The organism is Peristeroidobacter soli (genome assembly GCF_004138485.1).
GTDB lineage: Bacteria > Pseudomonadota > Gammaproteobacteria > Steroidobacterales > Steroidobacteraceae > Steroidobacter > Steroidobacter soli.
Window position 1 is genome coordinate 1,210,041 of record NZ_RYEV01000004.1, and the last position, 230,686, is coordinate 1,440,726.

The 230,686-nt window shown below is 62.6% G+C and carries 156 protein-coding genes, 3 tRNA genes and 2 pseudogenes (2 of these 161 only partly in view); 35 read left to right on the forward strand and 126 right to left on the reverse strand.

Going from position 1 to position 230,686, the window contains the following annotated elements; all coding sequences use genetic code 11:
* The 4 genes from EKO19_RS20435 to EKO19_RS20450 all read right to left on the reverse strand — a co-directional run.
* A protein-coding gene (locus EKO19_RS20435) for a TonB-dependent receptor (protein WP_129778286.1) crosses the window boundary here: on the reverse strand, positions 1–2,711 show its 5' portion. 211 nt of this gene lie to the left of the window's left edge; 2,711 of the gene's 2,922 nt are visible here — the first part of the coding sequence; it begins with the start codon at positions 2,709–2,711; its stop codon lies beyond the left edge, outside the window.
* A 93-nt stretch (positions 2,712–2,804) separates the two neighbouring features.
* Positions 2,805–3,767, reverse strand: coding sequence for a FecR family protein (locus tag EKO19_RS20440; protein WP_129778287.1), 963 nt, complete (start codon positions 3,765–3,767; stop codon positions 2,805–2,807).
* Positions 3,742–4,287: a sigma-70 family RNA polymerase sigma factor gene (locus tag EKO19_RS20445; RefSeq protein WP_217705480.1), complete on the reverse strand. Its 546-nt coding sequence runs from the start codon at positions 4,285–4,287 to the stop codon at positions 3,742–3,744. The genes EKO19_RS20440 and EKO19_RS20445 overlap by 26 nt, the downstream gene beginning before the upstream one ends.
* Before the next feature lie 106 nt (positions 4,288–4,393).
* Positions 4,394–5,338: a LysR substrate-binding domain-containing protein gene (locus EKO19_RS20450; RefSeq protein ID WP_129778289.1), complete on the reverse strand. Its 945-nt coding sequence runs from the start codon at positions 5,336–5,338 to the stop codon at positions 4,394–4,396.
* 123 nt (positions 5,339–5,461) lie between these two features.
* Here EKO19_RS20450 and EKO19_RS20455 point away from each other — a divergent pair, with 123 nt between their 5' ends.
* On the forward strand, positions 5,462–6,658 hold the full coding sequence (locus tag EKO19_RS20455; protein WP_129778290.1) for an acyl-CoA dehydrogenase: 1,197 nt from the start codon (positions 5,462–5,464) through the stop codon (positions 6,656–6,658).
* 9 nt (positions 6,659–6,667) lie between these two features.
* Positions 6,668–7,864 (forward strand): CaiB/BaiF CoA transferase family protein, encoded by a 1,197-nt coding sequence (locus tag EKO19_RS20460; protein WP_129778291.1) that lies wholly within the window; start codon positions 6,668–6,670, stop codon positions 7,862–7,864.
* Here the strand turns inward: EKO19_RS20460 and EKO19_RS20465 are convergent.
* The 29 genes from EKO19_RS20465 to EKO19_RS20605 form a co-directional block, all read right to left on the reverse strand.
* Positions 7,857–11,066, reverse strand: coding sequence for a S8 family serine peptidase (locus EKO19_RS20465; RefSeq protein ID WP_157995359.1), 3,210 nt, complete (start codon positions 11,064–11,066; stop codon positions 7,857–7,859). The genes EKO19_RS20460 and EKO19_RS20465 overlap by 8 nt on opposite strands.
* 96 nt (positions 11,067–11,162) lie before the next feature.
* Positions 11,163–14,285, reverse strand: coding sequence for a TonB-dependent receptor (locus EKO19_RS20470; RefSeq protein WP_129778293.1), 3,123 nt, complete (start codon positions 14,283–14,285; stop codon positions 11,163–11,165).
* Positions 14,286–14,382: 97 nt separating this feature from the next.
* Positions 14,383–15,417, reverse strand: coding sequence for a FecR family protein (locus tag EKO19_RS20475; RefSeq protein WP_217705481.1), 1,035 nt, complete (start codon positions 15,415–15,417; stop codon positions 14,383–14,385).
* Complete coding sequence (locus EKO19_RS20480) at positions 15,395–16,006, reverse strand: RNA polymerase sigma factor (protein ID WP_129778295.1); 612 nt, start codon at positions 16,004–16,006, stop codon at positions 15,395–15,397. The genes EKO19_RS20475 and EKO19_RS20480 overlap by 23 nt, the downstream gene beginning before the upstream one ends.
* Before the next feature lie 85 nt (positions 16,007–16,091).
* Positions 16,092–18,188, reverse strand: a complete 2,097-nt coding sequence (locus tag EKO19_RS20485) for an Atxe2 family lasso peptide isopeptidase (protein ID WP_129778296.1) — start codon at positions 18,186–18,188, stop codon at positions 16,092–16,094.
* A gap of 4 nt (positions 18,189–18,192) precedes the next feature.
* A complete protein-coding gene (locus EKO19_RS20490) occupies positions 18,193–21,192 on the reverse strand; it encodes a TonB-dependent receptor (protein ID WP_175597132.1) in 3,000 nt (999 codons plus the stop codon).
* A 114-nt stretch (positions 21,193–21,306) separates the two neighbouring features.
* Complete coding sequence (locus EKO19_RS20495; protein WP_129778298.1) at positions 21,307–22,344, reverse strand: FecR family protein; 1,038 nt, start codon at positions 22,342–22,344, stop codon at positions 21,307–21,309.
* A 7-nt stretch (positions 22,345–22,351) separates the two neighbouring features.
* Entirely contained in the window at positions 22,352–22,876 is a 525-nt protein-coding gene (locus EKO19_RS20500) for an RNA polymerase sigma factor (RefSeq protein ID WP_157995360.1), read from the reverse strand.
* A 145-nt stretch (positions 22,877–23,021) separates the two neighbouring features.
* Positions 23,022–25,502, reverse strand: a complete 2,481-nt coding sequence (locus EKO19_RS20505) for a S9 family peptidase (protein ID WP_157995361.1) — start codon at positions 25,500–25,502, stop codon at positions 23,022–23,024.
* Positions 25,503–25,544: 42 nt separating this feature from the next.
* Positions 25,545–28,781, reverse strand: a complete 3,237-nt coding sequence (locus tag EKO19_RS20510) for a TonB-dependent receptor plug domain-containing protein (protein ID WP_129778301.1) — start codon at positions 28,779–28,781, stop codon at positions 25,545–25,547.
* A 149-nt stretch (positions 28,782–28,930) separates the two neighbouring features.
* On the reverse strand, positions 28,931–29,896 hold the full coding sequence (locus tag EKO19_RS20515; RefSeq protein WP_175597133.1) for a FecR family protein: 966 nt from the start codon (positions 29,894–29,896) through the stop codon (positions 28,931–28,933).
* Positions 29,893–30,483: an RNA polymerase sigma factor gene (locus tag EKO19_RS20520; protein WP_246038920.1), complete on the reverse strand. Its 591-nt coding sequence runs from the start codon at positions 30,481–30,483 to the stop codon at positions 29,893–29,895. Before EKO19_RS20520 ends, EKO19_RS20515 begins: the two co-directional genes overlap by 4 nt.
* A gap of 81 nt (positions 30,484–30,564) precedes the next feature.
* Complete coding sequence (locus tag EKO19_RS20525) at positions 30,565–33,108, reverse strand: S9 family peptidase (protein ID WP_129778303.1); 2,544 nt, start codon at positions 33,106–33,108, stop codon at positions 30,565–30,567.
* Between the two features lie 39 nt (positions 33,109–33,147).
* Entirely contained in the window at positions 33,148–35,265 is a 2,118-nt protein-coding gene (locus EKO19_RS20530) for a prolyl oligopeptidase family serine peptidase (protein ID WP_129778304.1), read from the reverse strand.
* Between the two features lie 20 nt (positions 35,266–35,285).
* Entirely contained in the window at positions 35,286–37,868 is a 2,583-nt protein-coding gene (locus EKO19_RS20535) for a TonB-dependent receptor (protein WP_217705482.1), read from the reverse strand.
* A gap of 9 nt (positions 37,869–37,877) precedes the next feature.
* Positions 37,878–38,294, reverse strand: a complete 417-nt coding sequence (locus EKO19_RS20540) for an STN domain-containing protein (RefSeq protein WP_129778305.1) — start codon at positions 38,292–38,294, stop codon at positions 37,878–37,880.
* Positions 38,295–38,687: 393 nt separating this feature from the next.
* On the reverse strand, positions 38,688–39,743 hold the full coding sequence (locus tag EKO19_RS20545; RefSeq protein WP_129778306.1) for a FecR family protein: 1,056 nt from the start codon (positions 39,741–39,743) through the stop codon (positions 38,688–38,690).
* Positions 39,740–40,324 (reverse strand): RNA polymerase sigma factor, encoded by a 585-nt coding sequence (locus tag EKO19_RS20550; RefSeq protein WP_129778307.1) that lies wholly within the window; start codon positions 40,322–40,324, stop codon positions 39,740–39,742. Before EKO19_RS20550 ends, EKO19_RS20545 begins: the two co-directional genes overlap by 4 nt.
* A gap of 333 nt (positions 40,325–40,657) precedes the next feature.
* Positions 40,658–41,356 (reverse strand): hypothetical protein, encoded by a 699-nt coding sequence (locus EKO19_RS20555; RefSeq protein ID WP_129778308.1) that lies wholly within the window; start codon positions 41,354–41,356, stop codon positions 40,658–40,660.
* A 92-nt stretch (positions 41,357–41,448) separates the two neighbouring features.
* Positions 41,449–42,384: an alpha/beta hydrolase gene (locus EKO19_RS20560; protein ID WP_129778309.1), complete on the reverse strand. Its 936-nt coding sequence runs from the start codon at positions 42,382–42,384 to the stop codon at positions 41,449–41,451.
* Between the two features lie 63 nt (positions 42,385–42,447).
* Positions 42,448–44,688 carry a TonB-dependent receptor gene (locus EKO19_RS20565; RefSeq protein ID WP_175597134.1) on the reverse strand — a complete coding sequence of 747 codons (2,241 nt, stop codon included), beginning with the start codon at positions 44,686–44,688 and terminating at the stop codon, positions 42,448–42,450.
* Positions 44,689–44,797: 109 nt separating this feature from the next.
* A complete protein-coding gene (locus EKO19_RS20570) occupies positions 44,798–48,358 on the reverse strand; it encodes an ABC transporter permease/M1 family aminopeptidase (protein WP_129778311.1) in 3,561 nt (1,186 codons plus the stop codon).
* 3 nt (positions 48,359–48,361) lie between these two features.
* Entirely contained in the window at positions 48,362–49,225 is an 864-nt protein-coding gene (locus EKO19_RS20575) for an ABC transporter ATP-binding protein (RefSeq protein ID WP_129778312.1), read from the reverse strand.
* 31 nt (positions 49,226–49,256) lie between these two features.
* Positions 49,257–51,776: a TonB-dependent receptor gene (locus tag EKO19_RS20580; RefSeq protein ID WP_129778313.1), complete on the reverse strand. Its 2,520-nt coding sequence runs from the start codon at positions 51,774–51,776 to the stop codon at positions 49,257–49,259.
* Between the two features lie 108 nt (positions 51,777–51,884).
* On the reverse strand, positions 51,885–52,967 hold the full coding sequence (locus tag EKO19_RS20585; protein ID WP_129778314.1) for a FecR family protein: 1,083 nt from the start codon (positions 52,965–52,967) through the stop codon (positions 51,885–51,887).
* On the reverse strand, positions 52,964–53,530 hold the full coding sequence (locus tag EKO19_RS20590; protein ID WP_129778315.1) for an RNA polymerase sigma factor: 567 nt from the start codon (positions 53,528–53,530) through the stop codon (positions 52,964–52,966). Before EKO19_RS20590 ends, EKO19_RS20585 begins: the two co-directional genes overlap by 4 nt.
* Positions 53,531–53,537: 7 nt before the next feature.
* Positions 53,538–55,964 (reverse strand): S9 family peptidase, encoded by a 2,427-nt coding sequence (locus EKO19_RS20595; protein ID WP_129778316.1) that lies wholly within the window; start codon positions 55,962–55,964, stop codon positions 53,538–53,540.
* 79 nt (positions 55,965–56,043) lie between these two features.
* A complete protein-coding gene (locus EKO19_RS20600) occupies positions 56,044–58,314 on the reverse strand; it encodes a S9 family peptidase (protein WP_129778317.1) in 2,271 nt (756 codons plus the stop codon).
* 11 nt (positions 58,315–58,325) lie between these two features.
* Positions 58,326–59,993 carry an amidase gene (locus EKO19_RS20605; RefSeq protein ID WP_129778318.1) on the reverse strand — a complete coding sequence of 556 codons (1,668 nt, stop codon included), beginning with the start codon at positions 59,991–59,993 and terminating at the stop codon, positions 58,326–58,328.
* Between the two features lie 190 nt (positions 59,994–60,183).
* Here EKO19_RS20605 and EKO19_RS20610 point away from each other — a divergent pair, with 190 nt between their 5' ends.
* Both EKO19_RS20610 and EKO19_RS20615 read left to right on the forward strand, forming a co-directional pair.
* A complete protein-coding gene (locus tag EKO19_RS20610) occupies positions 60,184–60,729 on the forward strand; it encodes a hypothetical protein (RefSeq protein WP_129778319.1) in 546 nt (181 codons plus the stop codon).
* Between the two features lie 43 nt (positions 60,730–60,772).
* Positions 60,773–62,248 carry a peptide MFS transporter gene (locus EKO19_RS20615; protein ID WP_129778320.1) on the forward strand — a complete coding sequence of 492 codons (1,476 nt, stop codon included), beginning with the start codon at positions 60,773–60,775 and terminating at the stop codon, positions 62,246–62,248.
* On the opposite strand, the gene EKO19_RS20620 is transcribed toward EKO19_RS20615, so the two are convergent.
* Positions 62,241–63,482: a metal-dependent hydrolase family protein gene (locus EKO19_RS20620; protein ID WP_129778321.1), complete on the reverse strand. Its 1,242-nt coding sequence runs from the start codon at positions 63,480–63,482 to the stop codon at positions 62,241–62,243. The two genes, EKO19_RS20615 and EKO19_RS20620, sit on opposite strands and share 8 nt — an antisense overlap.
* Positions 63,483–63,487: 5 nt before the next feature.
* Complete coding sequence (locus EKO19_RS20625; protein WP_157995362.1) at positions 63,488–65,194, reverse strand: gamma-glutamyltransferase; 1,707 nt, start codon at positions 65,192–65,194, stop codon at positions 63,488–63,490.
* A 102-nt stretch (positions 65,195–65,296) separates the two neighbouring features.
* Between EKO19_RS20625 and EKO19_RS20630 the strand changes: the two genes are divergently transcribed.
* The gene (locus EKO19_RS20630; protein WP_129778323.1) at positions 65,297–66,577 is read left to right on the forward strand and encodes a spinster family MFS transporter; all 1,281 of its coding nucleotides are present in this window, start codon (positions 65,297–65,299) and stop codon (positions 66,575–66,577) included.
* A 2-nt stretch (positions 66,578–66,579) separates the two neighbouring features.
* Here EKO19_RS20630 and EKO19_RS20635 read toward each other — a convergent pair whose 3' ends face one another.
* Genes EKO19_RS20635 through EKO19_RS20645 form a run of 3 tightly spaced genes read right to left on the reverse strand, consistent with a single transcriptional unit; the run spans position 66,580 to position 72,629 of the window.
* The gene (locus EKO19_RS20635; protein WP_129778324.1) at positions 66,580–68,352 is read right to left on the reverse strand and encodes a hydantoinase B/oxoprolinase family protein; all 1,773 of its coding nucleotides are present in this window, start codon (positions 68,350–68,352) and stop codon (positions 66,580–66,582) included.
* A gap of 12 nt (positions 68,353–68,364) precedes the next feature.
* A complete protein-coding gene (locus EKO19_RS20640) occupies positions 68,365–70,428 on the reverse strand; it encodes a hydantoinase/oxoprolinase family protein (protein WP_129778325.1) in 2,064 nt (687 codons plus the stop codon).
* Between the two features lie 11 nt (positions 70,429–70,439).
* Positions 70,440–72,629: a TonB-dependent receptor gene (locus tag EKO19_RS20645; protein ID WP_129778326.1), complete on the reverse strand. Its 2,190-nt coding sequence runs from the start codon at positions 72,627–72,629 to the stop codon at positions 70,440–70,442.
* A 217-nt stretch (positions 72,630–72,846) separates the two neighbouring features.
* Between EKO19_RS20645 and EKO19_RS20650 the strand changes: the two genes are divergently transcribed.
* Positions 72,847–75,585: a LuxR C-terminal-related transcriptional regulator gene (locus EKO19_RS20650; RefSeq protein WP_129778327.1), complete on the forward strand. Its 2,739-nt coding sequence runs from the start codon at positions 72,847–72,849 to the stop codon at positions 75,583–75,585.
* Between the two features lie 2 nt (positions 75,586–75,587).
* Here the strand turns inward: EKO19_RS20650 and EKO19_RS20655 are convergent, their stop codons facing one another.
* Entirely contained in the window at positions 75,588–76,280 is a 693-nt protein-coding gene (locus tag EKO19_RS20655) for a TetR/AcrR family transcriptional regulator (protein WP_129778328.1), read from the reverse strand.
* 151 nt (positions 76,281–76,431) lie between these two features.
* Here EKO19_RS20655 and EKO19_RS20660 point away from each other — a divergent pair, with 151 nt between their 5' ends.
* Positions 76,432–77,325 carry a bifunctional 5,10-methylenetetrahydrofolate dehydrogenase/5,10-methenyltetrahydrofolate cyclohydrolase gene (locus EKO19_RS20660; protein ID WP_129778329.1) on the forward strand — a complete coding sequence of 298 codons (894 nt, stop codon included), beginning with the start codon at positions 76,432–76,434 and terminating at the stop codon, positions 77,323–77,325.
* Here EKO19_RS20660 and EKO19_RS20665 read toward each other — a convergent pair.
* From EKO19_RS20665 to EKO19_RS20725, 13 genes are all read right to left on the reverse strand, one after another.
* A complete protein-coding gene (locus EKO19_RS20665; protein ID WP_129778330.1) occupies positions 77,281–79,518 on the reverse strand; it encodes a TonB-dependent receptor in 2,238 nt (745 codons plus the stop codon). The genes EKO19_RS20660 and EKO19_RS20665 overlap by 45 nt on opposite strands.
* 74 nt (positions 79,519–79,592) lie before the next feature.
* Entirely contained in the window at positions 79,593–81,578 is a 1,986-nt protein-coding gene (locus EKO19_RS20670; RefSeq protein WP_175597135.1) for a S9 family peptidase, read from the reverse strand.
* A gap of 2 nt (positions 81,579–81,580) precedes the next feature.
* Positions 81,581–82,093, reverse strand: a complete 513-nt coding sequence (locus EKO19_RS20675) for an RNA polymerase sigma factor (RefSeq protein ID WP_157995363.1) — start codon at positions 82,091–82,093, stop codon at positions 81,581–81,583.
* 175 nt (positions 82,094–82,268) lie between these two features.
* A complete protein-coding gene (locus EKO19_RS20680) occupies positions 82,269–83,627 on the reverse strand; it encodes a sodium-dependent transporter (RefSeq protein ID WP_129778333.1) in 1,359 nt (452 codons plus the stop codon).
* 21 nt (positions 83,628–83,648) lie between these two features.
* Positions 83,649–84,500, reverse strand: a complete 852-nt coding sequence (gene purU, locus EKO19_RS20685) for a formyltetrahydrofolate deformylase (protein WP_129778334.1) — start codon at positions 84,498–84,500, stop codon at positions 83,649–83,651.
* 5 nt (positions 84,501–84,505) lie between these two features.
* Positions 84,506–84,997 (reverse strand): sarcosine oxidase subunit gamma, encoded by a 492-nt coding sequence (locus EKO19_RS20690; RefSeq protein WP_129778335.1) that lies wholly within the window; start codon positions 84,995–84,997, stop codon positions 84,506–84,508.
* Positions 84,990–87,953 (reverse strand): sarcosine oxidase subunit alpha family protein, encoded by a 2,964-nt coding sequence (locus tag EKO19_RS20695; protein WP_129778336.1) that lies wholly within the window; start codon positions 87,951–87,953, stop codon positions 84,990–84,992. The genes EKO19_RS20690 and EKO19_RS20695 overlap by 8 nt, the downstream gene beginning before the upstream one ends.
* Positions 87,950–88,285, reverse strand: a complete 336-nt coding sequence (locus EKO19_RS20700) for a sarcosine oxidase subunit delta (protein WP_129778337.1) — start codon at positions 88,283–88,285, stop codon at positions 87,950–87,952. Before EKO19_RS20700 ends, EKO19_RS20695 begins: the two co-directional genes overlap by 4 nt.
* Positions 88,285–89,529, reverse strand: a complete 1,245-nt coding sequence (locus tag EKO19_RS20705; RefSeq protein ID WP_129778554.1) for a sarcosine oxidase subunit beta family protein — start codon at positions 89,527–89,529, stop codon at positions 88,285–88,287. Before EKO19_RS20705 ends, EKO19_RS20700 begins: the two co-directional genes overlap by 1 nt.
* A gap of 144 nt (positions 89,530–89,673) precedes the next feature.
* Positions 89,674–91,467 carry a gamma-glutamyltransferase family protein gene (locus EKO19_RS20710; protein WP_217705484.1) on the reverse strand — a complete coding sequence of 598 codons (1,794 nt, stop codon included), beginning with the start codon at positions 91,465–91,467 and terminating at the stop codon, positions 89,674–89,676.
* An 80-nt stretch (positions 91,468–91,547) separates the two neighbouring features.
* Positions 91,548–93,803 (reverse strand): TonB-dependent receptor, encoded by a 2,256-nt coding sequence (locus EKO19_RS20715; RefSeq protein ID WP_129778338.1) that lies wholly within the window; start codon positions 93,801–93,803, stop codon positions 91,548–91,550.
* A gap of 86 nt (positions 93,804–93,889) precedes the next feature.
* A complete protein-coding gene (locus EKO19_RS20720; protein ID WP_129778339.1) occupies positions 93,890–95,557 on the reverse strand; it encodes a gamma-glutamyltransferase in 1,668 nt (555 codons plus the stop codon).
* A gap of 19 nt (positions 95,558–95,576) precedes the next feature.
* Complete coding sequence (locus tag EKO19_RS20725) at positions 95,577–97,346, reverse strand: gamma-glutamyltransferase (RefSeq protein ID WP_129778340.1); 1,770 nt, start codon at positions 97,344–97,346, stop codon at positions 95,577–95,579.
* 176 nt (positions 97,347–97,522) lie between these two features.
* Here EKO19_RS20725 and EKO19_RS20730 point away from each other — a divergent pair, with 176 nt between their 5' ends.
* Complete coding sequence (locus EKO19_RS20730; protein WP_129778341.1) at positions 97,523–98,494, forward strand: helix-turn-helix domain-containing protein; 972 nt, start codon at positions 97,523–97,525, stop codon at positions 98,492–98,494.
* Here EKO19_RS20730 and EKO19_RS20735 read toward each other — a convergent pair.
* The gene (locus EKO19_RS20735) at positions 98,466–100,244 is read right to left on the reverse strand and encodes a DUF885 domain-containing protein (RefSeq protein ID WP_129778342.1); all 1,779 of its coding nucleotides are present in this window, start codon (positions 100,242–100,244) and stop codon (positions 98,466–98,468) included. The genes EKO19_RS20730 and EKO19_RS20735 overlap by 29 nt on opposite strands.
* Positions 100,245–101,545: 1,301 nt before the next feature.
* On the opposite strand from EKO19_RS20735, the gene EKO19_RS20740 reads away from it, so the two are divergent.
* From EKO19_RS20740 to EKO19_RS20765, 6 genes are all read left to right on the forward strand, one after another.
* Positions 101,546–102,004: an ABC transporter permease gene (locus EKO19_RS20740; protein WP_129778343.1), complete on the forward strand. Its 459-nt coding sequence runs from the start codon at positions 101,546–101,548 to the stop codon at positions 102,002–102,004.
* 615 nt (positions 102,005–102,619) lie between these two features.
* Positions 102,620–103,228, forward strand: coding sequence for a hypothetical protein (locus EKO19_RS20745; protein ID WP_129778344.1), 609 nt, complete (start codon positions 102,620–102,622; stop codon positions 103,226–103,228).
* 272 nt (positions 103,229–103,500) lie between these two features.
* Complete coding sequence (locus EKO19_RS20750; protein ID WP_129778345.1) at positions 103,501–104,343, forward strand: alpha/beta fold hydrolase; 843 nt, start codon at positions 103,501–103,503, stop codon at positions 104,341–104,343.
* A gap of 314 nt (positions 104,344–104,657) precedes the next feature.
* On the forward strand, positions 104,658–105,125 hold the full coding sequence (locus EKO19_RS20755) for a hypothetical protein (RefSeq protein WP_129778346.1): 468 nt from the start codon (positions 104,658–104,660) through the stop codon (positions 105,123–105,125).
* A gap of 287 nt (positions 105,126–105,412) precedes the next feature.
* Positions 105,413–105,667 carry a type II toxin-antitoxin system Phd/YefM family antitoxin gene (locus EKO19_RS20760; protein WP_217705485.1) on the forward strand — a complete coding sequence of 85 codons (255 nt, stop codon included), beginning with the start codon at positions 105,413–105,415 and terminating at the stop codon, positions 105,665–105,667.
* The gene (locus tag EKO19_RS20765) at positions 105,664–106,083 is read left to right on the forward strand and encodes a type II toxin-antitoxin system VapC family toxin (RefSeq protein WP_129778348.1); all 420 of its coding nucleotides are present in this window, start codon (positions 105,664–105,666) and stop codon (positions 106,081–106,083) included. Before EKO19_RS20760 ends, EKO19_RS20765 begins: the two co-directional genes overlap by 4 nt.
* Positions 106,084–106,352: 269 nt before the next feature.
* Here EKO19_RS20765 and EKO19_RS39930 read toward each other — a convergent pair whose 3' ends face one another.
* The 3 genes from EKO19_RS39930 to EKO19_RS20780 all read right to left on the reverse strand — a co-directional run bounded on the left by EKO19_RS39930 (position 106,353) and on the right by EKO19_RS20780 (position 109,613).
* Positions 106,353–106,802: an integrase core domain-containing protein gene (locus EKO19_RS39930; RefSeq protein ID WP_129778349.1), complete on the reverse strand. Its 450-nt coding sequence runs from the start codon at positions 106,800–106,802 to the stop codon at positions 106,353–106,355.
* A 60-nt stretch (positions 106,803–106,862) separates the two neighbouring features.
* Positions 106,863–108,644 (reverse strand): amidohydrolase, encoded by a 1,782-nt coding sequence (locus tag EKO19_RS20775; RefSeq protein WP_129778556.1) that lies wholly within the window; start codon positions 108,642–108,644, stop codon positions 106,863–106,865.
* A gap of 324 nt (positions 108,645–108,968) precedes the next feature.
* Entirely contained in the window at positions 108,969–109,613 is a 645-nt protein-coding gene (locus EKO19_RS20780) for a site-specific integrase (RefSeq protein ID WP_129778350.1), read from the reverse strand.
* Between the two features lie 686 nt (positions 109,614–110,299).
* Here EKO19_RS20780 and EKO19_RS20785 point away from each other — a divergent pair.
* The 4 genes and pseudogenes from EKO19_RS20785 (at position 110,300) to EKO19_RS20800 (ending at position 116,183) form a co-directional block, all read left to right on the forward strand.
* On the forward strand, positions 110,300–112,366 hold the full coding sequence (locus tag EKO19_RS20785; RefSeq protein WP_129778351.1) for a sensor histidine kinase: 2,067 nt from the start codon (positions 110,300–110,302) through the stop codon (positions 112,364–112,366).
* 394 nt (positions 112,367–112,760) lie between these two features.
* Positions 112,761–115,007 (forward strand): catalase/peroxidase HPI, encoded by a 2,247-nt coding sequence (gene katG / locus EKO19_RS20790; protein ID WP_129778352.1) that lies wholly within the window; start codon positions 112,761–112,763, stop codon positions 115,005–115,007.
* A 391-nt stretch (positions 115,008–115,398) separates the two neighbouring features.
* Positions 115,399–115,620, forward strand: a pseudogene (locus EKO19_RS39935) (IMP dehydrogenase); the annotation flags it as partial.
* Between the two features lie 209 nt (positions 115,621–115,829).
* A complete protein-coding gene (locus EKO19_RS20800; protein ID WP_129778353.1) occupies positions 115,830–116,183 on the forward strand; it encodes a cyclophilin-like fold protein in 354 nt (117 codons plus the stop codon).
* Positions 116,184–116,352: 169 nt separating this feature from the next.
* On the opposite strand, the gene EKO19_RS20805 is transcribed toward EKO19_RS20800, so the two are convergent.
* Positions 116,353–117,798 carry a lysozyme inhibitor LprI family protein gene (locus tag EKO19_RS20805; protein WP_129778354.1) on the reverse strand — a complete coding sequence of 482 codons (1,446 nt, stop codon included), beginning with the start codon at positions 117,796–117,798 and terminating at the stop codon, positions 116,353–116,355.
* Positions 117,799–118,917: 1,119 nt separating this feature from the next.
* On the opposite strand from EKO19_RS20805, the gene EKO19_RS20810 reads away from it, so the two are divergent.
* Complete coding sequence (locus EKO19_RS20810; RefSeq protein WP_129778557.1) at positions 118,918–119,169, forward strand: helix-turn-helix transcriptional regulator; 252 nt, start codon at positions 118,918–118,920, stop codon at positions 119,167–119,169.
* Positions 119,166–119,720 carry a hypothetical protein gene (locus tag EKO19_RS20815; RefSeq protein ID WP_129778355.1) on the forward strand — a complete coding sequence of 185 codons (555 nt, stop codon included), beginning with the start codon at positions 119,166–119,168 and terminating at the stop codon, positions 119,718–119,720. Before EKO19_RS20810 ends, EKO19_RS20815 begins: the two co-directional genes overlap by 4 nt.
* A gap of 23 nt (positions 119,721–119,743) precedes the next feature.
* On the opposite strand, the gene EKO19_RS20820 is transcribed toward EKO19_RS20815, so the two are convergent.
* From EKO19_RS20820 to EKO19_RS20880, 13 genes are all read right to left on the reverse strand, one after another.
* Positions 119,744–120,895 (reverse strand): M23 family metallopeptidase, encoded by a 1,152-nt coding sequence (locus tag EKO19_RS20820; RefSeq protein WP_129778356.1) that lies wholly within the window; start codon positions 120,893–120,895, stop codon positions 119,744–119,746.
* A 261-nt stretch (positions 120,896–121,156) separates the two neighbouring features.
* Positions 121,157–121,387 (reverse strand): hypothetical protein, encoded by a 231-nt coding sequence (locus tag EKO19_RS20825; protein ID WP_129778357.1) that lies wholly within the window; start codon positions 121,385–121,387, stop codon positions 121,157–121,159.
* A complete protein-coding gene (locus EKO19_RS20830) occupies positions 121,384–121,827 on the reverse strand; it encodes a cupin domain-containing protein (RefSeq protein ID WP_129778358.1) in 444 nt (147 codons plus the stop codon). Before EKO19_RS20830 ends, EKO19_RS20825 begins: the two co-directional genes overlap by 4 nt.
* A gap of 2 nt (positions 121,828–121,829) precedes the next feature.
* Positions 121,830–123,896, reverse strand: a complete 2,067-nt coding sequence (locus EKO19_RS20835) for an outer membrane protein assembly factor BamB family protein (RefSeq protein WP_129778359.1) — start codon at positions 123,894–123,896, stop codon at positions 121,830–121,832.
* Between the two features lie 15 nt (positions 123,897–123,911).
* Positions 123,912–126,335, reverse strand: a complete 2,424-nt coding sequence (locus tag EKO19_RS20840; protein WP_129778360.1) for a TonB-dependent receptor — start codon at positions 126,333–126,335, stop codon at positions 123,912–123,914.
* A gap of 123 nt (positions 126,336–126,458) precedes the next feature.
* Positions 126,459–128,126, reverse strand: a complete 1,668-nt coding sequence (locus EKO19_RS20845) for an MFS transporter (RefSeq protein ID WP_129778361.1) — start codon at positions 128,124–128,126, stop codon at positions 126,459–126,461.
* A gap of 19 nt (positions 128,127–128,145) precedes the next feature.
* Complete coding sequence (locus EKO19_RS20850) at positions 128,146–129,621, reverse strand: NAD-dependent succinate-semialdehyde dehydrogenase (protein ID WP_129778362.1); 1,476 nt, start codon at positions 129,619–129,621, stop codon at positions 128,146–128,148.
* A 14-nt stretch (positions 129,622–129,635) separates the two neighbouring features.
* On the reverse strand, positions 129,636–131,663 hold the full coding sequence (locus EKO19_RS20855; protein WP_129778363.1) for an outer membrane protein assembly factor BamB family protein: 2,028 nt from the start codon (positions 131,661–131,663) through the stop codon (positions 129,636–129,638).
* 114 nt (positions 131,664–131,777) lie between these two features.
* Positions 131,778–132,776 carry a LysR substrate-binding domain-containing protein gene (locus EKO19_RS20860; protein ID WP_217705488.1) on the reverse strand — a complete coding sequence of 333 codons (999 nt, stop codon included), beginning with the start codon at positions 132,774–132,776 and terminating at the stop codon, positions 131,778–131,780.
* A gap of 15 nt (positions 132,777–132,791) precedes the next feature.
* On the reverse strand, positions 132,792–135,536 hold the full coding sequence (locus EKO19_RS20865) for a TonB-dependent receptor (RefSeq protein ID WP_129778364.1): 2,745 nt from the start codon (positions 135,534–135,536) through the stop codon (positions 132,792–132,794).
* 102 nt (positions 135,537–135,638) lie between these two features.
* On the reverse strand, positions 135,639–136,733 hold the full coding sequence (locus tag EKO19_RS20870; RefSeq protein ID WP_175597139.1) for a FecR family protein: 1,095 nt from the start codon (positions 136,731–136,733) through the stop codon (positions 135,639–135,641).
* 8 nt (positions 136,734–136,741) lie between these two features.
* Positions 136,742–137,263 (reverse strand): RNA polymerase sigma factor, encoded by a 522-nt coding sequence (locus EKO19_RS20875; protein ID WP_157995366.1) that lies wholly within the window; start codon positions 137,261–137,263, stop codon positions 136,742–136,744.
* Positions 137,264–137,371: 108 nt separating this feature from the next.
* Positions 137,372–138,010, reverse strand: a complete 639-nt coding sequence (locus EKO19_RS20880) for an amidohydrolase family protein (RefSeq protein ID WP_129778367.1) — start codon at positions 138,008–138,010, stop codon at positions 137,372–137,374.
* 173 nt (positions 138,011–138,183) lie between these two features.
* Here EKO19_RS20880 and EKO19_RS20885 point away from each other — a divergent pair, with 173 nt between their 5' ends.
* Positions 138,184–139,239, forward strand: a complete 1,056-nt coding sequence (locus EKO19_RS20885) for a tetratricopeptide repeat protein (RefSeq protein ID WP_129778368.1) — start codon at positions 138,184–138,186, stop codon at positions 139,237–139,239.
* Here EKO19_RS20885 and EKO19_RS20890 read toward each other — a convergent pair.
* From EKO19_RS20890 to EKO19_RS20915, 6 genes are all read right to left on the reverse strand, one after another.
* Positions 139,224–140,141 carry a PrsW family intramembrane metalloprotease gene (locus EKO19_RS20890; protein WP_217705489.1) on the reverse strand — a complete coding sequence of 306 codons (918 nt, stop codon included), beginning with the start codon at positions 140,139–140,141 and terminating at the stop codon, positions 139,224–139,226. The two genes, EKO19_RS20885 and EKO19_RS20890, sit on opposite strands and share 16 nt — an antisense overlap.
* Positions 140,142–140,439: 298 nt before the next feature.
* Positions 140,440–141,324, reverse strand: a complete 885-nt coding sequence (locus tag EKO19_RS20895; protein ID WP_129778369.1) for a LysR family transcriptional regulator — start codon at positions 141,322–141,324, stop codon at positions 140,440–140,442.
* A gap of 54 nt (positions 141,325–141,378) precedes the next feature.
* Complete coding sequence (locus tag EKO19_RS20900) at positions 141,379–141,951, reverse strand: TetR/AcrR family transcriptional regulator (RefSeq protein ID WP_175597140.1); 573 nt, start codon at positions 141,949–141,951, stop codon at positions 141,379–141,381.
* Positions 141,952–141,970: 19 nt separating this feature from the next.
* Positions 141,971–143,377, reverse strand: a complete 1,407-nt coding sequence (locus tag EKO19_RS20905; RefSeq protein WP_129778371.1) for an efflux transporter outer membrane subunit — start codon at positions 143,375–143,377, stop codon at positions 141,971–141,973.
* A gap of 2 nt (positions 143,378–143,379) precedes the next feature.
* On the reverse strand, positions 143,380–146,520 hold the full coding sequence (locus EKO19_RS20910) for an efflux RND transporter permease subunit (RefSeq protein ID WP_129778372.1): 3,141 nt from the start codon (positions 146,518–146,520) through the stop codon (positions 143,380–143,382).
* Between the two features lies 1 nt (position 146,521).
* Positions 146,522–147,703 carry an efflux RND transporter periplasmic adaptor subunit gene (locus EKO19_RS20915; protein ID WP_129778373.1) on the reverse strand — a complete coding sequence of 394 codons (1,182 nt, stop codon included), beginning with the start codon at positions 147,701–147,703 and terminating at the stop codon, positions 146,522–146,524.
* Positions 147,704–147,808: 105 nt separating this feature from the next.
* Here EKO19_RS20915 and EKO19_RS20920 point away from each other — a divergent pair, with 105 nt between their 5' ends.
* Positions 147,809–148,477 (forward strand): TetR family transcriptional regulator, encoded by a 669-nt coding sequence (locus EKO19_RS20920; RefSeq protein ID WP_157995367.1) that lies wholly within the window; start codon positions 147,809–147,811, stop codon positions 148,475–148,477.
* Between the two features lie 151 nt (positions 148,478–148,628).
* Here EKO19_RS20920 and EKO19_RS39940 read toward each other — a convergent pair.
* The 17 genes and pseudogenes from EKO19_RS39940 to EKO19_RS21005 all read right to left on the reverse strand — a co-directional run.
* Positions 148,629–148,832, reverse strand: a pseudogene (locus EKO19_RS39940) (MarR family transcriptional regulator); the annotation flags it as partial.
* Between the two features lie 11 nt (positions 148,833–148,843).
* Entirely contained in the window at positions 148,844–149,878 is a 1,035-nt protein-coding gene (locus EKO19_RS20930) for a CaiB/BaiF CoA transferase family protein (RefSeq protein ID WP_129778375.1), read from the reverse strand.
* Positions 149,875–150,495: an isochorismatase family protein gene (locus tag EKO19_RS20935; protein WP_157995369.1), complete on the reverse strand. Its 621-nt coding sequence runs from the start codon at positions 150,493–150,495 to the stop codon at positions 149,875–149,877. The genes EKO19_RS20930 and EKO19_RS20935 overlap by 4 nt, the downstream gene beginning before the upstream one ends.
* Before the next feature lie 67 nt (positions 150,496–150,562).
* Complete coding sequence (locus EKO19_RS20940) at positions 150,563–151,396, reverse strand: enoyl-CoA hydratase/isomerase family protein (RefSeq protein ID WP_129778377.1); 834 nt, start codon at positions 151,394–151,396, stop codon at positions 150,563–150,565.
* A 27-nt stretch (positions 151,397–151,423) separates the two neighbouring features.
* A complete protein-coding gene (locus tag EKO19_RS20945) occupies positions 151,424–152,578 on the reverse strand; it encodes an acyl-CoA dehydrogenase family protein (protein WP_129778378.1) in 1,155 nt (384 codons plus the stop codon).
* Between the two features lie 8 nt (positions 152,579–152,586).
* Positions 152,587–154,899 carry a CaiB/BaiF CoA-transferase family protein gene (locus EKO19_RS20950; RefSeq protein WP_129778379.1) on the reverse strand — a complete coding sequence of 771 codons (2,313 nt, stop codon included), beginning with the start codon at positions 154,897–154,899 and terminating at the stop codon, positions 152,587–152,589.
* Positions 154,896–155,819, reverse strand: a complete 924-nt coding sequence (locus EKO19_RS20955; protein WP_217705490.1) for an SDR family NAD(P)-dependent oxidoreductase — start codon at positions 155,817–155,819, stop codon at positions 154,896–154,898. The genes EKO19_RS20950 and EKO19_RS20955 overlap by 4 nt, the downstream gene beginning before the upstream one ends.
* Positions 155,820–155,833: 14 nt before the next feature.
* Positions 155,834–156,781, reverse strand: a complete 948-nt coding sequence (locus EKO19_RS20960) for a PDR/VanB family oxidoreductase (protein WP_217705491.1) — start codon at positions 156,779–156,781, stop codon at positions 155,834–155,836.
* A 2-nt stretch (positions 156,782–156,783) separates the two neighbouring features.
* The gene (locus tag EKO19_RS20965) at positions 156,784–157,464 is read right to left on the reverse strand and encodes a 4-carboxy-4-hydroxy-2-oxoadipate aldolase/oxaloacetate decarboxylase (protein WP_129778380.1); all 681 of its coding nucleotides are present in this window, start codon (positions 157,462–157,464) and stop codon (positions 156,784–156,786) included.
* Entirely contained in the window at positions 157,461–158,120 is a 660-nt protein-coding gene (locus tag EKO19_RS20970; protein WP_217705492.1) for an RraA family protein, read from the reverse strand. Before EKO19_RS20970 ends, EKO19_RS20965 begins: the two co-directional genes overlap by 4 nt.
* A gap of 31 nt (positions 158,121–158,151) precedes the next feature.
* Positions 158,152–158,832, reverse strand: a complete 681-nt coding sequence (locus EKO19_RS20975; protein ID WP_217705493.1) for an RraA family protein — start codon at positions 158,830–158,832, stop codon at positions 158,152–158,154.
* Complete coding sequence (locus EKO19_RS20980; protein ID WP_129778381.1) at positions 158,829–159,932, reverse strand: amidohydrolase family protein; 1,104 nt, start codon at positions 159,930–159,932, stop codon at positions 158,829–158,831. Before EKO19_RS20980 ends, EKO19_RS20975 begins: the two co-directional genes overlap by 4 nt.
* An 11-nt stretch (positions 159,933–159,943) precedes the next feature.
* Positions 159,944–160,939 carry a DODA-type extradiol aromatic ring-opening family dioxygenase gene (locus EKO19_RS20985; RefSeq protein ID WP_129778382.1) on the reverse strand — a complete coding sequence of 332 codons (996 nt, stop codon included), beginning with the start codon at positions 160,937–160,939 and terminating at the stop codon, positions 159,944–159,946.
* Positions 160,936–162,135: a Gfo/Idh/MocA family protein gene (locus EKO19_RS20990; protein ID WP_129778383.1), complete on the reverse strand. Its 1,200-nt coding sequence runs from the start codon at positions 162,133–162,135 to the stop codon at positions 160,936–160,938. Before EKO19_RS20990 ends, EKO19_RS20985 begins: the two co-directional genes overlap by 4 nt.
* Before the next feature lie 17 nt (positions 162,136–162,152).
* Positions 162,153–163,487 carry a Rieske 2Fe-2S domain-containing protein gene (locus EKO19_RS20995; RefSeq protein ID WP_129778384.1) on the reverse strand — a complete coding sequence of 445 codons (1,335 nt, stop codon included), beginning with the start codon at positions 163,485–163,487 and terminating at the stop codon, positions 162,153–162,155.
* A gap of 6 nt (positions 163,488–163,493) precedes the next feature.
* Positions 163,494–164,282, reverse strand: coding sequence for a citryl-CoA lyase (locus EKO19_RS21000; RefSeq protein WP_129778385.1), 789 nt, complete (start codon positions 164,280–164,282; stop codon positions 163,494–163,496).
* Positions 164,279–166,435 (reverse strand): acetate--CoA ligase family protein, encoded by a 2,157-nt coding sequence (locus EKO19_RS21005; protein WP_217705494.1) that lies wholly within the window; start codon positions 166,433–166,435, stop codon positions 164,279–164,281. The genes EKO19_RS21000 and EKO19_RS21005 overlap by 4 nt, the downstream gene beginning before the upstream one ends.
* A 278-nt stretch (positions 166,436–166,713) precedes the next feature.
* Here EKO19_RS21005 and EKO19_RS21010 point away from each other — a divergent pair, with 278 nt between their 5' ends.
* From EKO19_RS21010 to EKO19_RS21030, 5 genes are all read left to right on the forward strand, one after another.
* Complete coding sequence (locus EKO19_RS21010) at positions 166,714–168,174, forward strand: aldehyde dehydrogenase family protein (protein ID WP_129778387.1); 1,461 nt, start codon at positions 166,714–166,716, stop codon at positions 168,172–168,174.
* A 32-nt stretch (positions 168,175–168,206) separates the two neighbouring features.
* On the forward strand, positions 168,207–169,295 hold the full coding sequence (locus EKO19_RS21015; protein ID WP_129778388.1) for an NAD(P)-dependent alcohol dehydrogenase: 1,089 nt from the start codon (positions 168,207–168,209) through the stop codon (positions 169,293–169,295).
* A 30-nt stretch (positions 169,296–169,325) separates the two neighbouring features.
* Positions 169,326–170,582, forward strand: coding sequence for a cytochrome P450 (locus tag EKO19_RS21020; protein WP_129778389.1), 1,257 nt, complete (start codon positions 169,326–169,328; stop codon positions 170,580–170,582).
* A gap of 11 nt (positions 170,583–170,593) precedes the next feature.
* A complete protein-coding gene (locus EKO19_RS21025; RefSeq protein WP_157995370.1) occupies positions 170,594–171,391 on the forward strand; it encodes an SDR family NAD(P)-dependent oxidoreductase in 798 nt (265 codons plus the stop codon).
* Between the two features lie 76 nt (positions 171,392–171,467).
* Positions 171,468–172,226 carry a glucose 1-dehydrogenase gene (locus EKO19_RS21030; RefSeq protein ID WP_129778391.1) on the forward strand — a complete coding sequence of 253 codons (759 nt, stop codon included), beginning with the start codon at positions 171,468–171,470 and terminating at the stop codon, positions 172,224–172,226.
* Between the two features lie 19 nt (positions 172,227–172,245).
* On the opposite strand, the gene EKO19_RS21035 is transcribed toward EKO19_RS21030, so the two are convergent.
* On the reverse strand, positions 172,246–173,505 hold the full coding sequence (locus EKO19_RS21035; protein WP_129778392.1) for an MFS transporter: 1,260 nt from the start codon (positions 173,503–173,505) through the stop codon (positions 172,246–172,248).
* 6 nt (positions 173,506–173,511) lie between these two features.
* On the reverse strand, positions 173,512–175,710 hold the full coding sequence (locus EKO19_RS21040) for a TonB-dependent receptor (protein ID WP_129778393.1): 2,199 nt from the start codon (positions 175,708–175,710) through the stop codon (positions 173,512–173,514).
* Between the two features lie 281 nt (positions 175,711–175,991).
* Between EKO19_RS21040 and EKO19_RS21045 the strand changes: the two genes are divergently transcribed.
* Entirely contained in the window at positions 175,992–177,266 is a 1,275-nt protein-coding gene (locus EKO19_RS21045) for a Rieske 2Fe-2S domain-containing protein (protein WP_129778394.1), read from the forward strand.
* On the forward strand, positions 177,266–179,452 hold the full coding sequence (locus tag EKO19_RS21050; RefSeq protein ID WP_129778395.1) for a CoA transferase: 2,187 nt from the start codon (positions 177,266–177,268) through the stop codon (positions 179,450–179,452). Before EKO19_RS21045 ends, EKO19_RS21050 begins: the two co-directional genes overlap by 1 nt.
* Position 179,453: 1 nt before the next feature.
* Here EKO19_RS21050 and EKO19_RS21055 read toward each other — a convergent pair whose 3' ends face one another.
* From EKO19_RS21055 to EKO19_RS21080, 6 genes are all read right to left on the reverse strand, one after another.
* Positions 179,454–180,257, reverse strand: a complete 804-nt coding sequence (locus EKO19_RS21055) for an SDR family NAD(P)-dependent oxidoreductase (protein WP_129778396.1) — start codon at positions 180,255–180,257, stop codon at positions 179,454–179,456.
* Positions 180,257–181,030: an SDR family NAD(P)-dependent oxidoreductase gene (locus EKO19_RS21060; RefSeq protein ID WP_129778397.1), complete on the reverse strand. Its 774-nt coding sequence runs from the start codon at positions 181,028–181,030 to the stop codon at positions 180,257–180,259. Before EKO19_RS21060 ends, EKO19_RS21055 begins: the two co-directional genes overlap by 1 nt.
* A 60-nt stretch (positions 181,031–181,090) precedes the next feature.
* A complete protein-coding gene (locus EKO19_RS21065; protein WP_129778398.1) occupies positions 181,091–181,420 on the reverse strand; it encodes a 2Fe-2S iron-sulfur cluster-binding protein in 330 nt (109 codons plus the stop codon).
* A 14-nt stretch (positions 181,421–181,434) separates the two neighbouring features.
* Positions 181,435–182,646 (reverse strand): NAD(P)/FAD-dependent oxidoreductase, encoded by a 1,212-nt coding sequence (locus EKO19_RS21070; RefSeq protein WP_129778399.1) that lies wholly within the window; start codon positions 182,644–182,646, stop codon positions 181,435–181,437.
* An 88-nt stretch (positions 182,647–182,734) separates the two neighbouring features.
* Entirely contained in the window at positions 182,735–184,159 is a 1,425-nt protein-coding gene (locus tag EKO19_RS21075) for an MmgE/PrpD family protein (protein WP_129778400.1), read from the reverse strand.
* A 13-nt stretch (positions 184,160–184,172) separates the two neighbouring features.
* Positions 184,173–185,006: an IclR family transcriptional regulator gene (locus tag EKO19_RS21080; RefSeq protein WP_129778401.1), complete on the reverse strand. Its 834-nt coding sequence runs from the start codon at positions 185,004–185,006 to the stop codon at positions 184,173–184,175.
* Between the two features lie 277 nt (positions 185,007–185,283).
* Between EKO19_RS21080 and EKO19_RS21085 the strand changes: the two genes are divergently transcribed.
* A complete protein-coding gene (locus EKO19_RS21085) occupies positions 185,284–186,768 on the forward strand; it encodes a serine hydrolase domain-containing protein (RefSeq protein ID WP_217705495.1) in 1,485 nt (494 codons plus the stop codon).
* On the opposite strand, the gene EKO19_RS21090 is transcribed toward EKO19_RS21085, so the two are convergent.
* The 4 genes from EKO19_RS21090 to EKO19_RS21105 form a co-directional block, all read right to left on the reverse strand.
* Positions 186,752–187,462: an aspartate/glutamate racemase family protein gene (locus EKO19_RS21090; RefSeq protein WP_129778403.1), complete on the reverse strand. Its 711-nt coding sequence runs from the start codon at positions 187,460–187,462 to the stop codon at positions 186,752–186,754. The two genes, EKO19_RS21085 and EKO19_RS21090, sit on opposite strands and share 17 nt — an antisense overlap.
* A gap of 7 nt (positions 187,463–187,469) precedes the next feature.
* Complete coding sequence (locus EKO19_RS21095) at positions 187,470–190,118, reverse strand: TonB-dependent receptor plug domain-containing protein (protein WP_129778404.1); 2,649 nt, start codon at positions 190,116–190,118, stop codon at positions 187,470–187,472.
* A gap of 127 nt (positions 190,119–190,245) precedes the next feature.
* A complete protein-coding gene (locus EKO19_RS21100; RefSeq protein ID WP_175597141.1) occupies positions 190,246–192,351 on the reverse strand; it encodes a S9 family peptidase in 2,106 nt (701 codons plus the stop codon).
* Between the two features lie 61 nt (positions 192,352–192,412).
* Positions 192,413–193,120, reverse strand: coding sequence for a TetR/AcrR family transcriptional regulator (locus EKO19_RS21105; RefSeq protein ID WP_129778406.1), 708 nt, complete (start codon positions 193,118–193,120; stop codon positions 192,413–192,415).
* Positions 193,121–193,247: 127 nt separating this feature from the next.
* Between EKO19_RS21105 and EKO19_RS21110 the strand changes: the two genes are divergently transcribed.
* On the forward strand, positions 193,248–194,810 hold the full coding sequence (locus EKO19_RS21110) for a peptide MFS transporter (protein WP_129778407.1): 1,563 nt from the start codon (positions 193,248–193,250) through the stop codon (positions 194,808–194,810).
* Between the two features lie 45 nt (positions 194,811–194,855).
* Here the strand turns inward: EKO19_RS21110 and EKO19_RS21115 are convergent, their stop codons facing one another.
* The 7 genes from EKO19_RS21115 to EKO19_RS21145 all read right to left on the reverse strand — a co-directional run bounded on the left by EKO19_RS21115 (position 194,856) and on the right by EKO19_RS21145 (position 211,239).
* Positions 194,856–198,179: an amidohydrolase family protein gene (locus EKO19_RS21115; protein ID WP_129778408.1), complete on the reverse strand. Its 3,324-nt coding sequence runs from the start codon at positions 198,177–198,179 to the stop codon at positions 194,856–194,858.
* 56 nt (positions 198,180–198,235) lie between these two features.
* Positions 198,236–201,016 (reverse strand): M16 family metallopeptidase, encoded by a 2,781-nt coding sequence (locus EKO19_RS21120; RefSeq protein ID WP_129778409.1) that lies wholly within the window; start codon positions 201,014–201,016, stop codon positions 198,236–198,238.
* Complete coding sequence (locus EKO19_RS21125) at positions 200,971–202,149, reverse strand: M24 family metallopeptidase (RefSeq protein WP_129778410.1); 1,179 nt, start codon at positions 202,147–202,149, stop codon at positions 200,971–200,973. Before EKO19_RS21125 ends, EKO19_RS21120 begins: the two co-directional genes overlap by 46 nt.
* Before the next feature lie 16 nt (positions 202,150–202,165).
* Positions 202,166–204,292 carry a TonB-dependent siderophore receptor gene (locus tag EKO19_RS21130; protein ID WP_129778411.1) on the reverse strand — a complete coding sequence of 709 codons (2,127 nt, stop codon included), beginning with the start codon at positions 204,290–204,292 and terminating at the stop codon, positions 202,166–202,168.
* A gap of 61 nt (positions 204,293–204,353) precedes the next feature.
* Positions 204,354–206,585 (reverse strand): penicillin acylase family protein, encoded by a 2,232-nt coding sequence (locus tag EKO19_RS21135; RefSeq protein WP_129778412.1) that lies wholly within the window; start codon positions 206,583–206,585, stop codon positions 204,354–204,356.
* A gap of 95 nt (positions 206,586–206,680) precedes the next feature.
* The gene (locus tag EKO19_RS21140) at positions 206,681–208,789 is read right to left on the reverse strand and encodes a prolyl oligopeptidase family serine peptidase (RefSeq protein ID WP_129778413.1); all 2,109 of its coding nucleotides are present in this window, start codon (positions 208,787–208,789) and stop codon (positions 206,681–206,683) included.
* Positions 208,790–209,121: 332 nt separating this feature from the next.
* A complete protein-coding gene (locus EKO19_RS21145; RefSeq protein WP_129778414.1) occupies positions 209,122–211,239 on the reverse strand; it encodes a TonB-dependent siderophore receptor in 2,118 nt (705 codons plus the stop codon).
* A 233-nt stretch (positions 211,240–211,472) separates the two neighbouring features.
* Between EKO19_RS21145 and EKO19_RS21150 the strand changes: the two genes are divergently transcribed.
* Together EKO19_RS21150 and EKO19_RS21155 are read left to right on the forward strand one after the other, a co-directional pair.
* Positions 211,473–212,804, forward strand: coding sequence for an alpha/beta hydrolase (locus tag EKO19_RS21150; RefSeq protein WP_175597142.1), 1,332 nt, complete (start codon positions 211,473–211,475; stop codon positions 212,802–212,804).
* Positions 212,805–212,897: 93 nt separating this feature from the next.
* The gene (locus tag EKO19_RS21155) at positions 212,898–213,746 is read left to right on the forward strand and encodes an AraC family transcriptional regulator (RefSeq protein ID WP_129778416.1); all 849 of its coding nucleotides are present in this window, start codon (positions 212,898–212,900) and stop codon (positions 213,744–213,746) included.
* Positions 213,747–214,556: 810 nt separating this feature from the next.
* On the opposite strand, the gene EKO19_RS21160 is transcribed toward EKO19_RS21155, so the two are convergent.
* The 8 genes from EKO19_RS21160 to EKO19_RS21195 form a co-directional block, all read right to left on the reverse strand.
* A tRNA-Asp gene (locus EKO19_RS21160) sits at positions 214,557–214,633 on the reverse strand.
* Positions 214,634–214,693: 60 nt separating this feature from the next.
* Positions 214,694–214,768, reverse strand: a tRNA-Val gene (locus EKO19_RS21165).
* Positions 214,769–214,855: 87 nt separating this feature from the next.
* On the reverse strand, positions 214,856–215,128 hold the full coding sequence (locus EKO19_RS21170; RefSeq protein WP_129778417.1) for an HU family DNA-binding protein: 273 nt from the start codon (positions 215,126–215,128) through the stop codon (positions 214,856–214,858).
* Between the two features lie 191 nt (positions 215,129–215,319).
* Positions 215,320–217,767, reverse strand: a complete 2,448-nt coding sequence (lon, locus tag EKO19_RS21175) for an endopeptidase La (protein ID WP_246038922.1) — start codon at positions 217,765–217,767, stop codon at positions 215,320–215,322.
* 257 nt (positions 217,768–218,024) lie between these two features.
* The gene (gene clpX, locus EKO19_RS21180; protein WP_116811091.1) at positions 218,025–219,341 is read right to left on the reverse strand and encodes an ATP-dependent Clp protease ATP-binding subunit ClpX; all 1,317 of its coding nucleotides are present in this window, start codon (positions 219,339–219,341) and stop codon (positions 218,025–218,027) included.
* A gap of 248 nt (positions 219,342–219,589) precedes the next feature.
* Positions 219,590–220,219, reverse strand: a complete 630-nt coding sequence (gene clpP / locus EKO19_RS21185; protein ID WP_129778418.1) for an ATP-dependent Clp endopeptidase proteolytic subunit ClpP — start codon at positions 220,217–220,219, stop codon at positions 219,590–219,592.
* A gap of 133 nt (positions 220,220–220,352) precedes the next feature.
* The gene (tig, locus tag EKO19_RS21190) at positions 220,353–221,645 is read right to left on the reverse strand and encodes a trigger factor (protein WP_129778419.1); all 1,293 of its coding nucleotides are present in this window, start codon (positions 221,643–221,645) and stop codon (positions 220,353–220,355) included.
* A gap of 48 nt (positions 221,646–221,693) precedes the next feature.
* A tRNA-Leu gene (locus tag EKO19_RS21195) sits at positions 221,694–221,778 on the reverse strand.
* A gap of 292 nt (positions 221,779–222,070) precedes the next feature.
* Between EKO19_RS21195 and EKO19_RS21200 the strand changes: the two genes are divergently transcribed.
* Positions 222,071–223,651 carry a chitinase gene (locus EKO19_RS21200; protein WP_129778420.1) on the forward strand — a complete coding sequence of 527 codons (1,581 nt, stop codon included), beginning with the start codon at positions 222,071–222,073 and terminating at the stop codon, positions 223,649–223,651.
* Positions 223,652–224,343: 692 nt separating this feature from the next.
* Here EKO19_RS21200 and EKO19_RS21205 read toward each other — a convergent pair.
* A complete protein-coding gene (locus EKO19_RS21205) occupies positions 224,344–225,234 on the reverse strand; it encodes a dienelactone hydrolase family protein (protein WP_129778421.1) in 891 nt (296 codons plus the stop codon).
* A 50-nt stretch (positions 225,235–225,284) separates the two neighbouring features.
* Positions 225,285–225,749, reverse strand: coding sequence for a rhodanese-like domain-containing protein (locus tag EKO19_RS21210; RefSeq protein WP_129778422.1), 465 nt, complete (start codon positions 225,747–225,749; stop codon positions 225,285–225,287).
* 207 nt (positions 225,750–225,956) lie between these two features.
* Between EKO19_RS21210 and EKO19_RS21215 the strand changes: the two genes are divergently transcribed.
* On the forward strand, positions 225,957–227,051 hold the full coding sequence (locus EKO19_RS21215) for a sigma-54 interaction domain-containing protein (protein ID WP_129778423.1): 1,095 nt from the start codon (positions 225,957–225,959) through the stop codon (positions 227,049–227,051).
* Between the two features lie 163 nt (positions 227,052–227,214).
* Here the strand turns inward: EKO19_RS21215 and EKO19_RS21220 are convergent, their stop codons facing one another.
* From EKO19_RS21220 to EKO19_RS21235, 4 genes are all read right to left on the reverse strand, one after another.
* Entirely contained in the window at positions 227,215–228,237 is a 1,023-nt protein-coding gene (locus EKO19_RS21220) for a sulfate ABC transporter substrate-binding protein (protein WP_129778424.1), read from the reverse strand.
* 167 nt (positions 228,238–228,404) lie between these two features.
* A complete protein-coding gene (locus EKO19_RS21225) occupies positions 228,405–229,535 on the reverse strand; it encodes an amidohydrolase family protein (RefSeq protein WP_129778425.1) in 1,131 nt (376 codons plus the stop codon).
* Positions 229,536–229,586: 51 nt separating this feature from the next.
* Positions 229,587–229,817 (reverse strand): hypothetical protein, encoded by a 231-nt coding sequence (locus EKO19_RS21230; RefSeq protein WP_129778426.1) that lies wholly within the window; start codon positions 229,815–229,817, stop codon positions 229,587–229,589.
* Positions 229,818–229,909: 92 nt separating this feature from the next.
* Positions 229,910–230,686 carry the 3' portion of a siderophore-interacting protein gene (locus EKO19_RS21235; RefSeq protein ID WP_129778427.1) on the reverse strand. Its footprint extends 15 nt past the window's final position, so only the last 777 of its 792 coding nucleotides appear in the window; its start codon lies off the right edge, out of view; it ends in the stop codon at positions 229,910–229,912.

Here is a 230,686-nt window from a genome sequence, read left to right on the forward strand (position 1 = left end):
CGTGCCGGATTGAACACGCCATAGCCCGTGATCGAATACGAGTGCACGTAACGGAATGTCACCCCGGCATCCAGAGCGCCGCGCGTCAGGAACAAGGAAGACAGTCCCTGCCACTTCTTGGGATACGTGTACTCACCGAGGCGGTGCACGACACCCTGGCCGGGCGCGAATGTTTCATCGAACTTCAGCGTATGAGTGCCCAGCACCGAGAAGTTGAACTTGCCCAGCCAGGTGTCCCAGCCATAGTTCACATCGAAGTCCAGGCCCGACACCTTGGCCCCGGCGAGGTTCACATAGCCCAGGCTGATCGCGGAGATCGGTCCCGCCCAGCCTTGGGCGATATCCTGCGCACTGGGCGCTGCGCGCGTCACGTATCGACCGAAGGCATCGCCATACTGCAACGCCTGCTCAGGAAACAGATAAGCAAACTTGTCCTGGTAGTCGATGCGATAGTAGTCGACCGAGGCGGACAGGCCGTGCAGCATGCCAGCAGGCTCGAACAGCAGGCCGGCGCTGAAGTTCTCCGATGTTTCCGGACGCAACTCCAATGCGGCGTACTCATAGGTCGTGAAGCTCGACATCTGATTGCCGCGCAAAGGATCGATCGCGGAACGGACGAATGTCAGAGGTGCACTGCCGGCTTCATTCGCGGTCGGCGCCCGGAACGACGTACCGATCGATGCTCGCACCATGAACGACGGCACGATCTGCCAACGCAGCCCCACACGCGGATCGGTGGTTTCGCCGTAACGCCCGAGATCTTCGTAACGAGCCGCCAGCGACAGCTCGAGGCTCGAGACCAGTGGCACATCCTGACGCGGCGTGATGAGCGGCACATCGACTTCGGCGAACAGCGATTTGGTCGTTCGAGTCTGCGCCTGAAGCACGCCCCTGAACGCGTCCGACGCGTTGCTCACATAGGCCTGCTCGTACTCGTCGCGCCGATACTCGCTGCCGATCGCCGCTTGCACCGGATTGCCGAACAGACTGAAGAGCTCGCCACGCAACGTGGCGTCGACCATGCTCAGCTTGCCCAGCCCACGGCCCAGCTCGTAGCCCTGCAGGACCGCAATCTTCGTCGCATCGTTCACCGCGCCGACCGCTGCGTCGCCAAACCAATTGAAAGCCACTGCGGGATCGGTCGACGCCGCATTCGTCGTGCCCCGGCTGGGGTGATAGGGATTGAATCCATTCTGGGTGTTCGACTCACCATAGTTGAACGCCGTCTCCCATTCCCAGCCGCCGAACCAGCGGCCACGCAATCCGCCGATGACGCCGTAGTCATCGTAGTCGTTGCTTCGTTTGCCGTCGCCATACTCCGTGACGATGTTTTTCTCGACACGAACATCCACGCCGAACGGGTTGTAGGGATTGCTCGCTGGAATCACCAGTTGACCCAGACTCACCTGCCCGGCATTTGGAATCAGCGCGTAGCTGTTGGTGTGTGAGTACGCGGTCTGACCGAACAGGGTCACCTCGTCGGTGATGCGGTAGTCGAACGAGCCGATCACGTTGATCGTGTTTCGCTCCGGAACGGTCGTCATATATGCGTTCTGATTCAGCAGATCGCGAACTCCCGCGGTTGCGTTGAAATCCGCCGCGGTCAACGCCGTGCCGTCCTGCCCTGCAGGAATCGCTGCGAACGTCGCGGGCTGACCGTTCGCAAGAAACACGCCGGGCAAGGTTTGATTCGGCATGGCGTACACCGTGCCTCGCGTTCCCGGAAACACCCGCATGTCCAGGCCACCGCGCGAACGCTGATCCGCGCTGGCGGAGAAATCGCGATCGCTGCCCATCATGGAATTCTGACGATACATTTCGACCGTCAGCAGTCCGGAGCCACGCTCTCCGGAAACGCCGCTGGTCACGGAGCCGTTGACGATGCCGCTGTCGGTATCGAACGTGTTGTTGTACGAAAGATTGATTTCCGTGCCGTCGTAGTCCTTGCGCAGGATGATGTTCACGACGCCGGCGATGGCATCGGAGCCGTAGATCGCCGACGCGCCGTCCTTCAGCACTTCGATGCGCTCGATCGCCCCCATGGGAATGGCGTTGATGTTGTAAACGTTGCCGCCATTGATACGCGAATTGCCCGACAGCGCGAAACGCCGGCCGTTGACCAGCGTCAGCGTCGCACCGTTGCCCAGGCCGCGCAGGTTGACGTTGCTCTGCCCGGTGCCGACGTTGCCGGAGTTGGAATGATCGCTGATCGAATTCGATTGTATCGGCAGCGCGTTACGAAGCGCATCGGTCAACGTGGCGGCGCCGGTGCGTTCGATCTTTTCACGCGTGATCACGACGACCGGGCTGGCGCCCTCCACTTCCGCTCGCTTCAATCGAGAGCCGGTCACGATGACTTCGCTGACCTCGGCGGTGCGCGCGGCATCCGCATCGGACGGCTTCTTTCGCAGTGTGATGATCGAGCCGTCGTCCGCGGCGATCTCGAGACCGGTACCGATCAATAAACGTCGCAATGCTTCGCGGGCATCGATCTGACCCTGCACCGGACGCGTCTTGATCCCATCGAGATCATCCGCGGGCGCAACGATCTGCACGCCCGCCTGCCGCGCGAACTCGGGAATGGATTTAACCGCCTCGCTGGCGGGAATATCGAACGCTTTTTGCTGAGCCCATGCTGCCGATGCCGAGCACAGCACCCACAGCGCCGCGACGGTACCGCCCGCCGCTCGACGACGAACCTGATGTTTCATTTCTCCCTCGCTTTTTTGTTGCCGTGAGCAGCGCCGCTCCGGCGTTGTTCGAGGGATAGATCACTGAACCGCGATCTTCCGCCATGCCACCAATCAATCTCGCAGGACGACTCGATCGGCTTGCACGTCGGCGGACAGATTCATGCTCAACGCTACCGCGCGCGCGAAACCAGCAGGATCGTTGGCGGCGAACAATCCGGTCACTTTGCGATTGGCGATCGCGGGGCTGGCAAACGTGATGTGCAGATCGCTATAGCGCGCGAATTCATCCGCCGCCTGCTGCAGACTCACTCCATCCAACGAGATGACACCCTCGCGCCAGACCAGATCGCGAGCGACTTCGGCGCTGGGCAGCTCGGTGACTTGTTGAGGCGCTTGGGGAGGAACGATCACTTTGACGTTGGCCACCGCGCGCACGGGGGCTTGCGATGACGATGCCTGATCGCGGGTGATCTCGACGACCCCTTCCCTCACCAGCACTTTCACTGTGCCACCCGGCATTCGTCGCACCGAGAAGCTGGTCCCCAGGGCACGCACTTGAGTGTCCGCCGCCGTAACGATGAAGGGCCGGGTCGCATCTTTGGCGACGTTGAACAGCGCCTCGCCCTCCAGCAACTCGATGCGACGGTGAGCGTCGGTGAATGACGTGGATATTCTGGTCGCGGTGTTCAACACGACCGCCGAGCCGTCGGGCATGGGCACCAGCCGCACTTCGCCCCGGCTCGTGGACGTTTGATCGGCTTGCCACACCAGCATCGTGCCGATCGCGACGGCGACGAACATCGCCGCCATCGCACTCCATCGTTGCACACGGCTTCTCGTGCCCGACGGTGCCGGCGCGGACTCCATCGGCAAAGAAACTTCGCGCAATGGCATTTGCCCGGCGCGCACCAGCACCGCTTGAGCGCGCGCGAGCGCACCCAATCTGCGCTGATCTCCCGCAAGCCACGCCTGCAGATCCCGCTCTTCGTCCGGCTGCAACGGGCCGCGATCCATGCGCGCCGTCCAGCCGGCGGCGACCGCGTCGATCTCAGCGGCTGTCTCGCACTTTGCCATGTGCTGGTCCTTCCTTTTCTTCGACAGCCGCCTCGGGTCGCGCGGCGGGCGCCCCACCCGCGAACGCACTCATCAATATTCGTAATGCCTTGCCGATGTGTTTCTCGATGGTGTTTTCCGACACTCCCATCTGCTCAGCCACTTGTCGCTGCGACAGCCCGTCCAGCTTGCGCAACAGAAAGGCCTCCCGGCATTTCTGCGGAAGACCGGCAATCGCCTGCGTGATGCGGCCGAGCTCTTCGCGATCGGCCACCTGCCGCTCGGCGGACGCACTCTCCCCTAAGATACTCAAGCGGTCGATTTCCGCCATCGAGTCGATGGAAACGATTCGGGCCCGGCGTACGTGGCGAAGAATCAGCGACTGCGCCACTGAAAAGGCATAGGTGCGCGGGTTGTGGATATGTTCGACCGAGGGCAGGCTCGCCAGGACTGCGTAGGTCTCCTGGACGATGTCATCTATTTCCAGATTGATGACCCGCCGGCGCGACAACCACGCACGCAGCGCCGGCTCGTGCGGCAAGACCTCCCTTGCCAGCCATGTCGCCCGGTCGTTGGAAATACCCGCCATGCGCGCGAGTATATGAGCGCAACGCCGGTCGGCTGCAAGCCCTTTGTGAGATGTGGAATCAACGCCGCGTGCTTCTCGATTGCCGGCGTGCTCCTCGCGGGGTTGTCTCGAGCTCGGCGGCTCGTGCTTGCGCCAGAGCCACGAACAGCTGGGCCGCGGGAGATAGCGAGGCCGCGCGATAAGCAATCGACAGCTCGGCCATCACCTCGTAGCCGCGAATCGGTCGGCACACGATGTTGCTCGACTGGATGGAAGCGATCGATTGGGGCGCGAGCACGACACCATATCCGGCGGAAGCCATCGTTGCAGCGGTGATGAAATCTCGGACCCGGTAGGCCAGACGGGGCTCGAACTCGCCTCTCGCGCCAAGCGCCGCCAGGTGCTCGACGAATCCCGAAGCCTCGTCGAACTGAGGCGCGATGAAATCTTCCTTGGCCAGCGCACGTATGCTGACCTCGCGAGTCGCCAAGGGATGTTCCCGTCCTACCGCAAGTACCAGTGGCTCACGATGCACGGCGAATGCCGTCACGCCCTCCGGATAGTTCGCGCGCGGTCTGATGATGCCCACATCGAGCAAACCGGTGCGCACTCCCTCGATCTGGCGTGGCGTCTCCATCGACACCAGGTGCACATCGACGGCCGGGTGCGCCGACCGGAAGTTACGAAGCATTTCAGGCAACAGGCCGCTCAGCGCCGCCGACAGCACATAACCGACTTCGATGCGGCCGATCTCGCCGCGCGCGGTTCGCTTGGCGACGACCTCCGCGCGATCGAGCTGCTTCATCGCGACCTCCGCCTCGATCAGGAGCGCGGCGCCCGCATGAGTGAGCGAAATCGAGCTGCGTCGGCCGCGATTGAGCAGCCGGACCCCCAGCTTGCGCTCCAGCTCCAGCAATTGCCGGCTGAGCGCCGACTGCGCGATCTGCAACCGGTCGGCCGCACGGCCAAAGTGCAGCTCGCGGGCCACGGCGACGAAGCATCGAAGCGCACGGCTGTCGAGCATGAGCCTTTACCTATGATCGAATAATGTGTTCATAACCCCATATTAAATTATTGAACAGATCAAAGCATTCCGGCGTAATCGGCGTCCGCGGCCAGCCGGCCGTCATTCCAGCCCCGAGGCACTATGTCCGCGAGCCACCCCCCGGCAGCATTCGACTGGCAAGACCCGTTCCTGCTCGATGGCCAGCTGAGCGAAGAAGAACGGCTGATTCGCGACTCGGCACGGACCTTTGCCCAGGAAACGCTGCAGACGCGGGTGACCCGGGACTACCTCGAGGAAGTCACCGATCCCGGCATCTTCCGGCAGTACGGCGAGATGGGCCTGCTCGGCGTCACGCTGCCGACACAGTACGGCGGCGCCGGCGCGTCCTACGTGGCTTATGGCCTGGTCGCGCGCGAGATCGAGCGCGTCGACTCCGGCTATCGCTCCATGATGAGCGTCCAGTCCTCGCTGGTGATGCATCCCATCTATGCGTTCGGCAGCGAACAGCAGCGCATGAAATACCTGCCCCGCCTCGCGACCGGCGAATTCATCGGCTGCTTCGGCCTGACCGAACCCGGCGCCGGTTCCGACCCCGGCAGCATGCGAACCCGAGCGGACAAAACCGCGACCGGCTATCGCCTGACGGGCTCGAAAATGTGGATCACCAACAGCCCGATCGCCGACGTGTTCGTGGTGTGGGCGAAGTCCGCCGCCCACAACAATGCCATTCGAGGCTTCGTACTGGAAAAAGGCATGAAGGGCCTCAGCGCCCCGAAGATCGAAGGCAAGCTGTCGCTGCGGGCGTCCGTCACCGGCGAGATCGTGATGGACGGCGTCGAGGTCGGCGAGGAACATCTGCTGCCCGGCGTGTCCGGACTGCGCGGCCCGTTCGAATGCCTGAACCGCGCCCGTTATGGCATCGCCTGGGGTGCAATGGGTGCCGCCGAGGATTGCTGGCACCGGGCCCGCAACTACGGCATGGAACGCATCCAGTTCAACCGTCCGTTGGCCCAGACACAGCTGTTCCAGAAGAAGCTCGCCGATATGCAGACTGAAATCGCGCTGGGCCTGCAGGGCGCGCTGCGCGTCGGCCAGTTGTTCGATGCCGGGAAGATGGCGCCGGAGATGATCTCCATCATGAAACGAAACAATTGCGGCAAGGCTCTGGAGATCGCCCGCGCGGCGCGCGACATGCACGGCGGCAACGGTATCAGCAGCGAATATCACGTGATTCGCCATGCGCAGAACCTGGAAACGGTCAACACTTACGAAGGCACGCACGACGTCCACGCACTGATTCTCGGTCGTGCGCAAACGGGCTTGCAGGCGTTCTACTGAGACCCGCGCGTGACCGCTCCCCTCGCCGGACTGAAAGTCGTCGAACTGGCGCGCATCCTGGCCGGTCCGTGGATCGGTCAGACGCTCGCCGACCTGGGCGCCGAAGTCGTCAAGGTGGAATCTCCCGAGGGCGATGACACCCGGACCTGGGGACCGCCGTTCGTGCATCGGGACGATGGCACGCGCGACGCCGCCTATTTCCTTTCCTGTAACCGAGGGAAGAAATCCGTGGTCGCGGATTTCAGCAGCGCGGCGGATCGTGAGCTGGTGCTGCGGCTGATCGATCAGGCCGACGTCGTCATCGAGAACTTCAAGACCGGGGGGCTGGAGAAATTCGGTCTCGACTACGCCACGCTGGCGCGGCGGCGTCCCGGGCTGATCTATTGCTCGGTCACCGGCTTCGGCCAGAGCGGCCCCTACTCGCAGCGCGCCGGCTACGACGCGATGATTCAGGGATTGAGCGGCATCATGGATCTCACCGGCGATCCGCAGGGCGAGCCCCAGAAGATCGGCGTCGCCTTCATGGACATCATGACCGGACTCTATGGCGTGATTGGAATCCAGGCCGCGCTCGCTCAACGCGAACGTACCGGGCGCGGTCAGCACGTCGACATGGCGCTGCTCGACGTGGGCGTGAGCGTGCTCGCCAATCAAGCGCTCAACTATCTCGTTTCGGGTAACGCGCCCCGGCGCATGGGCAACGCACATCCCAACATCGTCCCTTATCAAACGTTCGCGGTTGCCGACGGCTACGTGATGATCGCCGTAGGAAACAACTCGCAGTACCGCAAGCTGTGCGAAGTGCTCGAACATCCGGAGCTCGGCACCGATGCTCGCTTCGCCACCAACGAGGACCGTGTCCGCGAGCGCGCGCTGCTCGTGACAACACTCAGCGAGCTGCTATCGAAATGGCAAAGCGCAGCGTTGCTGTCACGTCTGGAGCAAACCGGCGTACCGGCAGGCCCGGTCAACACGCTGCGCGATGTGTTTGCCGATCCGCAGGTGCTGCATCGTCAGATGTCAGTTCGGATTCCCGCGCCGGGCGTTACCGGAGGCACGGTTCCATCCGTGCCCTCACCCATCAAGTTCTCAGATGCGCAGCTGTCCTTGCACCGGCCGCCGCCGCGCCTCGGCGAACACACCGAAGAGATGCGTCGCGAGCTCGGGCTGCCGGCGAACGTCGGAGTGTCGCCGAAACTCAGCTGACCGGAATGACGGCACTGGCGAGCGCGACCGGTTTCGCCGGACGTTTCTTGTCCTCAGGCGCATCGGCGGGCGCGAGCGCGAGAATTCGCTGAGTTTCCGCATTCTCCAGCGCCTCATCGACCAGCTCCAGATAGAGCACGCGTTCGCTTCCGCCCTTCGCTGCCGGCTCAGGACGCGCAATGCTCGCGCGCCACGTCGCCCCATCCCCCTGCAGCTGACTACGGGCGGCTTTGCCGCCGACGATCTGCTCCAGCGTGAATCCGCCGCTGCCGTTAGCGGCCGGTGCTGCATTCACCGCTACCTTCCACCGTCCCGCCTTGGGCATGCGCACAGTGATGATTTGCTCGGCGGCTGCAAGGCCCGCGTATGAGTGCCAGAAGCACTGGCCCGTAATGCAATCGTAAAGGAACATCTCGATCTCGCTGCCGCCCGGCGCTGCCGTGGCGCGAAGCTTCAATACGCCGGCGTCGTCCGGCACATCCACGGTGAGAATGCTCGGCTCGCCATTCGATCGCAGGCTCTCGGTGCGTCGATCGCGGGTAGCCGCATAAACATCGACTGCAGGAGATTCCATGCCGCTCGCGTCGCGTGGCGCTCGAATCGACACATCCTCACCGCTGAGGACACCTTCGATGCTGCTCGTCAGCGCGGTGAACGCCAGCGAATATTGCGCCTCGTCGGTTGAGACCCGCGTCGAGTCCTTTTCACGCCAACCCGAATCGTTGGTGAGACCGAGATCCCAAGTGCCCGCGACCGGAGCCGGCACCACCCAGGTGTACTTGCCAGGCTGCAGCTGGACATACTGCAGAGGCCGGAGGTCCTCGGTGTTGGAGGACGGATCCATCGAGCGAATGCGCGCGCTCAGCACGCCCTTGCGAACCTCGATCTGGACTTTCAATGCCGCCACGCCGGCAGGCACCGAAATGTAATGATCGTCCGATTGCATCAACGGCACCCGCCCGTCGAGCTGGAGCTGCAAACCCGGTGTGACCGGACGCGGCGCGACCACTGTCAGCATCACTCGATGAACGATCACATCGTCGCGCGAGTCATGCAGGTTCAGAATGGCGCTGTGTGGACCGAAGGAACTCACCTTGATGCCGACGGGCAACGACTTCGTTTCGTTCAACGGCAGGCTCAGCGACTGGGCGGCGGTGAACGTGCCGTCGTTACCAGTCCAGCTCAACCGGTAGGTGCGTGCGCCCTTCGCTCCGGTGGCACGAGTGAACTGCATCACTCGATCTCCGGATTGCCCCGGCACCCAGCCGCCGAACTCGAAGAGCCCGGGCCCCTGCGCGCCGCCCTGGGCGTAGCGAGTCAGCGGCTGCGCGACCGGTGCGCTCACGCGAATGTTGGGAACATCGACGTCCCGCTGTAACTCTGTCCACGCGGCGTTGATGTCCAACAAGCCCGCGCCCTGCGTATAAGCGGGCGCGCCGGCGAGGTACTTTGCCCCTGCGCTCATCGCACGCCCCAACGATTCACGCGACACTTTCAGATTGTTTTGCCGGGCTGCGCTGATCAGCAGCGCGGCCATGCCTGTCGCGTAAGGACCGCTCGCCGAGGTGCAGCAGCTGATGGAGTAACACGGCGGCAACTGAGTGGTCGGCTTGTTCTTGGGCAGGAAGATTTTCTCGTCGCTCGCGCACTTGTCGGCGGAGATCCGATGCATCGGCGCGATGAAATCGGGCTTCAACGCACCGTCGCCGCCCGGGCCTTCCGACATCAGCGGATGTTTCAATTCACGCGGCAGCTCGGCACCACCGTACAGCGCGGCATAAGTCTGCGGACTGATCGAGCCGCCCACGGCAAACATGCCGTCCATCGCCGACACCAGGCCCATGCCCGGAAGATTGTTGCCCCCGCTATGAAACACCGGTTTGCCCCACGCCTTGGCGATGCGCTGGAACGCCATGCCGTAGAACTCCTGGGTCATGTTCGGCATCGGCTCGACGCCCCGCGAGTCCGAAAGAATATCCACGTCAGGTCGCGCGGCGATTTGCGCATAGCCTTCGATGAAATCGTAGGCCTGTACCCCGAACTCTTGATTGCGCACGAACAGCACGCGCGCATTGGGCGCAACTCCCGACGCAAGTCCATCGGCGGTCAGCGAACCCACTGCCACACTCGCAGTCATCGCCTGGTGTCCGCCGCGCGACATGTAGATATGCAGCGCGTCGGGCTGCTCGGCGGCGCCGACGATGAAGTCCATCGTATAGCTCATGGGCTGAGTGAACGTCAGCTGACGAACGTCGAATCGCTCGTCGACCTGGCGCATCGGCGGTTGATTCGCAAAGCTGGCATCGCCATCGCCGTCCACCCAGATCTCGCCACTCCCGGTGTTCCAGAGCACGCCGAATCGCTGCACCAGATTGCCGCCCACCGGCACGGAGAAGATGCCGAAGCGATAGCTGCCCGGCGCGGGAAGAATATAGGTACGACCCTCGATACGCTGCCAGGTGCCCGCGGCTTCGAGTTTCGTGGTCATTGCCACGCGCGTGTTGTCACCGGAGCGTGGATCGTTGGTGTTCAGAATGCCCGCGATTTTCGGCACCGGCCGACCTTGGAGGTCGAGCGCTGACCGCAACGTCGGGTGCTGGAACTCGGGCTGTGCGCTTTCGAGCACCGCCACCGTCACACCGCGTCCATCCCACTTCGGATGTTTGGCGCGCCAGGCCGTGACACCCGTATCATCCTCGGCGGTGAAACCAGCGGCACGCGATTGCGCGGGCGTAAGCGTTGGCAGTCCAGCCAGCGCCTGCCATTGCTGCTTCGCTGCTTTGGAAACATTCGATTCGTTTCGTGGCGGGTTGGGTTCATAGCCGCGATACATCGCGGCCGTGGCTTCGTTGCGACCCTCCTGCTCCCAGAGCATGTTGGCGCCGGTCGCGATCTGGTAGCGCTCGACATCGGCACGCGCGGCGATATCGAGCAGCTTCGCTATCTCGAGCTCGACGCGCAGATATCCGATCGCCGGGATCTCCTTGCGTAGCAAACCTCCCGCCTCGCTCACTGCGCGCCTGACGGTCTCGATACTGCCATCGCGAACCAGCAACATCACCTCGATGCGTTGCTGGCCGGTCACGACCGCGCGGTTCAACAGCTGGCGATTGGAATAGGACATCGGCGCGGCGGCCTGTGCGCAGGCCGTCGAACAGATGAGCCAGACAATGGCCAGGAGCCAGGGGCTTTTCGATGTCATCGGAATAGTCACGCTCATAGTTGTTGGGGGCCATAGAACCCGGTGTCTTACCGGCCCGGGAGCAACACGCTCACGGGCCACCGAGTAAGACACTTTTTAGAACGACATCCTCAGCGACAGCTGGAAGCAGCGGCCGCGGGCGTCGCCAAAGAGACTGCCCCAGGTGTTCACGGCGTCGAACGACGGATTTTCATTGAAGATGTTGGTGAGGCCGAGGTTGATCTCGGCACCCGCGAGCGCGCGCGACACCCAGCCATCGCCATTGGCGGGCACCCGATACGTGCCGTACAGGTCGTTGTAGATCTGGTCCTCGACCATCGCGTCCCCGCCCTGGTCGAGGATGTACAACGGATAGTTGTAAACAAAGTACGAATCGAAATAGCGCGCCACCCAGCCGACGGTCCAGGCGTCGCGCGTCCACGTAAGCCCGGCATTGGCTTTCAATTTCAGCGGGTTGATGTAGGCCACGCCGACGTTCTCCACCAGCGGCGCTGTCGGGGTAACGCGCGTCTGATAGTGCGTCTGCCAGGTAGCCTGCGTGAAGAATTCAAAGCTGCCGAAACTGCCGGTGTTCCACTGATAGTTGAGCGCGACGTCATACGCCTCGATCTTCGCGGTCGCGAGATTGACGGAAGTCGCATCCACCTGCGCGATCTGGCCGACACCAAACGGATCGCCCGGTACCGGCGTCGCGCGTGTCACCCGCCCCGGCAAGTAAGCCTCGTTGTCGATGACTTGCTGAGTGGTCAACGTGACGATGCCGTCGGTCTTGGTGATGCGCGTGTAGTCCACCGAGAGACGCAGGTTGTCGATGAAGCGCGGCTTCAGGATCAAGCCCGCCGACCAGCTCCTGGAGTCTTCGGGCTGCAGCGTCGGGCTGCCGCCAGCGATGGTGGAAACTTCGGCGGTATGCTCATTGGCGCGCCTCGGGTCGATGTAACCACTGTATGAGAACGGCGCTCCGGGCGTGAGTTGCGTCACCGCGGGCGGCATGAAACCAGTCCCGAAACTCGCGCGCAAGGTGATGTCCTGGATCGGCGAGTAACGCAATCCCAGCGTCGGATTGGTCGACTCGACCGCGGAGCTCACGCGCGATACCGGCGCATCCGGGCTCGATACCGTATTGGTGGAACCGTTCAGCTCATATCGATCCCAGCGACCGGACAGTTGCAGGTCCAGCGACTCGATGCCCGGAAGCGCATTCTTCGCCGAGATCACCGGCACCCACGCTTCGAGATACGCGCTGTCGATGGTCTGCGATCGGCTCGGGTAGATGTACCGCAGCCCGTTCTCGGAAAAACTTGCGGTGGCGAAATCCTCGTCGCGACGTTCGATGAGCCCGGTGATCGTCACGCTGCCCGCGGGCAGCTCGAGCACCGGACCGCCGACACGCAGCGACAGCGAGTTCTGGGTCGTCTCGAACGGCTTTATCGTGGATGTAACGAGGCTGGCGCCGGGAAGGACCGACGCAAAGTCCGCCGAGGTGAGGTTGTCGCGGAAGATATCGAACGTGCCATTGGTGAGCGCAGTGGCCAGCGCCGGACCAAAGCCCGCCGGGCGCGCGAACTGCAGCTTCGAACTGCTCCAGGCATAGTCGGCATTCGCCATCCACCGATGCGGCAGCCGGACGATGAGACCGCCCGCCATGCGTTGCGTGTCCAGCTGCGTATGCATCTCACCATCGGCCGCCCCATTGTTGAAGCGCACCTGCACGTCCTGGTTGAAGGGATTGATGGATGAGGACGCGGGCACGACGTACGTCGTCGTCGACTGATTGGAGTTCGTCACGCCGCGGTTCTCGGCGACGTTGGCCTCGACGAACGCTTCGATGCTGTCGGTAAACGAGCGCCGGACCGTGGCGCGAAGCGACTTGACGGTGGGACTGGAGGAGATCGACTCCCGGGCATTGCCGCTGCCGGCGAAGTTGCCCATCGCAAGGTTATAGGTGCCGGCGTTCGCCACCAGTCCGGCACCGCCGTCGGACGCCACGCCCGCGTAGTTCGCCGGAACGTTGGTGAAAGAAGAGCCGAGCGACGTGCCGTTGCGCAACGTGAGAACGGAGCCGTCGACGCTGCGAATGTTTGGTGTCGCACCCAGCGGTGGACGATAGTCGGCGTAGTAATGCGCGGGATTGTTCGCCAGGATCTCACGCACGCCGCGCTCCCGCAGATGCTGCCGATCGCGAACTTCCAAGCCATTCACCTCGGAGTAGCTGCCCGTCAGCACCACGCTGGTACGCCCGTCCTCGAGCGAAAAGCCGCCGGTCATGTCGATACGTCGGGTCGACGCATCGCCATCGAAGGCATCGCCATAGGCGATGGTCGTTTCCAGACCCTCGTAGTCACGACGCGTGATGATGTTGATCACACCGCCCGTCGCGCTGCCGCCGTAGATGCCCGATGCGGTGGTCGGCAACACTTCGATGCGCTCGATGGACGACAACGGAATTCCATTCAGATCCGGTTGATTCGGCGGCAGGCCGACGTAGCTGGTGGCGGTCGAGGCCATCCGACGGCCGTCGATCAGGATCAGCGTCTGGCCGTTGCCGAGCCCGCGCAGGTTGACCTCCGATGCATTGCCGGTCACCCCCAATCCCTGCGTGTGGGCCTGAGTGTTCTGGGGCAGACGTTGCTTGAGGAAGTCCGTGAGGTCCTTGGCGCCGGAACGCTCGATGGCTTCGCGGTCGAATACCACATAGGGCTGAGGATCGTCGGCCGAGCGGCGGATGTCCGCATTCAACAGCCGCGAGCCGGTGACCATCACCTCGGGGATGTGCAGATCGATCTCTTTGAGCTCCGTCGCGGACGCATCGCCGGCAGGCTCTTGAGCGTCCGCACGCGCCAGTCGTACGCGATTCGAGCGCTGGCGGTCGTTGGAGGTATCGAGCGAAATGGCTTCCGGGCGAGCCTCGGACACGGCCGGAGCAATGAGCATCGCGCCGCTCTTGTCGGTGTGCAGTTCCAGAGGCGTCCCTTGCAACAGCAGCTTGATTGCCTGCTGTGTCGTCAACTCGCCACGCGCACCGCTGGTGGCGATTCCCTGCACCTGCTCCGGGCGATACACCAGCTCCGCGCCGTACACCTCCGAAAGCTTCAGCAGTGCCTGCCGCAAATCGCCGGCGGGGATGTCGACCGCTTTGGTCGAATCCGCCACTGCGGGCAGCGCCATTGCACAGGCAACGGCCAGCAGCGTGGCACGAACCTTCTTGATACTCGGCATCGATGACTCCCTGGTGAGTTCGTTGTTGTTCGAGACTCACTAGGTGACGATCAACTTCGGCAAATCCCTCCCACGCGTTCCATCGCCTTCCCTCGGCTCAGCGCGCAGTCAGCACGATTCGATCCGCGTATTCGTGAGCGCGCACCGGAAAGCCGCTCTCGATCAACCTGACGAACGCATCGACGTTGGTCGCGCGGAAGTTGCCTTCGATCTTGAGTTTCGCAAGCTCGGGATCATCGATCACGATGCGGCGCTCGTTGTAGCGATTGAACTCGGCAATCGCCTCGCCGAGGTTGCGGTCGCGGAACACGAGCACACCCGCGCGCCAGCTCAACTGCACCTCCGCCTCGGGCACACTCTTCCGTTGCATCAGCACCCCCGCCTCGCCCGCTCGCGCAACGCTGCCTGCAACGAGCAAGACATCGGCCGGGTCAGACGGGGATGGGACGTCACCTCGCACTTGGGTCGACGAATTCTCGACTTTGACTTTGCCTTCCGTCACCACCACTTCGATCTCATCGCCGAAGCGACGCACCGAGAATCGTGTGCCGACGGCGACCACCCGCTTGTTGCCGACTCGGACCACGAACGGCCGGCGCGGGTCCTTCGACACATCGAAGAACGCCTCGCCCCGTTGCAGCTCGATACGACGCTCGGCATCGGACAACGCCACCTGAATGCGACTGTCGGTATTGAGCGTGACCTTGGAGCCGTCCGCGATCGCCACCGACGCGATCATGCCCACCGCGGTGCTGTAGCGACCCGCATCGATGACGAATCGCCAGTAGCCCGCGGCCACCAGAGCGATCACCAGCGACGCCGCGAAGGCAATACGACCGACGCGCAACCTGGGACGCGACGCGCCCGATACCGACGGCGGCGCGCTGAAGAACGGCGACAGGTTCCAGTGTCCAGGCGGTGGCGGACCATCGCTACGCACGCCTGCCCCAAGCGCTTTGAGCCGCGCCGCGTCTTCCCACGCCAGCTCCAGACGCAGAAACGCGACCCGATGCAGGGTCGATTCGTTCAACCACTGATCCAGGCGCGCCTGCTGCGCTTCGGACCAGTCGCCCGACTCCCGCCGCACCAGCCAGTCGCTGGCGATTGCTTCAATCTCCGATGCCGTGCTCACGGGCAGCCTCGTGCTCATCCTCGATCCCCTGTTCCTGTCCCGCGCGCGACGCGTCCTGCCGTTGCGACGACGGCATTCGCACCGTCGATCTCAAGTAGTGCGCCAGCAGTCGCGCGCCATCCCTCGTATGTTTTTCCACTGTTTTCTCCGCCAGCCCCAGCCGGCGGGCGACTTCCTTCTGCGGCAAGTCCCGCACCCGGCGCATCCACAGCACTTCGCGACACCGTTGCGACAGGCGGTCGAATGCCTGCGCCAGCCGCACCAGTTCCTGCTGAGCCACGGCGTGCTGCTCCGGAGAGACTTCATCCACCAGCACGTTCAGAAAATCGCCGTCGCTGCCGGCGTGGATCGACACGATGCGCTCGCGGCGGATCCGATCGGTCATCAAATGACGAGCGGTGGCGAACAAAAAAGCCTTGGGCGTCTGTGGCCGTACGCGCTGCGCGGCTTCATACACTCGTGCGTAGGTTTCCTGGCGAATGTCCGCGACTTCCTGCCGGCGGGGCCAGACGCGCAACAGAAAGCGCATGAGCATCTGCTCGTGGCTGAGGATCTCGCGCTTGAACCAGGCGTCCAACGACTCTGTCATGCGCGCAGCCTACCTTGTTTTCAGTGGCAATCGCTGGCGTGAAAATATTCATAGGGATCGGCCGGGCTGGTTCGTCTAAGTGTTTTCAGGGCCCCCTCATCTTCTCCCAGCGTGCGTACTGCTCAGGATCCACCGGATCCGAGGCTTTGCGGCCCTCCAGCCAGAACTCGAACCACTGCAAGTTGCGGCGATAGATATTGATCCGGTGCCGCGGCTGCCATTTGACATGGTGCTCGTCGGGGAACACGTGCATCTCCACGGGCTTGCCAGCATCCTGCAGGGCCGCGACCTCTTGAATGGAGATGTCCAGTTCCTCGTCGCTGACGTTCACCAGCAGCGGCGCACGAATGCGCTGCACGTTCCAGGCGTAGGACAACGCTCTATAGCTCTCCAGCTGTGGCGACGGGATGCCGCCCCAGTACTGGCGCAATTCCTTGCGGACCCGCAAAGTATCGGTGTAGTACCACCACGCCGGCGTTGCCACGCTGCTGACCGCCGCAGCCGCGATCCGATCCGAATTGACCAGCGCGAAGTGCACCTGCTGAGCGCCGTCGCTCAGGCCGGTCATGCCGACCCGGCTCGGGTCGATCAATCCCCGGCGATCCAGCATATCGAGCATTCGTTCGATCGACGTCCAGGTCGAGCGACGGTGAGCCAGATTGCGTTCGCTCGCCTCGGCGAGCTTCGCCAGCGGCACGCGCGAACGGTTTTCGATCTCGAACGGCTGCGAAGCGCACAGGACCATCAAGCCCGCCGCCGCGAACGCATGAGCCGGATATTCGTCTCCAGTATCTCCACGTAAAAAACCCGTTGCGTCGTACGGCAGCACCACCAGCGGGTAACGTCGGCCTGCGACGTAGTCATTGGGATAGATCAGCCGCCCGAAAGCAGGGTTACCAAAACCGTCCTGCCAATGCAGCGTCTCGATGCGGGTGAGCCGCAGACTGCGAAACTCCGGATTCGGATCGTAAAGCACGCGCATACGTCCGGACTGCAGATCGATGGCGACGAGCTGACGCGGCGTGGCCGGACCTTCGTGCAGACAAATGACCTGCCGCTCCTGCGGCTGACAGTCCATGATCTTGTCGTCGGTCTCGTAGATCGTGCGCACGGTGCCGGTCCGTGGCGCCCATGCGTAAAGCCCATAGACATTGCCGCCGACGAAATCGAGGCGAGAGAAATAGAGCTGCTTGCCGTCGGCGCGCCAGCGCACGATATCAAACGATGAATATCCGGAACACTGCTCGGCAGCGCAGGCCGTGACCTTGTCGCCTGTCTTCGCATGCAGCCGAACGACAGGTCGCGCCGCCGTAGCGGTCGCGGGGTCCATCACCTGAAGCCAGGCTGTGTCGCCGTTGCCGGCGGACGTCTTCATGCGTTCGAGAGGATCCGCGGGCTCGCCGGACGATGAGTCGCCTGACATTGCCTGCCGCTCCTCATCCGACGCCGCACGAGCACGCCCGGTGTCCAGCTCCAGCACGCGCACCTCAGGATCGCACTTCCGCTCCAGCAGCACCGCATTCATTCGTCCTTCGCCGCACCAACGTCGCGCGGGAACCCGGCCCGAATAGGGAATGAAACGGTCGTCGAACAGATAACCGCGCTGCGCCTCCTGCGCCAGCTCGCCCTCACTTTGCCCGCGAGGAAGCGCGACCGTATAAAGCACGCGCTTGCCGTCTTCGCTCAAATTGAAGTCGATCACATCGGCGTCGTCGCGCGTGACCTGCTCAGTCACACCGCCATCGACAGCGCTGCGCCAGACGTTCACCGTCCCCGCCACGAGCTTGAGATAGAAGATGGACTTCGCGTCCGTCGACCACCGTGCGCGCTCCGGCGGCCGATACCCCGCCGCCAGGTAGAACTTGGCGCGATTCCTCATCAGCTCGCCGCCGTCGGCCACGGCGCGCGTCTGCGCCTTCGCGCCAGTTGACGACACCAGCCACGTCAGCTGATAGGTGTTGCGCTCCACGTCCGGCACTTGCAATTGGAACGCCACCATCGAGCCGTCCGGCGACACGCTGAGCGCGCTATTACTCGCACTGACGGCGAGGCCACCGATATCACGCAGGCCGCTGAGGTCCTCCACGTTGAGCGACCGTGCCATCGCAGGCGCCGCGGCCAACAACGCGCTCGCGAGCATCGCAGCGCTCAGCGAGCGCTGCTTTCCAAAGTACGTACGCATGACGTCAGAACCGCTTGGTGAGATTGAGATAGCCGAAGCGCTGACGCATGTCGCTGGTGGTCGCGTCGAACCCTTGCTGGGTGCTGTTCGAGAACGATGGCGCACGGTCGAACAGATTGTTCACGCCGAGCCTGATGCTCGTGCCGCGACCCAGCCAGGAATCGCCGAACGCGTCGAAGTCGATACGCGCCTGCAGATCCACGAATGTCTGCTCCGGTACGTGCAGCCCGTTGGGCACGCCGAACGTGCCATCGGCGTAGCCGGACATGTAACGCGCCGTCGCCGTCAGTCCCACGCCGTTACGCAGCCAGTCGAGCGCCGCGACGGCACGCCATCGAGGAATGGCCCCCATCGAAGAACCACCGGCGGTTGCGACGCGCTGAACGGCGAGCTGTCCGGGAAAGTCGGCCACTTCATAGCTGCCGATCCAGGTCGTCGCCACGGTCGGCGAGAACCGGCCGAACGCGCTGTCGAAGGGCCGCGACATCTCCAGGTCGATGCCATGAACTTTCAAGCTGCCGAAATTGACGGAGGTGGAGTCGACACTGATCAACCGCCCCGGCACGCCGGCCGCGATATCCGCCGGCGTTTGCGGCTCACGCAGCACTCGATCGTGAAACAGCGCCTCGCTACGCACGATCAGCAAAGGATCGAGCAAGTTGATGCGCAGGTCCTGCGAGATGCGCCAGAAAGAGGCGGCAATCTTCAACCCGCCCTCACCCTCGGGCATGAACACCAATCCCGCGGTCATCGAATCGGATTCTTCCGGCTGCAGCGACGGATTGCCGCCGAAGCTGCGGACATAAACCGCCGTCTCATCGTTGCGCGCCGGATCCTGCATGACCGCATTGGGCGTGATGTACTGAGGCGCGTAAAGATCCCACAAGCTGGGCGCGCGATAGTTGGTGCCGTAGGTCGCTCGCAGCAGCAGCGACTCGATCGGATACCACTCCACTCCATATTTGGGATTGAACACGCCGCCGAAATCGTCGTAATTGTCGTAGCGCCCCGCCAGCGTCAGAGCGATCCGGCGAGCACCGGGCACCTGCATCGATTCGCCCACCAATGGCACGCGAGTTTCAGCATAGGTCGCCCAGGTCTTGCGGTCGCCGTTCACGACATAGTTCATGCCCGTGACGCGAATGCGCGCATCTTCCTTCCGACTTTCCGCGCCGATGACGAGTTGCACATCACCGGCCGGAAGCGTGAACAACGCTCCTCGCGCGAAAGCACCCAACTGAGTTGCCCGTGACGTGGTGAAGAATCGCGACGGCAGCGGATCCGCCACCAAAGAGCGCAACAACGCATCGCTGCCACCAGGACCGTCTTGAAACGGATTGAATGCGGTTGCGGGGTCGCTCGATGCCAACGCTGCTGTCAGTCGAGCGGTATCGATGGCATTACGCGAATTGTCCTGCCACGCCACATCTTCGAAGCCAACAGCGGAGATTTCCCAGTCCCAACCACCCAATTCACCTTTCAAGCCACCGACCGCACGCCACGACTCCGACTCCGCGTACTGCGCACGACCGAGGTCATTGGTAAAAGCGTAGTTGACGCTCACAGTCTGGCCGAACGGATTGAAGGCGTTGCTGGCGGGCACCAGCATGTTGGTGCGAGGCTCGGGGCCAAGCCGGTTGCGACTCTCCAGGCGATTGAACAGCAGCTCCGCGAAAGCCGTCACCTGGTCGGTCAGCGAGACATCGCCAAAGATCAAACCGCCCTTGCGCTCGCTCGACGCAATCAAGTCACGATAGCGCCCGAGCGTGTCGCGATTCTGCTGGCCCGCCGTGGCCGCGAAGTCCGCAGGCGTCAGCCCAACGCCGGTGCTACCGACAGGAACCACCGCACACGGAGCGGACAGACCAGGAAGATTCGCACCGTTCGTGGAACAGACATTCGCGGGGTTGGTAGCTGTGGTGCGCTGGTCGGTGCTGCCGAAGCGACGGTAATCCGCATTCGAGGTGATATCACGCTCACCGCCGAGCATCCCGCCGCGATCGTAGTAATCCATTACGACGCCGACGCGCGCGCGCTCCCAGGAATGGCCGATCGATCCCGAAGCACGGCGCTCGCGCCCGCCACCGTCGGCCGTTCCGTAGTACACATCGGCGGTAGGCGCCTCGATCTCGCTCTTCAGTACGATGTTGACGACACCGCCGACCGCGTCGGCGCCGTAGACGGCCGATGCCGAATCGGCAAGCACCTCGACGCGCTCCACCGCCGCGAGCGGAATCGTGTTCAAGTCGAAGAAGTTCTGTGACGTGCCCAGACCGGACACGACGGCGCGTCGACCGTTGATGAGCACGAGCGTCGTGCCACCCGCCAGACCTCTCAGGCGCACCTCGCGCGCGCCGCCCGGGCGATTCGCATCGCCGGCCCAGGACGCCTGCTGCGTCAAATACTTCAAAGCGTCTGCAACGTTGGTCACGCCGAGCTGATTCAACTTCTCGCGTGCAAACACCGTCAGCGGCGACACGCCTTCGGCAGACTCCTGCTTCAGACGTGAGCCCGTGACCAGCACCTCTTCCGCGCTGATCTTCTGCGGTGTTCGAGCGGAATCGCCGCGCGGCCCCGCGTCGCTTTCCACTGCCTGCCCGCTCTGTGCAGAAGAAACATCGGCCTGCGCGAGCCGAAAGCGCGACCAGAACGGCCCCTTGTCGTGACTGTTCGAAACATCGCCCGTGCGTCCGCCGGGCGCCGGCGGCACGATCGTGATAGTTCGCTCATCCAGATATCGGTAGCCCAGGCCTGAGCCGCCGAGCAGTTGCTGAAGCACTTCATCCACCGTGAGATCGCCGGCGACACCGGTGGTGCGCAGATCTTTCACCAACGTCGAGCGAAAGATGATCTGCAGATCGCGCTGCCTGGCGAAGCCCTGCAGGGCCGTCTCCAATTCCTGGGCGGCGATGTGAGTTTGTTTGCGAATGGCAGCCTGCGCAGCGGACGTTGCTGAGATGGCGACCGCCGACAGCGCAATGGCAACGGCAATGGATACACGCATGATTCCTCCCCAATGGCCTCTAAGGCTCGTTGTTACCGCCATCCCGTGTGTGAATGGTCGGTTCATGGGGTGATTAGAGTGAGGAACATGCGAAACAGGACACCGCGAATTTTTTCACTGCGGTGTCGGGAGAGACGACACGCGAATGCTGTCACCATCGGCACGCACGGTGAGATCCGGTTGCGTCCTCAAGAACTCGACCAGCGCGTCGTAATCGGTCGTGGCGAACACCGCGGTGATCGGAAAGTCATCGACACCCTCGTCGATGACCAGACGCTTGCGATTGTGACGATTGAACTCTTCCACCACGGCGGAGAGCGGCGTCGAATTGAACATCAATTGTCCACGCGTCCACGCGGTGGCGGCAGCAACGTTGGCAGCCTTCGGCAGCGGCACGGATAACGGTTCAATCGTCACCTGCTCACCTGCTGCCAGCAGAATTTCACCCTCGGGCAAAGCATCCAGCGGTGCGGATCCCGACGTCACCGCGACCCGTCCTTCGACGACGGTCACCACCGTTCCGCCTTGCTTGCGATAGACGTCGAAGCGCGTGCCGACCGCTCGCACCTGTGCCTGCCCACTGCGCACCAAAAAGACGCGCTGCGGATCCTTCACCACTTGAAACATGGCCTGCCCGGACAGCAGATCGAGCGCGCGTTCGTGTTCGGAAAACCGCACGCGGATGCGCGACTGAGCGTTCATCTCGACCTTCGAGCCGTCCGGCAAGGTCAGCGTACGCAACTCACCGATGCCAGTGACGTAGGCTGGAGCACGCAGCAACGGCAGCGCGATGAGAGCGGCGACCACAACCAGCACAGCACATGCGGCGGCCATGACACGCGGCCAGGCACGACGGCGGATCCCTGCCTGACCCGACTGGCGGCCAACGGCGGGAACCACGGGCTGATCCAACGCCACCACATTGATATCCGCTCGCGCCATTGCCGTCAGCGCGTCCGCATCGAGCTTGCGCTCTGCATCCACCAAAGGCAGATCCGACCACAACGCAATGATGCCGAGATAGGCACGCACGTGCTCCGGCGAGATGCGCAACCATGCGACGAAGCGGTCCTGTACCGCCGGATCGCCCGGTTGCTCACGCAACGCCGTGAACCACTCCGCCGCCTCATCGAATATCTGTCCGTGGATCATGGCGGTCCTACTCGCGATTCAGCTGCTCGAAGCGTTGCCGGCATACCGACAGCGCCCGGGACAGGTATTTCTTGACCATGCTGCGCGAAACGCCCAGGCGCCCGGCGATCTCGTCCAGAGAGAAGCCGTCACGACGATGCATCAACAGCACGGCGTGCGCCTTGGGCGGCATCTTCTCCAGCACGCGCTCGATCTTTTTCAGGCGCTGCTGAGCATCCGCCAGCATGGCTGGATCGTCTTCGGGCAGGGTGTGCAGGTCGGCGACCAGCTCGTCGATATCGACCGTGGCCGGCGCCCCATTCTGGCGCAGCGAGTGTTCGCGCAGCAGGTGACTCGCCACCGTGATGAGATAAGCCTCGGGGCTGCGAATCTCCTCGTGCCGTTCCACCCGCAACAGGCGCAAGTACACCTCCTGCACGAGGTCCGGCGTGTCCGCCCGGTTGCGCAGCCGCTGCGACAGGAATCGACGCAGCCGCCCGCCATGGCGCTCGGCGATGGTCGCGACAAAAGATTTCCGGTCTTGATTGCTCAACTGCGGCCCTGGACGGACACCCACCCTGTCTGTATCAGAGTGGGGCCGGGCCGAAAAGGGACACCTTTATTTTTCGATCGAGGCAGATAGGCCAAGCCAGGCTGGAAACCTGACCGGCGGCATCGGGCGCAGGGGCGCGCGGATCCTATTCCTTCCTGGCATGCTTCACATATTTATCGAACCAGTCGAAGCTCTCCGCGAGCACGTGCAAACGCGATTCCCTGGCCGCGTAGATGTGGTCTTCGTGGGGATACATCACGAGCCGCGCCGTCGCCCCCAGCCCCTTCAGCGCGTGATACATGCGCAACGTCTGGATCGGATAGGTGCCGGTGTTGCTGTCGGCCTCGCCATGGAACATCAGCACCGGCTCCTTGAGCTGGGTCGCATGAATGAAGGGCGACATGGCCAGATACACCTCGGGCGCTTCCCAGAAGGTGCGACGCTCGCGCTGAAATCCGAACGGCGTCAGCGTCCGATTGTAGGCGCCGTTCATGGCGATGCCCGAAGCGAAGATATCGCTGTGGACCAGCAGATTCATGGTCATGAAGGCGCCGTAGCTGAGACCGGCGACGCCCATGCGATCGCGATCGGACACGCCCATCTCCACCAGTTTGTCGACGGCGGCCTGCGCGTTGGCCACCAGCTGAGTCACATAGGTATCGTTCGCCTGCAGCCCGCCGACGATCGGCATGGCGGCATTCGCCAACACGGCATAACCCTGTGTTAGAAACAGCATGTAGTCCGTGGCAGTCGACATCGACAGCCCGGAGTATTGATAGGACGAGCCGCGCACCTGGCCGGCGCCTTTCACGTCGGCAAACTCGCGGGGATAGGCCCAGATCAAGGTCGGCAGGCGCTGACCTTTTTGATAGCCAGGCGGCAGATACAGGGTGCCGCTGAGAGGAACGCCATCGTTACGGACATAGTTGATCTGCTGCTTGACCGCTCTGGTCAGCGTCGACGGCACTTGCGTGAAGTCGGTGAGCGCCGTGCGTTTATCGCCGGCGAGCTCGTGCAGATAGTAGTTCGGATAGTCGGTGCTGGTTTCATAACGCGTGACGACGCGTGCGGCGCCATCGTCCAGCACGTCGACCACCGCTTCATAGTTCTGCCCTTGGGTCGCCAGCAGACGCTCGGTCTTGCGCGTCGAGAGGTTGTAGCGAGCGAGGAACGGATGGTCGCCATCGGCAGACCCGCCCTCTCCCGATAGATACATCCAGTCGCCATGCTGGCGCAGCACCGCCGCGCCTTGCGCATTCATCTTGAGCACGGGCACGCCGGGATCGCCGTACCAGTCATCGTCATTGTGCTCCCAAAGCAAAGCGGGGCGCGTCCCTTTGCCCGACTTCGCGAGCCACATCTTCGAGCCGCGTGTCGCCCACGCAAATTCCTTCACCAGCGTGGCTCTGCCGTCTGCCGTGAACACGAAGGGATGCCCGCCGGCGTAATCCCCATTGCTGTTGACGACACGGTTCGCGGTGCGCATGAGCTCTCTCGGCTCGGCCTTGAATGGCGCCTCCAGGATTTTCACGCTGTCGCGAAACTCCGCCTCTTTCTTGGGATCGCCGCCGTCCAACGGTGCCACGAACAGAAGCGATGATGAACCCGGCACCCAGGCGAAGCCGCGGGCGCCTGCCGGCGCCCAACCCATGGACTCGGGACCTGCGTTATTGACCGGCAGCGTAGCCACGTTCTTGATGATCTCACCGCTCTTGCCGAGGATCGTCACGTCCTTTGGGAAGCGGCTCGCCGGAACCAGATACGAATACGGCGGCACGATGCGGACCGACAGCAGATATTTGCCATCGCCCGAAGGCGTCAGTTGCTGATAGATGGCCGGCGTGCCGAATGCTTTCGTCGCACCGCTGCTCGCATCGATCAGCGTCGGCTGCGAAGTCATGTAGTAATCGTAGAGCTGCTCGTCATGTTTATCGGCGAGCAGGTTCGTGAACGTCCATACCGGCGCGGCCTCACCGTGAGTTTCCTGGATCGCCGGCCCGGCCGGAACTCCCAGGACCGGCGCCTCGCCGCGGTTCGCCGGCACCAGATGACAAAGCAGCTGCGCCGAGCTCATCCATGAGCAAGGCGCATCCGATTCTCGATCGATACTGCGCGCCGCGTTGATGACGGGCCCCGTCAGCGCACGCGCTGTGCCCGACGACACGTCGACGACCCACAACTCGATACCGCTGGCGGTGGTATGCAGGAACGCAAAGCGGCTGCTGTCCGGCGACCAGAACGGCGGACCGAGCTTCTCGGTGGGCACGGCAAGTTCTTTCTTGCCGCCGCGACCCAGGTCGATGAGCCGATAGCTCGTGCCCGTGCCCGTATATGAAGAGTGATCGTCGTAGCGCGGCGTGTCGTAAGGACCGTTCGTCTTCACATTGACGCGCACACCGCCGAGAGCAGCCATCGGCGCGGAGCGATCCGCAATCGTCGGCATGGCCTTCAACGACGTAACGACCATCCAGTGGCCGTCGGGACTGACGCTCGCTGCCGGCGGCGGCGCGATGTCGAGAATATCGACGGCCTCTTTCGGCGGCACACGATAGCCGTCATCCGCGACGGCGACGTTCCCCAGGCTCACGGCCAGCACGATCGACAGGAGTCCAGATCGAACCTGCATTGCGTTTCCCTCGAAGCTGCGATTTTTCATGAGGCGCGACCTTCAGAATGCCTTCTTCAAGCCGAGCACGAAGTAGCGCCCGATGTTGTCGTAGAGAGAAGCATCGCCCGCGCCCGCATTCAGCAACGGCAGCTGCGGCGGCTTCTGGTTCATCAGATTGTTCACGCTGAACGACACATCGGTCTTCTCGAACAACTCATAGCCGACGAACAGGTCGTGATAGAACTTGGCCGGCACGCCGTACACATTGAACTCTCGGGACCGCTGCGCGTCGAGCGAGGACGAACCGACATAGCGAATATTCCAGCTGGAGGTGAGCTTGTCGAGCCGGTAGCCCACCGAGAGCAGGCCGCGCCAGGTCGGGTCTTTGTATTCGCCGTCCTTGATGAGCAGCGAGGTGGGATCGTTGGCATCGACCAGCTCCTCGAGCTCGGCGAGATACACGAGCGACAGCCTGAGGTCCAGATTGCCGGCCAGCGCGCTCCACAGACTATCGGCGTCGAATCCATAGGCCACGCTCACATCGACACCCTTCGCGGACAGCCGGCCCACGTTGACCTGACGCAGATCGATTCGCGAGATGGCGTACGCATCGTTGACGCCGATCAGATTGCCGCGAGTCACGAGCGGGCAGAACACGTTGTCCAGCGAGGGCGAGTCGACGCACTTGTCCACGATCGAGTTGCCGTCCAAGGTCTGGATCGCATCGTCGATCTCGATCGTCCACCAGTCCGCGGACAGGCGCAGACGCGGCAGGAAGCTCGGCGTCAACACCACGCCGAAGGTCCAGGACTTGGAGGTCTCCTCCATCAGACTCTGGTTGCCGCCGAGCACGGTCAGCAGCGCCAGCGACGCGGCCGGATCGATCCAGCCCGCGGGAACGCCGAGCGCGCGACAGTTCGCCTCGCGATTGGGCGCGAGATTGATCGACGAAACATCGCAGGGATCCTGCGTGATGTTGAGCGTCCCCCGGCTCTCCGGGCCGAACAGCTCGATGATGTTGGGCGCTCGCACGCTCTCCGAACGCGTCACGCGGAAGCGCACATCCCGCACCGGCGCCCATTCCGCGCCGAGCTTCCAGGCAGTCGTCGAACCGATACTGCTGTAATCGGAGAAACGCAGCGCGCCCTCCACCTCGAATCGTTCCACGAAGGGCACGTCCTTGAGCACTGGCACCACGGTTTCGACGAATGCCTCCATGACGTCGGTGCTCGCGTTGACGGGCTGCGCGCCGTTATCCGTTCGATAGAGCTCGCCACGCGCGGCGAGCCCGTCGTCCGACGCGCTGAGCGTGTCCTTGCGATACTCACCGCCGAATGCGAACCCAAGCGGACCGGCCGGCAACTCGAACAGCTCGCCGGTGAGCTGAAAGCCCGCCAGCGTCTGCTCGTTCTCCACCTTCCGGTTCAACGCATAGCTCCAATAAGCCTTCTCCTGCGCGGTGGCCGCGCGACCGGAAAAGACATCGACCGGGACACAGCCGGCGGCGCGTGCCGTCGCGCTGGCGCAAACGGTCGCACCCGTGACCGGATCGGCGATCGCATTCAGCGCCTCGAAGAAGCGCGCCTCGATGCGGGTGTTGGAAATCTGGTAGTTCTGGGTCCGGCGACCGTACTGCGCGAACGTCTCCCAATCGAAGCGCTCCGCGAACTTGCCTTCGAAGCCGAGGCTGAGCGTGAAGGTGTAGCGGTTGTTCTCATATTGTTTGTTGCCCAGTCGATCCTCCTGCACCGAGCCGACCGTCAGCCGCGTCAAGCCGTTGGCATCCATCAGCGCCGCGACTTCATCGGGAATCGTTGGATTGGCGCGCGTCAGGCTCATGCCGGTGTCGAAGAAGCTCTGACCGTTGGTCGCCGTCTTCGCATAGGAGAAATCAAAGCCGGCGAGAAAATTCACCGCGGAGGTCAATTCGTAGCGCAGGTTCGAGATCGCCGACACGCCCGTGCGGGGGTTGCGCAGCGTGCGTTCGCGATTGTTATAACCATAGGGTCCACCCGCGCAGCTCGATGCATTGTTGTAACAGTTGCTGGGGTTGAAGGTCACGAGACCTTCGTCCCACACATAGCGCTGACCGGCGATCACGAAGGTCGGCTGATAGGCACTGCCGATGGTGTGCGGGTCGTAGATCATCATGCGGTCGGGGATGCCGTCGTTCGGGCCGGTGTTGGCCGGGTTGTTCACGAACGCGACCGCGTCCGGGCCGAATGCGAAGTCGCGATCGGTATAGCGCAGCACTTTCGATTCCTGCGCGGACAGACCGAAACTCGCATGGCCCCGGCCCTCGGCGAAAAAGCCGCCGCCGAGCAGATTGGCCGAATAGCTCTCGGCGCCGCCTTCTTGCGACAGGCCGCTGGTGATGCTGGTTTCGAAGCCTTCGAAATTCCGTTTCAGCTTGACGTTGACCACGCCGGACACGGCATCGGCACCGTACACCGCCGATGCGCCGCCGGTAATGATTTCGATGCTGTCGATGATGCCTGGAGGAATCGATGCCAGATCGACCTGCGAACCCTCTCGCGAACCCGAAACTCTGCGACGGCCGTCGATCAGCACCAGGGTCCGGTTCTCGCCCAGGCCGCGCAGGTTGATGAAGCTCGAGCCCAGATCGCGATTGAATGTATCGTTGGTCGCGCCCAGGCCGACACTGATCTGCGGATTCTGCATCATGATCTGGCCGGTATCGACCAGACCCGTCTGCTGGATCTGCTCGGTGGAGATCATGGTCGTGGGCGTCGGCGTGTCGAAGCCGCTGCGCGCGATGCGCGAGCCGGTGACGATGACCTCCTGGACGTGATCGGCCAGCTTCTCGGAGCCGGCAGATGAGCTCGAAGCCGGCGGTGCGACGGTTTCGGCCTGAGCGAGCCGTAGCGGTGGGCTGTCGTGGGAGATGTAGTTGGTCGGGACGAAGGCCGCGGCAGGCAGATGAGTTTCGGCGACCTTGCCGATTGCAATTGAATCATCGCTCGCCACCCGGTAGCTCAAGCCCGCGGGGTCGAGCAACTCGCTCAGCGCCGCTCGGATCGAGCGCTCGCCGGTGACGCCGCGCGTGGCCTCGCGACGGATGTCGCCATTCACGACGACCTGAATGCGTGTCTGCTGTGAGAACCGGAATAGCGCCGTGCCGAGATCCTGGGCGGCGATGTTGAAATCAACGGTGCGGTCCAGATCCATACCGAGCGCCGACAAGGGCGACGCGAGCAGGCCCGTGGCGAGGACCACCGCGGTGACCCGGTTCCATGCACGTCGGAGGCGCGATCCAACACATCGTTCAGCCGTCATCACACTCTCCCTAAAGTGTTGCCGCCCCCAGATTGTGTCGTCCCCGCCCCACCGTCGACGGCGGGTGATTGTTCTTGTCTGGGAGCTATGACGAATGGCGCGCGCGTTGTTGTACGCCGGCCGTGAATTTTTTGTGACGCTGCGAGCGTCTACTTGCGACTCAACAGCACGTCGCCGTTGGCGAGCGGTTCGATGTCGATGTCATAAGCTTGATTCACGCCCGCCAGCCAACCATCGAGCGAAGCGGCGAAAGCCGTGCCGGTGAATGGAATTCTGGCCACTTCGGGATCGGTGATGATGATCTTGCGCGTCGAATAGCGATTCAGATCCTCGACCACCGAGCCGAGCGGCTCGTAGATGTAGGCGAGCTCACCGTTGCGCCAGGCCAGCACGGTTGCAGGATCGACGCTGGCGAGCGATGCGGTTCGTTGCTTCGCGAAGTACGTGAGCTGATAGCCCGCCTCGGTTCGCCACACAGCCTCTTTGCGATCCTGGGTCATGCCGCGCACCTCGACAGTGCCTTCCTCGACCGTCACGGTGATCTTGTCGCGATACCTCCTGACATCGAAGGCCGTGCCCACGGCTGTGACACTGACTTCCCCCGCACGCACCACGAAGGAGCGCGCCTCGTCATGCTTGACCTTGAAGTAGGCTTCGCCGGAAGACAGATCGAGCTGCCGATTGGGACCGTTGAAATCCATGTTCACTCGGCTGCGCGCGCCCAGAATCATTTTCGAACCGTCCGGGAGCGTGGTAGCGCGATGGGGCAGCGAGGCCGTGGATTGTGTCGGCGCCGTTGCGCTCGTGACGTCATATCGCGACATCAATAGGGTCGCAGTGATGACGGCGATACCGGCGGCGATCGCCCACGCGGCGATGAGCCGCGGGCGCTGCATCCGGAATCCCGGCGCTTCCTTGAGCGCGTCCAGATTGCGCCATTGACGCTGGACCTGCTCGAACGCGGCAAAGTTTTCCGGGTCCTCGTCGCACCAACGCAGCCAGTCGAGATATTCGGCCTCGGTCCGGCCGGCTCCCTCCAGGCGCACCAGCCAGTCGCTGGCCTCGCTCAGTCGACGCGCCCGTCGCTGATCGACCGCTCGCTCCGTCGATGTCATGGGATGACCTTCCATGATTCCGCGGAGGAATGACCTTCACACCGCAGACAGATATAAACCAGTGCACGACGGATATATCGGCGCACCATGCGCTCCTTCAAACCGGTGAGCGCCGCCACTTCTTCGATCGAACGATCCGCCAGCTTGTGCAGTGTGAATATTTTACGGCAGGTGTCGGGCAGCTCGGCGACGGCCTGCTTCAGGAGGATGAGCTCCTGAGCGGCGATCGCCGCGCGCTCACCGTGCGGCTCGGCGAACAAATCGTCGGCCGGCTCCAGCCGGTCGATCTGGCCCCGGATGCGTCGCTGGCGGATCCGATCGATAGCCAGGTTCTCGGCGATCCGATACAGGTAAGAGCGCAGGTAGCTGATCGCGCCCGATTTGTCTTCGAGCTGCAGCAGCTTGACGTAGGCCTCCTGCGCGATCTCCATGGCCTCCTGCTCATCCTTGAGCCGGGTCATGAGCAGGCCCACCAGCTTGCGATTGTGCTCGCGAAACAGGTGGACGACGGCGTCCGCATGACGATGCCCGGCCGTTGCATCCTGGTCGGGTGGCTGCGCCTGTGCGGTGAGCTCGGTGGAATTCACAACGACTCTGCGACCTTCCCTCCACTGTATAGCTATGACGTATGAACCGGGAAAACCGGTACTCGCCGCAACGACCGGCCCTCAGCCCGCTTCCTCGAGCGGTGGCGCAACTTCTTCGAACCACGCCTGGATCCGCTCCAGCAGGTCGCGACTGTTGGCCGGGCTCTGGATGCCGTGCCCCTCGCCCCAATAACGAACGAAGCGCGCCCGCTTGCCCTGGCGATAGAGCGCGTTGAAGAACTCCTCGCCCTGCTGAATCGCCACGTAATCCATGTCCCCCTGCACGATCATGAGCGGGGTCTCGACCCGGTCGACCGCGAATATGGGGCTGTTGCGTAGATAACGATTCAGATCTTCCCAGGGCGGTGAGCCCATGGCGGTCTGGCCGCTCTCCATCAATTGCATCATCGACAGGAACTCCTGCGGCTCGCTGGCGTAGCGCCTGCGAGCGTCGAACTGACCATACAAGCTGATCAGATTCGACAATCCCGCCAGCGCCACGCCGCCGGCAAATCGGCGCGTCTGCGTGAGCAAGCCGTAAGTGGAAAAGCCGCCGAAGCTCCCGCCCATCACGAACAAGCGCTTGGGATCGGCCACGCCCGTGGCCACCGCCGCATCCACGGCAGGCAGCACGCCATTCGGCAGCTTGAGCATGGGATCGTCGGTCTTGCCCCACGGGTTCAATGGCATGCTCGGTAACAACACGGCATAGCCGCGCGCCGCCCAGATCTGCGGACTGTAGGCACTCAGCCACCGGCCAAATTCGAGGCTCGACGGCGGCACCTCGGAGTACACCGAGCCGGCGTACACCGAAGTGATCAACGGATAGCGCCGCCCCTTCTCATAGCCGACCGGCAACAACAGCCACCCCTTCAATGCATCGCCATCGAGGCTGGTGTACTCGAGCAGTCGCCGTTCGGGCTGGATGAGGTCACGCAGAAAGCCGTTGGCGTCGATCAACAACTGTGTCGGGGCGCCTTGGGGGGCGAGCCAGAGGCGCAAGCCGTCGCCATCGTTGGCGTAGAACGCGGCTTGTCCGCTACGGGGCGAATAGCTGAGCAACTCCGCCTTGGGCGCGGGTGTCGCCAACGCCGCGACCCGATTCGCCGCGAGATCGACACGATGCAATTGCAACTCAGCGGCGCGCCGTATCCCGAGCACCAGGTCATCGTACTCGTGCCCTTGCTCGGCATACTCCGTCAAACCATCGTTGGTGGTGGCCGGCCAGACGATCCGCTCGATCTTCTCGCCGAATGCCGGCAAGGCGCGGGAGACGCGGCCACTCGCAACCTGCAATCGCCATAGCTCTTCCTTGGCGAGCCCGACGAACGATGCGCGTCCCCGCTCCGCCCAGAATTGTTCCGGCACGACGGCCATGCCCTTGGTCAAGTTGCGACGCTTGCCGTCCAACGAGACTCGCCACCAATCGCGACGCGCATCGGGTGCCGTGGCTCGCTCATCTAGACGCTCGGCAGCTCGAATCAACAAAGCCCCATCCGCGGTCCATTCAATCTGCGGCGGAACCCACCAGGCGCCGATGGTCGTGGTATCCAGCGGACCAAGCTCGAGCATCTCGACGGTGCCACGCGCGGGCGTGCCAACATAAATCCGCTGCGACCCATCGCCCCCTTCGGCGAACCCAGTGAACACGACACGATCTCCCCGAGGCGACCAGCGCACGGCGTCGACGCGAGCGTCGCTTGCGACCTTCTCCGCTGTCAGCAACCGGCGGCCCGACAGATCGACCACATCGATCGTGTAACGTGTCTTGCCCGATTGAATCAATTTGATGCCGGCCTGCGGAACACTCACTCCGACCTGGCGACCGTAGGCGATGTACTCGCCGCGTGGCGAAGGTGTCAGCGCGGTACTCGAACGATCCGCCACGATCGACGCTTCACCTGTGCGAACGTCGAAGCGCACCAACCGTCCTTGCGGTCGTTTGCTCACATCCACGGGCACGCCGCTGTCGAGCACGCTCACCGTCGATTGCTCGCCGCGCCGGGTTTTGGGCCATTCCTCGGCGGCGATGCGCTGGCTCTGACGCTCGATCTCCAAACCGATGGGACGCCCGCCCTCGGGCAGCAGCGGACACAACACGTGCCCGGCATCCAGCCACAGATGCGGCGGACGATAAATCTTGCCGTCGATATCCACGCCGCGCTCACTCAATCGCCGTAGCGTGTTGGTGCGGCTGTCCCACACCCACAGCCACACGTTGTCGGCGATCACCGGCCCCCGCGTCGACAACATCGCAAGATAGCGACCGTCCGGCGACCAGACCGGCGACCACCAGCCCGAGCCATCCTCGGCGCCTCGCGTGACATTGACGGGCTCGGCCGCACCCGGCGTCTTCACCCACACATCGGCGCGATCGTTGTCCCACAGGAACTGGATGGTGTAGTCCCGCACCGTCTGGTCGCTGCGACGGCGGGTGAACGCCATCGACTTGCCATCGGGCGCGAATGCCACAGGCCCGCCGTAATAGGTCCCGAGCCCCTCGAGACGATAGGTATCTTCCAATGTGACGGGACGCTGAGCGGCCGGCGCTGCATCGGCTATTGAAACAATCGACGTGAGTGCCGCCATGACGACGGCACGGCGAACCATTTGCAGAACGAACATGGAAACTCCACTGAAGAGATCGAACTACTCTGGCCGGCTTTAGCGACCGGCACTCCATTTCTCGCGCATCGCTCGCCAGCGACCGTATTGCTCCGCCTTGGCCGGATCGGAATCTTCCTTGCCCAGCAACCAGAAATCGAACCAGTCGATGTTTTCCTGCATCGCCGTCAATCGGTTCCTGGGCTGATGGAACAAGTGCGACTCGTCGGGGTAATACACCAGCTCGGTCGGCACACCGGCGTCGCGAAGCGCGGCATTGAGCTCGAACTGAGTCGAATGTCCGCCGGCGACCTGCTGAAGCATCGGACCAGCGGCACGAGCCGCGCGAAACGTGGGCGACAGGCGCTCATAGCGCGGCACCGCCGCGCGATCATAAGGCGAGCCACCGTAGACAGCCCGATAGGATGAACTGTTCGAGAAATATCCGGACGGTTCGAGATAACCGCCATCGCCACTGGAGGCCACTCGAAACATCTTCGATTGAGTCATGGCGACGTTGACCATTTGCGATCCCGCGCTGTAGCCGGCAATGCCCACCCGGCCCGCATCCACTACTCCCTGCGCCGCGAGATCCTCCACCGCCGCTTCGAAGCTTCGCACCGTATTGATCCAGATCAGATCCTGGACCCGTTCGAGGGGCAGTGAGCCCGACCCGCCCCACTGCGCATACGCGGCGGTGAGCTCGGCCGAATCGGACATCGCCGGCTCATTCATCGCGATGACGATGTAGCCGCGTTCGGCCCAGGCCTGGACCGGATAGTCCCATTGAAACTCGACGCTCGCGAATCTCTGATCCGCGTCACCGCCGTGAGTGACGAGGATCGCCGGATATTTGCGAGTCGCCTCATGGTTCCTCGGATACACGACGTAGCCACTCGCCTTGTAGCCATCGCGATTCGTCCACATCCTCGGCACGATTCGCAACGGTGCGATGGCGGAGTGACTCGGAGAAAGGTCGACCACCGACGTCACGTTGCCCTTGCGGGGATTCAGGCGCACCAGCTCCGGCGGCGAGACCATCGACTCACGAATACAAACACCGGCCGTAAATGCACGATTGACTGAGCAATGGGTCAGGCTGCCCTCGACCCGCACCTCATCCACGCCGCCGGATCTCGTGACCCTCACCAGCCCATATCTCGGGTTTTCGTAGTACCGGATGCCGATCAGCGCAACGTCGCCCTCGGGTGACCTCCAGTTCTGCGACGCGCGCGGATCGCCGAGCCTGAACGCAACCCGCCCACGCTCGATCACCGAACCATCCCGCAACGTCTCGATGAGCTTGCGGTCGTTGCCGAAGCCCGTCGTCGTCAGCGAACCGCCGCGCGGTCCCGGGATGTCGTGCCTCGGCGCGTAGAAATCCGACTCACGCCCGACGACCTCGGCCTTCGATTGCTTACGCGACCATCGACGATGCTCGAACGATTCATGATCGCTGGCGCGCGCCCAATAAGTTAAGGAAGAAGCGTCGGCGCCCCACTCGACAGCATAAAAGCCTGCGGCAGTCGCATCGATACGGTCCAGCATCACATCGCGACCGTCGGCACCCCTGATGTGCAGCTCGATGGGGCTACTGCCATACGCTGTGAACAGCGGCAGGAAGCGAGGATTCACCGTCCGCGCATCCGCGGCCTTCGACGTCCTCTTCGCATACCAATAGCTTTTGCCATCCGGTGCCCAACCGTAATCGGAGATCCCGAAGGGGTGCAGCCCCTCCATCGCCGAGCCCACCTGATCGAGATCCCGATTGACCAGCACCGCCTCAAACCGGCCCGTGCCATCGATCCGATACAGCTGCACTCCCTCTCCTATATCGGCCAGCACGCTCAAGTCGGTCGAGCCTGGAATGATCCGCAGCTCGCTGAGCCATGAGGAGGACTTCAGCTCACGATCGACTCCCGTCGCAAGATCGACCCGACGGAGACTCGACAATTTCGCGTTCGTCGCGAGATCGCCGCGGCGGATGATGTATGTCGCTTGCTTGCCGTCCTCCGATATCAGGAGGTCGACGACCTCCGGTGCCGCCGCAATGTCCTGCAACGTCCAGGCGCGCGGCGGTGAAACCGGCGTCGCGGCAAGCGCGGCGATGGAGATCGACATCATCGCCACGCCGGAAATCAAACGGCCCCGTCGCGAGACCCGCGTTTGTGAATTCATTCTTGTGCTCCCGAAGTCTCTTACCAGTGCTTTGCCACGGAAACGCTCAGGAAGCGACCGATCACCGACGCGTTGGTTGCGTCGTAGCGAGGCACATAGACCGAGGTGTATGCAAACAGCGGTGGATCGCGGTTGAACAAGTTCTGCGCGGACAGCGACCACTCGAGACCCGACCACGCGCCCGCCTGTTCGCCGGTTCGATACTGGAGCGTGGCATCGACAGTGGTGAATGACGCCGTCTTCTTGGTGGCCCCGGTCGACCAGAAATTCTCCTCGACGCCACCGGTGTAGTTGGCAAAGGCCGATGCACTGAACCCGCCCAGGTTCCACACCGCGCCGAGGCGTGCGTTGAGCTTCGCAGGATTGTAGATGGAGCCGGACAGATCGTAGCTGCTCTGTGCCGAGGTCGTCTGTTGCGAGCTGTCGAGCCAGCTTGCCGAACCACGCACTGTCAGTCGGCCTGCACCGATGTGCAATCCGTACGACGCGGACAAATCGACGCCTCGTATCTGCTGTTTCGCCGCGTTGACGTAGGTATTGAAGAACATCGCAACGACGTTGGCAGGATCGTACGGCGCCCCCGTATTGTTGTTGAAAATGGAGTTGACGATGACCGCGGCCAACTGCTCCGGCGTTGGCGAAAGGACCACGAACTCCGAATAGATGGGATTGCTGAGGGCTTCGGAAGAATTGCCGATCGGCATGACCACGCGATCGGTGTAGTCGATGTCGAACCAGGTCAGCTCCGCCTTCAGATCGGGCAGCGCCTCGGGATGGAACGACAGCGAGGCGCTCCAGGTCCGTGCGTGTTCTGGGCCCAGCTCGGGATTGCCGCCGATGGTCGACAACAAAGCGGCATTGGCGGGATAACCTGCGCCACCGTAGTAGCGTGGCGGATCGAGATAGGCATATTGCAGACCGGAGGTCTGGTACAAGGTCGGCGCCTTGAACGACTTGCCCCAAGACCCTTTGAATGTGAAATCCGCATTGGGGCCGTAGACGAAACCGAGCTTGGGCGTGGTCACGCTGCCGAAGCTGTCGTAGTCCTCACCGCGCATCGCCGCCGTCAGCATCAGGCGCTGGCCTTGGTCGCCAGAGGCAGCGGGACCGATCAACGGCAGGTTGAGCTCGGCATAGACAAACCGGCTGCTTTCTTCACCGTCCGCGGACATCCTGCCCGATCGAGGTAGGTAGAGTTGCAGACTGGTCGTGCGGTAGCCGGCGCCGACGGCAAGCCGCGCATCGCCGCCCTTCAATGCGAACAACGGACCTTCGGCTCCCAGCTCGTAGGTGCGACTCTCGTTGACATACTCCGCTCGGATCACGGGTGTTGACACGCCGGTCGCGAGGGTCACCATGTCGGCGTAATTGAGCGTCTCATCCTCGCCCCAGGTCCCGCCGAGCGACAGCATCCAATCCCGAGGCAGCGTGAATTCGATCGTCGGCGAGACCAGCGAAGTCGTGGTCGTCGGCGTGTAGTGGTAGTACATGCTCGTGAAGCTGGCGTCGTACTCCTGATCGCGTTCCGTCCGCATCGCATCCAGCCGCACTTCGACGACATCGCCGAGCGACTGATGCACACTCAACAAGCCGCTGTCCTGCTCGATGCCCGGGTAGAGCGAATACGGATTCGGCAGGTTCGCCGCATAGTCCCGCTGGTTCGCATAGATGGGATCGATGGAGGAATTCTTGTAGGTCGCGATGACACCGCCGCTGGACCAGGTCGTGCCTGCGGTGACGGTGTACTCACGCGTCGTCATGCCGTCGTTGGTCGACGTGCCGTAACGTGCCCCGACCGTCACGCCCTCAAAGTCACGCTTGAGAATGACGTTGCCGACACCCGCCACCGCATCGGAGCCATAGACGGCGGAAGCGCCATCGGCAACGATCTCGATGCGTTCCAAGGCCTCCACTGGGATCGCGCTGATATCGACCGACTGTGCAACGCCGCCGTAAGCCATGCGCCGGCCGTTGAGCAGCGTCAACGTGGCATCCGGCCCCAAGCCACGCAAATTCAAGCCCGAGCCGCCGGTCAAGTTGCCATTGGCGATGTCACCCAGTGACGCCGACGTCGAGACCGCCCCCGGGTTCTGGCCGCCATTGAAGTTCTGCGGCAGGCTGCGAATCACTTCACCCAGATCGGAAAAGCCCTGTTCGCGAATGCTCGCCGCATCGATGCTGATGACCGGCGAGGGCGTTTCTCCACCGCGAATGTGCGACCCGGTGACCACGACGGTGTCGGTAACATCGCCACTTGCGCGCATGACTGAAACGGTGTGGTCATCGATGCTCTGCCAGGACAGCGCCGTTCCCTCCAGCAACAATGCCAGCGCCTGCTGCGTCGTGAAGCTGCCGTCGATCTTGCGCACCTGAACGCCCGCCACGGCATCCTGAGAAAACACCAGGGTGATATTGGCCTGCTCCGCGAACTGATTGAGCGCACTGGCCGCCGACTGCGCGGCGATGGTGAACGCCCTCTTTTCCGCCTCAGCCTGGGCGCTCGCGATATCGACGACGCCGCCCGTTGCCAGCGCAATCGAGAGCGCGCTCCAGAGCAATCTTTGCCGATAAAGATTCCGCGTCGAATGACGACTCATGCTCATGCCTCTCCCCTACTTGTTGTTCGAGCCAGTGACGCTGTCACCGCTTCTAAGACGGGGCTGCGGAAAATTTCCGCTATCGTCACGCGAGCCAGTTACCGATGTTTCGGAGGCTGGCCCGCACGCCTCGGGAACGCAGATGAGATACGCGCCCTCGCTGGTGCGCCGGTAATCCAGCGAGGTGCCCGCCAGCAGGCGACTGAGACCTTCCTCCACGCTGTAGCTGCCATATAACGCGCGACTGCGCATTCTTGCGACCGTGTCGTAAGAGAAGATCAGTGTCACATCCGCCTGCCGCGCAAACTCGTTCAATGCGGAGGGGGCCGGCCGGAGCGTGATGTCGAAGTGTTTGTGATCTGCATCGGCCCGCACACAGGCGCACAGCGCCCACGCGACCGCGAAAGGAATGATTCTGAACCCGTACCCCATGCAGTCCGCAGTGACCTGGCGACGCCATTGCGCCGGTCCAGCGGAGACGGGTCAGGCGCGCGTTTCCGCCATGCCCCTCGCGGATGTCGCCTGTTAGGGCCTGTTAACACTCATTGGATGGGCTGCGACGAGCTATTGCGGTTCAGGGCTAGGCGCGACGACCGCCGTGTACTCTCCGTACATAAGGGAGGAGCAACGACGTCCTGAACCGCAATAGCTCGTCCCATCTAAGGATATTTATTCATTAAACGGGTTGCGCCTCCCGATTCTCATGAAACATGGGCCTGCAGCTGCGTTACAAAGCTTGCCCTCGCTACGCGAGGGCTGCGCTTTGCGCCTTGCTGAAGGCGATTGGAGGCGCAACGCAGCCCATCCAATGAGTGTTAACAGGCCCTAGTGGCGCTCGCGTGCCTCGAGATAGATCACATTGTCCGCACCGCGCTGGACGGCGACCGGGAAGGCGCGCGTCAGCGCCGCAACGAAGCCATCGACGTCGCCCGTACGGAAACGACCGCCCATGCGCATCTCGCGAATGGCTGGATCGACCACGATCAGACGTTTGTCGCTGTAACGATTGACCTCTTCGATGGCACGCGACAACGGCTCGCCGTCGAACACGATTGCGCCCTCGCGCCAGGCCAACGCTTTACTCAGCAAGGCACTGGGCAGCGCCTCCACTGGCGATGGCGACTCCAACTGGAACCGCTGGCCCGCCAGCAGTTGCGTCGGCAGTTCGACATGAACTTGCGGCGAAATGACTTCTGCAGCTACCGATGGCGTCGGCTCCTGCCGCACTTCCACCTTGCCCTCAGTCACGATCACTTCGACCTGCTCGTTCTCGCGCAGGCGTACGTTGAAGGCTGTGCCGATCGCGCGCACGCGCGTCTCACCCGCGATCACGACAAACGGCCGATCCGCATTTTTCGCGACGTGAAACAAAGCCTCGCCCTTGCGCAGGCGAACCGCACGCTCCTCGGGTGTGTAGAGCGTCTCTACGATGGTGTTGGTATTGAGCTCGACCGTCGATCCATCCGCCAAGCGAGCGCTTCGGTGCTGACCTACGGCCGTGGACAACAACTGTGCCTCTGCGCTCTGCCGTTGCAACAGCACGCCAATGCTGACGAGGACCAACGAGGCCGCCACCGCCGCGCCAACCCAGCGTGCCACCCGATGCGGACGTCGCAGTCGTTCGGGTTCCGCCTGCAATCTGCGTTCTTCGGCGAGGAAGGTGGCAACCTTTTCCTCACGCTTCGCCTCGGCCAGCGTGTCGAGCGATTGCCAGACGCCGCCAAGCTCCTCGAATGCACGACGATGTCTCGGGTCGCGACGCAGCCATTGCTCCAGCGCCGCTCGCAGCTCAGGCCCGCCGCCATCATCCATCCGCCACACCCAGACCGCCGCCTCCTCCTCCACCTCGGCGAGTGTTCGCAGCTTCACCAGTTCGCTCATCCAAGCTCTCCTTCGCCCGTATGCTTGCGCCGGATCGATGCAACATCCGCGGCCGGTGCGGCGTTCGTGAAGCCACGCTCCCGCAAATGATCGCGACAACGCACCAGTCCCTTCGCCACGTGCTTCTCGATGGTGCTTTCGGAGATACCGAGCACGGCGCTGATATCCGCCTGAGATAATTTGTAGACCTTTCTGAGCACGAAGACCCGCCGGCAGATCGGCGGCAAACTGTCCACGGCAGCACAGAACGCTTCGAAGCGGCGCCGTGCGTCGAGTTGTTCCTCCAACTGCGGTCCATTCGCAGCGACACCGATGACATCCACATCCGCCACCGAGTCGGTGGCGCGACTGGTGCGCCGTCGTCCCGACTCCACCGCCAGATTGTGCGCGATGGTGAGCAGCATCGCCTTGGGCGACTCGACTGCGCTGTAATCGGTGATGCCGTAGATACGCAGATAGGTATCCTGGATCACATCTTCAATGTCCTCATCGGAGGTCAGATACCTGCGCAGATACTTCCGCAGCATCGGCCGATGGCAGAACACCTGATTGAGAAACCATTCCTGACGATCGGGCGGCATGAAGACGAGCAACTGAGACAGCCGGCAGGAACACCAATGAACCTCAAACGCCGCCCCAAGTAAAGCCTTTGGGGCGCTGTAACCTGCTGTTTCCGCGAATCACAGTGACGAGTGGCGGAAATCGATGCCTGGCCCGTCTTCAGACCTCCAGCCCGAAATTCGCCTCCGCCATGCCGGTCAGCGACTCGCTGCCCGGGTCGGCACTGCCGGGCCGGCATCGGTCATTTCCTATGCCGGCGGCCTCTCGAGCATCCTGATCCAGCTGGTGCGTCGGCCGCGGTAGGCAGCGGACGCACCATCGCGATCTGATCGGTGACGAGCGTGGCGGTCGACTCAGCGTTGGTCTCGCATCCCGAACCAGAGCTTGCGTTCGCTGTCGGTTCTCGGTCGATACCACTCGACCTCGATGTGCCAGTCGTCCCCGTTGGAGCCGCCTCCTCCCCCTTTTTGCGCGATATCACTCCACGGCTGGCGCACGATTTCCTTCGCCAGCCGGTCGGCGATGTCTCTTGCCTCAGCTCCCGTACCGGTCATCTGCAACTCACAGAACGTCGTGCGGCAGTCGATTTTCAGCGTCGTGTACCGATCCGCCGGCAGATGCGACTCGATGTGCTGCCGTATCAGCATCTCCGTCGAGTACGCCCAGCTGGCATCCTTGGGTTCAGCCTCCTTCTTCGCCCGTTCGCGCTGCTGCTGCAGTTGGTAGGCGCGGCTGGCGAGCGCGCGGGTGTCTTCCTCGCTCAGGTTTTCGATCGATATGCATCGCTGCTTCACGAACGCCGGCTCGCTGGACGAGGCCTGCGACTCAGCACGCACGCTGGTTGCCGTTTTTTCCAAGGCCTTGGCCGGCTCAACCCTCGAGACAGGCCGAACATTCGGACAGGATTCCCGTTGCTCCGGTTCAATGTTGACGGGCCCAATGGAGCCGGCCGGCAACTGTGCCGGCGCGGCGGTTTGCATGACTGGAGGAGCAGTGACACGGAGCACTGCGAAGCAGATGAGTGCGCCGACCACCGCACCGAACGCGAACATTTTCATCGTGCCGCTCCGTGGCTTGCCCTTGAAGGCTTAGGTAGCCAGATTCCCTGAATTTCAGATCGACTTCAACCCGCCCGGAGCCAATTTCACCTCCCCAGCAGATAAAACAGCGCATCGTTCAGTGCCGGCGCGAACACCGAGGTGTGGGTCTGGCCGTCATAGATTCTGGAACGCCACTCCAGCTTGTCGTTGGCGGCCCGGTTCAGCGCGCTGATGGTGCGATTGAAGTGCTGGCCCAGCTCTTCATATAAAGCGACGCCGCCATTCAGCTCTCGCGAGCCTGCCGACAGGAACATCCGGGTTGGATGAGCCAGCTTGCCCTTCAGCAGCGTTTCGAACTGCCCGACGTAGTCCGCGTCGGTGCTGAAAATGCCCGGGCTGCCGAGCCAGTAACGGTCGAACAGTCTGGATTGCTTCAGAAAGGCGTAAAAGGTGAAGGTCCCGCCGAAAGAACTGCCGAGAATACCGGCGGGCTTCTTGAGGGTGTTGTATCTGGAGCGGATGAAAGGATCCAGTTCCTGCTCCAGGAACGCCAGAAACTTGTCCGCCCCGCCGGGCGTGGTCGCGGGCGTGGTCGAGAGGCCGCCTTTCATCGAGGCGGGCACTGCATCCACCATCGTGTAGTCGCGCGTTCTAGCATTGGGTTGCCCGACCGGATAGTCGACGCCCACCAGCAGCACGGGCGGGAAGCCGGGATTGATCAGATCCGCATATTGAAGCATGCAGATCGCGGCGCTCATGTTGAGCGCGAAGGATCCGTCCAGAACATAGATCACGTCGAGCGGCGGATTGTCGCCCAGCGGCGCGATGTGAGGCAGCGTCTTGGGCGGCGACCAGACACCGATGGCCATCTTGTCGCCCACCGCCCGCGACTGATATTCGAAGGCGTCGGTATTCCGCACCGGCCAGGGCTGTCCGGTAGGTTTGAATCCGCTGGAATCCGCGGCGTGCACTACTCCTTCAACCCCCAAAGCGGCGGTCAAACCGACGCCCGACATCAGGAACTCTCGTCGTCCGAACATTTCCAAATGCTCCTTCAAGTGCAGGGGCCGCGCGACCGGCACACGCGGCCCGCAGACTCACCCCTAGAAACCGGCGGAGAACGCCAGCGTGATACTGCGTGGCTGAATCACCGTTGCCACGTTATTGGCCACCGACAGATAGGCATGTTCGTTCAACAGGTTCTGCGCCCGGAGCTGGATCGTGTAACGATCGAACTCCACGCCGCCTCGCAAGTCGACCGTAGTGATCGAAGCGAGCGTTCGCTGTGCGGCCGTAGTCGAGGCCGCGTAGTTGTTCGGCATGTCCGACTGATAGCGCAGCGTCGCGCCGAGCAGACCGGTCATGTCGTTCGTGAGCGAGATGCGCTGATCAGCCGTGAACGCCACCGTATATTCCGGCGTGAGCGGTAGATTGTCGCCGACCCTCGCGCCCGTGGCGGTCGAGACGCCCGGCAGCACGGAGACGATGCGCGCGTCGGTATAACCGGCATTTGCAGTGAGCGTCAGGCCCGAGATCGGCTGTGCTATCAATTCCAGTTCCACGCCATCGACCTCGGCGTCACCGCCGTTGGTTTGCAGCAGCACGCCGGAGGCATCGAGCGCGTTCAACTGAATCTTCTTCCAGTCGATGTGATAAACGGAGAAGTTGGTCGACAGCGCACCGTCCAGGAACGTGCCTTTGACACCTGCTTCGTAGTTCCACACCGTGTCCGGATCGATGAGCAGCGGCGCGCCGGGAGGCGGATTCGAATTGGTTTGCGGACCGCCGGGACGATAGCCGCTGGCCGCGCGCAGATACGTGCTGATGCTATCGCTCGGGCGCCAACGCACCGTGGCCAGATAAGTGGACTGGCTGTCCTCGAACGGGAACTCCAGCTTGGGCAGACTGACATAAGCATAGAGCGCGTTCGGCCCGCGGATCGAGGCGCGCTGTTCGTTGCGCGCGTAGCGAATGCCGCCCTGAATATCCAAACGGTCGGTGATGAAATAAGTCAGGTTGCCGTAGCCCGCCAGCTCTTCGTAATCCGACGTGGTCTGCGTGTGATACAGCAGGTCGAGCGGCGACGGCAGGTTCGCGCCAGTCGCCCTGTCTTGCAGAAGGATGTCGATGTCATAGACCGAATCCTCCTGCGTGTAGAACACGCCGCCCATGAACTCCACCGGCCCCATGCGGTTCGAAACGAAACGAACATCGGCCGTGAACTTGTCCATGCTCGGGCTGGGATTGGCCAAGGCGCCGGTGTTCGCCGGGATCGCGGTGCCGAGCACTACCGGGGCACGAGCTTGAGCGACTGGCACATAAGTGGACGTGGCGTCGCTGCGGGTATTCACGTCGTACTCGGCGTAGCTGGCGGACGCGATCAGCGAACCGGCGTCGAGACCGGCCCAGGTGAGCGTGGCGTTCGCCAGTCGATATTTCAGGCTCGAGCCGAAGTTCCGGTAATGGTCGTACTTATAATCTCCATACAGCGGCCGTTGCGTCCCTGGCACGAGACTCTCGTAGGAATAACCGTCGTTCTCGATGTTTTGAATCAGTCCGCTGACATCGATGGTGAGATCGTCGGTCGGTGTGGCACGCACGACGACACGACCGCCGTACAGATCGGAGCTGTTCGCGTCCTCGGTGCCGGTCGCGACGTTGTCGGCAAATCCGGGCAGGCTGCGCTTGTAGCCGGCCGCCTGAATCGCGAGCTTGTCGCGAACGATCGGGGCGTTGAGCGAACCCCGGATCATGTAACCCTCCTCGCCACCGCTCATCGTGGTGAACTCGGTGCGCACGTTGCCGTAGGCCTCGCTGGCATCCGGCTTCTTGGTGACGATCCGAATCAGGCCGCCCAGGCTGGATGCGCCGTACAGCGTGCCCTGCGGTCCCTTCAATACTTCGATGCGATCGATCTCGGCCAATTCCGGCTCGGGCGTGACCAGCGCGCCTTGAGACAAGAAGCCGCTCGCAGTAAACACCGTGTCATCGACGTAATAAGCCGTCGTGTTGGTCGTTTGCTGTCCGCCGGTGTTCATACCGCGCAGGATGATGGTGCCCAGGCCGGGCGCGCCCGTGTCACGCTGACTCAGGCCGGGAACGAGTGATGCATAATCGCGAAAGCTCTGGACGCCCATCGTTTCGAGGTTCGCGCCCGTGATCGCGGTGATCGCCGACGGCGTGTCTCGCAGGCGCTCTTCTCGCCTGCTGGCGGTCACGATGATTTCCTGGAGCAAGGACTCCGATTCTTCATGTCTGGGCGTGCCGTTGACGGATGTTTGCTCGGCCAGGGCGACGCTCGACATCGTCAGGCATGCGGCTGCAACTACGTGTGCTGTTTGCATAGTGTCTACCTTCCCCATTTGAGTTATGAGAGTGCGCACCGCGTAAGACGCAGTCTCCGGGCTCAGCCGCAGCGGCCTAGCCATTCGGTTAGGTACGACTCGCAGGGGGTCAGTGGAGCAATTTCACGTTGTCGTCCAGATTGCGTTCGATGAAGTTGTGATAGGGATCGACCACCACGGCACCCGGCCGTTCGTTCACGATGAACTCGACCTGGGTTCGTTCGGCATCGATCCAGCGGCGCTCCGAGGCCAGCCACCGGGCGCTGTAACGATCGCCGCGGTTGATTTCCTCATCGACCACGGCGATCTGCACGGGTTCGTGAAGCGGCACGGACTGCTCGCTGCCCTCCGCGGTCCGCTCCATCTTTTTTGTATGGATCGTGGCGATGACCTTGAAACGCCCGCCGGACAGGGTCTCGACGCGCGCCTCGCTCACGCTCAGATCGTGCAGCAGGATGCGCTCGAAATAATCGGTCAAGGTCTGCTGATACTGTTCCGGGGTGTGCGCGCGAATGATCGCCAACAGGTCGAGCGAAGTTGGATACGGCCCGCTGGCGAACGCCCACTTTGCAAAATACTCGCGCAACGCCTGGTTCAACGCCTGTTCGCCGATCAACTCCTTGACGCCGTAGATCACCGGCGCACCCTTCCAGTAATGCACGTAATCGGTATCCGAACGCGAGCGATAGATCGGCACCTCGGCGAACTTGGATTTATTCCGGTCCGCGTTGTACTTCTTGATACTTTCTCGCAAAAAGCGCGCGACCATGGCTTTGTCGTAGGACTTCTCCAAGGTCATCAGGCCGGCGTATTGCGCGAGCGTCTCCTGGAGCATGGTCGCGCCTTCGACTTTGGCGGAGGTCACCATCAGGCCCCACCAGTTGTGGCCGGCTTCGTGGCCGACCACGTGCGTGCCCCAATCCACCGCGGAGTTCTTGCTCAGGTCGCTGACGAAGCCGGCGAACTCGCCCAGGGTCAGCTGACCCGAGTTGGAATTGGCGCCGGCGTCGAACGCTTTCTGGATGAGCCGGAACTCCGGGTACGGGAACGGTCCGAACTCGGCGGTGAAATATTCCACGGCGATCTTGAAATGCTTCATGAACTCCGCGACATGAAAATCGTCCGGCGGGTTGTAATAGATGGCGAGGTCGATGCCGGCGGCACGATCGCGCAACACCCGGTACGCGCCCTGTTGCAAGGTCAGCGCCAGCGAGATGGGCGTTTTCGACCTGTAATGAAAGAACGCCCGATCGCCCTGCTGCCAGCTGCGCACCAGCTCGCCGCCCATGAAGGCCACCTGGCCTTTGTCGACGCTGTACGTGCCTTCGAAATCGATGTTGTCGCTCTGACCGAACAAGCCATTGAAGTCGCGCCCCCAAGGCTCATCCAGCGTGGCGATGTGCGCGCGATCCTCGGGCAGGCCGTGCTTCGCGCGTTTCCTCGGGTCGCCCAGCGCGCTGTAGGACGAATAGCCGAGCACGTCCGGCATCACTTCCGACAGCGACAGAGCGGTGCCGCTGGTCTCCAGCCGGCTGCTGAGTTGTCCGCCAGGAAAATTCGAGAAGTCCACGTCCAGATCGAAGCGCACGGTACGCGTCTCGCCCGGCTGCATCGGCGAGGTAAAGCGGTAACGTGCCACATGAATATCGGCAAAGTCTTGGTCGACGACACCGCCCTCGACGCTCAGCTGCTTGACCTTCGCCAGCGGCGTGAGCGCCACATACAAAGTGTCGAAGGGCCGGTCGTGTTTGTTTCGAAGCACGATCTCGCCGCGGGACGTTGCACGTCGCGTCTGCAGATCGGTCGATAGATCCAGTCGCACCGACTTCATGACCGGCAGCGGCTTGTTCTCCAGCGGCCGCATCACCTGCTCGTAACGTAGCTGAGTCGCATCGGTCACGGCGTCGCTCGGCGGGATGGGATTGTCGACATAGTCTTCGACATACAGCCAGCGGCCGATCCCGGCGAACGCCACCAAGCTGATCGCCAATGTGGCGGCCTGCGGCACACCGATGCGTCGCTTTGCCACGCGCAGGCGTTTGGCGATCCCCTCGTCCGTGCCCCGCCGCCACAACAGATGCGAGAGCATCACCAGCACGGCCGACAGCGCCGCCCAATACAAATCGTATTTCAATCCTTCCAGTCGATAGAACGTGCTGTTCGCGAGCCCCGAGATCGGGCTGGTCGGATGCGAGCCCGGCACCACCAGCGAGGGCATGTCGAACAAGGTCGAGCTGGCCAGGCTCACGGCGATATAGATCACCATGAACAGCATGCCCAGATATTTGTTCGGCGACAGCACCTGGCCGATCAGCGCCAGCGCACCGACCCACAGGAACGGCAGCACGCGATATCCCATCTCCCGTAAATACATGCTCGCATCGATGGGCGTGCCCTTGATCAGCTGCAGGATCACCATGGCGGCGATCGACACGGCCAGCAGCGCCGCCACCACGGTCCACAGCGCCAGCAGTTTGGATAACAGGAACACGGTATTACGCGCCGGCATCGCATCGACGATCTGGTCGAGCTTGACCTGTCGCTCACGCCACACCAGCTCGCCCGCGTAGTACGCGATCACGATCAGCAGCGGCAGGGTGAGACCGTCGCCCAGCGACTTGACGGCCACCCGTGTCAGCAACAACGGCGGCGCGCCGAACACCGGATCGACCAGCGAAGCGAGCGCCCAGGCATTGACGAAGCCGAGGATCATCAGCACCACGAACGGGATCGAACGGACCACCGCACGCACTTCGAGCCCGACGCGTCCGACCAGCTGCTGCCAGGCGGTGTTCCGGTCGTGCACCTGAGTTGCAATCGGTCGCTCGTCGACGTTTCGTTGCCCGGTCTCGGCGGGAACGTTTGCTTTGATCTGCGGGCTGCGCGGATAGGGATTGAACCGCACCAGTGTCCACGCCATCGCGGCGACGCCAACACCGAGCCAGATCAGGCGATTCCACAAGAACGTACCGGCGAGCGGCGCGAGCTGAGTGTTGAGCTCATAGGGCGTCCAATAGCGTGTGGTCAGATTCAGCGTGCTGATACCGAACAGATCCACCAGGAACACGAACGGCTCCATGCTCTCATCATTGATCGCGGCATTGCCCAGATTGAAGAGCACGAAGATCAGCACCGCGCCGGCGTAGGCGGCCAGCGTCTTGCGCGTCAAGGTCGACACCGCGAACAGCAGCGCCGACAGCACGAACAAGTTGGGCACCGCCAGCACGACGAACGCATACAGATAGTGCCAGGCGTGGAACGGCCCGACGGTGCCGCTGGACCACGGCCCATGAGCGCCGGCGATCAACCCGGGAATGACGAAGGCGTAGCACAGGCAGGCCGCGAGCAGACTGCCGATGAAACGACCCAGCAGATAGCCGCGCCACGACACCGGACAGGAGAACACCACTTGCCAGCTGTCGATCTCGAAATCGCGCGTCACCGACGAGGCCACCATCGAGGCGACCAGGAACATCGCGAAGAAGCTCAGGATGTTGACGAACAGAATGATGTTGTTGGGGGCGTTGACGTTGATGTTGCCGCCGCCGACGATGTCGCCGGCGTACGCCATCAACACCACACCCATCGCGGCGAACACCAGGCCGATGAACCAGAACTGTCGCGAGCGCGTCAGCTGCGCCAGCTCATAACGCGCAATCTCGCCGACCACCGCTCAATCCTCCGCGCCGATGATGGAGAAGTACAGGTGTTCGAGCAGCGGCTCGACCGGCGAGAAGCCATTGGGCTGCGCATCCGCCAGCACGTCGACGACCAGAGCACCGGACACATAGCGCGACAGAATCAATCGATGTTGTGCCTTCACCTTGGCGAGATCGTTGCGGCCAATCTCCTTGCGCCAGAGCTTGCCGCGCAACTGCGACGTGAGCGCATGCGGCGAGCCGTGCGCGACGATCTGGCCGCTGTTCATCACGGCCATCCTCGGGCATAGATCCCACACGTCCTCGACGATGTGAGTCGAGAGGATCACCACTACGTTCTCGCCGATCTTCGCCAGCAGATTGTTGAAGCGATGCCGCTCTTTCGGATCGAGACCCGCGGTGGGCTCGTCCACGATGATCAGGCTCGGCGTTCCGAGCAGCGCCTGGGCGATGCCGAACCGGCGCAACATGCCGCCGGAATAGGTGCTCACCGCTTTGTTTCGTTTGTCGTAGAGATGCACGAGGTTCAGCATGTCCGACACGGTGCTGCGCCGGGCACTCGCGGGGATGCCTTTCAAAGTCGCGAAGTGCATGAGCAAATCCCAGCCGGACACGCCGGGATAGACGCCGAAGTCCTGCGGCAGATAGCCCAACCTGGCTCGCAACGTCGCCGGCTCCGCCAGCACGTCCAGGTCGTCGAAGCGGATGCTGCCCTGGTCGGGCAACTGCAAGGTCGCGATGGTCCGCATCAACGAAGATTTGCCGGCGCCGTTGGGCCCGAGCAGCCCGAACATGCCGGCGGGCACGTCGAGCGACACGTCCTGCAACGCGTGCACGCCATTGGGATAGGTCTTGCCTAGATTCTGGATACTGAGCATGAGTCGTCTCTGGTCGTCGTCTCGAGCGCTATCAGCGGGTCGCCATGCTCAACCCGATACCGATCTGGCGCGGACGCGGTCGCGCCCCCGAGAAGGACGTGTTGAACGGATCGATCTTGCCGTCCTCGTCGGTCAAGTTGCGTCCGAACAAATAAACGTCCAGCGCCTTGAAACGAGCGCCGACGCGCGTGTTCAGAAAATACAGATCGTCGGAATAGCTGGTCAGCTGCGTCTCGGTGTACGGCATCCGCTCTTGATATTGGCCGGTAATATTCAGATACGCGGGCACGGCACCGAGGCGGAACTCGTAGTCCGCGGTCAGCGAACCGGAGAGGCGCGCCACGAAATCCATCGGGTCGTCTTTCTTCTTGTCGAGCGTGGCGACGTCGTACTGGGCATCGATGTAGCTGCCGCCAAGCCCGAGGGTCAACGCCGGCGTTGCCCGCAGACGAATGTTCCAATCGAAGCCCGTGCCCGTAGCCTTGCCGCCATTGGTGGTCACCGAAAACGGCGAGCCGACGAAGGGAGTGAACAAGGACTGAACGTCCTTCCATTCGTTGTGGAACACGGCTCCTTCCAGAACCAGCTTGCCCTGCGCGAACACCAGCTTGGTGCCCACCTCGTAGGTCCACAGATCTTCCGGATCGTAGCTCGGTGCAATGACCACGCCGGGAGGCGCGACTGTCAGATTGAAGCCGCCGCTGCGGAAGCCCTGCGCCGCGTTGAAATACACCATGCGATCGTTGGAGAAGCGGTACGCCAGGTTGAAACGCGGCGTGAGCGCATCGAACGTCGCCTCGCCTTCGGTGACGGTCGTCGGCAGGCCGGGCGTCAGCGTGCGGTTGACCTGGTGCTGCTCGTCCTCGTACCAGCGCAGGCCGACGGTCGCCTCGAGTCGTTCGGTGAGTTTCCAGGACGACTCGCCGAACACCGCCTTCGACTTGGATGTCATCGGGGCATAGGCCGTCAGCAAATTCATGTCGGGGACGATGCCGGGCAGCGCGCTGACCACGCTCAGTTGGGTGTAGCTGTCCTCCAGATATTCGAACTTTCGATAGAAGGCGCCCGCGGTCCAGGACCACCGGCCATCGGTGTTGGAGGTCAGACGGAATTCCTGACTGAAATCTTCGGTGCCGACCACACCGTTCAGCAGCGCGCCTTGGAACAACGGCGGGCTGGGCGGGGGCGGATTGAAGAGCGCCGCATACCCTTCGACCGACACCGCGACGCTGTAATCGCGATTGACCTGAGCGGTCGAGCTCAGCAATTTCACGGCGCCGAAGTCGTAGTCGACCGTCAGGTTGTAGAGCTCGTATTCGTCCGACAGTGGCTGGGGCAGAGAATTGGTCGCGAGCCCGTCCCCGGTCCCGGAGTTGATGCCATCGCCTTCGACCTTTTGCTTGAGCAGCATGAAACCGATCTGCAACGACTCGGTCGGCGCCCACAGACCCTTCAACCGCCCGGTCCTGGTCTCGACGTTGTTGATGTCTTCCCTGCCCAGCACGGTCTCGTCGAGCCAGCCGCCCACATCCTGAGCCAGGCCGACGACGCGTAGTGCGAACTTGTCTTCGACCAATGGAATGTTCGCGAAGGCGCTGACACTCGTGCTGGCATCGCCGCCATTCGTGTCGTAGTACTCGCCGTCGACCCCGAAGCTGTAGGCGTCGAGCCGAGGCTTGCGAGTGATGATGCGAATCGTGCCGCCCATCGAGCCCTCGCCGAACAAGGTGCCTTGCGGCCCGCGCAACACTTCGACGCGCTCGATGTCCAGAGGACGCACGTCGGTGCTTTGACTGGCGTTGCGGCTGCCGGTGGCGACTTCATCGAGATACGTTCCAACGGTCGGCAAGCCGCTGCGGGAAGCGATGCCCCGGATGAAATACTGCTGCTGATTGGGCGCGGTGTTGATGGCGGTGAAGCCCGGCACCGAGTACGCCAGATCGGCGAGAGTGACGGCGCCGCTGGTGGTGACCTGATCCGAAGTCAACACGGAGACGCTCAGTGGCACATCGAACAGCCGGGCTTCGCGCTTGGTCGCGGTGACCACGATTTCTTCGAGGCTGATGGTTTCTCGCGAGCTTTGCTGTGCGGCCAACTGCAACGGCTGCCGATCCGACGCGAGCGGCATCTGTTCGTTGCTCTCGCCGAGTGCCGCGGTCCTCAACAGCTTCGCTTGATTGTTTCCAGACTTCCGAGCCTTGGCCGGATCGCGGATCAGCAGGACGCCCGAAGGCGTTCGATCGGCGATCAATCCCGAGCCCGCGAGCAGCAGATCCAATGCCTGATCCGTGGTGTACGCACCGGCCACCGCCCCGCTGCGCTTGCCCTCGACCAGCTCCTGAGAAAACAACAATTGTTCGTTGGCCGCGGCGGACAGCGCTTTCAGCGCGTCGGACAGCGGCTGAGAAGGAATCGACAAGTCGTGCACGATGGCACGGGCGGCGGCGGGCTGAGCGGCGAGCGACGCTGCGCCGGCCAGCAGAATAGCGCTGCAAGCAGTTGCTGAGAGGGCCAGCCGGATGCTGCCTCGAATGCCCGGGGTCGTAGCCATGGCGTACCTTTGCTGTTGTGAGTGTGGCCAGATTCAGTGACTCGACACTCATTCCGACGGACCATCGGAGCAAACCCGCAGCAGGCCGTTACAATTTTGTTGCTGGTTTTATTCTGTCGCCGCGGTGAGCTGAATCTCCGCGCTGCCGGTGCGCTCGCTTCGCACTGGAAAATAGGTCGAGATGGCCTCGACGAAGGCATCGGCATCGCCTGCCGTGAAGACGCCGCTCACTTCGAGGTTGGCCACGGACGGACTCACCTCGATCTGCAATTTCGAGTAACGATTGACTCGCTCGGCGGCGCTCGCCAGCGGTTCGTTGTCGAAGAACAAGCGGCCGCTCTGCCAGGCCGTGGCCCGCTCCACATCGATCTTCGGCACCATCGTGGCCCGGCCGTTGGCACGCACCGTCAGTCCCTGACCGGCCGTGAGCTCGACGACCGACGCCGCTGAGTTTCTTTGTCTCGGAGGCAGCGCCGACGTTTGTTCGGCCGCGGCGGCCGGCGGCGTCGGTGCACTTGATGCTACCGCGATACCCGTCACCGCCACGCGCCCTTCCAGCAAGGTCACGAGTACGGTCTCGCCCATGCGCTCCACGTTGAACTGCGTGCCGTGCGCGACGACCGTCTGATCGCCGGCCTGCACGCGAAACGGTCGCAGTGGATCGCGGGCCACGTCGAAGCGAGCCCTGCCCCGTTCGAGCATGAGCAGCCGCACGCCGTCTGTATATGCCACTCGAACCCGCGACTTCGCATCCAGCGTGACCACCGAACCGTCGTCGAGTCGGAGCGCGCGCTGTTCGCCGATGCCGGTCGAATACACGCCTTGCTGTAAATAGAAATAGAGCGCGCTGCCGATCAGCACGACACAGACCGAGGCAGCCAGCGCCACGTGATGGGAGAACCAGGCTCGAACCGACCAACGTCCGCTGGCGGCGCGGCGGGCATCGTCGAGCGCGTTGCGTCGGGCGACCATGACCTCCGGAGCCGCGGCGTGCGCACCGATGCCGGACCAAGCGGCCGCGACCTGCCGATAAGCCAGCTCGTTGCGCTCGTCGCTATCGATCCAGCGCTTGAACTCCGGCAGATCTTCGACCCGCGCGTCTTCCGAACGGACGCGCACGAACCATTGCGTCGCCTGCTCCAGGCGATCGTCCGACTCCGGACCCGGCATTGAATCCGTCAACTTGCTCACTTGGAGTGCATCCGACGCGTCAGGTGCAACAGCGCCCGGCTGATCTGTTTCTCGACGCCGCTCACCGAAATGCCGTACAGCTCGGCGATCTCGCGCACCTTCAGATTCTCGAACCGATACAAATGGAACATAGCACGAGTCCGCTCGCCCAACTCGTCCAGAGCCGACAGCGCCTCCTGCAGGGTCCTCTCCCCCAGTACGACGCGCTCCGGGGACAAACCCTCAGTGAGCGCGTCGGCGAAATCGGCCACGGCCTCGGAGGGCAGCGGTTCTTCGACGCCATGCGAACGGACTTTGCGGGCCCGATCCCGCAACAGATTGACGGCGATACGAAATACCAGGGCTTCGGCATTCAGGATCGGGCCGTGTTCCAGACTGCGCAGCACCCGTTCGAAAACGTCCTGAGTCAGGTCTTCGGCCTCGGCGGCGCTGCGCACCCGGCGGCCGAAGTACGCCAGCAACGCCAGCCGATAGCGACTGTCGAGGTGCGCGAGCAGTGCGCTGGGCGCGTCACGAGTCGCCAGGCGCAACGGGCTCTGCTGTCGTGACGAATCGTTGGCCATGGGATCTTCAGGAGGCTGGTTCGGCGGCCGGCACCGGGGACGGCGGCTCCTGCCCGAGCAAATGCCGGACGAAGAAGTCCCAGGTCCGGCGGATGCTATACGGATTGCGGCTGTTGGCGTGGTTTCTATTGGGAAGATACAGCAACTCGAAATCGCGGTTGGCCGCGATCAACGCATCGACGAGCTGCAACGTCGAGCCGGGCACGACGTTCTCGTCCAGCTCGCCCATGATCATGAGCAGCTTGCCCCGTAACCGTGCCGCCTGCTGTCGCCCATCCGCCGCCGTCCAATTGCGGGGCACTTCGGTGGGCGAAGGCCGCAGCTCGGAACCATCGCTGTAGACAGGTCGGCCTTGAAACGTGGTCCAGTGATAGTCGAGATACATGTCGTGCATGCTGCCCGGAGGCACGCCCGCGACGCCGACTTTGTAGAAGTCCGGAAATTCGAGCATGCCGCGCAGTGAACTCCAGCCACCGTAGGACGCGCCGGTGATACCGACGCGTTGCGCATCGATGTAGGCGAAGCGCTGCGCCAGTTGCTGGAGGGCGGCGACGTGATCGTCGAGTCCATTGATGTTGAGTTTGCCGAAGCCCGCTTGCGAGAACTCGCGCGAGCGATACGCCGTACCGCGTGCATCGATCACAACTGCGATGAACCCGAGACGTGCGAATGCGGCGGCAGATGCGATCCCCGGCGGACCCTGTAGCGCCTGAGTAAAACTGCGCGGCACGACCGCCGTCAATGGACTGGCGTACTGCGTGTCGATGACGGCGTATTTACGATTCGGATCGAAGTCGGCCGGCTTGTACATCACGCCGTAGAGATCCGACTTGCCGTCGGCGGCTTTGACCACGAACTCCTCGGGGGCTCGAAACCCTGCAGCGAAGAGCTGAGTCGCATCGGCCGTTTCGACGACCGCGACCCGGGCGGCATCGTCGGTCCGGCGAATCAGCGTTTGCGTGACCCCGTCGATGGGCGAGCTGTTGTAGACCGCGAACTTGCCGCTGGGTGAAATCACGTCGTAGCCCACGGCCCCGTCGATGGACAGCACGTCGTTCCAGGGACTGGTGATCAAATGATCGCCGGGCTCGGGCGTCAACAGTTTCAGGTCCGAGCCATCGAAGTTCACCCGATACAAGTATCGATAGTAGGGATTGCCCGGCTCGCGCCCGCCGGCGGTGAAGTAAATGCGTCGACGCCGCTCGTCCACGTGCACCACGTCGCGGACCAGCCAGTCTCCTTGCGTGATGCGATTCTTCAACGTGCCGGTGAGCGCGTCGTATAAGTAGAGATGTCCCCAGCCATCGCGTTGTGAAAACCAGATGACTTCGCGACCGTCGGCGGTGGCGCGCACGTTGGGAGGATTGTAGGAGGTGCTGTTGAGATCGACGCGTGGCTCGCCCCGCTCTTCGATCACCGTGCGCACGGCACCGGTCTTCAAGTCGGCATCGAAGAAGTACGCCGATTCCATGTTGTCGCCGAACGCCACCGCCAGCAGTCGTTGGTTGTCCGGACTCCACCAGGTCTTGCGAATGGCGAGCAGATCCTGTTGCAGCACCAGCAGCTTGTCGTACGGATACTCGATGCGACGATGCTCACCGGACGCCACGTCGAACACGAACCATTCCAAGGTCGCGGGCCGCTCGCCCACCAGCGGGATGCGAACCTGGTGCACCTTGGGCCGGAAACTGCCATCGGCCGGCGCCGATTCGAGGAATGGATATGCCGCCACGTGTCGCTGATCGACGCGCGATACGATGAATCGCCTGGAATCGGGCGACCAATAGGATTCCAACGGCGGCGGGCTGACTCCGGAACGCAGCCGGGGTACGAACGCCGCTTTCCAGCCATCGGGCGTGATGCCGTAGCCGAAATTCGCTTCGCCATCGTCGGTGAGCGCGCGCTCCTGACCATTGATCACATCGCGCAGCCAAAGATTTCCGTCGCGCGTGAATGCCGCCCACTTTCCATCGGGAGAAACGATCATTCCCGCGGTGGTCTTCGTCGCCAGCGTGCACGCCGCAGGGCTCAACGTACAAACGTAGTCTTTGCCCTCGATGGAGGCGCGCAACTTGGATTGCGTCCACTGGCCCGCGGCATCGATGCCGGCGACTGGCAGCTTCTTCGCATCGACCGGCTTGCCGCTCGCCTCCGACAATGCATTGGCCAGGGCGCGATGCTCGAAGGCCGGACGCTTGCGGCCATTCGCGGCGTCGACGATCACGAACTCCTGACCGGTCGCGGTTTCGCGCCGATACCAGAACTCATCGCGCCCCGGCAGCCAGTGAGGCACGACGCGTTCGTTGAGTACCAGCGCACCGATGCGATCGGACAACAGCGCCTCGGCCTGAACATAATCTTCATGGGTGACGGCCGCCGCCGGCACGCAATTCACAAAGGCAAGCGCCACCAGCGCCTTGCTGACGTTTCGCATCTGAGCCGGTCCTCATCGATAATTCCCCTGGCGCATAAAAGACGCAGGCGGGAGAATCATCCTCAACGCTCGCGCCCTGCTATTGCAAGGCCGACCGCCACTGCGCCGGCGGCGGCGCGACGATCTCATAGTTGTCGGGCGGCGTCGCTTTCAGCAAGTGCTCGACGAAGTAGTCCCACTTCCGGCGAATGAAATAGAAATCGGTGCGCGCGAAGTCGTGCGTGCGCCCGGGCAGGTACAGCAGGTCGAACGACTTGTTGGCTTTGATCATCGCAGCGGCGAATTGCAAGGTGACGGCCGGATAGGCATTCTCGTCCAGATCTCCATAGACGATCATCAGCTTGCCTCGCAGCCGCTCCGCCAACGCGCCGTTGTCCGCGCTCCGGTAGTTTTCTGGAACTTCGCGGCCCGTGGGATTGATCGACTGACCGTCGCTATAGACCGGCGCGCCCAGGTACGAGATGGGATACATGCCCTGATAGTTGTGACTGCCGGCCGAGGCCACGCCCACCTTGTAGAAATCCGGCCGCATCAGCATGGCATGGGCCGCGCCATAGCCGCCGAAGGAATGCCCCTCCACACCCACCCGGTCCAGATCCATGAACGGATGGCGCTTCGCCAGCTGCGTCAACACGGCGACATGATCGTCGATCATGTAGTCACCGTAGTTTTGATACAGATGGTTGCCGAAGCTCTTGGAACGTTTGATGGTACCGCGCACATCCATCACGACCATGACGAAACCGAGTTCTTTCTCGGCGTTCACATACTTCGGGTCCATCACCGCCTGCATGAAGGTACGTGCCGTAATCGCCATCTGCGGCCCGCCGTAGAGATGTTCGATCACCGGATAGCGGGCGTTGCTATCGAAGTTCGTCGGTCGATACAGCAAGCCATACAGATCCGTGATGCCGTCCGCCGCCTTGGCGACAAACGGCTCCGGGGGCTGCCAGCCCGTCGCATATAGCGCGCTGGCATCGGCTTGCTCCAGCGTCGCAATCAGTTTTCCTTCGGTGGTTCGCAGCACCGACACGGGCGGCTTGTCCACCGTCGACCACGTATCCACGAAGAAGCGGCCATTCGGAGCAACGGCCAGCACCGAGGCGCCACCGCCGAGCGCGGCGGCAAATGCGGCGTCCAGCGGTTGTGAGATCTCGTGATCGCCCTGCTCCGGCGTCAGCAACTTCAGCCCTCGACCATCGAAGCCGACGCGATACAACTGACGGTAGTACGGATTCCAGCCAGGCTCGCGGCCCGCCGCGGTGAAGTAGACGAAGCGTCGCTCGCTATCGACATGAATCACATCTCGCACCAGCCATGAGCCCGAAGTCAGCCGGTTCTTGAGCTTGCCGGTGTGCAGGTCGTACAGATACAAATGTCCCCAGCCATCCGCCTCGGAGAACCAGATGACTTCGTGAGAGCGCGGCAGGATTCGAATGTTCGGCCCGCTGTACAGCGTGTTGTTGATGGAGATGAAGGTGTCGCTGGATTCGGTGAGTACCTGACGCACTCGAGCCGTGCGTAGATCGAGATCGAACACGCCAGCGATTTTGTGTCCGCTGATGCCGAAGAAATAATAGTGCCGTGCGTCGGCACTCCACTCGCCACCTCGCACGGCGAAGTCGGCCAGCGGCACGGTGTAGGAACGTTGCTCGCCACTGGCGACATCGATGACGGAACGATGCTCGACCGCCTTGTTACGATCTCCGGGCAACGCGAGGCGCAGTTCGTGAGCGACCGGTCGCGCGCTGCCGTCGGCTGGCACCGATTCGAGGAACGGATATCGACCCAGCAGTCGTTCATCGGTGCGTGACACCAGCAGGCTCCTGGAATCGGGCGACCACTCGACGCCGAACGGTGCTGGCGGCGTCTTCGCACGGCGCATGGGGATGGCGCGCAGGCTGGTATCCGCCAGTTTGCCGTAAGCGAAATATTCCTCGCCGTCGCTGGTCAGACGCCGTTCTGCGCCGTTCGACAACTGGCGCACCCATAGATCGTGCTCACGCGCGAACACCGCCATCGATCCGTCCGGTGAGATCGACGTTCCCTCCGGCGCGACGACGGGCGCGTCCCCGACCGGTGGCTTCGCAAGCGTCTCGCGCTTGCCGGTGGCTGCATCGACCACGACGACCTCTCGCCCATCCGCCGTGTCGCGCCAGTACCAGAAGCGCTTGCCGCCTTCGAGCCAGTGCGGATCCACTCGCGAATTGCGCACCTTGCCCATGAGGTTGAACGGTAGAAAGCTCGCCGCGCGGGCGTAGTCGTTCTCGTCGACTTGCCGTGCCGGAGCGGCATGCACCGGGATCGATAGAAACGCGACCAGCAAGCCGCACCAACTCGTTTGTTTCATGAAGGAAGGTCCTAGCCGACGGGGGGACGACGCGCTTGCACGCCGAGGCGGGCTTCCAGGATTCGCGCCAGTGCGATCATCCTGCCCTCCTCGAACAAGCGGCCGTGAAAAGTCACATTGCGCGTGATCGTATGCCGCGAGCCCTTGCTGTCGGCGGGCGCGAAGAAATTCTCGATGGACCGGGCGCGGCTCGGGCTCTGCGCAAAGCCGGCTCGCAGCGTCAGCCCGGGGTGGCCGGTGAAATTCATGATCGCGAAAAACTCGAACGATCCATACGTGGGACCGAACACCATGTCGACGTCACTGTACAGCGAGTGGATGTGCTGCATCACCAGCCGGCGAAATCGTTCCAGCTGCAGATAATCCACCGCCGAGAGCTGCCGCGCCTTGCGCCAGTTCGCCGGCCAGCCGACCCGATTCACGAGCTGAGCGTCGCGGCCGGACAGTCCCAGATCGTCGAACACCGCCGCGGATTCCACATACAAATTTTCCAGCAACGCCATGTACGGCAGCTTCGGCAGCTCCACTGGCACGAGAGTCACGCCGATGTCCTTCAATGCCTGCAAGGCTGCGAGCTCGGCGGTGGCAGCGACTTTCTCCTGCGTCTTCTCGAAGCCGACCTGACCGAACCAGGCCTCCGAATATCCGATGCGCAGCTTGCTGGGGTCGATAGCGGCGTCGTAGCTGAATCCCATGTCGATGGAACACGCGGAGCTGGGATCGCGACCATTGATCGCGGCGAGCACCAGCGCCGCGTCTTCGACGCTTCGACACAACGGCCCGATGCGTTCGAGACTGGGAGTCAGCGGCATGGCGCCCCGAACCGGCACGCGGCCGAAGGTCGGGCGCAACCCGACGATGCCGCACCGGTCGGCGGGATTCAGGACCGATCCCAAGTTGTCCGTACCGATGGAGAACGAGCACAACCCTGCCGCGGTCGCCGCGCCGGATCCGGAACTCGAACCGCCTGCCGGCTCCTCCAGATTCCAGGGATTCATGCATTCGCCGCCGAACCACTCCCAGCCATTGGCGAGCTCGCCCATGGCCACTTTACCGAGCAACACGGCGCCGGCCTCCTGGAGCATGCGAGTGACGGCGGCGTCCTCGGTCGGCACGCGATCGCGAAACAGCGCGCAGCCCCAAGTGGTAGCGATTCCTTTAGTATCGAACGTGTCCTTCAAGGAGTACGGCACGCCGTGCAACGGGCCACGAATCTTGCCTTGCTCGAGCTCAGCATCCATCGCGGTGGCCTGCGCTCGCGCCAGATCCGCAGTCACCGTGATGTAGTAGTGAAGTTTCGGCTCCAGCCGCGCGATCCGCGCCAGATAGATTTCCGTCAGGCGCCGCGATGAAATCTGGCCAGTGCGCAACCAATGGGATTGATCGGTGACGGGCGCGAACGCAATGTCCGTATCGCTCGCCGGCAGCTTGGGAATTCTCCGCGCGGCCAGCTGCAGCGAGTTCGTCTGCGGAGGGTATTCGACGCCAGGCAATCTGGGATCGAAATGCACGGCCGGCTGCAACGAGCGAGGCAGATCGAGATCGCGTAACGCCGCGACGGTTCTCGCTTGCGCCGGCAACGTCACTCCAGAGTCGGACGCCGGTTCGGCACCGATGGCGGCCAGCGGAGCGACGGCAGCGGCTAATACGCCACCGACAAAGAGATCTCGTCGTTTCATCCCCCTTCAGACGCAGGCAGGACAGCGAGCCTCAACGCGGCCGGCCAGCGCCGGGCCATGCCGCGGCCACTCGCAGTTCCGTTCCGAGCGGCACGGCGATTGACGGCCGGTGGAGATTGGCTCCGTTCGAGCCGTACGGCGATTGAGGGCCCGCTGGGGATTGGCCCCGGTCCTGCGTCTTTATAGAGTCATGAGCATTCAGATCGTTTCCATTCTCGGTCAGTCGCCCTTGATGCCAGCGTCGTTTCGACCCGCTTCGAGCATCGGGGTCAACCCGCTGACCGCGATGGCGTCGCCCTCGGAGGTGACGACGCAGGCGATTCTGCCAGTGCGCGCACCGGCGCCTCGGATCTGGCCACATATCCTTCATTCCAGTGCGTGGCGCGACGATCCGATGCTGAAGCCCCTGCCGCCGCTGAACCAGCGTGCTCGTTTCAAAGCAGTCCACCGCGAAGCCCCCGACGATGTTCTGTACTACCTCGACATCGTCGAAATCCTGGAAGAACAGCGGAAGATCGCGCGCCTGAGTGCACCCGACCGCTCGCCCCTGGGCTATGAAAGTTGGGTGCTCACGCCACAGGATGACGTGACCATGCTCGAATACTGCGTCTGTGGCTCGCCCGCCATCGCCGAACATCGCAGCCGCTACCGGATCGTTCGCGAGCTGGAAACCTTGAAACGAATCGTCGAGGGCGCCGCCACCGGATTGTGGCAACCGCCGTCGCCCGCGTCTTAACTTTTTCCCAGCCGAGATCCGACGTTTGGCGCACCCATCGGGCATGTTCTCTCAGCATCCGCGCGGTCTGTTCATCTGCTTCGCCACCGAGCTGTGGGAGCGTTTCAGCTACTACGGGATGCGCGCGCTGCTGATCTTTTATCTGATGCAGCACTTCCTGTTCTCCGAGCAGGAGAGTTATCTCATCTACGGCGCCTATACCGCGCTGGTCTACATGACGCCGGTGCTCGGCGGTGCCATCGCCGACCGTTATCTCGGCGCACGCAAGGCGGTGACGCTGGGCGCCGTACTGCTGACCCTGGGTCATTTCGGAATCGCTTTCGAAGGCTCGCTGCAAATCTTCTATCTGTCGCTCGCGCTCATCATCGTCGGCGTCGGTTTCCTGAAGACCAATGCCTCCACGCTGGTCGGCACGCTGTACCCACCCGACGACGCCCGGCGCGACGCCGGTTTCACCATCTTCTACATGGGCATCAACATCGGCGGTGCCGCCGCGCCGTTGTTGTGCGGCTGGCTCGGACAAACCTATGGATGGCGCTATGGATTCGGCCTGGCGGGCATCGGAATGTTGGCGGGATTGCTGTTTTTCCTGCGCGGCCAACCGCTGCTGATGGGTCATGCGGAGCCGCCGAATGCCGCCTGGCTGCGTGAGCCGGTCTTCGCCCGCTTGAGTCGGGAAACCGCGATCTACATTGCAACGATCGCACTGGTCCTGGCGGTGTGGCTGATCATGAATCGGCGCGAAGTCGTCGGCCCCATGCTGGCCACGTTCGGCACCCTCACCGGCATCGTCATTCTTTATTACGCATTCGCGCGTTGCACACCGCAGGAACGGGACCGCCTGCTGGTGTGCGCGACCCTGCTGGTCTTCACCATCGCCTTCTGGGCGCTCTATGAGCAGATGGGCAGTTCGTTGAACGTGTTCGCCGATCGCATGGTGGACCGGCGCGTGCTCGGCTACGAGATTCCCGCGTCGATGTTTCAATCGCTGCCGTCGATCTTCGTCATTCTGTGCGCGCCGCTGGCCAGCAGCTTGTGGTTGTATCTGGGTCGACGCAATCGCGAGCCCTCCGCGGCCGTGAAGTTCACGCTCGCCATCGCTCAAGTCGGGCTGGCCTTTCTGGTGCTGAGCCTCGGCCTGAAGCTCACCGAGCCCGGCCAGAAGATCGCGTTGGGCTGGTTCGTACTGAACTTCTTTCTGCTCACCAGCGGCGAGCTTTGCCTGGCGCCGGTGGGCATGTCGATGGTCACCAAACTGGCGCCCCAACGAATCGTCGGCGTCATGATGGGCGCGTTCTTTCTGGCTTACTCGGCGTCGAGTTTCATCGCCGGCCGGATCGCGCAGCTCACGGCGACGGGTCACCCCGCCACCTTGGAAAGCTACGCTCAGATCTACACCACGCTGGGATGTGTGGCGCTGGCCGCCGCGCTACTGCTATTGCTGCTCGCGCCGGTGCTGACGCGACGCGCACAGGAACGCGTCGCCATCGGACCATTGCCGCGCCCTGAAGTTAGTTGATGTCGTTACGGATGAACTCGCCGGCTCGCATGATGACGGACAGATGCCGGCCCTCCGCCAACAACGACAGATTCTTCAGCGGATCGCCATCGACCACGATCAGGTCGGCGTAGGCATCCGGCGCCACGCAGCCCAGTTTTCCCTCGTGCTGAAGTATCGCTGCGTTGTTCGAGGTTGCCTGGCGCAATATTTCCACGGGCGAAAACACCTCGCTTCGTAGCGTGAACTCGCGCCGCTCCTGCACGTAGGTATCTCCGAGCAGGTCCGTGCCGAAACCCACTCGCACGCCGGCCTTGCGCATCGATTCCATGCCGGCGATCGCTCGCTGACGTGCGTATTCGATCTTCTCCTGACTCGCCGCGGGAAAGCCCAGCTTCTTGCCCATCTCGGAAATGGCGAAGATCACCGCCATCGTCGGCACCACGAACGCGCCCTTCTCGGCGATGAAGCGAGCCGTGTCGTCATCCATCAACGTTCCGTGCTCGATACAACGCACGCCCAGCTCGACACAGCGTCGCGCCGAGTAGGCCGGGTGACAATGCGCCGTGACGTAACTCCGGCGCTCCTGCGCCTCGTGCACGATGGCGCTGATCTCGTCGTCGCGATATTGATTCATCCAGATGGGATCGCTGGGTGAAGCGACGCCGCCCGAACCCATGATCTTGATGCAATGGGCACCACGACGCAGTTCCTCGCGCGCGGCTTTGATACATTCATCCAGGCCATCCGCGACCACACTGAGCGTGTTGGAGTGCCCGCAAGAACAAAGTCCGCCATCCTCGTGCTGGCTGTCACCAGGTTCGCGGAAGTCGCCGTGCCCGCCCGTCATCGACAATGCCTTGCCGGCGTAGAAGAACCGCGGTGCGACCAGCAAACGTTCGTCGATGGCGCGCGCCAGACTCCAGTCGCCGCCGCCGACATCTCGCACCGTTGTAAATCCACTTTCCAGTGCGAATCGCAACATACGAATCGCATGCGCGGTCCGATACGGCGTGCCGGAATGATCGACTTTGTGAATGTTCACGTCGCTCGCGTACACATGAATGTGCGCGTCGATGAGGCCGGGCATCAGCGTCTTGCCCGCAACGTCGATCACATGCGCGTCGGCGGACTTGATCGGTGTCGCCGACACCTCTCGAATACGATCGCCCTCGACCAGGACCTGCATGCCTTCCTGACAATCTTCGCTCGTGCCGTCGAATACGCGCGCATTCTTGAACAGAATCCCACTCATGATTGTTACCCCTTGAGGCCATCCGCGACCGCGCAGCGACGCGGGTCCGCCACCGCCGTGTACTTGCCGGTTTTTTCGTCTCGCGCGATCACGGAGAAAGATCCCATGTGATAGTCGTAGCTCGGCGTCACGCTCACACGCACGCCCAGCTTGTGCAGATCCTCCACCACGCCCGGCGCCAGCCGGTCTTCGATCACCACGCCCCGGTTTTCGGTCATGGCCAACATGCGAGGCGCATCGACACTGGCGTAGGGATCGAGTTTGAAGTCGAGCGCGTAGGTGAGCACTTGAGGCACCGTGCAATGAACGTTGCCGGGTGAGCCCGCGGACAGCACCGGACGACCGTTCTTCAACACCATCGTGTTGCCGATGATGCAGCGGACTTTCGCGCCCTTCACCAACGTCGCATCGATGGCGCTCGCGAGCGCGCCGAACGTCGCATGACTGCCCACCATCGGCACGCCGCCGATGACCATGCCGGGAATGCCCGAGCCCTGCAGCGTATTCATCATCTGCACCCAATTGCCCTCGGCATCGACCACCGCCAGCTCGCACGAGCCCGACGGCTGCGGATTCTCGGAGCGACCGAGTCGCGGCCGGCCGCCGGAGCCCGAGATCAACGACAGTAGATCTGCGCCGCCGGAGGGGCCGTCGCCGCTCAAGCGCAGATGTTCGGTGAGATCGACTTTGGGACGCGACGTTCTGATCATCTTCGCGAGGTGCGCGTGATAGGCGTCGTCGAGCAACTCGTCGCGCGGCACGCCGTAGACCTGATCGTCCTGCGCATATTCCCAATGCCGCGCGCCCTGCCGAAGCGCATGCCCCATGGCCCAGATGTGATCGGCGGAACCCGGCTTCATCTGACGAATGCCCAGATGTTTCAACACACCGAGCGCGATGGCGGTGTAGATGCCCTGGGCCTGCGGCGGGCCGAGACTCACGATCTCGTATTCCTGATGGGCGAAACGGATCGGCTCCACCCAGCGTGGCGGTGTCTCCGTCATGTGCTCGGGCGTGATCTTCCATCCCATCTGGTTGGCCTTTTTCACGAACTGCCGGCCCCAGGCGCCGGTGATCATGTAGTCCGGCCCGTGCTCGGCCACTCCCTTGAGCGTCGTAGCAAGCCCCGGCGGCACGAACACGTCGCCCACGTTCGGGAAGAAGCCCTTGGGCTGATAGAAGTCGCGACCTTCGGGGAAATAACAAACGAACTTCTCGCCGAAAATGTTCACACCGAATTCGAACGTGGAGACCGGATGGCCCTGCTCCGCCCAGGTGACGGCATCCCGGCACAGCTCGCCCCAGGGGCGAGAGCCGAAACGTTCGTGAATGGCTTTGAGCCCGGGCATGAAGCCGGGAATGATGGCCGAAGGCGGCAGGTTCGCGTACGGTCCCATGCCTTGCGGCACCGGCTTGAACGGCGGCAGACCGGAGGGAAACGCGCCGAGACTGTCCAGCTGATGGATCTTACCGGTCTTGGCTTCGTAATAAAGAAAGGTCACGAGGCCGGCGTGATTGGTCATGAACGGCTCGACTGCCGCCTGCACCAGACACCCGGCGATGCCCGCGTCGGCCGCGTTTCCGCCGCGCTTGAGCACGTTCACCATGGTCTCGGTGACGATGGCGGAATCCGTGGTCACCGCCGCGTCGAGCCCACCCACCGGCGTCTTCGGGCCGGGATTCAAAATATAACGAGAGAGGTCAGCGGTCACGAGCGCTCCTATCTGCTGGCGGCGAGTGAGAGAGCAAAGACGCGGCCCGAGCCGCGACCCACAACGATTGTGGGACGACGACCGAGCTGCGTCTGAGAGTACGTGAAAAACCCTCCGATCACGCATCCCAGCGAGTTGTACAGCCCGGTGCGGCAATGGTCGCTGCTGGCGGTGTTGTTCCTGGTCTCCACCTCGAACTTCGTTGATCGCAACATCATCTCGGTGCTGCTCGAACCCATCAAGGCGGAGTTCGGCGTCTCCGATACCTTGCTCGGTCTGCTCACCGGCATCTCATTCGCGGTGTTCTATGCGACGCTCGGCATTCCGGTGGCACGCCTGGCGGATCGCGGCAATCGCAAGATCATCATCACGCTGTCGCTGACGATCTGGAGCGTCATGACCGCGCTGTGCGGCCTGGCGCAGTCTTTCTGGCAACTCGCATTGGCGCGCGTCGGCGTCGGTGCCGGCGAAGCGGGCGCGCTGCCGCCGGCGCAATCGCTCATCGCCGATTACTTCGGTCCGACCCGTTGCGCGCGAGCGCTGGCCATCTTCATGTCGTCGTCCATGTGCGGCTATCTGCTGGGCTTCGTGGCCGGCGCGCACATTGCGACGATGTATGGTTGGCGCGCGGCGTTCCTGATCGTCGGCCTGCCCGGCCTGGCGCTCGCGGTCCTGGTCCATTTCGTTTTGCACGAGCCGCGAACGCTGCCGCAGTTCCGTCCGCTGCCCGGTTCGCAGGAATCGCTCGGCGCGACCTTTCGAGCGTTGGCGGCCAAGCGCTCGTTCGTCTATCTGGTGATCGCGATGGTGATCTACTTCCTGATCGCCTACGGCGGCATCGTCTTCCTGCCTTCTTACATGGTCCGCGTGTTGAAGGTGACGTTGGCCGAAGTGGGCACCGCCTACGGCGCGGTGACTGCCGCCGGCTCGATCGTCGGCACCGTGCTCGGCGGTTTCGTGACCGATCGACTGTCCAAACGAAACATCGCCTGGCTCAGTTGGTGGCCGGCGCTCGGACTGGTGTTGTGCTGGCCGTTGTACGAAGGCATGTTGCTCGCGCCCAGCTTCGCCATCGCACTGACGTTCGCGGGATTGGCGGGGATCATGCTCAATGCCGCGGTCCCCGCCATGTTTGCCTGTCTGCATGCGATCTGCGGTTCGGCACGACGTGCGATGGCGGTGGCGGTCGTGTTCTTTTTCGCCAATCTGCTCGGCCTGGGACTCGGCCCCGTGCTCGCCGGCGCGATGAGCGATGCCTTCAGTGCCGTGTATGGTCCTGTGGGAATCCGTTACGCTCTGCTCATCGTATTCGTCCTGCTGTTACCGTGTGCCTGGCTGCTGGTGAAGAGCGCCAGGCACGTGGCAACGGACGTAGAGGCTTAGCCCTACGCCGCCTTTCGTTGGCGTCGAGTCGCTTCCGTCGCCGCCATATCCAAAGCGTACGAGCCCTCGGCGCCGGTGATGACGACACCATAGTCGCGCTGGCTGCTCTCCAAACTGACATAGCCGCCGATGACATCTTTCAGCACCAGCGCCGGATCGCGATCGAGCGGGTTGCCCCAGCCACCGCCGCCGCCCGTCTGAATCAACAACCGCTCGCCCGCCGGCAACGCCCAGCCGCTCACTTTGCCGATGCGACGCTCATGAGGCAGACCGGCACTGATGAGCATGTCGTTCGGCAACGCATCCGCGCCGCCATCCACGCCCCACGCCGGTGACTTGGTCTGCTCGATGGTGCCGATCAGCTTCAGATCGATGAGCGCCTTCCATTGTTTGCGCACACCCAGCCCGCCACGGAATTTGCCGGCGCCGGCCGAGTCTTGCCACAGCTCATATTTCTCCACCAGCACCGGCCAGCGCTCCTCCATGATCTCCGCCGGCACATTGGAGGACTCGCCGAGCGAGTACAGGATCAGCGCGTTCTCACCGTCCCGATCCTGACTCGCGCCCTGCCCGCACCCTTCATCCGCTCCGCCGGCGAAGTAGCTGCCGTCCGCGAGATGACCGGAGAACATCACGCCACCCAGATCGCCACCGGAACGCGCCACCGATTTTTCCGGCGCGATCTGCGCGACGATCCGGAACAGCGACTCGCCCATGATCATCGCCGCCCAGCCATAGAGGAACACCGGCGCGGGCGCCTTGGGATTGAAGATCGAACCCTCCGGCGAAATGACTCGCAGCGGACGAAAGAAACCCTCGTTGGCGTCGTAGTTGGGCCCGATGATCATTTTCATCACCAGCCGCACCGCCGACACCGTCGACGGAAATGGCGAATTCACCGGCCCCACCTGCTGAGGTGCCGAGCCGGTGGTATCCACGGTGATCTCATCGCCTGAAATTCGAATGGTGGCTTTGAGCGGCACGCTGTCCTGACCGATGCCGTCGTTATCCATCGACGATTCCACCGACCACTCGCCGTCGGGCATGGCTGCAATCGCCTGCCGTGCCACGCGCTCGCCATGATCGAGAATCTGGATGGCTGCCTGTTCCACCGTGCCGGCGCCGTATTTCTTCACCAGCTCGCCGATGCGCTGAGCACCGTAGTTGCAGCAGGAGATCTGCGCGGTCAGATCGCCGACCACGCTGTCGGGCATGCGCGTATTGGCGCGAACGATGTCGACGATTTCCCGATCGAGCTTGCCGCGCTTCATGACCTTGACGCCGAACAATTGCAGACCTTCCTGCCAGATGTCGGTGGTGTCCGTGGCATAGATGTCCTTGGCACCGAGATCCATCCAATGCGCCTTGACCGCCGTGTAGCCGAAGATCTTGCCAGCGACGAAGATCGGTCGAATCACCGCCGCGTCCTGCGAGTGCGACCCGACCCAGTACGGATAGGTCGACAACAGCACGTCGCCCTCCTCGATATTCTCGACGCCCAGATACTCGACCACCTGACGGATGGTGAAGGTGAGCGTGCCCATGAAAAATGGAATGCCGGGCCCCTCGGCGATCAGCTCGGCATCGCGGTTATAGATACCGAGGCTGAAATCGATCATCTCGTAGATGATGGGGTTGAACGAGGCGCGCACCAGCGTATTGCGCATCTGGCGCGCGGTGGACTGATAGAAGCTGCGAATCACTTCGACGGTGATGGGATCGGGCCGCGCCGATGGGCTCGACGCGATGGCCGGTACAGTGGCTGATTTCAGCATGGCGGGAGATCCTCAGCGTCGGGTGATGATCAGGTTGCCGACACTGTCGACGGCACAGGTGTGATGATGGCGGACCACCGTGGTGGTCGTGGCCTCTTCGATGAGCGCCGGACCGACGATGACATTGCCGGCCTTGAGTCGCGCCCGATCGAAGATGCGAAACTCTCGCGCCTCGCTTTCCAGAAAGTCGTGGACCGTGCGGCGCCCCTTGCGAGCGCCTTCCGGATCCGGCCCGCCGCGCTCGATCGGACTCAGTGCCGGCGCTGGAATTTTTCCAATGGCCTTCACCCGCAAGGTCACGATGTCGGCGGGTGCGCCGAGCCGATAGCCATACACCGATTCGTAGACGCTCTGAAATGCCTCATAAAGCTTCGACATGCTGTCCGGCCCGTCGAGCGAGGACGGCACCGGCACGGACACCGAATGCTCCTGACCGGCATAGCGCAAGTCGGCGCTACGAAACAATTGGCGTCGATCTTCCGGCACGGCTTCGCGCACCAGTTGTTCCCAACCACGTCTTTCCAGTGTGGCGAATTGCCCTTCGAGACTCCTGGCATCGGTGCCGTCGAGGCGCTGCGCGATGGTCTGCACGACATCGTGTCGCAGATCCACCATCAGCATGCCCCAGGCCGAGAACGCCGAAGGCAGAATGGGAATGATGGCCGCGGGCAGACTGAGCTCGTCCATCAGATGAGCGCCGAACAGTGCGCCGCCGCCACCGAAGCACAGCATGCTGAAGTCACGCGGATCGTCGCCGGTCTCCGAAGTCATGCTTCGGATCGCTTCGGCCATGTGACTCATTGCAATACGCAGAATGCCGCTGGCCGCGTGGTTCACCTCCAGGCCCAGGGGTTTGGCGATCTGTTCGCGAATGCCCGCGATAGCGCCGTCTACATCCAGCGCCATGTTGCCGCCGAGGAAGTTGTCGGGATTGATGAAGCCGTTGACGACGAATGCGTCCGTCACGGTGGGTTGCGTGCCGCCGCGCCGATACGCAATCGGGCCAGGTACGGCACCGGCGCTTCGCGGACCGACATACAACGCCCCCGCGCTGTCGATGCCAGCGAGACTGCCGCCGCCTGCACCGATCGTGCGAATGTCGAGTGTGGAAATCAGAATGGGATAACCGTTCACCTTCAACTCGCGTTGCGTGCCGGCGTTGGCCGCCTTGATGGTGGCGATGTCGAAGCTGGTGCCGCCGACATCCATCGTGATCAAGTTGGGACGCTCCAACACATTGGCGAGATACAGGCCGCCGATGACGCCGCCCGCGGGCCCCGAGAACAGCATGTTGATCGGGCTGCCCTTCGCGGCCTCCGCCGTCATGCCGCCGCCATCGGATTTCGTCAGCACGATCTCGCCGGCGAAGCCGCGTCGAGTCAGCTCACGTTGCAAATTGCCGATCCAGCGCTCGACGACAGGCGCGAGATACGCATTCAGAATGGTCGTCATACTGCGTTCGAACTCACGATGCTCGGGCACCACCGAGGACGAAATGGCGACCGATACGTCCGGCAGCTCTTCGAGCAGAATCTCTCGCGCCCGGCGCTCGTGCACAGAGTTCTTGAACGAATGCAGAAAACAGACGGCCACGGTCGAAACATCGGCCTCCCTGATCTTCCGCGCCGTCGCTCGCAGCTCCGCTTCATCCAGCGGTTCTAGAACTTCGCCGCGCGCATTGAGACGCTCGGTCACTTCGAAGCGCAGTTCGCGGGGCACGATCTGCTGCGGCTTGTGATACTTCGGGTTGTACATCTCGGGGCGGTTGTATCGCATGATCTCCGGAACGTCGCGGAAGCCACGCGTCGTGAGATAGGCGGTACGCACGCCTTTGCGTTCGAGCAACGCATTGAGCGCGGTGGTCGAGCCATGCACGAAGAATCGATCGACCTTGCGCAGATCGACGCCGGCTTTGTCGATGGCCGCGAGCACGCCTTCCAGCGTGTTGTGCGGCGTGGTCGATGCCTTGTCCATCGTGAACGTGCCGGCGGCCTCGTCCAGCACGACGATGTCGGTGAAAGTGCCGCCGGTGTCGATGGCGAAACGGGTGCCGGTGCTTTGAGTCTGGGTAGCCATGAAGTGGGTCGTCAGTAGCTGTAGGTGAACTCGATGCCGTAGCTGCGTGGCTTGTTCATGGCGCGCGGATAACCGCCGGCCAGCTGCACCACTTCGAGCTCGGCCTGGCGAGTGCTGAACAAGTTGCGAGAGAACGCCACCACCCGCCAGTTGTCGCTCTCGACACCGAGCCGCGCATCCACGAAATCTTTGGCGGGAATCCGCGAAGTCTCATTTCTGCCGAGATACATCGAAGCGTTGTAGCGGTAGTCGATGTGGCCGATGGCGTACCAGTCGCCCATCAAAGGATGCCGCGTATTCAAGGACACGTTGCCCGTGAGCTTCGGCGCGAACGGCGACCGGAAACCATCGACATCCTTCGAGTCGAGGTAACCCACGCCCGCATCCAGACTCACCGCGCTGCTCAGCGCGATGGAAGTCTCCAGCTCCACGCCGTCGATGTCGGTTTCGGGCAAGGTCACCGGCTGGCGATACGGCGGCTGATTGATGACGGTCGAGAACTGTTGATCGGAGTAGTCGATGTGGAAGGCCGAGACGTTGGCCATCATGCGGCCGTCGAACAGCGTCGACTTGAGGCCGACTTCGATGTTCTCGGTCGACTCGGGCCGCGTGAAACCGCCCGAGGCGAAGAAGCCGGCACGAAAGCCTTTGGACCAGGTGGCATAGGTCATGAGATCCGGCGTCCAGCGATAGCTCAGCTGCACCTTAGGCTGCACTTTGCTCGCGGACTCTTCTTGGGAGTTCACCAGCGCACCGTTCTTGTCGCGCACTTGAACGATCGCGGTCTCGTTGCGATCCGTATAGCTGGTATTGGTGTAGTCGTTCTCGTCGTAGCGGGCGGCAACCGTCAGCTCCATGCGATCGGTAAGATCGCCCGAGATCTGGCTGTACACGCCCCACCATTCATCCTTCTTGCCGTTCCAGAGCGGAAACAGCGTCAGCAGACTTGCCGTCGGCGCCAGGATCCAGCTGGCATCGAAACCGTTGAAGCTCTCGCGGTGAAGATAGGAAGCGCCGGCGAGCCAGCGGATGCGCCCGGCGCCGTTGGAAACGATGCGCAGATCCTGAGTGAAGGTCTGCAGGTCGTCGACGCTGCTGAACAGATCGTCGATGGGCTGACCGGGCGCGGCGTTCGAGCCGAACGCCGGCCCCAGCAGACACGCCGCCTGCACGCCGGGCACGCTGGGATCGTCGATCGCGGGATGGTCCGGATCGTCGTAGCACACGCTCGAATCGATATCCTGTTTGATATCGCTGTAGCCGCTCACCGAAATCAGTGAGGCCTTGGCGAAATCCACCGTGGCTCGCAAGGAAATATTGCCGAGCTTGCGATCGTCCTCGCCGGGGAAACGGCGGCGCGGTTCGGTGCTCGCGCCGAAATCGTCGATCTGATCGGGGCTCGACAATTTGCCCTGATAGGTCGAGCCGTTCTGCTCGCGCACGTACTCGCCGCGCAGATCGAGCTCCACGTTCGAGGTCGGGGTGTAGATGAGCCGCGCGCCGACTTTCTGTTTCTTCTCGAAGTCCAGGTCGAGCCCGTTGCTCTTGCTGTCGATCAGGCCGTCGCTGTCGCGATAGCTGCCTTGCAGCTGGAAGCGCAACAGATCTTCGCTCAGCGGGCCGGAGACCATGCCGGCGACCGAGCGATCGTTACCGTTCGCGTAGGCTGCCCGCAGCCTGGCGCGAAACTCGTCGTCGGGTTTGCGCGTCACGACGTTGATGGCGCCGGCGATGGCGCCTGCCCCGTACAACGCGCTTTGCGGCCCGCGCAGCACCTCGATGCGCTCGATGTCGTCGAGCGAGCCGCTCTTGATGCTGTCGAGCGAGCTCGATGGCACGCCGTCGATCATGAAGGTGACCGGCGCCCAGCCTTCCTGGCCGTTGCCGATGCCACGCATCGAGATGAAGGCATAGCCGCTGCGATAACTGGTGCCATCGCGGAAGGTCAGGTTCGGCACCTTCGACATGAAGTGTTCCACCTGCGTGATGCCGGCCGCCTCGATCCGGTCCGCCGTGATCGCGGTGACGGGATCGGGCACTCGCTGCAGGCTTTCCTCACGCCGGCGCGCGGTCACGACGACGTTCTGGAGAATCACCGCGCCCGGCTCCACCGATTGCGGTTGCTGAGGCTCTTCCGCCAGCACGCCCCCCGTCATCCCCAACAGGACGGCCGTGACTGGAAAACTGCATGCTCGAATCATGTCGCCCTCGGGTCGTGCCCTGTTCTGTTCTGATCTGTCTGATCCAGCGAAGACGCGAACAGACTAACGACGCGACACCGACACGCTCAATGCACACGGAGGATGGAACGGCGGCTGAAAAAGAACGAGGGTCGGAGGGCTCGCACCTATTCGTTTGGATAGGGGTCCTCGCCATCCTCGCCTTGCGACGGCTCGGAGGCGGTGGCACTCTCGGACAGTGACCGACAAATCGCTCGTGGTCCACTTCACTCAGCCCTCGGCGAGCCGGCCGGTCGGCTCGCCGTATCGATTCGTTCCTCAGGTGGGGCTCGAGACGCCGGTCGAGCGTGCCGATCTCCACACGACGTTCGCAGCGGCACCAGCTCGCGGCGTCACATTGCTACAGGCGCCCGCCGGCTACGGAAAAACCTATGCCCTCGCGCAATGGGCCAAGACGGCGCGGGCCGCGGGATCGACGGTCGCCTGGATCAATCTGACCAAAGCGGATCGCGGCAAGCGCGCCTTCGTCGCCGCACTCACCGATGCCCTGGCCGCCGCGCAGGTCATGCCGCATGGCTCGGAGCGCCCGATCTCTCATCTGCACGAAGATGCGCTCGACGCACTCGATGGGCTCATCGTCACCGCCGCCCGACATCCAGCCGAGCTGCTCATCGTTCTGGATGACTTTCACAACGTCGACGGTCCCGACATCGCCGCGATCCTGGACACGCTGTTCGTGCGCCTCTCCAGCAATGTGCGAGTGGCCATCAGCAGCCGATTGGCGGTCGGGCTCGCCTCGTCTCGCCTGATTCTGCAAGGCCGTCTGCAACGAATCGACCGCGCCGCGCTTGCCTTCAGCAAGAAGGAAGCCCAGGCGCTGTTCGCCTCCTCGTTCACGCCGGCTCAATTGAAGGAGGCGTACGCGCTCTGCGAAGGCTGGCCCGCGATGTTGCGATTTGCGCAGCTGTGCGGTGAGGAGTGGCGCCGCTCCGAGCGCATCCTGGAACAGGTGCCCACGTTTGCGAACCACGTGAAGGACTTTGTCGTCACCGAGTTGCTGGCCGACCTCGATCCGGCGTCGGTGGACTTTTTGATCGAGACGTCGGTCATCGAAGTGCTGCGTCCGGATTTTGCCGATGCCGTCCGGCAACGAACCGACAGTCGCGCGATGCTGGACGATCTCACGGCGCGAGGTACGTTTCTTCAGTGCCTGGAAATCGCCAACGTTTCCTGGGTGATTGCTCCGTTGGTGAGGCGCGTGCTGTATCGATTGCTTCAGAGCCGTCGGGATCTGGATGCGAGCACTCTCCACAACCGCGCGGCCCAGTGGCTCGTCGAGCACGCGTCGCTGCGCGACGGCGTCCTGTCGTTCATCGCAGCCGGCAATCCGGAAGCGGCTGCGCGAGCCATCGAGCAAGTCGGTGCATTGAATGTCGCGGTCAGTCGCGGCGACACCGCGCTACGAAACGTTCTCGATCTGCTGCCACCGGAACACATCCGGGCCTCGCCCCGACTCAGCCTCGGCAAGATCTTCGTCGATTTCAAACAAGGAATGCAAAGCGAAGCGCAGCAGATGTTCGAGGAGCTGAGTCGGGTCACCGAAGGCTTCACGCGTGAGCGCGGCGGTCCCGGCAGCGCCGAGCTACAAGTGGACGCGTTGCTGGTCCGCTGCCTGATGCAGTTCTACATGGGCGGCACCTTGTCCCAGGCGCGCTTGAAGTCGCTGGAGCAAGAGCTCTCGCTGATGAGCGGCGTCGAATACCGTCGCTCGGTGATGATCTATATCTTCCTGGGCCTGTATCAGCACATGCGCGGCGATCTGGATCTGGCGCACGACAGTTTGCTCCAGGCGGAGCGCGCCAACGTTCAGGAACACTCGGCATGGGAAGCGCTCTGGCTCAAGCATCACTTTGCGACGGTGGCGTTGGCGCGCGGCAATCTCGCCGAGGCGCGCCGCATGTTCCACGCCGGACAACGGCAGTGGCGCGAGGAGATTCAGCACGAAACCAGTTTCTTCAGCCTGACCAAGGTGCTGCTGGCCGAAATCGACTACGAACTGGACGATGTCAACGAGGCACGCAGCAAGATCGACGAGGCCACGTACACCGTCGAGCACGTCGAAACCTGGTTCGAGATGCTGGCGTCGCTGTACGAAACCGTGGCGCTGACCAGTTACACGCTCAACGGCGCGTCGAGCATCGAACCGATGCTGGCCAGGCTGGAAAGCATTCCGCGTTCGAGCAAGCTGCTACACAACTTCCTGCCGGCCCTGCGCATGCGGCTCGCCCTGCTCAACGAGGACGACGAGGGGGCCGCTGAGATCTGCAGCCGTCACCGTTTCGCCGCTCGCTGGCACGATGCCGCCAGCCTGGACGAATTCGCCTGGCGCGAGTGGGATTTGATCGGCCTGTCGCTGGCGGAGCTGGCTTTCAACGAACGCCGGCCCGCCGATGCCACCGCGATTCTGCAACGTCTCGAATCCGATGCCAGCCGTCGCGGACGCAAGCGAGCCTGGGTGCGCGCACTCGTGCTCAAGAGTGCTCTGGCCCATGCGAACGGTCAGAGCGACGCCGCCCACGCGACACTCGTCGCCGCGCTGGAGATCGGCTCGGCCAATGAATATCGGCGAACGTTTCTCGACATGCGGCGCTATCTGCGGCGACCGCTGGAAGCGCTGCTAGCGAGCCGTGCCGTCCCGCTGGAAAAGCATTTGCAGACATTCGGCTCCAAACTGCAGACCCTGCTGGGCCGGGGGACGAGCCCTGCCAAAGCATCGACCCCTGCGTTATTGAGCGCGCGGGAACACGAGGTGCTGATCGAGATCAGCCTGGGACATTCCAACAAGGTGATCGCGCGCAAGCTGGGGCTGTCCGAGCCCACGGTGAAATTTCACGTCCAGAACATCTTTCGCAAGCTGGACGTGCGCAAGCGCACGACGGTGGTCGCCGAAGCTCACCGGCGCGGCGTGCTTCCCTGAGATCAGCTTCTCTTGCGCCGCTTCGATGTTTCTTTCGCGACCGCCCTGGTGCGGGTTTTGGCCGGCGCCGCCGGCTCGCCCTTGCCGATGGCCCGCAACGCATTGAACAGGTTGTCGCTGGCCTCGCGGCCGGTGAGCACCTTGTAGTAATAGGGAATCAGGCGCAGACGCTCTTCCTGCGGCTCTCGCATGGCGAGTGCGTGATAGCCGACTTGATGGAAATAAACCACGCGGGCGCGCACCAGCCGCTCGGACTCATCGTAGGTCTCCGGTGAGAACAGCAACTGCACGAGATTGATCCACTCGTTGTCCACCCGATGCATGACGTCCTCGACGGTCGCATCGCCTCGCGCCCAGGTGCGAATGGCCATGCCGAACGCCGGCGACTCGGTGCCCTCGCGCACCCACCACTCGATGAGCTCGGTCAGGTCGGGCGTGGAACTGGCCCAGCGGGCGCGAATGGTCGAGATGGCGACGTAATTGTTGACTTCCCAGTCGTGCAGCAGAGCATTCAACAATTCGTCGCGATCGGTGAAGTGCCAATAGAAACTGCCGCGTGTGGCGCGCAGATCGTTGGCGAGACGATCGACCTTGACGCTGTCCACGCCGGATTTCACCAGCACCTTGCGCGCCGCCGCGATCCAGTCCTCGCGCGACTTCCTTCTGCCCGTGACGGTGAGCGAATCTGCGGCCACTTTGCTTCTCTTGGAATCCGGTCGAAGGGCTGCATATTAGCCCAACGTCGGTCGCGCCGCTTGACAGAAGTGACCCCTCGAAACTCCAGTACTTTAAGGCTTGCGGATTCACCGGGGTAGGCTATTCTGTACACAACTGTATGGAATATTCATGAGCGCCAGAATCATCGATGGAGTCCAGCATGCCCGGCGCTTGCGCGCCGGCCTGGCGACGGAAATTGCCGACTTCGTGGCGCGCACTGGCGTCCGGCCCAAACTCACGGTCATCCTGGTCGGGACCGACGCCCCTTCCCGGCTCTATGTTTCCAACAAGGCGAAAGCATGCCGCGATGTCGGCATCGAGTCGGCGACGGTCGAGTTGCCCGCCTCGATCACGCTGCCAGAACTGCTTGCCGTCATCGATGCCGCCAATGAGGACAACGCCGTCCACGGCATCCTCATGCAATTGCCGTTGCCAGCGCATTTACCGGTGCGCGCCGTGCTCGAGCGCATCTCGGTCGACAAGGATGTGGATGGGTTCCACATGTACAACGTCGGCGGCCTGGTGCTGGGCTCGACCGTGTTCTCGCCATGCACGCCGTTTGGCGTGCAGAAACTGTTGGAAGCCGAGCAGATTCCCATCGCCGGGCAGAACGTCGTCGTGGTCGGCGCCAGCAACATCGTCGGCAAACCGACCGCGCTGATGCTCATGCAGCGCGACGCCACTGTTTGTATCTGCCACGCGAAGACGCGCGATCTGGCTCAATTCACCATTCTGGCCGACATCCTGGTGGTCGCCGCGGGCCGGCCCAATCTGATTCTGGCGCCGATGGTGAAAACCGGCGCCGTGGTCATCGACGTGGGCATCAACCGGCTGCCCGATGGACGCATCGTCGGCGATGTCGATTTCGACGCCGTGCGCCGCAAGGCGTCGCACATCACACCCGTGCCCGGTGGTGTTGGCCCCATGACCATCACCATGCTCCTGCACAACACCTTGGTGGCGGCGCGCGCCTTGAGCTCAGAACTTCCGGCTCACGACGGCGCCGAACGTGCGCGGCTCTAGCGGCATCACCAGGAACTCGGCGGGCGATGCGGCGACGAAGCCGTTGTAGCTGATATTTGTATAGTCGAAGCTGTCGAGCACGTTGCGCACGAACGCCGACACCTTCCACTCGCCCAACTCCATCGTCGCCCGCAGATCGAGCCGATCGTACGCTTCGACCCGTTGGGTCTGTCCCAGCGACGCGAGGAAGCCGCCGTCCGACACGACGTATTCGTCGACGTAACGATAGTTCACATTCAACGCCAGGTCGCGGCTGCTCATCACCGGGAATCGGTACTCCAGCGTCAGGGAGCCAGTGATCTCCGGCACATATTCAAACGGCTCGCCATCGCGGACCACGAAGGCGCCGCCCGCCGCCCGCTGCGTGAAGTCGGTGAACTCGGCATCCGTGTAAGCAAATGACAGCGAAGCATCGAAACGCGGCGTCGGCGAGAACGACAGTTCGAGCTCGGCGCCCTGGCTGCGACTGCTGCCGGCGTTGGTGATGGTCGTCACCGGGACGCCGTTCGAGTCCGGCGTGACGGTCTGCAATTGTTGATCCTTGATGTCGATGTAGTAGACCGCGACATTGGCGGACAACCGCTGCGCCGGCCACATGCCTTTCAAGCCCACCTCGTAGTTGATCGAGGTTTCGGCGTCGTAAGGCAGGACCGCATTGGCCGTGCTCGGGTAACGATTGAAGCCGCCCGCCTTCCAACCTTGGGCCGCGGTGATGTAGGAGCTCACCGAGCTGTTCCATTGATAGGAGAGCGAGGCGGTGGACGACACATCGCTGAACGTGTCCTCGCCATCCAGCGTGAAGAACGTCGGATTCGCGTTCTCGATCTGCGTGATGTTACGCAGCCGCTCGCCATCCACCGACACCGTCTCTCGCGAGAAGCGCGAGCCGAGCGTGAGCTCGATCTTGTCCGTCGCCTTCCAGCTGCCCTGACCGAACAAGGCCCAGCCATCGCGATCGGTACCGAAGTCCTCGCGGATCGCCGTGCCTGCCAGGAACGCCACCGCCGGATCGATTCTGACGCCGCTGCCGATGTCGAAGGCGCGCTTCTGATCCTGAGTCTGATCGAAATAATAAGCACCGGCCAACCAGTCGAACGCACCGGCCTCGCCGGTCACGCGCAGTTCCTCGCTCCAGAATGTCTGCTCGACCTGCGAGCGCTGATGCACCCCTTGGAACGTGATGGGGCCCGGCGCGACGCGCGATCCGGGCCTGCCGTTCGCGACCGTCACGGCCTGATTCGTGCGCTCGCCGTCGAAATCGATGGTGATGTCCGACTCGACCTTGCGCAGACCGCTGATGGAGGTGAGCACGAACGCATCGCTCGCCTTCCACTCCACCGTCAGCTGCACACCGCTATTGTCCTTGGTATCGTTACGATCGTTGTCGCTCTGGATGTCGTAACACTCACACGCCAGACGACTGCCGAGCGCGATCTCGTTGCCACCTCGATGAGACACATCCGCGGCCAGCGAGATCTCCACGTTGTCCGCCGCCAACCACCGCAACGTGCCGCGAGCCGAGTAACGGTCGTACGGAGCGCCGGGCTTGCCGGTCAGCGTGTTGTCGAGATAGCCATCGCTCTCGCCGTACTCGGCCGAGATGCCACCAAACAAGGTATCGGTCAGCGGGCCGCTCACCGCACCGAGGACGCGGTACGTGTTGTATTCCGACAGCTCCATCTCCACCCGTCCGGCGAGATTCTGACTGGGCTTGCGCGTCACCAGGTTGAGCGCGCCGGCCTGCGTGTTCCGGCCGAACAACGTACCTTGCGGGCCGCGCAGGACCTCCAATCGTTCCAGATCCAGGAAGCCGATATCGAAGCCCAGCTGCGGTTGATACATGCCATCGATGAACACGCCGGCGGCAGGTTCCTGGCCACCGTTGAAGCCCACGCCGCGCATCACGATGTAGACGAAGTCGGAAGTCGGCGCGGCGCCGCCGGACTGCGTGAAATACAGGCCCGGCACGCGTCCGTACAAATCGTCGACGGTGTCGATGCGATTGTCTTGTAGCGCCGTGGAGTCGAGCACGCTCACTGCGAGCGGCACTTCCTGCAAGGTCTCGGCGCGCTTACGCGCGGTCACCACGACTTCTTCCATGCGCGATTCCTGCGCAATCACTGGCGTCGTCGCCGCCGACGTCGCCAGAGCTCCCAACAAGAATCGCGCGCCAAGCCGGTTGCGGGAATACATGTGCCAGTTCTCCGATGCTGTACGAGTCGCAGCAAAGACGCAGCGTATGCGTCGACCCACAACAGCTGGACGAACTAGCGAGGCACGCTCCCGAAATATTTCAAGAACCAGTCGACGTAGCGCGTGGTGGCATCGAGCACTTCTGGAAACGAACGGATGCCGTGGCCGGCCGTGGGATAGGTCACGAGCACCGACTCGACGCCCTGCTCCAGCAGTGACCGATGAAACTCCAACGCCTGCGTCGGCGGCGTGTTCTGGTCCAGCGCGCCCGTGAGCTGCAACGTCGGCGTGCGCACACGGCTGGCATGCATCGACGGGCTGCGCTCGAAATAGTGGCCGCCGGGTTGATCCGGTTTGCCCTTCAGAAACATGGCATCGAAGTGCGGGATCTGCGACGTGCGATGCTGGCTGTACCAGTTGCTGACGCAGCTGATGGGAGCCGCGGCAGCGAAGCGCGTGTCCTGCGTGATCAGCCAGGCGGACATGAAGCCACCGTAACTGATGCCAGTCACGCCCAAGCGCTTGGGATCGGCGGTGCCATTCGCGACCAGCGCATCCAGTCCGGTGAGATAGTCGTACGTGTCCTCACCGCCCATGTCGCCGGCCACGTGTCGCGCGAAGGCCTGCCCACGGGCGCTGCTGCCTCGGGGATTGGGATAAAACACCGCGATGCCGTGATCGGTGAGCAACTTGGCGCCGCGCAATCGTCCTTGCCAGCGATTGCGATGACTCCACACCGGCCCGCCATGAATATCCATCACGACCGGCATCGGCCGGTCGACCGCGGGCTTCACCAGCCAGCCGTGGATTTCCAGGCCATCGCGGCCACGCCACATGACCGGTGCGATGTGCGCCTTGGCCGCTTCACGCTTCGGCCTGGCATCGAGCGACAGCATCACTTCGTAGTGACCGTCGCGAATCAGCACGATTTCCGGCGCGACCTCGTAGGCTTCGCCGACAGCGACGCAGCCACCCGAGGCCAAGGGCCATACCACGGGATACCAATTGCCGAACGTGCGATCGGTGCCGGCCCATTGCTCGGCGGCCTTGCCGGTCTCGACATCGACTTCGCCGACCACGGTCTCGAAAGCACGATGACCGGTGAACATCAGGTGACGCTCGTCGCGCCAGGCGACGTGCGTGACATCGACGCCCGCGGTGTCGATGGTACGAACCCTGCCCGTAACGGTATCGATCAGCTTCAAGTCGCCGCAGACGATCAGGCGATCGCTGCACACGGCCTCGATGATCGCGACTCTGCGCCCGGCCGGCGATCCTGCCGGCACGCCAATCTGATCCGACGGCGTGAACAAAACATGCGACTCGCCGCCGCTCAGATCGAACGATGTCAATTGCGCGCGATACCACGATCCCTCGCTGTGAGAACGCGAGGTGACGGCGGCGATGCGCTCATTACCCACCCACGTCGCTTCCCAGGGATTGATACCGTCCATGGCCAGCGCAGCCATCTGCTCCGCCTCGACTCGGAATACAAACAAGCGGCGCCACAGATTCGCCGCGTCGCCGGTATCGACCGTGGGCATCCATGCTGGCAACTGCGCGGACTGCGCCTGGCTGAAGGTGGTGTTGCCGCCCTGACAGCCCGCCAGATCCGCGCCGAAGCCCGCCACCAGCAACAGAATGCGCTGACCGTCCGGCGACCATTGCAATGCTTCGATGATGCCGTCGACGGCAGGCGCCGCTCGCACGTCGCTGCCATCGCCGCGAGCCAGATGGAGTTGGAAATTTCCCGCCTGGGCGCGATCCGAAATGAACGCCAGCCACGCGCCGTCCGGCGACCAGCGAGGCAGGCGATCGCTGCCATTGCCGGCTTCGACCCGCGAGAGCTTGCGACTCGTGAGATCCAGCAAACAAACCCGAGTGAGCGGCGCGCGCGACAGGTCTTCGTGCAGCGTGCCGGTGAATGCGACTCGCCCACCATCGGCGGAAGCGGCGAGGTCCGCCGCATCGACAATCCTGTCCTGTCCGACCGCGTTCAAGGTCCGGAAATAGTCGCAGACCTTGCCATACAGTTGTGTCTGTCTGATGTCCCGATCCACGCTCAACCCTCGCTGTACTCGACGCCTGCGTTACGCAGAGCCGCGGTTGCCTGACTCACGTGCTTCTCGACCATGCTGACGGAAATTCCCATCTGCGCGGCGATCCGGGCGTGCGACCAGGCCTCCAGTCGATATAACAAGAATGCCTCGCGTGTGCTGGGCCGCAGCTTAGCCAGCGTCTGCGCGACGATGCCGATCATCTGCATGGATTGCACGACGCTGGAGGGCTCGCCCTCCCCCATGTCGGAGAGCTGCACGTCGCCGGCCGGCACGGCCTGGCGCATCATGCGGGTGTAAGTGCGCCGGCTGCGGTCCTTGACCAGATTGCAGGCCATCTTGAACGCGAAGGCCTTGAAGCTGCGAATCTCGCTGGGCGCGCCCATGCGCCACAGTCGCAGAAAAATCTCTTGAACCAGATCCTCGGCATCATCCAGCGAGCGCGTCTGTTGCGCGAGGAATGCGCGTAACGGCGCATCGAGCCCCCGGAACACATCGGTCATTCGCTCGCTGGCCATTCTTTCAGCTGCCACCGCCATAGGCGCCCCACCCCTGTTTCTTTGTCGGTCCAGAACGCTCGCCAAACCATACAATTCTGTATGGTTGGCCGAGCATACAACAGACCGGACGCTTCCGTACAGAAGTGTTTAGAAAGCGCCTTTGCGGCGCAAAAGAGGCGGATCGACGGATGGCTCAGAGAGCGGCGATGAGCACGGCGCAGATGGCGACCGGGCAGATGAATGCGAGCAGGATCCGGCAGCACCGGCGCAGGATCGGCGCGTCCACGGCCAGCTCCTGCTCGCCCAACGATGCCGGCAGGCGCCAGCCGATGAAGGCGCAGGTGAGCAAGGCGCCGACCGGCAACAGGATGTTGGAAGAAACGAAGTCGACGACATCGAACACGGTCTTGTGTTGAAACAGCGAGGTCCACGCCAGCGGGTGCCAGTCCTTCCACACGTTGAACGACAGCACGCTGCCCAGCCCCAGCCCCCAGACGATCGCGACCGAGCAGAACACCGCCTTGGGGCGCGAATAGCCACGACGTTGCTGAAGCCACGCGACCACGGGCTCCAGCCCCGCGATGGTCGGCGTCAGCGCGGCGAGCACCAGCAACAGAAAGAACAACGTTCCCACCAACTGCCCCGCGGGCATTTCCACGAACGCGGTCGGAAGCACGTTGAAGACCAGGTCCGGCCCTTGCGCGGGATTCAAGCCATATTGAAAGACCAGCGGAAACACCATGGCCGTGGCCAGCACCGACACGGTCACGATCGAGGCACTGATCAACAGCGCGGAGCGAACCAGCGACACGTTGTTCGGCACATACGCGCCATACGCCAGCATGATCGCCATGCCCACACCGGTCGCATAGAACGCCTGACCGATCGCGGCGAGCACCAGGTCCGCCGAGAGCTTGCTCAGATCGGGCTGAAACGCGAATGTGAGACCGCGCACATCGCCCTGCACCAGCGCATAACCCACCAACGCCAGCAACAGAATGAGCAGCCCCGGCGCCCGCACCTTGTTCGCGATCTCGACGCCGCGATTCAATCCTCGCGCCGAAATCCAGCCGACGATGACCAGAAACAACAGGTGCCAGAAGCCCAGTTGCCAAGGGCTCGCGAGGAAGCCCGAGAAATGCTCGGCGATCTCGGGTCGTGACAGCCCCATGATCTGACCGGAGGCGCACTTCCATGCATACGCGATCACCCAGCCGGCGATCACGGTGTAGCTCGAAATGATCAGCACACAGGCAATCGTGCCCAGCACGCCGATCCAGTTCCACGAGCGTGAGTAACCGAAAGTCGTCGCGAGGTGCCCCGCAGCCTCCGGCGGGCTCTGTCGCGATCTGCGGCCGATGATGAACTCGGCGACCAGCAGCGGCGTCGCGATCGCCACGCAGGCAAGGATGAACACCAGTAAGAACGTGCTGCCGCCATTGGTTCCCGCCAGATACGGGAACCGCCAGATGCTACCCAATCCCACCGACGCGCCCACTGCCGCGAGGTTGAAAGCAAACCATGAAGACCATCGGCCGCTGGTGGAACTCATGCGATAGCCTTTGTCGTTATCTCAGGAGCGCAACACGACGGTACGATTGCCGGTGACGAAGATGCGATGCTCGGCGTGCCAGCGCACGGCGTTGTTCAGCACCATGGCTTCGAGGTCGTGGCCGATCTCGACCAGATCCTCGGGCTGCTGCGTGTGATCGACGCGCTGGACGTTCTGTTCGATGATGGGACCTTCATCCAGATCCGCGGTGGCATAGTGCGCGGTGGCGCCGATGATCTTCACGCCGCGCTCGTAGGCTTGATGATAGGGCCTGGCGCCCTTGAAGCCTGGCAGGAACGAGTGATGAATGTTGATGCACCGGCCGGCCAGCCGCCGACAGGTCTCATCCGACAGCACCTGCATATAGCGGGCGAGCACCAGCAGTTCCGCGCCGGTGGACTCGAACAGGTGAAGGATTCGCGCCTCCTGTTCCGCCTTCGCGCCGGGCTCGATGGGATAGTGATGAAACGGCAGCCCGTACCACTGCGTGAGCCGCTCGTGCGTGGCGTGATTCGACACGACGCCGACGATGTCGATGGGCAACGTGCCGATGCTCCAGCGATGCAACAGGCTGTTGAGGCAGTGCCCTTGCTTGGACACCGCCACCAGCACCTTGCAGCGACGCTCCGCTTCATGCAGGCCCCAGTCCATTCCGTACCGCTCGGCCGTGACCGCGAACTCCTGGCGCAGCGTATCCAGCGACGGCAACGTGTCGCCTTTGAACATGGTCCGCATGAACGAGCGTTGCGACAACGCATCGACGAAGTGCGCCGCTTCGATGATGGAACCGGAGCGCTCGGCGATGAAACCGGAGATCGCGGCGACGATCCCGGTGCGGTCGGGACAGGAAATGGACAGCGTGAACTGGGGCATGATACTCAACGATTCAAGAAAGGATCGCGCAGCGCATGGGTCAGCCATTGACCGAGGTAGTCTGCAAAGCTGCGGTCGTAATAAAGATCGAACGACGTCTCGTGATGGCGATGCGCCACCACCGGCACGGCTGCGAATCGAGTGCGCGTGCATCGAGTGGACCAATCGATACCCGCCCCCATCGACAACAGCGCCGGCGCGGTCTCACCTCGAACCGTGGCGCAATTGAGCCCCGCCGATACATCCACTGCGTGATGTCTCACGGTCGCGAACTCGCTGGCACACATCGCGATCAGCTTTTCCGCCGACAGCTGATCGCTCACCAGCAGCCACTGATCCGGTCCCAGCGACAGCACCGTCACCTCGCCCGACGTCTTCGCCTCGAGCATGCCCGGCAGCCCATATCGCACGGCCTCGTTCGCCGCCGACATCCCTATACGCAAACGAACCTTGGCCCGCCGCGGATGCGCGTCCATCTCGACCAGTCTGTCAGCCATTCATGCGCTCTCCGGCAGGGTCGAAAAACGCAGGCTTGACCACTCGGGCCTGCAGTGTGCGCCCCTCATCGAAAACAGTGACGATCTCATCGATGCGCGCATGACCTCGTTCCAGCAACCCCAAGCCGATCGACCGTCCCAGCGTGGGACTGAAAGCCGCCGACGTAACGAATCCCTGGCTACGCTTGGGTGACGTAGAAATGACGTGCGCGCCAGCCACCAGCGAGGCCCCCGCCTCCACCGGTTCCAAGCCCACGAACTGACGTCGCGAGGTCTCCTGATCGGCGGTGCGCAACAGCGAGCGACGACCGACGAAGTCGCCGGCCTTTTTCTGGACCATGGCACCGAAGCCCAGGTCCAGCGGATTGGTGGTGCCGTCGGTGTCCGATCCCACGTGCAGAAAGCCCTTCTCCAAACGCAGCACCAGCCAGGCTTCGAGCCCGATGGGCGCGATGCCGAGCTGCGCCCCCCGCTGCATCAGCTCGTCCCAGAACGCTTCGGCCTCGTTGGCGGGAACACTGATTTCATAACTCAGCTCGCCGGTGAAGCTCACGCGCTGAACACGCGCACGCCGGCCTGCAAGCTGCCCTTCCCGATAGTTCATGTGCGGGAACGCGGCGGCGGAGAAATCGATATCGCCCGGCAACTGCTGCAACAGAGTCCGCGCCGCTGCGCCGGCCAAGGTGAGCACGGCCCACTGCGTCGTCACCGGCATCAACACCAGATCGAGATCCGGCCATTCGCATTGATGCCACTCTTCGAGCCAGCCGGCGATGCGCTCGGCATTGGCGCCCGTGGTGCTGACCAGATAATGCTCGGGCGACAGACATGCGAACACGCCGTCATCGATGACGATGCCATTCTCGTTGAGCATCAGCCCGTAGCGCACTTTGCCCGGCTGCAGCGAAGTGACATTGTTCATGTAGATGCGATGTAAGAAGCGTGCGGCATCGGGGCCCCGCACTTCGATCTTGCCGAGCGGCGAACCTTCGAACAGACCGAGCGCCGTGCGCACCGCTTGCACTTCGCGGTTGATCGCCGCTTCGCGAGTCTCGGCGCCACGCAAGTAACAAGCCGGACGTTTCCATCCGCCGTAGTCGTCGAGCTGTGCACCGTGCCTGACATGCCAGCGATGCGCCGGCATATGACGCGGCGGTACATACAGATCGCCCGTGGCGCCGCCGGCAATGGCACCGAACGTCACCGGCATGAACTGCGGCCGATAGGTGGTCGTGCCCAGCGTTTCGATCCCACGCCCGGTCAGATCCGACAGCACGGCCAGTGCATTCAGATTGCTGGTCTTGCCCTGATCGACGGCCATACCGTTGGTGGTGTAGCGCTTCAAGTGCTCGACCGCGACGAAGTTTTCGCGAACCGCCAGCTCGATGTCGGACGTGGTCACGTCGTGCAACAGGTCCACCCATTGCCGTGCCGCTGAAGCCTGCGGCGCGCGACGAACGGCGCGGATTCCATTCGTCTCCGATCGATGCTCGCGACCTGCGTCTCTTGGCACAGGTCGGCTCTCGGCCGCCGCTTCTCGTCCCGCGTGAGTGCCGCTCGCGATCGCGCTCGAAACTGCAAACTCCGCATTCGCGGCGCCGACGATCCGCACGCGCTGACGACAATTGTCAGGAAGAATGCAGGCCAGCGACGAGTCGTAGCGCACCTTGCCGCCGGCCTGTGAATACAGATGCACCGTCGGATTCCAGCCGGAGGACACGGCCAGCGCATCGCACGGAATCCAAACCCGGTTGGCGCCGAGACTGCGACCGTCGTTGGCGAGTTCATCGACCGCAACGGCTTTCAACGTGGTCGAACCGCGCGTGTCGACGACCATGGAAGAGCGAAGCACCTTGATGCCTCGTTGCTGGATACCCTCTTCAATGTTTCGCGCCGCGTTCGTCCGGGCATCGACGACTGCGGCGACCTCGATACCCGCATCATGCAGGTCGAAAGCCGTTCGATACGCATCGTCATTGTTGGTTGCAATCACCGCGCGACGGCCGGCGGCCACGCCATAGCGATTCAGATAAGTCCGCATCGCGCCTGCGAGCATGATGCCGGGACGATCGTTATGAGCGAATACGAGCGGCTGCTCGATGGCGCCCGTGGCGAGCACGACCTCGCGCGCACGGATGATCCAGAACCGTTGTACCGATCCGTCCGGATGTTCTTTATCGGACAGGTCGAGCGCGGTGAGCACGTTGTGATCGTAGTAGCCGGCCACCAGCGTTCGCTTCAGGATCCGGACGCGAGGCGCGCGTGCAAGCTCGCTCACCGCGGCGTCGATCCAGCTCTTGGCGGTCCGACCTTCAACCTGCACTCGTTCGTGCAGCGCTCGTCCGCCGAGTTCGCCATCCTGTTCGATCAGTGCCACTTGCGCACCTGCACGGCTCGCTTCCAATGCTGCCGCGAGACCGGCAATACCCGCACCGACGACCAGCACGTCGCAACGCAAGTGATGCCGGAAGAACGAGGTCTTGTCGTCGCCGGTCGGCAAGGTGCCGAGGCCCGCCATGCGACGGACCGCATCCTCATAGGTGTGCCAGTTCGGCCACTTGAACGTCTTGTTATAAAAGCCGGCCGGCAGCAACCCGTGCACGCGGTCGAAGATGCGGCCCAGATCGAAGTCGACGCTGGGAAAACAATTCTCGCTGGTGACGACCATGCCCTCCACCAGCGGCTGCAGGGTCGCACGCACCAGCGGCACGGCCAGACCGTCGATCTCGACCCGCAGCAGCGCATTGGGCTCTTCGACACCGGCCGAGAAAATGCCGCGAGGACGGTGATATTTGAAACTGCGCGAAACGACGCTGATGCCGTTGGCCAACAGCGCCGACGCCAGCGTATCGCCAACGTGACCGACCAGCGCGCGGCCATTGAAAGTGAACGACACCTTGCGCGCGCGGTCCAGCTGCCCCCCCTTCTCCACCCGATGGGCGCCGGAGCGGCTCATGACAGACTTCCTTCGCTCGTACGCACGCGCTTCGGTTGCGCTTCGCGCGCCGGCGTCACTTCGGACAGCTGCGGCTTCGCGGCGCCCATGAGATAGACCGCGAGGATCTCGTGCGTCACGGTGTCGCGTGCCACGTTGAACCAGCGGCCGCAGCCGTACGAATGCAGCCAGCGCTCGTAGGCGATGCCTTTCGGATTGATACGATTGAACAAGTAGTCCGCCCAGACACGATCGTCGACGTCGAGCGCGGGGCGAGTCACGTGCGACTCGCCGCCGAAACGAAATTCTTCTTCGTCGCGCACGCCGCAGTAAGGACAAGAGATTTGTAACATCAGTGAGCCACTCCAGCCGCCGCGCCTTCATCGATCAGCGCGCCGCTGGTGAAGCGCTCCAGGCCGAACTTCGCGATCAAGGGATGGGCTTTGCCCGTGGCCACGGTATGCGCCATGGTGTCGCCACCCGCCGGGATCGCCTTGTAACCTCCGGTGCCCCAGCCACAGTTGACATAGAGCCCGGGCACGGGCGTGCCGCCCATGATGGGTGTCGTGTCGGGTGTGATGTCGACGATGCCCGCCCACTGGCGCATCAAGCGCAACTGACGGAAGGCCGGGAACAGTTCGAGCAACGCGGTGACGTTCTGATAGAAGGCCGGCAGACCGCCGCGCTGCGCGTAGCTCGTGTAGATGTCCGCGCCGCCGCCGAACACCAGTTCGCCGCGATCGGATTGACTGACGTACATGTGCACCGTCGGCGACAGCACGACAGTATCGAGGCAGGGCTTGATCGGTTCGCTCACCATCGCTTGCAGCGCCATGCTGCTGATGGGCAAACGCAGCCCCAGCTTGCCGGCGAGCACAGTGGAGTGACCCGCCACAGACAGGACGACACTGCCCGCGGCAATCGTGCCCTGAGAAGTCTCTACGCCGACGACACGCTCGCCCTGCCGGCAAAACCCCGTGACTTCACATTGCTGAATGATGTCGACGCCCAGGGCATTGGCACCGCGCGCGTAACCCCATGCGACGGCATCGTGTCTGGAAATGCCGCCGCGTCGCTGGATGAATCCGCCGTGCACGGCAAAGCGTGCCTCCATATTCATGAGCGGCACCAGCTTCTTGATCTCCTCGGGCGTCATCAGCTCCGAGTCGATGTCGTTCACCTGAATGGCATTGGCCCAACGACGCAGACTCTCCAGCTCATGATGACTGTGCGCCAGGGTCAGGATGCCGCGCTGACTCAACATCACGTTGAAGTTCAGATCGCGACTGAGCCCCTCGTAGAGCTGGAGCGAGTGTTCGTAGAACGCCGCGCTCTCCGGCCAGAAATAGTTGGACCGCGTGACCTGCGTGTTGCGCCCGGTATTGCCGCCGCCCAGCCAGCCTTTTTCCAGCACCGCGACGTTGCGGATGCCATGCTTCTTGGCCAGATAGTAGGCGGTGGCGAGCCCGTGGCCGCCGGCGCCTACGATGACGACATCGTAGGCTTTGCGGGGCGTGGGGCTGCGCCATGCCTGGCTCCAGCGCCGGTGTCGTCCCAGCGCGCCGGAGAGCAAGGAAAAGAACGAGTAGTGATGCATTCGACGAAAAGACTGCTTCAAGGGTCGTGTCTGCCCTAAGACGCAGCAGCTGACTGTTTCCTCAGCGGACCTTTCTCGACCCGCCGGACGCCCTCAATCGCCGTACGGCTCGGATAAGACATCGCCTGCAGTCTCGCAACTATGTCATATCCCGCCGGCGCGGCCCGCGCGGCGCGGGTCGGTGCTCGCACTGAGCAATCCCGTCTGCGGATCACGCCAGGCCTGCTGATAGGACCCCATGTGGAAGTCGTAGGGCGGCAGCGGACTGAGCTTTGCGCCGATTCGTGCCAGGTCGCGCAACACCCGTTCCGGAATCCGCGTCTCGATCTCGATCGTATTGTCGTCACGCATCGGCAACATGCGCGGCAGGACGGCGGCTTCGTACGGATCGTAGCTGTAATCGAGGACGTTCGACAGCATCTGCGGCACCGTGCAATGAACATTGCCGGGCGAGCCAAACGACAGATAAGGCTTGCCGTCCTTGAGCACCATGGTGTTGCTCATGACCGAACGCATCCGACTGCCCGGCACGCCCAGCCAGCCGGCGATCGCCGCCCCCATGTCGAACGCCGCGTGGCTGCCGATCATGGGCACGCCGTCGCACACCATTCCGGGAATGCCGCCCGACTGCAGCGTGTTCATCATCTGCGCCCAGTTGCCTTGCGCATCCACGCAGGTGAGCTCGCAGCTGCCCGACGGTTGTTTCGGTTTGGTATCCGGCCCCGACGCACTCCAGCCGAAGGCCTGCAGTTGCCCCCTGGCGGTGGTGAGCTCGATGTGCCGGGTGAGATCGACGTTGTTCTTCGGACGCGAGCGCTTGAGAATTTCCGCCAGGCGCGCGTGATAGTCCTCCGACATCCAGATGTCGAGCGGCACGTCGAAGAACTGCGGATCGTGCAGATGACCCAGTTCGAAATGGGCACGGCGCAGCGCGTGGCCCATGTAATAAAGACTGTCGGCCGACTCGCTGTAATGACCCAGCGAAGCAACATCCAGATGCTTCAGGATGCCGAGCACCAGGTTGCAATACAGGCCCTGACGCTCGGGCGGTGCCGGCTGCGCGATCTCGTAACCCTTGTGCCGATAGCGCAGCGGCTCCATCCAGCGCGGCGCATTCGCCGACAGATCCTCGATCTTGATCTGCCAGCCCACCTGATGCGCCAGCTCCACGAAATGTCTGGCCCAGTCGCCGTGCGTGAAATATTCCGGGCCCTGGTCGGCCAGCTTGCGCAGCGTCTTGCCGAGCTCGGGATTCTTGAGCCGCTCGCCCACCGAAGGCGTGAAGCCATTGGGCGTATAGAGCGCCCGCATCGCTGGAAAATACGTGTTGCCGTCGAGCTCGAAATCCAGCACCGAGCGGGTGAATTCATCGAGCGGAAAGCCCTCCTCCGCCCACGGAATCGCCGGTTCGACCAGCGACGCCCAGGGGCGACTGCCGAAACGCGTATGCATCGCCTGCATGCCGGGCATGAAGCCGGGAATGCACGCCATCGGCGGACCGGCCGCGACACCGCCCAGCCCCGGTGGATAGGTGCGCATCGGCGGCAAGTCGGGATGCAACGTGCCCATACTGTTCAAGTAATGCGTGGTGCTCGACTTCGCATCCCAATACAAACAACTCACCGTGCCGGTGTGGTTGGTCATGTCGATCTGCACGGTCGCTTGCGTGATCGAGCCGGCGATCACCGCATCCATGGCATTGCCGCCGGCCTTCAACACATCGAGCATGGTCTGCGTCACGATGGGATGCTGGCTGCTGGCGACGGCGCGCTTACCGCGCACCACTTCTTTGGGACCCTGACGAGACAGATCCTTGAGTGAGAATTGCCCATTCTGCGTGGAGCCACGGGCCGCGGCATCGGCGACCGAAGTGCCGGCGGCGAGGCCCGTTGCCACCAGGCCCGCGCCTCGGATGAATTGACGACGATCAGTAGCCATGCAACTTCTCTCCGATGATTGAAACGCCTGCCGTCCAAGACGCGGCAGGCGGCCCTCGCCACAATGGCGCTGGCTCGCGCTCAGAACTGCGCGGTGAAGGACAGCTGGTAGGTTCGATCCGGTGTGAACCCGATCTGCACGGGTAACCCCATTGCGTCGGCGGTCGCGGCCGACACCGCCAACGACTGCGAGGCCGCCGCGATCCTGTGCTCGCCGGCCACGTTCAACACCTGCAAGTTGACGCCAAACCGATCGTTCCAGCTGATGGCGGTGCGGGCGTCCACGAACAGCGTCGAGGGAATCGTATAGAACCGCGTGCCCGTGTCGCCGGGAAAGCTCGAGTCATATTCGCTGCGATAACGCAGTCCGCCGCCCAGGCTCCAAAGTTTGTTGCCGCCAAACGGCAGTGAGTAGTCCGCCAGCAGGCCAGCTGCCCATTCCGACGTGAGCGGCAGACGATCGCCCACCACCGCGCCGCCTCGTGCTCCCGGCAGCAGACGGGTCATCTCCGCATCGGTGTACGAAACATTCGCCGACACCGTGAATGAGCGGACCGGCGCAAACGTGCCCTGCAACTCCACGCCCCGGCTGCGCGCATCACCCGCGTTGCCGATGACGGTGTTGGTGCCATTGAAGTAGTTGAGCTGGATGTTGGTCCAATCGATATAGAACACCGTCGCGTCCGCCCGCAGCCGGCCGTCCAGGCCCGCGGTCTTGAAGCCGATCTCATAGTTCTTGGTTTCATCCGGATCGAACGATGAAGTGCTGGTCGGACCGCCCGGCCGCCAGCCCGTCGCGTAGCGGGCATACAGCATCGACTCTCCGGGCAGATGCCAGCGCACTCCCAGCGATTCGGTCAGCACATCCTCGTTCGACTCGCCCCCCGAGCGGGCGGGAAAGAGGCCGATCAGCTGCAGGTAGCCGCTCGCCGTCACGTCGCGGTCCTGCTCGTTGTGGCTGTAGCGAACGCCCGCCGACACGTCCAAGGTCGATGTGATGTAGTACGTGACGTTGGCGAAGCCCGCGTACTCGGTCGACTTCGTATCGTTGATCACCGTTTGATAATTGGACAGCAGGGCCAGCGTCGGCGCCAATGCCGGTGGCGGCGGCGCGCCGTAGTTATAAATGATATTGGTGCCGCTGACGTAGCGGTTGTCTTCATCGGTATAGTACAGGCCGGTCATCCATTCGAACTTCTCGCTCGGCGCGGACGCCAGGCGCAGTTCCTGAGTGAATCGCTCGGTCGACGGCGCCACGGGACCGGCCGCCTGCAACAGCGACGCCAGCGCGCCGAACGACGGCACGAATGCCGGCACGTAGATGGTCGTGTAGTCCGAGAGCATGCTGACCTTGAAACGGGAATTGCTGGTCGCCGAAGTCAGCGTCATGCCGTTCGCGAAGTCATAGTTCACGGTGGCCTCGGTCACCGTGTAGGTCGAGCGCCTGAAGCCGTCGACGTAGTTGAATCCCGCAAACTCGCCGTAGATCGGCTGCAACGTCTGTGCGTTGCCGTCGACGGTGCCGACATGCGGCGTGTTGCTCTCATCCACGAACGCCGTGAGATCGATGGTGAGCGGATCGCTCGGCTTGATCCGCAACTTGATCCGGCCACCCTGGCTCGATCGCTCCTCGAGGCCGGTGCGTCCCGTACGCACATCCGTCAATGGCCCGTCGTTGTGAGAGTAGAAGCCGCTCAAGCGCACCGCCATCTTGTCTCGCCACAGCGGAATGTTGGTGCCGGCCCGCGTCGAATAGCCGTCCGTGTCCGTTCCCGTCGAGCGACCGTATTCCAGGCGCGCATACGAATCCCAGTTCTGCAGATCCGGCTTCTTGGTCACATATTTGACCAGGCCGCTGAGCGTGCTCGCGCCATACAACGTGCCTTGCGGTCCGCGCAGCACCTCGACCCGCTCCAGATCGAACGGATCGATGTCGGGGCTGAACAGCGCGCCCAGCGCGAACCCCGAGCTCGAGCCGAACGGCGCATCGTCGATATAGACGCCGACCGCCGGGCTCAAATCGCTGCTGCCCGTCGACACGCCGCGCATGATGATGCGGTTCGATGAGCCAGCCGAAGCCGCGACGCTCACGCCGGGGATGTAGGCGGCAAGATCGCTGAGATCCTCCGCGTGCACGCGCACCACCAGATCCTCACCGATCGCCGTGACCGACGAACCCACTTTCTCCAGCGACTCATTGCGCTTGTTCGCTGTGACGATGATTTCCTCCAGCACGCTCGCCGCGTCGCTCTCGGCGGCAAAACTGACGACGGGCACGCTGACTGCGCCGGCCAGCGCCGCAGTGATCGGCAGATACAACACACGAGAATGTGACATCGACACGGCAACCTCCCATGGATCATCTATTACTTATCGGACGCGACCAGGCGGGCGGCTCAGGACGCCGCCTCCAGAGTGTTTGCTCAATACCCCACAGCGCGACCGCCCAGCGCCAGCTCACGAATGGCGCCACCGTGCAGCTCACCTGTCTTGGGATCCACCTGCACACCAATCCAATAACCGCGCAGCGAGTCGTTCTCGACGATGGGCTGTCCCAGCTCGCCGACCTTCGCGATGAACTCCGGGGTGAGGTCGCCTTTGCCGACGGCCAGCGGCGGCCCGCCTTCGGCCTGCACGCCGAACAGGAACGAGCCCAGGCTCGGCTCGTCGATCGCCTGTTGCGGCGTCATTCCGAAGTCCATGACATTGACGAGCGCGCCCAGCGTGCGGTTTTGCAGGCCGGCGCCGATCGAGCTGAAGCCCATGAAGGGCTTGCCGTTCAACACCACCAGGCCGGGCTGGGTCGGATCGGGCAGGCGCTCGCCGGGCGCGACCTTGGCGATGGCTTCGCGCTGAAACGAAGCGGAGTCGGGAATCGAGACACCGTCGACATTGATTCCCGAGGCGCCCCAGCTCACCGCGTTGATCGAATGGCACACAGCTGCGATGTTGCCCCACTGGTCGATGACGACGACGGCATCGGAGTGAGCCGGCTTCGGGTTCGCGGAAGAAACAGTGGCGGCACGGCGCGCCTGCATCTCCTTCCAAAGGGTCGCGGCTGTTTCTTTCTTGACGCGCGACGTGAGGGACAGATCGATGCCGAGCTTCTGCGCGGCGCCGGGATCGTATTCAAAGAGCATTTGCACTTTGGCGATCTGCGCCAGGGTGAACATGGCCTGCGGCGACTGCGAATATTTCCCCATCTGGGAGAGGCCGGCGATTTCCGCGAGGTTCATCGCCTGCACCAGGTTCACGCCGCCGTCGGCGGGCATCCCATGCACATAGAGGTCATACCCGTGATAGGTCGAGTGCAGCGGTTCGGACCAGATGACTTTGTAGTTCGCCAGGTCCTCCAGGGTCATGCGGCCGCCATCGCGCGCCAGAGCGGAGACGAATTTCTTCGCCCACGGGCCGCGATACATGTATTCCGCGCCGTCGTTGGCGACATGGCGCAGCGTCTGCGCCAGCGCGGGTTGTTTGAATGTCTCGCCCGGCTGATAGGCGCTGCCATCAGGTTTGACGTAGACCGCCTTGGTCTCGGGCAGACGACCGAGCACGGCCTTGCGGAATTCGTATTGACCTTGCAGTCCCTTGCTCCACTCGACGCCCTGCTCGGCGCAGCGAATGGCGGGTTCGAACACTTTCTGCCGCGGCAATTTCCCGAAGCGTTCATGCGCCGCCTCGACGCCGGCCATGAAGCCCGGCACCAACGCGGTCCTGCCACTGGGCTGATAGCTGCCGCCGTGCAGATCCTTTGCCAGATCGACCGGATTGATGCCGGGCAGAGTCGTGGCGTCCGTTTCCGCCTTCACGGTGTTGTAGGCGGCATTCATGTTGTAGGTCCGACCGCTGGCGGCGTCGAAGTACACCATCGTCATGATGCCGGCATAGCTCACCCACGAACCGGCGGCCATGCAGACTTGAGTGAGCGCGGTCGCCATCGCGGCATCCGCCGCACTGCCGCCGGCTTTGAGAATCTCCACACCGCCTTCGATCGCCGTCGATCCCGTCGTGCCTGTCACCATGCCGTGACCGTGTGCGGCTGGCACGGCCATGACCGCGGCACTGAGTAGCAACGCATGTTTCTTCATGTCGGATTTCCTGTGGCACTCAGAAGGCGACGGCAGCACTGTTGTTACGATTGTGAGACGCGGCTTCGAGCCGACCGGTCGCTGGGTCGCGGCTGATGCCGACCCAGATACCCTCTCCGGCAAACCGCGATTGTTCGCTGTCCGCTTCGTCGTAGTCGTAGCCCATGGCGTCGAGCACCGACTGTTCGAAGCGTCCCTTGGGCACGACCACGGTGAGTTGCATGGACTTGGGATCGGTGCGCGGCATGAAGAAGTCCGGTGCATCGATGGCCTCGCGCACCGACATGCCGAACTCGGTGACATTCAACAGCGCCTGCATCGTGCGTTGGTGCAACCCGCTGCCCATCGAGGCAAAGCCGAGCACCGCCCGTCCGTCCTTGAACAGAATTCCCGTTTCGGTGACCGCCGGCAGACGTTTGCCAGGGCCGACCTTGGCAATCTGCGCTTGCTGAAAGCTCGCCGGATCGCCGATCGAAATGCCGTCGACGGAAATCGCGGTCCGTCCCCACAGTACGGCATTGATGCTGTGAGTGATCGCCGCGATGTTGCCGTCGCGGTCGATCACGACTACGTCATCCGAATGACGTGGCTTCGGCGTGGCGAAACGAAACGGCGTCACGCCCGCCTGCATCCGCTTCCACAAATCGTTGGCGTGCTCCGGCGTGATGCGAGCCTGCGGCGAGAAGTCCATGCCCGGATAGAGTTGCGCGCGCGTTGCGTCCGGCAAGAAATCCAGCCACACCATTTGCGATACATCGATGGCCTTGCGCAACGATGCGCCCGACTTGCTCCAGTGCTCGCCACCGGGCAGCCCGGCGGCACGCGCCAGCTGTTGCGCTTCGATCAGCGCGGCGCCGCCACTGTTGGGCGCGGGATTGGTTTGGATCTGATAGCGACCGACGTTCGCGATCAGCGGATCGCTCCAGATCACGTCATAGGCGGCGAGATCCTGGAGCGTCATCTTGCCGCCGTCGGCCTGGATAGCCGCGACCGCCTTCTTCGCCCAAGGTCCGCGATAGATATAGTCGGCGCCATTCCTGGCGATGCCCCGTAACGTTTTCGCCAACGCCGGCTGACGAAACAAATCGCCCTGGCGATACGACGAGCCGTCCGCTTTGGTGAACGTTGCACGCGTTGCCGGCAACCGACGCAGATCGGCATCGCGGAACGCGAGGTAACCGGCGAGACCGTCGGTAACCGGCATGCCCTGCTCGGCGACGTAGATCGCGGGTTCATAGAGCTGCGCAAACGGCAGACGACCGAAACGTTTGTGGGCTGCCTCCACGCCTTTGGTGAAACCGCCGACCAGCGCCGTGCGACCGCTCGGCTGGCTGCCACGGAGCGCATCCAACGATCCGCTCATGGTCAGCGAACCCGGAATGCTCATGGGCTCGGTTTCACCACGCACCGTGTTCCACTCGGCGTTCATGGTGTAGACCTTGCCGCTCTTGGCGTCGTAATAGACCAGCGACAGGATGCCGAAGTAACTGATGGGCGCGCCGGCGGTCAGCGCGACTTGCATGTTGGCGGCCGTCAACGCGGCATCGATTGCGTTGCCGCCTTGCTTGAGCGCTTCCAGGCCTGCGCGCGCCGCCAATCCGTTATATGCAACGGTCACCGCACCATTGCTGCCCGAGGCATGACCCGCTTCGGTGCGTACGACATTCTGATCGCTCAGGAAGCGTTCGTAGTCGGCCCGCCACTGCGTCGGGTTGAGATCAGCCGCGGGGCTGGGCAAGGTCGTCGCAGCCATCGTGAGTCCCGCCAACGCCGTGAATATGAATCGCATCGTTCCCTCCACTGTCTCACGTTAGGACGCGAGCGCTCGGGACCGGCCTATGCAGATCGTCCGGACGATCATGCGATTCGTCAGACTTGCACCCGCTGCAGGGAACACGTTTACTTCGCCAGGTGGCGAAAATCACATCCACAGCGTCATCCACGGCCGCGCCGGAACCGCCGAGCGTGATCGACCTGCGCGCGATCTGTAACGCGCCGGCGCTGGAGATCTATGAAGGCGACACCGACGTGAGCGCCGTCGAACTCGCGCCGGGATTGGTGGAAGTCAAATACGAATCGGCCACGATGCAGGGGCGCCAGTGGATGTGCCGCCCCCGACCGGACCTGTGCGTGATGGTGTCCGCGCTCGACAAGACGCCGGTCTTGAACTATTCAATGGCCGGCGACGCGCTGCTGGTGGTGCAATTGAGATTGAGCGGTTACGCCATTCACGGCGAGCAGGTGGACGAGAACACCGCGTCCGCCATGATCACTTATTTTCCACCCGGCGCCCGCATGCCGTGGCAACTGCCTCGCGTGGGCCCGTGGTACACCATCGCGATCTTCGGCACGCTGGACGCCATCGAACGCCAGTGGGGCCTGGGGGTCGCGATGGCTCAGGCACTGGACCACACACCCGCCACGTTGGAACGGTGCACTCAGATCCTTCGCAAACCCTGGATGATTACGCAGGGCGCGACGGAGGTGCTGCGAGATGTCCTCGCCTTTCGTTTCACCGGCGCGGTCGGGCGTGCTTACACCGAAGCACGCGCTCAACAGTTGTTGTGCGAGGCCTTGATCGGAATGGGCGATATCTGTCGTCGCCGTCCCTCGCCGGTCCGAACGCGACATCTGGTGCAACGGGCACGCGCCATCATCGCCAACCATCCCGAGCGACCGCACACGTTGCAATCGCTGTCACGCTCGCTCGGCTTGAATCGCACCCTGCTGGCGGAAGGATTCCATGCCGAGTTCGGCGAAACCGTGTTTGCGTTTCTACAGCGTGAACGACTGCGGCGTGCCTGGACGCTCCTGGAAAATGCCAGCGAACGCGTGGCCGCCGTCGCCGCGCGAGTGGGCTACCGGGACGCGGCCAGCTTCACTCGCGCCTTCAAGGCACACTACGGCGTCACTCCCCGCCACGTTGGCCGGCGATGAAACGCTCGATGCGTTCCGTCAGCACATCGAGCGGCATCGCGCCGTCACCGACGGCGGCGGCATGAAAGCGGCGAATGTCGAACTTCTCGCCCAGCTGCGCCTCGCTGGTGCGCCGTAGCTGCCAGAACTGGTCGTAGCCCAATCGATAATCCAGCGCCTGCGCGAACAGGTCCGTCGAATAACGCAGCGTCTCGGAGGCGATCTGCACGTCGGATTCGAACGTGTGCTCCTTCATGTACGCGCGCGCTTTGTCGAGCGGCCAATCGAAATAGTTCAGGCCGGTGTCCACGACCAGACGAGTGGCAAGCATCGACTGCAATAGCAGATGTCCGTAGCGATCGTACGGATCGGAGTACAGCCCCATCTCCATGCCCAGACTCGCGGCGTACTCAGCCCACCCCTCGGTGAACGCCCCGAACAACAGGAACTCGCGAATCGGATGCACCGACTCATTCTCGGCCTGCAGCGCCAGGTGCAGATGATGACCGGGAATCAACTCGTGATAGATCAGGTGCTGGGCGGACACCAGCGAGCGCTGATCGAGGCTGGAACCGTTGTAGAAATACGTGCCCGCCGGATTGTCGGGCGACGGCTCCTGATAGTACCCATAGGTCATGCCCGGCTCCGCCGCCGGATCCAGCCGCTTCACACCGTACGCGGCCTTGGGCAACACCGAGAAATAGTCGGGGATCTTGGGCGCCATGCGTTCGACGTAGCCGAGATAGCGCTTCTCGACGTCGGCCGGCGTCTTGGCAATGAAGCGCGGGTCCTTGCGCAACAGCTGATGAAAGGCTTCGCGATCGCCCCTGAACTTCAATTCCTCGCGAATCGCCTTCATCTGCGCGTCCAAGTCGGCGACCGCGGCGAGCCCACGATCGTGAATCTCCTGAGGCGTGAGCGACAGGCCCGTGCCGTAAGCGATCCGGCGCAGATAATTTTCCTTGCCGCCGGGATACTGCGACAAGCCGACGCGCTCCGGCGCCGCCGCCACGTAGGCATCGTCGAAGATCGCAATGATCCGGTCGTACGCGGGCAGCACGACCTGATCGAACTTCTGCTTCAGCGAGCCATGAAACGTCGCCACGTCCGCAGGCGCGAGTGCACTAGTACGCGCTGGCGCGACATCCAGAGCGGTCACGACGCCACCGCGCAGCCCCGTCAGTGACGTGCGCACACCGGCAATGGCTGGCTTCGGCACGCGAATCCCGCGTTCCGCCTGCCCGCGCGTCTTCGCCGCCATCTGGTCGATCAGCGTCGCGTATTCATCCACGAGGTGCAGATACCGCTGTAGGTCATCCGCCGTTTCGAACTTCTGTGCGGCGAGCACCCGCTGGATGCTCAGCACACTCATCGCGCCGCTATAAGGCGTCACCGCGAAGTTGAGCCAATAGTCTTCCGCCGCGTTCGCTCCCTGTTCGTAGGTGTGCTCCAGCAGTCGAGCCAGCACCCAGCGATCCTCCGGCACACCCGACAGATCGATCGTCCGCAAGCGTGTGAGCGCCGCGCGATTGAAGTCAGCTTCCTGCTGTGCTTCCTCGAACGTGAGATCCTCGATCTGCGTCACGGGAAGATTGCTTTGCATCCGGACCAGCGAGTTCCGGACACGCCAGCGTTCCAACAACTCATCCGCCAGCCCATCGACCTCGGCCGTCGCGTTGACCTGCCGGTTGCCCGTTTCCTGCGTCGGTTGCTGTTTCTGCCCGCAGGCGCCGAGCAGGCTCAACGCCACCATCGCCACTAGGATCTTCATCGAACGACCTCCCCCCGAGTCTGCTGATGCACCTCCTCAGACGCAGTGGCATGCGCGACCCACAACGGCGACCGTCAACTCATCCGCCGGCGGCCGCGATCATCCGACCTCGCATGATCCGACCCGGAGCCCTCGAGCCATGTGAGGCGCCGGAAAATGAACATCGATGCCTTCGGCACGGGACTTCTATCTGACGATCCAAGCTGCCTGGAGCAATCTGATGCGACCTTTGCCGATGATAGATCGCAGGTGCAAATCCCCTCTTCGCTATGATTCCACTGAAGGCCACCGGCTTCCACTGAGAATGCCGTCTACGCCGAACGCGACTTACCGTCGCGGTGATTCACATATGGGCGAAAGTCGTGCGTCGCTGCCGCGCTTGGCGATGGACATGAATTGCGCGACCATTGCGGCCAATGCCCAGACCAATAGCCGCGCCGCGCGGCACCCAACTCAACCGTTAGGACATTTATCCACATGGCGTTCGAGAGAGTCTTCATGGTCTGGGACATCTACGACGGCGCGCGGAGTGGTCTCGCTTGCCTTGGAGGGAAGCCGCACTACTTCGATTGCGAGATTGATCGCGTGCACGGCGGATACACTGACGTCTACCAGCTGTGGCTAATCGATGAAGAACTGCTGACTCTAGCCACTGCGCAGTGGGAGCTCTATAGAGCATGGGAACTCAAGTTTCATTCGGGTGAGGCATCACTTGAGACACACCCCGGGCATCGCGGAAAGAACGAGCGCTATGATGACCTTGAGGATGAAATCGACCGACGGCTAGGTTTGCTGGGCACTCCCACATGTCGAGCTCTGGCTGACTTTCGAGCATGCGACCATCAGCCAGAACTTCCACCGGGCTGCCTGAAAGAACTGGAGGTACAGTGGGTCGCAGTTGCCTAACAGGGCCGAAAGAAAACGTCTCGCGGTCATCGCACTCGGACCCGCACCGAGACTGCCGGAACAGCGTGTAGCGCTTCATCGGAACTGCCTGCATCCAATGACCTGTAGTGACCGCTCTGGAAAGCGACAAAAGCACGCTTGTGGGACGCTAACGGCCACCCATCCGCCTCTCTCCCAAAACGGTCACCATGTGGCTTGGTCCGAGTCGGCGGCACAATTGAGTAACAGGCTCTCGTTTCGCATGGCTACTTTTGCTATCGTCCCGCTGTTCGCAGAGCATGGTGAACTGCGGGCATCTAAGGATTTCATCCGAGCCGAAGTCGATTCTCTGCGCTCCACAACTGAAGCGACGCTGACACGAGAGCAAGCCTCTGTGGAGCCTTAGCACACTACAAATGAAGAAGCTCTGGAACGGATTTATATGGCTTTTCGTCCTGTCTGGATTTCCGCTTCTTGTGTGGGCGGGCTTCGGCCTTGCATCAGAGACATATGCCTTCTGGCGATACGGCACCGAAAAGGTGGCGCGCGTCGTGGCACTGGACCACACCAGCCGCGCCCCTAAGGGCGGTACCACCTTCTATTACCTCATCGAGATTGACGGGCACCGCTTTGTGAAGGACTTTCGTGTGCGGCTGCCGGAGGGAGGGGAAGTTGCAGTTCTGTCTTTGCCTGAAGACCCCAACAACGTGGTAATCGGCACCAGCAAGAGCACCGCATTCGAGATCTTCTCATATTCCATCGGCGGCAAAGTTTGGGCCGTTCTTGTGCTTGCAATGTTCTGCTTTATGATTTGGGCAGGCCCCAAGGCGCTCGTCGCCTGGATTAAGGCTCGACGAGAAATCATAGCGGGATAGAGTCTCAGCGCACCCGCACTCGCACGCAGACCGCCGGAACAGCGTGTAGCGCTTCTGCGGAATTATCTGCGTCCACTGACGGCTGCTGAGCGCTTAGGAGCGCCGGTTGAACAAGTGCACCGAGCAGCAAGTCTCGACCCGAAGCGGACGCCAACGCCGCTGTTAAGAGGCGCCGCTTGGGGCGGACCCAAAGCGGACACGAGGCAACACACAATGGAGGCGGTGAACGAGGTAGTTTTCCCGAACCCAGTTGCATGTTGTTGGATCGGAATGACGTAGAAGCGAAGGACGATGATGACTTTCGCCTCCTCTCGGGGCGATACCAAGTGGCGCATGGCTGCTACGATCGGCTGGCCAGTCACGCCCGGGCACCTCTAGGGAAACTGGCGTGGCGCGTCGTCCGCAGCTATCCTGCCTACGAACACTAAAGCCTGGGCACTCCGTACGCGCATGAATTCCAACGAGCAGAGTCCCACGCATAAGCCGTGCGTGAGCGCGGTACGGCGACGATGGCGATGGGCCTTCAACAGAGGGATTTGCCTCACTCTATTGATAGGTTTGTCCGCGTGTGAAAAGTCGCCTAATAGCGAACGCGTTCAAAGCGATCAAGGATCAATGCGTGTGATCTTGGGCCAACAGCTGTCGGAGTTCTTGTCGTTGAATCGCGGCTCTAGTCCGACCGATGACGTTTTCTTTTCCGGCGGTGCTGGGCTCAATTTTGGCTCTACAAGACGAGTCGAGATTTTGGGTCCAGATCTCGATCGGCCACTACGGATCGACAGCGCTCCGGACTTTGACGGCTCTGCGCTCGTCTCCGCTGATTCACTCGAAAGCGAACTCATTGGCACTGTCGAGTTTCACCCGACTTACAGCAACAGCTCACCCGAGGTCGCTGAGCGAGTCCTTAGTCGCGTGATATCTCAGCTCTCAGACGGGGCATGTGTGATGGTCTCTAACGACGCCTTCGAGGATACAGACGCGACGGAGCAAATGCCGACAGTGGAGGAATTGGAAACAGCCCTTACAAGCGGATGGTTTTGGTGGAGAAGCTGGGACTATCGATGCGGGGGAGTCTCAGCCGTTGTTGCCATCGAAAAGAGCCCGGTCTCCAATCCACACAGAGCCGATGGCTTCTATATCAGGATCTATCTCCAGAGGTTTGCGGAATGGGAGCGGCGCATGAATGAGCGAGAAGACAAAGCTCGCTCCCTGATTCCGAACTAAACGAGAGTCGGAGCAGTGGTTGGATATTGCTCCGCTCCTGGCCGAAAACGACGTCCCGTGGTCGCCGCACGCGTACCCGCACGGAGACTGCAGGAACAACGTGTAGCGCTTCTTCGGAATTGCCTGCATCCACCGAAGGCTACTGTGTGCTCAGGAGCGCCGCAGCGGCGGGCGGCTTTCGACCCCAAAACAGACGTGCGCTTGTGCTGAAAGTATGCGACCTGGCGGATTTTTGCGTAGCATAGTGACGGACAAAAACGTGGCGGATGTTTATGACTGAACGGACTATCGCCTCAAACGGCGCGGAAATTTGCACTCAGAGCTTTGGATATAGCGGCAACCCGACAGTCTTGATGATCATGGGCGCGACGGCATCCATGCTCTGGTGGCCGGATGAACTCTGCGAGCGGTTGGCACAGACCGGACGCTTTGTTATTCGTTACGACAATCGCGATACCGGCCGCTCAACCACCCAAGCGCCTGGCGCACCAACCTATACGCTCGATGACTTGGCCGATGACGCGATATCAGTGCTCGACGCCTATGAGGTCGAATGTGCGCACCTCGTCGGCATGTCGCTGGGTGGCATGATTGCTCAAGTTGTCGCACTGAAGCACCGTTCGCGCATAGCAAGTATCACAGCTATTTCCTCGAGCAAGTTCGGCGATGACGACCCCGAATTGCCCGGGATGGACAACCAATTTCTCGAACACTTCGCTACATCGGCCTCACTTGACTGGTCGAATGAGAGGGCCGTGACCAACTTCAAAGTTCACAGTTGGCGTTTGTGCAAGGGAGCTGATCGCCCGTTCGACGAAACGCGGGCAGCCGATCTCGCGATCCGCGAGTTCAGACGTGCAATCAATGCACAGAGCATGATGAATCACGCAATGCTAGGAGGTGGTACCGAGTGGCAAAACAAATTTGCAGAAATCCGAGCTCCATTCCTTGTGATTCACGGCACCGACGATCCCATATTGCCGTACCCTCACGGCATGGCTCTGGCGAAGGCAGTGCACGGCGCCCAACTGGTGACGCTCAAGGGCGCGGGCCATGAGTTGCACCCTGCAGACTGGAACACGATTACGAGTGCTATTGCCGATCATACGTCTTGAATCTACTTGCTAGAGCGTCGACGTGAGAGCGAACCATTCCTTCCTAACCGACCGGCTTCTGGCCGAAAGCGGACGTCTCGTGGTCACCGCACGCGTACTCGCACGGAGACTGCAGGAACATCGTGTACCCCATCTTCGGAACCACCTGCGTCCACTGAAGACTACTGAGCACTCAGCAGCGCTTCAGCGTTCGCGGCGGCCCGGGCACAGCCCGACCATGCCCACCTGACCCAAGCACCGCGTGCATTGCCTCGCGTTTTGATACGCTAAACACAAGCAGTCATGACCTCGTCTAAGGACACGACCGAGGACCAATGTACCTACAAGCCAAATTCGGAGTCGTCGCGGCGCTGCTCGCGGGGATACTGAGCGCGCTCGGAGTCATGCTCGCCAGTGGATATGAAACTCACCCGTCCGAATCAGAAATGCGCGAGGCTCTGGAACGTGAACTCGATCGCTTTGCTTCCCTTGAAATGACGATGTGTGGCCTGGTCCCCAGAGGTCACGACCGAACGGATGCAATCTCGTGTGCCGTCGAGAGCATCGACAAGAAGACTCCGTTCCTCGTTGCATCTCAGGAGCGCGGCGAGGATTCAGACGTATGGGCCGGACTCGTCGGCGACCCGCAAGGTGGATTGCAGTTCTTGGTACTTGATTCGAGTCCCCACGGACAGCCGCAAGTCCGCGCCGAATATTTCGTGACGACACACGAGTGCCAGGAACCCGCGCTCTCAGATAGCGGCGACGGCGCTGTGAGATGTCGAAATTATGGCATACGGTAAAGCAGTCCTGACCGAATCACCTTACTCGTACCCGAGCGGTGACTGCCGGAACAGCGTGTAGCGCTTCGCCGCCATCATTCCACTGAAGGCTCCTGAACGCTCTGGATCATCCGAGCGACGGTGACCGACACGGACATGCCCCCCAACCGAACTAGAATCCGGCTTCCTCGTACACGTCTTCAACCTTCCAGAGCAGCGTCCCTGGCTCTCCCGAGAGGAACAACTGGCTTGCCAACCATCCGAAGATGACTATAATGACTATCCTGACCAACTGAAGGAGAGCCATCGTGGACAATGACTTTTGGACGGTGGCAGAGGCAAAAGCCAAACTGAGCGAAGTCATCGAACGTGCTCAGAAAGAAGGTCCGCAAGTTATCACCCGTAACGGGCGTCGTGCCGTGGTTGTCGTTGACGCTGAAGAATGGGAACGAAGAACAAAACGCAGTGGCAATCTCGCCGAATTCTTCGCGGCGTCTCCTCTGCGCGGTTCGGGTTTGAAGGTCCGCAGACCGAAAGATCGGATGCGCCCGACTGATCTATGAATTTCCTGCTCGATACCAATGTCGTTTCAGAATGGACGAAACCCCGCCCAGATGCCGGTGTCGTGAGCTGGCTCTCGGAGATCGACGAGGATTCCGTTTTTCTGAGCGTGATCACCTTCGCTGAATTGCGGCATGGTATTGAAAGGCTGCCGACGGGCAAGCGCAAGAAGCAGCTCGATGAATGGCTAAAGGGAGAGTTGCCGCTCCGGTTCGAGCAACGCATCTTGCCGGTGGATGGAGCCATAGCTGATGAGTGGGGTCGCTTAGTAGCCCGCCACGAATCGCTCGGTCGCCCCATCCATGCAATGGATGCAATCATCGGAGCCACCGCTCAAGTGCATGCTCTTACCTTAGTCACTCGCAACGCGTCGGACTTCGAAGCCTCCGTGAAATCCATAGTGAATCCTTGGAAGTAGTGCCGCTATCTGACACGCACACGCCATCGGGCCGCTCGTCACGAATTTCGCGCGATCATGAGCTTGCAGCTTCAACCGTGTCTCGGGCCATTTTCAATCAAGGCGGTCATCGCAGCATGCCCGCAAGCGAAGCGAGAAAGTCGCGCTCGGGAACGCTGCGCCGCGAGCGCTGTAAGACATCGCACCATCTCGCTGTAACAGCTGTTCTTGGTCATGACTGTCCTCCGCAATAATCTCGTCTGACCGTCCCTGGGCGGTCGGATTTTTGTTCACGCGCGCGCCAGCGAATACTCATGGTGCAACCCGCCGAGTATTGCCTTCGCATGCACGGAACGAAAGTCGTCGAGCCGATGCCGAGAAGACGACAACGGCACGGTCAAACTCGCGGGAGGGTCAGGAGCGCCTGGACCCAACGCTGTATGCGGACGTCCTCTGTTGTAATGTGTCACCCAAGCTTTGAACGTCTGACGAAGATGCGCTTCTGAGAGCGGAATGCACCAGTCCAAGCACTCTCTGCGAATCGTCCCGATGACCCGCCGCGTACAGTCACGGCCGTCGCTGTGGGGCACGTAAGGTCCATGGTGACAATCTCTTTGGCGATAAATACCGTCACCGCATCTTCCGCCGACGAGTGCTGGGCAGCTGCGACGGCGGCAAACAGGAGATGGGCGCTCACACCGAGTGCAAACCGATTGAAGGTAGGTTGCATCACCCTGCACTCCCGGAAACGGTCACATCCGAATCGCTACTTGCAGGTATCGACGTGACAGCGGGTGAGTTCAGTCGTCGTGACTGGGCATATCCATCACTCCGGCCATCTTGAGGGCGAATGTCGCCGCCCGGATGCACGGTTCCGATTCGGCGCAGCTGCGCAGGCGGTCGGCGGTTCGCTGTGTTGATTCACGACGGAAAACGCTCTTGCCCTCCTTGATCGTTTCCATGACCTTGATCTTGTCGATCGTCATGGGGTCACCCTCCAACGGGTTACGATCCAATATCACGAAGTCCGCCAGTTTGCCGACCTCGATCGAGCCTTTGCTCTTTTCCTCGAAATGCTGGTACGCCGACCACAGCGTGTGTGCCTTGAGCGCGACCAGGGGAGAAACCCGGTGCGCTGGTCCGAGCACCTGACCACTGCGTGTCACGCGATTGACCGTCGCATGTAGGACCCGCATCGGGTCCGGCATGGCGACAGGTGCATCGTGGTGCGAGGTAAAAATCATATTGCGTTGCCTGGCCCAGCCCAATGGCGAAATGTTCGCCGCACGCTCAGGCCCAAGCACCGAGTCGCGATGCCAGTCTCCCCAGTAGTAAGTATGCATTGGGAAGAAGGAGGGCATGATGCCCAGATCGTGGAACGCCTGGACCTGATCTTCGCGCGCGGTTTGGGCATGAATGGCAACGGGCCGGCGATCTGCCATGCCCTGTTTGGCTTCGGCGGCACGCACAGCGGAGATAAATTGATCGATGGCGGCGTCGCCATTCACGTGCGCCAGTACTTGCCAGCCCTTCTGGAATGCCTGCTCGACGAAGCCGTTCACTTGCTCGTCGGAGAATGCCGGATAGCCGCGGTAGTCGGCGCTCCGGCCCGCCGGCACCTTGTAATATGGCTTGCTGAGCCAAGCTGTTTTGCCTTGCGGAGAGCCGTCCAGCGTGAGTTTGATGCCCCCAATACGGAAGTGCTGCGTGTAGCTGCGCGAGAGCCAGGGAGCTTTCATGGCCTGCGCGCCTACCGTGATGTCCGGATAGGCAACCACATCGATATCCAGATTGCCGCTCTTGGCCACCGCTTCCATGGTGGCTGCCGAACCGAGCGAGGCCTTGCCCTCCTGCGCAGTGGTGTAACCGAAGCTTTTGTAGAGCTTCACGCCGGCCGCAAACAGTGCTGTGTTGGCATCTGGACCGAGCTTGCTCATCAAACCGAACAGGGGGCCGAAGAACGCATTCTCTTCGAGCACGCCATCAGGCTCCTGGCTGCCGTCCTTGCGGCGGATGGTGCCGCCGGGAGGATTCTTGCTCGCAGCCGTGAGGCTCAACATTTGCAGCGCCTTGCTGTTCATCACACCGAGATGGCCCGACTGATGAACGATCACCACCGGCAGTTCCGTGGACACCAGGTCGAGGTCTTCGCGTGTCGGGTGACGTTGTTCCTTGAGCTGCGCGTCGTCATAACCGAAGCCTACGATCCAACCGTATTGTCCCGTGATCCTGCCGTTCTGAGCGGCCCAGGCCTTGAGCGTCGCCTGCAACGCGGGAATGTCATTTACTGCGCCGTCCGGCGCGGGCAGAAGGTTGGCTGAAACGGCCTGAATGCCAGTATTGAAGACGTGGCCGTGCGGGTCGATGAAGCCGGGCAGCAGGGTCGCGCCATCCAAATCGACCAGCTTTGTCTGGTCTGCTTTGAGCTTCATGACCTCGTCGCGATAGCCCACCGCGATGATCTTGCCGGCTTTGATGGCGACCGCCTCGGCTTCGGGTTGGAGATCATTGACGGTTACAACCGTGCCGCCCGAATAGATTACGTCGGCAACGGGCCGCGCGGCGTGGCAAATCGATGACATCGAGAATGCCAGGGCGCCGTGCGCCAGACCACTAATGATCGTGGGAAGTCGGTACATGCCGATCTCCAGTCAACAATGCAATAAGAGGATTGGGTCGCGAGCACTGGCGCTCGACTGATGAAGGCATAGATCCGGCGGCCGGAATGGTGGTTGTTTCGCCCTTGTGGATGTACTGAAGTTCCCGGGTGCCGTACACCAACAACTCAGCGGCTTCGCAAACCGGGCAGCTCATGATCACACCTCGTTGATCCACTCGATACCGTGTTTTAGTCAGCATGGCAACCGCTCGCACGCGCTTGCGCTACCCGTCGCTGGCCGTCAGCTTCATTTGCGAGCTGCCGGCCTGGATGACTCTTGCAACCCTTCGGCAGCTAACGCACTTGAACTCAAGTAGCCTGAAGCCACGACGAATACAAGGAATCTCTTTGCCGCATTGACCATCACACCCGCCCCAATGCGGGAATATACGACCGCCTTGTTGATACTGATCTTCCCTGCGGCTAAATCGCAGTCGTGGACGGTCAACGCAATCTGCTCGGATTGCCGCAGCCCAGTGAAGAAACGAAGCTCTTCGCAGTTGCCATGCGCGAGCCCAAACTCCTCATGCGAGGCGGCAATGATGATCCCGGCTCGAGGTACACAATATTGCGAACGAATGCTCTGCTCGTTACATACGCTCCCGCTACATATGGCGCCGTGGACTACAGCGGCGAAATCGATCTGGGAGAGATGAAGCACCGAATATTTCAATCGCAGCCGAGCTGCGTCGCCGCGTACACCGAGCAGGTCATCTTCTGGGGTGATAGAACGACGGTTGAATGGACAACGCTCCAGGACTAACAGATGTTCATTGGGCGGAGTCTCTTCGGGCGACGACCAAAGTTTTACCGATCCATGACCTGCATGGTCTCTTCGCGCCAATGATGCAAAAAGATAGTCACCGTGAGTCCCTCCGGTAGGCTGGACCAAGTGGTATCCCCTATCCGACACGGGGAATTGGCAGCTCCCTCGAGACGACAGGTTCCATATACAGTGCTCGAGGATTGGCCCGTTTCTCTCGTCCCCAGGCTCTGCATGGGCTCAGCACGAGGCCATTCGCCGCGACTGCGACGGACGATACATCACGAGTGCCAGATCTTCAGCGCTCAGGGATTCTGTGGCGGCGTTTCTGGAAAACATTGTCGACGTGATCCGCCGGAACGAGGCTTAATGGCGAAAGGATGGATCTCGCGTCGCTCGATCGTTGGATCCGGAATCGAACCGCTTCTCATCGGTAGCAGTGCGCCTCTTTCCAATACGATGTGATATCTCATACGCCAGGTGCATCTGACATCGGCTTTGGTCGTAACCGGTCAACGTCGACCACGCGTCAAGCAATCCACTGCGAGCGATACGCTGGGCGGTCCAGGTCGCGAAGGTTGACCTCGCCGACTCGATCGAAACAGCCGCCCGTAGTTCGCTCCATCCAATCAAGAGTGGTGCCGAAGGATCGCGACGATGTACATATCCCGGCAAAGATGCATCGATCAACACACAGGAGTTCACCGCGATCACCTGCGGGGGTGCTTGCGCGGCCGAAACCCGGGGAGTGGATCCACGGGTAGACGTGCGCCGAGTAGCGAACAATATGCCTGTATAGACGGCGGGAGCGGCCGATGCACGTCAATGGAGCACCGGTTTATGCATACATCGCACTTGCTACGGAAACCTTTCGCTGTGGAATGGCACCACAAGCATGGTTCTACGCGCACATCGACAAAGAGGACGCTGACGTGACCGGTGCTTCTACTGCGCCGGAGACATGTCCGCGGAGCTCGGTGGAACTGCTCGCGCTGCTCGAGCATGCGCCGGACGGAATCTTTATCGCAGACTCGGAAGGTTGTTACACCTTCGTCAACGAAGCGGGCTGCCGGATGCTCGGATTCTCGCGCGAAGAGATGACAGGCAAGACGATGGTCGATCTGCTTACCGCGGACGATGTCGAACGCCTGCGGAAGGCCAAGGCGCTCATGTCGCGCGGTACAACTCACGTTGCCGAGTGGTCATTGCGACGCAAGGATGGTTCTTGGCTTGCGGTTGAAATGAGCGCAAAGATTCTCCCTGACGGTCAATGGCATTCCATAGTGCGTGACATCTCCGCGCGCAGGGTGAACGAATCGGAACGCGAGGCGCTATTGCAGCAAGCAAAAGTCATTCGTGACAGCCAACGTTTGCATCGAGCCGTGTTCGATCTGCTACCCGTCGGCGTGTGGATCGCGGACCGAACCGGGCGCATCGTCGACAACAATCCTGCCGGAGAGCGCATCTGGTGTGGCGCTCGCTACGTCCCGGTCGAAGAGTTCGAGCAGTACAAAGGATGGTGGCTCGAAAGCGGCAAACCGATCGCCGCCGAGGAATGGGCGCTCGCGCGGGCATTGCAGAAAGGGGAAACTTCCATCGGCGAGCTGATTCGGATTCAGTGCTTCGACGGAACCTTCAAGACGATCATTAATTCCGCGGCACCGCTGCGCGACGAACAGGGAGAAGTCTGCGGCGCCATCGTCGTGAACGAAGACATTACAGCGCTCGTCGACGCGCAAGAAAAGTTGCGCGCGAACGAGCACCTGCTCAGAACGGTCTTCGAGTTGCTGCCTGTGGGTCTATGGATCGCCGACCGCAAGGGAACGATCACGTTGACCAATCCAGCCGGAGATCGCATCTGGCAAGGAACGCGCTACGTCGGGCCCGAGCGTTTCGGCGAGTACAAGGGGTGGTGGCTCGATACTGGCGAGGCGCTGAAGCCCGAGGACTGGGGCATCGCTCGCGCCATCCGTAGTGGCCAGACTTCGCGGAGCGAACTGCTCCGCATTCAATGCTTCGACGGCTCATTCAAGACGGTCATCAACTGGGCGGCCCCGATCCGCACCGAGAAAGGAGACGTCATAGGCGCGATCGCTGTCAACGAGGACATTACCTTCCTGCAGCATACTCAGGAGCAGTTGCGTGCAGCCGTGCGCGATCGTGAGGACATTCTTGCAGTCGTCACGCACGACTTGCGCAATCCGATCGCCGCCATCTTGGCGACCGCCGCTACAATCGACAAAGTCACACGCAACCCCCTGCACGCCGAAGTAACCACACGCGAGCTGACCGACGCGCTGCGCACCACAGCCCTGAGAATGTCGGGTCTGGTGGAAGACCTGCTCGCCGTCACCATGATTCAGCACGGGCGCCCGATGTTGAAGCTGGAGCCTGTCGCCCCGACGGAGCTGGCGATCAAAGCAGCAGAGGCCGCACGAGCGCTGCTCGAGGAAACAGATTTAACGCTCGAAGTCCGTGCAGGTGCTGATCTGCCAGTACTGAAAGTCGACGTCGAGCGCATACTGCGGGTCCTCGCCAACCTGTTGGATAACGCACGAAAATACACCCCACGGCCGGGGCGCATCCTCATGTGTGCTGATAGTGTCTCTGGAGGCATCCGTTTTTCGGTGGCGAACAGCGGAGAGCCGCTGCCCGCTGAGCAGCTTGAAGCGATGTTCCAACGGTTCTGGCAGGCCGCGAGCGTCGATCGCTCCGGCGCGGGATTGGGCCTGGCAATCTGCCGCTCCATCGTCGAAGCACATGGCGGCAGCATTTGGGCAGAGCCCGCCCAGGGCGAGCGCGTTAGAATTTGCTTCGTGCTGCCGCGGAGCGGCAGCACGATACTGGAAGCCGATCAGCGTCCGCAGACGCCAATCCCATAGTATCCACCGCTCGAGGACCGCATCGCCGCCCCGCAAGAGCACCGGATGCACCTTAAATCCACTCGAACGGCCGTCCCGTCCTCGCATCGGACAAGGATCTTTGGGTGATAAAAATTCGGTGGACCTATGAGTCAACTAGCGGGAACAGCAGCTCGGTCAAACAGCTCGCGCGAAGTTAAGGATTCCACGTAGCCTCAGCGTAGTTGGCCGTGTAGCTATCAGAGATCATCGATGCAAGGCTTCAATGAGCTGTGAAGCGCATCCGTCGCGGACGCGACATCTGACGGCCTGTATTCGATTGAGCGTACCTATCGAACTCATCTAGGCAATCGACTTTACTCGCGTCGCTGCCGCACGTAGCGTCACTCCGATCGTTCATTTCTGGAGACTAACCATGTCGGCCGAGCCCAAATGTCCTGTCCACCGCAGTTCCGGCAGCGGGACGTCGAATCGCGACTGGTGGCCCAACCAATTGCGACTGGAGCTTCTGCATCAGCATTCCTCGACATCCAACCCGATGGGGGAGGACTTCGACTATGCGAAGGAATTCGAGAGCCTCGATTTCGCGGCACTGAAGAAGGATCTCGCCGCGCTGATGACCGATTCGCAGGACTGGTGGCCTGCGGACTTCGGGCACTATGGGCCGTTATTCGTTCGCATGGCGTGGCACAGTGCGGGTACTTACCGCATCGGTGACGGCCGCGGAGGCGGCGGTCGAGGCCAGCAACGCTTCGCGCCGCTGAATAGTTGGCCGGACAACGTCAGCCTCGACAAGGCTCGACGCCTGCTGTGGCCGATCAAGCAAAAGTACGGCCGCAAGATTTCCTGGGCCGACCTGATGATCCTCACCGGCAACGTCGCGCTCGAGACCATGGGCTTCAAGACCTTCGGCTTCGGCGGCGGTCGCGAGGATGTGTGGGAGCCCGATCAAGACGTGTACTGGGGTCGAGAAACCAAGTGGCTGGGCGGCGACGAGCGCTATGCGCACGGTTCCGGAGGCGTGGAGAAACCCGGCGCCGTGCTGCCCTCCGACGACACTGCCGACGGCGACATACACACGCGCAAGTTGGAAAATCCGCTCGCGGCAGTCCAGATGGGATTGATCTATGTGAACCCGGAAGGCCCGGATGGGAATCCCGATCCCATCGCCGCGGCGCGCGACATCCGCGACACCTTCGGACGCATGGCGATGAACGACGAGGAAACCGTTGCGCTGATCGCCGGCGGCCACACCTTCGGCAAGACTCATGGCGCCGCTGCAGCGACCAACGTAGGCGTCGAGCCTGAAGCTGCCGGTCTCGAATCGCAAGGTCTTGGCTGGTCGAACAAGTTCGGCGCCGGCAAAGGCGCCGACACCATCACCAGCGGCCTGGAAGTCACCTGGACCACGACACCCACGAAGTGGAGCAATAACTTCTTCTGGAATCTGTTTGGCTACGAGTGGGAGCTGACGAGGAGCCCGGCCGGCGCACACCAGTGGGTGGCCAAGGGGGCGGGTGCGACGATTCCGCACGCGTTCGATCCGTCGAAGAAATTGATACCGACGATGCTGACCACCGATCTGGCGCTGCGCTTCGATCCGGCATACGAGAAGATTTCGCGTCGCTTCATGGAAAATCCGGATCAGTTCGCCGACGCGTTCGCCCGCGCCTGGTTCAAGCTCACGCATCGTGACATGGGGCCGCGCGCGCGTTATCTCGGTCCGGAAGTGCCGAGCGAAAAGCTTATATGGCAGGATCCGGTTCCTCAGGTCGACCATCCTCTCATCGACGACAACGACATTGCGTCGCTCAAGGCCAAGGTGCTGGCCTCCCGACTGCCTATTTCCAGACTCGTGTCGACGGCCTGGGCTTCCGCGTCCACCTTCCGCGGATCGGACAAACGTGGCGGCGCCAACGGCGCGCGCATTCGCCTCGCACCGCAGAAGGATTGGCAGGTGAATGAGCCGCGTCAGCTCAACGAAGTGCTGCAGGTGTTCGAGAGCATTCAGTCCGACTTCAACCGGTCAGCACCGAACGGAAAGAAGGTGTCGCTTGCGGACCTCATCGTGCTTGCCGGATGCGCGGGTGTCGAGCAGGCCGCGAAGAATGCCGGCGTCAACTTAGTGGTCCCCTTCTCTCCGGGACGCATGGACGCCTCGCAGGAACAGACAGATGTGGAATCGTTCGCTGTGCTCGAGCCGATCGCCGACGGATTTCGGAACTACCAGAAAGCGAGGTACTCAGTGCCCGCCGAGGCGCTGCTCATCGACAAGGCGCAGCTGCTGACACTGACAGCCCCGGAGATGACGGTGCTGATCGGCGGACTGCGTGTGCTCGACACCAACGTCGGGCAGTCGAAGCATGGCGTCCTCACGAAGCGACCGGATGCGCTGACCAATGATTTCTTCGTCAATTTGCTGGACATGGGGACGCAGTGGCTGGCCACGTCGGATACCAAGGAGGAGTTCGAAGGGCGCGATCGTAAGACCGGCGAAGTGAAATGGACCGCCACCCGCATCGATCTGGTGTTCGGTTCGAACTCTCAGTTGCGAGCGCTGGCCGAGGTCTACGGCAGCTCAGACGCGCAGGAGAAATTCGTCGGAGATTTCGTGGCGGCCTGGAACAAAGTCATGAATCTAGATCGCTTCGATCTGGCGTGATCGAAGAGCGCGTTGGCGCGGCAGATTCGCATATCGCCAGATTAAGCTAAGCCCAAGAATGCGGCGGCAGGCGGGAGCTAATTAACAGGAATCGCTCCTTCTAAGATCACGTCGGATACGCCAACAGCCAGGCGAGGATCTAGCCGTTTCATTTCGATGATCGCTGCAATCCGTTCCGAGGCTGCTCCGTTCTTGCCCGAGCGACCGCCTCGGTGGGGATGGCAAACGATATCGGACGTTCAATCGCCGCTCAGAGCTCCAACGGCTTCAGCTCACGAACCAGCTCGATGAATGAGCGCAGGGGTTTCACACAAACCTCCTACCCGGACATGGAACGGCCGAGTACTTCCGGGGTGAGCCATCGCAATTTACCCGCCATCTACTCCACGATGGAGCAAATATTCCGGGCCAGGATCTTTTCTTCGCAGAGATACACCTGCATGGTGGCCCTGCGCCGGTACGTCGGTTTCTGCCGCACCTCATCGATCTGATCACGAGTAACAAGATCGATCCGGGCAAGGTCTTTGACCTGACGCTCCCGCTGGCACAGGTCGCCGAAGCTTATCGCGCCATGGACGAACGCAGTGCCATCAAAGTGCTGCTGCGGCCATGAGTGGCGATAGTCCAACCCAGAGGTACCGCACCACGTGCTTCGAAGAACGACGCGCCCCGATCGTCGTGCCACCTACCGACGCAATGTACTGGCTCCGCGCCATCCTGGTTGTGCCGATCCTGCTCGCCAGCCCTCTCACGCTCGCAGAGGAATCGTGCGCGGGCAAGGATGCACCGCTGCGGGAATGCTCTGACCCACAGGTGAATCAAATGAAAATCCGCATCGTCATCGGTGACACGACGCTGAATGCCACGCTGGAGAACAATGCAACAGCCAGAGACTTTGCGGCGCTGTTGCCCTTGACCCTACAGCTGAATGATTACTCGCAAACGGAGAAGGTCAGCGACCTACCACGAAGGTTGTCGACGGCTGAGGCCCCGGCGGGCAGCGATCCCGCGATCGGCGATATCGCGTACTACGCGCCATGGGGCAATCTGGCCATTTTTTACCGTGACTTCAGCTACTCCAGGGGCCTCATCAGGTTGGGACACATCGAGTCTGAAGCTGAGACCTTGCGAACGGCGGGCCCGCTCACAGCGACAACGGAGTTGTCGACAGATTGAATGGGGGTTGCCGCCCGCTCATGCGCTGACCCCTTCGCAGAGAGGCCGCTCCGCTCAAATCAGCTGTATGTCAAGAATGGGCGTCGATGCTCCGCGGTAGCTTTCATTTTCATCGTGAGTCCAGCAGGTATCAAAAGGTCCAGACACTCTTGTTGCACCGAACGCCGGGCTACTCGATGTGAATCTTGTACGTCACATTCCGGTAGGTGTTGAGTGCGGGCAATTCACCGCCGAAGCTGATTGTGTGGTCGCCCGGCGGCAGGGGCTGAAGCATCACCCACGTGCCATAGAAGATTGCATCCTTGACGACCGTCTCACCCCGACCACCCCGAATGGTCACGCATTGCGGCGTGTACGGTCGGTAGTCATAGAGCGCATCGAAGCGCTGCCCGTCGAGCACGATGAAGTCCGCTTGGATGGCCCCGGACCCGTTTGCCGCCAGTGCTTGCGACTCAAATTGCGTACACGATATTGGCACGGGCGCATCCAGCCTCGATGTCATCAACTGCGCAAAAGCCGGCAAGAGAATGTACTTCCCTTGTGGGACCGTGCAGCGACGATTGATTCGCGCCTTCGCGTCGCCGCCGGCAAGGAACCAAACCGGACCGTTCTGATTGGCACCGCACAGATCACCTGTAATGTCCTGTGTCGGGTTGCGCTCGCGGGAATGCGACATCAGCCAAACCCAGTAGCGCTCAGCCCATATAGGCAACGTTTCGCCCGCCGTGCGCTGGTAGTACGGGACGATCCACTCGACGGGCGGCTTCTCTTCAGCATTTGAGGGTGGCACATAGAACGCTTGGTAGGCGGCTGGTGTCTGGTAGCGAAACGCATCACGTCCGGTATTGATGCGGAGAAAGCCCAGGTGAAGATCTCGGGTGATGGAGCGGCGCCCCGAAATCACACGAATGGAGTAGCGTTTCCCGGGGTTCAGCTTGATGCCGTTGACGCTGCCCGGCTCCCCGCCTCTCCATTGGCCATTCTCGCCCCAGTACACCACCCGGTTGTCGAGGTCGATCGCGAGGCTGACCACGTATTCGCCGTTTGCGTCAGCGAGCCGCCTCATCTCGGCTTGCATGACCTGAGTACCCGCGAGGGATTCTCCATCGGTCACGGCTACCTGCACGTACTCCTTGTCTGCCTGATCGTTGCCCTTCGCCAGGAAACTGATCTCCGCGTACCACTTGCCCGAAGAATGTGACACGGGGAAGGTTGTCTCGCGACGATCAGTCAGCTCCGCCAGATCATCGAGCGTACCGGTAGGCAATTTGCGCAACTCATCCAGGCGCGCCCGCGTTGTCGCATATACGCAGTTGAACTTGTCCGGGTCGCTCGACAGAACCTTCATCCAGTCGCCACGCTGGCTGAGGTTGCCAAGCTCGCAAGTTTGATCGCGGCTTCTCAGCCATTTGCGTTGACCCGCGCGTACCTCGCCGCGCTCGCTTTCGCTGCGCGTGCCGAGCACCTTCGAGTACACCGCGTTGAGATCGCCATCCGTTTCAAGCAGCGCTTCGAGTCGGCAAACCGGGCGACTGAAATCAGTGCATGCCGCGTTCGCAGCTGAGCTCAGATGACTGACCAGGAGCAGGGCGCAAAAACGTGCGACCTTGTGCATCCGTGCGAATCCTCGATATGTTGTTCCGTCGCTCCACGGCCGCAGCACTCGTTTCTGCCGATGCAATAACGACCGGCAATCCTGGCAGCAGATCGCAGACTGCTTTGAAATGCGGGAGGCTCGAACACAAAGGTACGCGATCAGCACGCGATGCGGCTGTGCTCCTTTTCTCAGTCTCGACTTGGATCGCCAGGCGTCCCGCTTGTGCCCGAAATCAGACGATCCAGCGCCACCTCACGGCGCTCAACTGTTAGCCAGTAGAGTGCCCCATGTCGCCCCGACAGCATGACTCCCCAAAGCTCGCACCACCTCCAGCGCCAGCCGTGGGCGTACGCCTTGAGACTTGGCTGCCGGGTCATCAAATGCCGAAAGCTCAGCGCTCGCAGTGGCCCGCGTTCTGATGCGCTGGACACGAGCAGTCATGACCTCGTCTACACGGAATATCTTGCCAGACTCGGAATCGTCGCGGCGCTGCTCGCGGGGACACTGAGCGCGCTCGGAGTGATGCTCGCCAGTGGATATGCAACTCACCCGTCCGAATCAGAAATGCGCGAGGCGCCGGAGCGTGAACGCGATCGCTTTGCTTCCTTGGACACTACAGTGTGTGGCTTGGTCCCAGAGGTCACGACCGAACGGACGCAATCTCGTGTGCTGTCGAGAGCATCGACAAGAAGACTCCGTTCCTCGTTGCATTTCAGGAGCGCGGCGAGGATTCAGACGTATGGGCCGGACTCGTCGGCGACCCGCAAGGTGGATTGCAGTTCTGGGTGCTTGATTCGAGTCCCCACGGACAGCCGCAAGTCCGTGCCGAATATTTCGTAACGACACACGAGTGCCAGGAACCGAGAATAGCGCCTCGATGTCGGATGGCAGCGCTTCGCGGAATAGGAGTTCCATGTTGCTCGTCCAGAAGACTCGTGACACGCACTTCACCGCCGACAAGCTACCTGATCCGCACTCGTACTTGGACTGCAGGAACAGAGCAAATCCTCTCCTCGGAGCATTCCACTGAGCCGCCTGTGGGTTCCTGGCGCTCCATACCACCGCCGATACACAAGCACGTTGACTTCTAGCAATGATTTGTTGTGTAATCGAAACGATCCACCGCGTAATTCGGTCATCTACTTGAGCTTATACAACAGAATCGCTGTTTTTCGCGCAGAGCGGGGCCTGTCTCGGCGGCAATTGGCCGAAGCGGTCGGGGTGAACAATCAGACCATTGGTTATCTCGAACGCGGTGACTACCAACCCAGCCTGGAGCTCGCCCTGAAAATCGCGCGTCATTTTGGGGTGGCTGTCGAGATGCTCTTCTCCCTCGAGCACTTCGAATCGATCGCTACGACGCTCAAGCGCGCAGGAGAAGATGAATGAAGACCGTCCGCGAAACCGTTCTGTCGAGGCTGGACAACGCTCTGCGCTGGACAGGAATCCCCGCCCGGGTCGCCGATCAGATGTCCGATGCGCCATCGATGGATTACAACCATCAACCATTACGCTGGGGCCCGATCTGGCCGATCGCATTCTCGTGCGCCCTGTTCATTTTTTCCTTGACCTGGCCGCCAGTGCTGGACCGGCTCTCCCCGGGCGCCGGCATCAGCATCCTCGCCGGGCTCATGGCTTCCATCGTGGGCACCGCGCTGGCTATCCATCCTAGCGGGCCCTTGGGAAAACCTTCGCTCGAAGATGATGAGCGCGAGGCGGCGCTGCGGAAGGACTCCCTCCTGTTTTGCTTCGGGCTGCTCGCCTTTCTCAATTGCCTCGGCCAACCCGTCCTGGTGATCCTGTCTCATTGGCAGAACTGGCAAGCCCCACGCAGCCTGGTGGTCGCGGCATCGGCCTTCATCCTGAATGTCACCTTGTTTGGATGTTTGCCGACGCTGTATGCAAGCTGGAAATTGCCGCGGTTGCCGAAAGAAGGTTGATGCAGGCTGCCGCGGCGATTCACTCATTTTGCAATGACGATGTCGCCGCTTTGCAAAGCACGGTCCCTCTCAGCCCATAGCACTCGGATATTGCTGAAACTGACGGGCATGCCATTGCATTGAAGCGCGCTCGATCCGGCACACAACTGAAAGTGCAGATGCGGCTCAGTCGAATTACCCGACGAACCCAGTCGGCCCAGCAACGCACCTGCCGCGACGCTCTCTCCGGCGCGAACGCGTACGCTCCCCGGTTGCATATGGGCATACAGGGAGTACTCGTGATTGCCATGATCGATGATCACGTGGTTGCCCATGGGCCCATTCTGGCTCTCCATCAGTTTGGCCTGGTTCTCGTGCACGCGCGCGAAATAGGCTTCGGTTGTTTCATTGGGCCGCTGTAGCAGGGTCGCATCTTCCGACACATCGCTCACGGATTCGATCACCTTGCCAGCGGCCGCCGCGTATATTTCCGTGCCGTACGCGTAATAGTCGGAGAACCGGGTGCCTTCACCGCGATAGGTCAAGCCACTGCCACCCAATCGGGCGATATCGAGTGCGTACGCCTCAGGCAATACCCAGCGATGCGCGGTGTGGAGGCTAGCTCCCCAGCCTACATAGCTCACACCGCGGACAGGAAAGAGCCAATCGGTTTTGGAGATTTTGCTGGTCACGGGCAGAGTAGCCGAAAGCTCTGCGCCCTTCCCTGCCACTGTGCCTTCGACGCGTACCCGAAGGGTGTCACGCTCACGGTTGAAGGCGAAGACTTCGTTGGTCACCACCAGCCCCTCATTCGCGTGCAGCACCGGGCCGGCAAGTTTGATTCCAGGCGCGATCAGCTCAGTGCCGCAGAACATGAACGATGCTTCGCGCGCCAATGCCTCGATTTCGGCACTGTTGCCCGCCAACCTCTGCACGTCTGCCGCGTTTAGATGGCGCGTATCGAGGAGCTGGCCGCCCTTGATCAACTCGAGGTGAATCGCATTTACGGTGAATGGAGCATCGGCGTGATTGATCACGGCGATATGCGGCAGCAGTAAACTCTGAACCCGGGCACGACTATCCAGAGGATACGTGCGAGCCACATCGGCCGGACAGAAACGAATTTCCTGCGCATCGCTCGCATCCGCGTCCCGCAGACAACCGATCAGAACCAGTGTCACGAACAGAAGTCGCATACAGGTCCTCGATACATATACGCCCGATGGGCTCCGTGGACGCACTCATGCCCCGGCCTGCCGCGTCCTTCTCTTCGGCCGGCCCACTCGAACCATCAGTTGATCATGGCTCACCGTGACATGTCCATGTTCGCCGTCCGCTCTGCAGCGGCCCAGGTCGATTTCTGGCGGCAGAGCCTCGCCGTCACCTCACTCATATCCGCATCGAGACTGCGGGAACAGGACAAATCCCTTCCTCGCGACCGTCCACCCACAGCGCCTTCATAAACCGAAGGCGCCCACTTTCGAATTCGTTTCCGACAAACGGTTGCCTTTCGAGCCGGAGCCCTGCAACGAAATGCCATGCAGACCGGCCTTGTTCTTCAACGCCGATTCGCTGCGCTTCAGGATTCTCGACATCGATCGCAGCGACGTACCGCTGCCAGCGAGCTCGCGCAGCTTGCCGATCTCCTCGCGCGACCAGGCGTTTCCAATTCTGGGCCGTCCATTCATTGCGCGGACCTGTAGCTCACGAAGTACTTGGTATAACCCCGAGTATCCCAGCGGCCCTTCCAGCCTTTGGGAACGGTAATGGCGTCGCCGGCCTTGAGTCGGGTCACCGTGCCATCGGCGGCCGTCAGCGTAGCCTCGCCGGACACGATGTAACAAAACTCATCCGCCGCGTAGGAATCGAACTCGGCGTAGCCGGCAGTGGAGGAAAACACGCCCGAGGCGAACTTCTGATCGTCCGACTTGAACATGGGCACGGACGTGGTCGTTCGGATGTCCGTCGTCTTTGTCACGGCCGCCGGCGACTGCAGGAGCGCCTCGAGCTCCGCGCCGGCGAATCTGACCACGGCCTTCGACGCACTCGCCGGCGCCGGAGCTTCGGCGAGCGCCACCATCGCGACGCCCGCCACCACAATCATCACAGCATGTTTTGCGATCGACATGATTACCTCGAGGAGCCGGCCTGAGTGGCCAGCCGCTTCTGATCCGCTTCATAGGTCTTCCATTGCAGGTCGATGATGAAGGCATGAATGGCCTCGGCATCCTGCAGCGTCATCTTCGACTGCACCAACGGATAGTTCTTGCCGCCGTCCGAGAAGCCCGGCATTCCCTTTTTGCGATTGGTGCCTGCCATCACGATGGCGATGAAGCGCTCGTGCGCATCCTTCGACATGTAACGCAGGTCGGGAATCGCTCCGTCCAGAATCCAGGCGCCGCTGCCGTCGAGATGCGAGCCATGACAGTTGGTGCAACGGAACCTGTCGGCCGCCTTCTCGCCGCGACGAATGGTTTCCGCATTGGCCGTCTGCACGGGCGGCTTCGGCACCGGCGGCACCACGATATTGGTCGGCGGAAATGGCGTGTTGCCGCCGAGCTTGAATGCCAGCAAGCGTGCCGGTCCGCGCTTCGACTCCGGCGTTGCCATGGTGCTGTTCGCGCCGAACAATCGTGAGCTGGCGCCGAAACCCACCGGCATCAAAATGTATTGCTCACCCTTGGCCTGATAACTGACCGGCACGGAATGAATGGCCGAGCGCGTGTCGATCGACCACAGCTTGCGTCCATCCGTCGCGGCATACGCGGTGAACGTGCCGGTGCCCTCGCCGTGAAACACCAGGCTGCCATGGGTGGAGAGCACACCGCTGTTGACCGCGAGTTGCTCGGGAATCGACCAACGCGCCTGCTGTTTCAAGGGATCCCAGGCCAACAAGCGCCCTACCGGCGAGCCGCCGTAGCCACCCTCGACGAAATCGTGGACGGGGACGTAGGCCAATCCCGTGTCGGGATTGAAACTCATCGGCCACCAGTTGCGGCCGGTGGCCGTGCGCGGCTTGCCGTCCCCGGCGGGCGGGCTGAGTTGATCCTTCGGTCGATTGGACATCGACTCATGCGACAGCAACTCGCCGGTCTTGGCATCGAAGACGAAGAACACACCCGACCGTGGCGCGGTCATCGCAACGTGCCGCTTCTTGCCGTTGATGGTCAGATCGGCCAGCACGATGTTGTGATTGTCTGGATTGCCCGGATAGTCCGCGGCGTCCGGCGAATAGCCCTTTGCATGTTTGGCGGTGTGGTAGTGCCACACATATTCGCCAGTGTCCGCTTTCACCGCGACGATGGAGCCAGCGAACAGCCGATCGCCGCGCGTCTGGATCGCGAAGTCCGGACCATGACCCGGCGTGGCTGTGCCATAGAGCAGCAGCCCCGTGTCGGCATCGTAGGTCATCGTGTTCCATACGGAACCGCCGCCCGCCTCCCACCACTTGTCGCCCGACCAGGTTTTGGAAGCCATCTCCAACGCCTTGTTGTCGTATCCCTTCGACGGATCGCCTGGCGTATTCCAGAAACGCCACGCGAGCTTGCCCGTATTCACATCGAACGCGACCACCGACCCTCGCACGCCGGAGTCGGAGCCGTTGTAGCCGATGAATACCTTGCCACCGCCAACCGTCGGCGCACCGGTAATACCGGTCTGCGTCGTATCGACACACACCGGCGCTTCCCAGATCTGCTTGCCGGAGACCGCATCGAGCGCGATCATCCGGCAATCGCCGGTGCCGACGAACACCTTGCCTTCCCACACGGCGACACCGCGATTGGTGCGCGCCGCCCAGGAGTTACGCATCGCGCTCAGATCGGTTTTCGGATCGGCCTTCCACAACAACCGGCCCGACGTCGCATCCACCGCATACACGCGGTCCAGCGAGGCCGCGATATAGATGACACCGTCGACCACGATGGGCTCGACCGCCAGGCCCATGGGACTGTCGATGTCGAGCGACCAGGCGAGTCCCAGCTTGGAAACATTCCGGTCGGTGATCTGTTGCAGCGGACTGAAGCGTTGCGCGGTGAAATCCCGGCCGTTGATCAGCCAGTTTTCGCCGCTGGCGGCATCGGCGCGAACGCGCGCCTCAGTGACATTTCCGGCGTTACTGGCCGACCGCGCCGGGCTCACGCTCAGCGCCGCCACGATGCAGGCAGCGAGGCCGCCTGCCAAGGTACTGGTTTTCATGATCGTGCTCCCGGCTCAGTACCGATAAACGAACGTCACACCCAGGGTGCGCGGCCGCCACGTGGTGACCTGGTAGTAATCGCTCTGAGTCGAGGAGGTCCGGCTGGTCAGCGGCGCCGAGTCCAGCAGGTTGTCGATGAAGATCGAAACATCGTAGCTGCCGAAGTCCATGCCGCTTCTGAGCCTGACCATGTGCGTTTCGGGCAGATACGGGAACGGCGGATTGGCGAGGTATTGAGTGGTGGTGCGATCTTGCGTCGGTTGCTTGTCGCTGCGCCGGCTGCCGTACTCGTAAGCCGCCCGGAAGTAACTGTCCTTGCCCAACGCGAAGAAGTTATAAGTAACACCGAGCGCGGCTTTGAAGGGCACCACGTTCGGCAACGAGTTGCCGTCGTTGATCAGGATGCTCGCTCCCGGACCGGCCGACGACATCACCCGCGCGGTGTACTCTGAGTTCATGTAGCCCAGCGATAGATCGACCAGCACATCGGTGACCGGCACCGCCTGCAACATCATGTCGATGCCCTTGGCGCGCGCCTCGCCGAAGTTGCCGATGTAAGAGCCGCCGCAGGCCACCAGCGTGTTGGACTGCTGAATGCCGGTCCAGTCGATGGTGTAGGCGCCCACGTCGTAGGCGATCCGGCCATCGCCCAGCTTGCCCTTCGCGCCAACGTCGTAGCTCCACACGTAGTCGGAATCGTAAGAGGCCACATTGCCGAGTCCCAGGTCTCTGATGTTCTGCGCGCAACGATCGAGAAGCGCGGCGCTGTTCGCTCCGCCACCGCGGAAGCCTTTGCCGGCGTTCGCATAGACCATGAGATCGTCGGTCGCGCGATAGGTGACGTTGTAACGCGGCGTCAGCGGATACTCCTTGGTCTTGCCGCCGCTGTAGGTCCAGTCCGCCTGGGTATTGCTGGCTCGTCCCGCGATGAACTCGAACTCCACTTCCGAGTAGCGAATGCCCGCGCTCAGCGACAGCTTGTCCGTCACCTTCCAGGTCGCGTCGGCGAACGCGGCCTTTTGTTTCTCCCATACCACGGTGTCGGTGATGTAGCTGTACTTGCCTTCGAACAACGGGAAGCCGAAGCGCTCCAGAATCGTCTGACCGAACAGGCGTTGATACAACCGGTCGTAATCGGCCACGCCGTCCGTGTTCACGCCCGACTCACCCTCCTCCATGTTCTTTTGCTCGGCGTCGCTGTAGTACAGACCCAGCACCCAGGTGACGCGCGCGTTCGGATTCGCCGATTGCAGGCGCAGCTCCTGGGTGAAATTGCTTTGATCGTTGGTGAACTTGCCCGGCGAATTGAAGTACGGCACGCCCGCCGAGTCGTTCGGACCCAGCCGCGTGAGCAGCGGGAAGCCGAAATTGAACTGCAGGTTCGACAGACGCCAGATGCCCGCGTCGTTGACCATCAGACCGTCGCGCTGGAACCAGGCGCTGTTCGAGACGATCTGATAATCGCCCAGCTCATACTCCACCTTGAGCGCCGGCAGTGTGAAGCGATCCTCGTTGGTGTTGGGAATGTTGTTGGCGTACTTGAATTCGTGCTTGCCGAAATCCGACCAGAACTGCGCCATCGTGCTGGAATTGTCGGAGCGCTGATCCTGATGAAACACGCTCGGCGTAATGGACAGACCTTCGATGGGCTGCCAGGTCAGGGCCGCGCGATACACGCTGGTGCCCACCGAGTTGGCGTCTTCTTCACGCAGCCGACCGGTGTTGTAGTCGATCCAATCGACGTAGCCGCCCTCGTCGCGATTGAACGCGCTGATGCGAAAGCCCAGTTTGTCCTCGACGATCGGTCCGCCCACGGCGAAGCCCGCTTCATACGTCGGCGAACCGCCTTCGGTGAACGCCACTTCACCGCGCCCGTACATGCGAAACGTATCCAGGCTGGGCTGCGGCGTAATGAAGCGCACCGTGCCGCCTTGCGAACCCGCGCCATAGAGCGTTCCCTGCGGACCTCGAAGCACCTCGATGCGCTCCAGATCGAACACCGCAGGCAACACCGCCGCCGGCGCGCTACCGAACTGTCGAATGTGCACCGGCGCGTCGTCGATATAGACGCCCGTGGTCGCAGCACCCGCGCTCGAGGAGATGCCGCGAATCGCGATCAGATTGTTACTGCTGCTGAAGGTCACACCTGGCGTGAACTGCGCGACACCGGAGAAGTCCTTCACGCCAGCAACGTCCAGCGCCTTGCTGTCGTAGGCCGAAATACTGATCGGCACATCGCGCACCGATTCGGAGAAACGACGCGAAGTCACCGTGACTTCCGAGATCAGACCTCGGCTGCTTGCTTCGGTATTGTCCACTGCAGGGACATCCTGCGCATACGCCGTCGCAACGAGCTGCGGAGCGGCGACACCGAGTATTGCCAAGCGTAGCGGCCACCGTCCACCGCGAGCATGACCGGAATTTTTGCTGCGAGTCATTCGATTAATCCCCCATCGCGCATGACTTGGAATGACGAGACGAGTGTGAATGTATCGCCATGAATGAAACGTTCGTAAGATGCCCGGGCGATCGCGATTGGTGCTGAGAAAACACCGTGCCGCTCAGGCCCGCAGATCTCTGCCCTTGGTCTCTGGCAGCAACAGCACGCCGACCACCAGCGTGAGCGCCGCGCCGATCAGCGGATACCACAGCCCGGAATAGATATTTCCTGTCGCCGCGACGATGGCGAATGCCACCGGCGGCAGAAAGCCACCGAACCATCCGGTCCCCAGGTGATAGGGCAGACTCATGGAGGTGTAGCGGACCTTTGCCGGGAACAGCTCGGTCAGCAGCGCCGCCATCGGCCCATACACCATGGCGGAGAAGCTCATGAGGACCACCAGAATGAGCAGCACCAGAGGCACATTGATCTGCTCACGCTCGGCCGTGAGCGGATATCCCGACTCTTTCACGATCGCCGCGGCCCGCTTCTCCCAATCGGCCCGCCTGACTCTCAGCTCCGAGTTGGAGAGTGCATCACCGCGAAATGAATCCAGTATTTGCGCCCCCACTCGCAGTTGAGCGAGCGAACCGGCCGGCGCCGCCTCGGTTTCATAACTCACGCCGGCGCGCGCCAGATACGAGCGCGCGATGTCGCACGAGCTGCTGAACATGGCAGTGCCGATGGGATCGAACTGAAACGTGCACTCCTCTTTATCCGCCCACACCGTGACTGGCGCGGTCGCCACGGCATGCGCCATCGCCGGATTGGCGGCGGCGGTCAGCGCTTTGAACAGCGGGAAGTAAGTGAGCGCCGCCAGCAGGCACGCACCGAGAATGACCGGCTTGCGCCCGACCCGGTCCGACAGCCAGCCGAAGAAAACATACAGCGGCGTGGAGATGACCAGCGCCACGGCCACCAGCAGATTGGTGAGCGCCGCGTCCACTTTCAGGATCCGTTCCATGAAAAAGAACACGTAGAACTGCGCGGCGTACCAGATGACCGCCTGACCGACCATGGCCCCGAACAGCGCGATCAGGATCAGGCGCAGATTGGTCCAGTTGCCGAACGCGTCGGTGAGCGGCTGTTTCGACGCCTTGCCCGACGCCTTCATCTCCAGATACACGGGGCTTTCCGACAGTCGCATCTGAATCCAGATCGTCATGCCGAGCAGCACGATCGACAGCAGAAACGGAATGCGCCAGCCCCATCGATTGAAGTCGTCCTCGCCCACCAGAGTGCGGGTCGCGAAGATCGTGGCCAGGCTCAGCGCCATGCCGATGGTGGCCGTGATCTGAATCCAGCTCGTGAAAAAACCGCGACGGCCGCTCTCAACGTGTTCCGCGACGTAGGTCGCGGCGCCGCCGTACACGCCGCCGACCGACAACCCCTGCAGCATGCGCAGACCCACGAGAATCCAGGGCGCGGCGGCACCGATCTGATCGTAGGTCGGCAACAGGCCGACGCAGAACGTCGCGAGCCCCATCAGCGCCAGCGTGAACAGGAAGGTCTTCTTCCGGCCGAGCAGATCGCCGAAGAAGCCGAACACGATCGCGCCGAACGGCCGTACCGCGAAGCCCGCCGCGAAAGCGAGCAATGCCAGAACGAACGCCGTCGTCTCGTTCACGCCGGAGAAAAAGTTGCGGCTGATGACCACCGCCAGCGCGCCATAGAGAAAGAAATCGAACCACTCGAATACCGAGGCCACCGACGAGGCGGCAATGACAGTGACGTTCTCCCGGCCGAGGCGCGGTGCGTCCGCGGTGGCGACCATTCGTTCTTCGATCATGTTTCGATTCCCCACGGTTTCAATCGTTCGTCTGCGGCTGAAGCGCCGTACAGATCAACTTGATGTCCAGATATTCCTGGAGGCCGTACGCCGAGCCTTCGCGCCCCAGCCCCGACTCCTTCACGCCGCCGAACGGCGCGACCGCCGTCGAGACCGCGCCACTGTTCAAGCCCACCATGCCCACCTGCAGCGCTTCGCAGACGCGCCAGGAACGACTCACATCGCGAGTGAATACATACGCGGCCAGTCCCGCGTCGGTATCGTTGGCGAGCCGGATCGCTTCCTGCTCGGTGGCGAAGCGCATCAGCCCGGCGACCGGGCCGAATGTTTCTTCGCTGGCGAGCAGCATCTCCGGCGACACTTCCGTCAGCACGGTCGGTTCGTGAAAGTTGCCGTGCCTGCGCGTGCCTCCCGTCAGCAGCACCGCGCCCTTCCCGAGCGCATCGGCGACGTGTCGCTCCACCTTTTCGACGGCGGCGCCGTTGATGAGCGGCCCTTGATCAGTCACGCCTTCCAGGCCGTCGCCGACGACCATCGCTGCGGCTCGTTGCGCGAGCCGTCGCGCGAATTCGTCATAGACCCGGCTCTGCACCAGAAAGCGGTTGGTACAGACGCAGGTCTGTCCGGTATTGCGAAACTTCGACTGCAGCGCGCCTTCGACGGCGGCATCGAGATCGGCATCGTCGAAGACGATGAACGGCGCGTTGCCGCCCAGCTCGAGCGAAACGCGCTTCACCGTGCTCATGCAGCGGGCCGCGAGCATCTTGCCGACGCCAGTTGAGCCCGTGAAAGACAGCTTGCGCACGCGTGAATCGGCGATCACCGCCGCGCCGATCGGCTGAGGATCGCCCGTCACCACGTTGAGCACACCCGCGGGCACGCCGGCCTCCTCGGCGAGCAGCGCCAATGCAAGTGCTGAGAACGGCGTCAGCTCGGAGGGCTTGAGTACGACGGAACATCCCGCCGCAATCGCCGGCGCGACTTTCCGCGTGATCATCGCGGCGGGAAAATTCCACGGTGTGATTGCAGCGACGACACCAACCGGCTGCTTGATCACCGTCAACCGCTTGTCGGCCTCGTGCCCGGGAATGACGTCTCCGTAGGCACGCCGCGCCTCTTCGGAAAACCATTCGACAAACGATGCCGCGTAAGCAATCTCGGCCCGCGATTCGGACAGCGGCTTGCCCTGCTCGGCGGTCATCAATCTGGCAAGGTCTTCGGCGTGCTCGACGATGAGCTCATACCAGCGCCGCAAGACGATCGACCGATTTCTGGCAGTGCTGCCGCGCCAGCGCACGAAGGCACGATGAGCCGCATCGACAGCCTGGGATGTTTCTTCCATGCCGAGGCGCGGCACTTTACCGAGCATCCCGCCCGTCGCAGGATTGCGAACCTCCAGAGAAGCGGGCCCGGCGACCCACCTGCCGTCGATGAACGCCAGTTCGCGCAGCAGTTCAGGACGTTTGAGCGCCAGCCGAGCCCGTTCCATCGTCATGTCCTCGTCTGCGACTACCGCGTCTCGACCCCCTCGCCTGCGCCGCCCTTGCTCTCATAGGCATTCCAGGCTTCGTTGGTGATGTGAGCGCGCACCGCTGCGATCTGCTCGTCGGTGATGTCCGGGAACTGCGGCATGCCCAGCGGTTTCAGAATTCCGTCGCGCAGGATCTGTGGCAACAGGCGCAGCCGTGCCTCACGAATGTTTCTCAGATCCGGAATGCGGCCGTTACCGGAGGTGACCACGTTCTGGCCGTGGCAACGGCTGCAGTTCGGGCCGTAGAACTCCTTGCCTCTGTCGGCGAGCGCGGCCGGCTGACGCTCGAGCACCGGTTTCAGAATCACCTTCTGCGTCGGCGGCAGCACGGCATTGCCGCCCAGAGCAAACGCGAGCAGCCTCGATGGCGCGGCGTACGCCCGATCAGTTCTCGACAGACGACCTCGGGCCGAGCCGATGGCCGTGCCGTCTCCCGAAGGAACCAGAACGATCTGCTTGCCCTGGACCGTGACCGTAGCTGGACCGCCACGAATCACACTGTGAGTATCGAAGGACCACAGCTTGGTGCCATCAGTCGCGTCGTAGGCCACGAACGCTCCGCTTGGCGTTCCTTGAAACACGACGTTGCCGCCGGTCGAGAGCACGCCACCGCTCATCGTGACCGGATGCTCGATCTCCCAGCGCTTCTTTTGCGCGATCGGATCCCAGGCGATCAACAGGCCCTTGTTCTTGAATTTCGCATCGTCGGCGAAACCATACTCGGCGTACCGCCCACCCAGCTCGTACGGCATGATGAACGCGGGAATGTAGACCAGCCCGGTCTTCGGATTGTATGAAGTCAGCTCCCACGCGTGAGCGCCGTAACCGCCCGGCTGCAGCACCATGGTCTTGCCCGGGTGCTCCCAGAAACGCAGCTCGTCCTTGAAATGCAGGGTTCCGGTTTTCGGATCGACCGGCTTGTAGCTGACGGTCGGAACGTAGTTCTTGGTCGAGATCACCGCGCCGCTCGCGGCATCCAGCACATAGAAATAGCCATTCTTCGCCGCCTGCAGCAGCACGTGCCGGTCACGGCCCTGGATCTTCAGGTCCGCCAGCTGCATGTGAGCCACGGCATCGCCCGGGTGATACACATCGCCGGTCGTCAACTGCCGGTGCCACACGTACTCACCGCTCGCCGCCTGCACGGCGATGATCGAATTGGTGAACAGCATCTCCTTGTCCACGTATTGTTTCTCGTGGCCGTCGGTGCCGGGATTGCCCGCGCCGAAGATCAGCAGATCCGTCTTCGGATCGTAGATCATTCCCTCCCAGACGCTGCCGCTGCCGCCGCCAGGCAGATCGCTCCAGTAGCGGTCCCCCCAGGTCCTGGCGGCCAACTCCATTTGTTTGTTCTCGAACGGCCTGGCGGGATCGCCCGGCACGGTATAGAAGCGCCACAGCTCCTTGCCGGTTTTCGCATCGAACGCGATTGCATGTCCGCGGCCAGTGCCGCTCTGCATGTTGTTGATGCCGACGAAGACCTTGCCCGCACCGACGCGCGGCGCGGAGTTCGATCCATAATTTCCCGATGGATCGCAGATCTCGGCGCGCCAGCGCTGCTCGCCGGTCTTGCGATTGATACCGAACAACGAGCAGCCGCCGGAGATATAGACGTTGTCGTCGTCGATGCCCAGGCCGCGGTTGGTGCTGGCTTGATGGGCGGCCCTCAGGCTGTAACGTTCCAAGCCGAGATTGGGAACGAAACTCCACAGGGTCTTGCCGGTAACGATGTCGGTCGCCACGGCCGAGCCATAAGGTCCGCCTTGATAGACCGCGTTGTCCGCCACCAATGGATTGCCGACCAGACCTTCGCCGATGGGCAGGTCGGAGTACCAGAGCAAGCCCAGCGACGCTACGTTTTTACTGTCGATCTGAGCGAGCGCGCTGTATTGATTGCTCTGCGGGCTGCCCCCCAGATATTTCCAATCGGTTTCCGCGGCGCCGGCGGGTACTGCCGCAACCACTCCGAGTATCGCCAGCGCGGCCGCTTCTTTCAGATACATCATCGGCACTCTCCAGTCTTCGTGACCTGCGCCGGTGATGGACCGGCGCCATGGAGTGTGCACTGTGAATACGATGCAAGAGGAGTTGTCGAAGTGATCTCGAATGGTGTTGAACCGTCACCATTCGCGGGCCGGGTGCAGGAACGCCACCTCGGCGGAACTATCTTCGTTGGTCAGCGGGCAGACGCCGGCCGTCATGCGCTTCAACCAATGTCTGAATCGAACGGTCGTGGACGACTGCCAGCGATCCGCGCGAGCAGCGAATACATAGGACCCGAGCGCGATGGATTTGCTCCTGCCGCCGAAGACATCGATCAGCCTGCCGGCCTCCAGATCGTCGCCGAGCAGAAACGGATTGGCGAGTGCAATGCCTTGTCCGCGACGCGACGCCTCGACAGTGAGATGTGCATGCCACAAACGCGGGCCCTGCAATTGATCCGGCACGATCACGTCGTGCGCGGACAGCCAGCTCTGCCACTGACGAGGATTCTCCTCGTGCAGCAGCGGCGCACGTAGCAGATCTTGCGGCTGACTGATCCACGAGAGTGTCGCAAGGCACTCGGGACTGGTCACCGCGACCACCGGCGGCCTCGCGATTTCGAAACGCCGCAAGCCGTCGCAGACGGTTGCCGAGGAAATCGCTTCGCTGCCGATCACGTAACGAATGTCGATGTCCGCCTCGTACCGGGTGAAGTCGGGGCTGGTGTCCGTAGGGCGCAATTCCAACTCGATCTCGGGATTGGCCACCTGGAACAACTGCAATCGGGCGGTCAGCCAGGCGCTCGCGAATCCTGGAACGCACCAGATGCGCAGCGACCGGTCCGTACTCTGACTCAGCAGCTCTTTGCCTGCATCGCCAATCTCGGCCAGCGCGGCTGCCACGCGAGCGTGATATCGCTGTCCTTGCGGGGTCAACACGGTGCTGCCGCGAGCACGATCGAGCAAGCGGACACCGCACCAGTCCTCGAGGGCTCGCAAGTGACGACTGATGACGGCGTGATCGATACGCAGCGTCTGAGCGGCCCGGCGGATTCCACACAGCCGGCCGACTGCTTCGAAGGCGCGGAGCGCCGCGAATGGCGGCAGTTCGTTCCGATCTTCACTGGGATTGAGCACGCGGTTCCCCCTTCCTCAATATCTGTAGACGACCGTCACGCCAAGAGTGCGCGGACGCCACGTCGAGACCTGATAAAAGTCGCTCTGTGTCGACGAGGTCCTGCTCAGGAGCGGCGCCGAGTCCAGCAGGTTGTCGACAAACACCGAAACGTCGTACGAGCCGAAATCCATACCGCCCCGCAGCCGCACCATGTGCGTCTCGGGCAGATACGGGAAGGGGGGATTGGCCAGATACTGAGTGGTGGTCGGATCCTGGGTCGGCAACCGATCGCTGCGCCGACTGCTGTACTCGTAAGCCGCCCTCACGTAGCTGGCGTTGTCGAACGCAAAAAAATTGTAGGTCACTCCGAGCGCCGCCTTGAACGGCACCACGTTCGGCAGCGAGTTGCCGTCGCTGATCAGCACACTCGCGTCCGACTCGGCCGACGACATCACCTGCGCCGTGTACTCGGAGCTCATGTATCCGAGCGAAAGATCGATGAGCAGATCGGGGACCGGCACCGCTTGCAACATCATGTCGACGCCCTTGGCGCGCGCCTCGCCGAAGTTGCCGATATAGGAGCCGCCGCAGGCCACCAGCGTGTTGGACTGCTGGATACCGCTCCAGTCGATCACATAGGCACTCACGTCGTAGGCGACCCGTCCATCGATCAGCTTGCCCTTGGCGCCGAGGTCGTAGCTCCAGACGTAGTCGGAATCGTAGGCAGCCACGTCGCCGAGTCCCAGGTCCCTGATGTTCTGCGCGCAACGATCGAGAACCGCCGCGCTGTTCGCACCGCCGCCACGAAAGCCTTTGCCTGCGTTCGCATACATCATCAGCTCGTCGGTGGCGCGATAGGTGAGATTGAAACGCGGCGTCACCGGAAACTCTTTGGTCTTGCCGCCGCTATACGTCCAACCCGCCTGCGTATTGCTGGCGCGCGCGGCATCGAATTCGAACTTCATTTCCGAATAGCGCAGGCCCGCGCTGAGCGACAGCCGGTCGGTCATCTTCCACGTCGCATCCGCGAAGGCCGCTTTCTGGTTCTCCCAGACCCAGGTGTCGGTGACGTAGCTGTATTTGCCGTCGAACAATGGGAAACCGAAACGCTGCAACACCGTCTGACCGAACAGGCGTCGATACAGGCGGTCGTAGTCGGCCACGCCGTCCATGCTCACGCCCGATTCGCCCTGCTCCATGTTTCGTTGCTCGGCGTCGCTGAAGTACAGGCCCAGCACCCAGGTGAAGCGCGCGCCCGGATTCGACGATTGCAGGCGCAACTCCTGCGTGAAGTTGCGCTGATCGTTGGTGAACCTGCCCGGTGAGTTGAAGTACGGCACGCCCACCGCATCGTCCGGCCCCAGCCGCGTCAGCAACGGAAAGCCGAAATTGAACTGCAGGTTCGACAGACGCCAGATGCCGGCGTCGTTGACCATCAGTCCATCGCGCTCGAACCACGCGGTGTTCGACACCAGCTGATAGTCGCCCAATCGATACTCGACCCTCAGGCCGGGCAGCGTGAACCGATCCTCGTTGGTGTTCGCAATGTTGTTGGCATACTTGAAGCGATGCCCGCCGAAATCCGACCAGAACTGCGCCATGACGCTCGAGTTGGCGGTGCGCTGGTCCTGATGGAACACGCTGGGCGTGATGGACAGTCCTTCGATGGGCATCCAGGTCAGCGCCGCGCGATAGACGCTGGTCTGCACGGAGTTGGCGTCGTCTTCGCGCAGCCGGCCCGTGTTGTAGTCGATCCAGTCGACCCAGCCGCCCTCGTCGCGATTGAACGCACCGATACGAAAGCCCAGCTTGTCTCGAACGATCGGCCCGCCGACGGCGAAGCCGGCTTCGTACATCGGTGAGCCCGCTTCGGTGAACGCCACCTCGCCGCGGCCATACATATGATAAGAATCGAGACTGGGCTGAGGCGTGATGAAGCGTACCGTGCCACCCTGTGAGCCGGCGCCATACAGCGTTCCCTGCGGACCGCGCAGCACCTCGATGCGCTCCAGGTCGAACACTGCCGGCAGCACCGCCGCCGGTGCGCTACCGAACTGGCGAATGTGCACCGGAGCGTCGTCGATGTAGACGCCGGTCGTCGCGGCACCCGCGGTCGAAGAAATGCCGCGGATCGCGATGAGATTATTGGTACTGCTGAACGTCACACCCGGCGTGAGCTGAGCAACGCCGGAGAAATCCTTGACACCGGCCAGGTCCAGCGCCTTGCGGTCGTACGCCGAAATGCTGATCGGCACATCGCGCACCGACTCGGTGAAACGCCGCGAGGTCACGATCACCTCGGTAATCAAGCTCATGGCGCCGTTGGACGTCTGCGATGTACCGGCTGCAGTCGGACTGGCGGTCTTGGCGGCTTCGACCTGCGGCATGCTGAAGGTCGACCAGGTGCCGTTGGAGATCGGTTCGGTTCGGGTGGTGAATGTCTTCTCACGCGGCACGGCCGAGGCACTGGTCACCGCGATCGGCAGGATGCTGACCGTCTCCCGATCGATATAGCGGAACGTCAGACCGGTGCCATCGAGCAGCAACAGCAGCGCTTCATCCACGGTCAAATTGCCACGAGCGCCCTGGGTTTGCAGCCGGCTCACATCCTCGTTGACGAAAATGATATGAATCCGGCGGTCCGCCGACAGCGTGCGCAACGCTGCCATGAGCCCGCCGGCCTGGATGCTGGTATTCGTTCTGACCGCCTTGCTTTCCTCCGCTACCGATAGAGTGACCACCGACAGGCACACTATTGCCAAGGCAACGGCGCTGCGCATGAAGACTCCCCCTGGCCTCGATCAGGCTCATATGGCCACCGGTCGTACTCGCCGATGGCTTCGTGGGCTATGAGCGCGCCGGTATCGAAAAGGAAACCGGCGTCAGAAAATTTTTTTCGGCTCCCCCGCCGGGCTGGCATGCTCGCGGCCGGACAGCTCGATATCCTGTCCTGCGCTGTCCACGACCACGCCGAAGCGCTGGCGCAGGAATTCGATCACGCGACTGGAATCGGTCGACGGAAATACGCCACTGACATGGAAGTCGAACAGATCGGGATCGCGAATCACCAGCTGCCGGCGGTTGTAGCGATTGAACTCCTCGACCACCTCGCGCAATGGCGTCGACTCGAACACCAGCTTCTTTTCGGTCCACGCCGTGGCGATGAACGTGTCGACCGCCGCCGGCGGCGCAACTTCGATGGGCGAGACGATGGTTTGCTCACCGGCCCCGAGCATCAGCTGCTCCAGGCCACCGCCGCGCGTCGGTCTCTGATTGGGATTGACCGCGACGCGACCTTCCACCACGGTCACCACGGTCCCGGCTCGTTTGCGATAGACATCGAAGCGCGTGCCGACGGCACGCACGTGAGTGTCGTTGGTGGTGACTACGAACGGCCGCTCTGGGTTCTTGGCGACGGTGAAGAGTGCCTGCCCCTCGACCAGATCCACCGAGCGCGAGTTTTCCGTGAAACGCACGCGCAATCGCGACCGTGCGTTCAGCTCGACCATCGAGCCGTCTTCCAGCGTGATCGATCGTTGCTCGCCGATTCCCGTCGTGTAGACGGAGGCGACATAGCTGGAGTACCAGGTGACAAATCCCGCGCCCGCCGCGACAACGACCGAAGCGGCGGCCAGCCAGACCCGCTTGACCGAACGCTTCGTAACGACAGGCCCGGCGTTTGGCTCGGCGGCGGGCCGATCATGAGCCACAGTGCCTAGATGGAAGATGTTCTGTTCTGCCCGCGCGCGCGCGATCAGCCCCTCCGTATCGAGCATCGACCACTTCTGGTACGCACCGGCATCCTCCCAGAATGCCGAGACCTGCAGGAACGCGCGCACACACTCCGGCGAACGGCGCAGCCAGGCATTGAACGCCTCACGGCCGGCCGCGTCGACCTGGTTCTCGTTGAAATCGATGAACCAGGCATTGGCCTCGTCCAGGAGCTCGCCGCTGAGTTTTGCAATCCGCTTGTCCATCGGCATTCCTATTGCATTTCCTGCAAGCGCTGTTGGCAGTACGTCATGGCTTTCACCAGATATTTCCTGGCCATGGCCCTCGAGACCCCCAAGCGCTGGCCGATCTGTTCGAGGGTCGCTCCTTCGTAGCGATACATGAGCAGCGTCGCATAGGCTCGCGGCGAGAGTTGCTCCAACCCCCGATCGATCTCCTCGAACTGCTCTTCGAGCTGCGCGACCGCCGCCGGATCGCCATCGGCGGAGGCTGCGATATCCGCACCGATGTCCAGCGGTGCCACCACTTGCGCCATGGCCGCCTGTCGCAGCGTGTACTGATGAAGCACATGGCTGGCGATGGTGTAGAGATACGCTCTTGGGTTGCGGATCGATTCATGGTCGGGAATACGTAGGAGCCGCAAAAACACCTCCTGAACCAGGTCGCCCACATCCGCGCTGGCGTGGCGCATGCGGGCGGCGAGGAAACGGCGCAGGGCACGGCCGTGGTCCTCCTCCATAGCCACGACGAATTGACGACTGCTGTTGGTGTCCAAATTGAACGGGTCTCCAGGCATCAGCCCCTTTTGCCGCCTTAGAGCGCCCGGCGAGGCAAAAAGAAACCTGGTTTCAAAAAAAAGAAGGCGCGAATGACGCCGGACGCTTTACCACCAGAAGCGCGGTGCCTCGCGCACTTCGGGCCAGATCATACGCAATGTGTCGGCCTCATATACGAACCCGTTCTTGATCACATAGCGCAAGGCTGCGGAATGACGGAGGTCTTCCAGCGGATTGGCATTCAGCACCAACAGATCCGCCAGCTTTGCAGGCTCGAGACTGCCAATATCCTGCGCCAGGCCCATTCCTCTGGCGCCACACATCGTTGCCGCGCGTAACGCCTCCATCGGCTGCCACCCGCCCTCCTGCATCGCCCGCAGATTCCAATGAAATCCCACTCCGGCGAAGTTGCCGTGGCTGCCCACGCAGACCTCGCCGCCAGCACGGGCAATAGCGAGCGCGGCGGCCGCCTGGGCGCGCGTGTAACGCTCGTCCGACGGCGTCCACTGACTGGCACGTCTGCGGTCCAACACTGGAGGCGGAAAGAACCGGCGCACCTTGGCGTCGTCATAAAGCGCATCGTCCTGGTAGGCTTCGGGCTCGCGGATCTCATTGCCTTTATCCAGATACTGTTTGACCCGCAGGAAGGTCTCCTGGATCAAATCCTCAGCATCCTCTCGCGACTGTCCGCGTCGGCGCAGGATTCTTTCGAGACGGTGGAAATGCGCCATCAGGGCATCGAGCATGTCCGGACGATGACACAGGAACTACGGCTGTTCCAGGGCAAAAAAAGAGTGATGTTTGCTGCGCTCTCAAACGTCTAACGAGATCCACCGCCATCTGCGCCGGCAGCGATGACGCATGAACCCGGAAATCGGGTACGCTCGTTGCAACGATTCCTTCTGTTCGGTGCTCGCGCATGCGTTGGATCGCTCCGGTCAAGGTCCTCATCGTTTGTGGGGCCGTCATCTACGGCTGCTTGCAACCCGCGCTGGCGGATGTGAATGCCGGGGTGCGCGCATTCCGGGCCAAGGATTACCCATCGGCGTGGACCCAGCTCTTCGAACCGGCGCAGCGAGGCGACCCGGTCGCACAGACTCACATTGGCATGATGCTCGCCATGGGCGCCCGCGGCGGCCCCGATATGCCGGGGGCGGTGAGCTGGTATCGAAAGGCGGTGGCCCAGAATTACGGCCCGGCCATGTCACAGCTCGGGATGATGTACGTGATGGGCATGGGCGTACGGCAGGATTTCAAACAAGCGGCGGAGCTGTTTCAGCGCGGCGTCCAGGCGGGAAACAAAGAGTCCATGACCAATCTTGCGCAGTTGTATGAGACAGGTCAGGGCGTGCAACGGGACCCCGTGCGTGCCCGGCAGTTGCGCGAACAAGCATCCGGCCGTGGCGAGAAGGTCGCCGCTGAGCAGTTGCGCGAGGATGCACGATCACCGGGGGCGGCGGAGTTTCGCCAGGCCACGACGCTGCGTTCGACTCGACAATATTCGCAGTCACGACAGTTCGCCCAGCAAGCCGCCGCCAAGGGCAATGTCGAAGACATGGTGCTGGCCGGCCGGCAAGCCATCATCGGCGAAGGCGGCGCGAAAGACTATGCGGCCGCCCTGCGCTACTCCGAGCAAGCCGCCCGGGCCGGCAACCGCGACGGAATGTTTCAAGTCGGTTATTTGTACGAGTTTGGCCTGGGCGTGCGACTCGACAAGAAAACCGCGCTCAGCTGGTACGACAAGGCGGCGGCGCGCGGCAATCTGGTCGCCAGACAGGCGGCCACCAATCTGCGCTCAGCGGACTACGAGCCCGCGCCTGCCCCCGCCGGAAACTCCGATGAGCTTCAAGCACGCGAGCGCAAGTACCTCGGTGCCGGCGGACAGTTCAACGGGTTGACCTGCGTGAAAATCGACTCGGGCGGCCAATCCATGCCCTGCTCCAACGGCATGTTCGGCAACTACAGCTGCCCCTGATCGGCGGCCAGAACGACCGGCGGCAACGCCGAATGTTCGGTCTTGTAACTGCGCAATTGCTTGAGTCCTTCCTGGATGAGGCCAAACACGATGACCCAGGCGATGGCCCCCAACAGCAACTGCTTCGCCTGAAATGGCAACTCGATATCCGCGTTCCACAACATGTGCAGAGCGACTGCCACCAGGAAGACGCGCTTGAAGCGCGCATCGTTCAACATGCCGATCTGGAAATCGGCGTCGCCCTTCACGCGCCATAGTGCCGCGGCGGACATCGCCGTCCAGACGATGTGACCGAACGGTGCCATCAACCCGCGCGACAGAATGATGTCCTGCATCGAGTAGCCGTCCAGCGCGTAACGTAACGCATACCCGGCCGACTCGAACGCGGCGAAACCGGTGCCAATGGCCGCTCCGAACAACAGACCGTTGAGAAGGTGCGGATAGCGCCGCTTGTTGACGACCAGCATCAACGCGAGCAATTTGCCCGGCTCCTCCGCCAGTGCCGCCACCGACGCGCCCAGCCAGCTCAACCGCAAGGCGTCCGTCACCTGGAACAGCACCAGGGAAAACATCAATGACAGCACGCCGCCCAGCATCACCAGCTTGATCACCTGATACAACGAGACATTGCGCGCGGCATTCATCTCGAAGAAGAACACGAGGGTCGCGAACGGCACCGCGAACGAACCGACGATGATCAGTCCCGGCACGAGGTTGACGTTGCCGTACTGGTTCCAGGCTTGCACGAAGCACAGGTAGACGATCACCGAGATGACGAATGCACGGAAAAACAGCCAAGGCCTCGGCCAGCGCGTATCGACTTCTTGCAGAGACGGCGTGGTCTCCGGCGTACCGACCGTGAAATAACGCTCGATCTCCTCGTCGCTATGCTTGGAGAACACGTCCGAGAACATGTCCCGCAGCGAGAAGCCTTCCAGCTTCTCGACCCCCGCGGTACTCGAAATCTTCTCGGAAAAGCGGGCTATGAACGGCGCCTGCTGGGACCTCTCCGCGCTCGAGGCGGGGACCCGAATCGATGCCTTACAGTGTGGACATTCGATCGTCTGATCCCACGAGGACGCCGTCGCCTGCACCAGGAGCGTGCAATTTGGACAAGCAATATTGGTTGCCGACACAACCCACTCCCGGCCGACGGACCGCTGTTCTTGTAAGAGTGCCGACTATAATCGATTACCTGTGTTACAGCCCTTCATCGGCAAACAGGCCGGTCACAAACTCGACGAACGCCCGAATCTTGACCGCAGGCTGACGGTGAGGATACAAGACCCACACTGGCCAGGTTGCTCCCTCATTCCATTCTGCCAGCACCGGTTGTAACAACCCCGCGGCGATCTGCGTCTCCACCGTAAAGTCCAGAGTACGGACGAAGCCGGCACCGCCGACGGCTGCAGCGACTGCCGATTCCGGGTCGCTGAAGGACAGCGGCGCGGACGGAACGAGGGTGTGGACCTCGTTGCCGCGGCGGAAGATCCACGGCCGAGCCTGTCTGCGGTCCGGATGAAACATGGCGATACACTGCTCGGGCTCGAGATCGGCGGGCGTGCGGGGTGCACACCCGATGCGCTCGATGAGGTCTGGTGAGGCGCAGGTCAGTCCGCGCAAATGTCCTACGCGTCGTGCGACCAGACTGGAATTGCGCAACGTGCCGACCTGGATTACCGCGTCGATGCCTTCCTGCACCAGGTCGAGGGCACGGTCACTCATGGCGATCTTCACCGCAAGCTCGGGATGCTTCTCGATGAAGCGGGGCAGTGCCGGAACGATGATCTTGCAGCCCAAGGAGCTCGGCACATTCAAGCTGAGGATGCCGCGCGCCACAGTGCGCGACTTCTCGACTTCGCTCTGTGCCTGGGTCAGATGCTGTAGAGCCTCGCTGCAGCGGTCATAAAAACCATGCCCCTGCTCGGTCAGACTCAACCGGCGCGTCGTCCGATTGAGGAGTCGAACGCCCAGGCTCTGCTCCAGACGACTCACCGCCTTGCTCACACCGGACTGCGACATCCCGAGCAGTTCGGCGGCGGCCACGAAGCTGTGAGTCTCCACCACCCGTACGAACGTTATCATCTCCTCGTAGCGGTCCACCTCAGAGACCTCCGGTTACATTCCTGCCTCGGCGCTTCATGTGTCCGCGCATCCACACCGCTCGAGCAGCTCGACGCGACGTTCCGATGTGATCCGATAGGTCCCATAGATGTCCGCGAGCCACAGGCCGTCGGCGAGCAGGCACAGATGCAGCTCTTCCAGCGACATCTGCTTGCTCCAGCAAAGCCGGGAGCGCTCACCCACGCGTCCGCGGATTCGATCCGCATATTCCGGGTGAGCGGCGCAGATGAACGTCAATGCCTTGCAGAGCTGCTGGGCACGCGGCAACTCACCCATGTGAGCAATCGCTCGAAGATAGGCACGAGCGCCTGCGATGCCTTCCACCACGTCGGAACGCAGTTGTTGGTCGACTTCCTTTTCCAACTGCGCCGTCAAATCGTCCACCAGCGCTTCGAGCAGCGCGGTCTTGCTGTCGAAGTGATACAGCAAGCCGCCCTTGCTCACATGAGCCGCATCGCAGACGGCATCCAGCGTCAGATGGCCGGCGCCCTTCTCCAGAATCAGTCGGGCCGCCGCGTTGAGGAGTTGTTCACGGCGCGAACTGTTCGTGCCGGAACGGTGCGTGTGCCTGGCGCCTTGCTGGTTCAACCTGCCCCCATGCCGATCGTCATGTCGATTCGCTCCAGCCGCCGCCGACGGCCAGCACGAGGTCCACATACGCGGCGCCACCATTGCGTCGTGCTTCGGCCACGGCCAATCGAGATTGGAGCAAGCTGCGCCGCGCATCGAGCACGCCGAGATAATCGGAATAGCCTTCATCGTAGCGGCGCTGCGCGAGTCGCAATGCTGTTCGGAGCGCATCGGACTGCTCGCTACGAGCCCGATACACAGCATCGGCCGCTGTGCGCGCGTCCAAGGCGTCGAGCACTTCGCCGAACGCCTGACGGACCGTCGCGCGATACGACTCCGCCAACTGATCGCGACGCGCTTCACTGATCTCGATAGCAGCGTTACGCCGCCCACCATCGAATATCGCCTGCGTGACCGTGGCCGCGACGGACCACACGCTCACGCCGTCCTTGAACAGATCCGACAGGTTCGTTGAAACCTCACCCGCCGATCCGGTGATCGCAATGGCTGGCAACCACGCACGACGAGCGGCGCTCAGATCGGCGCCGGCCGCAGCGAGATTCGCCTCCGCCGCCCGAAGATCCGGCCGGCGATTCAACAATGCAGACGGCAGCCCTGTCGGCACGGTCGGCAATACCGCAGGCGGACGTTCCTCGCTTTCAATGTTGATTCCAGCGACTCGCTCGTCCGTGGGCAACTGACCCGCGAGCAGCAGCAATGCCCGCTGCACGGCGCGCAATTGTTGTGTGGTCTCGGCGAGCTGCGCCCGTGAGTCCTCGAGCTCGGATCGAAAGCGCTGCAGATCCAGCTCCGAGATCGCACCGACGTCGTAGCGACGACGACTCAGCCGGAGTTGGTCATCCAACACTTGAACGTTTTCTTCGAGCACGGCGCGTGCTTCGGAGAGCGACTGCGCCTGCAAGTAGCCGCGCACGAGCTCCGCCGCGACTGTCAGCCGTAGCGACGCCAATGTGTATCCTTGCGACAGATATCTCTGCCGCTCAGCCTCGGTTTGCGAAGCCAGCCGGCCCCACAAATCCACTTCATAACTGACCTGGACGCCGTAATCCCCCGTCTCGACAATGGTCGAATCAGGCAAGCCTGTGACGAGAGTTCGCTGCCGGGTGCCACCCACGAACGCGCTGACCTCCGGCAGTTGGGCCGAACGGACGGCACGCACCGTCGCACGAGCCTCGCGCAATCTCTCCGCAGTGACGACGAGATCGCTGTTGTATTGCAGGCCCTGCTCAACCAGCGCAGCCAGCTTCGGATCATCGAATGCTTGCCACCAGGTTGGAGACGTGCCGGTATCCGGCATTGCGATGACGTTGGTGAATCGATCCGGCAACGTGCCCGGGACGTCCGACGGAACATTGCGTTCCGGCATCTGCGCACAGGCACCCAGCAGCGAGGCGACCGCGACGACGATGAGAGTTCGTCGCATCTTCAGATCTCCTGCGACACGGCGTTGGCCGACACAGCTGTTTCACGCCGCTCGTCACGCCGCATCACCCAGCGAAAGAAGGACGGGATGAAGAACGTTGCGACCACCGTCGCCATCAACAAGCCGCCAATCACGCCTGTGCCGATCGAGTGGCGCGCATTCGCACCGGCGCCCGCGCTGATGGCGAGTGGCACCACGCCGAGAATGAACGCGAGCGAGGTCATCACGATGGGACGGAAGCGCTGCTTGGCCGCAAGCAACGCCGCGTCCTTGACGCGCATGCCGGCGTGAACGTTCTCAGCCGCGAACTCGACGATCAGGATCGCATTCTTCGCCGACAGGCCGATCAGCGTGATCAACCCGACCTGGAAATACAGATCGTTCGTCAAGCCTCGCAGCAGAACGGCCAGCGCGGCACCGAACAGCGCGAACGGCATGCACAGCATCACTGCCATCGGCAATGACCAGCGTTCGTACTGCGCGGCCAGGATCAGGAACACGAACAGCAAGCCGCCCACCATCGTCAAGGACGAGGACGCCGACACTTGGTTCTGCTGATACGCCGATCCGATCCACGCCACGGTGTAACCCTGCGGCAACGTCTCCGCCGCGATTCGTTCGATCGCCGCGATCGCCTCGCCCGGTGCGACGCCCGGTGCCGGATCGCCTAGCACCTTGATGGCCGGGAAGCTGTTGAAACGTTCGACCTGTTCCGGACCGATGCCCTGTTCGATGGTCACGAGCGTGTTCAACGGCACGAGCTCGCCGCTGTCGGCGCGCACCGAAACATTGCGCAGGTCTTCGATCTCGTCGCGTGCCGAGCCCTCGGCCTGCAACTGCACTTGATAGGTTCGCCCATCGCGATTGAAGTCGTTCACATAGAACGCGCCGAAGGTCGCCTGCGTCGCCTGGAACAGCTGAGTCAGGCTCACGCCCATTTGCGCCGCCTTGTCGCGGTCGATGTTCAGATGGATCTGCGGCGCGTTGGCGCTGAACATCGTCGTCACGCCGTGCAGCTCGGGATCCTGGTTGGCCCTGGCGATGAAGTTGCCGACGACCTCGGCGATCTTCCGATAGTCGGCGCCGACGCGGCTTTCGATGTACAGCTCGAAACCGCCCGTCGTCGACAGCCCGGGGATGGGCGGCGGATTGATACCGAGCACGAACGCATCTCGCACCTTGCCGCCGCCCTCGCCCATCAGCTGGGCCGCGATCGCCTCCGAGCTTTGATGGGGCTCCGGACGCTCCTGCCAGTCTTTCAGGCGCACGAACTGAGTCGTCGCGTTCGGCTTGAGCGCACCGGTCAGCATGTCGTAGCCCACCAGACTGACGACCCGGTCGACATCGGGGTGCCGAGTCTCGTACTCGGTCAATTGATTGACCGCCGCTTGCGTGCGACTGAGCGATGCACCGTCCGGCAAGCTGGTCACGGCGATGGCGACGCCTTGATCCTCATTCGGCAACAGCGACGCAGGCACCGACCGGAACAGCACCGCCGCCGCGATCCCGATGGCGATGAATAAACAAATCGTGAGCGCGGTGTGCCGGAGCAGATACGCCACCCCTTGCGTGTAGCGGCCCGTGAGCCTGCCGAACCACTCATTGAAGCGATCCAGCAGCTTCCACTGCGCCTTGTCGTCCGGTCGCAGCAGCAGCGCGCACAGCGCCGGCGTCAGCGTCAACGCGACCAGACCCGAGATTGCCACCGACACAGCGATGGTGATCGCGAACTGCCGATACATCACACCGCTCATGCCGCCGACGAATGCAACGGGCACGAACACCGCGCACAGCACCAACACGATCGCGACCACGGGCCCGGTGACCTGTTGCATGGCCTTGATGGTCGCGTCGGTCGGCGACAAATGCTCTTCGTGCATGATGCGCTCGACGTTTTCGAGCACCACGATGGCGTCGTCGACCACGATGCCGATGGCGAGCACCAGGCCGAACAAGGTCAATGTATTGATGGAGAAACCGAGCATCGCCATGCCGGCGAAGGCGCCGATCAATGAGACTGGCACGGCGAGACTCGGAATCAAGGTCGCGCGCCAATTTCCCAGGAACAGGAATACGACGGCGAACACCAGCAGCATGGCTTCGAACAGGGTCTTCACCACTTCTTTGATGGAGATGCGCACGAACTCGGTGGTGTCGTAGGGAACGCTGTACTCGATGCCATCGGGAAACGCCGCGCTCAACTCGTGAACCCGCTGCTTGACCGCATCCATCGCCTCGAGTGCATTGGCACCGGGACTCAGGAACACGGCGACCGGCACCGCCGCCTTGCCGTTCAACTGCGAAGTGAAGTTATAGTTCTGTCCGGCGAGCTCGACCCGAGCCACATCCTTGATACGAACGACGCCGCCATCGGCGTCGCGCCTCAGCACCACCTGACCGAACTCCTCGGGCGTGTACAACCGTCCCTTGGTCGTCATCGTGTACGTGAAGTTCACCGGCTCGGTCAGCGGCGGCGCGCCGATGCTTCCCGCGGGCAGCTGCGCATTCTGGTCGCGCAATGCCTGAATGATGTCCGAGGGCGTCATGCCGAGCGCACGCATGCGATCGGGATCCATCCAGATGCGCATGGAGTAGTAGCGCAGCCCGAACAGCAACGCATCGCCCACGCCGGGCACGCGCTTCAGCTCATCTACGATATTCAGCAAGGCGTAATTGTTCAGAAAGACGTCGTCGTATCGCCCGTCGGGCGACTGGATCGCGACCAGACCCAGAATGCTGGACATCGACTTGCGCGCCGTAACGCCGAGGCGGCGCACTTCTTCCGGCAGCATCGGGGTCGCGGCGGCGATGCGATTGTTGATTTCAACCAGCGCCTCGTCCGGATCGGTGCCCGTCTTGAACGTCGCGGTCAACGTCATGCGGCCGTCGGAACTGCTCGAGGAGTTCATATAGAGCAGGCCCGTCGCACCGTTGACCTGGTTCTCGATCGGCGCGGCGACAGTCTCCGCCACCACGTTGGCGGCGGCGCCCGAGTACGTCGCGTTCACCGTGATCTGCGGCGGCAGGATCTCCGGATACTGCGCGATCGGCAGGCCCGCCATCGCGCCCAGGCCCAGAATCACGATGACGATCGACAATACCGTCGCGAAAATCGGCCGGCGAATAAAAAACTCGGCAAACATCTCAGCCGCCCTTGCCCGCGCCGGCGGCGGGCTGATCCTTGGCGGCCTTGCGCGCGGCCTCCTGCTCCTTGGTCAGTGCAACGACTTCCACACCGGGTCGCACCTTGAGCAAGCCTTCGACGATCACGCGCTCGCCCGGCTGCACGCCTTCCTGCACGATCCAGCGATCGCGCCAGCTCTCCTGGATCTGCACCGGTCGCGGGCTCACCTTGTTGTCGTTGCCGACGACCCAGACCATCGGACCGGTCTGCGCAAACAGTACGGCGGCTTTGGACACCGCCAATGCATCCGCGATCTGTACGCCGCTCAACTCGATGGCCAGATACTGACCTGAGACCAGACAGCCGCTCTGGTTGGGAAACACGGCACGCGCACGCACGGTGCCGGTGCTGGTGTTCACGAAGGTATCGGCGAAGTCGAGCTTGCCCGTGCTTTCGCAGCTCGAGCCGCGCACGATGCGGACCGGATACTGCGTTTGTTTGCTGTTGCGCTCGAGCAGCTCGCGAAGCCGCAGCAGCTCAGCTTCGGCGATGGAGAACTCGACATAGGCGGGATCGGCTTGGATCACGGTGGTGAGCAAGTCGCCGCCAGCCGTCGCCGCGCCATTCACGAGATTGCCGACCGTGACCGCCTCTTTACTCGCGACGCCAGTGACTGGCGAGCGGACCTCGGTGTAGTCGAGATTCAAGCGCGCAATTTTCTGCGCGGCCTCGGCTGCAGCCAACCCACCTTGGGCTCTGAGAAACGCCGCTTCGGCCTGATCGTATTCGCGCTTGCTGACGGCACCCTCCGCGACCAGCGCCTTGGCACGCTCGTAGTCACTCCTTGCCTGCGTGATCGCGGCTCGCTGCATCTGAACTTCCGCGCCCGCCTGCTCGTGCGCGGCTCGATAGTTATCCGGCTCGATGCGGAACAGGAGATCGCCCGCCTTCACCGGCTGACCTTCGCGATAGCTGCGCTCGACGATCACTCCGCTGACCCGTGCCCGCACTTCGACGACACGCGAACCCGCCACACGTGCCGGGTACTCGAACGCCAGCGGCAAGTCGCTCCGTTGCACGGTTTCGACGATGACATCGGGCGCGGGTGGCGGCGGCGGCGCCTCTTGTGCACAGCCGGCGAGCGCGAAAACGACAGTCACGACGCCGGCGGTCGCCATGAAACGGGAGGATGGACGGGGCACGGAATCACCACTGATCTCAGGTTCGAATAATTATACATACACGTCTGTATGTATATCAAGCCAGCGGTTAAGATCGCGCTCCGATCCGAGACGTCCGACACATTCATGGCTCGCAAGACCAAAGAAGACGCCGAAGCGACCCGCTCCTCCATCCTGGACGCGGCGGAGCTGTGCTTTCTGAAAAAAGGCGTGGCGCGCACCACCCTGGACGACATCGCCGCGCAGGCCGGCCACACCCGGGGCGCGGTCTACTGGCATTTCGCCAACAAGCTGGAAGTATTCGAGGGGGTGATGGAGCGCGTCGAGAGTCCCTTCATCACTCAGCTCGACCAGATCGCCTCCAGCAACGGCGACCAGCCGCTACAGACACTGCGACAATTTCATATCACGGTCTTCGAGGAGCTCACTCACAACGAGCACACGCGCAATGCAGTGGAGATCTCCTATCTTCACTGTGAGCTTGCCGAGGAGACGCGCCCTATCCTGAGTCGAGAACAGCGCGGCGCGACTCAATTCCATGAGCGTATGAAAGAGACGTTCGCTCATGCCAGGCGGCTGAAGCAATTGCGCGCGGACCTGGATCCCGCGGTCTGCGCGATGACTTTTCGATGCGCGACCAGCGGCCTGATTCGTGAGTGGCTGCTCAATCCGCAGCTGATCTCGTTACAGCGCGACGGGATGGCGATGGTGGATGCGTTGTTGAACAGCTTCCGAGCATGTTCCGATGCACCTGTTCGAGCAGGCTCATCAACTGATCGCGCTCGCCGGCGCTGAGTCCGGCGAGCACTTCGCCACGGATCTGCGCCGTGACCCTGCCGACTCGTTCCAGGATCGGAGTGGCGTCGGACGTGAGGTACAACGCGCGGGCCCGCCGATCGACGGGGTCCGTGCGTCGCTCGATCCAGCCGTCCAGCTCCATGCGATCGAGGATTCGCACCAGGGTCATCGGCTCGATGTCCGCGATATCGGCCAGCCGGGTCTGGCTGATTCCTTGATTGCGAGCCAGATGGTTCAATGCCTTGCATTGAGACAGGGTCAGCGGCAGCTGGTTCGCCAGAGTCTCGAAGCGCTTGACGTACAGGCGCGAGACGTTGTTCAGAATGAACCCGAAATTCTGTGCCCGATCCAAAGAGTGCTCCGCTACGTGAGCTTTACCGGAAATCGCGCGTACTTTATCCCATCCACCGCCGTGAACAGGTCTCTCGCCACCGCATGAGCGGACGTTGGCAGCTCGCTGGGACTGACCATCTTCGACACGGGCACGTCGACAGCGGTCAAGCGCTGAATCACCTCATCGGCTGGCAAACTGCGAATCGCCGCCGCGAGCTGCGCATTGATCGCCAACGCATGCTCCGAGCGCCGCGCATGCGTGGAGTGGTCGATGCCGTCGAGCGCGATGGGCAGCGCTTTGATCAACCGTTGCCAGAACGCGTCTTCGAGCGAAGCAATCGCGACGAATGTTTCATCGGCGGTGGCGAAGACGCCGTAACCGGGCTTGTTGAAAACATCCTGTCGCTGCTGCTCCAATGTCTCGAGCCGCGCCTGCTGAAAATGTCCGAGGCGCGGATTCATCCAGTGAGTCAGGCAATCCACGATTGAAACATCCAGGTGCTGCCCTTGGCCCGTGGCTCGTACCTGTAACAACGCGGCGAGAGTCGTGGACAAGGCATACAAGGAGCCGCAAAAATCGCTGATCGGCAGCCCGATCGCATCCTTCGGCGGCTGACCTGCGCCACCCGACAGAGCGGTGACTCCGGCCATGGCCATGTAGTTGATATCGTGCCCACCGCGTGCCGCAAACGGTCCCGACTGACCGAAACCCGTGATCGACACATATATGAGAGCGGGATTGGCGGCGCGCAGCCGGTCGTAGCCCAGCCCCAGTCGGGTCATGACGCCGGGCCGGAAGCCCTCCACCAGAATGCCCGATTCCACAGCGAGCTGAAACACCTGCTCGGATGTGGCCGCGTCCTTCAGGTCGACTCGCCTGCAGTCCTTGCCTACGTTCAGGACCTTGAAGCCGCCCGGTTGCAAGGTGCGCGCCTGATCGCCTTGCGGGCGTTCGATCTTGGTAACGCTCGCGCCCATCTCGACCAGGCACTGAGTCATGAATGGTCCGGGGGCCAGCTCGCTGAAGTCGAGCACGTGCACTCCCGCCAACGGCTTACCGCTCACGCTGTCACCGCCAGCAGCTCCAGCATCTCCGACGTGGAACGCAGATCGGCAAACACCGCCCGCAGATTCAGCAGTGCGGCGTTGTGCTCCTCATCGGTCAGCGCCGCCGTCGCATCCGAAATAAAGAACACTCTGAAGCCCAGCATGAACGCGTCGCGCGCCGTGCTCTCACAACAAACATTGGTGGCCGCACCCACGATGATGACCGTATCGGTGCCCGCCGCACGCAACTCGTCCTCCAGGCGGGACGAATGGCGGGCGAATGCGCTGTAACGGTACTTGTCGATCGTTACATCGTCGGGGCGAACCTCCAGACCTTCATACAAACCGTGCGCCGCTCCGCCGGCACGCACGGCCTCACGAGCCAGGCGAACTTTGGGACTGACTCGTTGCTGCCACTCCGGCAGCGCCTGTGGCGGCTCATCCGTAAAGGTCTGTCGAAGAAAGAACACTCGGCCACCCGCCGCGCGCGTCGCCGCCGACAACCGATTCACATTCGGCACGATGGCTCGCGCACTGCCGGACGCGAACGGCTGCCCTTCGGCGACGTAGGCCTGCTGCAAGTCCACGACGATCAACGCCGTCCGGGCCGGCTCGACGCGGTCGAAATGATTCATGTTTCGACCACGTCTCACCATCCAATCCGGAACGTGGACGTTGTGCACCGGATGGCTCATGCGTGCCTCAACGCGCTTTGAAGTTCGGTTTACGCTTCTCGACGAAGGCGCGCCCCGCTTCGGCAAAATCCTCGGTTTCGGCCAGTCGGGTCAGCTGCATTTCGTGGTCGAGCTGAGTGGCGTGGCTCACCCACAGGCGACGGCTGATGCGCACCCCGTCGCGCACGGCCAGCGGCGGCGCTTCCAGCACTTTCTTCGCCAGCTCTTCAGCGGCCTGCAAATGCTGGCCGTTCGGCACGAGTCGATTGATGAGCCCCAGACGGTACAGCTCGGAGGCCGGCGTACGCGCGCCCGTGAGCAACATTTCGTTGGCCACCTTCGAGGGCATGAACGTGCGGATCTTCGCCCACGTGCGCGAGCCCGACATGCCGCGGGCCGTTTCGCTGATCGCGAATGTCGCATCTTCGGAAGCGACGATCAGATCGCATTCGGCGGCAATGTGAGCGCCGCCGCCCAGCGCATAGCCGTGAACCGCGGCGATCACCGGTTTGTAGTTGATGGTGCGCCCCATCCAGCCTTCACCGCCGGTTCCTTTCAGGTGCTGCGCCGGTCCGATCTCACCTTTCTTGAGTGCGGCGACTTCGCCTTCGTGGCGCGACTTCGCATCCTTGGCCAAGGCGAACGAGCCGTGCGATTTCAGATCCACACCGGCGCAGAAACATTTGCCGGCGCCGTGCAGGATCAGAATCCAGGCGTCATCGTCCAGGTCGAACTCGAGCAGCGCCTGGCGCACTTCGGCCTCGAGCTGATCGGTCATGGTGTTCAACGCATCCGGGCGGTTCAGCATCAGGTAGGCGATGCGATCCTTGCGTTGGTAGTTGATGGTTTGATAGTCGCTCATGCGCGAGGGTCTCCGGTTCGTACTCGCTTACAGCGAGCGGGCAATCAGCATCTTGAGAATTTCCGACGTGCCGCCGTAGATGCGCAGCACGCGGTTGGACGTATAGATTCGGGAAATCGGCATCTCGTCCATGAAGCCCGCGCCGCCCCACAACTGCAGGCAGTTGTCGATGACGCGGACACTCATCTCCGTGAGCCACAGCTTGGTCATGGCCGTGTCCGCCTCGGAACACTGGCCGGCGCGGACCTTGCGTACGGCCGAATGGAAAAAGGCGCGTCCCGCTTCGAGGTCCGCCTTGGCCTCGGCGAGTTTGAACTGGGTGTTCTGGAACTCGAGCAGCGTGTGTCCGAACGCTTTGCGCTGTTTGACGTAGTCGACCGTCAACTGGTGCGCGAGTTCGGCCTGCGCAAGCGCGCGTCCGCCGATTTGCAAACGATCGGCGTCGAGGCTCGACGACAGCAACTTGAACGCGCCGCCCTCCTCGCCAATCAGATTGCCCACCGGCACACGCACGTTCTCGAGATACACCTCACCGGTGTTGCCGGCGGGGAATCCCATGGTCTTGAGCGGCCGCTGCGTGACGCCGGGCCGATCGGATTCGACCAGCAGCACGCTCATGCCACGGCCCCGCTTGGTTGGATCGGTCTTCACCACCACATAGATCACATCGGCCATGTCGGCATTGGTGATGAACGTCTTCTGACCGTTGATCACATACTCATCGCCTTCGCGCACCGCCGTCGTCCGGATCGCGGTCGCATCGCTGCCTGCGTTGGGCTCGGTCAGCGCCAGACATTGAACGACTTCACCGGAAAGAATTTTCGGCGCCCAGCGATCCAGCAACGCCTTCGAGCCGCCCTGGACCAGCATGCTGGTCGCCAGATCGGTCGCCACAAAACTGCCGATCGTTCCGTACGAGGCGGACCGACCGAGCTCATAAGAAAGAATGACATTGCAGAGCGTGGACGCGCCGGCACCGCCAAATTCCTCGGGGATGCAGGCGCCGAGAATTCCCGCCTCGCCCGCCTTCCGCCACAGCTGCCTGCGCTCCGGACCGCGTGCTGGAATCTCCAGATAGCGCGGCTCGAGCTCGCGGCTGATAAAGGTGCGCACGGTCTCGCGATACAGCTCCTCTTCTTCAGTGAAGGGAGAACCCCAGCTGGCGGTGGTTGAATCTGTCATTTGTATACTCAGGCAATGACGCGACTGTCGCGCAGCCGCTGTATGTTTTCAGGCGAGTAGCCAAGCTCCGCCAATAGCAGCTCGGAGTGCTGACCGAGCGTCGGCGCGGCACGCAGCGCCGAGGCCTCGATCTTCGAACGCGAGAAATTCATCAGCGGACCGAGGCAGCCACTGACGGAGCCGTAGCGCCCATCCGGAACGTCGACGATCAATTGCTTGTCTCGCGCCACATCGTCCGCACACAGCTCGGCCCAGCCATCGGCGATACATCGCTCCGCCCAGACGTCGGCCCTGGCCAGCCGGTTCAGCAGATCGTCGCCATCGAGTTGCCCGATACGTTCGGCCAATGCACCGCGCTCGTTGTGACTCCATATCGAACGGGGTGGCAGCGTCAACTGCAAAACTCCGGCGAGACGTTCCGCCATGGCATCGGTGCGTGCCGAGATCGCGATCCAGCCATCGCGCGTCCGATACAAACTTTCCGCGGGATGAAATCCGGTGCGCTCATGATCAAGCAATCCGACGCCCCGCAGTTCGCCGGCCGGCTCCTGGACCAGCTCGGACATTAGAAACAATGCGGTGTTGAGCAGGCTGACCTCGGTATCGACCGCCATACCGGTGGTCTGCCGGCGCACCAGCCCCGCGACGACGGCAATCGCACCGAGCGCCCCGGTCGCGAAATCGACGAATGGCGATCGATACCATAGAGGTGGATTGGCCGCCCCGCCGGCGCGCATTTCATGGCCGCACAGCGCCTGCGTCACCATATCGAACCCTGGATGCGTCGCTTTCGGCCCCGAGCTTCCATAGGCCGTTGCATGCAACACGATCAGCGACGGATTGCTCTCACGCAGCCGTGCGCTGTCGACACCTAAACGCTCCGCGACACCGACGCGAAAATTGTGATGCACGACATCCGCCGTCGCGCACAGCCTCGCCAGGACTTCGTGACCTTCCGGCGTCTTCATATCGACGCACAGACTGCGTTTGCCGCAGTTCGAGGCGTAGACGGTGCGGTAACCGGAGATCGTCGCGGCACCCGAAGGCGGATCGACTTTGATGACGTCCGCCCCCAGGCTCGCGAGCAACCGTGAAGAGAACGGCCCGGCGACGAAGTTGCCCAGATCGAGCACCCGAATGCCATCGAGCGGCGCTGCGCTGGTCGCGCTCGCAGAAGTCCGCGACGCCTCGCCCGCCTGTTTAGCGCCGATCGGCGCGGCACTTGTCGCGCTCGCAGAGCCACGCGACGCCTCGCGCTCCTGTTTGACGCTGGTCGAACGCGGCGCCTCGCCCGCCTGTTTGACGCTGGCAGAACGCGAAGCCTCGCTCGCCGGCTTCATCCCGATCGGCGCACCGACATATCGCCAACCTGCACGGTCGCGACGAACGATGTCGTTGTTCTGAACCTGCTCGTCGTTCCAGCACTCGCCAGGCGCGAGCACCGCTTCGGCTGCGAGCCCCGCCTGACGAACCGCCGCCAGCAACTCGGCGCGCCGCCATTTCCGAACTCGGGGCGCAATGAGCTCATGGTCGCCGAAATATTTGCTGAGCGGCGTGTTCGGCTTGGGATGACCGCGATCGTCGGCCGCGACGGCCACCTCGATCCCCAATACGTCATAGAGCTTGCGAACCGCGCCCGGCACGCCCATCACCAACTGAATGTAGTCGCCATCGGCGCATTCGAAGATGAGGTGTCGCACATCCTTGGGCGTGATCGTGTCGAAGGCGGCGTCCGGCCGCTGCGCCTTCATCCAGAACGGTGACCAGAACAGCGCCGTGCCCTGTTGCATCGTCGCGCTGACGACCTGCCCTCGACCGCTGCGCGAGCGCTCGAACAACGCGGTCCACAGGCCCAGCGTCCCGAGCAGCGCGGCGCCGTAGGTCGGCAGCGCCGTCGCGAAACAGACCGGCCGTTGTGAGAATTGCTCGAAGCACAATCCGGTGCGCGCCTGAATCAGCAGGTCGACCGCTTTGGTGTTCGCACTCAGGTGCGCGCCGAGATCCAGCACGACCAATCGCGGATGACGGGCGGACAGGTCGGCGGCGTCGAACGTCCGTTGCAGCTCGGGATGATCTTCCCCGCCGACGATACAAACATCCGCCGTCGCGAGCAGCCGATTCAGATCACCAGCGGGCGCAACGGCGCTTGCCGATCGCAGCAGACGATACGACGGATAAACATTGTAGAAAGGATCGCCCGATTCAGGCTCGATGCGAGTGACGCTCGCACCCAACTCCGCCATCAGTTTCGCGACCAGCGCGGCCGACAGACCGACGCCCAGATCGAGCACGACTGGCGGCCAGCGGCGCTCGATCGTCATGCCACTGCTCCGACGCAGCGAGCTGAGATTTCCCACAATCTCGCCGCCGTCTCCGGATCCAAGGCGTGCGGCAACACACCGCCCGGCCGATCGGTCGAGCCCGGCAATGCCTGGGCACAATCCTCCAGATACAACCCGCCGACACCGTTGAGCTCCGTGGCGCTCGCGGCCCACAGCGTCGTCGCCGCGCCTTCGGCCAGATTCTTGCGGATCGGCTTCATCTGCTGTTCGAGCGCGGCGAATTCGTCGGCGGTCATGTGTCGCATGAGACTGGTGTCGAGCACGGCACCGGGCATGACGGCATTGGCGGTCACGCCGTCAGCGCCGTAACGACGCGAGAATTCGACGGCAAACAACGCGTTCGCAGTCTTCGATTGGCCATAGGCGCCGGACGGATCGTACGGCCGCGAGCGGAAATGCAGGTCGTCGAAATCCATCGGCCAGCGCCGATGCGCGCCGGAGGAAAGTTGCACGACGCGGGACGGTGCCGCCCTGCGCAGTCCGGGCAGCAGCAACAGGGTGAGCAAGTGGTGACCGAAATGATTGATCGCAAGATGCGATTCAAATCCTTCGGCCGTGTAGGACAGAGGCAAGCGCATGACCCCGGCATTGTTGATCAGGCAATTCAGCGGCGCGTCCGCCCAGCGGCGGGCGAAATCGCGCACCGAGCTCAGGCTGGCCAGGTCGAGCGGCTCGTGGCGCCAGTTGGCGAACCCATCGAGCGCCCCCGGCGCCGGCGCCGAGCGCGATGCGACGATCACACTTGCTCCCACTGCCAGCAGCGAACGCACGGTTTCCAGTCCCAGCCCCCCCGCGCCACCGGTCACGATGACCGACCGGCCCGTCAAATCCAGGCCCGCCAGCACCTCACGCCCCGTCGAGCGCGCCCCGAATCGCGATGTGATCCGCCCCCTCATCATCCCCCTCGTCGCGACTACAGGTCCAGCACCAGCCGGTCGGTTTTACAGCCCGAACAACAAATCATCATGGTCTGGTTCGCAGCCCGCTCGCGCTCGCTCAGGATCATGTCCCGATGCTCCGGTTGCCCGCTGATGACGGCCGTCTCGCACGCGCCGCAGACGCCCTCTTCACAGGAGGACTGCACGTCCACGCCGGCCTCGCGCACCGCCTTCAAGATCGTCTCGCCGCTCTTGACGAAAATCTCGCGGCCGGACTTTTGCAACACCACGGAGAAACCGCCCTCCGAAGCCGGCTTCACATCGGTATTGAAATACTCGAAGTGCACGCGTTCGGACGGCAAGGACGCCGCCGCTCGCTGATAGGCCTGGAGCATGCCCATCGGGCCACAGCAGTAGATGTGAGCATCGGCGGGCAGAGTCGCCATCACCTGCTCGAGATCCAGCGGTGCACCGCCGGGCTCGCCGTCGAAAGTGAATTGCACATCGCCGAAGCCCACGGCCGCGAGACGCTCGATCTCTTTCACGAACGCCGCCCGGTCGCGAGTACGCACGCAGTAGTGCAAGCGCCACTTCCGGCGCAAGGCGTTCAAGCGCGTCATCATCGGTATGAACGGTGTGATGCCGATGCCGCCGGCCACGAACACGGTGAACGGACTGTCCTCCGCTAGCTTGAAATTGTTTCTGGGCGCGCTGATCTCCAGCTCCTGACCCGCCCGCAGATTCTGGTGCATGAACACCGAGCCGCCGCGGCTCTTCGGATCGTTCTGCACCGTCAGCCGATACAGGCCGGCGTCGCCCTCGCCATTGGACAGCGAATAGCTGCGCATCAACGCGCCGGTAGGATGAACATCGACATGCGAGCCCGGATCGACGCGCGGAAACTCATCGACATCCAACGGCGCGAGCACGAACGACAGAATGTCTCGGGCTTCGTAGCGAATGGCAACGATGCGCGCCTTCACGATCACTCCCACCCGTAGATTTTCAGCGTCGTCTCGCCGGCTTTGAGCCGCTCGACGATCGTGCGCTCCGCATCGGCGCGCTTCGCGGCGGCATCCAGCACTTGAGCAGCACGCTGCGCGGGAATGACCACGACGCCGTCTTCATCGCCGCATACCAGATCGCCCGCTTGAATGGTGACGCCGTGAACCAGCATGGGATAGTTCACCCAACCGCGCGCGCCGAAATCCTTGCCCGTGCCACGAATGCACAATCCACGGGAGAACACAGGGAAACTCATTTCACGCAGCAGCGCCACGTCTCGCACGCATCCGTCGATGACGAGCCCGCCGAGTCCGCGCACCTGCGCCGCCGTCGACATGATCTCTCCCCAGTAGCCGTGATCGAACTTGTCGCTCACATGCACGACCAGCACATCGCCCGGCTCGGCTGCATAGATCGCACGATGCAACCAGAGGTTGTCACCGCCCGGCGATTGCACCGTCACCGCCGGCCCGCACACTCGAAACTGTGGCGCGACGGGTTTGATCGCATGCGGCATGACACCGATCTTGCCGGCCGCCTCGTGCAGCGTTGCCGTGTCGAACGCGCGAGCACGCTCGACCAGCTCCGCGCTCACTCGTGTGATCTTGCGGCGAATCGTCTCTTCCGGATTCAGCCGCGTGCCGTGCACCTTGACGCTCATGATTTGGTCTGCAACTGGTGATAGCGATTCGCCTTGCGCGCGTCATCGAGCCTCGTGCCCGAACGCACGGCGTCGCGAATGCGATTTTCCGCCGCTTCGATCTGCTCGGCAGTGTCGAGAATGGCGTCCTCATGTTCCTTCGGCAGGACCACCACACCGTCGGCATCGCCACGCAACAGGTCGCCCGGCTGCACACGCGCATCGCCAATGTTGACCGGAATATTGGTCGCTTCGACCTGGACACGATCCTTACCGGTGCGCATCCAGTGACCGCGCGAGTAGACCGGATATTGGAGCTTCAGACTCAAGGCCACGTCGCGGCAGATGCCATCGATCACCGTTCCCGCGATCCCGCGTCGATGCGCGATCTCGGTGAGAATGTCGCCCCACACGGTGGCATTGTCGCGCCCGCCGTTGTCCAGCACGATCACACTGCCGGGCGGCACATCGTCGATGTAATCGCCCACCGTTCCCGGGGGCGTGCCGGCCGGTCCATACAGGATGGTGAAGGCGCGGCCACACATGCGGAACGATGAATCGCGGGGTGCGATCTTGTAGCACTGACCGTTGATGCCGAGCTTATCCATGGCATCGCTGAGGGAGGCCGTATCGAGCTTCGCCGCGCGCTCGCGATTCTTGTCTGTCTCTGCTGTCACGTTGAATTCAACCTCTGATCCGCGCCCACGCTCAGGTCTTGAGCATGTTTTCGTAGTTGCCGCCCATCACTTCGGAAATCGGCACGCCGGCCAGCAGCGCCTTGGCCATGGCGGCTTCCTTCGCGGCGATAGCTTCGGCCGCGTCCAGCACGGCCCCGACCTTGCCGGCCGGAACAAACACGACCGCGCTGCCATCCGCGATGACGTAATCACCGGGCTGCACCTCGAACTCGCCGATGGTGATGGGAACATTCGTGCCCTTCTCGACGATGCGGCCACGCGCCGTGCGAGCCGTGAGGGCGCGGGAAAAAATCGGCAAGCCATAAGCGATGGCTTCATCGATGTCGCGTACGGCGCCATCGGAAATCACGCCGGCAACGCCGCGGACCTTCGCGCCCAAGGTGAGAATGCCGCCCCAGCTGCCGGCTTCGATGCCGGTGCGCTGCTCGACGACGATGACATCGAGCGGACTCGCCGCTTCGATGGCATTGCAGCCGAGGTGACGTGGCGGTCCGGGTGGCGGCTCGCCCGTACCAAGCTTCATCGTGACGACCCGGCCCGCGACTTTGCCGACGCCCGAACGTTGCGGCAGGCCGCTGACCGCGCCGCCGAGTTTCAGACGATCGAGCGCATCGGAAACCGCGCAGCAGTCGAGCCGGCGCAGCCGCTCGACGCAGGTCGCGACGAACTCGATCGAATCCGTGCCGGTCACGCCTTCGCCCTCAGCGCATCGAGCGTCGACAGCCGCGAGAACACTTTACGAGCATTGCCCTCATAGATGGCGTGACGATCCGCCTCGGTCAGGAATTCGATCCGATCGATGGTGTACTTGAAATCGTCCATCGGGCGACCGGTCGCAAGATCGATACCGCCGCCGCTGCCCGGCCGCTCCGTGCCGAACAGACAACGATCGGTGCCCACCGTCTTGAGCAGCAGCTCGATGGACGCCTTGTTGTGCACGTCGGTGTCGAACCACAACTTGCGCAGCTGCTGATCGAAGGTTGTGAGATCGGCCGGCGGCGGCGGTGGCGGCTGATTGGTCCAGCCCGCCTTCTCGAGCTCGGCGAAATACTTCGCGATGTGCGGATGATGCGCGGCCTGCTCCATGAACCAGTGCGAGCGCCAGCGACCAATCTGATAGGGAATCGAGCCGCCGCCGTGACTGATCATCAATTTCAGCTTGGGGAAGCGGTCGAACACTTCGGAGTGCAGCACCGAAGTGATCGCCATGCTTTCCTCGGTGGCGAAATGCTCATCGTAGGTCTCGCGGCCACAGCAGCCCGCGCTGTGAATCAGCGCCGGCAGATCCATGTCCACCAGCTTCTCCCACAGCGGGTACCAGTACGGATCGCCGAGGCGCGGCGATGCGCCGCCACCTTCATCCGGATCCGGATTCAACAGCACGCCGACGAAGCCCAGCTCGTTCACGCAACGATCGATCTCATCGAACACGATCTCGATGGGCTGACCGGACACCTGCGGCAACCCGGCCATGCCGCGAAAGCGGGTCGGATGCATCTGTACCGTCTTGTGGATGCAATCGTTCTGCAGCTCGATCCACACGCGCACGTCTTTCGGCACGCGATGCGAATGCATCAACGTAAAGGGCCGCGGCGAGATCAGCTGCACGTCGGTGCCGACCTGATCCATGATGGCGATACAGCGATTCGCCGTCTTGACCAGCTCTTCCTCCGGCAGATACCGCTTGATGTACCACTCCTTGGAATGCTGGCCGTTGGACGCCTGCAGGATGGTCCGGATCGCGAAGACCGCGGCTGGCGTGAGAATATGAGCGTGAGCGTCGATGATCATTGATTGAGTTCCTATCGCCAGGTCCCGAAGGCGAGACCGATGCCGGTGCCGGCGGGCGTTCGATACACCGGCAGGTAGTCGAGCCACTGGCTGCGCAGGCCTTCGAGCGCGCCGCCCAGCATGATCCAGTTGAGAATTTCCGATGAGCCGGATTTGAATGCACTCGGCGGCAACGAGCGCAGCGTCGCGCTGTCGCCGGTACGCAGGGCCTCCAGCACCTTGCGATCGAAGTCCGCGTCGGTGGCGAAGTGGCTCAAGCCGCCCGAGGCGACGATGGCAACGCGCTGATTGCCGGGCAGCGCGTCCACTGCCTCGCGCAGCAGCCGGCCGACCTCGACACACCGCGCCGGACGGAGCACGTTTGGCGGAAAGTAAGTGTTCAGCAGCACCGGCACGACCGGAATGCGCTTACCTTGAAACAGACGTTCGATCACGAAGCCGTACGCGTGGCCGAAGCCAGCCGCTCTGGCATCGGTCACTTCGGACGACGCACCGATGTCGACGTTGCGTTCGATCAGCGCTTCGATCAACGCCTTGGAGTATTCCGGCGCGCCTCGATGCACGTGAGCCGCGTCCTGGCTATACCCCTTGAGCGCGGCCTGATGCCACGCTGGCAGATGCTCCTCCGCCTCGGCGGTTGGATGCATCACGATCTTCTCGCCGTAAAAAATCGCGATCGCGGGCATGTGCGTCAGGTTGAACAGCTCGTCCTGATCGTCGCCGATCACGATGACAACGTCGGGCGCCGCGTCCGCCAGATCCTGTGCCAACCGATCCAGCGCCTGCTGTGCGGCCGCGTGTTGTTTCTTGAAATGATCGAGGACCGCGAGCTCGGCGTAACGATTGCCGGTGTCGGCGGCGAGTTGCTCGTAACTGAGCACACGTCCGTCGCACAGTTGAATCCGCGTGCGTTTGTAGTCGTCACGCGCACGCTCGACCCACATCTCCGGCTGCATTGCCAGCAGAGGGCTATGTGACGTGCCGATGCCGATGACCATCTGGCTCATGCCAGGCTCTCCCGGGAACGATGAACATCCAGAAACACTTCGCGACCCTGCAGCGCGGATTGCAGAATCGCGAGACAAGCTGCGACAGTGCCGCGCGCGAAACGACCGTCGTGTGGCGCGGACGAGCCGCCGACCACCGCGCCGAACAACTCATCGAGCACTTCAGCTCGACCTGGGCGACCGGTGACGGCCGGCAATGCGACTTCGCGTACACCGTCGCGCGAATAGACCAACACGCCGTCGGGCGACTGACGCAGATCGCCCTTCTCGCCCGTCACGATCACCGTGCCAAAATGGGGTTGATGCTTCGGCGTTGCCGCCGCGAGCGACACGCTGCCACCGTAGCCATAGCGACGGCTACGCTCTTGCGCTTCCTGAGCGGCGTCGGCGAACGATTCCCAGGAGCGCTGGGTCGCGCCGTGGGCGGGCTTCTTCAAATAACCGCCTTCGCCGATCCAGCCATGCAATTCGTCGCTGTCGAAATGGTCGTAGCCGCTGTAGACGACGGATGCCGAGCAACCATTTGCAAAGTTGAGCAGCGCCATACAACAGCCTTCTGTCGGCCGGCGCGGATCGAGCTTCCAGGTCACGGCTCGCACGCTCGTCACCTCGCTGCCGGCGAGGAACCGCGCCACATCGACCTGGTGCGGCACTTGATTGAAAAGAATGCCGCCGCCCTTGGCGGTATCGAGCTCTTCGGGCCGACGCGGCCGATACAGGAAATCGGTGTAGTTCAGCATCGAGAGCATGGCGAGCCGGCCGATCTCACCGCTCGCGATCAACTCGCGCATCCTGGCGATGGCCGGCGCGAAGCTGTGCGTGTGACCGACGATGAGCGTCACGCCATTGCGCTCCGCTGCCTCGATCATGGCGTCGCAGTCATCGAGGGTGAGCGCCATGGGCTTTTCGACGATGACGTGCTTGCCCTGCTCAGCGGCAATCACCGCGTGCTCGCGATGGAACTGATGAGGCGTGGCGATGTAAACGGCGTCGATGTCATTCCGCCGCACCAACTCGGCGACATCCGCAACGACCGGCTCACTACGCACCCGACTGAAGTTGGCCCGCAGCTCTGCATTGATCTCAGCGGCACCGGCCAATTTCATCCGTGGATGCTGATCGATCACCTGCGTCATCAAGGCGCCCGCCATGCCGAGCCCGATGACGCCGATTCTCAGTTCTGCCTCCGCGGTCATGACGATACGTGCCCGGCTTAGCGCGACGGCGAGCGACGCACGTGAGCTTCCTCACCGTACGTTTCGATGAACGCATCGAAGCTGGCGACATCGCAGATCTTGCTGATCGCACGCACCCGGAACGCCTCGGCATCGGCGATGAAGCCCGGCTCGATGCCTTCCTGCAACTCACGAACCATTTTCAGCAGCGAGCGCCGTGCCGTGACGATGGCTTTATCGGCACTGACCAGATGCTCCTTGGTGCGATCCAGAATGCCCGGATCGGCGCCGCCGAGCTTGCGCGAGTTCTCCGCGAGCGCGCGGTCCTGATCATGCACGCCCCAGATGCCGGTGAAATTCACGGTCTTCTGCATTTCCCGGTCGATCTCGTAATCGTTCTCCTTGCTCGCGACCGGCAGGAACGTGTCGATGAGATAACCGTCGGGCAGCTGGAATTTCGCGGCCTTCATGCGCGGCGGAAACAGCGCGCCGCTCTCGTAAGTCTCCAGCTCTTCCTTGCTGAACGGCCGATCGTTGCGATAACCGAACGTGAACACGTTGACGTGATTGTCATCGATCGGCGTCCACGCGCGCCCGCCGAACGATGCGAATGGGCCCGGCGCATGCGGAATGAAACTGAACATCGGCGCGACCCAGTGATACTGGCGCCAGAAGTACTGACCATTGAGATTGCGGCGCGCGCCGTAGGTATAGCCGGTCGCCGTCTCGCGAATCTCCATCAATGGCGCGGCGTCGGTGGCGAGCTGCGCGCCGGCCGATTTCATCTTCGAGGACTCGGCATCGAAGTCCCGATGCAGCCAGCTGATGTGCGAGCTGTCGATCTCCCCTTCCAGGCCTTGCAGCCAATTGGTCCGCTGCAGCCAGCGAGCCGCATACGCCTGGCCATCGGGCGCGCTGGCGTAGTCGAACTTCGGAAACGGCGGCATCTTGCTCGCCTCGCCCATGTACACCCACACGACGCCGTTGGCTTCGCGTGTCGCATAGGAAGTGATGCGAGCGCGCTGGCGCATGTCGGCCTTGTCGGACTCGGAAATGTTCGGGATCTCGAGGCATTCGCCGTCGACATTGAACTTCCAGCCGTGATACGCGCAGCGCAACCCGCACTGTTCATTACGACCGAAGAACAGCGGCGCACCCCGATGCGGACAGTAAGCTTCGACGATACCGACTCGACCGCTGCTGTCGCGAAAGCTCAGCAGGTCTTCGCCGAGAATGCGCAAGCGCACCGGCGCGCTGTCGCTGCGAACCTCATTCGACATGAGCGCCGGCAACCAGAAGCGGCGGAACAGGTTTCCCATCGGCGTGCCCGGGCCCACGCGCGACAGCATTTCATTGATCTCTCTATTCAACATGGAATATCACTTCCTGGCTGAGCGTTCCGGCAAGCGATTGCGCGGATCCTGCGAAAGCACCACGTCCCAGAGCTCCTTGCCGATGGGCGCGGTGCTCTCCTCCATGATGTGACCGATCAGGCCGGCGCAACGGCCGACCAGCGCGAAGCCTCGCGCGAGGGGTGTCGGCAGATCGGCGTCGGCGATCATGGCGCCGACGGCGCCGGCGGTGTTGGCGGGCAGACGCCGCTTGAGTTTCTGCTGGCTCACTTGGTCGAGGGCGAGCAGCAGCTTCCAATGTTTGCCGAAGTAGCCGGTGCGCTCCGAAACTTCTCGCAAGGCGGGAATTCTGGGATCGCCGTTGATATGGATATTGTGACCGAGCCCGAACAACTGCTGCCGGTTCGCGCGGCGTTCATCGATCACCTGCGTGGCAAGCTCGATGAAGTCCTCGTTGGATGCGTTGGCATCGATGCGGTTGGCATACTCGCGCAACATCAGCGCCGCGTTCTCCATGGAGCCGAGAAACACGCTGCCGGCGCCGAGCAATCCAGCGGCAACCGCAGCCTGCGAGGCCTCGGGCGCGCCCATATAAGTGAGACGCGCCGCGACGGCGCTGGGCGTCAGGCCGTGATCGGTCACTGTCACCAGAATGGTGTTGATCAGCTCGCGCTCATTGCCCTGACACTCACGCCCCAGGATGACCAGCATCATCATGTCGATGAAGTCGATCTTGCCGATGAGCTGAGTTGCCAGGTCACGGCCGCGCACCGTGATGGCTTCGACCGTCGTGTAGCCGATTTCAGTCTTGATCACGATTGCGCTCCCGAACGCGTCACCAGCACGGCATCGAGGGCCACCACGCCCTGACCCTTCGGCCCCACCCACACAGGATTCAGCTCGAGCTCCTCGAGCGTGTCCGCATGTTTGGTAACGAAATCGGAGATGGCGAGCAGCATAGCCTGCAAGGCGTCGGTATCCGCAGCCGGCTTGCCACGCAGACCCTGCAGCAACTTCGAGCAGCGCGGCTCGTTGATGAGCTCGCGCGCCGATGCAGAGGTGAGCGGCAACTTGCGACGTGCCACGTCCTTGAAGAGCTCGACGTAGATACCGCCAAGACCGAATGTGATCACCGGCCCGAACACCGGATCGCGAACCACGCCGATCAGAGCTTCGAAGCCGCCCGACGCCGCCATCTTTTCGATCAGCACGCCTTCGATCGCGGCGGTGGGCTCGGCCTGCTTCGAGTTTGTCAGCACGCGCGCGAAGGCTTCGCGAACCGCAGCCTCGTCGGCCAGACCGATCGCGACGCCGCCCACATCGGATTTGTGAGTGATGGCAGCGCTCACGATCTTCGCCACCACGGGATAGCCCATTTTGCCAGCGATCTTCACCGCTTCATCCGCGGTCGCCGCAACAGCGCCTTGCGGTACTGAAACGCCAGCGGCGGCGAGCAACGCTTTCGCGGCGGGCTCGGTGTGAGTGACTTTGTCAGCAGTGCTGGCTGCCTCGGTAGGCAAGGGCTGCCAGCCCGGCTCGAAGGTCGAGCGCCAGGTTCCCCAATCGATCCAGCGACGCAACGCCTTGACCGTTTGTTTCACACTGCGCGTGGGCATCAGCCCGCCCTTGACCAGCTGTTGAAAGCCTTCGCCCAACCGATCCGACTGCCACACGGGAACGATCGGCACCTCGGTCTGCGCCTGTGCCTTGGCCACCATCTCAGCGATAGTGCTGGTGATTTCCATGTAGTCGCAGGGGAACGGATACAGGATCAGATCCACCTCGGGATCGTCGGCGACAGCGTTCAAGGTCGCGCGGCCCACCTCGGGATTGGTGATGATGTCGGAGGTGGCGTCGACTGGATTCTGAATGGCCGCGTAATCGGGCAACGCCTTGCGCAACGTATCCAGCGTTTGATCGGAGAACTTCGCGAGCGTGAGCCCGCCCTCGCCGACACCATCGGCAGCGAGCGCACAGGCGCCACCGGAAAAACCGAACACCGCGAGCTTCTCGCGGCCGGTGGGCAAGCGACGGCTGCGTGCAAACAGCGCGGCCGTATCGATCAGCTCATCGATGTCGTCCACTTCGACGATACCGACCTGACGGAACACGGCCGAATTGATCGCGGCGCTGCCGGAGATCGAGCCGGTATGCGACATGGTCGCCTGCACGCCGTAGTCGGAGCGACCGATCTTCAATGCGATGACGGGTTTGTTGCGCTCGGCCGCGTATTGAGCGGCTGCAATGAGCTGACCGCCGTCGCGAATGCCTTCCATCGCAGTGGCAATCACTTTGATGTCGTCCGCGTCCGCCATGTAACGAATGAAATCGGCGACGGTGAGATCGACCTCGTTGCCGGTCGATGCCCACAGGCCGACACCGATGCCACGCTCCATCGCTTGCAGGAAACAGCGGCCGATGCCGCCGCCCTGGGTCGCCAGCCCGATCGGCCCGGGCAATTGGTCGACCCGATACGAGGGCGAGAACATCAGACCGAAGCGCTGGTTGAGATTGCAAAAGCCGGGTGAGTTCGGACCGTAGATGCGCATGCCGCTGTCGCGCGCGATCTTGGCCATCTCAGCCTGGACGGCGCGCCCTTCTTCACCCAGCTCCGCGAATCCCGAGCTGAACACGAGGCTGTAACGCACGCCGCGCTCGGCGCAATCGCGCAAGGTGGCTAGTACTGATTTGGCCGGCACGACCAGCGCCGCGACATCCGGCGCTACGGGCAGATCGCGCACATTGGTCTGGCACTTGATGCCGCGAATCTCGGGCTTGTTCGGGTTGATGAAATACACCTCGCCCTTGAAGTCCGAGTAATCCAGCAGGTTGGACACCGTGCGCTCGCCGAGGCTGCCGGCACGATCCGAAGCGCCGACGATCACGACCGATCGGGGCGACACCAGTCCATGTAATGAAGCGTTGGCGCCGGGGCTGGCGACCTCGGTCGCGGTCGATCTGAAATCCACGTCGTTATCTCTGTCGATGCTGCAAACCGCCGCGGTTGTCATCGACCCGGAAGCTGCGCTGCGCGGCTGCCAGGCCGCCCCCTGCCGACGGAACCTGGGGAGCATGCTACGACGGTATATCGTCTATGTCTACGGTATATCGTGACTGATTACGACAGATCTGGCCCCGCACTGTATTCTTGGCGATTCCTCCTACAACGATATACCGTGACTACCTCTGGCAATTCGTTGCTGCTGGCGGCACCAGCTGCTAGGCTTGGGGCAGCTTCGGGGGGTTCATGACAAGCACATCAGAGTCGCCGGCCAGCCTCGGCCGCAATCTCATCGAAGGCCGCTGGCAAGCGGCCGCCAGCGGCGAGACCATCGCTTGCTTCAATCCCTCGAGTGGCTCGCAAATCGGTTCCGCACCGGCCAGCAGCGCCGCCGACGTCGATCGAGCCGTCAGCGCCGCGCGTCGCTCATTCGAAAGTGGCGCCTGGACGGCACGCGCGCCGAACTGGCGAGCCCAAATCCTGCAGAAGGTGGCCGCGCTGATCGATCAACAGGCGGATGAGATCGCCCAGCTCGAGACGCGCGACAACGGCATGCCAATCACGCTCGCCCGTGCGCTGGTCGCGACGGGCGCCGAAACGTTTCGTTATTTCTCCGGCTGGTGCACCAAGATTCGCGGCGAAACGGTGCAGATCTCGGCGCCGGGCGACTTCCATGCTTATACATTGCGCGAGCCCGCCGGCGTCGCGGCGCTGATCACGCCCTGGAACGTGCCGTTCACCATGGCGTGCAACAAGATCGCGACCGCCCTCACCGCCGGCTGCAGCGCCATTCTCAAGCCGGCGGAAGAGACACCGCTTTCGGCCCTGATGCTCGGTGACATCCTGATGCAAGCGGGCGTGCCCGAAGGCGTCATCAATATCGTCTGCGGTCGCGGCAATGTCGCCGGTGCCGCACTCGCCGCCCACCCCGATGTCGACAAGATCAGTTTCACCGGCTCGACCGACGTCGGTCGCAAGATCGTGGTCGCCGCCGCCGGCAACTTGAAACGGGTGTCGCTGGAACTGGGCGGCAAGTCGCCCGTGCTGGTGTTTCCCGATGCGGACCTCGACCAGGCGGCGGCGGGCATTGCACGCGGCATCTTCAGCAACTCCGGCCAGGCGTGCATCGCCGGTTCGCGAATCTTCGTGCATCAGAAAATTCACGACGAGCTCGCCGCTCGACTCGCCGTCATTGCGCGGCAAATGAAAGTCGGCGATGGGTTCGAGGCCGGCGTGAATCTTGGGCCGCTGATTTCGCAGCGTCAGCTCGACCGCGTCAGTGGCCTGGTCGCGGAAGGCGTGCGCGACGGCTCGCAAGTGATCGTGGGCGGAAATCGACCGGATCGACCGGGCTATTTCTTCGAGCCAACGATTCTGACGGCGCCGCGACCGGGCGCTCGCATCCTGCGAGAAGAGATCTTCGGACCGGTCGCGAATCTGATTCCCTTCACCGACATCGACGATGTAGTGCGCCAGGCCAATGACACCCAGTACGGTCTGGCGGCCGCCATCTGGACGCGCGACATCGGCATCGCGCATCGCCTCGCCAGGCGCGTCAAGGCCGGCAACATCTGGTTGAACTGTCAGCTGGTGGTCGATCGTTCGATGGCCTTCGGCGGTTACAAACAATCCGGCTGGGGCCGCGAGAATGGACTCGAAGGACTGGAGGCCTTCCTGCAGACCAAGAGCGTGTACGCCGCGCTCTGACCGCCACTCACCTATATAAGAGAGCATTCCCCTTGAAGATCCAGGCGGCCATCACCCGTGCCAAAGACGCGCCGTTCGCCATCGAGCCCATGGAGCTCGCGGCCATCCGGCCCGGCGAAATTCTGGTCCGGCTCACCGGCACCGGCATTTGCCACACGGATCTCGCCATCGTGCATCAGCAATTCGCCATTCCCCTGCCCTTCGTCCTCGGGCACGAGGGCGCCGGCGTGGTCGTGGAAACCGGTTCGGAAGTCGAATCGCTGGCGCCGGGCGATCCGGTGGTACTCACTTTCGAAAGCTGCGGCCGTTGCGACAGTTGTCAGTCCAGTCATCCGGCGTACTGCGATCACTACGCCGCGTTGAACTATGGCCGTGCCCGTAACGACGGCTCGCCGTATTTCATCGATGCGAACGGCAACGCGATCGCCGGTCGTTATCTCGGCCAATCTTCGTTCGCCACCCACGTCATCGCCTCGCCGCGCAACGCGGTCAAAGTCCCGAGAAGCTTGCCGCTCGCAATGGCCTGCGGCATGGGCTGCGGTTTCATGACGGGCGCCGCTGCGGTGCTTGGACTGGAGCGCTGGAACGAGAACGCGACATTCGCCGTGCTGGGCGCGGGTGCGCTGGGTTTCGCAGCGATGTTCACTGCCGGCATCCGCGGCTGCCAGAACATCATCGTCGCCGACCGTCACGAGTCGCGGCTCGCGCTGGCAAAGCAACTCGGCGCAACTACTGTCATCAACACCAGCCACGACGATTTGGCGACCCGACTGACCGAGCTCGGCGGTCTCGACTATTGCATCGACACCACCGGCTTCGCGCCGGTGGTCGAAGTGGCCGCCAAAGCGCTCAAGAAACGCGGCACCCTGGTGCTGCTCGGTGGCAGTCCGCAACGAGTCGCCGCCATCGACGTGGTCGCGCTGATCCAGGGCAAAACCTTGCGCGGCGAGATTTTCGGCGACGCCGATCCGCATCGGCTCATTCCGCAGTTGCTGGAGTGGTACGCGCAAGGCCGCTTCCCGGTGGACAAACTGATTCGCACCTATCCGTTCGATCAAATCAACAGCGCGGCCGCGGACGCCGCGTCGGGCGCGACCATCAAGCCCGTGTTGTTGTTTTGAGCCTCGCCCGCACGATTTTCCGGAGATGTCATGAGCAGCATGCAGATCGACTTCAGCCAGGCCAAGCACCTGGGCAACAAGCTGCTGGAGCAGCTCGATGAGCTGCGCGAGCAAGCGCCGATTTACTGGAGCGACAAACAGAACGCCTGGATCGTCACCGGCCACGAGCCGGTGATCGAAGCGTTCCGCGGCGAGCTGCCGCTGTCCGCCAATCGCCTGCCGCGCATCTTTTCGTTCATGCCCGATCCCGCCGAGCGCGAGCGTCGCATTCCATACGTGATGCAGACCTTCAGCCGCATGCTGCTGAATCTCGATCCGCCGGAGCAGCCTCGCCTGCGTCAGCTGCTGATGAAGGCGTTCAATCGTCACGTCGCGGAATTCTACCGTCCGTACGCACGCGAGGTGATCGCCGATGCGCTGGACGACGCACAGAAACAGGGTGAGTTCGATTTCATCGAAACCGTGGCCCGCAAGATTCCCTCGCGCGTGATCGTACGACTCATGGGATTGACCGACGACTACATTCCTCGCCTGCGCTACTGGGCCTGGGCGACGCTGTCCGGTGCCGGCGGTGGCGGCACGACCAAGGACATTCTCGACGAGACGGAGAAAGCATTTCACGAAATGCGCGCCGCGTTCATGGCCGAAATCGAGAAACGCCGCGGCAGTACCGCCAACGACTTCATCTCCTCGCTGCTGTCGGCGCAGGTCAACGGCGAGAAGCTGACCGATGAAGAAATCGTCGCCACTTGCATCATGTCGCTCATCGCCGGCCACGACACCACTGGCAACACCATCGGTCTCGGCTCGCTGACGCTGGCGCGCGATCCCAAACTCTGGAATGAACTGCGGGGCGTCGCGCCCGAGGAACAGCTCAACGCGATCATGGAATTGCAGCGGGTCATCGGCATGTCCACCACCCAAGGCCGCGTGGTGTCGAGCGACTTCAGCTGGCGGGGCCACGACTTCAAGCAGGGTCAGATCGTGTATCTGATGGTCGCCAGCGCCAATCGCGATCCCAAGGTCTTCGACCAGCCGCTGCAGGTCGATCTGCAACGCTCACAACAGCACAATGCGACGTTCGGTCCGGGCTTGCATCATTGCATCGGCCATCTGCTCGCGAAAATGCAGCTGACCGAATTCTTCCCGGCCCTGGTCCAACGCTTCGACGGCATGGACATTCTCGACGACCAGCTCGATTGGGGCACGATGATCGGTTTCCGCGGACTGCAATCGCTGCACGTTCGCGTGCATCCGCGCACCGTTCGCGAAGCCGCCGTCAACTGAGGAACGTCGCCGTGGATCTGAGTCTCAAAGGCAAAACCGCCATCGTCACCGGCGCTGGTCGTGGCATCGGCGCGGCAATCGCGCTCGGCATGGCTCGCGCCGGCGCCAACGTCGTCGTCTGCTCCCGCAATCAGGATCAGCTCGACCGGATGGCCGCGCAGATCGAGCAACTTGGCACCAAGGCACTCGCCATCGCGACGGACATGAGCAGTCCGGACAGTGTTCGCGCGATGGTCGAGCGCACGCTGCAGACGTTTGGTCACATCGATGTGCTCGTCAGCAATGCCGCGGGCAGCAGTGTCATCGCCCCGATCGAGAAAGTACCGCTGGTCGACTGGCGCGCCCTGCAGGCCGTCAATGTCGAAGGCACGGTATCGCTGTTGCAAGCTGCCGGGCCTCACATGCTCGAGCGCGGCTCGGGCAGCGTCATCATCGTCTCCAGCACCTTGGGCATGAACGGCAATCCCAACTCCAGCGCCTATGGCGCATCGAAGGCGGCGCTCAATCACCTCACTAAAACCGTGGCCGCCGAATGGGGTTCACGCGGCGTGCGGGTCAATGGCTTGCTGCCGGGCCCGACAGCGACGGAGCGCGTCAAAGCGGTCACCGACGATCCCGCGAAATATCAGGCGATCGCGGCGTTGATGCCACTCGGGCGCTGGCCCACCGGCGAAGACATGGTCGGCCCCGCTTTGTTTCTTGCCAGCGAAGCTGCCGCTTTCGTCACCGGCCAATTGCTGGTGGTCGATGGCGGCTTGAGCGCGGTGTGCAGGGAGGCCGGTCAAGCCGTCGCCGCCAGGCGTGCTTGAGGAACGACTCGCATGGCGCCTGGCTGCGCGCAGCCTTGCGCAGCTCGGTCACTGATCCGCATCCGTAGGAGTTGTCATGTTGTTTCGAGATAAAGTTGCGCTGGTCACCGGCGGCGCCTCAGGCATCGGTCGAGCCACTGCCCTCGCCTTCGCACGCGAAGGCGCCAGAGTCGTCGTGGCGGATATCGCCGAAGCCGGCGGACGCGAAACCGTCAAAGCCATTGGCGAACAAGGCGGCGAGGCGCTGTTTCAGCGCGCCGACATGCTGAAGCCCGCTGACATTCGGGAAATGGTGGCCGCCACCGTCGCGCGCTTCGGCCGGCTCGACTGCGCCTTCAACAACGCCGGCCATCGTGGCGGCTCCACCAACGTGGTCGATTGCACCGAGCAGGAATGGGACATGGTGCTCGGGCTGAATCTCAAAGCGATCTGGCTGTGCATGAAGTACCAGATCCCCGAGATGTTGAAAGTGGGCGGCGGCGCCATCGTCAACACCTCGTCCGGCCTCGGCAACTTCGCCGCGCCATTGACGGCGTCCTATTCAACCTCGAAACACGCCGTCATCGGGTTGACCCGCTCGGCCGCGGTGGACTTCGGACCGAAGAACATTCGTATCAACGCGTTGTTGCCGGGCGCGACCGACACGCCGATGCTGGCGCCGGCCGCGCAGGGCTCGAATCTGAAATTGCAGGACATGGCGAACCGCATTCCATTGCGTCGTCTGGGCACGGCGGAAGATCAGGCCGAGGCGGTGATCTGGCTATGCTCGGAACGCGCCGCGTTCACTCACGGCTTGTCCTTGATCTGCGATGGTGGGCTGTCGGTACTGCGCTGACCAGCACCGGCCAGGGTCGTTATCGCTCGTCGCGATAACGGCCCAAGGTTGCGAACAAGATCGCGGCGACGATCGATCCAGCGGCACCCGCCAGCAGCCACGCATCGAACGAGCCAGTGGATCTCAGCAATGCACCGGCGACCGCCGCACCCGCGGCGAGCCCCAGCGCCAGCGCCGAATAGATCCAGCCGAAGATTTCGGAGAACGACTTCAAGCCGAAGTAGCGACCGGCGATGTAAGCGCACAGATCGCCCTCCGCTCCCGACGCCACGCCCAGCGCGGCGGCCGCAATGACGATGGCCACCGATCCTTGCGCAAAGTCGAACAACAGCAGCGCGCACGCGGTGAATGTAAACAAGATGCCGCCGACTACCGTGCCATGCAGCCGATCCAGCGCTGCACCGACCGCGAGTCGGCCGACGATGATGGCGATTCCGTAGATCGACGCGGCCGACACGATCACTGAAGCATCGATGCCTTTGCGCGCTAGCAGATCGGGCAGGTTGACGTGCGTGCCGATGATGGCCGAGGACACCAGGATCACGCCCACGAGCATCGCCCAGAACTGCCGCGTTCTGAGCGCCTCACGCAACGTCATGCCGTCTTCCGCCTTGGCCGCCGCCGCGACGGTTCGCGGACGCTCTCGTAACAGCAACGCAGCCGGCAGGATCACCGCCAACGCCAGTAAACCCAGCGCGACATAGCCGCCCCGCCAGGTGTATTTCTCCACGATGGGCGGCAACATGAAAGGCAACACCGCCGCTGAGATGCCAGGGCCCGACATCATCACGCCCAATGCAAGCCCGCGAGCACGATCGAACCACGAGCTCACTACTCGCGCATACACAGCGTAAGTCGTGCCGCTGCCACCGACGGCCAGCAGGAAATAGCCGGTGTACAACACCCACAGCGGCCCGTTGAGACGACTGATGGCGAGCAACCCCAACGCATACAGCACGATCGAGGGCAGGATGATGCGACGGGCGCCGAAGCGATCGCACAGCCGGCCCGCGATCGGCCCCATCAACGCCAGGCCCGCGACGAGGAAGCTCGCCGCGGTCGTGACATCGGTGCGCTGCCAGCCGAACTCCCCGGCCAACGAGCCGGAGAGAAACGGCAGGCTGTACACCGACAACCCGATCATGCCGACCGCGCAGCCGACCATCGCGGTCAACAGCAGCGCAATGCCTTGCTTGATCTCGGCGATCGCGCCGGCACGATGCTCCGCCGCGTTCGCCCCTTCACTCACCGTATCGAACGGTTGCCTGGCTGCCGACATGGGACTTTAGAAATTCACCGAGAGTGACACGCCGTAAGTACGCGGTGCGCCGGGAGCGCCGATGGGCGGCTGATTGTTCGCGGTCTGCATCTGATTGTAGTACTCCTCATCGAGCAGGTTCTTGGCCCACAGGCGCACACGATAAGCATCGTTCGGCGCCGACCAGGACACTTCGGCGTTCACCAGCGAGTAGCTCGGCTGTCGCAACTGGTTGTCCGGCTCGAAGTACAGGCCGTCGTTGAAATAGTAACCGACGTTGAAGCCCAACTCGCCGGCCGCGAGCGGCTGACGATAGTCGACCGCGGCGTTGAAGGTAAACTCCGGCGTGCGTTGCAGATTGTTGCCGCTCACGTCGAGGATGGTCTGCGCGCCCAGCCCGGTCACCGGGTTGGTGACGAAGGACACGGCGTTGTCGAACTTGACGTACTCGCTCTTCAACGCCGACGCGCCCGCCATCAGCGTCCAGCCGGAGCCGATCGACGCTTCCATCTCGACTTCCAGGCCGTACACCTCCGCGTCCGCCGCGTTTTGCAGCTGGGTCGCGGTGCCAGTGAAGCGAGTGAGCTGCAGATCGGTGTAGTCGTAGTAGAACGCGGCCACGTTCAAGCGCATCGAGTGGTCGAACAGCTCGCTCTTCAGGCCGGTCTCGTACGCAATGATTTTCTCGGGGCTCACCGCCGGCTGAGTCGGCGTCGTCGCGTTGAACAGGCCGCTCTTGAAGCCGGTGTTCACGCTCACGTACGCGAGGATGTCGTCAGTCAGCTTGTAGTCGAGCGCGGCCCGGAAGGTCGGCTCATCGAAGTCTTCGTCGGTATCCACGGTCGACAACAGCGCCAACGCGGTGCGCACCGTGCCTTCCACTTTCTTCTGGTCCAACGTGTAACGCGCGCCCAGCGTCAGGCTGGTGCGGTCGCCGAGCGGGAAGGTCGCCTGCGCGAAGGCCGAGTAGCTGTCGGTCAGCAAGGACACGTCGATCTGCTGATACAAGGCAGCGCCGAGCGCCACGTTGTTGATCTGCAGCGGATGCACGCCGTCGTCGGCATGGAAGTAGTAGAGACCCGCGATCCATTGAATGGTGCTGTCGGCCGGCGACAGGACCTGGAATTCTTCGCTGAAAGTCTCCGCTTCCTGCTTGTCGTAACGCGCCGAGGAACGATTGCCGGGCGTGGTGTCGAGATCGAGCAGCGTCAAACGCGACAGCTTGCGGGCGGCCGCGATGTTGACGAAGCGCAGACCGCCATTGTCGTACTCGGTTCGCAGCGCCACGCCGCCGCCTTCGATCTCGTCGATCACCGGCGAGTTGGTCTGCGAATCATAAATGTTGCCGTTGAACGAGATCGAACCGAGCGCCGCCGGCGTGGTCGGCAAACCGGGCAGCATCTGCCGTGCCGAGCCGAGATCCGATTTGATCTTGTTGTAGTCCGCCGTCGCCGTGATTCGCCAGGCCTCCGAGGGTTCCCACAACCATTTGGTGCGCAGGTTCAGATCGTCGCGGAAATTCACATCGACGTTACGGAAGGTATCGCGGCCCCAGCCCTCGCCCTGATCGTTGTAGTTCACCGAGAAATCCGCAGCCAGCGTGTCGCTGAAGCCGCCCGTGACATAGGCGCTCGCGGAGGTGGTGTCGTAGTTGCCGTAGCCGACCGACGCTTTGCCGCTGAGATCGTGCGAAGGGTCTCTGGTCACCACTTGCAGCAGGCCGCCCGTGGTATTCCGGCCGAACAGCGTGCCCTGTGGACCCTTCAACACTTCGATGTGATCCACGTTGTTGAAGGAGGACAGGTCGGAGACCATCGTGGCGTAGTACACGCCATCGACATAGAAGCCGACGTTCGGCTCCTGGCCCGGATTGGTGCTGTTATTACCGACGCCGCGCAGATACAACAGGCCGGTCGAGATGCTGCGCGAGACATTCAGGCCAGGAATGGCGACGTTCAAATCGTCGGTCGTGCGGATACCGCGCGCCTCGACCATGGCGCCGGTCACGGCGGTCACCGCGATCGGCACGTCCTGCAGATTCTGTTCGCGACGCTGCGCGGTCACGATCACTTGCTCCAGGCCACCCGTGGCCACGTCCTGCTCCGATGCCGTTTCCGTCTGCGCCATGACCCCACCGACCCACAGGCCCGGCAGCAATGCGATGGCAGAAGCGCTGAGATAGCGGCGCGGGCTGGACAGCGCGCGGCCTGAAGTAATAGCAGTCATGGACCCCCCGGTCTGAATATCGGACCCGGACACACCAGCGCCCGGGGCGCGGGAACCTAATGACTGGTCCCCGATTAATCGAATGATACCCCGGTATATCGGGATCTAGTCAACCCATTTTCCGTCACCGGCCGGGCGATACCCTACCAATGAGAATGGCTCTCGCCCCGCCGGCCTTTGGAATGGGGTGGGTTTATGCGCCACGAATATTCGTGGCACAATCCAATAGCCCGTGATTGTCAGAGCGCGGGCGACACTGCTCAACGAGGGGGTTTTGCCATATGTCCGCCGCCGCCGCACACCATGAACTGCTCACCGACGTCGCCGTCGGCAAACCCATGAATCAGACCTTGAGCCGTTACTGGTGGCCTATTGCCTTGTCATCGGACTTCCCGACGCCCGACAGCGATCCCCGCCGCATCACTCTATTGTCGCGCGACTTTGTTGCCTTCCGTGATACCGCCGGCCGCATCGGCTTGCTCGATGAGCGCTGCTGTCATCGCTCCGCCTCGCTGTGTCTCGGACGCGTCCAGGAAGGCGGCATCCGTTGCATCTATCACGGTTGGAAATTCGACGTCGAAGGCCGTGTGCTGGAGATCCCGACCGTCAAGGATCCGAAAGTGAAGGACCTGCGCCGTCAGGGTTCTTATCCCACCCGCGAGGCCGGCGGGTTGATCTGGGCTTATATCGGACCGGCGGAGCTCGCGCCCGCCTTCCCTCACCATCCGTTCTTCGATGTGCCCGAGAGTCATCGCTTCGCGGAGATCGTGGTGGCCTCGGCGAACTTCACGCGCACCATCGAAGGCGTGCTCGATTCTTCTCACGTCGGCATCCTGCATCAAGATGTAGCGAGCCCCGAAATCCTCAACGATCTCGCGCCCGCCATCGAAGTGGCCGACACGGACTACGGCTTTTGTTACGCGGCACTTCGTCAGGCAGTGAGCGCCGAAGGCCGCCCCGAAATCGTCGCGCGCATCACCGCGTTCGCCCTGCCCACCGCCGTCTACGTCAATGCCTCGCAAAAGGTGCTGCTGATTTCGGTGCCGGTGCACAGCGACCGCACGCATTTCGTGATGATCTTCTGGGATCCGGACAAGGCGCTCGGCGTCGGCGAGGAACGCGAGCGTCTGCGCAAGTTCTATGGCATCGACGATGCCGGCATGGATTACTGGGGCCTGGGCCGCGACCGTCACGATCTGCCCGGCCGTCCGAATCGCGACAACAACTATCTGCAGGACCGGGCCGCCATGCGCGCCGGCAAAACCTTCTCCGGCATGCATCGTTTCATTCCGGAGGATTTCGGGGTCGCCGCCTCGATGGGACCGATCGCCGACCAGCCGCGTCAGAATCTGGTGCATTCGGATATCGCCATCATCAAGATGCGACGACTGCTGGCCGAGAATGCCAAGCAGGTGGCGGCGGGCAACGAGCCCGCGGGTTTGCGACCGGCGCTGTATCCGGCTTCCATCACCGGCCGGATCGCCACCGACCAGCCCTGGACGACGCTGCTCAAGGAGAGCTTCGTCGCCAAGAACACCGCGGCGAGTGAAGCTTGATGTCGAGCATTGCTGCCGATGTGAAGGTCGTCGACCTCGCAGTGGGCTTGTCCGCTGCGGTGATCGTCAAATCGTTGACCGACAACGGCGCGCAGGTGACACGCATCGCGCCGCCTGGCGGCGATCCCTTCGCCACAGTGTATCCAGCTTATGAGGCGCTCAAAGGCGGGGCGCGCTCACTGTCAGCCGAAGTCATCGATGCGCAACTCGCCGATGCAGATGTTTGTTTGATCGGCGGCGAGGACCATCCAGGACTGAGCTGGCGCTTCGATGCCGAGGCGCTGCAGGCAAAGTTCCCACGGCTGGTGATCGTGCAACTCAGCGGCTATGCGCTCGATCCTTCGCGCCCCGCCGTCGATTTGCTCGTGCAGGCGCGCACCGGACTGGTTCACGAACAACTCAACGATCAACCGGTGCAGTTCGCCGTGGCGTTGCCGAGCTATGGCGCGGCACTCAGCGGGCTGATCGGCTTGTGGGCCGCGCTGATCGAGCGCGAGCGCAGCGGCCTGGGGCAGATCGTCCGCACCAGCATGCAACGCGGCCTGGCACTGTTCTGGTCGCAGATCTGGATGGAAGCCGAGCGCGCCGATGCACTGTTCGACAAGTTGCCACCCAAGGATGTGCAACATCTCATCTTCGAATGCGCCGACGGCGATTACATTCATTTCGTTCTCGGCGTGCCGAACGCGCTGGCCAAGCTCTATGCCGTGCTCGGCATCGACATCGCCGTCGATCCGAACGAACGCGGCATTCCCACGCTCGCTCGCGGCCCGCAAAGCTACTTCGCCGATCGCTCCATCATCGAGCCCTTCATCAAACGTCGCCAGCGCGCCGAGCTCGTGGCGGCATTGAATGAAGCGGGCCTCGCCGCCGAACCCGTGCTGATGCCGGGCGAAGCGTGGTCGCTCCCGCAAGTGCAGGCGAGCGGTCTGCTCTCACAACGAGAAGATGGCTCGACGCTGATGGGCAACCCATTGCGCTTCGAGCAGGTATCGACGCCCAGCGCGGGGGCTGAGCTTTCGCCGTCGAACGCGGCCGGCGCACTGGCGGGCCTGCGCATCGTGGACTTCGGCAACTTCATCGCCGGCCCCTACGCCTCCAAGCTGCTCGCCGATCTGGGCGCGGACGTGATTCGAGTCGAGCCACCGACCAGCCTCGCCGCGCTCACGGGCATGAGAAACACGGTGGTCGCCAATCGCGGCAAGCGCAGCATCGTCATCGATATGAAATCGGCGGAAGGCCTCGAGCTGGCGCACCGGCTCTGCGCCTCCGCCGATGTCAGCACTCACAACTTCCGTCTCGGCGTCGATGCGCGACTCGGCATCGACCCGGCGAGCCTGCGCCGGATTCGGGCCAATATCGTCACCCTCGCCACCACCGGTTACGGCTCGATCGGACCGAAAGCGAAGGATGCCGGCTGGGACATGGTGATGCAGGCCCTGTGCGGCCATGAAGCGCGAGCCGGCGGCAAGAACAATCGACCAATGTGGTATCGCTCGGCGTATGTCGATTTCGCCACGGGCGCGCTCGGCGCGATTGCCATTCTCATGGCAGTCTATTCGCGGCTGCGACATCACACTGCGACGGCGGCGGAAAACAGCCTGCTGGGCACATCGCTGTTCCTGATGTCCGAGCTGCTGCTAACACCCGACCGGCAATTCGTCGGCGCACCGTTGCTGAACTCACAGCGCACGGGCTTTCATCCCACCGAGCAGCTGTATCGCACTCGTGACGGCTGGATCGCGATTGCCGCTCGCGGCGAGACGATGTCGGCAACGCTGGCCCGCACTTTCGAGCTGCAACCGGCACCTGCCACGCGCGCCGAGTGGAACGAACACTCTGCGGCCCAACTGGCAGATCGTTTGTCGTCGCTCAGCAGCGCCGAAGCAGTGGCGCGGCTGGAATCGGCGGGCGTTTGGGTGGAACGCTGCAATCCGGCATCGTGGCAGACATTACGGGACGATCCCAGAGCACGCGCAGCCGGCCTCGTCGTCGAAGCGCAGGACAGCGCTTATGGACGCGTCCTCTCAACGTTTGGTCCCGTGGTCACGTTCTCGCGCTCGCGCGCTCCGGGCGCGCTGCGTTCATCGCCGGCACATGGCGAGCACTCGCGAGAAATTCTTGCCGAGCTGGGCGTGGCCGCCGAGCAGATCGAGTCGCTGCTCGCGAACGGAACGGTGCGCTGAGCTATTTGGATCTCGGCGCGCTTTCGGGCAGCGCCGAGATCCGGCCGACACCGCCATCGACGGGAATGACGGTCCCGGTGACGTAGCCGGCGAGATCCGACAATAGAAACAACACGACACCGGCAATATCGGCCGGCGTTCCTGCGCGACGCAGGGGAACGGCCTGTTCGATGCGCGCCAGCGTCTCCGGCGAGATCGGCACCACGCCGGAAGAAACGATTCTGCCCGGCGACACCACGTTGAAACGGACTTTGCCCGGACCGAACTCGTGCGCGGCCGCGGCGGCGAGCTTGTTGACGGCGGCCTTGCCGACCCCATACAGCGCGATGTTGAGCGTACTGACTTCAGCGGCCAGCGAACCGACGAAAACCACCGAGCCACCGCCTCGCGCGGCCAGGCGGGGCGCCGCCAGCTGCGTTACGAGAATCGCCGGGCGCAGCGTCAGATCGAGCTGCCGCTGCGTCTGTTCATCGTCCAACGCAGCGATCGCGCCGGGCATCGGCACTCCCACGACATTGACGACGCCGGCAAACGACCCACCAAACTGTCTTTCGGCCTGAGCGAACACAGCCTCCATGTCGGCGCGATCGGTAACGTTCGCGGCCGCGGCGATGCCACCGAACCTGGCTGCGGCAGCCTCCGCAACCTCCTTCTTGGAATCCACGCACAGCAGCTTCGCGCCCGCTTGCGACAAGGCCGCGCACACCGCCGATCCGATGCCAGCACCGACGCCGAGCACGACGAAGCCGCGACCGGTCAGTTGCTGCCGGGCCAGATAATCGATGGTCGCGGCGTCGTTGCTCATCAGAAAGGCTCGCAGTAAGGGCGAATGTCCATCTCGTGCGTCCACGCATGGCGCGGCTGCGTGAGCACCTGCCAGAACGTTTCGGCGATCGAATCGATGTTCACCATGCCATCCTCGGGCCGCTTGTCCTTGGCGTGCGGGAACGCGTTGTTGAGACGATCGCCATCGATGGGTCCGTGCACGATGATATTCGCGACGTGAATGTTCTTCGGACCATACTCTCGCGCAAAAGCTTGCGCGATGGCGCGCTGCCCGAACTTCGCCGACGCATAAGCGGTCAGCTTCGGACGACCGATGACACCGGAAATGGAGCCGGTGAACAACAGCACGCCGCCGTTACGCTCCAACATCAGGCGCGTTGCCTCGCGGGCCACGATGAAACTGCCGAGGCAGTTGGTCCGCCACACATCCTCGAAGAACTTGGTGTCCATTTCGAGCGGATTCGGCCGCCACTGACTGCCGCCGGCATTATAGATCGCGGTGTGCAAACCGCCTTCACGGCGCACGATATCCAGCGCGGGCTGTAAACCTTCGTCCGTACCTGCATCGGCGGGCGCGGCGATCGCCACACCGCCGCGATCGGTGACATCGCGCACGATTGCATCGACCTTCTCGGGCGTGCGGCCGGTGACGACGACCTTCATGCCGGCATCCGCCAGTCGACGCACGATGGCGCCGCCCGTGCCCTGAATGGCACCGACGCCCACCACCCACGCGAGGCTGCCCTTCGGCGGCGCCCCACCATCCAACGGCCACTGTCTCGACTCACTCATAGCTTGCTCTCGGTAAATGTGTCACGGCAATTCGTGACTGTTCACGAATCACCGAAATCGTCACAGCGCGGACTGCTGCGTCTTCGGCGTGTTCACCACCAGCCCATCGAGCTCCTGCGTGACTCGAATCTGGCAACTCAGCCGCGAAGTGGGCCCCACCTCGCTCGCGAACTGCAACATATTCTTTTCCATGTCGCTCGGCGGACCGACCTTGGCCATCCACTCCTGGTCCACCAGCACGTGACAGGTGGCGCAGGCACAGGCGCCGCCGCATTCGGCATCGATGCCGGCCACACTGTTGTGGATCGCCCCTTCCATCACCGTCAGCCCTTCCTTGATCTCCAGCGTGCGCTTGAGACCCTCATAACTCACATACGTGATTTTCGGCATACCCCAACCTCTGATCAGGCCGCCACGTCGCGCACGGGCACCGTGGCATCGGCCAGCTTTTCACGAACGATGGCGGTGCGACGGGCGATCAGCATGCGCCCGACCATGAAGTCGGCGGGCGCGTTGACCGCTTCGACGGCTTCGATCTGCTCGCCGCGCAAATGGAATATCGAGAAGCTGCGCGCTGACAGGTCGCCGCGGATCACAATCTCATCGCAGTCGAATGCCATGCCCGCGATCTGCAGCTTCAGGTCGTACTGATCCGACCAGAACCACGGCAGCTCAGCTTGCGGTGCCGGCGCGCCACAGATGGCTGCGGCCGCCTGCTTGGCCTGCTCCAAGGCATTGGGCACGCTCTCCAGTCGGATCTGGCGGTCGTAGCGCTGCGACGGTCGACGTGTGACATCGCCGATGGCGTAAATATTTGGATCGGCGGTGCGTGCGTGCTGATCGACCACGACACCGTCCGCACAAGGCAAATCGCAGGCCCGAGCGAGCTCGTCGTTGGGAATCGCGCCAACGCCGACAATGGCGATGTCACATTCGATGACGCGTCCGTCGCTCAAGCGAACGCCACGCACCTGCGTCTCGCCGATGAATTCCGCGACTTCGGCGCTCAACTCGAAGCGAACCCCGTTGGCTTGGTGCACGCCGCTGAAGAATTCGGACAACTTGCCGCAGGCCACGCGAGCCAGAATGCGCTGCTCCCGCTCGACCACCACCACCTGCGCGCCGAGCGCACGCGATGACGCCGCGGTTTCCAGACCGACATAGCCGCCGCCGATGATTGCGATTCTGGACTCGGGACGGATCAGCGCCTTGAGCCGATCGGCATCGGCCAGCGTTCTGAGCATCAGCACGTTGGACAACGTCGCGCCGGGAATCGAGAGCTGGCGCGCACGAGCGCCCGTTGCAATCACCAATTGCTCATAGGGCACAGCGACGCCGTCGGATAGCCGAACCTGTCGGCCGCCGCGATCGATCGATTGCACGCGCGCCGCCAGATACAGAGTCACATCGTTGTCCGCATACCAGCTCGCTGGCCGCAGGGTGAGGCTTTCCAGACTCGCCTCCCCCTTGAGCCAGGCCTTGGACAAAGGCGGCCGTTGATAAGGCAGCACCGGCTCGTCGCCGACGATCGTAATGGGCAGCCGATAGCCGCTTCGTCGCAGCTCGAACGCCGCGCTCGCGCCCCCGTGCCCACCCCCGATGATGACAACGCTCATTGTCGAATAGGTATTCGCTATCCAGCTTGGCTCGCAGGTTACTACGATTTGCCGGATAGTACAACGATATGCCGTTGTCTCGACTGGCTCAGCCCGCGATCAGATTCCTCACGAGCTCGCGCACGTCGTCGGCTCCATCGATCGCCCATACTCGCGCGAGAGCGGCGTCGGTACTGGCCTCACCCAAGGCCGGCACACAGAAGTTGCGGAACTTGTTGGCAAGGTCGGCGTCGCTGCACTTTGTGTCGGCGCTGTACGGATCGCCTTTGGAATATTCCACGCGTGCCGAGTAATCGCCGCGACTCGTGACGATCCTCAATGAGCTCGGCATTCGCGCGTTGTGACCGAGAGCGCGCAAGTCGGCCGCTGCGATCGCCGCCGCCGTGGGCTCGAGCGCCACCGTCACCTTCTTCATAAAACGTTTGATTCGCTCATCGGCCCGCGCCTCCGGCGTATGCCAGGAGGGGCCAGGCGGTCCCGCGTAAGCGGCCGCCGCCAGCAGATACGGCGCACTGAAGCAGGCATCGACCATGGTCACGACGTTCGGATCGTCCATGTGTTTCGCGAGCGCCGCGCCATGCAACCCAATATCGATCCGCTCGATCTCATCGACCTCGATGCCGTGACGACGGCACAAGTCATAAAACATATCGATGGCGGCGTTGAGGAACCGGCAGCCCGGATACACTTTGTAGATCACTTCTTCGACGGCCCAGCGCTCGCCGAGCCGCGCCGTCAATGCATCCCAGTTGCAACCCAACGAGCCGACGACGCGCCAGAATCCCTGCTCTCCATCGAGCACGCCGCGCTCCGCCGTGAACCCTCCTTGCGCAAGCAACGCGGCGACCACACCCGACTCCGCAGTCGTGCCATACATCGCATATTTGGTCATGGGCCGCGGCAACACCCGGCCGAATTGTGAGGACGCGGGCAACGGCGCCGACGCAGCAGTGATGCCGAACGCATGCAGCATCTGTTCGCGATTCAAACCGAGCAGACGACCGGCGCACACCGTCGAAGCAAAGGCGATACAGCTATAGCCGCTGACGGGACCGAACTGAAACTTGCCCTCCTCGGTCACGATCAGCGATCGCAGAGACATCGCGATGCGCCCGGCGACTTCATAACCAACGATCACGGCGGACAGAAAATCGCGACCGCTGCTGCCCATCCGTTCGGCGATCGCGAGCGCCGGCGCGACCGCGGCGGCGGCAATATGCGCCTTGTAATGCAACGTATCGTCGGCATCGATGGCGTTGCCGATATGCGAGTTCACGTAACTCGCGAGGGCGGCAGGCAAGCGCTCGCCGCTCACGAGTACCGTCGCTTCGGGACTGCCACCGTACGCAGCGATGACTCGTCTCACGATACGGCTCGAAGGCATGTCGTGACCGGCGACAGCACAGCCCAATGTGTCCAGGATCAACTGTTTGCCGGCGTGCACGGCGCCCGGCGGCAACTGATCGAAACTGACCTGGCAGGCGAAGTCGGCGAGCGTCTCGGTGTAATTCATCGCCGACCGAAATCTATCTGGCGCCGCGCGCTCTGGCTCCGGCGGCGGCGCGCTTGACGACGGAACCGGCCGGAGATTGCGCGCTCAGTCCTTTGCCTTCGAACACCATCTGCTGCGCCTCTTTGAGCTGCTTCAGATAGGCATTCTTGTTCGAGACGAAACGATCCGACGGCCCGACCATCGCCAGCCCCACCAACCGAGGCCCGATCCAACCATGCACGGCGAACGAGGACACGCCCTGTCGTCCTTCGCCGACCGCCTGGTAGTACCCGAGCTTCTGATGTGCCTTGATCTCTTTTTCCAATTGCTCGGGGCTGGTCTTGGTCGCTTCGGTCAAGGCACGCAAGGGCTTCAACCGCAGCACGCGATCCCGCTCCTCATCGTCCAGGCCGCCGAGCAGCGCCTTGCCGATCGCGGTCGCATGGATGGACACCCGGTCGCCCGGCAACACCACATAGCGCAAGCGATGGCTTCCCTCGCTGACCGCGACGATGCGCACTTCGGTATCGTCGATCTCGCCGAAGAAGCAGGTTTCGCTCGATTGCCCGCTCAGCAGCGCGGTCGCCTCGGTGCCGATCATCAATACCTCATCGTATTCGGCGATCGATTTGGCGATTTCGATCAGACGCCCGGTGGGGTAAAAGCGCTTGGTGCTGACCGTGCGACTGACGTAGCCCAGCTCATGCAGCGTGTTGAGCAGATCCGAGCAACTGCTCTCTGGCAAATCCAGCAGCCGGGCCAGCTCCGACTTGAGCAGCTCGCGCTTCTCCCGGGCAAACACCTCGAATACCGCCAAGGTGCGCGCCGCCGCCGGTACGGTGGTCGTACCACCTGAAGTCTGAGCCATGATCCTTCCTTTTTGGGTGACGCCGCCCCGCCGAGGCTCGACAGGGGCTCCGGTATCCTGGAGCATTCTACGACAAATCGTAATGATGGCGTCAATTCAGCGCCAAACCCGCCTGAGGCCGGTATTCGAGCCCACCCGGCAGCAACGGCCTATCGTAAAGCCCGGCGCATGATCGATTGGCAGTCATCGCTACTTGAATACCATTCACAAGGTATCTTTGTAGCGCGGCCACCAAAAATACTAGAATGCGCGAGCCTCTTTTCCGATGACGCGCGCTTTGAACAACCCTCCCCAACCCGGCCCGGTATTGAACGATGTCAGCGCGCACTGCCGGGCTTTGTGGCAACCGCCCGGCATGGCGGTGGGGCTGTGCACCCCTGCCGGCCTGATCTGGTCGCGCTGTGTCGGGGAGCGCCGCCTGGGCTCGGGGCTGCCGATCGACGAGCACACCGTGTTCGCGCTCGCCTCCGGCACCAAGACATTCGCCGCGGCCTCCATCGCACATCTCATCGGCGCGAACCAGATCGACTGGGACACGCGTGCCATCGATATCGACCCGAGCTTCGATGCGGGCGACACGCGCGTGACCGAACTGCTGACGTTGAGAGACTTGGCATGTCATCGCGTCGGCTGGACCTCATCGGAGGGACGCCATCGAGGAGCGGCGTCGACCCGCGCCGATCTGGTCCGACGTCTGCGTCACCATGGGTTTCGACATCCGTTTCGCCAGAACTTCGCATACTGCACCGACGGTTTCAGCGTGCTCGGTCATCTGGTGGACATCGCGACCGGCATGTCGTGGGAAGACTATGCGCAAACCAACCTGCTCGCACCGCTGGGGATGAATCGCACTTCTTTCTCGGTCGTCGACGCGGAAAGCTCGGGGAATGCCGCTCAGCCCCATCTGCAACTTCTCGATGGCGAGCGCGTGGCCACGCCCTGGTACTACGAAGACCATGTCGCGACGCCGGCCGGCGGTGCCAACTCCTGTCTTGCCGACCTGAGCAAATGGCTGGGCGCCTGGCTTGCAAACACGCACGCCGCGACGCCATGGCCCGTGAATCAGACCGCCATCATGCAAACACCCCAGATCGCCGACGCCGGACCATTCGCCGATAAAGAGCTGTCGTGCGCGGTCGGCGAGGATCTGACGGACGAAGCCTATGCGCTCGGCTGGTACACGCATCGCTATCGCGGCGAACGAATATTCCATCACACCGGCTCGATCCGGGGCTTTCGCTCCATGATCGCCCTGCTTCCCGAACGGCAACTGGGCTTCATTGCGCTCGTCAATGCGGACGACATCTATCTGCCGCGCGCATTGTTTCAAGCAACGCTGGATGGATTGCAGGGTGCGGATCCGCTGCGTTGGACGGCAAGATTCCATGAGCTCGAGCGAGCCTGGCATGCAACCAACGCGGGACGATATCGTCGCGATAGCGACACTCGGCTCGCGACCAATGGCGAGTGCCTCAGCAAAGTCGCCGGCGCTCAGCAAACGGCCGGCACCGAGCTCATCGGCAGCTACGATGACGACGGCCGCTTCGGCCGGGTCACCATCTCCAGGAGCGATCAGGGGCTGATGTTTCGGGCCGGCGGACTCCAGTACCGAATCGTCGCGACCGGCAACGACCGGTTTGTCTGCGAGCAACCTTGCGGCCCACTCGTGATCGATCAAGGTCAGCTGCAGGTCGACCGCGACAATGCGCGACGCATCGCCGGCTTCGCCTACCAGAACGCGACTTTCAAACGAACGGCTTGAGGTCCGCCACCGACGCCTGCAATAAATTCGCGAGCGAAACGAAGTCGAGTACCGGCAGCCCGGTCTCGGCGCGGATGCGCGGGCTGAATGGGCACAGCGCCGAACATTCGAGCAGGATGCCACCCAGTGTTGGCGTATCGGTGACCAGTCGCCGAATCAGCAGCATCAAATCGTCGCCGATGGCTTGCAGCGGCAATTCCGGCTCGGGCCGGCTCAGCTCGTGCCAGGTCCGCGTGCCATCCAGGCCAAGGATCTTCAGCCGCGATACATCGCTCGCGGACACACCTGACATTTCGAGCAGCGCCGGATCGAGCTTGTGCCGATCGAAGGTGATGACGCCGACCGCGCGCTCGGTCGACACGAGCCGTAGCAACAGCGGTAACAACAACAAACTCGACGTTGCCACCGGCACCTGCAGGCGGCGCGCGATCTCGGATTGGTAGGCGACGTTGAATCCGCACGTGGTCAGCAGCGCCTTGATTCCCTGCTCCTGCAGCCGCTCGCCTTGCCGCACATAGTCCGCGGCCACCGCCGGATCGCGATTCAAAATCCGATCCGCGAACGCAGTGGCGGCGCCGGCATAGACGACCGGGTAAGCAAACGTTCCGGGATGACCGAGATGACCCGGATGGCGCAGCGGCTTGTTGGCCATCTCGACGATACCCAGAGCCGCCTGCGCCATCGATTCGGTCATGACTTCCTCAGAACTGTTTCTTGAAGCCCGCGTAAACGTAACGGCCGCGGTAGTCGGCAATGTATCGATCCCAGCCGTCGGAGCTCTCGGCGACGAACGGCAGATCTTCGTCGAACACGTTCTCGATGCCGAGATACACGCGCGTGCCGTTCAGCAGACTGCCTGCGCCCTCGTGGCCGTCGCCGAAATCGTAACTGCCTTGCAGGTCGACTTTCACGTAAGCATCGGCGTCGCGCTTGATGACGTTCAGAATCTCGTCCTCATAGCCGCCGGTGTAACTGATCGTGGTGACTGCATTCCAGCCCTCGCGAGCCCACTGCACGCTGTTCACCAGTCGCAGCCGGGGCATCGGCCCCACGGTGGTGTTGTAGGTGCCGAGGTACTTGGCGGTGATGCCGTTGTTGCTGTCTTCGAACTTGGTGAGATAGGTGCCGTTGAAGTCCAGCGTGAACGTACCGAGCCCGGTCGGCAGACGATAGCTCGCGCCCAGGTCGAAGCCGGACACGTCGCGATTGCCGCCGTTGTCCAGACGCAGATCCAGCGTCGGATACAGCGTGACCGGATCGCGAGTGACCGTGCCGCCGGTCGCCTGGCCGTTGAGCAGCGCCTGGCCGTCCGGCTGAGAGATCAGATCCGTCAGCTCCAGCGTCCAGTAATCCAGCGTGAACACCAGGTCCGAGTTGCCCATCGGCCGGACGATCAAGCCGAGATTGATGGTTTCGCCGAGCTCCGGATCGAGGCCGACGTTGCCGCCCTGGATTCGATCGACGGGCAGGAAGCCGCCACGGACCGGATCGTAGTAGAAGCCGCCCGGCTCGGTGTTGCTGGTCACCGGCGAATACAACGCGTCGAGGCTCGGTGCCTTGAACGATTCGGCGTACGAGGCCCGCAGCACCACCCTTTCATCGGCGAACGCGATGCGGCCGGTGAATTGAGTCACGGTCGACGAACCGAAATCGCTGTACTCCTCTTTACGCACGGCACCGGTCAATTCGGCGCTCTGCACGAATGCGCCCTCGGAGCCTGCGTCGAACACAGGCAGGCGCACCTCGCCGAAATACGCTTTCACATCGCGCGACTGCGAGATGGGATCGCCGGCATTGCCCAGCCACCAGTAGCTGACGCTCTGCCAGCTTTCATCCGGCTGGAAATCGTAATCGACGATCCGCTTCTCGACGCCCACGGCGAAATAAGCAGTGCCCGCGTACCAATCGAACAATTCGCCATCGACCTTCGCATCGACGGTACGCACGGCATTCTCACGCTCATAGGTGCTGGTGGGACTCAGCCCTTCCAGCTGCGCCGGCGTGTTCGCCCAATAGCCGAACGGATTGAAAGCCGTGGCGTCGGTGCGCGCCGCAGCCGCCTGCGCCGCACCGTAATCGATGTCGTTGCGATAACTCTCGTCGACTCGCTTCTGATAGCTCGAGTACGCCACTTCGTAGTTGAAACGGCCGAGCGTGCCTTCGAAACCCGCCGTGCCCAGGAAGTTGGTCGTGCGGAAGGTTTCCGTCATGTAGCCCAGCTCATTCGGGCCGAACAGATACCAGACGTGCACGTCCTGGCCGAACGGGTTGTAGGGATTTGCGGCCGGTACCGCGACATCGATGATCGGCGGGTTCGCGTAGAAATCCTGATGCCGGCGATCCGCATAGCCGCGCGTGAAGAACACCAGCTTGTCGTCGATGAACCGGTACTTCGCCGACCAGTGACCGGACATGCGATCGTAGGGCGGCGACGTCCCCAATTCATTGGTGGAGTAAGCCTGATCGCGACTGAAGGCCACGTAGTCGGCCGGATTGCTGCTGTAACTGCCGGCGTTGAAGCGCGACAGGTCCAGCGACAACGGATGCGTCGGATCCGAGCTCAGCACGATCTGGTGCGGCAAGGAGACGCGACCGCTGCGACGATCCAGACCGCCGTAGGCGCGGTAGTCGCGGCTTGCGGTGAGATCGCGATCGAACTTGGTCAGGCCGTCGCGCTTCTGATACGACAGGCTGCCGGTGAGGCTGAACTTGTCCTCCGTCAAGCCGAACACCGCGGCGGTGCGCACGAACGACTGGTCGCCTCGCGAAGTGTCGCCGTAAGAACCGTGCAGCTCCAGGCCGCTGAAGTTTTCTTTCAGACGAATGTTCACTACGCCCGCGACGGCATCGGAACCGTAGATCGATGAAGCGCCGCCTTTGAGGATTTCGATACCTTTGATCGCCTCGGCCGGCACGGCGCCGATGTCGGGCACGTCTTCACCGCCGAAGCGGCGCCCTTCCACCAGCACCAGGGTGTACTGATCGCCGATACCGCGCAGATTGATGCTGCTGTTACCACCTGCGTATTCGTCGGTGGTCGGCGAGTTCGACAGACCGGTGTTGATCGGCATGGTGCGCAGAAAGTCGCCGATCGACTCCGCCGGCGTGTTCTGGAACTGCTCCTCGGAAACGAACTGGATGGGCTGCGCCATCGTATCCAGCGCGGCCGCCTGGGTGCGAATCGAGCTGCCGGTGACGGTGATCGTATCGAGCACTTCCGTGTTCTGGTCGGGCACCGTCTGCGCCATCGACAGCGCCGGCAACAGACTGGCGGCGCCCGCGCTCCACAACAATGAACGAATCAATCGACCAAGGTTCGAGCGACCCGAACCCGAATTGCACGCGTGCATCAAACTCCTCCCGGCGTTGTCGTTATGGTCTGGCAGTCGTTGCAGTCATCGTACATACCATTCACATGCAATGAAAGTTGTATTTTGACATCGGATCGGCGCCGCTCGGACGAGCGCCGTCAGGTAATTACTCGGTACCTGACAGATGCTCCGCGAGGTATCGCCACGAGCGCCGGCGCACATAGCTGTCCGCGGTCGCGTCTTTGTAACGAATGGAGTGATCGCGCCCGGGCAGGATCAGGAGGTCGAACAGCTTGTTGGCACGAACCAGCGCGTCGACGACACGCATCGTGTTCGCGACCGGCACGTCGCTGTCGGTTTCGCCGTGAATGAGCAGCAGCGCGCCTTGCAACCGCTTCACCTCATCCATGTTGGTGGCATAGCCCCGCGGGCCGCCGGCCGGACCGGTGAGCGGATCGCCCCAATAGAACTCGCCGGAGTTCATCTCATAAATATTGTTGTCGTGATTGCCGGCGGAGGCGATGCCCACCTTGTAGAACTCAGGATCATGCAACATCGCCGCCAGGGTCATGAAGCCACCGCCGGAATGGCCCATCACACCGACCCGTCCGAGATCCATCCACGGGCGGCTCGCGCCCAGCGATTCGATGCTTTCTCGCAGGTCCGGCAACGGGTAGTCGCGAATGTTTCCTGACGTTCTGGCGTGGGTCTGATACTCCACACCGCGGGAGGACGCCGAGCCTCGGGTGCCCGGTGAAATCACGATGAAGCCGAGCTGCGCGAGCGCCGCGTTGACATGAGACGGCGAGAATCGCGTCGGCACGTAGTCGCCGGAAGGCCCGGGGTAGACGACGGCAACCACCGGATAGCGGCGCTTCGAATCGAAATCGAATGGTCTCCACATCACGCCATACAACTCAGTGGTGCCATCCGCCGCCTTGATCTTATAACGCTCCGGCGGTTGCCAGCCCGCCGCGCGCAGCGGGCCGGGCTCGGCAACCGCAAGTTCCTTCACGATACGACCGGCGCGATCTCTGAGTACGGTGCGCGGTGGCGTCGTTACAGTGGAGAAGCTGTCGATGAAATATTTCGCTGCAGCCGAGGGCGCGAAGCTATGTGTCGCCGGCTCGGTATCGAGTCTGCGTTGGCCACCGCCCCCCAGGCTCGCACGAAAAGCATGCACGTAGTAAGGATCGCCGCCCTGCCCGTCTCCATAGGCTTCGAAGAAAAACTCGCGCTTCCCCGCATCGACATGCAACACGCGACTGACGGCGATGGCTCCGGAGGTGAGCTGACGGATGAGCCGCTTGCGGCGCGCATCGATCAGATAGTAGTGCACTCGTCCATCGCGGTCGGACTTCCAGATCAACTGTTCGCCTTGGCCCACGAAGGCGACTTCAGGAGCGCGCACGGTGAAATAGGAGTCGCGCTGTTCGCGCCAGATGACTTCCACTTCGCCATTCGGTATCGCGACCCGGCACAACTCAACGACTTCGTACTGGCGCTGCATGCGTACGAAGTACAGCGAGCGGCCATCTGGCGCGGGGAAGATGCCGCCGCCACCGACGTCCATGTTGCCGACGTACGCCCAACCGTCGTTGGCGATGAGGCGTCGTTGCCCGGTCGCGGCATCGATCAACCACAGCTCCGCTCGGGGAATGTTTTTATCGCCCGGATAGGCGCGTCGCTGCTCGATGCTCGCCGGCCTCGGAGCCGCGGTCGAATCGGCGAGCCACACCGAGCCTACCTGACGAAAATCCCAGCGCTCGGCGACCAGCCAGGAACTGTTGCCCAGGAACTGGACCAGCGGCGCCTGTCCCGAACGAATCGGACGAGCTTGTGGATTGCTGTCCGCATAGCGCGGATCGAACGTTCGCCACAGCTCGCCGTCGTCGGTCAGCTGGCGCGTGCCGGCGGCATCGACCACGAACAGATTGTGATTGTCGGCGTAGACCTGGAACCTGCCGTCGCTGGAGCTCACCCGATCAGCTGGCGCGGCGACGGGCGCAGCCATGCTGTTTGCGACCGATGTGACTTTGCCACCTGGCAGCTGGATTCGCTGACGCTGGCCATCCGCCGCGCTCCATTCGAGCCACGAATCGTCGTCCGCCCAGCTCGGCGCCAGCGCGTCGATCGATACGTCGCGGGGCAGGATGCTGGCAACGCGCGGCTGCACGAACGTTTCAGCCCGATCGAACCGATCCCCCCACTGCCCGGCAACGGCCTGTGCCGTCACGGCCCACAGCAGTATCGATCGGAGCGTCGTTCTCATTTTCATACCATCCAAAACGTTTGTAGATGGAGCCGGCTCGACCGCCGTGTCGAGGCGCGCTTCAGACGATGACGGGAACCGGTTCGCGGCGGCGTCTGGCGCTGGCTCGCGACGTTCCAGTGGTTTTGCGAGCGCTGCGCAGGGAAGCGGCAATGCTGTCGATGAGCTCTTCCAGAATGGCGTCGGTCTGCGGCCCGAGGCGCAGATAGATCTTGCGGGCGGCCAGACCGCTCAGCGTCAGCACCACGATGTTGCAACAAGCGAGGCTCTGCGCTTCGCCGGCGGCCGCGTCTTCGAAGATATCCAGCCACAGCCGCTCGATGCGCGTCGACAGGCGGGCCAGCGACTCCACCAGCTTTTCATGAAAGCGCACGTCGGCCCGCGTGCCACGGACGATCTCGACCATCGCGAAATAGTCCTGGCTGCTGTAGACCTCCCAGATCAAATTGACGACGGTCGCGACCCGCTGCCGAAGATCGCCGCCACGGGCCTCGGGGCGCGCGTCGAGCTGCTGAACCAGCGAATCGGAAACCCGCGTCGCGACCTGTAGCAGCAGCTCGTTCTTGTCGCCGAACAAATGCTGGGCGGCGCCCCAGGTGACCCCGGAGGTCGCCGTCACATCGCGAGCCCGCAGACCCGCATAGCCCTTCTGACGAATCACCTCGATGACGGCGTTGATGAGCCGGTCACGGGTCAACGTGCGTCGCTCTTCCTGAGTGCGGCGGGGCGGGCGCGGGGCTGCCCGTTTGGCACGGCGAGGCTGATCCATCTGGCGTCCTTCTGGCGGTATTCGAATCGTTTACCAGTGCGGCAGTCTAGCATAGCGCGAGGCATCTACATTTCACCAGAAATGTATCTGTTGCCAGACCGGCCTGCTCTGCCCTACGCTCGACGCGGTGAGCTCCCCCATCGCCAGCCCCGTCGCCGCCCCATCGCGCGCCAAACCCTCGTTCCTGGTCATGCTGCGCGAACAGCCGCCCGGCCTGTACCTGGTGGCGATCACCGAGTTCTGGGAGCGCTTCAGTTATTGGGGCATGCTCGGCCTGCTGGTGCTGTTTCTCACCGCAGCGCCTGCCACCGGCGGATTCGGCTGGACCAGCGCCGAAGCGCTGACCCTCTACGCCATCTATACCGGCGCCGTATTCTCCGCGCCCGCGCTCGGCGGTTTTCTCGCCAGCCGCTACTTCGGCGAGCGGGCCTGCATCCTGTGGGGCGGCGTCGCCGTCACCGCCGGGCATTTCCTGTTATCCGGACCCGCCGTGGGTCCGTGGTTGATCGAAGCGGTCTCGGGATGGCCGGTCGGGCAGTGGCTGAATTCGTGCGGCATTCCATTGGGCAAGGTTCTACCGTCGCTGACTGTCAGCAGCGCGCTCCAGTCCGGCAAGTGCGCCACCGACAGCGCGGGGACGAGTGCCGTCGCGCTTGCCTACCACCTGCAAGCCTGGACCTTCCTGCTGGGGTTGGTCGCCATCGTCGCCGGCACCGGCCTGATCAAATCCACCGTCTCCTCCATCGTCGGCAAGCTGTACGCGCCCGGCGATGCCAGACGCGACGAGGGCTTCGGCATTTTCATGGCGTGCATCTATCTGGGCGCGCTCATGTCGAATCTGGTCGCCGGCACCATCGGCGAATTGCTCGACTGGCACTACGGGTTTGCGGTCGCCGGCATCGGCATGGCCGCGGGCCTCGCGGCCTATCTGTCGCGACATCGGCAACTGCTGGGCGACATCGGCATGAAGCCCGATCGCGCGCAACCCATCCAGGACGACGACACTCAGCGCGTCCCGGCTCATGTGCAACGAGGCCGCATCGCCGTCGCGGTCCTGATGAGCGTGTTCGTGGTCCTGTACGCGCTGTCGTTCTATCAAAAGGGCGGCCTGCTCAACCTGGAAACCCGCGAGCACGTCGACCGCCACGTATTCGGCTTCGAGCTGCCGACCACCTGGCTGCTGAGCATCAGCACCCTGGTGTTCATTCTGCTCACCTTGCCCGCCGCGCGTCTGTGGCGCTATCTGGCGGCTCGTCATCGAGAGCCGGACGTGGTGGCAAAGCTCGCGCTCGGTCTGGCTGCGCTCGCCTGCGGTTATGGAATATTCGCACTGGGACTGGTCGAGAAGACCGTGTCCGCCGACGGCCGTTTCAGCCTGTGGTGGATGATCGGCATGTACTCGTTGTTTGCTCTGGGCGACCTGCTCGTGTGGCCGACTCAGCTCGCCGCGGTCAGCCGCCTCGCGCCGCCACGACACGCGGCGTTCGCTGTCGGCAGTTGGTATCTCACCATCGGGCTCGGGAGCTGGCTGACGGCGACCACGGCGCCGATCAACGATCGCTTCGGCATTTCGGCCGTCGCGATCGTGTTGATGAGCCTGTGCGGTGGAGCGGCGCTGCTGCTCTGGCTGAGTCGCGCGCGCTTGATCAAGCTGACTTACGGCGCGCTCGACACCCGGCCGACATCGTGATTGCGAAACCAGCCGAGCGCGAGGACGACCGCAAAGCGTAGCGTGTTACTTCGACGAATCATCCGCAGCTCCGACAGCGCTCTGCACCGTCCAGCGACGCGGCCCGTACGGACGCGAGCGCGGCCAGACTTCATCGAGCGTGTCGCCTTCGTACAGGCGACCATCGAGCATGACCCGGTCGATCTTCACCGAGTTGCGCAGATCCGCGAGCGGATCGGCATCCAGGATGACCAGATCGGCCAGCTTGCCGACCGCGATCGACCCTAGATCGCGATCCAGTCCGAGGTATTGCGCGTTGCGAATGGTCGCCGCTTCCAGGACTTCGACGGGATCGAGCGCAAAACCGAACGTCCACATTTCCCAGTGCGTGCCGAGGCCCTGCTCCTGGCCATGCCCGCCGATGCCGACCCGGCCGCCGGCGCGCACGATGTCCTTCACCGCTTCGACGGAAAACACCGCCGGATACTCCGACAGCGGACGCTGCGTCTGATTTTTCTTGCGCATCAGCTGATCCCAGCGAACCCAGCGCTGTTGTTTTGGATCTTCAGTCAGATGCTCGCGCGACAGGAAATATTCCAGCACGTACAGCCCCTGCCCCGGCGTGATCAGCTCCGGGTTGTAGACCACGCCCGAGCGCGCCAGGAACTGGATGACATCCGAGTACAAAGGAATATCCAGGATGGGATGCTCCCAGGCCGTCTGTCCGTCCATGACCATGCTCAGATCGTAGGCGAAATCCATGCCTTCGCCGGTGACGAGCACATCGCCGCGCCGGCGCGCGACCTCACTGACCCACTGACGCTGTGCGCGCCGGGGCTGGTAATACTGCTTCAGACCGTGCGCGCCCCAGGTTTGCAGCCGATCGGCAACGCGATTCGCATGAGCCAGATTTTCCAGCGCCATCGTGCCGCGGGCACCGACGATGACTTCGCCAGTGCTATACAACCTCGGGCCAATCAATTTTCCAGCCGCAGTGAGATCGGCCGCGGGAAAGACCAGCTGCGATGCTGCCGCTGGATCGAACGTCGTGGTCACTCCATAAGCCAGATAGTTGGCCGACTCGGCCCGATGCGGAGGCACGATCTCGCCGTCCAACGCGCCCGAATGATGATGGGCATGCACATCGATGAGGCCGGGAATGACGGTCTTGCCGCTCAGATCGATGACTCGATCCGCCTTGCCGAGGGCAACCTCGCCGACGCCCACGATGCGATTGCCCCGAATCAGGATCGTGCCGCGATCGATGACCTTCCGATTGTCGAGCGTCACGATGCGGGCGTTGGTCAGCGCGATCGTGCCGTGCGGCTTGTCACGTGGCAGTCGCAGGTCGAGCGGCCACTCGCGAGCAACCTTGCCACTGGAGTCGAGCTCGTAGGCACGCGGTCCGCGAACAAAGACCAGCTTTCCCTGCGAATTCCAACGAGGAAAGAATCCACCGCTCGGACCGATCTCTCGCACGCCGGAGTTCGGCGCAAGACGATCGATGAATGGCGCGGTCGTGCCGGAGCTCGAAGGCAACGCTGCCAGATACACGGTCTCGGCGGCACCAAACGCAATGACTTTTCCGTCCGGCGACAACTGCGCGTCGGAGATATTTTCAAACGTCGCGTGCGTCTTGCCGTCGCTGCCATCGGGCCGGACGGAGCGCAACGCCGTCGACGCCGCGGGCGACGACTTCATATCCTCCGCCGTCGCCTGAGTCATGAAGTAGATGCGGCCCTCACTCGAGTAGCTCGCGCGAATGTACTCCTCACCCGCTGGAATGATGCGAGCGACCGTTTGCATCTCGCCGCCAGCGACAGGAAGCCGCACCAGCTCATTCCATGGCGTGCGAGCCGTGCCTTCTCCGCGAAGCGCGCTCCCAGAGCCGCGGGTGACGACGATCTCGCGCCCGTCCGGACTCCAAACGGGATTCAAATACTCACTCGCAATGGTAGTGAGCCGCTGCGGCTGCCCGCCCGATGCCGGGATTCGCCACACATGGCCGCCGACTTCATCGCTCCAGGTGGTGTATGCGATGGACTTGCCATCCGGGGACCACGCCGGCGACAGCTCGACCGTCACCGCTTCGCTCGCACCGGCCGGCGTCAACCGCCTCGGCTTGCCGCCCTTGCGATCTTGCAGCCAGAGTGCCCCCGCTGCTTCGAACACCAACGATCTTCCATCCGGCGACAGTGACGGCCACCGCGGAAACTTCACATCGAACGAATCGTCAGCCACACGGAACGACGGCCGGACCTGCTCGGAAATCTCACGCTTCACTTGCGCACGGAACGCAATCGTCTCGACGCGCTTATCCGCCACGTACCCGCGTCGCAGCTGGCCGCCTTCGGAATAAACGATCGACTGACTGTCGCGCGCCCAGGAATAACCCGGCAGCAGGCGGATCTGATACATCGTGTGGGTTTCGAGCTGATCGGGCGTCAACGCGTCGATCGCCAGCCGCTCTTCTCCGGTCTCGAGACTGCGCAACCACAGACCGGTGCGTTGTGAGTATTCGACGTTGTTATGCCGCGTGACGCCGCCAGGCACGCGCCGCGCGTAAGCGAGCCACTTGCCGTCGGGAGAAATCGATGGCGCGAAAGGATAGAACGGCTCGCGGTGATAGTAGCGTCGCGCGGCGGTCTCGCTCACCACCTGATCGATGCCGGTCGTCATATCGATCCGGCGAATCTCGTGCTTCGTGCCGATCTTGTAGTAACCCTCGGCGATCACCGGCAGCGAGCTGCTGTGGTAATAGACGAAGCGTCCATCCGGCGACACGGAGGGGCTGTCGACCAGCGTATTCCTCGAGGTGGCCAACTCGACCGGCGCACCGCCCTCCAGCGGAAATTTCCAGAGCCGATTGGTTCGACTCCACGGCCCCATCGAATGTGGGTAGTAACGTACGGCGACGATGGCCTTGCCGTCGGGAGACCACGCGGGCTCGGCAACAGGTGTATCGAGATCGGCGAACACCTGCCGCGGATTGCGACCGTCGGCATCCATCACCCACAGATTGTTCTGACCGCCGCGATCGGAGACAAATGCAATCCGCCGGCCGTCCGGCGAGAACTTCGGGTGATAGTTGAGCGCGATGCCGCTGTTCTGAGTGAGACATTGCGCCTCGCCTCCGCCCACCGGCACGCGATACACCTGCGATAGCAGATCGAACACCAGCCACCGGCCATCGGGCGAAATGTCGACCGACATGCCGGTGCCTTCGGTGGTGGCGAACTCGATGGTGCGCGTCTTGCCTCGCGGCTGCGTCACGTCCCAATTGGCGAAGCCGATCTCGGTATCGGCATGCGTCGGATTCGACGCCCATACCAGACTGGCGCAGCAGGCCAAAGCCCGAAACGCGCGACGCAAACGGATTGCTCGACTCACATGAACTCCAGTCAGCGACGACAAATTGTCACTGGCGCAGGAACGGTTGTTACCAATCAGCGAACGACAGCTCCGGTCGCATCGATGACCTGCACCGTCCCCAGTTGCAAAGCCCGCACCTCGGTCTCGATCTTCGCCAGGTCACCTTGAATCAACCAGGTGAGCGCTTCGGGTTGCAGCAGCCTGGCAGCGGCTGCGCTCAGCTGCGGTGGCGAGAGCGCCGCCAGCTGCGTGACGTAATTCTTCACGTGATCCTCTGGCAATCCGTTGACCAGCATCTCCGTGTAGGTACTGGCCCAATCGCTCAATGTTTCATTCTTTCCGGCCAGCGACAGCGTCAGCCCGTCGCGGGCGAACTGAATCTCGCTTGCAGTCGGCGGGCGCGGCCCCCGCACGGCGCGCAACTCTTCGAGGATCTCTTGAATGGCAGGTGCGGTCTTGTCCGTCTGCACGGGCGCTTCGACCATCAGCGTGCCGCCGCTGCGAGCGCCATTGAGCATGGAGCGCGCTACATAAGCCCAGTGCTTGTCTTCACGAAGATTCAAGTTGAGCCGCGAAATGAAGGTGCCGCCCAGCACTGCGTTCACGATCTCGAATGCCGGATAGTCGGGCGCATTGCGGGCGGCGGCCGGGGAACCTGCCATGATCAAAGACTGGGTGGCGCCCGGGCGGTCGACCAGAAAAACGCGCGCCTGACTCGGCGATGCCACGACAGCAACAGGCTTCGTCGGCAATGCTTCCGCCGGTGCTCGCCACGCGCCGAGGTGCTGCTCGAGGACGGCCGCGAGTTGGGTGAGCGTCGTGTCGCCAACGACCAGCAACGTCGCATTGTCGGGGCGCACCCAGCGACGATAGAACGCTTGCACGTCAGCCTGCCGCAACGCTCGGATGGACGATTCGGTACCGCTGCCGGTGGCGCCCGTCGCATAGGGATGATCGACGCCGTAAATCTGTCGCGGCAGCAGACGCATCGCCAGCCCTCGCGAGTCCGCTTGCTCGCGCGCAATGGTTGCAAGGCGCGCCGCTTTCAGCTGATCCAATGCGCTTTCGGCAAACACCGGTTGCAACAGAATGTCACCGAACAGCGCTAACGAGGCGCCCAGTTGCGGCGACAATGCGCTCAGGCTGAGGACCGACGCATCGAGCGACGAAGAAACATCGATTTGCGCACCGAGCGCGGCGGCATGCTGCGCGATCTGCAGAGCGCTCTGCTTGCGAGTGCCCTCTCTCAGCATGTCGAGAGCAACCGACGCGGTGCCGGGCGCTGCCTGCGCATCGGCTGCGTGGCCGATGTTCATGATCAACCTGATATCCACGGCAGGAACGTCGTGACGCTCCGCCAATGCAACCTGCAAGCCGTTGGACAAGGTCATGCGCTGAAGCGCACTCAAGCGGGGGACGGACGGCGCCCCTGGCCCCGGCAACTTGCTGCGATCGACGTGACTCGGCGTTGTTTCATACTTAGGTGTGGTCCGGGCTTCCAACACCAACGCGCCGTCCGTCAGCCACTGCCGGGCGACGCTCCGCAGAGTCTCGGGCGTGGCACCTCGAATCCATTGCAGACGCGTATCGTGGAAGTCAGGTGAGCCTGCATACAGCTCTCCCAACCCCAGCAGCATCATCTTGCCGTTGCGAGCAACGCCATTGACCCTTTGAATGGCCTGCACGTAGCGGGCGTAGCTCATCGTCACCGCCCGCTGCACTTCGGCAGCGGAGGGTCCGTCGCGTAACAGCCGCGACATCTCATCGTCGAGCGCGGCTTCGATAGTCCGTGGTTCGACGCCCTCTCGGGCAGCGACCATGATCTGCAACTGCGCGCCGAGCTCGAACACCGTCACTTTGGCTTCGACGCCAGTCGCCAGCTTGTCGGTCTGCACCAGTCGCTGATAGAGACGACCGGTTTTCGGCTCGCCCAGAATGCTGGCGAGGACCTCGAGCGAGGCGTGCTCGCGCGTGGCATAGCCTGGAACATTCCAGATCTTATATAGGCGGGGCTGCGGCACCTGGTCCTTGACCACCACACGTTGCTCGCCGCTCTGCTTCGCCACCCAGGCCGTGCGTCGTTCCAGTACGGGTCCGGGCGGCAGATCGCCGAAATACTCCTGCACCTTCGCGCGCACCTCGGCGGGATTGACCGCGCCGGCGATGACGATCACGGCGTTGGCCGCACCGTTGTAGTCCCGGAACCAACCACGCACGTCGTCGAGCGTGGCCGCGCCCAGATCTTCCATCGAGCCGAACTCGTTGTGTGAGTAAGGATGCTCGGGCGGATAAGTATGGGCGGCGATGATGCTATCGATCTTGCCGTAAGGCATGCCCTCGTATTCCCGCTTTTCGTTCTGGACCACGCCGCGCTGGACATCGAGCTTGGCCTGATCCGTGACGCCCAGCAGCCGCCCCATGCGATCCGATTCCAGCCACAGGGTTCGATCCAGAGCCCCGGTCGGCACGGTCTGGTAATAGATCGTGTAGTCGCGCTTGGTCCAGCCGCTCATGTCGACGGCGCCGGCCTCACGCATCGGCCGGAAGAATTCTTCGTTGTGATTGTCCGAGCCCACGAACATCAAATGCTCGAACAGATGCGCGAAGCCGCCGCGCCCGGCGCGCTCTTCGCGACTGCCGGCGCGATACCAGACGCTGACCGCGACGATGTCCGCCTTGCGGTCCTCATGCACGATCAGCGTGAGGCCGTTCGGCAGGACCGAGCGTTCATAGGGAATCTGATTCGCCGTTGCCCGCGTCGACGCGAATGCGCCGAGCACGAGCAGCAGCACCAGAAGCAGCCCCTGGGTCAGGTCTGACTGTGAAACAACTTGCGTGGCACGTTGCAGAGACACTCGACCCCCGATCCGGTCACCAAGAGCGGTTCGCTGATGACGATGCTGCCGCCATCGGCCCAGATCGCCGGCAGGAAATGAATGGTCGCGCCCGGCCGCAGTACCGTCATATCCCCGGCACGCAGGCTCGCGGTGAGCTCGCCCCCGGTCGGTGGAAACGCGATGCCGATGGAGTAGCCCGAGCGCGATTCCTTGGCGATGCCGTGACGACGCAGGATTCGCTGGGTTTCATCGCTCACCTGCCCGCAGGTCATGCCGGGCTCGATGAACCTCAGCATGTGATCGATCACTTCGAGCGCCACCGCTTCGAGCCGCAGCATCGTGGCCGACGGCTGACCGACCACGACCGTGCGTCCCATCGGCACCTGATATCGCAAACGATTGCCCATCAATTCCAGATTGACCGTGGTCTGCGCAGCCAACGGCTGATCCGTCCATGGCAGATGCGGCGTATCCGCCCGAGCGCCCGACATCACCAATGCGGGAGTACTGCAGTAAACCCCGCCCGCCTCCGGCACGCCGCCGATTTGCGCGGCACATATTCTGGCGACCACATCGCATTCGCGCACGCCCGGGCGAATGGCTGAGATCGCCGCCTCCATGGCGGCTTCCAGCAAACGTGCCGCCTGACGCATCACCGCGATTTCCTGCGGCGACTTGATGAAGCGCACCCAGTTGACCAGATACGAGGCATCGACCAGCTCCGCTGCCGGCAGCGTCGCCGTCAGGATCTCGAAACTCGCCACCGAAAAATAATAGGCCTGTTTTTCGATGCCGACGCGGCGCGGCTTCCAGCCACGCGACGCGATGGTCTGCGTGATGAAGCCGTAGGGCGTCTCGGCTTCGTTTTGAATCAGATGCTCCGGGTAGCCAATGATGTCGTCCGCGGACAGGCACGACGTCAGTCCCACGCCCCGCACATCCATGCGTCGCCCCACCCACGCCGGTGCACCGACTGCAGGCACCAGCAATACCTGCGGGGTGTAGAACGACCAGCCGTCATAGCCGCACAGGTAATAGATGTTGCACGGGTCCGTCACCATGAGCAGGTCGAGCCCGCGGCTCGCCATGACCGCGCGAATTTGAGCCAGGCGCGAGTCGAACTCGCGCTGCTCGAAGATAGGATGCGGCAACCGACTCTCCCTCGGTCTAGAAGCTGTAAGTCACCCGCCCCTTGATCAGGGACGGATAAGCGTAGGCGATGCCCAGATCGGGCGATCCATACTGCGACGTATAGATCTTCTCGTTGGTGATGTTCTGCGCGTTCAGCTCCAGCAACAGCTGCGGCGTCGCCTTGTAGGACATCCGCAGATCGAAGCGCGTGTAGGACGGCAGTTGATAAGTCCCCAAGGTGTTCACTTCACGCTCGCTGCGACTCACGACACCGCCGCCGAACGTCAGCGACTTCAGCGGTCCACCCAACACTTCATAGGTCGCGAACAGCGAGTAGGAATGGGCGGGCGATGCCGGCGGCGTCTGCCCGACCTCGGCCGGCCGCGCCGACTCCCTCACATCCACGTCGAGATAGGCATAGCTCGCCAGCAGGTTGAAGCCGGGGAAGATCTCGCCCTGAATCTCGGCCTCGATGCCGCTGTGGACCTGATCGCCGACGTTGATATAAGTGGCGGGCTGACCGGGCGCCACGACGATCGACGATGCCGAATCGGTGCGTTCGATACGGAAGGCCGAGACGCTGTACTGCGCGCGCTGATCGGCGATCTTGCCCTTGAAGCCGACTTCGTATTGCACGCCGGTCTCCGGATTGACCGGCGTTCGATCGGCGCGCAACAGCGTGGCGTTGAATACGATGCCTTCGCTGTAGCTGAAGAAGACGTTGTGATTCTCGGCCAGCTTGTACACCAGGCCGGCGCGTGGGACCCACTGGTGGTCCTTGGCATCGTCGATGATGGTCGTGCGGCCGTAGGTGGTCGGCAGGTAGTCGTAGCGATTGCTCTCGATACGCGAGTAGCGCATGCCCAGCAACGCCGACAGACGTTCCAGCGGCTTGAAGTAGGCCATGGCCGTGACGCCGGAGAAGATCTGCTTGGTGGAGAAGAACTCGCCCGGCGCGGCCCGACGCGTGTTGACGAAGTCGAGCGGCTCGGGATTGAAAATATTGTCCGCGCCGATCGGCTGATTGGCGAACGCATCCTGCATCAGCTCGTTGCGGCGCCAGTCGGCGCTCACCAGCACGCGCTGCTCGCGGCCCTGCCACTCGAACACCTGCTCGGCCGACGCATCGAAGCTCAGGTCTTCCTTGGTCTTGTATTCGATGGACGGATACTGAGTCGAATTGCCGTTGGCATCGGCCCCGAACAGATAGGTCGAGAAGTTCTCCATGCGGATGCGCGAGTAACCGCTCTTGAACGACAGCTTGAGGCTGTCGGTCGCCATGTGGTCGACGCCGGCGAACACGAACGTGTTACTGCTGTCGATGTCGGCGGCGGTGGTGCCGTTGTTGGAGCTGCGCGGCACATCCGGCATGGTGTAAACGCCGTTGATGCGAATCAGCGGAAAGCCATCGCTGCTCGCGCCGGTGCGCTGGTCGTAATAGCCCTGCAGCAGTACGCTCGTGTCACCGAAACGGAAGCTCGCGCTCGGCGAGATCAACTTGCGATTGTCGCTGGTGTCGCGAATGAAGGTGTCGCTCTCCTGCCAGGCGGCGACTGCGCGCACGCTGACGACGTCGTTCAACGCCGTTTCGCCGTCCATCTGCACGCGCTGGAAATCGTAGCTGCCGAACTCAGCGCCGATGCGCGCGCCGGAGCGGCCGGTGGGCGCCTTGAGCACCCGATTGATGGTCGCGCCGTAATCCGATTCACCGTACAGCGAAGAAGCCGGGCCGCGCACGAACTCGACTCGATCCATGGCGAAGTAATCCAGATCCGACTCGGAGTCGGCGGACAGCCCGTTGATACGGAACGAACGATCCCGATTCACCTGGAAGCCGCGTGCAAACAAATTGGCTTGCGTGCCATCGCCGATGCCGAGCAACTCGATGCCGGGCGTATAAGCGACCACGCCCGCGGTATCGTTGATCGCCGCGATATCCAGGAACTCCGAGGACATCACGGTGAGCGCCTGCGGCGTCTCGATGACGGGCAGCGACAATTTCGAGGCCGCGTTGGAAATTTCCGGCAGGAACTTGCGCTGCGCGGTGACGACGATGGTCTCGAGCTCGGTGGCGCTACTTTGCGCCAGGCTGATCGTCGGTGCAGCTGATACCCCGAGGCTCACGGCCAGCGCGGCGACGGGCGTTGAAATTCTAAACGTCATTGCAATCTCCCCATGGTTCTTTGGGAACGAACCGGCGGGTCCAGCGCCAGCTCATCAACAGCTATCGAGTCAACGTATCCGTCCGCTGCGTTTGCCGTTCGACCTCGGCGCGACTGAGTGGCGCAGGCAACAGCCGCTTGTCCACATACGCAGGCAGCTGATCGGCAATGTGTGGCGAGCCTGGGCGCGAAGCATTGCCGTAGACCAGCAACGTTCCCGCTCGCGGGCCCTGCGGCGTGAACTCGACGATTTGGATGTACCCTTCGCCGCCCACCGCAATACGCCGGCCCTTCTCGTCCGGCGCGTTGTAATTCATCTTGGCAATGATGCCGACCGAATCTTCCGAGCCATTGGCCGGCACATCGGCGATCGGCTTCGGATGAGTGAAGTTCGCATCGCGGCTGACCAGCACCACGCGATTCGCTTCGCCCCAGGCCACATCGAGCACACCATAGGTTGCGACCGTGGCTCGAGCGGCATCTTTCAACGCAGCCAATGCCTGCGCTCCATCCGCGAGCCCCGCGGGCGTTTCCAGCGGGCGCGAAGGATCGTACTGCTCACGAAACTTCGGATCGCGCACACTGGCGGCGCGAGGCGAAGCGGCCATGCGCTTGCTGTATTCCTGCCACCACTTCACGAACAGCACCGAGCCCCGGCTGTTGCGATCGGAGGTGCGATCCCACTCGCGCAGCAGCTTCGCCGCGGCACTCACCTGCTCGTCCGCCTGATCGCCGACCTGCGCCAGCAACTCCGGCAACAACCGATCCGCCATCAGCATGCGCGTGGAAAATTTGGCGCGCACCAGCTCGTCATAAGAGAACTTCGGCTGCGACAGCAGTTGCAGCGCATTCGCTTCGGATCGTGCCCACATGCGATCGAACGACAGCCACGCCGGAAAATCCCTGGCATGCAACACCGCGGGGAACGTGCTCGTCCACGGCGAGTCGTTGGCGTTCAACACGAAGCCCGACGGCGGATCGATGACCTTGGGCAAGGAACGCCACGGCACGATTCCTTTCCACACTTGTTTCGGATCGTCGCCGGGCAGAATACGGTCGTAGTCCTCGTAGGTGCCGCCCTGACGCACCGGCCGGCGTCCGCCATCGACGATCATGATGCGACCGTCGGCGTCGGCGTAGATCACATAGAAGAACGGCATCTGCAAGCGGCTGAACGCCGATTCGAATTCCTTGAAATTACGCGCACGCCCCATGTCCCAGTACTGCGCCACCGGCGACGGTGCGTCGAGACCGGTCACACGCAGCGCCAACGCCTTGTCACCTTTGCGAGCCACGATCGGACCGTGGATCGATTCAGAGATGGTGAAGTCGCGGGTCTCGCAGTCATTGCTCGCGCGACACACTCGAACGGCATCGGTCCGCGAGCTGAGCGGCTGCAACTTCTGACCGAAGCGGTAGGACTCGCCGCTCAGCGAAAGCTCATAGAGGCTCGCGGTCTGGGCCCGATTGTCGGTGTGCGACCACGCGATACGATCGTTGAAGCCAATGGAAATGGCAGGCAGACCGAGGAAACCGGCGCCGGTGAGATTCACTGTGGGTCGCTGCGGATCGCCGACGACGACGTGCGCCTGCATCCATTGCCAGGCGCCGCGGTCCGGCGCTTGCTCACGCTCCGGCGACAACACCCCGTTCACACCGAAATCGAGGTGCGGGTTGCCCATCAGCATGGTCGTGCCGGCCGTGCTCTTGCTGGGTGCGATCGCCCAGGCATTCGACGCCGCGCGCCGCTCTTCAGATTTTGCCGGAGGCGCAGCTTCCCATTGCTTTTTCAACTGCAGCGGCCCGAGCGCCTGGAAGCCGAACTGCATGGTCCATTGCCACACCGCCAGCGGGTCGGTCTCGGTCAAAGGCAGGATGGCGCGGATGGCCGGTGGAATGGTGTCTTTGTGATCCGCCGCGTAGGCATTTGCGCCTGCGACGAAGGCGCTCAGATATTTGCGCTGGACATCGCCGCCCTGAACGAGCCACTGCCGCGCGCGCCGCTCCGACCCCATCGTGCGGATGAATATGTCATGCGCGACGGATTCATCGTTGGTGCCCGGGCCGAAGTATTCAGCGTAACGGCCGCGTGCCGCCGCGACGTTGACCAGCAACTGCTCGGCGTGATTCGTCATCTGGGCATAGCCCAGGCCGTAGCACACGTCCTCTACCGTGCGGCCGTAGATGTGGGGAATCCCGTAACGATCCCACCGGATCTCGACCTCGGCCGCTCGAGCCGATTGCGTCGCCTGAGCCAACCAGAGCAGTAACAGACAGGACAGAGTTCGCAGCATGATTCGATGCTATCGATTATTTCATACCATTTGCAAGGTATTTTTCTGAGCCGTGCAATCGTCAGGGTGCGCGAGGACCACCCTGACGGCAGTGACTAACGGGGCATCGGCCCGAAGGTGCGCTCGAAGAAATCGAAGACTCGTTGCACTGGAAACAAACCGTGCTTCGCGTCCGGCACGATGTAGAACTCCGTCGGCGTGCCCCGCTCCATCAACCGGTAGCCGAGGTCGATCACCGATTCCATGTGACCCGCCGTATCCAGCTCGCCCATGATGAACAGCGTCGGTGCGCGCCACGTCGCGGTGTGCGACGTCGATGAAGATTCGAACGCCAGATCCTCGATCTTCAGCCGCTCGGACAACCGGATGAACTCCGGCGGCTCGCTCGGCCAGTCGGCGGTCTCGCCATCTTTTTTCATCTCGACCACCCAGTCGGCCACGCCGCTCATGTGAACGCCAGCCGAGTAATCCTCCGGCAACCGGCTCAATGCCAGGCCGACGATGTGCCCGCCGTAGGAATGCCCGACGATGCCGATGCGCTTCGGATCGACGTCGGCGCGCGATTTCAGATACTTCGCCAGCGCCGCGAGATCCTTGACCTCGCTGCCGCCCGTGGCGCCGCGCTGCTCCGGGAATCGATAGTCCAGCCCGAAGCTCGAGCCGCCTCGATAGTTGATCTCCAGGAAAATGTAGCCGCGACTCACCGCATACTGACCCAGCGGCGTGTAAGGCCCGTAGCCCGCTCCCGGAGCCACGCGCCCGGTCGGGCCACCCTTACTCGACACGATCACGGGATAGCCACCCTTCGGCGGCTGACCTCGCGGCACCATCATCAAGTGATGAGTCACGACACCGTCGTCGGCGCGCACCGGGACCACCTCGACATTCACAAACTCATCCCAGAGTTTCTGGAACTTGCGATTCTCCTCGGACTGCGGCGTCAGCGTGATGACGCGCTTGCCGTACTCGACGACGCGACGATTCGGCATCCGGCCATTGGTGTTCGCGACGTAGACGAGCGCGCCGTCGGACGTCAATCGAACATTGCCATCGACGCCCTGGCCGGAAGTCACGCGCTGCGGCCGGCCGCCCTCCAGCGACAGTTTCCAGACATGCTGACGCGGCAAGTCGCCGATGTTCGATTCATACACCACGCTGTCGCCAGTCGCGCTCAGCACAGGCGCCGTGACCTCTCCCTCACCCGGCGTCAACAACGTCGCCGTGCCGCCCTTCGTGGGGATGGAATACAGCAGCTGCCAACCGGTCTTTTCCCAAACAAACAAAATCCGGTCCCGCGCCCAGATCGGAGCGATCAGATCCGGCGGCGGCGCGCTGCCGATCCCGGGATCGGCGCGCCACAACGTTCGGACCGCACCACTGCCCGGATCGGCGAGCTCCAGACTCCACGGCACGCTCGTTCGATATTCCGAGAACCGATACGCCATGGTGTGATTGGCTGGAATGCGCATGAAGACCAGCTGCTTGCCGTCCTGCGACCAGGAAGGTTTCAGATCCGCGAACACGCCCGGCGCGAGATAGCGATGCGCCAATGTTTGCAGATCGACCACACCGATATAACGCTGCCCGGCCTTGCGGATGCTGGAGAATGCGACTCGTGCGCCGTCCGGCGAATACACGATGTCGTCGATGCCGACTGCCGCGTAGTGCTCGGCGTTGTTTTGTAACAGCGGCCGCCGCGTCCAGCCCGCCGCTTGCTGCCGAAACTCCCACAGCATGTTGCCATCGGCGAATGCAAAGGCACGACCATCCTTGGCGAACGACATTGCCCCCGACGGCACATCGGCGCCGCTCGCGAGGCGCTTCGAATCGCCGCGATCCACATCCATTTGCCACAGCTCTCGCGTATCGCGTTCCGGATGCGGCCCGAACGCGGGCTGCTTGCGCCCACGGGTGTAAAAGATCGAGTGCCCGTCGGGCGAAGCCACGATCTGCCCGAGGCTGATATTGTCGGTATGAGAAGTTGCCTGCGCCGGCTTGAACTCCGGCGGCAGCGCGACGAACAGATTCTTGCCGTCACTCCACGCCACGAACTTGCCCCGGGGCGTGGCGATCAATGCCGGGGGATCCCAATCATCCATGCTCCGGTGGGCTGCGATCGCCTCCTCGAGCGTGAACTTCTCCGGTGTCGACGCCCCGAGCGCCATGGGCAGGAACAGCAACGCCGCCAGTTGAACCCTGAGCATCGATCGACCTCGCGCGAACGTGGAAGCATCAGCCTACGACATTCGCGGCCAACCCGATCGCGAATACCCGCCGTCGATCATCGCGCCCGGGCCCGCTGCCGGATCGGCGGCGCTGGCCGAACAACGATTCGGTCAGAGCCACCGCCAGTACCGCCGTCCCGAGAGGTCATCGAAGGCCGATGAGCGCCACCCGATTTGCGTCGGGTTGGCGTGGCCCACAGCTCTCGCGCCACAAGTCGCCCGCCTTCGACGACGATCTCATAACTCACATCGGGCGAGTCGCAGCGCCAGTGACCCGCCAACGCCTCGAGCTGTGCAAGGGGCACGGTCGCTCAGAAGTCGTAAGACACACCGAAGCGATAAGTGCGAGGCTCGCCCGGCATCACGAACGTGCGGCCGTAAGACGCGGGGAAATAGTCTTCGTCGGCGAGATTGTTGACGTTGAAGCGCAGTGTGTACCGGTCTCGATCGTACGACACGCCGGCGTCGCAGACCGTGTACGACGGCAGCTCGAAGGCGTCGCTTTCCGCACCCACGTATTTCAGATCGCCCGCCTGCGCGCTGTAGTGGCGCACGCCGGCACTGAAGCCAAGACCGCGCAGCAGGCCATCCGCAATGACGTACTTGGTCCAGACATTGAAGCCGTTCTTCGGGATATTGACCGTCGGCGAGCCAACCACGAGCTCGTTGTCGCGCGTGATTTCCGCATCGGTGTATGAGTAGTTCGCGATCACTTCCCATGTCGAGGTGATGCGTACCACACCGTCGATCTCCAGGCCGCGGCTGCGCTGCTCACCGGTAGTGATGAACACATACTCTTCGGAATTCGGATCGTCGGTGGCGAGGTTCTGGCGCGTCAGCTGATAGATGGAAATCGTGCCGGCCAGCCGATCGCCGAACAGTTCGGTCTTCAGGCCGATCTCGAACTGTTCGCCGGTTTCGGGCGGCAGCGGCTCGCCGGCTGCCGTGACATACCCGCCCTGCGGCTGGAACGACTTCGCATAGCTGGCAAACACGTTGGCACCGGGCACCACCTTGAAAGTGACGCCGGCACGCGGAGTGAACTTGCGGTCCTTGGCATCGTTGTCTTCGGTCCAGTCGTAGCGCCCGCCGAACAGGACCGAGAAGCGCTCGGTCAGCTCGACCTGATCTTGAAAGTACGCGCCGACGCGTTTGAGCCGTGTCGGGATCAGCCGGCGCACCGAGAAATCCGGCACTACGGTGCCGTACTGCGGGTTGAACAGATCGATCGGCGCCAGCCCCGGACCGGAAAAGCTGTAGTACGCGAAGCCTTGGTCCTGGTCGAATCGATAGTAGTCGACGCCCCCTACCATCGTGTGCCGCGCACTGCCGGTCGCCAACTTTGCGATCAGCTGATTGTCGACTGCGTAGGCCTTCGCCTCCACCTTCTGCTTGCGCGCATAACGATTCATTGTGCGCAAGTCTTCATCGACATACCACGGATAGATCGCCTGGAAGTCCACGTCGATGGCACTGGCACGCGCCATTTGCCGAAACGACAGCGCGTCGTTGAAGTCGTGGGTGAAATCCCAGCCTGCCTGGCGTCGCTCGATGTCCGCGCCGTCGCGGAACGCCGGCTCGCCGATGGCGCGTGTGCGTGGAATGCTCCCGGCGGGATTGGGGAGAACGGTTCCTTCGGCCGGCAGCGGCTGCGCAATGCCGGTGTCTTCGCTGATGAATTGCCCCAGCAAGGTGAGATGCGTGGCATCGCCGATATCCCACGTGAGGGCCGGCGCGAGGAAGTAGCGCTTCGCCGTGGCGACGTTATCCACGAAGCTGCCGTGCTCCCGGTAGAGCGCGTTCACTCGTAGCGCGACGCTCCGGCCGATTTGCGTATTGCCATCGATGCCGATGTCCCGATAGCCGTAGCTGCCCGCGGAGGCTTCCAGATGCAGAAACTGTTCGCGCTTGGGTCGCTTGCTCACCAGGTTGACCAGACCGCCGGCCGGCGACTGACCGAACAGCCCCGAGACCGGACCTTTCAACACCTCGACCTGTTCCATGCCGAACAGTTCTTCCTGCGTCCAGAAGGTCTGGTCCGCGAGCAAGCCGTCGAGGAAGGTGAAGCCGCTCGAGTCGAAACCGCGGATGCGATAGAAATCGAAGCCCTGAAAGTAGCCGCCCGGGACCACGCCGCCGGCATTGCGTAACGCATCCTGCAGCAGCACGACGTTCTGGTCGCTGAGCAGTTCCCGATCGATGATGGCGACCGACTGCGGCAAGTCGATGAGCGCTACGGGTAGTTTCGCGCCCTGCGCTGGCCGAGTCATCGCATGACGCTTGGCCAGCACGGTAATTGCCTCGAGCGTCTCGACGCCCTCCTCGTCAACATCACCAGCCGATGCGTCTTGCGCCAACGCCGCGGTCGCTGCAAATCCAAACGCGGTGGTCGCACCGACGGACCAAAGAATACGAGCAAACATTGTCATGCCCCAGTCTCCCCAAGTTGTATTCGTTGCCCGCGAATCCCTGGGCGCTTGCCGGCGCGAATTGCGCGGCGGTTCGTCGAGACAAAACTTACCAGTGGCCCCCTGCACATCCTGTCTCGTCCGGCACGGGCGGTATCGCGACAGGGCCAATGCAAGCGCAGTTGCTTCCGATACGCGGCTCGCTGTGCCACATTCGCACCGGTCTTCCAACACGGTCCTTGTGCGTGATCAAGATGAAAATATTCGCGCCGCAATCTCTGGCGATCGTTGCGATGTTGATCGGGGCCGCCGCCGCAGCCGCCGGGAACAGCGCGGAAGTGCCCGAAATTGCGGCCATCCGCTCAGCGACACCCGAGACACGGGCCGCAGCTGTGGCGACCCTCTGGAGCGCAGTGGCCAAGCGTGGCACGCCACTACTGCAGTTGCTGCCGGAACAACCGGGCCGCATGCGCGCTACCTTTGTCTGGCAGCAGCCCGAGACCGAGAACGAACCCAACGTCGCGCTCATCGCCAGCTTCGCTCCCGGCGGCAGCCGACAGGTCGTGCCTTTCGAACGTCTGGCGGGCACCAACGTCATGCAGACGAGCCTACTCGTCGATGCACGCGCTCGATACCGCTATTACCTGGCTTGGCCGCGCGGGCGCAACGACGACCCGCAGGCCATCTGGCGCATGCAGGCGAACGGCCTGACGTACGAGTTGTTTACAGATCCTCACAGCCGGCATAGCTATGTTGACGATTTCGAGGGCGCGCCAACACCCACATCGTACTTCGAAGGTCCGGCCGCGCCGGCCGAAGCGTGGCTGCAACCGGATCCTTCGATTGCGCCCGGTTCGATCGACACCTTTGAAATCGCCAGCACCCTCCTCAACAACAGCCGCCGCGTGTCCGTCTACACGCCGGCCGGATATGCACGCAGCACCACCCGCCTGCCACTGCTGGTGCTGTTCGATCGCGAGGGCTACCTCCTCTCGGTGCCGACGCCGACGATTCTCGACAACCTGATTGCGGACGGCACCGTACCGCCGCTGGTCGCCGTGCTGGTGAGCGCCATCGACGGCACTCATCGCAGTAAAGAGCTGTCGGCAAACGCGCGGTTCGCGGCGTTTGTGGTCGATGAGCTGCTGCCTCGCGTACGCAAGGACTATCGCGTGACGCGCGACCCCCGACTCACGGTCGTCGCCGGCTCGAGCCTTGGCGGACTCTCCTCCGCCTACCTCGGCTACCTGCATCCGGAGACGTTCGGCAACGTGCTGTCCTTGTCGGGATCCTATTGGTGGCACCCATCGGTCGACGGCGATGATGAGCACTCGACGGACCAGGGCAGCGGCTGGTTGCCACGCCAGTACGCAGCGCGCCCGCGACTGCCGTTGCGCTTCTATCTGGCAGTCGGCAGCGCGGAGGGGGCGCCGATGCTGACCCCGAACCGGCTGTTTCGCGACGTGCTCACCGCCAAGGGCAATCCATTGCGCTATGACGAGTTCCAAGGCGATCACAGCTATCTGAATTGGCGCGATGGATTGGTCGCGGGCCTGCGTTTCCTGCTGACCCAGCGAACCCCATGACTGCCATCTCGGGTGTTGATTGCGTTATGGCGGGGGCGCGCCTATAAACGTGATCACCGGACACGGGTCGATCCGCCTTCGCCAGCTAAATTCATGGTTTCGAAGCGCACGCCTGCCAAACTCCAAAACATCCCCCGTCCGCTAGCCGCGCTAGCCGAAGAGTATCCTGCGGGACATGTCGAACCCGCACACCGTCATCTTCGAGGACAGTTGCTCTATGCCAGCAAGGGCGTGATGTCAGTGCTCACTCCGGCGGGCGGATTCGTCGTACCACCCGAGCGCGCGGTGTGGCTGCCGCCGATGACCCCGCACGAAGTGCGTTGCCGCCAGAATGTTTCGCTGCGTACTCTCTATATCGATTGTCAATCGAGCCCACGCCTGCCAGGTACCTGCTGTGTGATCGAAGTGTCCGAGTTGCTTCGTGCGCTGATCGTCGCGGCCGTGGATATTCCGGTGGAGTATGATTTTGGCGGACGCGAAGGTCACATCATGGCGCTGATCCTCGATGAGATTGGCGCGATGCCGATCGCACCCTTGTCCGCCCCGATTCCGGCGGATTCCCGCCTGGCGCGAATTTGCCGCACGTTGTTTCGAGAGCCGTCACAGAATCAGACCCTTGCCTATTGGGCACGGGCCGCGGGCATGAGCCGACGCACACTGACGCGGCTGTTCAGACAGCAGACCGGAATGAGCTTTGCCGCCTGGCGCCAGCAAGTACGCCTGCTCGAAGCCCTGTCACGACTCGCCGCCGGTCAATCCGTGACCGCCGTGGCACTCGATGTGGGTTACCTGAGCCCCAGTGCCTTCACCGCGAGATTCCGTCAGACCTTCGGCACCACCCCGACGCGCTACTGCGCACAGGGTACCGACGCCGAAGCTGGCGTCGCCACGCACCTGCCCAAGCGTGCGTCGGGGGAGCCAAGGACAGCACGATTGATATAACAAGTACGCCATGGCACGCCAACAGCCGAAGACATCGAGAAGCGCATCGACACCGGCAAGTTCAACTTCGTCGAAGCGTTTCCAGATGACCCGTTCCGGGACGAGATCGAGGCCGCCTCCACGAACAACTCGAAGCTGACATGTTGACAGGTCTTCGCTAGCTTCATCGTTCATTGCGAGATGCGAGTCGCATGACGTGGCGCCTTGCAGCGATGGACGCGTGGGCTGACCGAACTGAAACGTTTGTTTGACAAAGAAGCACGCAGGAATGTCGTCCATCCGTTGGGCGCATCATTGCCCGGCAACGGGCAACCGACGGCAATGGCAGGAAAGGAACATTTTGTTTACTCCCTGGGACCGGCGCATTCCAGTGGCGGTCGCGCCCGATCTCGCACGACCCAACTATCGAATGCAGACCGACCTGACGATTCCGCCCGCGTTTCAAAAAAACGCCGCGCCTTGATCTCGGAAGTCCCGTCCGGCAATCCAGCCAGTGGCGCTCGCGAGCACGAGCCCGTGCGCACGAGAACAGCAGCTCAGAAAGACCGCAGTTGCCGCACGAAGTCTTCCTTGACCTGCTCCTCCAAAGCGCATTCTTGAAAACGCACGGTGGGATCGCTGGCAAACGTACCGTGCCGGATCACGAAAGACCTGTTCAGCATGCATCAAGCGGGCGCTGGAACGATCACCAGAGCCGACCTATCCACACGCGAGCACGATGGGTTTCGTCCCCAGGATTTGCCACGGGAGAATGGCAGGGGGCGCCTGAGCTGGCGCAAGAATTTGGACCGAATCATCTAACAAAGGAACTGGCGGAGCGGACGGGACTCGAACCCGCGACCCCCGGCGTGACAGGCCGGTATTCTAACCAGCTGAACTACCGCTCCAGCCGCTAGAACCTTTGTTGTGACTTCGAACCCTTGCGGGCGCAACTCTTGTCACTGAGTTGGTGGGTGCTGAGGGGATCGAACCCCCGACATTCGCTGTGTAAGAGCGACGCTCTACCGCTGAGCTAAGCACCCGTTCGTACTGATCAGTACTCGCGTAACCCGCTCAATCAGAACCCTGGCGAGCGAGAGGTTGTTCAGACCCCCCGTTTCGAAGGCGCGCTAATTTACAGCATCCTTCAGCGCCTTACCAGCTTTGAAACCAGGAACTTTGCTGGCAGGAATCTGGATGGCTTCGTTGGTGCGCGGATTACGTCCGGTACGGGCTGCACGAGCCTTCACGACGAACGTGCCGAAACCCAGCAGCGACACGGAGTCGCCGGCCTTCAGCGCGCCCGTGACGGCATCGAAAACCGCATCGACGGCACGCGTGGCTTCCGCCTTCTGGAGGCCCGTCTTGCTGCTCACGGCGTCGATCAGTTCCGCTTTGTTCATATCCGGTTTCCTTCTTGTAGAAAGCCTCGTTCCAGACCAGTACGTCAGGAACGGGGGCGCGTTATAGCAGCGGGCGACTGAGAAAGGAAGCGCCGCGCGGCAGTGGCTGTCGGGGGATTTTAGACGGAGCGCGGCAGAAACCGGGCTGGCATCGCGAAATTTATCGCGATCCAGCCCCGGTGACGGTCCTGTCAATGCGCCCTGACCTGCTTGCTGGCGCGCTTGGCGATCCGCCGCTGGCGCGGTTTGTCATTGCCGCGCGACGGCTCAGAAGCGGCCGTGGTCGGTGCAGGCATGTGTTTGAGTGCTACCTGCAACACCTCGTCGATCCATTTCACCGGCTTGATCTCCAGGTTGTCCTTGATGTTCTGCGGAATCTCCGCGAGGTCCTTGGTGTTGTCGTCCGGGATCAATACCGTGCGAATGCCGCCGCGGTGAGCAGCGAGTAATTTTTCCTTGAGTCCGCCGATCGGCAGTACCTGTCCGCGCAACGTGATTTCGCCCGTCATGGCGACATCCGAGCGCACCGGCACCTTGGTGAGCGCCGAGACCAGCGCCGTGCACATGCCGATACCGGCGCTCGGGCCGTCCTTCGGCGTCGCGCCCTCGGGCACGTGAATGTGCACGTCTACCTTCTGGTAGAAATCCGGGTCGAGGCCCAGCACGGCCGCACGGCTGCGCACGACCGTCATCGCGGCCTGAATGGACTCCTGCATCACCTCGCCGAGCTGGCCGGTGTGAGTGAGCTTGCCCTTGCCTGCCACGATGGCCGACTCGATCGTCAGCAGTTCGCCGCCAACCTCGGTCCAGGCCAGTCCGGTCACTTGACCGATATGATCCTGCTCCTCGGCCCGGCCGTAACGGAAGCGACGCACGCCGAGGTATTTCGACAGATTCTTCGGCGTGATCGAGATGTGATCCGGTTCGCCCTTGGTGAGCAACTGCTTCACAGCCTTGCGACACAGCTTCGACACTTCGCGCTCGAGGTTACGGACACCGGCTTCGCGCGTGTAGTAACGAATGATGTCGAGCGTGGTGCTTTCGGAGACCTTCAGCTCGTTGTCCTTCAACCCGTTCTGCTTCATCTGCTTCGGGATCAGGTAACGCTGCGCGATCGCGGACTTCTCGTCTTCGGTGTAGCCAGGCAGACGAATGACTTCCATGCGATCCAGCAGCGGCGCCGGAATGTTCAGGCTGTTGGCGGTACACACGAACATCACCTCGGACAGATCGAAGTCCACTTCGAGGTAATGATCGTTGAACGTCGAGTTCTGCTCGGGGTCGAGCACTTCGAGCAGCGCCGAGGACGGATCGCCACGGAAGTCCATGGCCATCTTGTCGATCTCGTCCAGCAGGAACAGCGGATTGTGCACGCCGGTCTTGACCATGTTCTGGATGATCTTGCCCGGCATGGAGCCGATGTACGTGCGACGGTGACCGCGGATCTCGGCTTCGTCCCGCACGCCACCGAGTGACATGCGCACGAACTTGCGATTGGTGGAACGCGCGATCGACTGACCCAGCGACGTCTTGCCCACGCCCGGCGGACCGACCAGACACAGGATCGGACCCTTGAGCGTCTTCACGCGCTGCTGGACGGCGAGGTACTCGACGATGCGCTCCTTCACCTTCTCCAGCCCGTAGTGATCCTCGTCGAGCACTTTCTCGGCGAGATTGATGTCGTTGTGGACCTTGGTCTTCTTCTTCCAAGGTGCCTTGACCAGCCAGTCGACGTAGTTGCGCACGACGGTGGCTTCGGCGGACATGGGCGACATCAGCTTCAGCTTGTTCAGCTCGCTCATCGCCTTGTCGCGCGCTTCCTTCGGCATGCCGGCCTTCTGGATGCGCTGCTCGAGCTCGGCGAGCTCGTTGGGCGCGTCTTCGATTTCGCCCAGCTCCTTCTGAATGGCCTTCATCTGCTCATTCAGGTAGTACTCGCGCTGGCTCTTCTCCATCTGCTGCTTGACGCGGCCACGGATGCGCTTCTCGATCTGCAGGACATCCATCTCGCCTTCGATCAGCGCGAGGATGTGCTCCAGACGCTTGCGCACGTCCTGGATCTCCAGAACTTTCTGCTTGGCGTCGAGCTTGAGCGACATGTGCGCGGCGACGTTGTCCGCCAGGCGGCCCGGCTGTTCGATACCTGCAAGCGCCGTCAGCACCTCCGGCGGCACTTTCCGATTCAGTTTTACGTACTGCTCGAACTGCGAAGTGACCGAGCGCGCGAGGACGTCCATCTCGCGCTCGTCGTAGTTCTCGATGTCCTTGAACGGGCTGGTATCGGCGGAGAAGTACTGGCCGGTGACCAGCTTCTCGATCTTGGCGCGCTCGGCGCCTTCCACCAGCACCTTGACCGTGCCGTCGGGCAGTTTCAACAACTGCAGAATGGTCGCGACCGTGCCGAGGCGGTACAGGTCCTGCGCACTCGGATCGTCGACGTCGGCCTGCTTCTGCGCGACCAGCAGGATCTGTTTGCCGGTGCGCATCGCTTGATCGAGGGCGAGGATGGATTTCTCCCGGCCGACGAACAGCGGGATCACCATGTGCGGATAGACGACGACGTCGCGCAACGGCAGGACGGGCAGCGCCGCTGGCGGAGTCTTGTCGGATTCGGGAGCGTCAGGGGTATCGGTGCTCACGCGCTGTACTCTTGTGGTGAGCGCCGGCACGAATCACCGGCGCCGCGATAAAGAAGATCTGTTCGGACCGAAAATACCGGAAGCAACGCAGCCCTGCCAGTTCTGTGCCACGCAAATGCGCTCGGGTTTTCCGATGTATGGAAAAACTGTGAGGCGGTGCGTGTCGCGACGAACGCGATTTACAGGGTCGGGCTGATTGCCCCGGATAAGAAAAACCCACCGCCTCATCGCTGAAGCGGTGGGTCTGTTGCTACGTCTCAGTGGTCGCTGCCCGTCGGGCGGCGCTCTTCAACCGCGGCGAGACGGCCGTCGTCGGCGTTGCCGTACAACACATACGGCTTGCTCTCTCCGAGGATGACCTGCTCATCGACCACGACTTTTTGCACGTTACGCAGCGACGGCAATTCGTACATGGTTTCGAGCAGCACATTCTCCAGAATGGTGCGCAGACCGCGCGCGCCCGTCTTACGCTGCATGGCTTTCTTGGCCACGGCCTTGAGCGCGTCGGTGCGGAACTCCAGCTCCACGCCTTCCATGTCGAACAGCTTGCGATACTGCTTGCTGAGCGCGTTCTTGGGCTCGAGCAGGATCGACACCAGCGCGGCTTCGTCCAGCTCATCGAGCGTCGCCACCACCGGCAGACGGCCGACGAATTCCGGAATCAGGCCGAACTTGATCAGATCCTCCGGCTCCACATCGTGGAACACGTCGGAGCCATGCGGACGCTCGCTGGTCTGACGCACGTCGGCGGTGAAGCCGATGCCCGTCTTCTGCGTGCGGTTCATGATGATCTTTTCCAGCCCCGCGAAGGCGCCACCGCAAATGAACAGGATGTTGCTGGTGTCCACCTGCAGGAATTCCTGCTGGGGATGTTTACGACCGCCCTGCGGCGGCACCGAGGCGATCGTGCCTTCGATGAGCTTCAACAGTGCCTGCTGCACGCCCTCGCCCGACACGTCGCGCGTGATGGACGGGTTGTCGGACTTGCGCGAGATCTTGTCGATTTCGTCGATGTAGACGATACCGGTCTGCGCCTTCTCGACGTCGTAGTCGCACTTCTGCAGCAGCTTCTGAATGATGTTCTCGACGTCCTCGCCGACGTAACCGGCTTCGGTCAGCGTCGTGGCATCGGCAATCGTGAACGGAACGTTCAACAGACGGGCCAGCGTCTCGGCCAGCAACGTCTTGCCGCAGCCGGTCGGGCCGATCAGCAGGATGTTGCTCTTGGCGAGCTCGACTTCGTCTTTGGCGCGCGCTTCCGAGGTCTTGGTCTGCAATCGCTTGTAGTGATTGTAGACGGCCACCGACAACACCTTTTTGGCGCGCGGCTGACCGATCACATACTCGTCGAGGACCTTCTTGATCTCGTGGGGGCGCGGGAGTTTGTCTCGCGTGCGCTCGGCGCGTTCTTCGAGCTCTTCACGAATGATGTCGTTACAGAGCTCCACGCACTCGTCGCAGACGAACACCGACGGACCGGCGATCAGCTTGCGTACTTCGTGTTGGCTCTTGCCGCAGAACGAGCAGTACAGAAGCTTGCCGTCGTCGTGTTTGCCGCGGGAATCGTCGGACATGCATTACCCTCGAAAACCGGGACGAATCAGACACTTCTTCAGGTCCCAGCGTGTTACGAAATCGCGTCACGGTCGCGACACTATTGCGTCCGGGCTATATAGCACGCGCCGCTATCAGGCTGCAAAGACGCTCTTTCCAGCGTTTTTGCAGGCTTCTCCCCCGCCAGGGAGTGCAGGGAAACCCCTACCGAAATCGCCCTTCCTGTATGCCATCAATGAGGCCGTCGGAGACGGCCTTCAATGGCTCTTCAGCGCCCGCCCGCCACAGCCGCCACCAAGGCCGGCTCGCCGCGCTTTTCCATCACGCGATCGATCAGCCCATAGCCCACCGCAGCCTCGCCGCCCATGAAATTGTCACGGTCGGTGTCTTTGCCGATGCGTTCGACCGTCTGGCCGGTGTGCTTGGACAGGATGCGGTTCAGCCGCTCGCGGGTTTCCAGCACCTCGCGGGCATGAATGTCGATGTCCGAAGCCTGGCCCTGGAAGCCGGCCAACGGCTGATGAATCATCATCCGGGAGTGCGGCAGGGCATAGCGCTTGCCCTTGGCACCGCCCGCCAGCAGCACGGCGCCCATGCTGGCCGCCTGGCCGACGCACATGGTGCTCACGTCCGGCTTGATGAACTGCATGGTGTCGTAGATCGACAGGCCGGCGCTGACCGAGCCGCCCGGCGAGTTGATATACAGCGAAATGTCCTTGTCCGGATTTTCCGATTCCAGGAACAGCAGCTGCGCCACCACCAGGTTGGCCATGTGGTCCTCGATCGGACCCACGATGAAGATCACGCGCTCTTTCAGCAGCCGCGAGTAGATGTCATAAGCGCGTTCGCCGCGAGCGGTCTGCTCGACGACCATCGGGACAAGATTCATGGTGGCCATCTATGGTTGCTGCTTTAACGTAAACGGTGAAGAAAGCGGGTCAGCGATGAGTGGGGTCTAGTTTAGAAGAGGCAAGTGCCCCTGCACTAGCGACCGCCGCACGCCGTTCCCGCTTTCTGCCAGGAAGTCAGGATTACGCGCCGAAATTCATGATTTCCTTGAAACTCGACGCCTTGTCGGCGACCTGGGCGCGCTGCGCGAGCCAGTCGATGACCTGATCCTCCAGCACCGCCGATTCCATCTGCCGGCGGAACTGCGGATTGGCGCGGTACTGCTGCAGGGCCTGGCCCTGGTCCGGATACTGCGCGGCCAGCTCTTCGAAACGGGCCTGCACCTGCGCCTGGTCGACCTGGATGCTGGCGTTGCGGATGATCTCGCCGATCAGCAGCGACAGCGCCACGCGCCGACGCGCCGGCTCCTGGAAACCGTCCGGCGGCGGGATCTGCGAGGCGTCGCGAGCGCCCATGCGACGGGCGGCGTCGAGCTGCAGCTCACGCACCTGGGCGTCGACCATGGACTTCGGCAGCTCGATCGGATTGGCGGCCAGCAGGCCGTCCAGGATCTGCTTTTTGACGCGCGCCTTGATGGCCTCGCCCAGCTCCCGCTCCATGTTCTCCTGGACTTCGGTGCGCAGGCGCTCGATGCCGCCCTCTTCCACCCCGTAGACCTTGGCGAACTCGTCGTTCAGCTCGGGCAGCTGGCGCTCTTCGACCTTGTGCACAGTGACGGCGAATTTGGCCTGTTTACCGGCCAGATTGGCGGCATAGCTGGCCGGGAAGGTCATTTCGATGTCCTTCTTGTCGCCCGCCTTGGCACCGCGCAGACCGGCCTCGAAATCGGCCAGCATGCGGCCGGCACCGAGGTCGATCGGGAAGTTCTCGGCCTTGCCGCCTTCGAACGGCACGCCGTCGATGGTGCCGTCGAAATCGATGGTGACGCGATCGGTGTCGCGCGCTTCACGCTCCACGGCGTTGTAGGTCGGACGCTGCTCGCGCAGGTTCTGGATCATGGCGTCCACGTCGGCTTCGCTGACCGTCGCGGCCGGACGCTCGACGTTCAGGCTCTCGACGCCCTTGATCTCGATCTGCGGCACGACCTCGAAGATCGCGGCATATTTCAGGTCCGCGCCCTGCTCGAGATTGATCGGTTCGATGCGCGGGCCACCGGCCGGCGTCAGCTTTTCCTGCACCACGGCTTCGTTGAACGTGCTCTGCATGACATCGCCCAGCACTTCCTGACGGACCTGCTGGCCAAACTGCTGGCGCACTACTTTCACCGGCACTTTGCCCGGCCGGAAGCCCTTCAGGCGTACCGTGCGGCTCATGCGCTGCAGCCGCTCGTCGACGGCCTTTTCGACGCGTTCGGCCGGAACCTGCACTTCCATCCGGCGCTCCAGGGCCCCGGTCGATTCAACTGAAACCTGCATGGTCGAAACCTGCCTCAAGTCACGAATGAGTAATGCGTTAAAGGCGCCTGGTGCGAAAGGAGGGACTCGAACCCTCACGGGGTTACCCACTGGAACCTAAATCCAGCGCGTCTACCAGTTCCGCCACTTTCGCGGTCCACCGCCGCCGAGCCGTCGTTCAAGACCGCCTTCGGCCCCTAACCCACACATATATATGCGTTTTGGGACCGGCTCAGCCGGCCTCCCCCGCGGGGGGCCGCGGAGTATACCCGAGCAGCCCTTGCCATTCGAGAACGCCGGAGAACCCAAGCCCTGAACCCGACGCCCGGCGCCCGGACTGTCGCCATTCGGCCATGGCGCGGGCCACATCTGTTGTCCGAGGGGTGGCGAACATCCAGGAGCTTCCGGCGCATCCCCCGCGCCGGGCTCGCCACTCAAGGACGTTCATGAACCCAACTCTCGCTCGCAACCAACGCTGGTTGTTGTCGCTGCTGTTACTGGCCGCGATGACGTTGTTCTTCTCGGCCTCCCACGCGCAATCGATTCCCGCGTGGGCACCCAACACCGCGTATGCGGTGAACTCAAAGGTCACTTACCAAGGAGCTGTTTATCAATGTCGTCAGGCCCACACGTCGCTCGTCACCTGGGAGCCGATCAACACACCGGCACTGTGGCTGAACATCGGCACTGACACCGGCGGAGGTGGTGGAGGCGGTGGCGGTGACACTCAAGCGCCGACCGCGCCGAGGAATGTGAGAATCACCGGCACGACGTCATCGAGTGTTTCGCTTGCGTGGGATGCATCGACCGACAACGTCGGCGTGACTCGCTACGACATCGTTCAGAATGCCGCCACACTCACGGGCAGCGCGGCGACGACGTTCACCTCTTCAGGTCTGTCACCGAGCACGACGTACACCTATTCCGTTCGCGCTCGCGATGCCGCGGGCAACCTGTCTCCTGCGAGCAATCAGGTCAGCGCGACGACGCTGCCCAATAACAATGGCGGCGGTGGCGGCGGACCGGTGCCGGGACGCACGTTCGTCGGCTACTGGCACAACTTCGAGAATGGCTCGGGCTTCATCAAGCTGCGCGACGTGTCGCGCGATTTCGATGTGATCAATCTGTCGTTTGCCGAATCGGCGCCGGGCAGCCGATCGCTGATTCAGTTCGTTCCGGACACGCGCACGTCGCAGGCCGAGATTCAGTCGGACGTGGCTCAGTTGAAGCGCGAAGGCAAGAAAGTGCTGCTGTCGATCGGCGGTGCGAACACGGTCGTCGAGCTGAACAATGAGACTGACAAACAGAATTTCATCAACTCGGTCGCGAACATCATCACGGTGTATGGACTGAACGGCGTCGACATCGACTTCGAAGGCAGCTCGCTGAGTCTGAACGCAGGCGATCTGGATTTCCGTTCGCCGACCACGCCGAAGGTGGTGAATTTGATCTCGGCGCTGAGGACGCTGAAGTCACGTTTCGGTAGCGATTTCATTCTGTCGATGGCGCCGGAAACGTTCTATGTGCAGGTGGGCTTCCAGGCCTACGGTGGCGCGGCCGGCGCGTATCTGCCGGTGATCCATGGCGTGCGTGACATTCTGACGTTCATTCACGTGCAGCACTACAACACGGGCACGGTGCTCGGGTTGGATGGTGTGGCATACGCGTCGGCTACCGCGGACTTTCAAGTGGCGATGGCGGAGATGCTGATGACCGGCTTCCCGGTCGCCGGCAATCCAGATCGTTTCTTCCCCGCCTTGCGCCCCGATCAAGTCATGATCGGCCTGCCCTCGTCCCCTCAGGCCGCCGGCAGCGGCTACACGCCGCCTGCCGAAGTTGCTAAAGCCATCAACTATCTGGTTCGCGGCCAGTCGTACGGCGGGCGCTATGTGCTGCGGAATCCCGGCGGATATAACAACTTCCGCGGCGTGATGACGTTCTCGATCAACTGGGATCGGTTCAACGGGTTTGTGTTTTCACGCGGCGTGAGGCCGGTGTTGAATGGCCTGCCGGCTGTAACTCGCTAACTCGAGGTAGCGTTCGGCGGCGCGGGCGTCAGTGGCCCGCGCCGCCCCGGGCTGACCATCTCCTCCCGGCACCGCGGCGCACGCCGGAGCATCGCTTCGCTCGCGCTGTCGCGCGCTCCGTTGCTGTACATCCATGTAGCTGCTATCGGACCACCGTCCCCGGTGGATCCAATTGCCGGGAGAACATAGTCAGCCCCGGCCGTCGCCACAACGTTTGTCTCGATTGCAAAGAGGGCCGGAATCGGCAGCCCTAGCGAGCGTTGGCCTCAATTGCAAAGAGGCCGCCGGAATCGGCAGCCCTAGCGAGCGTTGGTCTCAATTGCAGAGGGGCCGCCGGAATCGGCAGCCCTAGCGAGCGTTGGTCTCAATTGCAGAGGGGCCGCCGGAATCGGCAGCCCCAGCTAGCGTTGGTCTCAATCGCAAGGAGGCCGCCGGAATCGGCAGCCCCAGCGAGCGTTGGTCTCAATTGCAAAGAGGCCGCCGGAATCGGCAGCCCCAGCTAGCGTTGGTCTCAATTGCAAAGAGGGCCGGAATCGGCAGCCCCAGCTAGCGTTGATCTCAATTGCAGGAGGCCGCCGGAATCGGCGGCCCCAGCTGGCGTTGGTCTCAATTGCAAGGAGGCCGCCGGACTGCGGCGGCCTCTTGCATCAGCGGAAATTGCAAAAAATTAGCGGCGGCGTTATGCGGTAAGGTCACGACGCCCGCAGGTTCTCCTTGAAAAATTCAATCGTCCTCTTCCACGCCAGATCCGCCGCCTCCTTGTTATATCTCGGCGTCGTGTCGTTGTTGAAACCGTGCTGTGTCCCGGGATAGATATACGCCGTGTACTTCACACCCGCCTTCTTCAACGCCTCTTCCGACGCCGGCCACGCCGCATTGATCCGCTCATCCGTCTCCGCAAACTGCAGTAACAACGGCGCCTTGATATTGCCAGCCTCTTCCGGCGCCGGCGGCGTCCCGTAGAACGGTACGGCTGCAGCGAGATCGGCCACCTTGGTGGCGAGGAAGTTCGCAACACCGCCGCCGTAGCAGAAACCGGTCACACCGACCTTGCCACTCCCGCCCGGCAGCTTCTTCAAGTACGCCGCGGCCGCGACGAAATCTTCACGCGTCTTGGCCTGATCCAGTTTCTGGAACAGCTCGCGCGCCTTGTCCTCATCGCCCGGATAGCCTCCGAGAGGAAACAATGCATCCGGCGCGAACGCGATGAAGTTCTCCAGCGCGACTCGGCGAGCCACATCCTCGATATGAGAATTCAAGCCTCGGTTCTCGTGCACGACCAGCACCGTCGGCAACTTGCCCTTCGCGGAGGCGGGCTTCACCAGATAGCCACGCAACTTGCCGTAACCCGGCACCGGAATCTCGACGTACTCCGCCTTGATGCGCGCATCCGTCGGTGCGATCTGCTGGGCTTCAGCGAACTTCGGATTGAGCGCATCGAGAATCGCCGCGCCGCTCATGCCAGCGACGGCAAACGCGCCGGCGCCGTCGATGAATTCACGCCGCGAGATCGCGCCGTGCACGTACTTGTCGAACAGCTTCCAGACTTCGGGCGGAAATTTTTGGGTTGGGTTGTTGCTCATGGGCTGCCTTCACCTGACGGGAGAGTCCATCGCGACGATCTATAACACAATCAGTGTTGAGCCGCCGCCTGTGCATTTTTCTGCTGTCCGGCCGGCGCCTTGGGCGCAATCCTGGTGAGCTTGCCGCCCTCCGCCTCATAATTTTGCACGCCGACGCGACCGACCACGTTGAAGCCCCTGGCGGCGAGCAGATCGCCGGCCTTACCGGCGCGGCCCGCGTGGTTGGACACGGTCACGATCTTCCGGTCCTTGGGAATCCATGCCAGGCTCTTGTCCAGATCCGCCGCCTGAATGCTGAGATAGACCGGCAAGCCACCGACCGTGGTGAGCTCATCCGGGCGCCGCAGGTCGATGATGAGCAGTTGGTCCGGCCTGGCCAGCAATTGATCGAACTGCGCGCGCGTCAGGACCGGTGTCTTCGACTCGTCCTTGCCTTGAGCGAACGCGAGAGACGCAACCAGACTGACCAGCAGCACGGACAGCGCCCGGAACGAAAACGAACGTGACACTCGCATGACAGACTCCAGCGGAGATTGGAAAAGTCCGCGCAGTCTAAGAGCCGCTCAGCGCGGCCGTGAGAGGTAACAATGCATTTACAGATAACGTTTCCAGCTGTGACAAACCAGTCACGGTCCGATTGCTCATGAGCTGATATCGCCCCGCTCTTTGTGCATGGATTGCGAGTCGTCAATACTGGTTGCGTCAACCACCCGCGGAATTTTATGAGCGATCCCCACGGACGATTACTCGTGTATCCCGACGCCTCCGCTCATCCCACCTCGATCCGCGCCAAGGCGGCGATCTTCGCCGATCCGAAATCGCGAACGCTGCTTCAGCAGCTGGATCGAGTGGCGCCGGCCGCTGCGCCGGTGCTGATCGTCGGCGAAACCGGCACCGGCAAAGAACTCATCGCGCGTCACCTGCATTCGCAGAGCGGACGCAAAGGTGCGTTCGTCGCGGTCAACTGCGGTGCCTTGTCACAATCGCTGGCGGAAGCGGAGCTGTTCGGTCATCAGGCCGGCTCGTTCACCGGTGCCGATGAAACTCGCGCCGGCTGGTTCGAAGCGGCGAACGGCGGCACGTTGTTTCTGGATGAGATCGGCGATCTGCCGTTGCCGCTGCAAGTGAAGTTGTTACGCGTCTTGCAGGAGCGTGAGGTTGTTCGCGTCGGCTCACGCAAGGCGATCCCGCTCGACGTGCGGCTGGTGGCAGCCACGAACGTCAATCTGGCTGAAGCGGTGACCGCCGGACGCTTCCGCCTCGATCTGTACTATCGACTCAACGTCGCAACTTTTGACCTGCCGCCACTGCGTGAACGGCACGGCGACATCATGCCGTTAGCCGAGCACTTTCTATCCAAGTACGCGCAGCAGCTGCGTGTGCGCCCGCCCGTGCTGGGGTTGGACACGCGTCGAGCCCTGCTGAGTTATGCGTGGCCCGGCAACATTCGTGAGCTGGAGAATGTCATTCACTTCGCACTGCTGTCGGCAGACGGGGATATTCGTCCGGAACATCTCCGCTTCGCCGCCGCGCCTCAGACCGCGGCACTGACTCCAACGTTGAGCCCGATCGAAAACATTGCCACGCAGCTCGACAAGCTGTTCGCGAGTTCGCCGACCGAGTTGTATCAGTCGCTGGAAGAATTGATCGTGCGCCGCGCGTTCTCTTACTGCAGCCAGAATCAGGTGCAGACGGCGCGCTTGCTGGGAATCTCCCGCAACGTCCTGCGCACGTTGCTCAAGCGCCTCGGGCTCATCAGCAACGACGCGGTGGCGGATGAATATCCAGACTTGCGACTCGTTCCCGCATCCGACTGAACGAGCGCGGTCAGTTGGTTTGTCCGGCACAGCGGTCCCGAGGGCTGTCGCTTCCCGCCCCAGCCGGGCCCGCCGTGCTGTAGGTTGAATCGTCTCGCCGGCGGCACTGGCTCGATCACGGCGCCTGCGATGTCATCATTGCAGGCGCCTGACTTGTCCACGATCAGGTCGTCGGCGAGTAGATCTTGTCGAACACGCCACCATCGGCGAAGTGCTTGGCTTGCGCCTTGGTCCAGCCGCCGAAGTCGGCGATGGTCACCAGCGTGCCAATCTTCGGGAAGGTCTTGCTGTACTTCGCCAGGATCGCGGGCGTGGTCGGGCGATAGTAATTCTTCGCCGCCACTTCCTGACCCGCGTCGGTGTAGAGATATTCCAGATACGCCTTCGCAACGGCGCTCGTGCCATGACGCTCGGCGTTCTTGTCGACCACCGCGACCGGCGGCTCGGCGAGCACGCTGACCGAGGGCGCGACGATTTCGAACTTGTCGGCACCGAATTCCTTGAACGCGAGGAACGCTTCGTTCTCCCACGCGAGCAACACATCGCCCAGACCGCGCTGAGCAAACGTCGTGGTCGAACCGCGAGCGCCGCTGTCCAGCACGGGCACATTCTTATAGAGCTTCTGCACGAACGCCTGCGCCGTCGCATCGCTGCCGCCCGGCTGCTTCAGCGCCCAGCCCCACGCCGCGAGATAATTCCAACGCGCGCCGCCCGAGGTCTTCGGGTTCGGCGTGATCACGGAGATACCCGGCTTCACCAGGTCACCCCAATCCTTGATGCCCTTCGGATTTCCCTTGCGCACCAGGAACACGATGGTCGAGGTGTACGGCGAGCTGTTGTGCGGCAGGCGGGCGGCCCAGTCGTTCGACAGCAGCTTGGCATGGTCGGCGATGCCGTCGATGTCCGCGGCCAGCGCGAGCGTGACCACATCCGCTTGCAAACCATCGATCACCGAGCGCGCCTGTTTGCCAGAGCCGCCGTGCGACTGCTTGACGATCACCTTGTCGCCGGTCTTCTGCTGCCAGTAGGCGCCGAAGACTTTGTTGTATTCCTCGTAGAGCTCGCGCGTCGGATCGTAGGAAACATTGAGCAGCTCCACGTCCTTGGCCTGGACGGGACCGCCCAGCAAAGTGAGGGTCGCAGCCGCGGCGGCCAGCAGACTGCTATGGATGAAACGGCGTGACATGAAGGATCTCCGGAGTTGGGAATCTGATGTGAGCAACATGTGTGCCAGCGTAAAAGATCCCGGTTGGCGCGGCTTTTGCGCTGCTTCGCCGACCCAGGCTGCACAGGACTCAGCAGCAATGTCGGTGGAGTGTGCAAGTCTCAGCAGTTGTTACAATCACGTGACGGCTAGCTCAGCCCTTTGGAGGCCAGCAGCACACGTGTGTTGTCGAAGTAGATAGCTTGCTTTTGCTCGGACGTAAGCGCGGTATCGAGCGTATCGAGTGCCGGCCCGACATCGCCGCGATCCCCACCGCCGACACCATAGTCGGTGCCGAACAGGATGCGGTCCGCGCCGATCTTGTCGCACGCGTAACGCACCCAGCCGGCGTTGCGCACCGAGTACGGGCCAGTGTCGATGTAAATCCGTCGCAGCTTCTGCAGCGGGTCCGCAACACCGTTGGCGCGCGCTGCCGGAATGATGCTGTCGAACAAATGAGTGAAGAAGCCACCGAGCATGATGATCTCGACACTCACATCCGGATACGGATCGAGGAAGTCGGTCAGCCCGAGCGTGATCGCGCCGGCCGCGAGATGCGAGTTGCTGATGAGATTCCAGCGCGCGTAGGCCGTGTCTTCCGGCACGACCAACGGCGGCTGACCGGGGACGCGATCGCTGGCCGGACCGCGATGAATAAAAAAATGACTGTTGAGCTTCTGTGCCGCATCGAACAGCGGCTGCAACGTCCGGGCACCAGCCAGCGTGGAGAACGCATTCAACGGCAGCGAACCACCGATGAAGCCCAGCTCACGATGCGCACGCGTCAACTCTTGCGCGGCCCAGACTGGATCCGACGCCGGCAGCGCCGCCACCGCAAGGAACCGCGGACGATGCTTCGAGACGATCTCAGCGAGCTCATCGTTGAATGCGCGATACAGCGTGCGCTGTTCTTCGATCGGCAAGCTCGCATCGAACCCCAACGCCACCGTGTGCGTGAGCAGCTGTCGTTGAATGCCGTTCTTGTCGAGATTGCGCAGGCGCGCCTGAATGTCGGACGGCGCAAAGGCGCCCGGTCCGCCGACGGCAGACACCGTCGTCGCGTTGTCGAGTTGAGTGATGCCCTCAGCGCCAGTCACCAGTTTCGGTGGCTGCGTTCGCGTCGCGAGGAATTTCATTTCGGCACGCGACACGTAATGACTGTGCCAATCCACTAACGCTCGCGGTGTGCCGGCCGCAAAGAGCGGACGGGTATGCAATCCAGTCGAAAGCGTCGCGGCCGTAGCGAGCGCGCCATTGAGAAACTGACGTCGATTGAACATGTGAACTCGCGCGCCGGGAGCCGGCAGCGCCTCAGCTGATTCGAGTTGTTTTTAGATCAGAGCACTCACGCCAGCAGCGGCGATGCCCGCCAAGGCGACAGCAGACAGGAGAAACTTGCCGAGCAATCCGCCGAGGCTGACCGTCGGCGTCGTCTCCACTTGCTGCCAGTTCTCGGCTGCCGCTTCTTCGCGCGACTCCAAGCGAAACTTGTGCACGTAGCCGTCGATCGGCACGCAGCCGCGATACTCGCGCGGCGGAGCTGCTTGGGTGAGCGACTGCATGATGGGCTCGCGGGTCGGAACAGACGCAGCAGTCTAGTCCCGGCCGGGTCACGAACTCAGTCGCGAGCCGGTTTCATTTCGGTCACGTCGAGTCAGTCTTCGACTACGACGTGCGAGCCGACGGCGCCGCGTTGCCAATAGCCCGCCGCTTTCACCCAACGCTTGTCGAAGCCCCGCCCTTCGACCAGATATCGACGAATCGCGCGGACCGCCTGTGTCTCGGTCGCCGCCCAGGCAAAACACCCTTCCTTCATGATCGGCAGATCGTCCAGCGCCCCAAGTAGAGACTCACCTGTCACGGCGTTTGGATCCGTTCTCGGCACCCACATGACTTGCAGATTGGCGCGACTCGACAACGGCAATTCAAAACCTGGCGCCACTTCGGCAACGACCAGAGCATTCGTCCCCGCCGGCAGTTCCTCCAGGCGACGAGCGATAGCGGGCAACGCGGTTTCATCGCCGATCAACAGATGCAGGCCGATGCCTTCCGTGGAAATGACCGCCGAGCCTCGCGGCCCACCGACGCCGAGCACGCTGCCGATTCTGGCATTGGCTGCCCAAGTGGTCGCCGGCCCGTCGTCGTGAATCACGAAGTCGACCGCCAACACGCCGGCCTCCGCATCGAAACTACGAGGCGTGAAGTCACGCATGACTCGTTCCGACGCGCCGTCCGCGCCCGGTGGAGCGAGGTTCAACTCGCCGTCCGGATTTGGAAAAATCAACTTGATGTGATCGTCGAAGCCGAGCGAAGTGAAGCCGCGCAGCTCGTCGCTCTTCACGGTGATTCGCTTCATCTTCGGCGCGATCGTTTCGACGTGCGACACGACCGTGCGCCGCATGCGCACCTCGTGTCGCACCCGAGTGATATT

Coding starts and splice junctions, on each gene's coding strand:
- EKO19_RS20440 (WP_129778287.1), bottom strand. CDS start 3,767: ATGGCAAAGTGCGAGACAGCCGCTGAGATCGACGCGGTCGCCGCCGGC.
- EKO19_RS20450 (WP_129778289.1), bottom strand. CDS start 5,338: ATGCTCGACAGCCGTGCGCTTCGATGCTTCGTCGCCGTGGCCCGCGAG.
- EKO19_RS20455 (WP_129778290.1), top strand. CDS start 5,462: ATGTCCGCGAGCCACCCCCCGGCAGCATTCGACTGGCAAGACCCGTTC.
- EKO19_RS20465 (WP_157995359.1), bottom strand. CDS start 11,066: ATGACATCGAAAAGCCCCTGGCTCCTGGCCATTGTCTGGCTCATCTGT.
- EKO19_RS20470 (WP_129778293.1), bottom strand. CDS start 14,285: ATGCCGAGTATCAAGAAGGTTCGTGCCACGCTGCTGGCCGTTGCCTGT.
- EKO19_RS20480 (WP_129778295.1), bottom strand. CDS start 16,006: ATGACAGAGTCGTTGGACGCCTGGTTCAAGCGCGAGATCCTCAGCCAC.
- EKO19_RS20485 (WP_129778296.1), bottom strand. CDS start 18,188: ATGCGTACGTACTTTGGAAAGCAGCGCTCGCTGAGCGCTGCGATGCTC.
- EKO19_RS20490 (WP_175597132.1), bottom strand. CDS start 21,192: ATGCGTGTATCCATTGCCGTTGCCATTGCGCTGTCGGCGGTCGCCATC.
- EKO19_RS20495 (WP_129778298.1), bottom strand. CDS start 22,344: ATGATCCACGGACAGATATTCGATGAGGCGGCGGAGTGGTTCACGGCG.
- EKO19_RS20505 (WP_157995361.1), bottom strand. CDS start 25,502: ATGCAGGTTCGATCTGGACTCCTGTCGATCGTGCTGGCCGTGAGCCTG.
- EKO19_RS20510 (WP_129778301.1), bottom strand. CDS start 28,781: ATGACGGCTGAACGATGTGTTGGATCGCGCCTCCGACGTGCATGGAAC.
- EKO19_RS20515 (WP_175597133.1), bottom strand. CDS start 29,896: ATGACATCGACGGAGCGAGCGGTCGATCAGCGACGGGCGCGTCGACTG.
- EKO19_RS20525 (WP_129778303.1), bottom strand. CDS start 33,108: ATGTTCGTTCTGCAAATGGTTCGCCGTGCCGTCGTCATGGCGGCACTC.
- EKO19_RS20530 (WP_129778304.1), bottom strand. CDS start 35,265: ATGAATTCACAAACGCGGGTCTCGCGACGGGGCCGTTTGATTTCCGGC.
- EKO19_RS20535 (WP_217705482.1), bottom strand. CDS start 37,868: ATGAGCATGAGTCGTCATTCGACGCGGAATCTTTATCGGCAAAGATTG.
- EKO19_RS20540 (WP_129778305.1), bottom strand. CDS start 38,294: ATGGGGTACGGGTTCAGAATCATTCCTTTCGCGGTCGCGTGGGCGCTG.
- EKO19_RS20545 (WP_129778306.1), bottom strand. CDS start 39,743: ATGAGCGAACTGGTGAAGCTGCGAACACTCGCCGAGGTGGAGGAGGAG.
- EKO19_RS20550 (WP_129778307.1), bottom strand. CDS start 40,324: ATGCCGCCCGATCGTCAGGAATGGTTTCTCAATCAGGTGTTCTGCCAT.
- EKO19_RS20555 (WP_129778308.1), bottom strand. CDS start 41,356: ATGTTCGCGTTCGGTGCGGTGGTCGGCGCACTCATCTGCTTCGCAGTG.
- EKO19_RS20560 (WP_129778309.1), bottom strand. CDS start 42,384: ATGTTCGGACGACGAGAGTTCCTGATGTCGGGCGTCGGTTTGACCGCC.
- EKO19_RS20565 (WP_175597134.1), bottom strand. CDS start 44,688: ATGCAAACAGCACACGTAGTTGCAGCCGCATGCCTGACGATGTCGAGC.
- EKO19_RS20575 (WP_129778312.1), bottom strand. CDS start 49,225: ATGCTCAGTATCCAGAATCTAGGCAAGACCTATCCCAATGGCGTGCAC.
- EKO19_RS20580 (WP_129778313.1), bottom strand. CDS start 51,776: ATGGCTACGACCCCGGGCATTCGAGGCAGCATCCGGCTGGCCCTCTCA.
- EKO19_RS20590 (WP_129778315.1), bottom strand. CDS start 53,530: ATGGCCAACGATTCGTCACGACAGCAGAGCCCGTTGCGCCTGGCGACT.
- EKO19_RS20595 (WP_129778316.1), bottom strand. CDS start 55,964: ATGCGAAACGTCAGCAAGGCGCTGGTGGCGCTTGCCTTTGTGAATTGC.
- EKO19_RS20600 (WP_129778317.1), bottom strand. CDS start 58,314: ATGAAACAAACGAGTTGGTGCGGCTTGCTGGTCGCGTTTCTATCGATC.
- EKO19_RS20605 (WP_129778318.1), bottom strand. CDS start 59,993: ATGAAACGACGAGATCTCTTTGTCGGTGGCGTATTAGCCGCTGCCGTC.
- EKO19_RS20610 (WP_129778319.1), top strand. CDS start 60,184: ATGAGCATTCAGATCGTTTCCATTCTCGGTCAGTCGCCCTTGATGCCA.
- EKO19_RS20615 (WP_129778320.1), top strand. CDS start 60,773: ATGTTCTCTCAGCATCCGCGCGGTCTGTTCATCTGCTTCGCCACCGAG.
- EKO19_RS20620 (WP_129778321.1), bottom strand. CDS start 63,482: ATGAGTGGGATTCTGTTCAAGAATGCGCGCGTATTCGACGGCACGAGC.
- EKO19_RS20635 (WP_129778324.1), bottom strand. CDS start 68,352: ATGCTGAAATCAGCCACTGTACCGGCCATCGCGTCGAGCCCATCGGCG.
- EKO19_RS20640 (WP_129778325.1), bottom strand. CDS start 70,428: ATGGCTACCCAGACTCAAAGCACCGGCACCCGTTTCGCCATCGACACC.
- EKO19_RS20645 (WP_129778326.1), bottom strand. CDS start 72,629: ATGATTCGAGCATGCAGTTTTCCAGTCACGGCCGTCCTGTTGGGGATG.
- EKO19_RS20660 (WP_129778329.1), top strand. CDS start 76,432: ATGAGCGCCAGAATCATCGATGGAGTCCAGCATGCCCGGCGCTTGCGC.
- EKO19_RS20665 (WP_129778330.1), bottom strand. CDS start 79,518: ATGTATTCCCGCAACCGGCTTGGCGCGCGATTCTTGTTGGGAGCTCTG.
- EKO19_RS20675 (WP_157995363.1), bottom strand. CDS start 82,093: ATGGCCAGCGAGCGAATGACCGATGTGTTCCGGGGGCTCGATGCGCCG.
- EKO19_RS20680 (WP_129778333.1), bottom strand. CDS start 83,627: ATGAGTTCCACCAGCGGCCGATGGTCTTCATGGTTTGCTTTCAACCTC.
- purU (WP_129778334.1), bottom strand. CDS start 84,500: ATGCCCCAGTTCACGCTGTCCATTTCCTGTCCCGACCGCACCGGGATC.
- EKO19_RS20690 (WP_129778335.1), bottom strand. CDS start 84,997: ATGGCTGACAGACTGGTCGAGATGGACGCGCATCCGCGGCGGGCCAAG.
- EKO19_RS20695 (WP_129778336.1), bottom strand. CDS start 87,953: ATGAGCCGCTCCGGCGCCCATCGGGTGGAGAAGGGGGGGCAGCTGGAC.
- EKO19_RS20700 (WP_129778337.1), bottom strand. CDS start 88,285: ATGTTACAAATCTCTTGTCCTTACTGCGGCGTGCGCGACGAAGAAGAA.
- EKO19_RS20705 (WP_129778554.1), bottom strand. CDS start 89,529: ATGCATCACTACTCGTTCTTTTCCTTGCTCTCCGGCGCGCTGGGACGA.
- EKO19_RS20710 (WP_217705484.1), bottom strand. CDS start 91,467: ATGGCTACTGATCGTCGTCAATTCATCCGAGGCGCGGGCCTGGTGGCA.
- EKO19_RS20715 (WP_129778338.1), bottom strand. CDS start 93,803: ATGTCACATTCTCGTGTGTTGTATCTGCCGATCACTGCGGCGCTGGCC.
- EKO19_RS20720 (WP_129778339.1), bottom strand. CDS start 95,557: ATGAAGAAACATGCGTTGCTACTCAGTGCCGCGGTCATGGCCGTGCCA.
- EKO19_RS20725 (WP_129778340.1), bottom strand. CDS start 97,346: ATGCGATTCATATTCACGGCGTTGGCGGGACTCACGATGGCTGCGACG.
- EKO19_RS20735 (WP_129778342.1), bottom strand. CDS start 100,244: ATGAAGATCCTAGTGGCGATGGTGGCGTTGAGCCTGCTCGGCGCCTGC.
- EKO19_RS20740 (WP_129778343.1), top strand. CDS start 101,546: ATGAAGAAGCTCTGGAACGGATTTATATGGCTTTTCGTCCTGTCTGGA.
- EKO19_RS20745 (WP_129778344.1), top strand. CDS start 102,620: ATGCGTGTGATCTTGGGCCAACAGCTGTCGGAGTTCTTGTCGTTGAAT.
- EKO19_RS20750 (WP_129778345.1), top strand. CDS start 103,501: ATGACTGAACGGACTATCGCCTCAAACGGCGCGGAAATTTGCACTCAG.
- EKO19_RS20755 (WP_129778346.1), top strand. CDS start 104,658: ATGTACCTACAAGCCAAATTCGGAGTCGTCGCGGCGCTGCTCGCGGGG.
- EKO19_RS20765 (WP_129778348.1), top strand. CDS start 105,664: ATGAATTTCCTGCTCGATACCAATGTCGTTTCAGAATGGACGAAACCC.
- EKO19_RS20775 (WP_129778556.1), bottom strand. CDS start 108,644: ATGTCATCGATTTGCCACGCCGCGCGGCCCGTTGCCGACGTAATCTAT.
- EKO19_RS20785 (WP_129778351.1), top strand. CDS start 110,300: ATGCACGTCAATGGAGCACCGGTTTATGCATACATCGCACTTGCTACG.
- katG (WP_129778352.1), top strand. CDS start 112,761: ATGTCGGCCGAGCCCAAATGTCCTGTCCACCGCAGTTCCGGCAGCGGG.
- EKO19_RS20800 (WP_129778353.1), top strand. CDS start 115,830: ATGAAAATCCGCATCGTCATCGGTGACACGACGCTGAATGCCACGCTG.
- EKO19_RS20805 (WP_129778354.1), bottom strand. CDS start 117,798: ATGCACAAGGTCGCACGTTTTTGCGCCCTGCTCCTGGTCAGTCATCTG.
- EKO19_RS20815 (WP_129778355.1), top strand. CDS start 119,166: ATGAAGACCGTCCGCGAAACCGTTCTGTCGAGGCTGGACAACGCTCTG.
- EKO19_RS20820 (WP_129778356.1), bottom strand. CDS start 120,895: ATGCGACTTCTGTTCGTGACACTGGTTCTGATCGGTTGTCTGCGGGAC.
- EKO19_RS20825 (WP_129778357.1), bottom strand. CDS start 121,387: ATGAATGGACGGCCCAGAATTGGAAACGCCTGGTCGCGCGAGGAGATC.
- EKO19_RS20830 (WP_129778358.1), bottom strand. CDS start 121,827: ATGTCGATCGCAAAACATGCTGTGATGATTGTGGTGGCGGGCGTCGCG.
- EKO19_RS20835 (WP_129778359.1), bottom strand. CDS start 123,896: ATGAAAACCAGTACCTTGGCAGGCGGCCTCGCTGCCTGCATCGTGGCG.
- EKO19_RS20840 (WP_129778360.1), bottom strand. CDS start 126,335: ATGACTCGCAGCAAAAATTCCGGTCATGCTCGCGGTGGACGGTGGCCG.
- EKO19_RS20845 (WP_129778361.1), bottom strand. CDS start 128,126: ATGATCGAAGAACGAATGGTCGCCACCGCGGACGCACCGCGCCTCGGC.
- EKO19_RS20850 (WP_129778362.1), bottom strand. CDS start 129,621: ATGACGATGGAACGGGCTCGGCTGGCGCTCAAACGTCCTGAACTGCTG.
- EKO19_RS20855 (WP_129778363.1), bottom strand. CDS start 131,663: ATGATGTATCTGAAAGAAGCGGCCGCGCTGGCGATACTCGGAGTGGTT.
- EKO19_RS20865 (WP_129778364.1), bottom strand. CDS start 135,536: ATGCGCAGCGCCGTTGCCTTGGCAATAGTGTGCCTGTCGGTGGTCACT.
- EKO19_RS20870 (WP_175597139.1), bottom strand. CDS start 136,733: ATGGACAAGCGGATTGCAAAACTCAGCGGCGAGCTCCTGGACGAGGCC.
- EKO19_RS20880 (WP_129778367.1), bottom strand. CDS start 138,010: ATGCTCGATGCCCTGATGGCGCATTTCCACCGTCTCGAAAGAATCCTG.
- EKO19_RS20885 (WP_129778368.1), top strand. CDS start 138,184: ATGCGTTGGATCGCTCCGGTCAAGGTCCTCATCGTTTGTGGGGCCGTC.
- EKO19_RS20895 (WP_129778369.1), bottom strand. CDS start 141,324: ATGATAACGTTCGTACGGGTGGTGGAGACTCACAGCTTCGTGGCCGCC.
- EKO19_RS20905 (WP_129778371.1), bottom strand. CDS start 143,377: ATGCGACGAACTCTCATCGTCGTCGCGGTCGCCTCGCTGCTGGGTGCC.
- EKO19_RS20910 (WP_129778372.1), bottom strand. CDS start 146,520: ATGTTTGCCGAGTTTTTTATTCGCCGGCCGATTTTCGCGACGGTATTG.
- EKO19_RS20920 (WP_157995367.1), top strand. CDS start 147,809: ATGGCTCGCAAGACCAAAGAAGACGCCGAAGCGACCCGCTCCTCCATC.
- EKO19_RS20935 (WP_157995369.1), bottom strand. CDS start 150,495: ATGAATCATTTCGACCGCGTCGAGCCGGCCCGGACGGCGTTGATCGTC.
- EKO19_RS20940 (WP_129778377.1), bottom strand. CDS start 151,396: ATGAGCGACTATCAAACCATCAACTACCAACGCAAGGATCGCATCGCC.
- EKO19_RS20945 (WP_129778378.1), bottom strand. CDS start 152,578: ATGACAGATTCAACCACCGCCAGCTGGGGTTCTCCCTTCACTGAAGAA.
- EKO19_RS20950 (WP_129778379.1), bottom strand. CDS start 154,899: ATGACGATCGAGCGCCGCTGGCCGCCAGTCGTGCTCGATCTGGGCGTC.
- EKO19_RS20955 (WP_217705490.1), bottom strand. CDS start 155,819: ATGATGAGGGGGCGGATCACATCGCGATTCGGGGCGCGCTCGACGGGG.
- EKO19_RS20965 (WP_129778380.1), bottom strand. CDS start 157,464: ATGAGCGTCAAGGTGCACGGCACGCGGCTGAATCCGGAAGAGACGATT.
- EKO19_RS20980 (WP_129778381.1), bottom strand. CDS start 159,932: ATGATCATCGACGCTCACGCTCATATTCTCACGCCAGCCGCGGTCTTC.
- EKO19_RS20985 (WP_129778382.1), bottom strand. CDS start 160,939: ATGAGCCAGATGGTCATCGGCATCGGCACGTCACATAGCCCTCTGCTG.
- EKO19_RS20990 (WP_129778383.1), bottom strand. CDS start 162,135: ATGACCGCGGAGGCAGAACTGAGAATCGGCGTCATCGGGCTCGGCATG.
- EKO19_RS20995 (WP_129778384.1), bottom strand. CDS start 163,487: ATGTTGAATAGAGAGATCAATGAAATGCTGTCGCGCGTGGGCCCGGGC.
- EKO19_RS21010 (WP_129778387.1), top strand. CDS start 166,714: ATGACAAGCACATCAGAGTCGCCGGCCAGCCTCGGCCGCAATCTCATC.
- EKO19_RS21020 (WP_129778389.1), top strand. CDS start 169,326: ATGAGCAGCATGCAGATCGACTTCAGCCAGGCCAAGCACCTGGGCAAC.
- EKO19_RS21030 (WP_129778391.1), top strand. CDS start 171,468: ATGTTGTTTCGAGATAAAGTTGCGCTGGTCACCGGCGGCGCCTCAGGC.
- EKO19_RS21035 (WP_129778392.1), bottom strand. CDS start 173,505: ATGTCGGCAGCCAGGCAACCGTTCGATACGGTGAGTGAAGGGGCGAAC.
- EKO19_RS21040 (WP_129778393.1), bottom strand. CDS start 175,710: ATGACTGCTATTACTTCAGGCCGCGCGCTGTCCAGCCCGCGCCGCTAT.
- EKO19_RS21045 (WP_129778394.1), top strand. CDS start 175,992: ATGTCCGCCGCCGCCGCACACCATGAACTGCTCACCGACGTCGCCGTC.
- EKO19_RS21050 (WP_129778395.1), top strand. CDS start 177,266: ATGTCGAGCATTGCTGCCGATGTGAAGGTCGTCGACCTCGCAGTGGGC.
- EKO19_RS21055 (WP_129778396.1), bottom strand. CDS start 180,257: ATGAGCAACGACGCCGCGACCATCGATTATCTGGCCCGGCAGCAACTG.
- EKO19_RS21060 (WP_129778397.1), bottom strand. CDS start 181,030: ATGAGTGAGTCGAGACAGTGGCCGTTGGATGGTGGGGCGCCGCCGAAG.
- EKO19_RS21065 (WP_129778398.1), bottom strand. CDS start 181,420: ATGCCGAAAATCACGTATGTGAGTTATGAGGGTCTCAAGCGCACGCTG.
- EKO19_RS21070 (WP_129778399.1), bottom strand. CDS start 182,646: ATGAGCGTTGTCATCATCGGGGGTGGGCACGGGGGCGCGAGCGCGGCG.
- EKO19_RS21075 (WP_129778400.1), bottom strand. CDS start 184,159: ATGAATTACACCGAGACGCTCGCCGACTTCGCCTGCCAGGTCAGTTTC.
- EKO19_RS21080 (WP_129778401.1), bottom strand. CDS start 185,006: ATGGCTCAGACTTCAGGTGGTACGACCACCGTACCGGCGGCGGCGCGC.
- EKO19_RS21090 (WP_129778403.1), bottom strand. CDS start 187,462: ATGACCGAATCGATGGCGCAGGCGGCTCTGGGTATCGTCGAGATGGCC.
- EKO19_RS21095 (WP_129778404.1), bottom strand. CDS start 190,118: ATGCACGCGTGCAATTCGGGTTCGGGTCGCTCGAACCTTGGTCGATTG.
- EKO19_RS21100 (WP_175597141.1), bottom strand. CDS start 192,351: ATGAGAACGACGCTCCGATCGATACTGCTGTGGGCCGTGACGGCACAG.
- EKO19_RS21105 (WP_129778406.1), bottom strand. CDS start 193,120: ATGGATCAGCCTCGCCGTGCCAAACGGGCAGCCCCGCGCCCGCCCCGC.
- EKO19_RS21130 (WP_129778411.1), bottom strand. CDS start 204,292: ATGACGTTTAGAATTTCAACGCCCGTCGCCGCGCTGGCCGTGAGCCTC.
- EKO19_RS21135 (WP_129778412.1), bottom strand. CDS start 206,585: ATGCTGCGAACTCTGTCCTGTCTGTTACTGCTCTGGTTGGCTCAGGCG.
- EKO19_RS21140 (WP_129778413.1), bottom strand. CDS start 208,789: ATGCTCAGGGTTCAACTGGCGGCGTTGCTGTTCCTGCCCATGGCGCTC.
- EKO19_RS21145 (WP_129778414.1), bottom strand. CDS start 211,239: ATGACAATGTTTGCTCGTATTCTTTGGTCCGTCGGTGCGACCACCGCG.
- EKO19_RS21150 (WP_175597142.1), top strand. CDS start 211,473: ATGAAAATATTCGCGCCGCAATCTCTGGCGATCGTTGCGATGTTGATC.
- EKO19_RS21155 (WP_129778416.1), top strand. CDS start 212,898: ATGGTTTCGAAGCGCACGCCTGCCAAACTCCAAAACATCCCCCGTCCG.
- EKO19_RS21170 (WP_129778417.1), bottom strand. CDS start 215,128: ATGAACAAAGCGGAACTGATCGACGCCGTGAGCAGCAAGACGGGCCTC.
- clpX (WP_116811091.1), bottom strand. CDS start 219,341: ATGTCCGACGATTCCCGCGGCAAACACGACGACGGCAAGCTTCTGTAC.
- clpP (WP_129778418.1), bottom strand. CDS start 220,219: ATGGCCACCATGAATCTTGTCCCGATGGTCGTCGAGCAGACCGCTCGC.
- tig (WP_129778419.1), bottom strand. CDS start 221,645: ATGCAGGTTTCAGTTGAATCGACCGGGGCCCTGGAGCGCCGGATGGAA.
- EKO19_RS21200 (WP_129778420.1), top strand. CDS start 222,071: ATGAACCCAACTCTCGCTCGCAACCAACGCTGGTTGTTGTCGCTGCTG.
- EKO19_RS21205 (WP_129778421.1), bottom strand. CDS start 225,234: ATGAGCAACAACCCAACCCAAAAATTTCCGCCCGAAGTCTGGAAGCTG.
- EKO19_RS21210 (WP_129778422.1), bottom strand. CDS start 225,749: ATGCGAGTGTCACGTTCGTTTTCGTTCCGGGCGCTGTCCGTGCTGCTG.
- EKO19_RS21215 (WP_129778423.1), top strand. CDS start 225,957: ATGAGCGATCCCCACGGACGATTACTCGTGTATCCCGACGCCTCCGCT.
- EKO19_RS21220 (WP_129778424.1), bottom strand. CDS start 228,237: ATGTCACGCCGTTTCATCCATAGCAGTCTGCTGGCCGCCGCGGCTGCG.
- EKO19_RS21225 (WP_129778425.1), bottom strand. CDS start 229,535: ATGTTCAATCGACGTCAGTTTCTCAATGGCGCGCTCGCTACGGCCGCG.
- EKO19_RS21230 (WP_129778426.1), bottom strand. CDS start 229,817: ATGCAGTCGCTCACCCAAGCAGCTCCGCCGCGCGAGTATCGCGGCTGC.